General features: G+C 51.3%; 176 protein-coding genes, 2 pseudogenes and 1 other annotated feature (1 of these 179 only partly in view). Of the genes and pseudogenes, 135 read left to right on the top strand and 43 right to left on the bottom strand.

Annotated elements, in window-relative coordinates:
* Positions 1-1,795, bottom strand: the 5' portion of a protein-coding gene (locus tag J2T14_RS27555) for a beta-propeller domain-containing protein (RefSeq protein ID WP_307476146.1). Its footprint begins 686 nt before the window's first position; 1,795 of the gene's 2,481 nt are visible here — the first part of the coding sequence; its start codon is at positions 1,793-1,795; the stop codon falls past the left edge of the window.
* A 170-nt stretch (positions 1,796-1,965) separates the two neighbouring features.
* Positions 1,966-2,931: an acetylxylan esterase gene (locus J2T14_RS27560; protein WP_307207715.1), complete on the bottom strand. Its 966-nt coding sequence runs from the start codon at positions 2,929-2,931 to the stop codon at positions 1,966-1,968.
* A 203-nt stretch (positions 2,932-3,134) separates the two neighbouring features.
* On the opposite strand from J2T14_RS27560, the gene J2T14_RS27565 reads away from it, so the two are divergent.
* From J2T14_RS27565 to J2T14_RS27580, 4 genes are all read left to right on the top strand, one after another.
* The gene (locus tag J2T14_RS27565; RefSeq protein ID WP_307476148.1) at positions 3,135-9,107 is read left to right on the top strand and encodes an S-layer homology domain-containing protein; all 5,973 of its coding nucleotides are present in this window, start codon (positions 3,135-3,137) and stop codon (positions 9,105-9,107) included.
* 146 nt (positions 9,108-9,253) lie between these two features.
* Positions 9,254-10,774, top strand: a complete 1,521-nt coding sequence (locus tag J2T14_RS27570) for a spore germination protein (protein WP_373458222.1) — start codon at positions 9,254-9,256, stop codon at positions 10,772-10,774.
* Positions 10,767-11,852 carry a Ger(x)C family spore germination protein gene (locus tag J2T14_RS27575; protein WP_307476152.1) on the top strand — a complete coding sequence of 362 codons (1,086 nt, stop codon included), beginning with the start codon at positions 10,767-10,769 and terminating at the stop codon, positions 11,850-11,852. Before J2T14_RS27570 ends, J2T14_RS27575 begins: the two co-directional genes overlap by 8 nt.
* Before the next feature lie 20 nt (positions 11,853-11,872).
* Positions 11,873-12,985, top strand: coding sequence for a GerAB/ArcD/ProY family transporter (locus J2T14_RS27580; RefSeq protein ID WP_307476154.1), 1,113 nt, complete (start codon positions 11,873-11,875; stop codon positions 12,983-12,985).
* A 61-nt stretch (positions 12,986-13,046) separates the two neighbouring features.
* Here J2T14_RS27580 and J2T14_RS27585 read toward each other — a convergent pair.
* Both J2T14_RS27585 and J2T14_RS27590 read right to left on the bottom strand, forming a co-directional pair.
* A pseudogene (locus tag J2T14_RS27585) lies at positions 13,047-13,364 on the bottom strand (alpha/beta hydrolase); the annotation flags it as partial.
* Positions 13,365-13,539: 175 nt separating this feature from the next.
* Positions 13,540-14,601 carry a SepM family pheromone-processing serine protease gene (locus J2T14_RS27590; protein ID WP_307476159.1) on the bottom strand — a complete coding sequence of 354 codons (1,062 nt, stop codon included), beginning with the start codon at positions 14,599-14,601 and terminating at the stop codon, positions 13,540-13,542.
* Between the two features lie 137 nt (positions 14,602-14,738).
* Here J2T14_RS27590 and J2T14_RS27595 point away from each other — a divergent pair, with 137 nt between their 5' ends.
* The 8 genes from J2T14_RS27595 (at position 14,739) to J2T14_RS27630 (ending at position 26,244) form a co-directional block, all read left to right on the top strand.
* Positions 14,739-15,341 (top strand): class I SAM-dependent methyltransferase, encoded by a 603-nt coding sequence (locus tag J2T14_RS27595; RefSeq protein WP_307476161.1) that lies wholly within the window; start codon positions 14,739-14,741, stop codon positions 15,339-15,341.
* Positions 15,342-15,490: 149 nt separating this feature from the next.
* Positions 15,491-15,676 (top strand): hypothetical protein, encoded by a 186-nt coding sequence (locus J2T14_RS27600; protein ID WP_307476163.1) that lies wholly within the window; start codon positions 15,491-15,493, stop codon positions 15,674-15,676.
* A 175-nt stretch (positions 15,677-15,851) separates the two neighbouring features.
* A complete protein-coding gene (locus J2T14_RS27605; RefSeq protein ID WP_307207692.1) occupies positions 15,852-16,220 on the top strand; it encodes a GntR family transcriptional regulator in 369 nt (122 codons plus the stop codon).
* The gene (locus J2T14_RS27610; RefSeq protein ID WP_307476165.1) at positions 16,217-17,098 is read left to right on the top strand and encodes an ATP-binding cassette domain-containing protein; all 882 of its coding nucleotides are present in this window, start codon (positions 16,217-16,219) and stop codon (positions 17,096-17,098) included. Before J2T14_RS27605 ends, J2T14_RS27610 begins: the two co-directional genes overlap by 4 nt.
* Entirely contained in the window at positions 17,095-17,841 is a 747-nt protein-coding gene (locus J2T14_RS27615; protein WP_307476167.1) for a hypothetical protein, read from the top strand. The genes J2T14_RS27610 and J2T14_RS27615 overlap by 4 nt, the downstream gene beginning before the upstream one ends.
* Before the next feature lie 140 nt (positions 17,842-17,981).
* A complete protein-coding gene (locus tag J2T14_RS27620) occupies positions 17,982-20,960 on the top strand; it encodes a PD-(D/E)XK nuclease family protein (RefSeq protein WP_307476169.1) in 2,979 nt (992 codons plus the stop codon).
* Positions 20,953-24,204, top strand: a complete 3,252-nt coding sequence (locus tag J2T14_RS27625; protein WP_307476171.1) for a UvrD-helicase domain-containing protein — start codon at positions 20,953-20,955, stop codon at positions 24,202-24,204. Before J2T14_RS27620 ends, J2T14_RS27625 begins: the two co-directional genes overlap by 8 nt.
* A gap of 108 nt (positions 24,205-24,312) precedes the next feature.
* Positions 24,313-26,244 carry a sensor histidine kinase gene (locus J2T14_RS27630; RefSeq protein ID WP_307476173.1) on the top strand — a complete coding sequence of 644 codons (1,932 nt, stop codon included), beginning with the start codon at positions 24,313-24,315 and terminating at the stop codon, positions 26,242-26,244.
* Between the two features lie 25 nt (positions 26,245-26,269).
* On the opposite strand, the gene J2T14_RS27635 is transcribed toward J2T14_RS27630, so the two are convergent.
* Positions 26,270-26,527, bottom strand: a complete 258-nt coding sequence (locus J2T14_RS27635; protein WP_307476175.1) for an NHLP leader peptide family RiPP precursor — start codon at positions 26,525-26,527, stop codon at positions 26,270-26,272.
* A gap of 125 nt (positions 26,528-26,652) precedes the next feature.
* On the bottom strand, positions 26,653-27,585 hold the full coding sequence (locus J2T14_RS27640) for a hypothetical protein (protein ID WP_307476177.1): 933 nt from the start codon (positions 27,583-27,585) through the stop codon (positions 26,653-26,655).
* 380 nt (positions 27,586-27,965) lie between these two features.
* Here J2T14_RS27640 and J2T14_RS27645 point away from each other — a divergent pair, with 380 nt between their 5' ends.
* From J2T14_RS27645 to J2T14_RS27665, 5 genes are all read left to right on the top strand, one after another.
* Positions 27,966-28,532 carry a hypothetical protein gene (locus J2T14_RS27645; RefSeq protein ID WP_307207678.1) on the top strand — a complete coding sequence of 189 codons (567 nt, stop codon included), beginning with the start codon at positions 27,966-27,968 and terminating at the stop codon, positions 28,530-28,532.
* A gap of 63 nt (positions 28,533-28,595) precedes the next feature.
* On the top strand, positions 28,596-29,675 hold the full coding sequence (locus J2T14_RS27650) for a Gfo/Idh/MocA family protein (protein WP_307476178.1): 1,080 nt from the start codon (positions 28,596-28,598) through the stop codon (positions 29,673-29,675).
* A 251-nt stretch (positions 29,676-29,926) separates the two neighbouring features.
* Entirely contained in the window at positions 29,927-30,940 is a 1,014-nt protein-coding gene (locus tag J2T14_RS27655; RefSeq protein WP_307207673.1) for a substrate-binding domain-containing protein, read from the top strand.
* A gap of 27 nt (positions 30,941-30,967) precedes the next feature.
* Positions 30,968-32,797: a cache domain-containing sensor histidine kinase gene (locus J2T14_RS27660; protein WP_307476180.1), complete on the top strand. Its 1,830-nt coding sequence runs from the start codon at positions 30,968-30,970 to the stop codon at positions 32,795-32,797.
* A 13-nt stretch (positions 32,798-32,810) separates the two neighbouring features.
* Positions 32,811-34,031, top strand: a complete 1,221-nt coding sequence (locus tag J2T14_RS27665; protein ID WP_307476183.1) for a response regulator transcription factor — start codon at positions 32,811-32,813, stop codon at positions 34,029-34,031.
* Between the two features lie 64 nt (positions 34,032-34,095).
* On the opposite strand, the gene J2T14_RS27670 is transcribed toward J2T14_RS27665, so the two are convergent.
* Entirely contained in the window at positions 34,096-34,347 is a 252-nt protein-coding gene (locus J2T14_RS27670) for a hypothetical protein (protein ID WP_307476184.1), read from the bottom strand.
* 159 nt (positions 34,348-34,506) lie between these two features.
* Between J2T14_RS27670 and chvE the strand changes: the two genes are divergently transcribed.
* From chvE to mmsB, 3 genes are all read left to right on the top strand, one after another.
* Positions 34,507-35,589 carry a multiple monosaccharide ABC transporter substrate-binding protein gene (chvE, locus tag J2T14_RS27675; RefSeq protein WP_307476186.1) on the top strand — a complete coding sequence of 361 codons (1,083 nt, stop codon included), beginning with the start codon at positions 34,507-34,509 and terminating at the stop codon, positions 35,587-35,589.
* Between the two features lie 94 nt (positions 35,590-35,683).
* Complete coding sequence (gene mmsA, locus J2T14_RS27680; RefSeq protein WP_307476188.1) at positions 35,684-37,213, top strand: multiple monosaccharide ABC transporter ATP-binding protein; 1,530 nt, start codon at positions 35,684-35,686, stop codon at positions 37,211-37,213.
* A 6-nt stretch (positions 37,214-37,219) separates the two neighbouring features.
* A complete protein-coding gene (gene mmsB / locus J2T14_RS27685) occupies positions 37,220-38,383 on the top strand; it encodes a multiple monosaccharide ABC transporter permease (RefSeq protein WP_307476190.1) in 1,164 nt (387 codons plus the stop codon).
* Between the two features lie 73 nt (positions 38,384-38,456).
* On the opposite strand, the gene J2T14_RS27690 is transcribed toward mmsB, so the two are convergent.
* Positions 38,457-38,711 carry a YiaA/YiaB family inner membrane protein gene (locus J2T14_RS27690; protein ID WP_307476426.1) on the bottom strand — a complete coding sequence of 85 codons (255 nt, stop codon included), beginning with the start codon at positions 38,709-38,711 and terminating at the stop codon, positions 38,457-38,459.
* Between the two features lie 30 nt (positions 38,712-38,741).
* A pseudogene (locus J2T14_RS31030) lies at positions 38,742-38,984 on the bottom strand (YiaA/YiaB family inner membrane protein); the annotation flags it as partial.
* Between the two features lie 216 nt (positions 38,985-39,200).
* Here J2T14_RS31030 and J2T14_RS27700 point away from each other — a divergent pair.
* The 5 genes from J2T14_RS27700 to trhA all read left to right on the top strand — a co-directional run bounded on the left by J2T14_RS27700 (position 39,201) and on the right by trhA (position 42,357).
* A complete protein-coding gene (locus tag J2T14_RS27700) occupies positions 39,201-39,575 on the top strand; it encodes a LapA family protein (protein ID WP_307476192.1) in 375 nt (124 codons plus the stop codon).
* A gap of 20 nt (positions 39,576-39,595) precedes the next feature.
* Entirely contained in the window at positions 39,596-40,522 is a 927-nt protein-coding gene (locus J2T14_RS27705) for a TRM11 family SAM-dependent methyltransferase (RefSeq protein WP_307476194.1), read from the top strand.
* A 31-nt stretch (positions 40,523-40,553) separates the two neighbouring features.
* Complete coding sequence (locus J2T14_RS27710) at positions 40,554-40,754, top strand: hypothetical protein (protein ID WP_307207657.1); 201 nt, start codon at positions 40,554-40,556, stop codon at positions 40,752-40,754.
* 210 nt (positions 40,755-40,964) lie between these two features.
* Positions 40,965-41,663 carry a lipase family protein gene (locus J2T14_RS27715; protein ID WP_307476197.1) on the top strand — a complete coding sequence of 233 codons (699 nt, stop codon included), beginning with the start codon at positions 40,965-40,967 and terminating at the stop codon, positions 41,661-41,663.
* A 49-nt stretch (positions 41,664-41,712) separates the two neighbouring features.
* A complete protein-coding gene (gene trhA, locus J2T14_RS27720; RefSeq protein WP_307207654.1) occupies positions 41,713-42,357 on the top strand; it encodes a PAQR family membrane homeostasis protein TrhA in 645 nt (214 codons plus the stop codon).
* A gap of 86 nt (positions 42,358-42,443) precedes the next feature.
* Here the strand turns inward: trhA and J2T14_RS27725 are convergent, their stop codons facing one another.
* The gene (locus J2T14_RS27725; protein ID WP_307476199.1) at positions 42,444-43,262 is read right to left on the bottom strand and encodes a lipase family protein; all 819 of its coding nucleotides are present in this window, start codon (positions 43,260-43,262) and stop codon (positions 42,444-42,446) included.
* A gap of 176 nt (positions 43,263-43,438) precedes the next feature.
* On the opposite strand from J2T14_RS27725, the gene J2T14_RS27730 reads away from it, so the two are divergent.
* Positions 43,439-44,407 (top strand): Gfo/Idh/MocA family protein, encoded by a 969-nt coding sequence (locus tag J2T14_RS27730; RefSeq protein ID WP_307476202.1) that lies wholly within the window; start codon positions 43,439-43,441, stop codon positions 44,405-44,407.
* Between the two features lie 79 nt (positions 44,408-44,486).
* Here J2T14_RS27730 and J2T14_RS27735 read toward each other — a convergent pair whose 3' ends face one another.
* A complete protein-coding gene (locus J2T14_RS27735) occupies positions 44,487-45,689 on the bottom strand; it encodes a CorA family divalent cation transporter (protein WP_307207648.1) in 1,203 nt (400 codons plus the stop codon).
* A 233-nt stretch (positions 45,690-45,922) separates the two neighbouring features.
* Between J2T14_RS27735 and J2T14_RS27740 the strand changes: the two genes are divergently transcribed.
* Positions 45,923-46,489 carry a general stress protein gene (locus J2T14_RS27740; protein WP_307476204.1) on the top strand — a complete coding sequence of 189 codons (567 nt, stop codon included), beginning with the start codon at positions 45,923-45,925 and terminating at the stop codon, positions 46,487-46,489.
* An 80-nt stretch (positions 46,490-46,569) separates the two neighbouring features.
* On the opposite strand, the gene J2T14_RS27745 is transcribed toward J2T14_RS27740, so the two are convergent.
* Together J2T14_RS27745 and J2T14_RS27750 are read right to left on the bottom strand one after the other, a co-directional pair.
* Complete coding sequence (locus J2T14_RS27745) at positions 46,570-47,802, bottom strand: NAD(P)/FAD-dependent oxidoreductase (protein ID WP_307476205.1); 1,233 nt, start codon at positions 47,800-47,802, stop codon at positions 46,570-46,572.
* A 101-nt stretch (positions 47,803-47,903) separates the two neighbouring features.
* Entirely contained in the window at positions 47,904-48,779 is an 876-nt protein-coding gene (locus J2T14_RS27750) for an AraC family transcriptional regulator (protein WP_307476207.1), read from the bottom strand.
* Positions 48,780-49,030: 251 nt separating this feature from the next.
* On the opposite strand from J2T14_RS27750, the gene J2T14_RS27755 reads away from it, so the two are divergent.
* The 4 genes from J2T14_RS27755 to J2T14_RS27770 all read left to right on the top strand — a co-directional run bounded on the left by J2T14_RS27755 (position 49,031) and on the right by J2T14_RS27770 (position 53,577).
* Positions 49,031-50,203: a galactokinase gene (locus tag J2T14_RS27755; protein ID WP_307476209.1), complete on the top strand. Its 1,173-nt coding sequence runs from the start codon at positions 49,031-49,033 to the stop codon at positions 50,201-50,203.
* 50 nt (positions 50,204-50,253) lie between these two features.
* Complete coding sequence (galE, locus tag J2T14_RS27760; protein ID WP_307476211.1) at positions 50,254-51,246, top strand: UDP-glucose 4-epimerase GalE; 993 nt, start codon at positions 50,254-50,256, stop codon at positions 51,244-51,246.
* A gap of 70 nt (positions 51,247-51,316) precedes the next feature.
* Entirely contained in the window at positions 51,317-52,915 is a 1,599-nt protein-coding gene (locus J2T14_RS27765) for a UDP-glucose--hexose-1-phosphate uridylyltransferase (protein ID WP_307476213.1), read from the top strand.
* 206 nt (positions 52,916-53,121) lie between these two features.
* A complete protein-coding gene (locus J2T14_RS27770; protein ID WP_307476215.1) occupies positions 53,122-53,577 on the top strand; it encodes a hypothetical protein in 456 nt (151 codons plus the stop codon).
* 127 nt (positions 53,578-53,704) lie between these two features.
* On the opposite strand, the gene J2T14_RS27775 is transcribed toward J2T14_RS27770, so the two are convergent.
* Positions 53,705-53,932, bottom strand: coding sequence for a DUF1128 domain-containing protein (locus J2T14_RS27775; protein ID WP_307207633.1), 228 nt, complete (start codon positions 53,930-53,932; stop codon positions 53,705-53,707).
* 189 nt (positions 53,933-54,121) lie between these two features.
* Between J2T14_RS27775 and yyaC the strand changes: the two genes are divergently transcribed.
* From yyaC to J2T14_RS27880, 21 genes are all read left to right on the top strand, one after another.
* On the top strand, positions 54,122-54,700 hold the full coding sequence (yyaC, locus tag J2T14_RS27780; RefSeq protein ID WP_307476217.1) for a spore protease YyaC: 579 nt from the start codon (positions 54,122-54,124) through the stop codon (positions 54,698-54,700).
* A gap of 26 nt (positions 54,701-54,726) precedes the next feature.
* Complete coding sequence (locus J2T14_RS27785; RefSeq protein ID WP_307476219.1) at positions 54,727-55,590, top strand: alpha/beta fold hydrolase; 864 nt, start codon at positions 54,727-54,729, stop codon at positions 55,588-55,590.
* Between the two features lie 101 nt (positions 55,591-55,691).
* Positions 55,692-56,348, top strand: a complete 657-nt coding sequence (locus J2T14_RS27790; RefSeq protein WP_307476222.1) for a DUF6483 family protein — start codon at positions 55,692-55,694, stop codon at positions 56,346-56,348.
* Between the two features lie 30 nt (positions 56,349-56,378).
* Positions 56,379-57,557: a class I SAM-dependent methyltransferase gene (locus J2T14_RS27795; RefSeq protein WP_307476224.1), complete on the top strand. Its 1,179-nt coding sequence runs from the start codon at positions 56,379-56,381 to the stop codon at positions 57,555-57,557.
* A gap of 105 nt (positions 57,558-57,662) precedes the next feature.
* Entirely contained in the window at positions 57,663-59,339 is a 1,677-nt protein-coding gene (locus J2T14_RS27800) for a histidine kinase N-terminal 7TM domain-containing diguanylate cyclase (protein WP_307476226.1), read from the top strand.
* A gap of 118 nt (positions 59,340-59,457) precedes the next feature.
* Complete coding sequence (locus J2T14_RS27805) at positions 59,458-60,540, top strand: HD-GYP domain-containing protein (RefSeq protein ID WP_307476228.1); 1,083 nt, start codon at positions 59,458-59,460, stop codon at positions 60,538-60,540.
* A 116-nt stretch (positions 60,541-60,656) separates the two neighbouring features.
* The gene (locus J2T14_RS27810; RefSeq protein WP_307207621.1) at positions 60,657-61,007 is read left to right on the top strand and encodes a hypothetical protein; all 351 of its coding nucleotides are present in this window, start codon (positions 60,657-60,659) and stop codon (positions 61,005-61,007) included.
* A gap of 152 nt (positions 61,008-61,159) precedes the next feature.
* Positions 61,160-62,029, top strand: coding sequence for a YitT family protein (locus J2T14_RS27815; protein WP_307476230.1), 870 nt, complete (start codon positions 61,160-61,162; stop codon positions 62,027-62,029).
* Between the two features lie 39 nt (positions 62,030-62,068).
* On the top strand, positions 62,069-63,133 hold the full coding sequence (gene thiL / locus J2T14_RS27820) for a thiamine-phosphate kinase (protein WP_307476232.1): 1,065 nt from the start codon (positions 62,069-62,071) through the stop codon (positions 63,131-63,133).
* Between the two features lie 17 nt (positions 63,134-63,150).
* On the top strand, positions 63,151-63,639 hold the full coding sequence (gene tsaE / locus J2T14_RS27825) for a tRNA (adenosine(37)-N6)-threonylcarbamoyltransferase complex ATPase subunit type 1 TsaE (protein WP_307476234.1): 489 nt from the start codon (positions 63,151-63,153) through the stop codon (positions 63,637-63,639).
* On the top strand, positions 63,636-64,484 hold the full coding sequence (gene tsaB, locus J2T14_RS27830; protein WP_307476237.1) for a tRNA (adenosine(37)-N6)-threonylcarbamoyltransferase complex dimerization subunit type 1 TsaB: 849 nt from the start codon (positions 63,636-63,638) through the stop codon (positions 64,482-64,484). Before tsaE ends, tsaB begins: the two co-directional genes overlap by 4 nt.
* Entirely contained in the window at positions 64,481-64,969 is a 489-nt protein-coding gene (gene rimI, locus J2T14_RS27835) for a ribosomal protein S18-alanine N-acetyltransferase (protein WP_307207610.1), read from the top strand. Before tsaB ends, rimI begins: the two co-directional genes overlap by 4 nt.
* Before the next feature lie 2 nt (positions 64,970-64,971).
* A complete protein-coding gene (gene tsaD / locus J2T14_RS27840) occupies positions 64,972-66,036 on the top strand; it encodes a tRNA (adenosine(37)-N6)-threonylcarbamoyltransferase complex transferase subunit TsaD (protein WP_307476239.1) in 1,065 nt (354 codons plus the stop codon).
* Positions 66,037-66,859: 823 nt separating this feature from the next.
* Positions 66,860-68,413 (top strand): 2-isopropylmalate synthase, encoded by a 1,554-nt coding sequence (locus J2T14_RS27845; RefSeq protein WP_373458223.1) that lies wholly within the window; start codon positions 66,860-66,862, stop codon positions 68,411-68,413.
* A gap of 18 nt (positions 68,414-68,431) precedes the next feature.
* Entirely contained in the window at positions 68,432-69,244 is an 813-nt protein-coding gene (locus J2T14_RS27850; RefSeq protein WP_307476243.1) for a class I SAM-dependent methyltransferase, read from the top strand.
* A 485-nt stretch (positions 69,245-69,729) separates the two neighbouring features.
* On the top strand, positions 69,730-70,524 hold the full coding sequence (locus tag J2T14_RS27855) for an ABC transporter ATP-binding protein (protein ID WP_307476245.1): 795 nt from the start codon (positions 69,730-69,732) through the stop codon (positions 70,522-70,524).
* A 23-nt stretch (positions 70,525-70,547) separates the two neighbouring features.
* Positions 70,548-70,772 carry a hypothetical protein gene (locus J2T14_RS27860; protein ID WP_307207602.1) on the top strand — a complete coding sequence of 75 codons (225 nt, stop codon included), beginning with the start codon at positions 70,548-70,550 and terminating at the stop codon, positions 70,770-70,772.
* A gap of 50 nt (positions 70,773-70,822) precedes the next feature.
* A complete protein-coding gene (locus J2T14_RS27865; RefSeq protein ID WP_307207599.1) occupies positions 70,823-71,752 on the top strand; it encodes a polyprenyl synthetase family protein in 930 nt (309 codons plus the stop codon).
* 129 nt (positions 71,753-71,881) lie between these two features.
* Complete coding sequence (comX, locus tag J2T14_RS27870; protein ID WP_307207597.1) at positions 71,882-72,055, top strand: competence pheromone ComX; 174 nt, start codon at positions 71,882-71,884, stop codon at positions 72,053-72,055.
* A gap of 39 nt (positions 72,056-72,094) precedes the next feature.
* Positions 72,095-74,494: an ATP-binding protein gene (locus J2T14_RS27875; protein WP_307476247.1), complete on the top strand. Its 2,400-nt coding sequence runs from the start codon at positions 72,095-72,097 to the stop codon at positions 74,492-74,494.
* Positions 74,472-75,122, top strand: a complete 651-nt coding sequence (locus tag J2T14_RS27880; RefSeq protein ID WP_307207594.1) for a response regulator transcription factor — start codon at positions 74,472-74,474, stop codon at positions 75,120-75,122. The genes J2T14_RS27875 and J2T14_RS27880 overlap by 23 nt, the downstream gene beginning before the upstream one ends.
* Before the next feature lie 22 nt (positions 75,123-75,144).
* Here the strand turns inward: J2T14_RS27880 and J2T14_RS27885 are convergent, their stop codons facing one another.
* Both J2T14_RS27885 and J2T14_RS27890 read right to left on the bottom strand, forming a co-directional pair.
* The gene (locus tag J2T14_RS27885) at positions 75,145-76,092 is read right to left on the bottom strand and encodes a phosphotransferase family protein (RefSeq protein WP_307476249.1); all 948 of its coding nucleotides are present in this window, start codon (positions 76,090-76,092) and stop codon (positions 75,145-75,147) included.
* Positions 76,093-76,115: 23 nt separating this feature from the next.
* Positions 76,116-78,050 (bottom strand): ABC-F family ATP-binding cassette domain-containing protein, encoded by a 1,935-nt coding sequence (locus J2T14_RS27890; protein ID WP_307476251.1) that lies wholly within the window; start codon positions 78,048-78,050, stop codon positions 76,116-76,118.
* A gap of 159 nt (positions 78,051-78,209) precedes the next feature.
* Here J2T14_RS27890 and J2T14_RS27895 point away from each other — a divergent pair, with 159 nt between their 5' ends.
* The 16 genes from J2T14_RS27895 to tyrS all read left to right on the top strand — a co-directional run bounded on the left by J2T14_RS27895 (position 78,210) and on the right by tyrS (position 94,305).
* On the top strand, positions 78,210-78,818 hold the full coding sequence (locus tag J2T14_RS27895; protein WP_307476254.1) for a 5-formyltetrahydrofolate cyclo-ligase: 609 nt from the start codon (positions 78,210-78,212) through the stop codon (positions 78,816-78,818).
* A 72-nt stretch (positions 78,819-78,890) separates the two neighbouring features.
* A complete protein-coding gene (gene moaC / locus J2T14_RS27900; RefSeq protein ID WP_307207588.1) occupies positions 78,891-79,358 on the top strand; it encodes a cyclic pyranopterin monophosphate synthase MoaC in 468 nt (155 codons plus the stop codon).
* Positions 79,359-79,398: 40 nt separating this feature from the next.
* A complete protein-coding gene (locus J2T14_RS27905; protein ID WP_307476256.1) occupies positions 79,399-79,893 on the top strand; it encodes a MogA/MoaB family molybdenum cofactor biosynthesis protein in 495 nt (164 codons plus the stop codon).
* Positions 79,890-80,942, top strand: coding sequence for a molybdopterin-binding protein (locus tag J2T14_RS27910; RefSeq protein ID WP_307476258.1), 1,053 nt, complete (start codon positions 79,890-79,892; stop codon positions 80,940-80,942). The genes J2T14_RS27905 and J2T14_RS27910 overlap by 4 nt, the downstream gene beginning before the upstream one ends.
* A gap of 68 nt (positions 80,943-81,010) precedes the next feature.
* On the top strand, positions 81,011-81,244 hold the full coding sequence (locus J2T14_RS27915; RefSeq protein WP_307207584.1) for a twin-arginine translocase TatA/TatE family subunit: 234 nt from the start codon (positions 81,011-81,013) through the stop codon (positions 81,242-81,244).
* A 117-nt stretch (positions 81,245-81,361) separates the two neighbouring features.
* Complete coding sequence (tatC, locus tag J2T14_RS27920; protein ID WP_307207582.1) at positions 81,362-82,171, top strand: twin-arginine translocase subunit TatC; 810 nt, start codon at positions 81,362-81,364, stop codon at positions 82,169-82,171.
* A 131-nt stretch (positions 82,172-82,302) separates the two neighbouring features.
* Complete coding sequence (locus J2T14_RS27925) at positions 82,303-83,469, top strand: YhgE/Pip domain-containing protein (RefSeq protein ID WP_307476260.1); 1,167 nt, start codon at positions 82,303-82,305, stop codon at positions 83,467-83,469.
* Positions 83,470-83,554: 85 nt separating this feature from the next.
* On the top strand, positions 83,555-84,148 hold the full coding sequence (locus J2T14_RS27930; RefSeq protein ID WP_307207580.1) for a TetR family transcriptional regulator: 594 nt from the start codon (positions 83,555-83,557) through the stop codon (positions 84,146-84,148).
* 208 nt (positions 84,149-84,356) lie between these two features.
* Complete coding sequence (locus J2T14_RS27935) at positions 84,357-85,541, top strand: DUF2264 domain-containing protein (RefSeq protein ID WP_307476262.1); 1,185 nt, start codon at positions 84,357-84,359, stop codon at positions 85,539-85,541.
* 218 nt (positions 85,542-85,759) lie between these two features.
* Positions 85,760-86,041 carry a co-chaperone GroES gene (groES, locus tag J2T14_RS27940; RefSeq protein ID WP_028609403.1) on the top strand — a complete coding sequence of 94 codons (282 nt, stop codon included), beginning with the start codon at positions 85,760-85,762 and terminating at the stop codon, positions 86,039-86,041.
* A gap of 87 nt (positions 86,042-86,128) precedes the next feature.
* Positions 86,129-87,763 (top strand): chaperonin GroEL, encoded by a 1,635-nt coding sequence (groL, locus tag J2T14_RS27945; protein WP_307476264.1) that lies wholly within the window; start codon positions 86,129-86,131, stop codon positions 87,761-87,763.
* Positions 87,764-87,953: 190 nt separating this feature from the next.
* Entirely contained in the window at positions 87,954-89,168 is a 1,215-nt protein-coding gene (locus tag J2T14_RS27950; RefSeq protein ID WP_307476266.1) for an ROK family transcriptional regulator, read from the top strand.
* A 156-nt stretch (positions 89,169-89,324) separates the two neighbouring features.
* Entirely contained in the window at positions 89,325-90,230 is a 906-nt protein-coding gene (locus J2T14_RS27955; RefSeq protein WP_307476268.1) for an aldo/keto reductase, read from the top strand.
* A 27-nt stretch (positions 90,231-90,257) separates the two neighbouring features.
* Complete coding sequence (locus J2T14_RS27960; RefSeq protein ID WP_307476270.1) at positions 90,258-91,088, top strand: amidohydrolase family protein; 831 nt, start codon at positions 90,258-90,260, stop codon at positions 91,086-91,088.
* A gap of 352 nt (positions 91,089-91,440) precedes the next feature.
* Positions 91,441-92,655, top strand: a complete 1,215-nt coding sequence (locus J2T14_RS27965; protein WP_307476272.1) for an MFS transporter — start codon at positions 91,441-91,443, stop codon at positions 92,653-92,655.
* 86 nt (positions 92,656-92,741) lie between these two features.
* Positions 92,742-92,964 (top strand) — a binding site (T-box leader).
* Positions 92,965-93,039: 75 nt separating this feature from the next.
* On the top strand, positions 93,040-94,305 hold the full coding sequence (tyrS, locus tag J2T14_RS27970) for a tyrosine--tRNA ligase (RefSeq protein ID WP_307476427.1): 1,266 nt from the start codon (positions 93,040-93,042) through the stop codon (positions 94,303-94,305).
* 298 nt (positions 94,306-94,603) lie between these two features.
* Here tyrS and J2T14_RS27975 read toward each other — a convergent pair whose 3' ends face one another.
* From J2T14_RS27975 to J2T14_RS27990, 4 genes are all read right to left on the bottom strand, one after another.
* Positions 94,604-94,912 carry a hypothetical protein gene (locus J2T14_RS27975; protein ID WP_307476274.1) on the bottom strand — a complete coding sequence of 103 codons (309 nt, stop codon included), beginning with the start codon at positions 94,910-94,912 and terminating at the stop codon, positions 94,604-94,606.
* A 75-nt stretch (positions 94,913-94,987) separates the two neighbouring features.
* On the bottom strand, positions 94,988-95,782 hold the full coding sequence (locus J2T14_RS27980) for a hypothetical protein (protein ID WP_307476276.1): 795 nt from the start codon (positions 95,780-95,782) through the stop codon (positions 94,988-94,990).
* 165 nt (positions 95,783-95,947) lie between these two features.
* Positions 95,948-96,358, bottom strand: a complete 411-nt coding sequence (locus tag J2T14_RS27985; RefSeq protein WP_307207557.1) for an ImmA/IrrE family metallo-endopeptidase — start codon at positions 96,356-96,358, stop codon at positions 95,948-95,950.
* Between the two features lie 8 nt (positions 96,359-96,366).
* The gene (locus J2T14_RS27990; RefSeq protein WP_307476277.1) at positions 96,367-96,792 is read right to left on the bottom strand and encodes a helix-turn-helix domain-containing protein; all 426 of its coding nucleotides are present in this window, start codon (positions 96,790-96,792) and stop codon (positions 96,367-96,369) included.
* Between the two features lie 247 nt (positions 96,793-97,039).
* On the opposite strand from J2T14_RS27990, the gene J2T14_RS27995 reads away from it, so the two are divergent.
* The 17 genes from J2T14_RS27995 (at position 97,040) to J2T14_RS28070 (ending at position 111,165) form a co-directional block, all read left to right on the top strand.
* Positions 97,040-97,660 carry an ECF-type sigma factor gene (locus tag J2T14_RS27995; protein WP_307476279.1) on the top strand — a complete coding sequence of 207 codons (621 nt, stop codon included), beginning with the start codon at positions 97,040-97,042 and terminating at the stop codon, positions 97,658-97,660.
* A gap of 200 nt (positions 97,661-97,860) precedes the next feature.
* Positions 97,861-98,049 (top strand): hypothetical protein, encoded by a 189-nt coding sequence (locus J2T14_RS28000; protein WP_307476281.1) that lies wholly within the window; start codon positions 97,861-97,863, stop codon positions 98,047-98,049.
* 3 nt (positions 98,050-98,052) lie between these two features.
* On the top strand, positions 98,053-99,369 hold the full coding sequence (locus J2T14_RS28005) for a phage tail sheath family protein (RefSeq protein ID WP_307476283.1): 1,317 nt from the start codon (positions 98,053-98,055) through the stop codon (positions 99,367-99,369).
* A gap of 1 nt (position 99,370) precedes the next feature.
* Entirely contained in the window at positions 99,371-99,835 is a 465-nt protein-coding gene (locus J2T14_RS28010) for a phage tail tube protein (RefSeq protein ID WP_307476285.1), read from the top strand.
* Positions 99,836-99,871: 36 nt separating this feature from the next.
* Positions 99,872-100,294, top strand: a complete 423-nt coding sequence (locus J2T14_RS28015; protein WP_307476288.1) for a phage tail assembly chaperone — start codon at positions 99,872-99,874, stop codon at positions 100,292-100,294.
* Positions 100,295-100,525: 231 nt separating this feature from the next.
* Positions 100,526-102,748, top strand: a complete 2,223-nt coding sequence (locus J2T14_RS28020) for a hypothetical protein (RefSeq protein ID WP_307476290.1) — start codon at positions 100,526-100,528, stop codon at positions 102,746-102,748.
* Complete coding sequence (locus J2T14_RS28025; protein WP_307476292.1) at positions 102,748-103,422, top strand: peptidoglycan-binding protein LysM; 675 nt, start codon at positions 102,748-102,750, stop codon at positions 103,420-103,422. Before J2T14_RS28020 ends, J2T14_RS28025 begins: the two co-directional genes overlap by 1 nt.
* Positions 103,423-103,426: 4 nt before the next feature.
* The gene (locus J2T14_RS28030) at positions 103,427-104,395 is read left to right on the top strand and encodes an XkdQ/YqbQ family protein (protein ID WP_307476295.1); all 969 of its coding nucleotides are present in this window, start codon (positions 103,427-103,429) and stop codon (positions 104,393-104,395) included.
* The gene (locus J2T14_RS28035; RefSeq protein WP_307476298.1) at positions 104,395-104,736 is read left to right on the top strand and encodes a DUF2577 domain-containing protein; all 342 of its coding nucleotides are present in this window, start codon (positions 104,395-104,397) and stop codon (positions 104,734-104,736) included. Before J2T14_RS28030 ends, J2T14_RS28035 begins: the two co-directional genes overlap by 1 nt.
* Positions 104,733-105,134, top strand: coding sequence for a DUF2634 domain-containing protein (locus J2T14_RS28040; RefSeq protein ID WP_307476299.1), 402 nt, complete (start codon positions 104,733-104,735; stop codon positions 105,132-105,134). Before J2T14_RS28035 ends, J2T14_RS28040 begins: the two co-directional genes overlap by 4 nt.
* The gene (locus tag J2T14_RS28045; RefSeq protein ID WP_307476302.1) at positions 105,127-106,188 is read left to right on the top strand and encodes a baseplate J/gp47 family protein; all 1,062 of its coding nucleotides are present in this window, start codon (positions 105,127-105,129) and stop codon (positions 106,186-106,188) included. Before J2T14_RS28040 ends, J2T14_RS28045 begins: the two co-directional genes overlap by 8 nt.
* Positions 106,181-106,750: a putative phage tail protein gene (locus tag J2T14_RS28050; protein ID WP_307476304.1), complete on the top strand. Its 570-nt coding sequence runs from the start codon at positions 106,181-106,183 to the stop codon at positions 106,748-106,750. Before J2T14_RS28045 ends, J2T14_RS28050 begins: the two co-directional genes overlap by 8 nt.
* A gap of 1 nt (position 106,751) precedes the next feature.
* Entirely contained in the window at positions 106,752-107,483 is a 732-nt protein-coding gene (locus tag J2T14_RS28055) for a hypothetical protein (RefSeq protein ID WP_307476306.1), read from the top strand.
* A 14-nt stretch (positions 107,484-107,497) separates the two neighbouring features.
* Positions 107,498-108,766 (top strand): sialidase family protein, encoded by a 1,269-nt coding sequence (locus J2T14_RS28060; RefSeq protein WP_307476309.1) that lies wholly within the window; start codon positions 107,498-107,500, stop codon positions 108,764-108,766.
* A gap of 98 nt (positions 108,767-108,864) precedes the next feature.
* Entirely contained in the window at positions 108,865-108,954 is a 90-nt protein-coding gene (locus tag J2T14_RS31035; protein WP_373458220.1) for a hypothetical protein, read from the top strand.
* 998 nt (positions 108,955-109,952) lie between these two features.
* The gene (locus J2T14_RS28065) at positions 109,953-110,423 is read left to right on the top strand and encodes a phage holin family protein (RefSeq protein WP_307476311.1); all 471 of its coding nucleotides are present in this window, start codon (positions 109,953-109,955) and stop codon (positions 110,421-110,423) included.
* The gene (locus tag J2T14_RS28070; protein WP_307476313.1) at positions 110,410-111,165 is read left to right on the top strand and encodes a peptidoglycan recognition protein family protein; all 756 of its coding nucleotides are present in this window, start codon (positions 110,410-110,412) and stop codon (positions 111,163-111,165) included. The genes J2T14_RS28065 and J2T14_RS28070 overlap by 14 nt, the downstream gene beginning before the upstream one ends.
* A 90-nt stretch (positions 111,166-111,255) precedes the next feature.
* Here J2T14_RS28070 and J2T14_RS28075 read toward each other — a convergent pair whose 3' ends face one another.
* Positions 111,256-111,858, bottom strand: a complete 603-nt coding sequence (locus J2T14_RS28075; RefSeq protein WP_307476315.1) for a hypothetical protein — start codon at positions 111,856-111,858, stop codon at positions 111,256-111,258.
* A gap of 217 nt (positions 111,859-112,075) precedes the next feature.
* On the opposite strand from J2T14_RS28075, the gene J2T14_RS28080 reads away from it, so the two are divergent.
* The 4 genes from J2T14_RS28080 to J2T14_RS28095 are packed head-to-tail and all read left to right on the top strand — an operon-like array spanning position 112,076 to position 116,261.
* Positions 112,076-113,659 carry a spore germination protein gene (locus tag J2T14_RS28080; protein ID WP_307476317.1) on the top strand — a complete coding sequence of 528 codons (1,584 nt, stop codon included), beginning with the start codon at positions 112,076-112,078 and terminating at the stop codon, positions 113,657-113,659.
* A 16-nt stretch (positions 113,660-113,675) separates the two neighbouring features.
* Positions 113,676-114,869, top strand: a complete 1,194-nt coding sequence (locus J2T14_RS28085) for a Ger(x)C family spore germination protein (protein ID WP_307476319.1) — start codon at positions 113,676-113,678, stop codon at positions 114,867-114,869.
* Positions 114,870-114,902: 33 nt separating this feature from the next.
* Positions 114,903-115,112 carry a hypothetical protein gene (locus J2T14_RS28090; RefSeq protein WP_307476321.1) on the top strand — a complete coding sequence of 70 codons (210 nt, stop codon included), beginning with the start codon at positions 114,903-114,905 and terminating at the stop codon, positions 115,110-115,112.
* Between the two features lie 33 nt (positions 115,113-115,145).
* Positions 115,146-116,261 (top strand): GerAB/ArcD/ProY family transporter, encoded by a 1,116-nt coding sequence (locus tag J2T14_RS28095; RefSeq protein ID WP_307476323.1) that lies wholly within the window; start codon positions 115,146-115,148, stop codon positions 116,259-116,261.
* 416 nt (positions 116,262-116,677) lie between these two features.
* On the opposite strand, the gene J2T14_RS28100 is transcribed toward J2T14_RS28095, so the two are convergent.
* The 4 genes from J2T14_RS28100 to J2T14_RS28115 are packed head-to-tail and all read right to left on the bottom strand — an operon-like array spanning position 116,678 to position 120,611.
* A complete protein-coding gene (locus J2T14_RS28100) occupies positions 116,678-117,142 on the bottom strand; it encodes a RidA family protein (protein WP_307476325.1) in 465 nt (154 codons plus the stop codon).
* A gap of 30 nt (positions 117,143-117,172) precedes the next feature.
* On the bottom strand, positions 117,173-118,777 hold the full coding sequence (locus J2T14_RS28105; RefSeq protein WP_307476327.1) for an N-acyl-D-amino-acid deacylase family protein: 1,605 nt from the start codon (positions 118,775-118,777) through the stop codon (positions 117,173-117,175).
* A 31-nt stretch (positions 118,778-118,808) separates the two neighbouring features.
* Positions 118,809-119,954 carry an alanine racemase gene (locus tag J2T14_RS28110; RefSeq protein ID WP_307476329.1) on the bottom strand — a complete coding sequence of 382 codons (1,146 nt, stop codon included), beginning with the start codon at positions 119,952-119,954 and terminating at the stop codon, positions 118,809-118,811.
* Entirely contained in the window at positions 119,955-120,611 is a 657-nt protein-coding gene (locus J2T14_RS28115) for a helix-turn-helix transcriptional regulator (RefSeq protein WP_307207531.1), read from the bottom strand. It abuts the gene before it with no gap.
* A gap of 202 nt (positions 120,612-120,813) precedes the next feature.
* Between J2T14_RS28115 and J2T14_RS28120 the strand changes: the two genes are divergently transcribed.
* The 7 genes from J2T14_RS28120 (at position 120,814) to J2T14_RS28150 (ending at position 128,506) form a co-directional block, all read left to right on the top strand.
* Positions 120,814-121,821 (top strand): CobW family GTP-binding protein, encoded by a 1,008-nt coding sequence (locus tag J2T14_RS28120; protein WP_307476331.1) that lies wholly within the window; start codon positions 120,814-120,816, stop codon positions 121,819-121,821.
* 162 nt (positions 121,822-121,983) lie between these two features.
* On the top strand, positions 121,984-122,511 hold the full coding sequence (locus tag J2T14_RS28125; RefSeq protein ID WP_307476333.1) for a hypothetical protein: 528 nt from the start codon (positions 121,984-121,986) through the stop codon (positions 122,509-122,511).
* A gap of 678 nt (positions 122,512-123,189) precedes the next feature.
* Entirely contained in the window at positions 123,190-123,942 is a 753-nt protein-coding gene (locus J2T14_RS28130; protein ID WP_307476334.1) for a GDSL-type esterase/lipase family protein, read from the top strand.
* Positions 123,943-124,249: 307 nt separating this feature from the next.
* Complete coding sequence (locus J2T14_RS28135; RefSeq protein ID WP_307476336.1) at positions 124,250-126,736, top strand: EAL domain-containing protein; 2,487 nt, start codon at positions 124,250-124,252, stop codon at positions 126,734-126,736.
* A 111-nt stretch (positions 126,737-126,847) separates the two neighbouring features.
* The gene (locus J2T14_RS28140) at positions 126,848-127,552 is read left to right on the top strand and encodes an IMP cyclohydrolase (protein WP_307207519.1); all 705 of its coding nucleotides are present in this window, start codon (positions 126,848-126,850) and stop codon (positions 127,550-127,552) included.
* 19 nt (positions 127,553-127,571) lie between these two features.
* Entirely contained in the window at positions 127,572-128,114 is a 543-nt protein-coding gene (locus J2T14_RS28145) for a TlpA family protein disulfide reductase (protein WP_307476339.1), read from the top strand.
* 2 nt (positions 128,115-128,116) lie between these two features.
* Complete coding sequence (locus tag J2T14_RS28150) at positions 128,117-128,506, top strand: ribosomal maturation YjgA family protein (RefSeq protein WP_307476341.1); 390 nt, start codon at positions 128,117-128,119, stop codon at positions 128,504-128,506.
* Here the strand turns inward: J2T14_RS28150 and J2T14_RS28155 are convergent.
* Complete coding sequence (locus J2T14_RS28155) at positions 128,503-129,183, bottom strand: AlkZ-related protein (protein WP_307476342.1); 681 nt, start codon at positions 129,181-129,183, stop codon at positions 128,503-128,505. The genes J2T14_RS28150 and J2T14_RS28155 overlap by 4 nt on opposite strands.
* 199 nt (positions 129,184-129,382) lie before the next feature.
* Between J2T14_RS28155 and J2T14_RS28160 the strand changes: the two genes are divergently transcribed.
* Complete coding sequence (locus J2T14_RS28160; RefSeq protein ID WP_307207511.1) at positions 129,383-130,192, top strand: alpha/beta fold hydrolase; 810 nt, start codon at positions 129,383-129,385, stop codon at positions 130,190-130,192.
* A 60-nt stretch (positions 130,193-130,252) separates the two neighbouring features.
* Positions 130,253-130,933 (top strand): hypothetical protein, encoded by a 681-nt coding sequence (locus J2T14_RS28165; RefSeq protein ID WP_307476344.1) that lies wholly within the window; start codon positions 130,253-130,255, stop codon positions 130,931-130,933.
* Between the two features lie 67 nt (positions 130,934-131,000).
* On the opposite strand, the gene J2T14_RS28170 is transcribed toward J2T14_RS28165, so the two are convergent.
* Positions 131,001-131,669, bottom strand: coding sequence for a hypothetical protein (locus J2T14_RS28170; RefSeq protein ID WP_307476345.1), 669 nt, complete (start codon positions 131,667-131,669; stop codon positions 131,001-131,003).
* A gap of 170 nt (positions 131,670-131,839) precedes the next feature.
* Here J2T14_RS28170 and J2T14_RS28175 point away from each other — a divergent pair, with 170 nt between their 5' ends.
* Both J2T14_RS28175 and J2T14_RS28180 read left to right on the top strand, forming a co-directional pair.
* On the top strand, positions 131,840-132,880 hold the full coding sequence (locus J2T14_RS28175; protein WP_307207505.1) for a LacI family DNA-binding transcriptional regulator: 1,041 nt from the start codon (positions 131,840-131,842) through the stop codon (positions 132,878-132,880).
* Positions 132,881-132,922: 42 nt separating this feature from the next.
* Complete coding sequence (locus J2T14_RS28180; RefSeq protein ID WP_307476348.1) at positions 132,923-135,112, top strand: alpha-galactosidase; 2,190 nt, start codon at positions 132,923-132,925, stop codon at positions 135,110-135,112.
* 86 nt (positions 135,113-135,198) lie between these two features.
* On the opposite strand, the gene J2T14_RS28185 is transcribed toward J2T14_RS28180, so the two are convergent.
* Positions 135,199-135,492 carry a hypothetical protein gene (locus J2T14_RS28185; protein ID WP_307207502.1) on the bottom strand — a complete coding sequence of 98 codons (294 nt, stop codon included), beginning with the start codon at positions 135,490-135,492 and terminating at the stop codon, positions 135,199-135,201.
* A 281-nt stretch (positions 135,493-135,773) separates the two neighbouring features.
* On the opposite strand from J2T14_RS28185, the gene J2T14_RS28190 reads away from it, so the two are divergent.
* Both J2T14_RS28190 and J2T14_RS28195 read left to right on the top strand, forming a co-directional pair.
* Positions 135,774-136,598 carry a MerR family transcriptional regulator gene (locus J2T14_RS28190; RefSeq protein WP_307476350.1) on the top strand — a complete coding sequence of 275 codons (825 nt, stop codon included), beginning with the start codon at positions 135,774-135,776 and terminating at the stop codon, positions 136,596-136,598.
* Positions 136,599-136,635: 37 nt separating this feature from the next.
* Entirely contained in the window at positions 136,636-138,384 is a 1,749-nt protein-coding gene (locus J2T14_RS28195; protein ID WP_373458224.1) for an ABC transporter ATP-binding protein, read from the top strand.
* Positions 138,385-138,427: 43 nt separating this feature from the next.
* On the opposite strand, the gene J2T14_RS28200 is transcribed toward J2T14_RS28195, so the two are convergent.
* Together J2T14_RS28200 and J2T14_RS28205 are read right to left on the bottom strand one after the other, a co-directional pair.
* Complete coding sequence (locus J2T14_RS28200; protein WP_307476354.1) at positions 138,428-139,159, bottom strand: MOSC domain-containing protein; 732 nt, start codon at positions 139,157-139,159, stop codon at positions 138,428-138,430.
* 149 nt (positions 139,160-139,308) lie between these two features.
* Entirely contained in the window at positions 139,309-139,986 is a 678-nt protein-coding gene (locus J2T14_RS28205) for a TIGR00266 family protein (RefSeq protein ID WP_307207495.1), read from the bottom strand.
* Positions 139,987-140,138: 152 nt separating this feature from the next.
* Between J2T14_RS28205 and J2T14_RS28210 the strand changes: the two genes are divergently transcribed.
* Positions 140,139-140,732 (top strand): YitT family protein, encoded by a 594-nt coding sequence (locus J2T14_RS28210; RefSeq protein ID WP_307207493.1) that lies wholly within the window; start codon positions 140,139-140,141, stop codon positions 140,730-140,732.
* A gap of 85 nt (positions 140,733-140,817) precedes the next feature.
* Here J2T14_RS28210 and J2T14_RS28215 read toward each other — a convergent pair whose 3' ends face one another.
* From J2T14_RS28215 to J2T14_RS28270, 12 genes are all read right to left on the bottom strand, one after another.
* Positions 140,818-141,333 (bottom strand): DinB family protein, encoded by a 516-nt coding sequence (locus J2T14_RS28215; protein ID WP_307476356.1) that lies wholly within the window; start codon positions 141,331-141,333, stop codon positions 140,818-140,820.
* An 86-nt stretch (positions 141,334-141,419) separates the two neighbouring features.
* A complete protein-coding gene (locus J2T14_RS28220; protein ID WP_307476358.1) occupies positions 141,420-142,097 on the bottom strand; it encodes a PspA/IM30 family protein in 678 nt (225 codons plus the stop codon).
* A gap of 33 nt (positions 142,098-142,130) precedes the next feature.
* A complete protein-coding gene (locus tag J2T14_RS28225; protein WP_307207486.1) occupies positions 142,131-142,343 on the bottom strand; it encodes a PspC domain-containing protein in 213 nt (70 codons plus the stop codon).
* A 214-nt stretch (positions 142,344-142,557) separates the two neighbouring features.
* Positions 142,558-142,905: an antibiotic biosynthesis monooxygenase gene (locus J2T14_RS28230; RefSeq protein ID WP_307476360.1), complete on the bottom strand. Its 348-nt coding sequence runs from the start codon at positions 142,903-142,905 to the stop codon at positions 142,558-142,560.
* A gap of 3 nt (positions 142,906-142,908) precedes the next feature.
* Entirely contained in the window at positions 142,909-143,913 is a 1,005-nt protein-coding gene (locus J2T14_RS28235) for a siderophore ABC transporter substrate-binding protein (RefSeq protein ID WP_307476362.1), read from the bottom strand.
* A 69-nt stretch (positions 143,914-143,982) separates the two neighbouring features.
* On the bottom strand, positions 143,983-144,741 hold the full coding sequence (locus tag J2T14_RS28240; RefSeq protein ID WP_307476364.1) for an iron ABC transporter ATP-binding protein: 759 nt from the start codon (positions 144,739-144,741) through the stop codon (positions 143,983-143,985).
* The gene (locus J2T14_RS28245; RefSeq protein WP_307476366.1) at positions 144,738-145,685 is read right to left on the bottom strand and encodes an iron chelate uptake ABC transporter family permease subunit; all 948 of its coding nucleotides are present in this window, start codon (positions 145,683-145,685) and stop codon (positions 144,738-144,740) included. The genes J2T14_RS28240 and J2T14_RS28245 overlap by 4 nt, the downstream gene beginning before the upstream one ends.
* A complete protein-coding gene (locus J2T14_RS28250; RefSeq protein WP_307476368.1) occupies positions 145,678-146,628 on the bottom strand; it encodes an ABC transporter permease in 951 nt (316 codons plus the stop codon). The genes J2T14_RS28245 and J2T14_RS28250 overlap by 8 nt, the downstream gene beginning before the upstream one ends.
* 120 nt (positions 146,629-146,748) lie before the next feature.
* A complete protein-coding gene (locus tag J2T14_RS28255; protein ID WP_307476370.1) occupies positions 146,749-148,287 on the bottom strand; it encodes an AraC family transcriptional regulator in 1,539 nt (512 codons plus the stop codon).
* Between the two features lie 257 nt (positions 148,288-148,544).
* Entirely contained in the window at positions 148,545-148,913 is a 369-nt protein-coding gene (locus J2T14_RS28260; protein ID WP_307476372.1) for a DUF6220 domain-containing protein, read from the bottom strand.
* Positions 148,906-149,391: a DUF6022 family protein gene (locus J2T14_RS28265; RefSeq protein WP_307476374.1), complete on the bottom strand. Its 486-nt coding sequence runs from the start codon at positions 149,389-149,391 to the stop codon at positions 148,906-148,908. The genes J2T14_RS28260 and J2T14_RS28265 overlap by 8 nt, the downstream gene beginning before the upstream one ends.
* A gap of 39 nt (positions 149,392-149,430) precedes the next feature.
* Complete coding sequence (locus tag J2T14_RS28270; RefSeq protein WP_307207478.1) at positions 149,431-149,865, bottom strand: DUF6526 family protein; 435 nt, start codon at positions 149,863-149,865, stop codon at positions 149,431-149,433.
* 165 nt (positions 149,866-150,030) lie between these two features.
* On the opposite strand from J2T14_RS28270, the gene J2T14_RS28275 reads away from it, so the two are divergent.
* The 31 genes from J2T14_RS28275 to J2T14_RS28425 all read left to right on the top strand — a co-directional run bounded on the left by J2T14_RS28275 (position 150,031) and on the right by J2T14_RS28425 (position 176,182).
* Positions 150,031-150,615: a TetR/AcrR family transcriptional regulator gene (locus J2T14_RS28275; protein WP_307476376.1), complete on the top strand. Its 585-nt coding sequence runs from the start codon at positions 150,031-150,033 to the stop codon at positions 150,613-150,615.
* 107 nt (positions 150,616-150,722) lie between these two features.
* Positions 150,723-151,967, top strand: a complete 1,245-nt coding sequence (locus J2T14_RS28280; protein ID WP_307476379.1) for a LolA family protein — start codon at positions 150,723-150,725, stop codon at positions 151,965-151,967.
* Between the two features lie 149 nt (positions 151,968-152,116).
* Positions 152,117-153,304, top strand: coding sequence for an alanine racemase (gene alr, locus J2T14_RS28285; protein ID WP_307476381.1), 1,188 nt, complete (start codon positions 152,117-152,119; stop codon positions 153,302-153,304).
* Between the two features lie 219 nt (positions 153,305-153,523).
* On the top strand, positions 153,524-153,805 hold the full coding sequence (locus J2T14_RS28290; protein WP_028609437.1) for a CopG family ribbon-helix-helix protein: 282 nt from the start codon (positions 153,524-153,526) through the stop codon (positions 153,803-153,805).
* A gap of 3 nt (positions 153,806-153,808) precedes the next feature.
* Positions 153,809-154,159 carry a type II toxin-antitoxin system PemK/MazF family toxin gene (locus J2T14_RS28295; protein WP_015842701.1) on the top strand — a complete coding sequence of 117 codons (351 nt, stop codon included), beginning with the start codon at positions 153,809-153,811 and terminating at the stop codon, positions 154,157-154,159.
* A 248-nt stretch (positions 154,160-154,407) separates the two neighbouring features.
* The gene (locus J2T14_RS28300; protein ID WP_307476383.1) at positions 154,408-155,130 is read left to right on the top strand and encodes an SAF domain-containing protein; all 723 of its coding nucleotides are present in this window, start codon (positions 154,408-154,410) and stop codon (positions 155,128-155,130) included.
* Entirely contained in the window at positions 155,127-155,975 is an 849-nt protein-coding gene (locus J2T14_RS28305; RefSeq protein WP_307476386.1) for a hypothetical protein, read from the top strand. The genes J2T14_RS28300 and J2T14_RS28305 overlap by 4 nt, the downstream gene beginning before the upstream one ends.
* The gene (locus tag J2T14_RS28310) at positions 155,972-157,345 is read left to right on the top strand and encodes an ATPase, T2SS/T4P/T4SS family (RefSeq protein WP_307476388.1); all 1,374 of its coding nucleotides are present in this window, start codon (positions 155,972-155,974) and stop codon (positions 157,343-157,345) included. Before J2T14_RS28305 ends, J2T14_RS28310 begins: the two co-directional genes overlap by 4 nt.
* Complete coding sequence (locus J2T14_RS28315; protein WP_307476390.1) at positions 157,338-158,273, top strand: hypothetical protein; 936 nt, start codon at positions 157,338-157,340, stop codon at positions 158,271-158,273. The genes J2T14_RS28310 and J2T14_RS28315 overlap by 8 nt, the downstream gene beginning before the upstream one ends.
* Positions 158,274-158,289: 16 nt before the next feature.
* Complete coding sequence (locus J2T14_RS28320; protein ID WP_307476392.1) at positions 158,290-159,183, top strand: hypothetical protein; 894 nt, start codon at positions 158,290-158,292, stop codon at positions 159,181-159,183.
* 31 nt (positions 159,184-159,214) lie between these two features.
* Positions 159,215-159,364, top strand: a complete 150-nt coding sequence (locus J2T14_RS28325) for a hypothetical protein (protein WP_307207455.1) — start codon at positions 159,215-159,217, stop codon at positions 159,362-159,364.
* A 49-nt stretch (positions 159,365-159,413) separates the two neighbouring features.
* Complete coding sequence (locus J2T14_RS28330; RefSeq protein WP_307476394.1) at positions 159,414-159,560, top strand: hypothetical protein; 147 nt, start codon at positions 159,414-159,416, stop codon at positions 159,558-159,560.
* Positions 159,557-159,982 (top strand): hypothetical protein, encoded by a 426-nt coding sequence (locus tag J2T14_RS28335; protein ID WP_307207451.1) that lies wholly within the window; start codon positions 159,557-159,559, stop codon positions 159,980-159,982. The genes J2T14_RS28330 and J2T14_RS28335 overlap by 4 nt, the downstream gene beginning before the upstream one ends.
* Positions 159,983-160,036: 54 nt before the next feature.
* On the top strand, positions 160,037-160,522 hold the full coding sequence (locus J2T14_RS28340; protein ID WP_307476395.1) for a hypothetical protein: 486 nt from the start codon (positions 160,037-160,039) through the stop codon (positions 160,520-160,522).
* Positions 160,523-160,587: 65 nt separating this feature from the next.
* Entirely contained in the window at positions 160,588-161,820 is a 1,233-nt protein-coding gene (locus J2T14_RS28345) for a M24 family metallopeptidase (RefSeq protein ID WP_307476397.1), read from the top strand.
* A 15-nt stretch (positions 161,821-161,835) separates the two neighbouring features.
* Positions 161,836-162,315 carry a PH domain-containing protein gene (locus J2T14_RS28350; protein ID WP_307476399.1) on the top strand — a complete coding sequence of 160 codons (480 nt, stop codon included), beginning with the start codon at positions 161,836-161,838 and terminating at the stop codon, positions 162,313-162,315.
* Positions 162,308-163,855: a PH domain-containing protein gene (locus J2T14_RS28355; RefSeq protein WP_307476401.1), complete on the top strand. Its 1,548-nt coding sequence runs from the start codon at positions 162,308-162,310 to the stop codon at positions 163,853-163,855. Before J2T14_RS28350 ends, J2T14_RS28355 begins: the two co-directional genes overlap by 8 nt.
* Before the next feature lie 132 nt (positions 163,856-163,987).
* Positions 163,988-164,521: an RNA polymerase sigma factor SigY gene (gene sigY / locus J2T14_RS28360; RefSeq protein WP_307476403.1), complete on the top strand. Its 534-nt coding sequence runs from the start codon at positions 163,988-163,990 to the stop codon at positions 164,519-164,521.
* Complete coding sequence (locus tag J2T14_RS28365) at positions 164,505-164,849, top strand: YxlC family protein (protein ID WP_307476405.1); 345 nt, start codon at positions 164,505-164,507, stop codon at positions 164,847-164,849. Before sigY ends, J2T14_RS28365 begins: the two co-directional genes overlap by 17 nt.
* A complete protein-coding gene (locus tag J2T14_RS28370; RefSeq protein WP_307207439.1) occupies positions 164,837-165,055 on the top strand; it encodes a sigmaY antisigma factor component in 219 nt (72 codons plus the stop codon). Before J2T14_RS28365 ends, J2T14_RS28370 begins: the two co-directional genes overlap by 13 nt.
* 21 nt (positions 165,056-165,076) lie before the next feature.
* A complete protein-coding gene (locus J2T14_RS28375; RefSeq protein WP_307207437.1) occupies positions 165,077-165,286 on the top strand; it encodes a PLDc N-terminal domain-containing protein in 210 nt (69 codons plus the stop codon).
* Positions 165,283-166,248, top strand: coding sequence for an ABC transporter ATP-binding protein (locus tag J2T14_RS28380; protein WP_307476407.1), 966 nt, complete (start codon positions 165,283-165,285; stop codon positions 166,246-166,248). Before J2T14_RS28375 ends, J2T14_RS28380 begins: the two co-directional genes overlap by 4 nt.
* Positions 166,245-167,027, top strand: coding sequence for an ABC transporter permease (locus tag J2T14_RS28385; protein WP_307476410.1), 783 nt, complete (start codon positions 166,245-166,247; stop codon positions 167,025-167,027). The genes J2T14_RS28380 and J2T14_RS28385 overlap by 4 nt, the downstream gene beginning before the upstream one ends.
* A 124-nt stretch (positions 167,028-167,151) precedes the next feature.
* Positions 167,152-167,532: an ATPase gene (locus J2T14_RS28390; protein ID WP_307207431.1), complete on the top strand. Its 381-nt coding sequence runs from the start codon at positions 167,152-167,154 to the stop codon at positions 167,530-167,532.
* Between the two features lie 162 nt (positions 167,533-167,694).
* Positions 167,695-167,982, top strand: a complete 288-nt coding sequence (gene gatC, locus J2T14_RS28395) for an Asp-tRNA(Asn)/Glu-tRNA(Gln) amidotransferase subunit GatC (protein WP_307207429.1) — start codon at positions 167,695-167,697, stop codon at positions 167,980-167,982.
* Positions 167,983-168,017: 35 nt separating this feature from the next.
* Complete coding sequence (gatA, locus tag J2T14_RS28400) at positions 168,018-169,475, top strand: Asp-tRNA(Asn)/Glu-tRNA(Gln) amidotransferase subunit GatA (protein WP_307207428.1); 1,458 nt, start codon at positions 168,018-168,020, stop codon at positions 169,473-169,475.
* A 51-nt stretch (positions 169,476-169,526) separates the two neighbouring features.
* Complete coding sequence (gatB, locus tag J2T14_RS28405) at positions 169,527-170,966, top strand: Asp-tRNA(Asn)/Glu-tRNA(Gln) amidotransferase subunit GatB (protein ID WP_307476412.1); 1,440 nt, start codon at positions 169,527-169,529, stop codon at positions 170,964-170,966.
* Positions 170,967-171,132: 166 nt separating this feature from the next.
* Entirely contained in the window at positions 171,133-171,837 is a 705-nt protein-coding gene (locus tag J2T14_RS28410; RefSeq protein WP_307207425.1) for an MgtC/SapB family protein, read from the top strand.
* Complete coding sequence (locus J2T14_RS28415) at positions 171,819-173,738, top strand: DUF4097 family beta strand repeat-containing protein (RefSeq protein WP_307476414.1); 1,920 nt, start codon at positions 171,819-171,821, stop codon at positions 173,736-173,738. Before J2T14_RS28410 ends, J2T14_RS28415 begins: the two co-directional genes overlap by 19 nt.
* A gap of 83 nt (positions 173,739-173,821) precedes the next feature.
* The gene (gene perR, locus J2T14_RS28420) at positions 173,822-174,253 is read left to right on the top strand and encodes a peroxide-responsive transcriptional repressor PerR (protein WP_307207419.1); all 432 of its coding nucleotides are present in this window, start codon (positions 173,822-173,824) and stop codon (positions 174,251-174,253) included.
* Between the two features lie 186 nt (positions 174,254-174,439).
* Positions 174,440-176,182, top strand: a complete 1,743-nt coding sequence (locus J2T14_RS28425) for a glycosyl hydrolase family 18 protein (RefSeq protein WP_307476416.1) — start codon at positions 174,440-174,442, stop codon at positions 176,180-176,182.
* Between the two features lie 69 nt (positions 176,183-176,251).
* On the opposite strand, the gene J2T14_RS28430 is transcribed toward J2T14_RS28425, so the two are convergent.
* Entirely contained in the window at positions 176,252-176,611 is a 360-nt protein-coding gene (locus J2T14_RS28430; RefSeq protein WP_307207414.1) for a YgzB family protein, read from the bottom strand.
* Positions 176,612-176,768: 157 nt separating this feature from the next.
* Here J2T14_RS28430 and J2T14_RS28435 point away from each other — a divergent pair, with 157 nt between their 5' ends.
* Positions 176,769-177,653, top strand: a complete 885-nt coding sequence (locus J2T14_RS28435) for a nucleotidyltransferase-like protein (protein WP_307207412.1) — start codon at positions 176,769-176,771, stop codon at positions 177,651-177,653.
* Positions 177,654-177,998: the final 345 nt, after the last annotated feature.

The raw sequence follows: 177,998 nt of genomic DNA on the forward strand, positions 1-177,998 counted from the left end.
CGGGATTGCGCAGGTCGATTGCGAATAAAGGATCGACGTTGCGGAACGTCACCATATAAGCGCGATTGCCCATGAAGCGGACGGAATAGATGCGCTCGCCGGGAGCGAGCCCTTCCAGCTTTCCGATTACTTTCAAATTTTCGTCCAGCACGTACATATTGTTCGTTGCACCGTCCGCGCCGCGTGCCCAAACGTTACCTTTCGTGACGGCGATTCGGAAGTAACCGTTATGCTCATCCATGGAGAATTGGTTTAAAAGACTGCCAGGAACAGAGCCGCCGCCGACATAGACGATATGGCCCTGATCAAGCCTGAACTTATAAAGTTGCGTTTGCTCCGAACCCGAGTTGTTCGACGGTACATACTTCGTTGTCGTTACATAGAGATGTTTCTCCGATGCATACACCGTCTGGCCAGCGCCGAGATACGCCGATAGCTGCAGCTTCTGCTCCGGCTGTTCGAGATCGAGCGAGCCGATGAGCAGCATGCTGCTATCCGTTGAATTCGGGAAATAACGAATGTCTGAAAGAGGCAAGGACAGCTGCTTATCGGATATCGATGAGTCGCCGTATACAGGCTCGAAGGAACGAACCGTCTCCGAGTCGATCGGTTTGCCGTCTTCGAGTACTGTATAGTAGTGATTAAATTTGTTGCTTACGATATATAGCGCGCTGCCGACTTTGCGGGAGTCGATATAGCTGCCCTCTTGCTCAATCATTCTCACTTGCTTAGGCAGGCCGGACTCGTTCATTTCGTACACGAATGTTTTGACGAGATTGCGAGTAGGGATCGGCGGCATAATGGCTTTCTTGTCGACAAGCGTTGGCGTAACGGTATCCTTTGTTTCGATGGCCGCGCTGCTTGCCTCCGTAGCACTAGGCTCAGCCGCATCGATCTGACCGCCGTCATACATGTAGTTGCCATACGCGCTCTGTCCGCCGATGACGATGAGTCTTGCGCCGTCCGCATACAGCTCCTGAGGAATGAAGCCTTTCTCCGATGCATAGTCGAGCTGCGCGGCAAGCCTAGGCTTAGCCGGATTGGCTATCGATATGACTAGCACCTGCGAGCCGCTGATCTGATAGATGAACCTTCCGTCCGTCTTGGCATAGTCGGCTTCATCGACGCCTGCAACTTGCACGTTTGTCCCCGAGTAGTCTCCGCCCGAACCAGCCGTTTCAGCTTCAGGGGCAGCAGCGCCGCCTTCCGATTGCGAGGATTCCTTAGAATCCTCCATGGCTGCGCCACCTGTCATATAGTACCGATCGTCGTTCGATACGGCTGCCTGCATAATCTCCTTCAGCTTCGCGGCCGTTCCGATGACTGGCAGCTCTTCGGGCTCGTTAATCGTAACGACCTTGTTCGCTCCGTCCCAAGCAACGACTGTACCGAGCGACTCCGATAGAGCACGCAGAGGTACGATCGTTACATCGCCAAGCAGCCGGGGAGCAACGCTGAGTTTAATCGATTTTCCGTTGGCGATCATAATTGCCGATCCAATGGTCAAAGTAGCGGATCGCTCACCGCGGGCAAGCGTAGCCGATTTTGCTCCGTTCTCGCCTGTCCCGTAACCGACCGCAGCTCCGAGCGCTTCCGCAATCTCACGCAGCGGCACAAGCACGCTGCCGTTCTCAATGAATGCAGGCGTCGACACGTTCAGCGGCGCTCCGTTTACCGTAATGGAAATCTCGCCTTGCGCTGCTGCTTTGCCGCTGAATAATTCCCCAGCTCCAGGCGAGATCAGCAGCAAGATGGCTAGCAGCGCGGCCAATAAGCCTTTTCTTCGCATCTTCATATATACCCTCCTCTTATATAGACAACGTCACAACTATCGTAGTAGTCCGATTACTTCAATAAACGAGACAAGAGGCGCAATGGTTGCGCCTCTTGAAGCCGGGTAAGCATTATATTTCTAATCCTGTTCGAGCAGATGGATGTCCTGCGCAGCGAGCAGAGCTTACGCTCTTATTCAAACCATTCCGAATAATGCTCGCGTACGAATGCCAGCTTCTTCTCCGTATGTCCGGCGCCTCCGCCTTCGTGGCCGTTGAACGGATACAGGACGATATCTTTTTCGCTGGTGATCCGGTTATAGGTGGCGAAGTACATTAGCGGAGGGCAAACCTCGTCCTTCAGCGCTACCGAGGCATAGACGCGGCATTTAATCCGGTCCGCCATATTCATCGTGTCAAAATAGCTCAAGTTATCGAATACGAGATCGGTCTGCTCCGGATGTCTCTTCAAGTATTCGGCAACGCTCGCGAACGCGCCGTGATTGCCTTCGACGCGGCATACGAGGTTGCTGTTGCTTGGCACGTCGACCAGCGCCAGAACGGGTCTGTCGTCGAGCGCGCATACCGCCATGCCCAGCGCGCCTCCTTGGCTGCCTCCTTCGATTACGATCCGGGCAGGATCCACTTCCGCTTGCCCACAAGCGAAGTCGATCGCCTTCAAGCAATCCATATAGACGTGACGGAAGTAATATTCGTGCTTGTTATGTACGCCTTTGCTGACAACGTTCATCATGTGCCCGCTCGTATAGTCGGCGCTGTCGCCGGTGCTGCCGCCTTGGTCGCGGCAATCGATCGAGAGAACGGCGAAGCCCATCATGATCCAGTGCATGAAGTTGGACGGGACGCCGCGGCTTCCGGTGAAACCGTGATAATGAATGATGCACGGATAGCGGTCTTTGCCCAAGAAGGCAGGAACGATAAACCATCCGTTGATTCTCGTTTCGTCCATTCCGCAATAAGAAATATCATATACGCTGACCTGCGAGCTTGGGTAACCCACCAGCTGCTTCCTAGCATTTAAAGGTACGGATTTGGCCTGCAGAATGGTGTCCGACCAGAACGCGTCGAAATCGTCTTTTTTCGTTAAAGCGGGAAGATAGTCGTACAATTGCTTCGATACCTCGGAAACATACCCCATTCTCTATAATCCTCCTAATGGCTTTCTAGTCGTTATTATAAATCCAATAGACGCAATTGGCACCTTAAATCATTTCTCACTCATACCTCCTTTACAATCTTTTCATAGAACGTTAACGCCACTCATACATACGAGCTGTAAAATGCACTACTGAACCAACGTGCGAACCAGCCTGGAAAAAGAATGGAAGAGGTGCTTAACGCTTGAACAAGTTGAGAAAAAGAATGGCAGTCCTGCTGCTGGGCAGCATGATGCTAGGAATGACTCCTGCTCCGGCAGGTGCGATCTCCGTACCTTATGATGCAATCCCTAAGCTGCTGATTACGGAAATAGTGCCTGATAGCGAGAATGTGACCGGCGTTTCAACGGATGCCTATGAATTTATCGAGGTATATAACAATACGGATGAGGCTATCGATTTTGATGACAATTATTCCATCGTCTACCGCAATGGTGGAACGGATACGCCTTGGCCTGAGACGGTTGTTGCCGGGGATATCGTTATTCCGGCACGCCAATCGGTCGCGTTCTGGATTATGAATGCGGCTAACACCTCGCTAACGGCGGATGATTTCAACGCTAACTACGGGACTAGCATGGTTGAAGGCGAATCCTTGATCCGCTTAAACGGCGGAGGCGGTCTCCATAATTCGGCTCCACGCGACATCATGGTTCAGGATGCGGGCGGTGCCGTCATTGCAATGGCCTCCTACGAGAACGATGCGCAGACGGTGAAGAACAAAGGCATTTTGTACAAATATCCGATCGACGGATCGGTTCAGATGCGCATGATGACAAATCCGGGAACGAAGGCGGCAACGCCAGGCTTGGCGGAAGCGTCGCAAGTGCCTGCCGAGCCTTCGGGGGCCGGTACTTCGTATGAATCGACACCCACAATCGCTCATACGCCTGCCGCAGAGACGGGGCTGAGCGACTATGCGATCGCGGCAGAGCTGTCCGAATACATCGGAACCGTAACGGCATCGGTTTACTATAAGACGGATGCGCAGACCGAGTACGCGAAGCTGGGTGGAGAAGCAGTGGCTAAGGTTAGCGGTACGGCCTACGGATTGACGGCAGTTATCCCGCACGAAGCGTTCGCGGATAACAGCGCGCTCTCTTATTACATCGAGGCGCAAGATCAGTCGGGTGATCCGGCTGTTGTCTCCGAGGTGTACGAGGTGAATGTTACAACAGTAGAGGAGTCGCCTGCTATTGAACCGGAGGAACTCTCCTTGCTCATTACGGAACTCGTTCCTGACTCGACGAATATCGGAGCATCGGACGGCTATGAGTTCATCGAGCTGTATAATCCATCCTCAGAAGCGAAGAGCTTGAAAGATTATACTCTCTACTACCGCAATGGCGGCACCGATACGTCTTGGCCGCTGCAGACGGCGGATGAGGTAACGATCCCTGCAAAAGATTCTATCGTTTTATGGGTTATGAATGCGGACAACGGCACAGCAACGGCCGATATGTTCAATGCCAATTACGGCGGAGCGACGCTCGTAGAGGGTGTAGATTTGTTCCGCTTGGATCAGACAGGCGGCATGGCTAACGGAGGCCCGCGGACGCTCATTGTTAAGAGCAAGAGCGGAAAAGAAATCGTCTCGGCCGGGTACGAGAACGATGATCAGACGAAGCCGGACAAAGGCATCTTCTATAGTGTTCCGCTGAGCGGAACGAGCATGCTGATGATGGCTGGCGCAGGCACGGCCGCGGCAACGCCGGGCGCGGTTGCGGCGGAGCAATTGATACCGCCGGGCGGCAATATGCCGCCGGTTATTACGCATACGCCTTCGGCTGGCGTTCAATTAGGCAGTGATGCTGCGATCTCGGTTACGATCGCGAATGCGGAGAGCGACCAAGGAAAGACCGACGATGCGGTAACGGCTATGCTCTATTACAAGTCGGCTTCTCAGCAATTGTATGCGGCCGCCGCTATGTCGACCACGGGCAACGGCGTATACAAGGCTTCGATTCCAAGGGCGGCTCAGGTGGAGTCGCAGCTTGAGTATTACGTGCAAGCGAAGGACAGCGTGCATACGGTCGAAACGGAGCATTACGAGCTGTCGGTGACCGCCTTCCCTGCATTTGATGCGAATAAAGTGCCTCCGCTACTTATTACTGAGCTGCTTCCTAACAGCGTGAACGTAGGCACCGCGGACGGTTATGAGTTTATCGAGGTGTACAACAATACGACGGATGAAATCAACTTCCAGGATTATAAGCTCTATTATCGCTATACGGATTCCGGTCCTTCCGCAGATGTGATCTGGCCAACGGACCGCGAGGACATTCGTATTGCCGCGCAGAGCTCCATCGTATTCTGGGTCATTAATAGTGCCAATACAGCCAAAACGGCAGCGGACTTCAATGACCAGTTCGGCGTTAACCTGGTGGAAGGCAAGACGCTCATTAAAGTGTATTCGGATGGCATGGCGAACGGCTCAAGAAGGGGCGTTGTCATCGGAACCAATACCCACAAGGAAATATCGGCGGTCTATTATGACGGCTCGTTAAGCGGCGAAACGTCGGATAGCAAGGGTCTCTACTACGCATATCCGAGGAGCGGATCGGTCGAATCCTTCAAATATAGCGTGGGCACGAAGGCGGCTACGCCTGGTTCGCTCGAGGACATGCAGAAGCCTGCGGAACCTATCGAGCCGGCAGTCGATGCGGTTGCTCCTGTCATCGACGACATGACGGCGTTAACGGAAATCGCGGAGTCCAAATCGCTGGGGCTCGTTGCCGACGTTCAGGATGACCGCGAGGTTCGGACGGCGGCCATTTACGTCAAAACGAATACAGATGCGGGGTATACGAAGCATTATTTGTATGAGGACTATGACGATAAAATGTTCCACTTTACCGTCGCATCGCCGGATATGGTGGGCAAAGCTTATGTCGAATATTACTTCGAGGCTTCCGACGGTACGAACACGAAGCAATCTGAGCCGGTTCGCGTAAGCATTACCGGCGGCTCCGATCGCTCGCCGCTTCGGTTGAACGCGAAAAACGGCAATCTCGTTTCCGGCATATTCGAGCTTAAGGCCACTTCTGAGAGCGAGGATGCAGATGCGCTGACACTGACCGTGGACGGAGCAGTCCAAGACGGCACGTACCGTGCGCTTGAGCATGACGCGTACTTTGCTTTCGAAGCGGCTGAGGTCAATTATTACTTCAAAAATGCGGTTACGATGGGCGACGAGATTTTATATACGTTCATGGACCCGATTAATACGTTTATGACGCTTAACTACCCGATCGCCAGCGAGAGGCTGAAGCTTGGCGATAATAAGATCGCGATTCGCGCGGGAACGAAGACGGGTCCGTTCGATAACCGTCCGGAAGAGAACAAGGACGACTTTAGAGTGCGCAACGTGCGGCTTGTCCTTGCAGACGGGACAGTCATATACGATCCGTTGTACGGGGACAAGGCGAAGGACATCAAGATGGGCGACAGCGCGGGCAAATTCCCGGCGATCGAGTTCAACTTGACGCTTGAAGAAGAGGTGCTGCGCTCCAAGGCGCTCGCATGGGATACGACGGAGCTTCCGGACGGCAAGCATACGGTAACGGTATCGGCAGGCGGAGCAACCAGCGTATCGGCAGAGGTGACGGTCGATAATACAGCGCCTGTCATTGAGACCTCGCTTCAAGACGGCGAGACGTATCGCGGCGATCTGATCATCGATGCCGATGTGAGCGATGCCCTTGCGGGCGTTAAATCGGTAACGGCTGCCCTAGACGGCAACGCTATCGAGCTTCCTTATGCGACCTCTTCCGGCAAGCTGACGAGCGGGGAGCATACGCTTATCGTGGGAGCGACGGACCAGGCAGGCAATGCAAGCGAACGTACCGTCACGTTCGAGGTGCCGAATGAAAATCCGGACAAACCGGAGCTTATCGCACCGCTTAACGGCTCGAGCCTAACGACGAACCGTGCGAGCTTAACGGTGAAGGCAAACGACCCGATGGGCGATTTGCTGAAGCTGACCTTCTACAAAGGGTTTAACTTCGATGCACGAAGCAAGCAAGGCTTCACAGCGTATTCCGGCGCTTCCGACACGGAGCCGCCGAAGCAGCTTCAGCCGGGCGGCGAGCAGGCGTTCACGGCGGACGATTATGCGAAGATCGGAAAAGTCGACGGCGAGTACCTCGTTAACGATTCCGTTAACCAGTTCCCGTACCATCGCTTCGATATGAAGCTGGATGCGTCGGTGAAGGCGACCGACCGCGTCGACATCGAGTGGAGCGGCAAGTCGCTCGAAGGGCGTAAAGTCAGCCTGTACGCTTGGGATCAGAAGGAGGGCAAGTGGGCGCTGCTGGATTATAAAGTTGCCGGAGCAGAAGACTTTACGCTTAGCGCAACGGTGAAGGCAGGCGACTACAATACGGGCGGCGTCATTCATGCAATGGTGCAGGATGAGTTGCCGGTAACGCAGGATGAATATGATTTCTCCTTCATCTGGATGTCGGATACGCAATATTATTCCGAGAGCTATCCGGAAATTTATAAGGGCAACGTAGATTGGATCGTTAAGCAGCAGGACGAGATGAATATCAAGTACGTTATTCATACGGGCGACATTGTCGACGATGCCGATCAAGCTTATCAGTGGGCGGAAGCGAACAAAAGCATGAAAGTGCTGGAAGACGCGAACATGCCTTACGGCGTTCTTGCCGGCAACCATGACGTGTCGCATCAAACCGGCGATTACAGTTATTATTGGAAGCATTACGGTGAAGACCGCTTCAAGGACGAACCGCACTACGGCGGCTCTTACCAAAATAACCGCGGCCATTACGACCTGATCTCCGCCGACGGCGTGGACTTCATTATCGTGTACATGGGCTGGAACATCGGCGATGACGAGATTGAGTGGGTGAACGACGCCGTCGCGGCGCATCCGGACAGAAAGGCGATTCTTGCCTTCCATGAATACATGCTCGTATCGGCTAACCGGGCACCGGTTGCGGACAAAATCTATGAGCGCGTCGTCGTACCGAACCCGAACGTCATCGCTACGCTCTCCGGCCATTATCATGACGCCGAGACGCTCGTGGACAATATCGACGATAACGGGGACGGAACACCGGACCGCAAAGTATACCAAATGCTAGCCGATTACCAAGGCGCGGAGATGGGCGGTCTCGGTTATATCCGCTTGATGCAGTTCGATGTGGAGAGCAATCAAATCCATATGAAGACGTATTCGCCATACTTGGACGACTACAACTACTACGATCCGGCCCAGTACCCGGGCAAGGATGAGTTCGATATGGACGTTGACCTCAGAGAGATGAATAAACGCGTCGCTACCGACTATTTTGGCGTCAAAGCGTATACCGACCAGAAGATCGGCTCGGTTGAAAATGTCGCCAGCGGATCGGAAGCAACCGTCACGTGGAGAAGCTTGAAGGAAAACCGTTACTACGAATGGTATGCGGCGGCCGAAGACGCGAATAGCGGGTATACGCTGTCGGACATTTGGGGCTTCGCCGTAGGCGATCTGCCGAATAGCGGCAATGGCAATGGCAACGGGGAGCCGGAAACACCGACAGAACCAGAAAAGCCAACCGAGCCTGAGAAGCCGGTAGATCCGACGGTTCCTACTGAACCGACGCAACCGCAAGCCCCATTTAAGGATACGGAGAAGCATTGGGCGAGGGAAGCTATTGCGCAGCTCTCCGAGAAGCAGATCCTTAGCGGTTACCCGGACGGCAGCTTCAAGCCTGACGCGAAAATGACCCGTGCCGAGTATGCGTCGGTCATGTTCCGCTTGCTCGGTATGACGGCTCCGTCAAATCCTTCGTCATCGTTCAACGATACGGTGCAGAATGCTTGGTACAATTCGTACGTTCAAGCATTGGTTGAAGCAGGCATTGTGAGCGGCTTCGAGGATGGCAGCTTCAGGCCGGGACAGCAGATGACGAGAGAGGAAGCCTTCGTCATTCTCTACCGTGCAGTGAAGGACCGGCTGCCTGCGGCATCGGCCGACAGCACGAAGATCGCCGATCTGGAAGGTTTCTCGCCGTGGGCGAGAGAAGCGATGACTGCTCTTGTAGAGGCAGGCATAGTCAAAGGCTACGAAGACGGGACGCTCCGTCCGAAAAACGCGATTACACGGGCTGAAATTTCGACCATCGTTGCGTATTTCGTGAAATAAATAGGATGATGAATGGCGAATGGGGTTTAACCTCGTTCGCCATTTTTGTTTTGGAGCGCTATCGCGACCAAGGGAATGTATGGATCTTTGGATCGCCGATCATAATGGTGTTAACTCATACTTCAGGTGTAGGCAAGGAGCAGACTATGGAGCGGCAAAACGGACCTGTTAAGGATTCGGCTAATCTAAATAACGACGCCCGGAAAACGATCGCCGAGGTTTTTCGATTGGCGCGCAAATCCAGCGACTTTCATCAATTTTCCCCGTTCGAGGGCGACGATACCGTCCGCATTCAAATCAGTTATTATCAGTCCCTCGTGGATCATATGAAAATAAACCGTTTTCTCGTATCGGAAATTCAAAAAAATATCGAACGGCTAAACGATCCGGAAGATATTAAAAACGTGATCCCGTTAGATGACGTGAAGGTGACCCATGATGCGGACGAAGTGGGGAAAAAGCTAATTAAAGGATATGCCGTCATTCGGCTCAACGAGGCGGAACATGAGTTCATCTTGGTAAACGTGAGTCAAGAGGAGCTTGGTCACCGCCAGAGCAATGAAACCGAAAATGAATTCAGCGTCGTTGGACCTAAAGTCGGCTTTGTGGAAAATATAGATCTCAATATTCACCTTCTCAGGCAGCAAATTGCCGTACCGGAATTAGTCGTCGAAGAAATAACGATCGGAACCGTGTCCAACACGCGGGTTATTATCGTTTATCTGGATGGAGTTACGAACGATCAACACGTGCAGACGGCTCGGCAGAGGCTTAAAGCGATTCATTTAGATGTTGTTTTTGACAGCTCGTTACTTGACCAGATCATTTCGGATAACTCTAATTCGCCGTTCCCTCAGTTTCTATCGACGGAAAGGGTGGATCGCGTTATCTATGCCGTTACATCCGGACAAGTCGCCGTTTTCGCGGACGGTTCGCCTTACGTCATTACCGGGCCGTCTACATTTTTGGACTTTTTTATTTCGCCCGAAGACTATTTTTTGCCTTGGATACTCGGATCCTTCTTTCGCATCATTCGAATTTTAAGCATATTTTTCTCCATATTTGCCGCTCCGTTATATGTTGCCGTATTAACCTATCATTTCGAGGTGCTGCCGGAAACCTTGATCGAGCCGCTTATCATATCGCGCAACCAAGTTCCGTTTCCGCCTGTCATAGAGGCCGTCTTCCTGGAACTCACGATCGAGCTGCTGCGGGAAGCCGGAGCAAGGCTGCCGACGAAAATCGGGCAGACGTTAGGGATCGTAGGAGGAATCGTGATTGGACAAGCGACGGTTCACGCGGCGCTGACAAGCAATATTTTGCTGATCATCGTTGCTCTTTCGGCGCTCGCTTCGTTTACGACTCCCATTTTCAAAATGGCGAATACGATCCGGCTCTTGCGGTTTCCCTTTATCCTGCTTGCGGGCATTTGGGGCGGACTGGGCCTTGTCGCCGGGTTCCTTATTCTTGCAGGGCACCTACTGCGCTTAAGATCGTTAGGGACGCCATACTTGGTGCCGATATTCCCGTTTCGGACAGGCAATTTTGCGGACAGCGTCATACGCGCCTCATTCCAGTACACGACAAACAGAAGCAAGTTTTTAAAACCGAAATCCGATAAGCGATATCGACCGAAGGAAGACAAGGAGGATATTGACAATGAGTAGCATGATGCGTTTGCTGCTGATTCCCTTCATGGCTTTGCTCGTCCTGACAGGCTGCAGCAATGCGAACGTTATCGACCATATCCGGATCTTGACCGTTCTCGGATTCGACAAAAGCGACTCCGGTTATACGGGCTCGGCATTGTATTCCGATTATGAGGAGAAAGGAAAAATAAAAGTTCTTCAAGGAAAAGCGAAGCAAACCAGGGTGATCCTGAAAGAGATGGCCTTCCAATCCGCGCAGCCAATCCGGATTGAAAAGCTGAAAATGCTTGCTTTCAGCAAGGAAGTGGCGGGCGAAGGATTGTCCGCCTTTTTAAAAACAATATGCAGAGACCCTTTAATAAGCAATTATGTGATTATGGCCGTTTTCGATGAATCCCTTGCATCCGTATCCGAAAGTCTGGCAGGCAAAGGAAGCCAAGAGTTTCCTTATCATTTGATCGAACAAAATATGAAGCGCGAAATGATCCCTTATTCGAATCTTTCAACCGTTCTGTTTGATTATTACGGCACGGGGCGGGATTTTTCTATGCCTTATCTCAAATTAAACCAAAAAAAGGATATTGAGATTAGCGGTTACGGGATTTTCAAGGATGACCGGTTGAAGTTCGTCCTGAACCCGGAAGAAATGCTGTATTTTAAATTGCTGCAAGGCGACGCGATGCGGGGAGACGTTCCTTTTATGATCAAAAAGGGCTCCAATGAAGCTCCGGCTATCTTTACCGTTAATTACGGCAAACAGAGCAGAACGGTTACCTTCAATCAGAATGAGATTCTGGTCTCCTACTCCTTCATGTTGAGCGGAATGGTAAACGAATACCCGGAGTGGTTTGCTCTCGATGTGGAGGGAAATACCCACTCGTTAATTCAACAATTGGAAGGGCAAATCCGAAGCCGTCTTCTCGCGTTGCTGAACAAGTTCGTGAATGATAAGGTTGACCCGCTGGGCATGGGAGATTTGATCAGGTCTCGCCAAAGAAGCTGGAACGAGGAAAAGTTCTATGAGGCCGACTACGGAAAAATCAAATACGATATTCAATTCCGTACGCAACTAAGCAAGTCCGGAGTCGGAGAATAATGGGGTCAGGGGGATATCCGGTGGAAAAACAAGTAAAGGAAAGCTTGACCGTATCTCCGTACCTTCTATGGATTTTAATACACGGCACGCAAATGGGCGGCACCTTGCTGATTTTCCAAAGCCGCATTATCAAAGGGGCTGAAATGGACTCTTTGTTTTCTTTTGCGGCAGTGGGGATAAGTTTTCATTTCATTATTGCGATGATGTTTTTTTTGCTGGAAAATGCACCGGATGGAGACCTTATATCGCTGCACAACCAGTTGTTCGGGAAGCGGCTCGGCAGCCTTCTGACTCTCGCGTTCTATGCCTATATCCTTTTGTTTATCGTAAACGAACTAAGATCCTACATGGAAGTCATACATGTCTGGGTTTTTCCTTATACGCAGCTTTGGATGTTATCGCTTATGTTCCTGTTGACTACCGCATACCTTGTATCCGGAGGCTTAAGGGTCATTACAGGCATTTTATTCGTCTGCATCATCGTTCCCACCCTGCTGATTCCGACTCTCTATTTCCCGCTGAAGCAAGCGCATTGGACGAATTTTCTCCCCCTATTCAACCATAGCCCCTACGAATTTGCAGAGTCGGCCTACCATTCGTTGAGCACATTGTTAGGGGTAGAGTTTTTGCTTTTATTGTATCCCTTTATCAAAAATCAGAAAAAATCCAAGAAATGGGCTCATCTTGCGGTTGCCCATTCCACTTTAATTCCTTTGATCATCGCGTTTGTCAGCTTTTCTTTTTTTAATATTCAACAGCTGGAGCATACCATCTGGCCTACGCTTATTTTGTCCAAAGTCATCCGCTTTCCGTTTCTTGAAAGGTTTGATTATATTTATATTTTCATTTGGTTTTTCGTGATCATTTCCGCATGCTGCGTGGGCATGTGGGGAGGCGTCCGAATCCTGAAGAAAACGGTCGGCCTGAAAGCAAAACCTTCCTTATGGTTAACCAGCGGTATCGTGTTTGTCATTATGCTTCCGATGAAAAGCCCGATGACGATCGAAAAGCTGGATTCCGCGATGACCTTGTCGGGATGGATTCTATTGTACGGCTATATTCCGCTGTTATGCATATGGGTAAGCCTAAGTAAATGGTTTAATAAAAGAAAGAGTATTCCAAACGAAAGGTAGAAAACCGGACCCAATCAACTTCATCCTTATCTGAAGCATCCGTACTTTGATTTGATGCCAGCTATAGCCTATCTGCCAGCCAAGGCTTGATAAGCGGCAATGCCGTGGCGGGCTGCATCGCTTTCGTGTGGTCCATGTCGTCTCCGGTAAGAACGACCACATCCCAGCCGAGCTGCTCCAACAAGGCTTTGTTCTTCCGCAGTAAGCCGATGATGTCCACGGTTACGCCTCCGAATTTGTTCCCATATACGATCGAATCCTGCTCCCCTGCGAAAGCGAGCTTCGGAATCGTCACTAAATCTTGAACCGCTTTATCGTCAAAATTCTTTAAGCTCGCATACATCGTGACGAACTGCTTCGTCTGATCGGGGTTGATTTCTGCAACCCCTCCAAACCTGTTCTAAAATCATCATACAACATTCATGCAATATTTCGGTTTGGGGTCGCTGAGCCAGCGATACAGCAAGGTTCTCAAGCTAAATATGTTAACGTAGCACTTGAAGGTATTACTTGAATGACGGGCGAGTCGACGGAAGGGAAAATAGGAAGCTCTCTTATGCCGTAGAATCGAGATTCTCCAAGTATTCCAGCGCTTCGTCCAGCGTACGCACAGGAACGATCGTTATATCGTATTCCCGCTTCTTGGCCTCGTCCAAAATATCTTTTTCGTTGCTGTCATTCGGGTTCGCGTCTGCGGGACTGAAGAATAAATCGACGCCAGCGCGGTCGGCAGCAATGATTTTGTCGCGAATGCCTCCAATCTGCCCCACCTTGCCAGACGCGTCGATCGTACCCGTACCGGCAATCGTCAAGCCATGGGTCAATTCGGCTGGATCCAGCTGGTCGGCGATCTCAAGGGCGAACATGAGACCGGCGGACGGCCCGCCGATGTCGGATACCGTAAATTCGACCTTAACGGGAGGCGTAATCTGGAATTGATCCTCCGTTACGAGTCCTATTCGCGGATACGCCTTGCTTGATAGAGGATCGCTTCCCGCCAACCCGTATAATTCCACGGCTAGTTCCAGCTGTTGATCATCGCGCAGAACGCCGAGCTTGATCGTATCGCCAGGCTTTTTCCCGGCGTCCAACATGGCGAGCATATCGTCAAGTTTCGTGACGGACTGCCCGTCGGCTTCGATTATAATATCTCCGGGGAATATAATTCCCTCCGCTTTGGAGCCCGCGTAGATCGACTGAACGAAAATACCGGTATACTTCACCGGCACTTGCTTGCCGGATGCTTCGAGCGCCGCGGCGACGGCGCTATTTTGCGATCGTTTCATCATATGTTCAAGCAGCGCTTTATACTGAGCGTCAGTCAGGTTTCCTCGCACCTTGGCTGCTTTGCGAACTTCCGTGTCGGGAGCGAGCAGCCCATAGAGCAGCGTGAAGGTATTGCCGACCTTGGAGCTAAAGACGGTCGTCAGGCTGAAGCTGCCATCCTTCGATGGCGCACCGTTCTCTACTTTGACGTAATTCGCGATTTTCTCAACGGTTCCCGGCTGGTAAAGGTAATAAGGCAGCGGAACGAATAGCATCCCGGCAAGGAGCAGAAGAAAGACGGAATAAATGATCCCCGCTCGAGATCGTGCATTTTTCTTTGTTTCGTTCATAAGTGTCCCTTTCTTGTACGGTATCTGACCCTATTATCCCACAGGATGCCCCCAAGCTGGAAGGGAACTCCCATGCGAATGTCGAATTCAATGACAAAATCAATCAAAGTTCAACCTAAGACAGGGGATCGGGATAAATGGACAAACAATCGTTACGCACGACGTATAACCAGCATGCCGAGCAGCGGAACAAAAACGGCATCGAGCCTTGGAAGGAGCAGGAACGGGAGCGTTTCCTAAGCCTCTTGAAGCAAGAAGCCCGCCAATCATTGCTTGAAGTCGGAGCGGGGACCGGGCGGGACAGCTTGTTTTTTGCTCAAAACGGGCTTGACGTGTTCGCGGTCGATCTATCCGATGAAATGGTGGCGCTTTGTCTCGACAAGGGGCTGCGCGCGAACACGATGGATTTTTATGAGCTCGAGTTTGAGGACGACCATTTTGATGCGATATACGCGCTCAATTGCTTGCTCCATGTGCCGAAGAACGATCTGCCAAAGGTGCTGCGCGAAATCCAAAGGGTGTTGAAACCAGGGGGTCTGTTCTTCTGCGGCGTATATGGAGGTCAAGATACGGAAGGCGTATGGGAGCAGGATACCTACGAGCCCAAACGTTTCTTCTCGATGTATCTCGATGAGGACATCGTTCCTATATTCGGGCGGCATTTCGAAATAATCGATTTCCACACCGTCCCGATGAGCGATGGAGCGCCTCATTTTCAGTCGTTGACGCTGAGGAAGTGACTTGAACTATTATTGCGATAGAGTAGAATACGGAAGCATGGCTGCGGAGACGCAGCTTTTTTCTTTTTTTAATATTCGGGAAATGATAGCTCAACAATCTTTACAACTTTTCCGCAATGCCATCCGTTGTACATGCAGAGGTGGGCAAATTGCCGACAGACGAACAGTTAATCGAGGAGATCCAAGGCGGCAGCATAGCGGCCATGGAGATGCTCGTGCGTCTGTTTGGCTTGCCGGTTCTTTATCCTTTTGTCGCTATTGCGGTTATGATTGCAACGATAGTGCTAAGCCTCTCACTGTTATACGGAACGATGAGGCGTAAAGAGGTTATGTAACCGTGTTGGACATGAGAGCAATCGAAATGCTCACCAGAGACTGTTCCTTCGAAAAGAAGGGAACGGTCCTTTTGTCGTTGGACAAGCGAATTGAAAATTGGGATTGACAGGAAAATCTAATGGTTATATAGTTAGTTACATAACTAATGAACCATATAAGTGAAGAGGTGATAACGTGTTCGACGACCGTAGCCCCATCTATCAGCAAATCGCTGACAAAATCAAAGAGGACATTATTAGCGGCGTGCTGTTAGAGGACGAACAAGTGATGTCGACCAATCAGTATGCGGCCTTCTATCGCATCAACCCGGCAACGGCTGCGAAGGGCTTTCAATTGCTCACGGACGAAGGGATTTTGTATAAGAAGAGAGGGATCGGGATGTTTGTCAGCGGAGAGGCAAGACAATCGCTGCTCGCGCAGCGCAGGGACGTGTTTTTCGAGGAGGTTGTCGACAAGATGCTGGCCGAGGCGGATAAGATCGGCGTGCCGGTGGGCGACATTATTAAACGGATCGAATCCGTGAAAGGGAGGGATGAAGCATGACGCTTGGTATCGAGGTGAATAAGCTGCAGCTCCGCTACGGAAGCTTTACCGCGCTGCATGACCTGACCTTCAAGCTCGACGGGGGCAAAATATACGGTCTTCTCGGGCGCAACGGCTCGGGGAAAACAAGTCTGCTGTCCATTCTGGCGTCCTTCCGGCTACAATCGGCAGGCTCGGTCTCGATCGGGGGCGAAGCTCCGTTCGAAAATGCTAAAATGATGGAGCAGGTTTGCTTCATTCAAGAAAGCGGACATATGAACGAAGGATTCAGCGTGCGCGACGCGCTTTCGCTGGCAGCCAGCTGCTGGCCGAATTGGGACGATGCTTATGCGGCGAAGCTCGTTAAGCTGTACGATCTGCCGCTCAAGAAGCGCGCGACGACACTGTCTCGCGGTATGAAGTCGGCGCTGGGGGTTACGATCGGCCTTGCCAGCCGCGCTCCGGTTACGATCTTCGACGAGTCGTATCTCGGCATGGATGCGCCGTCCCGGTACACGTTCTACGAACAGCTTCTAAACGATTATATGGAGCACCCGCGCACGATTATTTTATCCACTCATTTAATCGAAGAGGTAGCCTCCTTGTTCGAGGAGGTTCTTATCATCGATAAGGGGCGTCTCATCGTGCATGAGGAGACGGAATCGATCCGAACGAAGGGCAGAGCCGTCACCGGACCGGCCGAAGCCGTCGACCGGTTCGCACAAGGAAAGACGGTATTTGGAGAACAGAAGCTTGGCCGTACGAAATCGGTTACCGTGTTCGGCGAGTTGGACGATGCGGCTTGCGAACGGGCGATATCCGAAGGGCTTGAGCTGGGCCCGGTATCGCTGCAGGATTTGTTTGTCCATATGACGAAACGAAAGGGCGATGAACAATGAATCGGAAGAGAAGACATCCCGCGATCAATGTAGCGCTCAAGTTATTGTATACCTATCGTTGGACGATCGGCATTTATTGGCTTGTTTTCTTATGTATCTATGTGGCTATTGGGGTTATTCTTCGATCGCCGACTGTCGGGGCCGAGATGGATGCGCAAGGAATATGGGAAGGGGCGTCCACCTCGCCTAAAGTATTTTTGCTCGTCATCGGCATTCTGATGACGCCGCTCTCGCTTGCCAGCTTCGTCTCGAACGGGGTGACGAGGAGGCATTTCATCTGGGGCGTAAGCGGACTGCTCGTTGTCTACTCGGCGATTTCGGCAATTATTATGGTGATAGGCTACCCGATCGAGCAGTGGATTTATGACAAGTACGATTGGCCTCTCGAGCTTAGCAATCCTCACCTGTTCAAGGATGCGTCGCAATTCGGATTGATTTTCGTCGAATATTTCTTCTTGTTCATCGCTTTCTTCGGCAGCGGGTGGTTGATCGGTTCCTGCTTCTACCGCTTTAATTGGAAGCTGGCCGTGGTGTTAATACTCCTTGCGATACTGCCTGCGATGGCGATGGAGACCGTCATATCCGCCGATTGGATCGGTTCGATCCTGCAAAAGGCATACGATATCGAGCGTGCAAGCCTTGCTGCCGTTATTCCTCTGGCGCTCTGCATCGTAGCTCTGGTATTTGCCTCCGTCTTCTTGCTGCTGCGGAAAGTCCCGGTTAAGCGCAAAGTGCTTTCATAATCGTTGGCAGGTTAATCAGCCCATTCGGAAATTATCTTCTGAATGGGCTGTTTTTTTTGGATTTCGTGACACCCTGTTGTCAGAACAAACGTTTATAATTGAGAAAAGTTGGAATGACAACGGGAGGTCGAAGCGTAACGATGATAGCGGGCCGACAGGTTAAGCAGCTTTATGAGTGGTTAGGGAGCAATCCGCTTGAGCGGAAGATATTGCTCGCTCAGAGTCATGCAGAGGGTCATAGACTAACCGAAAGAGTCGTTCGCGATTACGGTGCCGTGCTGCACGCCGAGATTCGGACATTGACATCATGGGTGCTTCAACTGACTGAGCTATCATTGGCACAGCTTCGAATCCGTTATATAAGCCGGGAGGAAGCCTATTGGGTTATTCATAAGCTGCTCGTGCAAGCGAGCGTTGCGGGCGAGGCTTACTTGCGTGGAATCAGCATTACGCCGGGGGTCGTGCGGGCCTTTGCGGAAGCAGTCGTCGAGCTTCGCGAAGCCGGTCTGCAAGCACGCGATATATGGCCGTCGCACTTCGAATCCAAGGCGAAGGGCGACTGCATGCAGCGGCTGCTTGATCGTTACGAGCAGTATTTGATCGAGCATCAGGTTAGCGACTTCGCCGGTCTGCTGCCTATTGTACGCAAGCTGCCGAAGCGCCATGAGCTGATCGTGACGGATCCTATTGATGCGTGGCCTGTCGTTCATCGAGAGATGCTGGAATGCCTGGCGGATCCTAATCGGCTATGCATGGTCGACCGTGCTCCGGGCTGGTTGGACGGAGATCGTCCATTGCCGATGGCTTCCGTTGCTTTCCGCCATGCTGTGGGGCCGCTGGCGGAGGTTCGAAGCGTCTTCCGCATGATGGCACAGAAGCGGATGGCATGGGATCAGACGGAGATTATCGTGTCTGATGATGAGGCCTACACGGGAGCTATTTATTCGATGTCGCGTATGTACGGCGTGAATTGTACGTTTTCCGGAGGACTGCCAATCTCGTATTGCCAGACCGGCAAGGCGGCAGAGTCCTATTTAGGCTGGTTGGAATCGAATTTTAACGTTGATTTCGTAGTTAAAGCATTGAAGCGGCAAGTCATTTCATTAGGGAATGACGAGGAGCAACGTATAAAGACCTCCTCCTTCACTCGCGAGCTGGAAGGAGCAGCTATCGGATGGGGGCGGGAACGCTATCGGCTTGCTGCCAAGCTAGTTAAGGCGTATGCAGAACGAAGCAGCGAGATGGATGAAGCGGACGAACGGTTGGCGAGCATTCGGGAGTCTGAAGCTATTTGGAGGCATTTCGATACTTTTTTTGGCCGACTATTTGTAGGGCTGCCCGATACGCAACAAATATCGCCCGTCGCTCTCCTTGCGGAAATGATCACATTCGTTGATCGATATGCGGCCATTCGGGATGCAAGCGACCGCGAAGCGTTGAGCGGAATGAAGGAAATGCTGGCCTCGATGCAAAGGGTTAGCGGTCAGCAGGGTGAGCTGCCGCTGCATTTGGCCATCTCGTTTGTCAGGGATGTATTGAGCGGGATCCGTATCTCTGTTACGCCCCTACAGGAACCGGGAGCGGTGCATGTGACGTCGCTCTGCGATGGGGGACAGAGTGGCCGCCAGCATACATTTATCGTCGGTATGACGGAGAAGTGCTGGGCGTTATCGAATCGCCAGCATCCCATTCTGCTTGATGTCGAGCGGGCGCGAATAAGCGGAGGCTTGCCGACAAGCAATCAGCGAACGGAGCTTAGATTTGCGGAGAGGAGCAGCCGCCTTAGTTCTATTACGGGGAACTGCTACTGCAGCTACGGTTCCTATGATACGGCGGCGAACACCGAGCATTATCCGGCTTTTGAACTGGTACAGCTTTATCGACTAAACAGCGCCGATAGGGAAGCCGACTACGAAACGGTGTACCGGCATTTGGGTGAGCCGGAGCGTTATTTCGGGAGTGCGTCAGAGCCCTGTTCTTTGGACGGTACCGACGCCATGCTGGCTCATCTTGTTGCGCCGAACGGACAGATTAGGGAGGGTGGCGAGGCTTTGCTTCGTTTGTACCCTAACCTGGCAGTAGGGGCACGCGCAGCTTCGGCGAGACAGGAAGAGCTAACGCTTTCGGAATTCGACGGTATGATTAATACCGGCTGCGAAGCGATTGCTGCCGACATTGACTCGAAGCCACATCTGAGCGCAAGCCGCTTGGAGTTATTCGCTCGTTGTCCTCTTCAATACTTTTATCACGAGATTTTGGGCGTTCGGGCGATTAGCGCTCCTGCGTTCAATCGTTCGCAATGGCTGGATCCGATGCAGAAGGGAAATCTCCTTCATGCTATCTATAATCGTTACTTGGAGGCTGCATCGGCACAAGGCTTGGCAGAAGAATTAATGACGCCGAAGCACGATAGGCTGCTGCTTGAACGCTTAACCGAAGAGGCGCTTCGCGAATATGCGGAGCTTATTCCGGCACCGAGTGCATCGGTATATCGCAAGGAATGCGAAAGTATTCGGCAAGATACGGAAATCTTCTTTGCAAGCGAACGGGGGCGTACTTCCATGCCGATATGGTTCGAGCTTCCCCTTCATGACATGGGCGATCCGCTGGAGGTTGAATTGGCAGAAGGGCTCAGTGTTCCGGTGAAAGGGTACATCGACAGAGTCGATCAGATCGGACCGCACCAGTATAAGATCTATGATTACAAGACGGGCAGTCCGAAGAGATTCAAGGAGGCCGACTACTTTGCCGGGGGCACGCAGGTACAGCTAGCGCTTTATAGCGTCGCTGCTCAGCAATTGCTGCGGCATTCGGGACTGGATAGAGAAGCTAGCGTCGTCACATCCTCGTATTATTTTCCAACGGTTAGGGGGCTCGGCGAGGAAGCGATTCGCGAGCAAAACGACAGCCGCAAGGAACAATTGTCCGCATTGGTTAGCTCGGTAATCGAGGCTATCGGTCAAGGCATGTTTCCCCCTACGGATAACCCCGAGCATTGCAAATGGTGCGATTATCGAGCGGTATGCGGGGATCATGCGGTTCATTTCAGGGAAAAGAGAACGTATGAGTCGAACGCAGACCATCTACGATCCATCACGGAGGTGAACGGCCATGGTTAAGCAGCAGGTGGATGACGATCAAGTCGCTCGCGAGCGAATTGCTCGCGACCTGGACGTTACTTTATTGGTTGAGGCCGGCGCAGGATCAGGGAAGACGACGTCAGTTGTCGGTCGTATGATCGCGCTTATCAAGTCGGGTAGCACCGAAGTACATGAGATCGCTGCCATAACGTTCACGAACAAAGCCGCATCGGAGCTGTCCAGCCGCTTCCGAATAAAGCTTGAGCAGGAGTTGCGGGCAAGCAATCACGAAACGGAGAAGAGGCGGCTGGCGCAAGCGATGGCCCGGCTTCATGAAGGCTTCATTGGCACGATCCATGCTTTCTGCGGGAGATTGCTGCGGGAGCGTCCGATAGAGGCGAAGCTGGATCCTGCCTTCCGTGAGATGGATCAGGAGGAGGACAAACAATTCAGAGACGATTGTTGGGACGACTATTTGGATATGCTCCGGGAACAAGGCAATGAACATCATATTGATGAGCTCGCAGAGCATTTAATAGATGTGGAGGATTTACGCGCTGTCTACCATCGCGTATCGGGGTACGAGGACATTCAGGTTCATACGAAAGCGACGCCGCGTCCGGATTTCGATGTTATTCGGCTATCGCTTTTTCCTTTGCTGGATGAGGCGAATCGCTATATTCCAACTCATGTTCCGTCTGGCGGCCACGATGAACTTCAGAAGCTGATTCAACAAGCGGGCAAGATACGGCTGCTGAGCTCAATGGCACATGATATGAACGTGCTGACGCTTGCCAAGCAGTTTGATAAGGAGCTTAAGATTACACAGAAGAAGTGGTCCGACAAGGAAGCGGCGAAACAGCTATTAGAGCGTCTGCATCAATGGCAGATCGGCATTCTATGGCCATTTCTTACACGCTGGAGAGCGTATATGCATCCTAAGCTGATCGCCTTCGTTCAACCGGCCGTGAAGTATTGCCGTGACAGGCGTGCCGCCGAAGGGAAGCTGAACTTCCAAGATCTGCTCATGCAAACCGCAGCATTATTGCGCGAGCATCGGGAGGTGCGTGCATACTTTGCAGCAAGGTACACCCGCTTGTTCGTAGATGAATTTCAAGATACGGATCCGATCCAGGCAGAGATGATGCTTCTGCTTACTGGAACCGATCCGAAGGAGAACGACTGGAGACGCCAGCTTCCGCGCCCCGGCTCCTTATTCATCGTCGGCGACCCGAAGCAGTCAATCTACCGCTTCCGTCGAGCGGACATATCGACGTATAACTTCGTGAAAGGGAGAGTGGCGTTATGCGGCGACGTTCTACAGCTAACACGCAACTTCCGCTCTGTTAAGAGCATCGGAAACTACGTTAACTACGCATTCGAGAGCAAGTTCGCCAAAGTAGAGCAGCCGTCCGACTGCCAAGCCGCATTCGCGCCTATGCTGACGCAGCAGCCTAATCCTAAGGGCAAAGGCGCCGTCCATGGCGTATTTACGATCACGATACCGAAGGTCGATTATGATCGCAAAGCGGTTATCGCGGAATTGGACGCCGACCGCATTGCTAGATATATAGCCAGAGCATGCGGCGGAGAGCTCAACATACAAGAGAGGGATAGCAAAGAAAATCCGTTGCTGCGGCCTGCGATTCCAGGCGACTTCATGATTCTGCTGAAGCATAAGCAATTTATTAACCTTTATGCAGCCAAGTTAGAGCAGTACGGTGTAGCTGCAGATACGTCAGGAAGCGAAGTTCTCTATGAAGAGGTGCATACTCTCTACCAGCTTGTGCAGACGCTAGGCGATAGCTCGAACCGAATACCGCTGCTGGCCGTCCTGCGAGGCATGCTGTTTGGGGTGAGCGATAATGCTTTGTATCATTTTCGCAAAGAGGCTGGTTCGTTGTCCATCTACACGAAGACATCGGAGGAACAGCTGACGGATCATGCAAAGCCCGTACTTGCCGTCTTGCTTAAGTTGCGCGGATACGCCGATGTTGTTAGGGAGCTGCCCGCGCTTGCCGCATTAACGCATATCGTGCATGATCTTGGCTTGCTTCCGCTATCCGCTGTAGGCCGGACAGGCGCATTGCGAAGCGGTACGCTCCTTAAGCTTCTTGAGATGGTGCGAGCCGATTCAGAAGCGGCATCGGATTGGAGTAAGCTGACAAGCTGCTTGCAACGTCTAACGGAATCGCGCGGGATAGAAGGAACGAGCCTATTCGCAGGCAGCGGAGAAGCTGTCCGTATCATGAACGTACACCGGGCGAAGGGGCTGGAAGCTGCTATCGTATTTCTTGCATCGCCTTGCGGGGACACAAGCCACGATGCGATGGAGCATATCGATCGGCTATCCGAACCGCCGCAGGGCCACTTCACCATATCTCGTCCGAAGGACAGCAATCATATGGAAATGATCGGCGAGCCGGCAGGCTGGGAGCGTCTATCCGAGCGCGAACGAACTTTCATGCATGCCGAGACGGACCGTCTCTTATATGTGGCGGCAACCAGGGCGAAGCAGCTTCTCATTGTAAGCCGTTATCCGGTGCGCCCGGCCATTGATCCTTGGAGTCTGCTCGCGAGCTCGCTGAGCGGTCAACAAGAACTGGAGGATGAGCCGTTCGAAGCTGTTATCGCTCCCGGGCTTGCAATTAAGTCTGATCACAGATTAGAAGAAGCCTTCGAGAATTGGCAAGCTTACGCTGCGGTTGCCTCGCAAGAGACGTACCAAGTAACAAGTGTTACTGCACTCGCCAAAGGCGCAGGTTCGGGATCAGGTTCAGGATATCTACCAAGACCTACCGACGGCGGAGGCGTGGCCTTTGGAAATACCGTTCATCGATGCTTGCAGGCGATTGGTGAAGGGATGTTGGTAGAACAACTGCCGGATTATTGCGAAATGGTGTCCGAGCAAGAAGGACTTAAGCTGGAATGGCGCGGTCGTGCGATGGCAGCTATTGAAAGGACCATAGCGAGTAACCTATGGAAACGCAGTGAGCAGGCGAAGCAGAGACATTTCGAATTTTCCTTCATGATTAAGCGGGAGCAAGGCGGGCAGGAGAAGCTGATCCGCGGCGTCATTGATCTTGTATTCGAGGAAGAAGACGGCTGGGTTATTGTGGATTTTAAAACAGACCAATTCGCATTAGAGAACGGGAAGCAATTTGTCGAATTTTATAAGCATCAAGTTATGGCCTATGCGGCCGAATGGACGGACACCTTCGGATTTCCGGTGAAGCAGGCGGGACTTTATTTCATCCATCACGACAAATACGTGGAGCTATGATTAAAAAATTTTCCATAAATTAAGGAATTGCTAGAAGGTCATTGCCGAAGATTGTCGAACTTTATTTAGAGAAGTATCAATCAATTACCGACATTCTGAGGTGCATGTATGAAGGGTTTGCTTAAATATATCGTATTAATCGCGTTCATGTTCACGATATTTTCGTCCGTACTAGTTCATCCCTCCTATGCGCAAGCCAGCCCAGAAGAAAACGATACCATCTTCATTAACGAATGGGAAATGAAATGGGAGACCAACCCCGATGCCACGATCGAGGACATTATGTCCGACGAGCAGGCGGGGGGCTGGTTCCCTGTTTCCTATGGGGAGGATTTGCCGGTTAAACCGGAGGGCATTCATGTTGCTTGGTTAAGATTTAGGATACCCGATGTAAATTTAATTCTTCCCGTGCTCTATTTAAGCAAACTAACCGCAAAAAATGTGTTTATTTATGTCGATCAACAACAGGTCTATTCAACAAACAGAAATTATAACTATAACAAAAATGAGATTTTACTCCCCCTGCAGCTTGATGAAGAGAAAGAATATATTTATTTTAAATTGCAAACAACAAGCGGAGAGTGGCTTGGTTTGAAAGAGCCAGCGATAATCGGGGAATATAAGTCCTTAAGTAAAAACTACATGAACAGAGGCATATTGGATGTCATATTAGGCGCATCTTTATTATTTGTTGCTCTTACCGCGTTTCTATGCGTCATTTTCCTCAATAAATCATATCTAGTTAGCTGGTTTTCTTTAAGTACCATTGTATTATCTGTGGGGCTTATGATCTTATCCTATTCCCCTTTTTTGCTTTCGGCGGCAGGGAGAAACGGCGCGTTATTTTATTACTTGTTTGATATAGCGTCGTCCTTGCTTATGCCGGCCATTTACATTTTTTTTGAAAATATATTTGGGAAAGGCCCATACGGTATCATAACGAAAATACGAAAAATTCAAATCATTATTGCTTTATTGAATATCGTATTCTCTGTAATAGGTCTCTTTTCGGAGGATATCAAAAACGGTTATATGTTAATAGGCTTAATTTTATTTGCTTTATGCGTTGTTATCGGAAATGTCATTTTGGTTGTTTTGCTCATTATGTACTGCACGCGAAATAATAAAGACGCTATCATATTAACGGTCGGATTTGGCATGTTTTCAGCTATTGGAGTAACAGAGATTATATGGTACTTTGCTAGAGAGCGAAGTCATGATGTTTATTTTTGGAAATGGGGGGTTCTAAGTTTCCTAGCATCGCTCTTAGTTATATTGGTCCGGAGAATCATGGAAAACTACGAGCAAGTTGTAAAGTATTCTAAACAGTTAGAGGTTTTCAATAACGAGCTGCAACGGTCGGAGAAAATGGAAATGATCAGTCAGTTAGCGGCCTCTGTGGCCCATGAAGTTCGAAATCCTTTGCAGGTAACAAGGGGATTTTTGCAACTTCTTGGTCATAGGACTTCTATCGAAAAAGATAAGGGATACATGAATTTAGCGATTGAGGAACTAGATAGAGCTTCGGAGATTATTACCGATTTTCTCACATTCGCAAAACCGCAAATTGAAAACACTAATATTCTCAACCTGGCAGATGAAATTAATCAAATTGAAGGTATCTTAGTTCCGCTAGCCACTATGCAAGGAGGAATAATTAAATCGGAAGTAATGCCGGATCTATACGTAAAGGGCAATTCATCCAAATTTAAACAAGCCCTTATCAATATCATCAAAAATAGTATTGAAGCTTTCAAAAATGATGGCCTAATCGAAATTTATGCGAGTAGGATCGATTCCAATGAAATTATAATTCGAATCAGGGATAACGGAGAAGGTATACATGAGTCGGACTTAAAAAGATTAGGGGAGCCCTATTATTCGAAGAAAACAAAAGGTACGGGGCTAGGATTAATGGTAACGTTTCGTATCATAGAACTCATGGGAGGCCGACTCGAGTACAACAGTGTCATAGGGGAAGGAACGGAAGCTATTATTTATTTGCCGTATATAGATAAAACAATGCCGAATGCGCAATAAGCATTCGGCATTTGTCATGTATCGATTAGTCCCACGTAGGGTAGTCAGCATTTCCTTCTTGTGTAATTGTTTCTTTTGACCGTTCAACGGGGCTTTGCGGGAGGATGAAATATTTTTTCGAAGAGGTTTCCTCCAATACTTCGACCTCGAACGAATCTGGAATTTCTGTTCCGAAGGCGTCTTTGACCGCTGCTTTCGGATTTTCTAGAAGTTTTTTCTTGAATTTAGCGTCTTCCCAAGCTTTTTGAATAATTTGATCCTGCAAGGACTTATGCGCGGACATACGATCACCCTTCCGAATATGTATAAGATTACCATACTCAGTCTATCACGCCTAATCGACAAAATCTACTTTTGTATTTGTATTTTTCGACAAAAAATAGGTTTATACTACTTGACTTTCTGGAATTAGAGACCTTGATTTTCGAAAAAGTAGTTCAATCCTCCTTTTTTCATCTGTTCGCGATTCAATTCGATAGTTTCAGATGTTTGGGTCAAACGATCTAATATATATTGGTTGTAACTTTCTAGTTCAGGAAGCCGTGCATTCAATGAAACTAAATACCGATGCCTGCTGCGAGCGACCTCTACATAATCATTCATGCAGCAGCGTACGTAAATATAAGTCTTAACGATATCCTCGGTTACGGGAACCCCCGGCTGGAGGCTCGCTTCGATCATGGCAACAAGGCTGTTATAGCTGCCTTCCTGCATATCTTTTTTCCAGTCGACCCAATCGTCCGCCATTTGAAGCGTCATGAGGGCAATATCGACGGCTTCTTCGATCGCGGGAATAAGATCGCTTTTCCCTCCCAGCAGAAGTGTTCCCGTGCTGGCGATTTTGACCGGTCCTGCTTTATACGCGATTTGAATCGGATCTATTACAAACAGGTTGTTAGCCGATTCATTGACAACGCTGCTAGCCCATACCTTCACATACCTATCGAAGTAGTCCCAGAAGGGCGAATGGGATGGAAATAGGTTTCGTAATATACGAAGCATCTTCGAGTAGAGAAGATTGCCCAGTGCCAGCTTCTCCTTCACATCCGAAGCCGGACCATCATCCATCACATCGTCTTGAATGAAGAAGTAGAGCATCAAGTATACGTTCGTTATAGCAAATTGATCGCATTGCTCATTCGTGATTCCGGCGGTGTCTTTCATCCAGTATGGCAGAAGCGTGCAAATAAAGTTTTGCCCTTTGTCATGCTTCACAGGATGGAATTTATCGGCATAGGCGAGTCCTACCTGATTCAATGGCGCAGGAAACTCGGCAATTGTCTGCTCGGCAACCGTATATACTTGTGCAAGGCGCTCTTTATATTTATCGTACCATTCCATCTCTACGCACTCCTATTCTGAACTTTCATCAGTCCGGGGCTAATAAAAACTTAATAATCGCATATATATGAAACAAGGGTAATCCGAATCCTCTCTACTATATCAACAATTGCCAAAATGCAACAGTGATCTATCAGGGAAAAAGAGGAAGCAAATAGGCGAACTGCCAGTTGAGGAAATAGGGATTATCCAGTAAAATAGAGACAGGCTTTCCGAATGGAACATCTGTTAATGCGAGTCCGCTGTTGCTAACAACTGACACTTACAAAACTGGACTAAGGTCGAGGTAGCTTCTATTACCTGAGCAGGTTTAGGATTTGTTGCTCCTGCATTAAAGTTAATACGAGGATAAGAGTTCTTTAATGTGGAGGTTGTACGGCATGAATAGAGAGTTTGAAATATACGTTCTGTTGACGGATACAGGTACGTTATTCACAAGAACGATTAAATGGTTTACTAAGGATCCGATGAATCATGCATCTATAGCATTTGACAGCAACTTGAACGAGGTATATAGTTTCGGCAGGAAAAATCCGAACAATCCTTTTTTTGGCGGTTTCGTGAAAGAAGATGTGCGAGCCGAATTCTTCGAGCACTCGACTTGCGCCTTATATAGATGTACGATTAGCCAGCACGCCTACCAGAGCATTCGAACGCAGATCAACTTCATGGATCAGAACCGGGATCAATACAAGTACAATCTGCTTGGCATGTTCGGCGTCATGTTCAATATCGAGATGAAGAGGGAATATGCCTACTTCTGTTCCCAATTCGTAGCATCCGTCTTCGAGCAAGGAGGCGTGAACTTGGTCGACAAATCGCCTTTGCTCGTTAAACCGGCAGACTTGGTCAATACGCCGCTGCTCGAACTCGTCTATCACGGCAAGCTGCATAACTATACAGGCAGCAAGCAACGGCAAGCCGCCGCATCATTTAGAACGGCATAACGAAGACCTCTGTCCAGGAGGTCTTTTTTTCTATTGACCCACATATCGAGGAGGCGTACAGGGATGTCATTCATTACTTTCGGAATTATCGGAGCAGGCTGGAGGGCCGAGTTTTATTTGAGAATCGCGCAAGCGCTCCCTCGGCAGTTCCGCGTACATACGATGCTTGTTAGGGACAAGGATAAGGCATTAGCCATGGAGCAAAAATGGGGCGTTCATACCGTAGGTTCCGTCGAGCAATTCGTAGCGGAAGCCCAAAAGCATTTTCAGTTCGCGGTCGTATCCGTGCCCCGTACGGCAGCGCCCGCTATTATCGAAGAGCTGGCTGTTCAGGGTATTCCGGTACTGGCGGAGACGCCTCCGGCTTCCGATCTGAATTCGCTTACGGCTTTATTAGAATCCATTCCGCGGACTGCCAAGGTAGAAGTAGCTGAGCAGTACCTGTATCAGCCGATGCACGCAGCACGAATCCATTTGGCCCGTTCAGGAAAGCTTGGGGAGATTAGCCATGTGCAAGTATCCGCCGCCCATGATTATCATGGCATTAGCTTGATCCGACAACTGCTTGGCATCGGCAACGAGCCGGCGGTCATCCAGGGTGAGAGATTCACGGCGCCGATGATGCGAAGCGGAGGCAGAGACGGAGACCCTTCGGATGGCAAGATGATCTCGTCCGAGCAAACCATTGCGACACTTCGATTTGGGGACAAGCTGGCGGTATATGATTTTACGAGAGAGCAATATTTTTCATGGATTCGTCGTGATCGCATTCTCGTTCGTGGAAGCAAAGGCGAGATCGTTGGCACGGAAGCTGCTTATATGCTTGACTATACGACACCGATTTATACGGAGCTGCGCCGCGTCGATACCGGACATAACGGCAACCTGGAGGGTTACTACCATCGCGGCATCATCGCGGGGGATGAGTGGTTGTATCGCAATCCGTTCGCTCCGGCTCGATTGACCGATGACGAGATTGCCGTTGCCACATCGCTGCTCCATATGGGCCAATATGCCGCCCATATGCGGCCTTCCTTCTATAGTTTGGCCGAAGCGTCGCAAGATCATTACTTGGCGCTTACGATGCAGAAGGCGGTAGCGACGGGGCAGACGGTGACATGTTCAAAGCAACCCAACCTGTAGCATAGGGCAAATATGTCGGTTTGCGGGAATATGAAATGAAGGAATAGCCGCTTTCTCCTCATCTTCGGATAATGGAGGAGCGGCTTTTTTTGTATGCGTTAAGTACAACGCTTAAAGCTGCTCCGCTAATTCAATTTAACTGCTATAATGAAATGGCTCGCGAGTCAGGTATGGTAAGCGGCGGTAATTCGCAGGATAATAGGTAGGATACGATAGGTACGACGATTACGACCCAGAATGGAGCTGCGACGATGAAAAGAATTCTCGTCATTTACGGACTTTTGATAGTTACTTTCATGCTGTTCATGTTTTATAGCCAAAACAACGGATTCCGCAACACCGCAGCCAATCCGTGGGATGAGATGGATGAAGGACTGCGCGGCACAATCGACGAGAAGTACGTCATGGTGACGTTCCTCTCCGGCATCGAGTATTGGAAGACGGCGATCAAAGGGTTCGAGGACGCTGCCGAGGCGCTGAACGTATCGGTGGAATACAGAGGAGCTACGCAATATGACGTGAATGAACAGGTAACCGTGCTGGAGCAGGTTATCGCGAAGAAGCCGGCAGGCATCGCGTTGACCGTAATGAACGCCGAGGCGCTAACCGGATCGATCAATAAAGCGGTTGAGGCGGGTATTCCAGTCGTACTATTCGACTCGGGGGCCGAGCTTAGCAAGGCGTATTCCTTCCTGGCCACCGACAATTACAATGCGGGCGTTACGGCTGCGAACAAGATGGCCGAGCTTATCGGCGGCAAAGGCAAGGTCGGCGTCATTACGCTGCCGAAGCAATTAAACCATCAGGAGCGAACGATCGGCTTCCAAGAGACAATAAATAGGCAATATCCGCAGATCGAAGTCGTGGCGATCAAGGACGGCAAAGGCGATCAGCTCCTCTCGGGCAAGGTGGCCGAAGAAATGTACAGGGAGCATCCCGATCTGCAAGGCTTTTTCGTGACGGAGGCAAACGGCGGCGTTGGGGTAGGCAAGCTGTTCGAGGCCAATCAGAACATGAAGATCATCAGCTTCGATATCGATAAAGGAACGCTGGATATGGTGCGCAATGGAACAATCTCGGCGACGCTGGCGCAGGGCACTTGGAATATGGGCTATTGGTCGATGCAATTCCTATTCCATCTGCATCACAACATGACGGAGCAGAGCGCGACGGACGTACCGGGAGGCTTGCCGCTGCCAAAGTATGTCGATACGGGCATTACGGTCGTGACGAAGGAAAACGTGGACAGCTTCTATGCGAAATAACAGGGCTGCGTCTGAGGAAATGAGGGGATGGCCATAAAGCAGCTGAAGTTTTTTCAAATGAATAATCTGCCGATCCGCTACAAGCTGATCATTATGTTCTTGCTCATCAGCATTTTGCCATCCATCGGACTCGGGCTGCTGATCGATTATACGGTGGAGCGGATTGTCGGCAGACAGGTGAACGAGAATACGATCCAGCTCATCGGCAAAGTGAATCGGTCTCTCGAGTTCTATGTCAGCAATATGCAAAATATGACGTATCTCATTGCGTTTGATCCCGGCGTCAAGCAATTTCTGCAGCGCAGCAGCGGAGGGGAAGCAGGCGCTGACGACGAATACACGATGCGTAAATTTCTGCAAGGGTTCACGACGCTTTATTCCGAGATTGCAGGCATTATGGTCGTGAACGGGAAGGGTGAATATATAAGCAATGAATTGTATGCGCGAAGCGATAGGACGCTGACGGAGGAGAGCTGGTACAAGGCTGCCGTGAATAGTAAAGGGATATTCAAAATTGTCGGAAAGCCGAGCGGCCGCAACATCACGAGTCATGCGAACTACACCGAAGATGAGGTGATTTCCGTCGCGCGGGCAATTCTGAATCCCGAAACGCAGCAAGTGGAGGGCGTTGTCCTTATCGATCTGAAGCTGCGTGTAATCGCGGAGGCCGTGAAGGACGTTCGGCTTGGGAAGACGGGTTATCTGCTCGTGATTGATAATGATGGCAGCCATATCTATTCCCCGGCGAAGCCGATTATACGCGACATCCCTAAGGAATGGACGTTGGAGGGGGGCGCAGGCTCGTTCGCGAAGACGGTTCAAGGAGAAGAGCTGCAGTTCATCTACCGGAAGTCCACCTTCACGGACTGGACGACGGTAGGCGTCTTCTCCACGAAGGAATCGGCGTTAGAGGTACAAGAGATCCGCTTCTATGTCATTAGCTTTGTTTTCTTCTTATCGTTGCTGAGCATTGCGGCTGCCATCTATCTGGCGTATTCGATGTCAAGACCGATCAACCAATTAATGTCGTTCATGCAAAAAGCCGAATCCGGCGATATGACGATCCGTTACTGGGGCGAGCGGGAGGACGAGGTCGGCCAGCTAGGCCGCAGCTTCAATACGATGCTCGCGCAGGTGAACCGGCTGCTGTTGCTTACGGAGCTGCAAGGGAAACAGAAACGGGAGGCGGAGCTGCGAAGCCTTCAGGCTCATATTAAGCCTCACTTCCTGTACAATACGCTTGATACGATTCATTGGATGGCCCGCAATAAAGGGGCGGAAGACGTGGCTGAAGTCGTTCAATCGCTGTCGCGGCTTTTCCGTATCGGGCTCAGCAAAGGGAACGATATTATTCCGCTGTCGGATGAAATCGAGCATATTCAAAGTTATTTAACGATACAGAAGACGAGATACAAGGATAAGCTAAACTATACGCTTGACGTGGAGGATGACGTTCGGCATCTGTACGTGCTCAAGCTGCTGCTGCAGCCGATTGTGGAAAACGCGATCTATCACGGCATTAAGGAGCGCCGGGGACCCGGTCATATCGCGATTACGGCGAAGGCCGAGGACGGCTCCCTGCTGCTGCGAATCAGCGACGACGGCAAAGGAATGACACCGGAGAAGTTAACCGGCCTTCGCCAAGCAATAGCTGGATCTGTCGTCACGCAAACCGATGGTATGGACTCGGCGGACAACAGGAAGGAATGGCAAGGTCAAGGCTACGGCATTCAAAATGTGCAGGCAAGAATTCAACTTACTTTCGGCGAACGATACGGCATGGCCATCGACAGCGAAGAAGGCGTCGGAACGACGGTGACGATCGTACATCCGATATTGAAGGATATTACGGGTTAGGCAGGGGACGGAAATGGATCATTTATTGCGAGTATTAATTGCTGACGACGAACCTATTATCCGTGAGGGGGTTCGCGATTCCGTCGATTGGGAGTCGCTCGGCATGCGCGTATGCGCCGAAGCGGAGGACGGGGAGGAGGCTCTGGAGCTTGCGCTGGCTCTCCGGATACAGGTTGCGTTGGTGGATCTTAACATGCCTATTATGAATGGCATCGAGCTCATGAAGGAGCTGCGGCAGAAACTCCCGCAATGCCGCATCATTATTATAACCGGCCATGACGAGTTCGCTTATGCGCAGGAAGCGATCAGGCTAAGCGTGGACGATTATATCCTTAAGCCGGCTAATTCGGAGCAACTGCGTCAAGTGCTTACGCGCATCCGCCATGAGCTGGAAGCGACGCAGAAGCAAGAGGTGCATCTGCAGCAGGCGTCGAAGCAAATCGCCAAAAACTTTCCGCTTATGCGCGAGCGTTTCTGTCTCGAATGGATCGAAGGGACGATGACCGAAACCGAGCTGCGGGAGCAGCTTGAGTTTCTCCAATTGCCTGCGGCATCTCCCGACATGCTCTGTGTCATCAGGTGGCCTGAAGTCGTGACGAGCGTTCAGCTCCGCAAGGAAAACGACCGCCAGCTCTTCATGTTTGCCATCGAAAACATCATCGGGGAGATGCTCGCAAGCTATGAGAAGACGATGTTCCGCGATCATTCCGGCTTAATCGTCGCCATCGTCTGGGGGACAGTCCCGGAGACGCTTATATCCGATATGCAGCATGCTGTGCAAGCGTATTTGAAAATTTCGATACATGTCCATGCGCAGCCGATCGAGAATGGGCTCTTATCGATTCCCGCTGTTTATCGCCAGAGCAAATCGAGTATTTTCAAGGAAGCGCAGATGTCCCCTCTCGTTCGCAAGGCGAAGGATTATATCCGAGAGACGTATACGGAAGCGGATATGAGTCTCGAGGCTTTCGCGCAGCTTATGCAGGTGTCTCCGGTTTATTTAAGCCGTATCATCAAGCAGGAGCTTGGCTCCTCCTTCGTGAGCCTCGTGACGCAGACGCGCATCGCGAAGGCGATTCAATTGCTGAATGCAACGGATATGCCGATCAACGAAATCGCCGAAAAGGTCGGCTACGACACGCAGCATTATTTCAGCACCGCGTTCAAGAAAGCGGTTGGCGTTTCCCCGAATCAGTACCGCAAAGGCGCGGCTTTCCACGAAGACGACAACTAATCATAAAGAAGCTATCCCTAACGAAGACTGTACGAGTCGTCGAAGAGATAGCTTCTTTTTTCTGCTAAACGCCCCACAACACATACCCGAACGTCATGTACAGAAACAGGAACAATAACAAGCCCCCATTGCCGATGACGACCGTCCAAGCGATCGTTTTGCCGTGGCGCCCGCGGCCCTCCTTAGGAAAACGAGCTCCTAGCCCAACTATGCCGACAAAAAAACCTGCCGGTCCTCCGAGCAGGATGGAGGCAAACCAAAGTCCTTGCGTGGGATGCCCTGCCTCGAACGGGAATACGAAGCTGTAGAGTCGCAAACGGAAGGAAGTACCAACATTCTGTAGTACCTGCCAATCAACGCGGCTGGTTTATTTTTTATAAAAAAGGTTAGATTATTGCAAAGACGATGGACTGGCCTGCGCTGTATATTGATTGTGCACCAGCAATCTTAGTAGAGATGAGAGGGGATTGTCACAATGAAAAAAGGATTAACTCTAATGGTCGTAGCAGCGCTCGTATTCGTACTTGCGGCATGCGGAGGCACAAATAACGAAAGCGGCGGAAGCGGCGAGAGCGGATATGTCGGCATCTCGATGCCTACGAAGTCGTCCGAGCGTTGGGTCGGCGACGGAGCGAATATGGTGAAGGAATTCCAAGCGCTTGGTTACAAGACAGACCTGCAATACGCAGAAGACGTAATCGAGAACCAAGTATCCCAGATCGAGAACATGATTACGAAGGGCGTAGACATTCTTGTTATCGCAGCTGTAGACGGCGAATCGCTGTCTGACGTTCTTGCAAAAGCAGACAAGGAAGGCATTAAAGTTATCGCTTATGACCGTTTGATTAAGAAGACTGAACATGTAGCCTACTACGCGACATTCGATAACTTCAAGGTTGGCGTACAGCAAGGTTCGTATATCGAGCAGGCGCTTGGCCTGAAAGACGGCAAAGGCCCGTTCAACATCGAGCTGTTCGCAGGATCGCCGGATGACAACAACGCTTACTTCTTCTTCGATGGCGCAATGTCCATCTTGAAGCCTTACATCGACAGCGGCAAGCTTGTTGTTCGCAGCAAACAGACTACGATGGACCAAGTGGCAACGCTTAGATGGGATGGCTCCCTTGCTCAATCCCGTATGGATAACCTGCTTAGCGCGAACTACTCTTCTGAGCGTGTAGACGCTATATTGTCACCGTACGACGGCATCAGCATCGGCATTCTGTCCTCTTTGAAAGGCGTAGGTTACGGTTCGGATAGCAACCCGCTTCCTGTCGTAACTGGCCAAGATGCCGAGCTTGCTTCGGTCAAATCGATTATTGCAGGCGAGCAGACGCAGACGGTATTCAAGGATACTCGCGAGCTGGCGAAGATCGCCGTATCGATGGTGGACAACGTGCTCAAAGCTACGGAAGTGAAAGTCAACGACACCGAAACCTACGACAATGGCGTGAAGGTCGTACCTTCTTACTTGCTCGAACCGGTATCGGTTGACAAAACAAATTACAAAGAAGCAGTTGTCGACACAGGCTACTACACCGAAGATCAGCTTAAGTAAGAAAACCTTGTGGCGAAGCTCTCCTGATTTAGTGACGGCCCTTCTGCGGCTGTCACTAAATCATTTTCAATAACAGTAAGGGCGTGATCCTAAAATGGCGACTAACAACATTCTCGAAATGAGAGGCATAACGAAAACGTTCCCAGGCGTCAAAGCGCTCGAAAACGTGAATTTGCAGGTGAAGGAAGGCGAAATTCACGCGCTCATGGGCGAGAACGGCGCGGGCAAGTCGACGCTCATGAAGGTGCTAAGCGGTGTATATCCGCATGGCTCGTACACGGGAGATATTTTGTACAAAGGCAACGTCTGCGAGTTCAAGGATATTACACAGAGCGAGCGTCTCGGCATCGTCATTATCCATCAGGAGCTGGCTCTTATCCCGCAGCTATCGATAGCGGAGAACATTTTCCTCGGTAACGAGCAGGCGAAGCGTGGCGTCATTAATTGGAATGATACGATCGGCAAGACGAAGGAGCTTCTAAAGACCGTCGGTCTGAACGAATCGCCGAATACGCTCATCTCCTCCATCGGCGTGGGCAAGCAGCAGCTAGTGGAAATCGCGAAAGCGTTGTCGAAGGAAGTGAAGCTGCTTATACTGGACGAGCCGACGGCCGCGCTTAACGAAGAGGATAGCGAAAATTTGCTTAATCTGCTGCTCACCTTTAAGAAACAAGGAATTTCGTCTATTATGATCTCCCATAAGCTGAACGAAATAACGAAGGTAGCCGATTCGATTACGATTCTTCGCGACGGCAAGACGATCGAGACGCTCGATATGGTGAAGGACAACATCAACGAGGACCGGATTATTAAAGGAATGGTCGGTCGCGATTTGACGCAGCGCTACCCGGTTCGCGAGCCGAAAATCGGTGATACGATTCTGGAAGTGAAGGATTGGAACGTGTATCACGAGACGCAAGACCGCAAGGTGATTGACGATGTGAGCATGTACATTCGCAAGGGCGAGATTGTCGGCATTGCCGGACTTATGGGGGCAGGCCGGACGGAGCTGGCGATGAGCCTCTTCGGGAAATCATACGGCAAACGCATTAGCGGCGAGACGCTGCTGAACGGCAAGCCCGTACAGATGAATACGATTAATCAAGCGATTGACCAAGGCCTGGCCTATGTTACGGAAGACCGCAAGCATTACGGCTTGATTCTAATGGACGATATTAAGCGCAACATTACGTTAACCGGTTTGAACAAAATATCGCGAAACACGGTCGTTAACGCAAATCAGGAAATCATCGAGGCGGAGCGATTCCGTACGAAGTTAAATATAAAGACGCCAAGCATCCTGCAGAAGACGGGCAACTTAAGCGGCGGCAACCAGCAGAAGGTCGTGCTGAGCAAGTGGATCTTCTCGGAGCCGGAGGTGCTCATTCTCGATGAACCGACGCGCGGCATTGACGTTGGCGCCAAATACGAAATTTATACGATCATTAATCAGCTTGCGATGGAAGGTAAAGGCGTGCTGATTATTTCATCGGAGCTTCCGGAGCTGCTCGGCATGTGCGATCGCATGTATGTCATGAGCGAAGGAAGATTTACGGGCGAAGTGACCCGTGAGGAAGCTTCGCAGGAGAAGCTGATGAAATATATGACGAAGAGCAGGGGGTAACGTAAGATGGAATCATTAAGCAAGTTATTCAAAAGCAATATCCGCCAATACGGCATGATCGTTGCCTTAGTACTTATTATGGTGCTGTTCCAAATTTTGACCGATGGCATCTTGCTAAAGTCGCTCAACATTACGAATCTGATTCTGCAAAATAGTTATATTCTCGTGCTTGCAATCGGCATGCTGCTTGTTATCATTACCGGGCATATCGATCTCTCGGTTGGTTCGATCGCCGCTTTCGTAGGCGCTATATCAGCCATATTAATGGTCGATATGCATATGCCTTATCCGTTAGCGATTATCATATCGCTCGTTATTGGGGGACTCGTCGGCGCATGGCAAGGGTTTTGGGTCGCCTATGTCCGAATACCGTCCTTCATTGTCACGCTTGCGGGTATGTTGATATTCCGCGGACTTACGATGGTTGTACTAGACGGTCAATCGGTCTCGCCTTTCCCTGCCGGCTTCCAGCGCATCAGCTCCGGCTTCATTCCGGACTGGTTCGGCGGCAGCGATGTCCACTTCCTGACGATCGTAGTCGGACTCGCGCTTTCGCTTATTCTCATCTTCACAGAATGGCGCAATCGCTTGACGCAGCAGCGTTACCAGTTCGACGTTGTGTCCGCTCCGTTGTTCGTGCTTAAGCTTGTTGCCATCGTAGCGATTATCAACGTGTTTACTTACGTGCTGGCTACTTATGAAGGCATTCCGAACATCTTGATTATTTTGTTCATACTGGTCATCATCTACACGTTCGTTATGAACAAGACGGTTATGGGACGTCATATTTACGCGCTTGGCGGCAATGAGAAAGCAGCTAAGCTGTCCGGCGTGAAGACGAAACGAATGACGTTCTGGGTATTCGTCAACATGGGCGTGCTTGCGGCGCTTTCGGGCCTGTTGTTCGCAGCGCGTCTGAATGCGGCAACGCCGAAGGCCGGCGTTAACTTCGAGCTTGACGCGATTGCGGCCGTATTCATCGGCGGCGCATCGGCGACGGGAGGTATCGGAACGGTTATCGGCGCTATTATCGGCGGTCTCGTAATGGGCGTCATGAATAACGGGATGTCGCTGATTGGCATGGGCATCGATAGACAACAAGTTATTAAAGGTCTTGTACTGCTGGCAGCGGTAGCCTTCGATATTTACAACAAAAACAAAGCTTCCTAATTAGTAAAAACGGCGCTGTTCCCCAAGGTGTGATTCAACCTTGAGAAACAGCGCCGTTTTGCTTTGCATATGGTTAAGCTTGGTAGTCGTCTGCCATGTTCAGATGAGCTTTATCTTCCTCGTTATCCCGGATCGTCTTCTGAAGCACGAGGCAGGAGACGATGAGGAACGCGCCGGCGATGGCGTAATAGCCTTTGACATACAACGGTTCTTCCAGATTGAATATGCCGATATACTGAGCGAGAATGGCGATGATGAAGCCGGCCCATGCAAGGAACGAGAAGGCGGACGTATTTCTGTTTCTGTAATGTGGGTTTTGCTCTTTCAGGAATTTGTCTTCGTCGTTGTCGCGGGCAACCTTCTGAAGTAGGAATGACGTGATAATAAGCAGGACGCCCGTCACGGCGTAATAGCCTTGCACGGAAAGGGCTTGCTTAAGCGTGTAAATGCCGATGAATTCGAAACCGCAAGCGATGAGGAACGCCCCCCATGCCATGAATGTGTAAGTCGGCGTGTTGCGGCGGCGATAGAAGTTATTAGCCGGCTTGCGGGTATGATTGGCGTTAACATTTGCATTTGCGTTCGCTTGAAAAGATTCCATTAGATGAGCCTCCCGAATGAATAATTGTTTTTTTGGAATATTGATGTTCGTTGTTCGTTGTCGATAACGTAATTATCACAGCTTCTTCCAATGCTAGGTAGTACCAACTTCCTGTAGTACCGCTTCGCTTCGCGGAAGGACTTTTGCTTCTTTTTTGCAATAGCTAAGAAATGATTTCGATTTTGTGGTACGATTTGGAGAAAAGGAGGGAATGAGATGAAGGGACAAGGCATGCTGATCTCGGCGTTCGTATTTGCCCTTGTTATTGCGATATTCGCCGTCATCAACGTCGACTCCGTTCAAGTGAACTTCCTGTTCGCCAAAACGACGACACCGCTTATTCTCGTGATTCTGGTGTCGACCCTCTTGGGCGGTCTGACGGTCGGTTTATTCGGCTTGCTTCGTCAATACCGGCTTCAACGGACGATAAGGTCTTTGGAAAAGGAATTGCATGAGCTGATGGGCGGGCACGAGCAGAGCGGCGGGGGCTACAGAAAGGCGAAGAGCGTCGAAGCAGCCGCTGCTGCAAAGGGGGAGCTTTCATCGGACGCTGCCGGCGCAGAGCCGGAGCGGGAGCCGATGAATGATTAACGCGAAAGGCGAGGCGCGACATGTTCATCTACACCTACGCTTGCCATGAGGACGAGACAGAGCTATGCGAGCTTGAGCTAAGCCTGCTGCTGCGCAAGCCCTGTACGGGCGGCGCCATAGAGAGCGATGTGGAAATAACGGCTGACCGAAGCCCGTTCATAAGAAGGAAGATTCATGCCCGGTTATGTGCGGACAGCATGGAGGAGCTCGTGGCTCAACTGCCCGGTGTCGAGCTGGAACAAGGCCAGACGTTTAAAGTGTTATTCACGAGCGCGACCGGCGAACCGCCGATCGCCTTCGAGGAACGCAGACAGCATGAGCGAACGGCAGGCGCGGCGATCCGCGGGAAAGCCGATATGCGTAAACCGGATCGGTTGTTCGGCCTTATTCGGTGGAATGGGCGATGGTTGTTCGGTCCATGCGAGGAGAATAGCGCGGCATGGCTGGAGCATCAGAAGAAGCCGCAAAACTATTCTACCGCCCTCCCTGTCCGGGCGGCGCGGGCGATCGTGAATATAGCCGCCCCGGGGCGGGCGGGGGCCGTGAAGCTTATTGATCCGTGCTGCGGCATCGGTACGGTGTTGATTGAAGCGATGTCGATGGGGATCGATATCGAGGGCGTCGATCTGAATCCGCTAGCCGTGCGCGGCGCTAGATTGAATCTTGCGCATTTCGGATATGCTGACAAGGTGAAGCTTGGCGATATGCGTGAGCTGACTGGTCATTACGATGCGGCAATCATCGATATGCCCTATAATCTATGCTCCGTTCTCCCTGAGGAAGAGCAGCTTGATATGCTGCGCAACCTGAGGCGATTCGCCGCGCGGGCCGTAATCGTAACGACGGAGCCGGCAGAGCGTCAGGCAGAGATGGCGAATTGGCGGGTACAAGCGGTAGCCCGACTTCGCAAAGGATCTTTTACCAGATATATAACTGTAGTAGAATAAGAATGTGTGGAACATAAAGCGAGGTGAACCTATGTCTACGAACGAACAAAACGGAGCTGCTGAAGAGCCGAAGAAGCTATCGCAAGCTGAACGCGTAAAGCAATTGCTGGCGCAGAAGAAACAAGCGCAAGGCGGGCTGCCAGGTCAGAAACATCATTCGACCGGCACGCAAGAGTTAAAGAGCCAGAACACGAAGAAGGTCAACAATCAGCGCAAAAAAATGGGTGTGTAACGCTGGCAGCATAGCAGTGCCAATGGAGCGAAGGGCCACGGAGCAAGACGGCCTTATCGCTCTTTTTGTATTTCGGAGTTAACAATGTAACGGCATACAAAAAAACACGAAGTTGGAATAGAAGGAACTGACATCTGCATTGAAGCATGATTTCACGCAAGCTCCCGCATAATGTTAATACAACTTCTTCTGAATTCGGAGGGATCTGTTATGACGGCGAACAACGATACATCATCGCTTAGCATATACTTGCTTGCCGGAGTGGCGACGACTACGTGTTCTTTCAACGAATGTAGAAAAAAACTGGATAAGCTGTTTCGGGACGACGGCATCGAGCCTCAAATTCATGTGCTCTTCCCCTATGGAGATGCAAGCCGCAATGTCGTTAGGCAAGTGCTTGAGGTGAGGAGCGATCTATCGAACCGAATGACGGCGGGGCGAATCGGCGGGCAGCGAGCGTTTCATACCATCAAGCAGAACAAAAACAATAAGCGCATGCTGCTTATCGGCCACAGCGGCGGCGGCGCTGCCGCATATCAAGCGGCGAAGATGATGGAGGAATACGGCGAGGATAACGACATTCGCATCGTACAGGTCGGGTCGCCGAAAACGCCGATCGATCCGAGGCTGCAAGAACGCGTAAGCTATTTCCATTCCGTTGACGGGATGGGCAAGCTTAACGATCCGATCAGCCGGATCGGAAGCTGGGGAGGCTGGTCGGCAGCGGGGCGAGCGATGCCGAAATGGAATCGGCTGAAGTATGCGCCCGGCTATGTGGAAGGCATTCCGACGGTTGGCGGGCATGCCGATTATTTTCGCCATACGAAACCTTATACGGACGAGCAATCGATCTGCAACCTGGACAAAACGATCGACAGCGTGCGGGGATGGTTGAAAGGGTGGCTGTGATGGTTTAAACTGATAATCATCAAGCAAAGTATGGAGGTGGCCCGCCGCTATGGCGAATACGCATACGTATACGAAACGCGAGGAAATCGCGAACGCGGTTACGCATGGTATCGGCGTACTGTTAAGCATTGCCGCGTTAGTGCTGCTTATCGTGTTCTCGTCATTGAAAGGGACAACCATGCACGTCGTCAGCTTCACGATATACGGTTCGGCCATGCTGCTGCTCTATTTGGCGTCTACGCTCGTCCACAGCTTTCCGGACGGGAAGGCGAAGCGAGTGTTCGAGGCGCTTGACCATTCGTTTATTTACGTATTCATCGCCGGGACGTATACGCCGATTTTATTCCATATCGTTCAAGGCGCGCTCGGCTGGGTGCTGTTCGGGATCGTTTGGGGCGCTGCGGTTGCCGGCGTTATATTCAAGTCTTTTTTCGCATCGAGATTTCTGTTCACTTCAACGCTCGTGTATATCGCGATGGGCTGGATCATCGTATTCGCATGGAAGCCGCTGACGACCCATCTGGCGCCTGACGGGGTCCAAATGCTGATTACGGGCGGCTTATTGTACACGTTCGGAACGGTATTCTATATGTGGCGCAGTTTTCCTTATCATCACGCTGTCTGGCATTTGTTCGTGCTGGGCGGTTCGATCGTTCATTTCTTCGCAATATTGCTTTACGTATTGCCGGCATAACTATAAATAAACGCATTCACCGCGAGCATTTTGACTGCTCTGCTCGTCGGGGAATGCGTTTTTATTTTTTGGAATACAGAAAAAGCCTAGAGCTCTACAGCCGGACACCAGCCCGGCGGCTCGCTGCAGACGGATAAGGCAAATGCCGGATCTTCCTTCACCAAGTCGGCAAAATAGCTGGACAGGATGTGGTTGCCCGATATCGAACCCATCCGAAACGAGCGTTTCACCTCGCCTTTGACATGAAGGTAGTAATAGGTCAGCTTCGTCTTGGGCGATTGATAAACATGCGGCGGCAGATGCGGTACAATATCAAACTCGTTCTGGAAGCGCCAGTGCGTGTCGATGATCGCATTGTAAGCGCGAACGAACTTCGGATCGCCTACCCGCGGAGCTCCGAACGTATATACGATGGGCGATCGAATACCCGTGTTGCTCGCTATATCAATGGCTGCAAGCGTAGCGAGCGCGCCGCCGAGACTGTGTCCCGTTATAAACAGCGGCTTGTCGGCCGGCAGCGTCTGAATGAGCGCTAGCACTTCGTTGCGCGTTGACATATAAATGTCGGTGAAGCCTTTATGCGTTTGCCCGGCGTTTTTGACAGGACGGTATACCGTTTGCTGGGCGATGAAATCGGCAACCCAGTCCTCGGCCGACCCGCTGCCGCGGAATGCGAGGACGGATGCTTGCTCGCTTGTCAGCACAAAGCCGAAACGTTCTACATTGCTGTCATAGGCGCTGGCTTTAAATTCGCCAACGAAGCCGTACCCGCGAGGAGCTAGAAATAAGCCGTCCGCATGATTCGTGAATTGTATATAGGTTTGTCCGCAAACCGCAGCCAGAAACATGGCGGTACGCAAATCAAGATCCTGTGCTCTTGTCGACTTACGCATCGTTATTCCCATCGGCATTCCTCCGTTCATTCATTCCGGTCTATCGTTGTTGTATAGTATGATGCGGAGAGGCAATGGGTACCTGCGGATTTTATTGAAACGATTCTTCTCATTTCGTTGGTTGTGCATTTTGTAAGCGGTACGTATAATTTAATTAACCCAATCGTTAGACGAGAGGAGCCGTATAAATGACGATGCAAATTGGAATCGTTGGCACAGGCTGGTTTGGCCGCATGCATGCCGAGAAGCTGGCCAAGCTAGAAGGCGTTAAGGTATCCGCATTCACGGCCACTACGCAGGAGAAGGCCGATCAGGAGGCAGCCAAATACGAGGGCGCTAGAGGTTATAGCTCCTTACATACGATGCTGGACGACCGGAAGCTGGATGCGGTATACATCTGCGTGCCTCCATTCGCGCACGGCGAGATCGAGCAAGCGCTGGTTGCGCGAGGCATTCCGTTCTTGGTAGAGAAGCCGCTTGCGGCCGATGAGGAGACGCCTGCCCGATTGCTTAAGGAAATAGAGGGCAAGAAGCTAATTACTTCAGTCGGTTATCACTTCCGCTACATGGACGGAACGAGCCGCGCTCAGGAGCTGCTCCGCGAGCGGACAGTCGGTATGGCGCTCGGCTATTGGATGGGATCGATGCCGGGCGTAAGCTGGTGGCGCAAGATGGAAGGCTCGGGCGGTCAATTCGTTGAGCAAACGACGCATATCGTAGACTTGCTTCGTTATACGGTTGGCGAAGTAAGCGAGGTGTATGCTGCTTATGGCTCGCGCGTTATGGCTGACGTCGAGCAGGGTGTGACCGTACCGGATGTAGGGACGGTAACGCTTAAGCTGGAGAATGGCGCGGTAGCGACGATCAGCAACACTTGCGCGATTCCGGCGGGAGACCGCGCAGGTCTTCATATTTATACGAATAAAGGCGTACTGGAGCTTAGCCATGCCGGGCTGCTCGATGTGGAGGCCGGCCGCAGAACGGAATACGCGAACCGATCGAATCCGTACGAGCTCGAGAATGATGCTTTCCTTCATGCGGTAAGGACGGGCGATTCTTCGCGAATTCGTTCCACCTATGCCGATGCATGGCTTACGCATCGAGTTACGATAGCGGCGAATCAGTCGGCGCTGTCGGGACTGCCTGTGAAGCTGTAGTTGTAAGCAAACGATAGAAAGGAAGAAGAGTCCGGTCGACTGCGATGCAGCGCCGGACTCTTCTTCCTTTCTCTTATGCTTATGTCCGTTTCTTGCGTGATCGGCTTAGCGGAGGAGAAGCCAGCTCGGAAGACAGCATTGCCGAAGCATGCTGCGCGGCCGATGCTCTGCCGGACTTCGACCGTTCTCGCTGAGACCGGCTAAGACGGCTCGGCGGTTCTTGCCCTGATATCATTCGGGGCTTGCGTCCATGCAACAGATCGCCGGTCCAGCCTTTCTTCCATAACCAGATATAGATGGCAGTCGTTATAGCGATAATAATCGTCATCATAGCCGTGAAGCCCCAAGCATAATCCTTCCAAGGCAGCTTGTTAAAGTTGGTTCCCCAGAGAGAACCGGCAATGGTTGCGGGTAAGAACAAGACGGTGAAGATCGTCAGCGTTTTCATAATATCGTTGCCGCGGAAGCTCGCGATCGCATCGTCCATGGAGATAAGCGTATCGATCTCAAGCGCATAATGCTTGAGCAGCAGTTCGATTCGATCAAGCTTATGCGTAATCCGCTTGAAGCTCTCGGTTTCCATGAGATCGTTCATGAACGCTTCCTTGGCAGCCCCATGCAGCTCGCGAACGGGAATGAACAGATGGCTCCAATGAAGCAGTTCGTATCTCCGTTCGAAAATAACATCGATCAAGCCCGTACGATTCTCGCTCCGCATCGTCGCTTCAAGCTCGCCGAGCCTTGTCTCGAATCCGTCGAGCCCCTCGTGAAACGGCTCCAGGATAACGTTCAGCATGGCGAATAACGCTTCCGGCGCCGTATTGCATTCGCCGAGCTTCTTCGTCTGCGAGATCGTCTGCAATCGCAATGGCAAACGCATATCGTCATGAATCGTAATCAATCGCTTGCCGGCTAACCAGAAGTGAAAAGGCTGTATATCGTCGTGGTGCTCCGTGATTTGGAACATCAGCGTGCCATAAACTAACGGACCTTGCTCGCCGGTGTCTTCCACGATAATCTGGTTCGTTCGCCGGCCTTCGCAGGTGTCCATCCAATCGGCGCATTCCGGGAACAGCTTCTTTAATTGTTCTATATGTTGCTCGGCTTCCGATTGCTCTGATGCATGTTCGGCAAGCTCTGCTATGCTCTTATCCGTTAGGGCTGAAACAATTTGCTTGGCGGAATCCTTCCGGCTCGGCAGGTGCTGTCGTGGACGATGCCCCGCGTGCTGAAGGACATGCCACTCCCAGCCCGAGGGGTAGCGAAGCATCCGATGTATCATCGATTGGCCTCCTGCTTGTCCGTTTTTTCCCATTCTACTTCCTTCATCATAACCCGAACCGCAAGTATGCACAACCTGTGGAGGACAATACGCGGGCGATAGGCAAAATAAGCATCAATATGCCAAAATACGACTCAATCTCGCGACGGAGGGGCATAACAAAGATAGCTGAAGGGCAATGATTCGCAGCGAATCGTTGCTTCTATCTACGTTCTAGGAGGTTAACGATCGAAATGGCAAGAAAAATCGGTGTGTTCGAAAGCCAACAGCAAGTGATTGATGCCATTGAGCAATTGGAGCAGGCGGGGGTTACGACGGGGGAACTGAAGGTACTTGCGAAAGATGCCGAGCACTCCAGACGAATCGAGGCGGAGAGCGACGTACATGCGGATGAGATGCGCGAGATGGCGCAGACAGATGACCATCAGTACGGGCATGGATATGGCAGTCTAGCCATGGGGGAGGCGGCAGGGTTCGGCGGACCGGGCACGGTTGCCGCCTTAGGCGCCGGCACCTCGGGATCGGGGACGGCTCTGGGCGGATTTCCGGCTGCGATCGCAGCGCTGACGTTATTCGACGCGAAAGAGTATTCAAGCTCCCTGCATGCGCTTGGGCTTGACGACGAAGAGACGGAAATATGCTCGGAAGCGCTCAGCGAGGGCTCGCTCGTTCTGATCGTCGAAACGGACGAGAGCAAATCGTTGATGGATAAGGACGGCGGGCCGGACCTGTCGCGGCTTGGAGCTGCGGAAGCCGTGTTCCGCGGCTGCGGGGCGTCGTTGATCGTCGCAGGCGCCTAAGGATACGCCGACAAAAAAACCGCTTGATTGGCTGCGTTATAACGCAGCTAATCAGGCGGTTTTTTTTGAAAATAAAAGGATCATTGAACTTGGCTAAGCGACTGACGGTCAAGAGCGACGATCGGGGCGAGGCCGTTAGGCACCCCTTTAATTAAATCTCGCAGCAGATCGGCTGCAATCATACTGTAAACAGAGCCGTTGCCGCCGTAACCTAAGCAGTAAAACACATTGGGCCAAGCCGGATCTTCGCCGATAAAAGGCAGGTTGTCGCAGGACTCGCCGAAGGTTGCGTTCCATTCATACTCGACTGGCGCTTCAAACATTGGAAACAGCGATCGCAGCCGCTCGTAAAGTTTCTGGCTATGCTTGCGTTGCGCCTGCGCGCCGTGCAACGGCTGCTCGATATCCTCGTCCATTCCGCCGACGAAGGCCCGATTATAGTTATCCGTGCGCATATACAAATAAGGACGGGCCGTCTCCCAAATGAAGAAATGCTCATGCCAATCCGTCAGGTTAGGCTCTGCACCGGTAACGATAACGAACGATCGCTTCAAGTTCGCTTTGATTAATTTGCCGCGCAGCTCTTCCGGCTCGTAGCCGATCGCGTAGACGACATGCTTCGCTTCTACTTCGAAGCCGTCTGCGGTTAGGAGCACATGATAGCCGTTATCATGCATGCGGTGCTCGACGATATCGGTCTGCTCGTAGGCCATCAAGCCTGCATCCACCGCATGCTTCGCCAATGTGCTAACGAATTTGTAAGGATTAATGGCCGCATCTCCATGGGTTACGATCGCTCCCGGCTTGCGGAACGGAAAGTGCGTTGCAATCTTGTCCGCATCCCAGAATTCCACATCGAAGCCATGCCTACGAAGCGTTTCGTATTCCTTCTTGAGCTTGGGCAAGTCCTGCTCGCTGGAAGCATAATACAGGCTGCTTTTGCGCTTGAAGTCTACACCCCGATCAAGAAGGTTCGCGGTTGATTCGATCCTGTCGACAGCATGTTTGCAAGCTCTATAGAAGGAAACTGCGTCCGATTGGCCAATCTGATCGATAAGATCGCATAACATAATGTCATTGCAGAACTGCAGCATTCCCGTATTGGCGGAAGTGCTGCCGCCGGCAATCTGTCCGCGCTCCAGCATGGCAACCGATAGGCCGCTCTGCAGGAATACATGGCTGCAGATCGTTCCCGACATTCCGCCCCCGATGACGGCGACATCGGTTTTTATATTTTGCTTAAGAGCCGGTTGTTCTAAAGTCGATCCCACCGTTCCCGGCCAGTATAAACGTCCTGTATGAAGCTCCTTCACATGTCATCACTCCCGCTCGTAGTATGCCCGAATTTAGGTGAATATGAACGTGATAGGCAAGCGACGGGCGATGCCGGATGGGGATGAAAACAACGGTTTGCTTAGGATTCCCGCATCGTTCTCATGGAGTCGCGGTAGGAGGTTGGCGATTGCCCGTATAGCTTGCGAAATTGCTTGGAAAAATACAAAGCATCCTGGAGTCCGACGGAAGCCGAGATTTGCTCAACCGTAAGCTCAGGCCGCTCGCGGAGCATATGTCGCGCTTTGTCGATGCGCAGCTTGAGCAGAAAGGTGACCGGCGATACGCCTGTCCGCTGCTTGAAAAAGCGGGAAAGGTAGGCTCGGTTATACCCTAGCGACTCCGCCATCTGCTCGATCGAAACGGGATGCGTGTATTGCGACGATAAGTAATGGATCATTTGCTGCAGCAGTCGGTCTCCTTCGCCCTGGGCGGTGCGAACCGAGCTGTCCGATTCGTCGGCATGCATCGCTTTCACGTATTCGGCCAGCAGCAAATGCAAATAGCCTGTTGCGGACAGATGAGCATCGGGTCCGCCAACCTTGAACGTCTGGTAGATGCGCCGGAATAGAAGTGCCGCCCGCTTCCACTTCTCCGTTCCGATAACTTGACGGTCCATGCGAAAGCCTGCCGCAGCAACGAGCTCAGGCGCAAGCTCCCCGCTAAAGGCGACCCAGCGATAGCGCCACGGCATGGCGTTGTCCGATTCGTAGCTGATCAGCTGCTTCGGCTCGATCAGGAAAGTATCGCCCGCTCGAAGCGAATGTTTCTTGCCTTCGCACTGGAAAACGCCTTCGCCATCCAGCACGATATGCATGAGATAGAAATCATACACTTTTGGGCCAAGCCGATGCGACGGCTTCGTTTGGCTCTCCCCCGCGAATAAGACATTCAGCCGAGCGTACTCCCCTTGCGCATGCACCGGGTTGGACGCAACCATATACATTTCTTGCTGCATCTGACTTTACACCTGCTTTACCCGTTTGTATGAAATCCGCAACCTACAACGTATTAAGACTATGATAGCATGTCCGAATAGCGTTGCGAAAGTCACATAAATCCATATAATGAGCACTTCGCGCCATTTTGTTTTCGGAGCAATTATTTTATACTAAGTTCAGAGTCAAACGGTTGCTCCGTCCAAGCGGCGGTTAAGCCGGCATGGCAATAGCTGAATTATATTCGAGAGAAAAAGGATCGTGATAGCAAATGGCAAATCTCCAAGAGCTGACACAAAAATTTATACACCAATACGGCGAGGGAAACAATGAAATCGCAGTATTCCACGCGCCAGGCCGCGTCAATCTGATTGGCGAGCATACGGACTACAATGGCGGCTACGTATTCCCTGCGGCATTAACATTCGGAACGACGCTTATGATCCGCAAGCGCGACGACAACAAGCTCGGGCTCGCAACGACCAATTTTCCGGCATCGAAGCAGTTCGCCATCGATTCGATCGCTTACGACGAAGCGGACGACTGGATGAATTACCCGAAAGGCATCGTATACGAGCTTCTGCAAAGCGGCGTTATTTTCAAGAACGGCTATGACTTGCTCTACCATGGCGAGATTCCGAACGGCGCAGGCTTGTCCTCCTCGGCATCCATCGAGGTTGTAACGGCATTCGCGCTGCAGACGATGGAAGGGCTCGAAATCGACAAGGTGAAGATCGCCCTCCTCTCGCAGAAGTCGGAGAACGAATTCAACGGCGTCAACAGCGGCATCATGGACCAGTTTGCGGTCGCAAACGGCAAAGCCGATCACGCTATTCTGCTCATGTGCGATACGCTGGAATATGAGCTCATTCCGTTCCAACCAAACGGCTACAAGCTCGTGATCGGCAATACGAACAAACGCCGCGGTCTTGTCGATTCGAAGTACAACGAGCGCCGCAGCGAATGCGATCAAGCCGTTGAAGACTTGAAGGCCGCATATCCGGACCTGACTTTGCTCGGACAGCTTAGCCTGGAGCAGTTCAATTCGGCCAAACATCTGATTAAGAGCGACGTCGTGCGGGGCAGAGCACAGCATGTCGTGGAAGAAATCGACCGCGTGCTCCAATCGATCAAAGCGCTGCGTGCGAACGATCTAAAGAAATTCGGCCAACTGATGAACGGCTCGCATGATTCGCTCCGCGATCTGTACGAAGTAACGGGCGACGAGCTGGACGCGATGGTAGCGGCGGCGCGCCAAGTGCCGGGCGTACTCGGCTCGCGGATGACGGGAGCAGGCTTCGGCGGTTGTACCGTATCGCTTGTCCATGAAGACAGCGTCGAAGCGTTCAAAGAAGAAGTAGGAAGCAAATATAAAGCGGCAACTGGCCTGACAGCCGATTTCTATGTATGCTCTATCGGCAACGGCGTAGAACGACTGGTTTAATAAGGGTCCAACGAGCAACAGCAATTAGCAAAAGAGAGGGGAAATGTACGATGGCAGTATTAGTAACGGGAGGAGCCGGTTATATCGGTTCCCACGCAGTAGCGGCATTGAAGGAACGCGGCGAGGAAATCGTCGTCGTGGACAACTTGCAGCAAGGGCATAAGGAAGCGCTGCTGGGCGGCAAGCTATACGAGGGTGATCTTCGCGACGCGGATTTCCTGGACCGGGTATTCCAAGAGAACGAGATCGATGCGGTTATTCACTTCGCGGCGAACTCGCTGGTCGGAGAGAGCATGAAGGACCCGGGCAAGTACTATCATAACAACGTGTACGGCACGTTGTGCCTGCTCGAGAAGATGAATGAGCACAATGTTCGCAAAATCGTGTTCTCCTCAACGGCGGCCACTTACGGCGAGCCCGAGAACGTGCCGATCGACGAGTTCGACCGTACGCTGCCGACGAACGCTTACGGCGAAACGAAGCTTGCGATGGAGAAAATGATGAAGTGGTTCGATGTGGCCCACAACATCAAGTTCGTATCGCTGCGCTACTTCAATGCGGCAGGCGCGCATGAGAGCGGCAAGATCGGCGAGGACCACAGCCCGGAGACGCATCTGATTCCGATCGTGCTCCAAGCGGCGCTTGGCCAGCGTCCGCATATTTCGGTATTCGGCGAAGACTACGAGACGGAAGACGGCACATGCATCCGCGATTACATTCACGTAAGCGACTTGGCCGATGCGCATGTCCTTGCGGTGGACCGTCTTCGCGGCGGAGCGGACAGCGCCGTCTACAATCTTGGCAACGGTCAAGGCTTCTCGGTTAAGCAAGTGATCGACATCGCGCGCGCCGTAACGGGCAAAGAGATTCCGGCTGTTATGGAAGCTCGCCGCGCAGGCGATCCTGCCGTGCTCGTCGCTTCGTCGGACCGGGCCCGCAAGGAGCTTGGCTGGAATCCAAAGCGCAATAAGCTCGAAGACATTATCCAGAGCGCTTGGAACTGGCATTCGGCTAATCCGAACGGCTATAACGACAAGCAATAATGCATGCGTCAGCTATCGCCGTCATCTGACGGCGATAGCTGTTTAAATATAGAGAAGGGAGCAATACCGTATGACAACCGAACTGCAAGCGCAGGCACAAGCTACAGGTGCCGACGAGGCGCTTCTGCTAATCGAACGACTGCTTCAATTCGCTAAGCAGCGGGGCATGATTGAAGCGCTTGACGTGCATGCTGCGCGCAACGCGATGCTTGATCTGTTCCAATTCACGGAGCCAATGGAGGGCGAAGCTCCTGATGAGGAGCTGGAAAGCGCTGTTGAACTGCTCGGGCCGCTGCTTGATTATGGCTATGGCATTGGTCTTATTCCCGACAATACCACGACGTTCCGCGATTTGCTCGACGCTAAAATTATGGGACTGCTCATGCCCCGCGCTTCCGAGGCAGCAGCCGCATTCCAGCGGCTGGCTGCGTCAGAAGGCGTAAAGGCGGCGACTGACGCCTTCTACCGTCTGAGCATCGATTCGAACTATATTCGGATGGACCGGATCCGCAAGAACGACTACTGGCTGCATCCTACCGAATACGGCAAGCTGGAGATCACGATCAATCTGTCGAAGCCGGAGAAGGATCCGAAGGAAATTGCGCTTCTTAAGACGCTCCCGCAGTCGAAATATCCGAAGAGCCTGCTCAGCGTCGCCAATGTTGGCTATGCCGGACGGGCTGACCATCCCGCTCGGCAAAATCTGCGCGTCGTGCCGCTCTCGCTGCAAGGCGAGGAATGGTTCTTCCAGTACTCGCCTTATGTGTACTACAACGAGCATAGCATCGTGTTCAAGGGCAAAGACGAGCCGATGGTCATTACGCACGCATCGTTCGCGAGGCTGCTTGACTTCGTCGAGCAATTCCCGCATTACTTCGTTGGCTCGAACGCGGATCTGCCGATCGTCGGCGGTTCGATTCTAAGCCATGACCATTATCAGGCCGGACGCCATGTCTTCCCTATGGAGGTCGCGCCTGAAGACAACAGGTTCGCCGATTCGTTGCATCCGGGCGTAAGCTACGGCATCGTTAGCTGGCCGATGTCCGTCGTGCGCCTCTCCGGCGCCGACAAAGCGGAGGTTCATAGCGCGGCATGCCGCATGCTCGATGAGTGGCGGAACTACAGCGATGAGTCGGCGGATGTGAGGGCTTATACGGAGCGGGAAGGCGCTGCACGCATTCCGCACAATACGATAACGCCGATTGCCCGACTGCGCGACAACGGCGAGTATGAGCTTGATCTGGTGCTTCGCAACAACCGCACGAGTGAGGAACATCCGGACGGCATCTTCCACCCGCATAAGCATCTGCATCACATCAAGAAAGAAAATATCGGCCTTATCGAAGTAATGGGACTTGCCGTGCTTCCGGGCCGCTTGAAGGAAGAGCTGGAGCAGATTGCCGCTTACTTGACGGGCGAGAGCGACGCTGGCGACAAGCGGCTGGACGATGCCTCGCATCCGCTCAGCAAGCATGCAGCCTGGATGAGAGAGCTGGTAACGAGGTTCGGCTCTGCTTGTACGCCCGAAAGGGCAAAGGAGATCGTGGAAGCGGAGACCGGCGACAAGTTTCTCGAAGTGCTGAAGGATGCCGGCGTCTTCAAACGAAATGCCGAAGGCGCTGCCGCATTCGACCGATTCCTTTCCTCCATGGGTCTGCAAAAGGCTTAATCGAAAGTTAACCTGAAGAAGAAGCAATTCCGATTGCTTCTTCTTTATTTTGCTAATCATTGTAAAGTACTTACACATTGCGATGCGAATAATAATAAATTATTAATTTGTAAACTACAAAATTTTATGGTATTTTTTATAGGAAAAACATTTCTTATTGCATAATTGCTTTGTAACGTTACATTCAATTTATCAGGAGGATCGATATGACCGAGAAGATGATTCCGTTAGATGAGTTTTTGGAGCTGAGCACAGACGAGCAAGTGGAGAAATTGAAACGATGGAAGATGGATTATACGCTGAAGGACATTCGGGAAGCCTGGAATTTCAAACATTCCGCGCAATATTATATGTTGTTGAAGAAGCTGCGCATTTATGAGCGTGTAGTGAACAAATCCGATAAATTTTATCCCGTGCAGGAGCAGCTGTTGAATCATAACGGTGCAAACGGCGAGCGCGGCTGGAGAGGCCAACCGGCTTACTTGCAGGAGACCAAACAGCCTTCCGACAGCTTCGACTATCATTTGAATACGACGCTCAGCGGACCTCAGCTTGCGGACAAGCTGGAGCGAATCGCTCACTTCCTCAAGGGCGAGCTCAAGGATGTTACAATCAAGCTATCCATCGTAGCCGCAGAGACGACGGTAGATGAGCAAGAATAGAAGGGGACAACAAAGAACCGAGGCAGTCATTTCATAGCTGCACTCGGTTTTTCTATCGTATGCTGTGATTTAATGCCTGTTAATGGAATAAAATGTATGGTTGTAATAAAGGTTTAATCAAATAGGATTATTTTCCTCGCAGCTTGCCCAGCTCTGATACGAGCGCTTCCACTTCGCTGATGCTGAACTTGTCTTTCGATGCGACCACTTCGTATAAGTCTTTGATATCCTCGTAGTGTTCGACTTTGAAGGACGAAGCCTGCATCGCTGCCGCAGAAGCCATCTTTAGCTTGGCTTTGATCGTTTCGATCATGAATTCAATATTTTCTTGGGTATGGGATTCCAGATTCGTCATCGGATTTCCTCCTTCAATTGCTGTGCCGCTTGCTAGGGCGGCGCACGGCGTGTATGGGTGATTCCGACATTGTAACATTTTTTGAACGTCGATGCTCATAAATTGAAGCTCGCACCGAAATTGGATACAATCAATGCAATACCTGTTATTTCATAAAATAGAGCAAACGATTGAGTGTGAGGCATGGATATGACAATTGAATTTGAACGTTTTGAGCAGACGAGGCAGGAAGAAAGCCGGGATAGCGGGTTGGTCAGCTTCTTCCAGCGCATCGCGGAGCAGCAGCCCGATCGAACCCGCATCGTATTCGTATGCATCGGAACCGATCGATCGACGGGGGATGCGTTCGGGCCGCTCGTCGGGACGCTGCTTCGGGAGCGGGGGTGGCCGCGCGTCATCGGCACGCTTGCGGAGCCTTGCGACGCCCATACTGTCGCTCATGCACAAGCCACAGTAGGAGAACGGGATACGGTTATTGCCATTGACGCTTGTCTGGGGCATCCGAAGTCGATTGGCAGCTTCATCGCGGCCAATCGCGCGCTGCAGCCGGGCAAGGCGATCGGAAGACAATTGCCGCCCGTAGGGCATTATAGTATTGCCGGCGTCGTTAATAGCCATGGACCGAAAGCGTATTGGAAGCTGCAGACCACGTCGCTGAACTTCGTCATGCAGATGGCGGGCAAAGTAGCTGCAGCGGCGGAGCAAGCATGGATGCAACCGGGGGCCAGCAGCGATGAGGAATTGATCAAGCTGCCGATTCCATTATAGAAACGGATAGAGGAGCGTGTTGCGAGATGGGCAACGGAGCAGAACGAGAGACGATTTCGATAGCGAATGCGAAAGTTGAATTAAATAACGGGATTGAATTGGCTTATTATGATTCATCCGTAGTGTCCGCAGGCGATGCTGCCGAGAGCGGCGGCGTCATTGTTCTTCTTCACGGGTATTGCGGAAGCTCGGCATACTGGGAACGCGTTGTTGGCCCGTTGTCGCGCACGGCTCGCATCATTGCCCCGGATGCAAGGGGCCATGGACTAAGTTCAGCATCGGATGATGAAGTGTATTCCATGGAGATGTATGCAAGCGATATCGAGAGTCTGCTTGAGAAGGTGAAGGTAGACAAGGCATGCTTGCTCGGACATTCGCTTGGCGGTTATATTACGCTCGCTTTCGCGGAGAAGTACGGCGAGCGTCTAAGCGGCTTCGGCCTCATCCATTCGACGGCGAAAGAAGACGGCGAAGCGGCCAAGCTTAATCGCGACAAGGCTGCGGCAACGCTTCAGCGGGATGGCGTTAGGCCGTTCGTAGACGGGCTTATTCCGAAACTGTTCGCGCCGGAGCATGCCGAAGCCAGGCAGGCGGATATTGAGCGCGGCAAGCAGATCGGCTACGCGACCTCGCTGCAAGGCGCTGTCGGGACGGCAAGGGGGATGAAGCAGCGCCCGGACCGGACGGAGCTAATCAGGCAGTCGCCGTTGCCGGTATTGCTCGTTGCAGGGGCTGCCGACGCGCTTATTCCTGCAGAGAGCACGTTTGCTGCCGCTGGACTCCGCGCTATTCAGCAAAAGCTGGAATCATCCGGGCATATGGGGATGGTAGAGCAGCCGGAAGAGCTGATTGCTATCATTAGCCGATTTGCGGATATGTTGAACGTGTAAGAACTCTCGTCCGCCTGGGCTGCTACTGCTCTTTGAGACAGGCGGTACAGAAATAAATCGCGAGCAATGGGCATGGGCATTAGACGGGGGAGTGAGTGCGGTTGTTTCAAAGGGATTATTTCATGCGGATGATCGAGCAGATGACGGAAGCGGTCGGTCAGATCCTTCAGCTTAGGCGGGAGAGAAAGCAGGAGGAAGCGCTGCTCGTGCTTGACGAGCTGCTGGACAAAAAATTTCGGCTGAGCAGCAAGCTGATCCGTTCCTTATCGGATGAAGATTTGCTTCGGATGATGACGACGAACGGCATGCTCGAGTCCGATCAGCTAGGCGCGATTGCAATACTTATCCGGCAGGAGGCGGAGCTTCACGGGGAGCTTGGCCGGGAGGACGAAAGCTTCATGTTGTCGATAAAGGCGCTTCGCCTCTTCTTGAGGTTATCCTTGGCGGACGCCGAGACGGTCATCGTGAATCCGAATGAACAGGTGGTTGAATTGCTGGAGGAGCTGCGGCCTTACGAGCTACCTGTGCATACGAAGAGACTGCTGGCAGCTTGGCATGAAGCGGAAGGCCGTTATGACCAGGTGGAAAATGTGATGCACGAGTTGCTGGACGACAGCGCGCTCTCGGCAGCGGATGCGGCGGATATGTATCGAAGGCTGCTGCTGCTTGACGACGAGCGGCTTGAGGCCGGAGGATTGCCTAGGCACGAGATTGAGCAAGGACTTCGAGAGCTGCATGCCCAGTATGAGCTGGGTTGAATAGAGAACCATTAGGAGTGAACGTACAGCATGACAGAACAATGGCGGCAACATATCAAGGATTGGGTTGGAAAGGGCGAGCTGATGCAGGCTACGCTGAGCGGCTTGCGACGCAAGGACGGGAATGCTGCCCCCAAAACGGTTATTCGCAAGGTTCAATTGAAGAACGGCTTGCATTATCAATTCGAGTCCCATTATGCCAATAAAGTAACGCATGACAACGTTGCGGAGGAGAATGCGCCGGAACGCATTTCCGCCCTGTTGGATGAGCATTACAAGCAGGCGCTTATTAAGACGCCATCGGCGGACGTTCAATTGCTGTTCAACAAGAAGGGCAAAGCGACGATTCTATCGAATGCTCCGACCGGGGCAGCGAAGCAGGTGAGCCTCGAGCATAATCGCCAGAAACAGCGCATTATCGAGGAAGGCAACGCTGCGCCGTTTCTCGTTGAGCTTGGCATCATGACGCCTGACGGCAAGGTGCATGCCAAGAAACAGGACAAGTACCGCCAGATCAATCGTTTCTTGGAGATGGTGACGGATGTACTGGATTATTTGCCGAAGGACCGCGAGCTTACGATTGTAGATTTTGGCTGCGGCAAGTCGTACTTGACGTTCGCCTTGTATCACTTGCTGGCCACCCAGCAGAAGCGGAGCATTAACGTCATCGGGCTCGATCTGAAAGCGGACGTCATCGCGTTCTGCAATGAGCTTGCGAATAAGCTTGGCTACGACAAGCTGCGCTTCCTTGTCGGCGATATTGCCGAGTATGAGGAGCTGCAATCGGCCGATATGGTCGTTACGCTGCATGCATGCGACACCGCTACCGATGCAGCTTTGGCGAAGGCTGTCAACTGGGACGCATCCGTTATCATGTCCGTGCCTTGCTGCCAGCATGAGTTGTTCCGGCAGATCGACAATGATTTGCTGTCCCCGATCCTGTCGCAAGGCTTGCTCAAGGAACGGTTCGCAGCCCTTGCAACCGATGCCGCAAGAGGAACGCTGTTGGAGGCGCTTGGCTATAAGGTTCAAATGTTGGAGTTCGTCGATCCCGAGCATACGCCAAAAAACCTGCTGATCCGTGCCGTACGCGGCGAGAAGCTGGTCTTCTCGGACAAGAAGTGGGAGCAGTATGAGCAGTTCAAAAACTTCCTTCGCGTATCGCCGGCTTTGGAGCGAGTGCTGTCTGAACGATTGCCGGCGCGTTAGCCCAATGATGAAGCGCTGCAAATACGCGATTGTCGATCCCAATTACATTTGATACAATGGAAGAAGATGGCTATTACGATGGATGGGTGAACCGAATTGGGATGGATGTTCTGGATAGACCCGGCAATGTTTCTCATTTTGTTCTGCTTGTTTTTTTACGTCTTTTCTTCCAATTCCATTACGGTGCTGCATCGTATTTATTTATTGCTCCATATCGTATTTATGATTTGGCCGATATTTCAATTCGTGGCGCAGACCGCAAGCAACACGGAATATCAGTTGTTATTTTTGTCTATCTCCTACGTAGGCCTGTCCTTACTTGGTATTGGTTGGTTCGTATTGACGTTGTTTTTCACAGGCCAATCGTATGTTATTAGAAAAAGTCGTTTATTCATGCTGGCGATACCTGCCCTTGCTTCTGTCGCGGCAATCGTCTTCAATCCTGACGGCATGTTTCTTTCCATTAACGATACGATCGCTTCCGGGAAGCAGCTTCAGCATGGACCGCTATATTGGGTCATGATTGGACAGCTTCTCTTGTATGTGGCGGTTTCGTTCATCATTATGATCTATAAACTGCGCACAGATGAATCGAAGAGGCATCGGACGCTCGTTAGAACCGTGTTGATCGGACTGATGACCCACCTGCTGTTCTCGCTTGCGGACCTTGTCGTCAATGTCTTGTTCATTGATTACGTATATCGCTACGTACCGCTTGTATCGGTAGGCATGACGCTTACCGCCATTTATTTGGTACATGCCATTGGCCGCAATAAGGTGCTGGATATTATTCAGATTGCTCAGCGCGATGTGATGAATACGATGTCTACGGGCATCATCGTGCTGGACGAATTCGATACGATTATTGAAGTGAATAAGGTCATTAAACCGATCATTAGGCTTCGCATCGGCGACAAACTGGATACGGCAACGATTGCTTTAACGTTCAAGGATGAAGCGGCCAAAGATTTCGAGGCTTTCTTCAACGAGGTGCGAAACCGCCCAATGGATCGCGTGGAGTTCGAGCTGGAGCTGAAGAATGATCGTTTCCGACACATTATTATACAGTCTGCACCGATTCTGGATCAGAAGAAAGCAGCTATCGGTCGCGTGCTTACATTCCAGGACGTCACGGAGCTTAGGCTTCTTGTGGAAGAGACGAATCGGCAAAACGTACAGCTGCATGATCGCAACCGGGACTTGATGCTTATGCAAGACGAGCTTTCCCAGGCGAACAAGAAGCTGGAGCAGATGGCGATCACGGATGGCCTGACCGGCTGTTATAATCGCCGGTACTTATTGCTGCAGTTGGAGCAAGAGGTTATGATGAACCTGAAATTCGGGATTTCATTTTCCATTTTCTTATTCGATTTGGACTACTTCAAGTTAATTAATGACAAGTATGGACATCTCGTTGGCGATGAGGTGCTCTGCAGCACGGTGAATGCCGTGAAGGGCGCGCTGCGCAAGACCGATATTTTGGCGCGTTATGGTGGCGAGGAGTTCACCGTCTACTTGCCGCATACGAACCGCGAGCAGGCGGACATCATCGCCGATCTGGTCAAAGAAGCGGTAGAGAGCAACCGGGTGCAGATCGGTGCGGGAGAACCGTCTATATCGGTTACCATCAGTATGGGCGTTGTTTCGATCGAACACTTCGAACCATCCGTCATTGATGATCCAAAAGCCTATTTGCGAGAAATATTAGCCCAGGCCGATGCAGCATTGTATGAGGCCAAGTACAACGGCAGAAACAGGATCGTCAAGCGAAAGCTGGCATAATAGTCCGGAGGCGCAGCTTCCGGGTTATTGGTTTTTCTGCTACTATTATCGTGGTCATTCAGTTGGATATCTGATAAAATAATGAAATCCAAACTGTCGAAAGCGGGAACTAGTCGAAATGAGAAAAGTGCAAATTGAACTGGTAAAGCCCGGAGATAAACTGGCAAAACCTATTTTTCAAGATAATGGAAACGTTCTACTGGGCGAAGGTATTGAACTGAATGATCGCTACATCGATCGATTGCGCACTTTAGGCATCGATTTTTTGTTAATTGAGGACGGGAAGACGGTAGATATTATTCCCGAGGAGACGGTCCGAGACGAGACGCGCAAGCAGGCGGTCGATGCGATCTACAAAACAATGAACGCCTTCAAAGAGCCTAACAACTCAAAGGGGCGGACGATTGCGCCGGATATGGGACGGACGTTCCGATCCGTATTCGGACAGATCATGTCCGATCTTAGTACGAGGCCTAACTTGCTTGTCAATCTGACAAGCATTCATTCCAAGGATGCCTATCTCTTTCAGCATTCTTTCAATGTCGCCGTACTTGCCGGCATCATGGGCATCGCCAAAGGATTCAACCGCAATCAGCTCGAGGAGCTGGGCATCGGGGCGCTGCTGTTCGATATCGGAATGACGAAGGTGCCGGATAGCGTCCTTGGGCGCAAAGGAAGACTGACGCCGGAAGAATATGCGTTTGTCCGCAATCATACAACCGAAGGATTCGATATTTTGCGCAAATATCACGATATCTCGATCGTATCGGCTCATTGTGCATTGCAGCATCATGAACGCTTTAACGGCTCGGGTTACCCGCGCGGACTAAAGGGCAGCGAGATTCATATGTATGGCCAGATCGTTGGGCTCGCCGATACGTTCGACGCTTTAACTTCGCCTAGGCCGCATCGGAAACGTTATACGTCCAGCGAAGCGATCGAATTTCTGTTCGCGGCCGGAGGTACGTTTTTTGATATTGATTTGATCAAACTGTTCTGCAAGCATATATCCATTTACCCGGTTGCGACTACGCTGCAGCTCAGTACGGGTCAGATTGGCGTCGTATCGGAAAATAATGAGCTTGCCGTACACCGGCCGCGCATCCGCATCATTAAGGAAGCGGACGGCACGGAGCCGAAGTCTCCTTACGAGATCGAACTGAAGGACATGCTGCATATTACGATAATTAACGAGCTGTAGCGTTGTTTTGTTAGGAATGGCCATGCAAATATAGGTTCATCGCGCCGGGAGCCTGACCACACGGGATTCGTCCTTGCCGCATATGTTATGGCATATGCAAACGGAGGAGTGAGGGAATGGCGAATCGCGTGAAGCCGCCATTTTACGGCGCGAAAGGGAAGAAAAAGGTTATTAAGAGAACGACGGGCGCGACGCAGCCGCTTGGGCCTTACTTGAATCGTTTGACCGTGCTTTGGGTCGATGCCAATGGCGTGCCGTTCAACACGACCGGTTTCAATGCAGCGTTATACCAAGGGACAACGCTCGTGCAAACCGCGTTTTTCGACCGCTTCGGTGTTGTATTCTTCAGCCGGGTCGAAACGCTGACCAGTGTCCCGTACGCGATCCAGATCTATGACAATAGCGGTACCGTTTTCCGTACGAAGACGATTCCGGCCGGCGTAGAGGCATTCGCGGTTATTGGTTAGCGATAGGGCCCTAATACGTGCAAGCCTTCCTGGCAGAACGGCAACAAGCCGTCCGCCGGGGAGGCTTGCCGTTTTTTCTTTGAATATATAGGATGGTTAAGGTAAAATAATGTGTAAAGACCCGATAGGGGATAGGGGATGTGCGTGCGTAGATGGCAACATTGCAGCATCATAAGCTCTCCAAGCTGGAAATACTCAAGCGAGTGCTGTTCATTACACTCGGAGCGTCTTTGGTCGCCGTAGGGCTTGAAATTTTTTTGGTTCCTAACCACATTATTGATGGCGGTATTGTAGGCATTTCCATTATCGTCTCGCATCTAACGGATTGGCCGCTCGGACTCTTCCTTTTCGTTCTTAATCTCCCTTTCTTGTTTATAGGCTATAAGCAGATCGGAAAGACGTTCGCGATGTCGACGCTGTACGGCGTATCTTTCATGTCGATCGGAACGGCGCTTCTTCACCCTGTGCCTCCGCTGACCGTTGAACCGTTTCTCGCGGCTATATTCGGCGGGGTTATTCTGGGCGTCGGCGTCGGCATGGTTATCCGCTTCGGAGGCTCGCTTGACGGTACCGAGATTGTTGCCATTGTATTCAATAAGCAGATACCGCTATCCGTGGGCGAAACGGTAATGTTCCTTAACCTGTTCATCCTCAGCAGCGCGGGTTTCGTGTTCGGCTGGGATCGGGCCATGTATTCGCTCATCGCTTATTATATCGCCTACAAGATGATCGATATTACGATCGAGGGCTTCGATGAATCGAAAGCGGTATGGATCATTAGCGAGGAATGGAAGGAAGTCGGCGACGCGATCATGAGCCGTCTTGGCCGCGGCGTTACGTATTTGCATGGGGAAGGCGGATTCACGGGCGGCAGCAAAAGGGTGATCTTCTGCGTCATTACGCGTCTCGAGGAGGCGAAGATGAAGTCGATCGTAACCGAGCTTGACCCTGCAGCGTTCCTTGCGGTAGGCAATATCCATGACGTGAAGGGCGGACGGTTCAAGAAACGCGATATTCATTAACAGTAACGCGTCAAGTTGGCAGCGAAGGAGCGCGAAGCATTGGATGAATTTGCAAGTATTCATCATTGGACCGGGGAGAGGCAGAGCGCCGAGTGGCAGCAGCGGCGCGGCGTCGTGTTTGGTATCGGCGACGATACGGCGATCGTCGACGTCGGGCTGGCGGAGGAAGGCGTAGCCGCGCCAAAGCGGATGCTTCTGGCGGTTGACACGATGGTGGAAACCGTCCACTTCAATGATGCGACGATGCGTGAAGAGGACATCGGCTATAAGGCACTAGCCGCGAACGTAAGCGATATTTCCGCGATGGGCGGCGTCCCGCTGCATGCGCTCGTGTCGGTCAGCGTACCCCGTGCATGGGGGCCGGAGCGGATGCGACGGCTGTATGACGGGTTGTACGCATGCGCCGAGCGCTATGGGGTTGCCGTGATCGGCGGCGATACGACGTCGTCGCCGGAGCATTTGGTCATCGCCGTGACCGTGACGGGAACGGTCGAGGCGGCGCTTGCGCTGCGTCGCTCGGGCGCTATGCCGGGCGACGCCGTCTTCGTGACCGGCGCCGTCGGCATGGCGGCGGCCGGTCTGCATGCGCTGCTTGCACAGCGGGTGGATGGCGCTGCGGAAGCGGCGCATCCGGTCATCGTGCAAGCGCACCGAAGGCCGGCGCCGTCCGTAAGGGCCGGCCGGCTGCTTGCGGCGCATGGCCTCGGCTGTCATGCGCTTAATGACGTAAGCGACGGGCTCGCAAGCGAAGCATGGGAGATCGCCGAGGCTTCTGGCGTGCGGGTTGTTCTGCACGAGACGGAGCTTCCGCGCAGCGGCAGCATGGCGGCCTATGCCTCGGAAGCAGGCATGGATCCGCTGGAATGGATGCTTTATGGCGGAGAAGATTACGCGTTGTTGGGAACAATAGACAAAACGTCGGTCATAGCGGCCCTTGAGCTATTCCGCAAGGAGGGCATTCCGTTTTTCCTGATTGGCGAGATCGAGGCGGGCGATGCCGCTGTTGAGCTGGTACGTGCCCGGGCGGCGGGCGTCAGCCATAGCGGCAAGCAGGAGAAAAGAGTCCAGCTTGCGAAGCGCGGCTATAATCATTTTAAGCGATAAAAAAGCAGGTGATATCGATGCGGCAAAGGATAGGGAAGGGAAGCTGGCTCGCTCATACGGAGCAGGATACGATACGGCTAGCGGAGCAGCTGGCCGCTTGGGCAAAGCCCGGTACGACGATCGCTCTGGACGGCGATCTTGGCGCGGGCAAGACGAGATTTTCGCAGGCATTCGCGAAGGCGATTGGCGTTAGCGGAGTCGTGAACAGCCCGACTTTTACGATCATCAAGGAATATATGGGGGAGAACCTCCCTTTTTATCATATGGATGTATACAGGCTGTCGCTGGAAGAGGCGGACGAGCTTGGCTTGGACGATTATTTCTACGGCGGCGGCGTGACGATCGTGGAATGGGCGAGTTTAATTAAAGAATTGTTACCGCCGAATAGGCTGGAGCTGTTCATCGAGCATACGGGCGACGAATCAAGACGGATCGTACTAACCGGGTATGGAGAGCCGTATGCGGGCTTGTGCGACGCTTTACATGAGATAGGAGCAGGCGGATGAGACTGGAACGGCAACATAGCAAATCGATAGAAGGACCTGTCATAGCGCTCGATACGTCGACCGCTTCCATGGCCGCAGCGGTCGTTCATGGCAATGAGGTGATGGGCGAGGTGCAGTCGTTAGCCGAACGCAACCACTCCGTACATGTCGTTGCGCATCTGAAGCAGCTGCTCGCAAGCTGCGGCGTGACCGAGCAATCGCTGGCCGGAATCGCGGTAGGCAAAGGCCCGGGATCCTACACGGGCATGCGAATCGCGGTATCCGTCGCCAAGACGCTCGCATGGGTATGGAAAAAGCCGCTCGTCGGCGTGTCGAGCCTCGAGGCTATCGCTTACGGCGCCTTGCAGCGCGGAATCGAAGCGTTAGAGGCGTCCGTGCCTCTTGCTGCCCATGCCGAGAACGGCGAGCAATGGGTGCTTCCGATTATGGACGCGAGGCGCGGACAAGTGTACAGCTCCGGCTTCCGCATGACGTCTGACGGCGAATGGGAACGTTGGGAGAACGACGCCGTGAAGCTTATGCACGGTTGGGTGGATGACGTTATTGTACGGGCAAAGGCTAGTGCCGAGTTATCCTCGCCCGTTCGCAAAATATGGCTGGCTGGCGACCTGTCGCAGCATGAGGCGGAAGCGGAGCGACTGCAGCAATTAGGAAAGCAGATCGGCATCGAAGTGGCGAGGCAGCCTTATGTACTGGAAGGGCGCTGGATTGCCTATTTGGGTCAACAGCTGCTGGCATCGGGAGTTTCCGAGAATGTCCATACGTTTGCCCCTAACTATACGCAGCTTACGGAGGCGGAAGTCAAGCTGAAGGAGAAGCAAGCGGAAGAAGGCGTAAACGGATGAGCATAGACGTCAATAAGCTGGAGTTCCGTGCAATGACGCTAGCCGACATTGCCGCAATCGTGGAGATTGAGGAAGAAGCGTTCTCCAGTCCGTGGACGACAGAAGCGTTCACGAATGAGCTGTTGAACAATATGTTTGCCAAATATATGGTCATGGAATTCAGCGGCGATATTATTGGCTACGGCGGCATGTGGATCATTATGGACGAGGCGCATGTGACGAATATTGCCGTGCAGGTCGACTTCCGCGGTCAAGGTCTGGGAGATCTGCTGCTTGGAGAGCTTCAGCGGACGGCCGTATTTTTTGGCGCGGCCAAGATGACGCTGGAGGTTCGGGTGTCGAATGAAAACGCGCAGCGGCTGTACCGAAAGCATGGCTTCGAGCCTTCCGGCATACGGCCGCGCTACTACTCGGACAACGACGAGGATGCGCTCATTATGTGGGCGGAGCTTGATCGTGAACGGCTGAAGACAGAGGAGCTGTAACAGTGAGTCATCTAGAGAAAAGTGCTAGCCTCGCTTCGGAGAAGGCTAATCGTATTATATTGGCGATCGAGACGAGCTGCGACGAGACGTCCGTTGCCGTTATTCGCAACGGCAAACAGATCTTGTCGAATGTCGTATCCAGTCAGATCGATATTCATGAGCGTTTCGGCGGCGTCGTACCGGAGATCGCTTCGCGCAAGCATGTCGAGTCTATAACGGTTATTATGGAGCAGGCGTTAAAGGAATCCGGGCTTACGCTGAACGATATTTCCGCTATTGCGGTTACGCAGGGGCCGGGCCTCGTTGGCGCACTGCTGGTCGGTATTGTCGCGGCTAAGACCCTTGCAATGGCGCTCGATATTCCGCTCATTGGAACGCATCATATAGCGGGGCATATCTACGCGAATGAGCTTGTCGCCGAGATGGAATATCCTTGCATGGCGCTTGTCGTCTCGGGCGGTCATACGGAGCTCGTGCTGCTGGAGCGCGAAGGCAGCTTCCGAATGGTCGGCAGGACGAGAGACGATGCAGTCGGAGAAGCGTACGACAAGGTTGCGCGAGCGCTGCACCTTCCTTACCCGGGAGGGCCTTACATCGACCGGCTGGCGAGCGAAGCGGAAGAAGCTATCCCGCTTCCCCGCGCATGGCTTGAAGCAGACAGCTACGACTTCAGCTTCAGCGGTCTCAAGTCTGCCGTACTTGCCGTCATTAACCAAACGAAGATGAAGGGACTTGAGCTGAACGAAGCGGCGCTTGCCCGCGGCTTCCAGGAATCGGTTATCGAGGTTCTTGTAACGAAAGCGCTGCGAGCGGTTAAGCAATTCGGGGCCAAGCAGCTGCTTCTTTGCGGCGGCGTAGCGGCCAATCGCGGCTTGCGCGCTTCTTTGCAGGCGAAGTGCGAAACGAACCAAGTCCCGCTCCTTATCCCTCCGCTCTCGCTCTGTACGGACAACGCGGCAATGATCGGAGCGGCTGCCAACCTTAAGCTGAAGCGCGGTCAATACAGCGGTCTCGATCTGAAAGCCGATCCGGGTTTGTCGCTGGAAGAGTGGTCGGTCGGAAGCTGACTAAAAATTTTTCCTCCGCGCTGAATTGACAGATAACTTTCCGGGGCATATAATAAGCAACAAACCTTCAACAACATACTTACAAACGCAAGGATCAGGAATAGTAAAGTTTATCCGGGATCGGCCGTCAGCCTTCAGAGGCGCCGGCAACAGAGAGCTGCGGGACGGTGCGACGCAGTCGAAGGAAGCTTGAAACTCGCCTGGGAGCGGAGCAATGGAAGCGCAGAAACGATGCGGGATGCATTATTTCGGTAGCGCGGGTACATTGGTACGGTTAACCTCCGTAATAGGGTGCATGGCGTCAACATCCGGAGTTGGCCTATGCTTAAGGTGGATATCCATACTCGACTGTTAAAGGACGGGAACGGGATGTCAACAAGGGTGGTACCGCGCGGGTCGTAATAGCCTGTCGTCTCTTGATTATAGAGACGATGGGCTTTTTTTATTGCCAATCGAATAGGGATCAAACGCAAAGAACAGGAATAGTAGAACGCAAAGCTGGCAAATAAGCGGCATACGGAGGTTCATAAGCCGCTGCGCAAGAGAGCTGCGGGATGGTGCAACGTAGTCGAAGCTTAAGGTTCGAAGCTCGCCTGGGAGCGAAACGTCTGAATGGGATAAAGCGGCATGCAGCTTATCCGGATAGGATGTTACGGCTGGCCTCCGATATCGGGCAACGAGTGGGCTTGACACGAACGTCCGGCCAATTAGAGTGGTACCACGGTAGATGTTAAAGTCTGTCGTCTCTTATGCAGATAAGAGATGGCGGGCTTTTTTTGTTACCCCAAAACAACTTTAGGAGGTCATTCCAATGACAAACGATATGAAAAAAATTCAAATTTTCGATACGACATTAAGAGACGGCGAGCAATCGCCAGGTGCATCCTTAGCGCCAGAACGCAAAATCATTATCGCCAGACAACTGGCGAAGCTGGGCATCGACGTCCTCGAGCCGGGTTTCCCCGTGTCCAGCCCCGGTGAATTCGCTGCGGTACAGCAAATATCGAGGGAGCTGCAAACGGTGGAGATCGCCGGCTTCGCCCGCGCGGTCAAGGCAGACATTGACGCCGCCGTTAAGGCGACGCAGGATGCGGCGCGCAGAAGACTGCATCTGTTCATCTCCTCCTCGGATATCCATCTGAACCACCAGCTGCGCAAATCACGCGACGAGGTTGTGCAGATTGCCCGCAAAATGGTCGCCTACGGCAAGCAATTCGTAGACGAGATCGAGTTCTCGGCCATGGATTCAACGCGTTCCGGCCGCGACTTCGTCATTCAGCTGGTAGAAGCGGTTATTGCCGAAGGCGCGACGATCATCAACCTGCCGGATACATTAGGTTATGCGATGCCGGATGAAGTGACGGAACTGTTCCAAGCGGTTCGCAAGCAAGCCAGAGGCGGGGAGACCGTTAGGTACAGCGCGCATAATCATAATGACCTGGGGCTTGCTGTTGCCAACAGCATAGCGGCTATCAAGGGCGGAGCAACGCAAATCGAGGTAACCGTCAACGGCATTGGCGAGCGTGCGGGCAATTGCTCGCTGGAGGAATTAGTCATGGCGATCGAGACGCGCGAGGACGCGCTGCAGGCGGAAACGAACATTCAGGTGAAAGAGATCTACCAAACATCCCGTCTGATCAGCCGGGCGATGAACTTCCCGATCGCCTATAACAAACCGATTGTAGGACGCAATGCGTTCCAGCATGAATCGGGCATCCATCAAGACGGTTTGCTTAAGAACCGCAGCACGTATGAAATCATGGATCCTGAAGCGATGGGAATATCCCACAACATGATCATACTCGGCAAGCACTCCGGCCGTCATGCCATTAAGCATCGCTTATCCGAATACAGCATCGTGTTAACCGATGAGCAGCTTCAAGACGTATACGACCGATTCAAGGAAAGGGCCGATGAGCAGAAGATCGTTACGGACGACGAGCTGATTCGCATTGCCGGCGATTTGACGCAGACGCAGCCTGATCCGTACGTGCTGGTCGATCTGCAAGTACATTCGGGCACGCAACGTTCGCGTACGGCTACGGTTACGATCCGGGAGAATGAAGGAGGCGAGGAGAACGCTTATATAGCGATTGGCGCAGGACCGGTCGAGGCGGTTATTCATGCGATTCAACAGGCCATTCCGGTTGCCGCCGAATTCGAGGATTTGGAGCTGCATTCGATATCCACAGGCGAGGATGCCCACGGAGAAGCGGTCGTGTCGATTATCCATGAGGGGCAGCGATTCCGCGGCACGTCGATTCACAAAGACATTATATTGGCAGCGGCCCAGGCTTATATCTCGGCATGCAATCAAGCGGTGATGACGACAGGAAGCAGAACGGTCTCAGGCAGTAAGGACCAGAAGGCGAACTAACGACGGGAGCGGATGAGGATGAAAGAAGTTGTCGATTATTACAGTGGATTCGATGAATGGGGACGGCTGGAGAGAGAACCGCTTGAGTTCCAAACTTATTGGCACTATTTGCGTCGCTTCCTTCCTCCATCCGGCCATATTCTCGATAACGGCGCCGGGCCTGGGCGATATGCGCTTAAACTTGCCGAGCGCGGTTATGAAGTGACCGTTAACGATTTAACGCCGAGGCTCGTACAGCAGGCTCGTGGGAAGGCAAAGGAAACGGGGTTGCTGGGCCAGTTCCGCGGTTTTCATTCCTTTAATGCAACGCATTTATCGGGTCTTGAAGATCAGAAATTCGATGCATCGCTTATGTTAGGCCCTCTGTACCATCTGCAGCGGGAGGAGGAGCGGAACCAAGCCGCGTCTGAGCTATATCGCGTCACGAAGTCCGGTGGTTATGTGTTCGTTGCGATGATGACGAGAACCAGACATCTTATGACGTCGCTATTGTATCCACAGCATTGGCAGCCGAACGATTCCATAAACGGAATAAAAAAGTTTCTTGAGACTGGCGTGTTCAATCATCGGGATCAAGGCAGATTCACGGGCGCTTACTACTTTAAGCTGGAGGAGATAGAGTCGTTCATGCAGACGCATGGCTTCCAATGCGTGAAGCTGGTAGGCTCATCAGGAACGGCTGGACTGTTCCAAAAGGAACATTTGGAATATTGGCGTAAGCAAGGCGATGAAGACTATGCGGAGGCCGTTAAGCTGATGGTAGAAATGGCAGGAGACCTAGGCGTCCTGGGTCTCTCCCCCCATGTCATGTGCATTGGAAGGCGGATATAAAAGGATTTTTTCCAAAATGCTGAGTTATCCACATAGGCGAAGCGAATTGTGTATAACTTTGCCGAAGCCTTGATACGACAATGTTTTCGATAGTTTGTAAATGTGGGGTAAACGGGGATAGTTTTTTCACAGCCTGCCTGTGGATAATGTGTATAACGTGGACAATTTAACAGGGAGTTGTTAACAGTTTAATCGAAACGCTATTTATCGCGAAATTGTTACAGCTACAAATTGTCGGTATCGACTGAATTAACTAACAATTTATGCAGATATGTGGATAACTTTGTGTGTAAGTCGAAATAAGCCGCATTTCCGGTTTTGGCCCATGATTGCGCTCTCATTGCGGAGCGCAAAATTTTTGCGCGAATTACGAGATAGGTTTTCGGTGAAAAAATAAAAAGCATACGTTATCGTTATAGTATGTTGTTTTCAGTGAAAACGAGCAGCTCAAACTGCGCTTAAGCGTGAATGGAGGCCAATCATAAATGGATATGCAGACAGTCATTCAGGTAAGCTCGATAAGCAAGCATTACGGGGCGAACAAAGCGGTTGACAAAGTATCGTTTCAAGTAAGGAAAGGCGAGCTATTCGGAATCGTCGGCACGAACGGTGCGGGCAAGACGACGTTGCTCGAAATGATGATGGGCTTGCGGATGCCCGATAAGGGCGCTATTCATGTGCTCGGACGCGATGTTTTGTTTGAGGCGGATTTATTAAAGGAAGACATCGGCATTCATCTGCAAAGCACGACGTTGATCGATAAAATGAATGTTCGCGAGGCGCTGGAACTATTCCAATCCTTTTACAAACGCAAAAACGATCTGGATATGATAATAAAGCAATTCGATTTAGAACCTTATGCCGATAAAATAGTTAAACGCCTGTCGGGCGGCTGGCGGCAACGTACCGCGCTCGCGATCGCAATCGTGAATGATCCTCATATTATTTTTCTCGATGAGCCGACGACAGGTCTCGACCCGGCAGCCAAAAGAGATTATTGGTCGCTTCTGCTTGAGCTTAAGCGGCAGGGGAAGACCATCGTTGTCGCCTCGCATGACATGGAGGAGCTTCAGCGCAACTGCAATCACATAGCCGTTATGCGAAGAGGAGAAATGGTTGCATGCGATAGTCCGGCGGCTCTTATATCGAATTTGCCAGGAGGCGGAATGACGATGGAGGCCGTCTATATGCATTACGCGGTCGAATCCAAGAAAGATGAACAACATAGGCCTATCCTTATTACGGATGAAAGCATAAACGCGCTCAATTTGCTTATGTAAACCTCAAGGAGGGCTTTGCGCAAATGGATCATGGCGATCACACCAGCAGTCCGTCAGCCCGGAAGACACAGTTATACGAGAAGAGAATGGAGATGATATCGCGATTAATGATCCGACTAGATGAGGAGGCGAATGACGAACAGACTAGACAGTCTGGCGATGGAAAAAACGGCGGACTCATGGACCGCATATCCAAATCGCTTGGTCTTGATAAATGGCTAAATGTCGTTTATCGGATGTTTACTTGAGAGAATCATAGTATACTTGGTAATAAATTGTATCTCTCGGAGGCAAGCGGATGATAAACGGCAATACCCTTATCGAACAGCATATGCGCGACATGGTCGGTCGGTATTTTACTGCGGAACCGCTGTTGCGCTATGCGCTTCAGTTTACGGAGGACAAGCTTGGCGAATCGATCAAATTCGGCCAATTGACGTTGCTCCATTACCGAATGTTCGGCGGAACGGCCCCAGCCATCTATCAAGCGGCGGCAGCGGTCGAACTGTTCATATTGGCGTCCGATATATTCGACGATCTGCAGGATCAGGATGCTCCCGGGAAAAGCTGGATGCAAGTGCCGGCTCCGATTGCGATTCATGTCGCTTCCTCGCTGCTGACTTTGTCGCAGCAAGCGATGCAGAGCTGCGAGTTCGACCAAGCGGTTCGCTTAGCGCTCATCGGTCTGATGAACGACCAGCTCCTGCGAGCGGCAAATGGGCAAATGCTCGATTTAATGGATATGGCATCGGATGAGCAGTCTTATTTGGAAACGGTAAAGCTGAAGTCGGCCTCGCTGCTTCTGTTCGCATGCATGACGGGGGTTATTGCCGCAGGGAAGCCTTGGCAGCCGGTCGTTGCCGAATATGCTCAGGAGATCGGCATTGCGGCACAAATCCGCAACGATCTTCGCGATTTGCTGAGATGGGACGAGAAAAGCGACTTCCTGCAACGCAAGCGCACTTTATTGACGATGTACTTGGTCGAGAGCGTATCCGGCGAGGACAAGTGGATTGCCGACTATTTCGAAGGTTTGCTTAGCATTCAAGACGTGGAGCGAAGATCGGAGATGTTCGAAGAGGCGGTCGAGCGTTCAGGTGCGCTTTTATATGGCGCTGTCATGAGCCGAATGCACTATAACCGCTTCGAGGAGTTGCTCGATTCCATGCAGGAAATAAGTCCTTGGAAATCGGATTTTTTGCACATGTTGAACGGCGAAATTGCATAAATACAAACCGCGCAAAACCCATTTCGGTAAATACGAATCATTTTTGCGTTTTCTGTCGAAACTTTTCCTGCTATATTAGAAATGTGTAATAATTAATCATATTCTAGTAGAGAAGCGGAGGAGTTTAAAATGTTAAAAGAAACGATTCGTCAATTGGCAAGCAGTTCGGAAAAAATGTCTTTGGTTATGGGTGGACAAGTACAATTAGCGGGTGTTTCTGTAGCTGAACAAAAAGCTCTTCTCGGCGAACTGAAAAACAAAAACGACAAGAAAGAAAACTACAAGCTGTCTTACTGGCTGTAAGAAATCGTTTATTATGGTGTAGGATGCGGAGGAAAAACAGTGAGCACTAACACACGAAACCGAGCAGCTTTTCTTCTACTCCTTGTAGCTATATTAACGATACTAACGTATATTACTGTCATCATTGTACGGGAGCCGTTTATCGGAGCAGAAGTGTTTCGAAATGAAGCTGGCGAGTATGTCGTAAAGCTGGTAGAGCCCGCCGGACAAGCCCAAATCAAGGGGATAAGAGCCGGAGATGTTATTCTCACGGTTAACGGAGTTCCGGCGGCTCACTACCAGAATGCGAATAAGTTCAATTGGATCGAAAAGGCTGAAGACGTGTCTATTAGACATTCGGACGGCACGATGCAAAGCATTACATTTACTAGAGGCTGGGACGGCGATCATTCCAGTTGGGAGATGCTTATCCAGCTATACGTACCGTTAACCTCGTTTTTAATCTTTTCGGCGTTATCCCTTCTTCTCTATATGAAACGCAGAAATGATAAAGCGGCATTAATGCTTATATCTTTTTTTGTTATTATCGGTTTAAGCTATTATTGCTCCGCCGCAACCTACCGAAGCGATCGGATCGGCATGTCCTTGCTTTACTTATTGCTTCCGAATATCCCTATTTCGTTCATGTTATTCATGAATAAGTACTTAAGCCGTTTTAATGTGACGTTCATTCGCAAGAAGCAAATAGCATTTTTAAGTGTTATTTTTTTTGCAGTTACCGTAAGCTGCCTGCTTTATGTATGGACCTCGTACATTTCAACAGAAGTCTTTTTCTACATAAAAATGTTGTATTTCGGAATTTTGTTTTTTAGCAATTTCATTGTTATTATTCAGCTCATACGCAAGTTTTTGAACCACCGCAATACCAAATTAAATTCCTTGTTCAAGATTACGCTCGTATCCCATATAGTGGCGTTTACGCCGTTTACGACGATGAACCTGCTTCCGCTGTTAGTCGGAGGAGGGCAAATATTACCGGCAGCATTTACGGCACTATTTTTGTTCGTCCTTCCCATTGTGTATTTTTATTTGTTGACCTCCAATCAACTATTCGATATTGACTTTATCCTAACAAGGTTTAAATATTATACGTTAATTGCCATTGTGCCTTCGATGGCTATTGCTGTCGTTTTGTTGTTTATTGTTAGCAACACAAACTACAATTCGACATGGAGCAGCGGATTCATCGTGTTTGTCGTTATTTATATCGGAATGACCTTGTTCCTTTACGCGAAGGAACAAATCGACCATCGTTACCGTCCAAAGCTGTTCAAAGCGATGTACAGCTATCAGGACAGTCTTGACCGGTTTTCCCGCAAAATAGCCCGAGTGATGAAGCAGGCCGATCTGGAGGAGATTCTAAAACAGGAAATCAATGAGCTCCTTCCGGTAAATCGAATTCACTTCCTGCTTGTCGATTACTCCGAGAACGTCGTTTATCCAATGGGCGAGAAGCCCGATGAGCTTATTACGGGAGAGTTTCTGCTTGGAGCCTCTTATTCGATGCAAGTAGGCGAGTTAATCGATTTACCCTATGGATTGGGACTTGTTATTGGTCGGCAGCGTACCCGCTACCATATTCTATGGATCGGCATGAAGACGAATCATACCAGATTCAACTCGGATGAGCTGCGCTGGCTGAAGACGATGTCGAACTATGCCAGCATTGTGTTCGAGAATCTGTATTTAATTGAAGGTTTGATCGAGGATTTGGAATCGGAGCTTAAGAAGGAGCATAATACCTCGCCTTGGGTGCTGCGCCTCTTGTTCTGCCTGTCCGAAAATGAACGTCGGAAGCTTGCCGCAGATCTGCACGACTCGGCGCTTCAGGATCAGCTTTTATGGTATCGCAAGCTTGAAGCAATCATGATGGATCATCCGATGACAGACAAGCTCGACATGGAGCTGCAAGATATTAAGGAAGGCCTGTTAGACGTTATCCATCAAATTCGGGAAACATGCAATGAGCTTCGTCCTCCCCTCCTTAAGGAGATGGGGGTTATTGAAGCGGTCGAATCTATTATCGAGCTAACGCTGATGCGCGTTAACTTTGAGGTCGACTTCCATGCGAAACCGTTCGACCGTCCGCTTAACGAGGAGCAGATTACGGCGATCTATCGAATTGTACAAGAGCTTCTGCGGAATGCGGACAAGCATGCCAATGCCAAGCTCATTCGGCTTGAGCTAGAGATGAAGCATGACGTGATTTATTTCAGATATAAGGATGATGGCATCGGAATGGATGTCAATCAAATGATTGCGACATTCGAGCATATGGGGCTATCAGGCATCAAAGAGAGAGTGACTAGCCTTGAAGGCGACATCACCTTCCATTCGCAGCGGGGAAGCGGCCTCGAAGTAATTATTTTAATACCGGAGAAAATGACCTCTGGGCTGTCGGAAATGGGGATTTCGCGTGATTCGTATCTTATTAGTTGACGATCATCCTTCAGTAGGCGAAGGGACAAAAACGATGATTGAGCAAGACCCCGATATGGAAGTATCGGTCGTGCTCTCTGCTATAGAAGCGCTTGAACTGATTCAGACGAAGAGCTTCGATCTTATCTTATGCGACTTGAACATGCCGGGCATAAGCGGTTTGGAATTGACAAAGCGGTTAATACAGCAGGATGCCGAACGCAAAGTAATCATTTATACCGGCTATGAGATCGGTACACACTTTAATTTGTTAATCGAATCTGGCGTGTCAGGCTTCATCTCGAAGACGATATCGAGGGAGCAATTGCATAATGCGATTCGCTGTGCAATGCGGGGCGACGCGGTCATTCCGATCTCGCTTCTGAAGCAGTTGCGAAGAAACGAGATTAAGCTTGAACGTCAGGAGCTGTCGATCGAGGACGTATCGATTAATGAGAAGGAACAGACGATTTTGCATGAGGTGGCGACGGGCATTAGCAATAAGGAGCTTGCAGCCATGCTGCATGTTAGCCAGCGCAACGTTGAATATCAACTATCTAAAATATTCGAGAAGCTAAGCGTGCGGTCTCGTTCGGAAGCGATCAAAGAGGCGCAGCGTTTGGGCTTAATCAGCTTGGAGCAGTATTGAGAAGAAGCCGGTCGAACACGAATTATTCGTGTTCAGCCGGCTTCTTGTCTATACGATTAACGAGGCTAATCATATATAAGTCCATACGTTCCGCGATTAAAGCGTCTGTCAGCCCCTCGAAGCCAAGATCCGTCCAACCCGGATAGACGGTAGGTGAGTCGAAGAAGGCGTCGCATAAGGAGATTGCATCCCAGTAAGGGTCGTATGTGAATGTTGAGCTTGCATATTCGACATAGGCGTCCAAAAACCGGTCTGCTGCCTCTACGCCGTAAAGCAAGGCAAGGTTGAGCCGACAATGTCCGATATCGACTCCAGCAGGGCCTTGGCATGCATTCACCCAATCGACAATTCCGCTAACCTTGTCATCCTGCCAAAGAATATTGGTTGGATGATAGTCGCGATGGATGAAGCAGGGCTTAAACGATGGGCGAGGACGCTGAGCTAGCGCGATGAGCTCGCTCCATGATCCGGTCTGCGCAGACCAGGATGGAGGCCGCAAAGCTTGAATATCGCTATACGTATAGTAGCTCCAAGGGAAATCATCCGCGTTGACTTCGTGTATCGATGCAAGTGCCGCAGCCATCCGATCCAGCCATTGATTAAGGTCGCCGGGTTCTAGAACAACAGTACCTTCGAGCTTCGTCATAAGGACGGAGGGATGACCGTTTAATCTGCCGCTCTCGTCGAAAGCTACCAGTTCGGGTGTTGGTACTTTCACGAGAGCAGCCCATTTCAGGCATTCCGCTTCGTGAAGGGCAAGGTCGGGCTCCTGCTCCAGCCATTCGTGATTGTCGAACTGGCGCAGTACATAGCTTGTTGCCCGATTTTCGGCAGTAACGGTAACGTTAAGAACGATAGACGACACGCCGCCTTGCAGTCGATGTATCGTTTGCACACAAGCTGACGGTTTAATTACGTTTGTTAACCATTCCATGGTTTGTCCGGAAATTGTATGATTGGAATGCTTCATAAAGAGATTCCCCCATTTCGCCGTTACATATATTTCTCCCATTCCTCGTACGCGTTCGCTAGAGCTGTTTTGTGCTTCTCGATTTCGGCTTGTATTTCCTGAATACGAACATAATCATTAAAGATAGCAGGATCTGCCAGCTTCTCTTCTAATTCAGCGATCTGCCGCTCCCCGTTAGCAATGTCTTGCTCAAGCTGCTCGACCTTGCGCTGGCGGCTCCGTTCTTCACGTTTCGCTTGCTTGTCCGCTTCGTACGAGGTGGCAGGCGCATTGTCAATTGCTGCCGACTTGGATGAGTTTGTCGATTGCTTGGCTAACGCTTCTAGGCGTGCTTCCTCAATCTCGCTTTTTTTCTCTATCATATCGTCATAATTTCCTAGGAAATGATCCGTGCCGCTCGGCTTTAATTCGACAATGCGCTCAGCCATCTTGTTTAAGAAGTAACGGTCATGAGAGATGAATAGCAGCGTGCCCTCGTAATCCATAAGCGCCGCCTCGAGCACCTCTTTGCTGAATAAGTCCAAATGGTTGGTAGGCTCATCGAGAATTAGGACATTCGCTTGCGCAAGCATGAGCTTGGCGAGCGATACGCGTGCCTTCTCGCCGCCGCTTAACGACGAGACGCGCTTTAACACGTCTTCGCCACTGAACAGGAAGTTGCCAAGGACGGTACGAATACGAGCTTCTTCCATATGGGAATAGGCGCTCCAAACTTCTTCCAGAACCGTATTATTTCCGTTTAGACGCGTATGTTCTTGATCGTAATAGCCGATTTTCACGTTTGTTCCCCAACGTAAGAAGCCGCTTGTAGGTTCGTTCTGCCCGACGAGAACTTTAAGCAGTGTCGATTTGCCGATGCCGTTCGGTCCGATTAAGGCAACGGTCTCGCTGCGCGATAGTTGGAAGGAAACGTTATTGAACAGCGGCTTCGATTGCCCGGGAAACGTAACCGAAAGGCCGCTGACATCCAGCACGTCCTTGCCGGTCATGCGCTCGATTTCGAAGCTGAAGTAGGCTTTCTTTAAGTCGCCCATCGGTTTGTCGAGCCGATCCATCTTATCCAGTGCTTTCCGTCTGCTCTGCGCCCGCTTCGTCGTGGAAGCCCGCACAATATTTTTCTGTATGAACTGCTCCAAACGAGAAATCTCATCTTGTTGCTTCTCGTATTGCTTCATATTGCTCTCATAATCGGCAGCCTTCAGTTCCATGTACCGGCTGTAATTACCGGTGTACCGCTTGGATACATGCCGTTCGATTTCAATAATGGTCTGAGCGAGCGCATCGAGGAAATAACGGTCATGGGAGACAACGACGATAGCGCCGGAGTAACCGCGCAGGTAGCTCTCGAGCCAAGTCAGCGTCTCGATGTCCAAATAGTTCGTTGGTTCGTCGAGCATCAACAGATCGGGTGCTTGCAGCAGGATACGAGCGAGCGCGAGCCGTGTCTTCTGCCCGCCGCTTAATGTGGAAATACGCGTACCGGGCGGAAACTGCCCGAAGCCCATGCCGTGCAGCACGCTGTTGATGCGTGTGTTGATCTCGAATCCGCCTTGCTCGCGGAACCAGTCCGAACGCTTGGCGTAACGCTCCAGCGTATCTGCATAACGCTTCTCGTCGTCATGCAGGGCAGGATCGGCGATCTTCACTTCAAGATCGCGAAGCTCCTGCTCAGCGTCCAGCAGATGGGCGAAGACGGCTCTCATCTCGGACTCGATGGTCCGATCCGAGTTAAGGCCGCTATTTTGCGCCAAGTAACCGATTTTCGTTTCTTTCGCTTTATGGATATCACCGGAGTCGGCAGTAAGCTCCCCGGCAATAATTTTTAACAATGTCGATTTGCCTGCGCCGTTCACGCCAACGAGTCCGATTCGCTCGCGCTCCAGCACTTGCATAGAAATATTCGATAGCACGACGTCAACGCCATAGCTCTTCGTTATGTTGGATACTTGCAGCAGCATCTTGAAACCTCCAGCAAATAATTGCAACGAAATTTGTTGCTTGTCATCCTCTCTAGTTTACCATAAAAGGGCGCTTCCATTGGCGAAAGTTGTATAAGAGTGGTAAACTAAAATAAATGGAAGCATATGACGGGACATAGAGTAGGTGGTCTGCCCTTGATGGATCATAAGGAACTTAATGGGAAGCAGGCTATTCGCTTGGAAATGACGCGAATACGGAACGGACTGGGCGAGGAGCAGCGGGAAGCTTGGTCGAAGGCGGCGTGCAGACATGCAGCGGCGTATTTGGAGGCGGCCTCGGAAGAAGCCTTTATGGCCTATGTGCCGTTCCGAAGCGAGATGGATCTTACTGCTCTCATCGAATGGGGTTGGGAGAAGGGGCTGGACGTGATCGTGCCCAGATGCAACGCCGTCGACCGATCCATGACGCTTTACCGCTTGGAGAGCTGGGACCAGTTGAAGTCTGGCGCATACGGAATTATGGAGCCGGACCCGCAAGCAGCCGAGGAGATTAATCCCGAGCGGATGCCGCGCGTAGTGTTTGTGCCCGGTCTAGCCTTCGATCTGAAGGGTGGAAGAATGGGCTACGGCGGCGGCTATTATGATCGGTTCGCTGCGAAGCAGCTTGACGCAGGCATAACCGGTGTTCGCATGCAATGGATCGGAGCCTCTTTTGAAGCCCAACTGGTAGAGGAATTGATGCTTGAGCCGCATGATATTCGTATGAACGGAATATTGACGCAGCGGCAATTGTATTCGAAAATATAGATGATTGACTCTTATGTTGACGACTATTATTTAAAGTTAGCTTGTATAGTACAGATAGAAGGAGCGATTCGAGTGGAGCTGACTCACTTTAACGAACAAGGCCGGGCGCGCATGGTAGATATATCCGACAAGGAAGCGACGGCACGCGCGGCGACGGCAAGCACGATGGTGAAGATGAACTCGGACACGCTATCGCGCATCAAGGCAGGAACGATCGGCAAAGGCGACGTCCTAGCCGTAGCGCAGGTGGCAGCGGTAATGGCCGCCAAGAAAACGTCGGACTGGATACCCATGTGTCATCCGCTGCCGTTAACGGGCGTGAACATCGTGTTCACGGATAACGGAGCTGACGAGCTTTATATAGAAGGAACAGTCAAGACGACCGGCAAAACGGGCGTCGAGATGGAGGCGCTAACCGCCGTATCCGCGGCCGCTCTGACGGTGTACGACATGTGCAAAGCGCTGCAGAAGGATATGGTTATCGGACCGACTCGGCTCATCGCGAAGAGCGGCGGCAAGAGCGGCGATTACCGAATTTAGAGCAAACCCGTAATCGGACTCGGGATGGGAGGAACGGCAGATGCGTTGGAAGGTAGCCATACTGACGGCAAGCGATAAAGGTTCGCGAGGGGAACGCGAAGATACGAGCGCACAAGTGATTCGCGAGCTAATCGAAGAAGAGCTCGGCGGGGAAATTGTCGATTACCGGATCGTTCCAGACGAGCAGGATGAGATTATGGCGGCAATCATCGAGATGACGGAATATTTTCAAGCGGATCTCGTGCTTACGACAGGCGGTACGGGACTAGCCGCAAGAGATATTACGCCGGAGGCCACGATGAAAGTGATCGATCGCGTTGTGCCTGGTATTGCTGAGGCTATGCGCATGGGCGCTCTGCAGAAGACGAGACGTGCGATGCTGTCGCGAGGCGTATGCGGCATTCGCGGCAATTCCCTGATCGTTAACTTGCCGGGCAGTCCGAAGGGCGTTCATGAGAGCTTGATGGCGATTATGGATCAACTTCCGCATGCATTGGACATTTTGTCGGGAAGATTGGGAGATCATCGAGCATGAGTCATATAAATGAAAATAATGAAATAACGGCAGCATCTGCTCATACGAAGCTGAGGGAAGTATCCGTATACGATGCGATCGGTTTGCGGCTTGCGCATGATCTGACGCAGATTATACCCGGCCAGTTCAAAGGACGTCTGTTCAAGAAAGGGCATCTTGTGACGGAGGCCGACATTCCCAAGCTGCTCGACATCGGCAAAGAGCATATTTACATCATGGAGCTTGGAGATAACGATCTCCATGAGGATGATGCTGCATTACGGATGGCCAGAGCTCTGTTCGGAGAAGGAATAACGTTAACGGAGCCGCATGAGGGCAAAGTTAGCTTGAAGGCTAGCCAGCTTGGACTCGTTCATATTGATCGCGAAATCGTTGATGCCATTAATCGTCTTGGCGAGATTGCACTCGCTACCGTGAAGACGAATACGGTGGCTCAGCCGGGAAGACAGCTGGCTGCAACGAGGGCAATTCCGCTGTATGTTCCGAAAGCGAGGGTGGAGACTGTCGAGCGGCTGGCAGCCGAATATCGGGCTGCTCACGAAGGAGCCGCGCCCATTCGCGTGCGTCCGCTTCATCGATTGAAGGCGGGGCTGCTCACGACCGGCGGAGAAGTGTTCAGCGGCCGAATCGAGGATAAATTCGGTCCTGCCGTAAGAAACAAGCTTGAAGCGCTTGGATCCGAGGTAGCGGAACAACGCTTCGCTCCCGATGATCGACAAATAATTGTCAAGGAAATACACTACTTGCTAAGCAAGCGGTATGATATGATACTAGTAACAGGTGGAATGTCGGTTGATCCGGACGATCGTACGCCAGGCGCGATCAAGGCGGCCGGAGCACATATTGTCAGCTATGGAACGCCAATGCTGCCAGGCTCCATGCTGCTGATCGGTTATTTGGACGGCGTGCCGATTATGGGTCTGCCTGGCTGCGTGATGCACGATCCTTATACGTCATTCGATGTACTGCTGCCTCGTATACTCGCTGGAGATACGATCATGCAGGACGACATTGTGGATATGGGGTATGGGGGGCTATATGGCTGTTGAAGCGAGCTTCGCATTGTCATACAGATGAATTGAAGTGGTTAGCTACGTGAATTTTAGGGGGTTATGGAATGTCAGGCATAGGTGCAACGGGGATCATATTGCTCGTTCTGGTCGCATTGCTGCTGTTCGGTCCCAACAAGCTGCCAGAGCTTGGACGAGCTTTCGGACGGACGCTGCGGGAATTCAAGGCAGGCGCGAAAGATATCATGGAGGACGACGATCGTAAGGACAAGGAAACGAATCGCGTCGAAGTGAATCGGGTAGACAATTTGGAGAAAGACAATAAGCGGCTTCCGGACTGACCGGGCCCGCTTTTTTGTTGAAAGACAAGACTTGAAATTAAGCTTTTGTCGACAGCGGACGGCGATAGACGTTTACGTTTGATGATGGCCGTTCGTGCAGATGGGAGGATCTAGCTGATGGGATCGGATCAAAATAGCTCGACAGAGCAAAAATCGCGCAAGCAGCTTATTCGCGAAGAAGGGCTTATGCCGCTTCTCGGGCATCTAGGGGAGCTGCGCAAACGCATCGTATACATATTGATCGCTCTTGCATTAGGGCTTATTGTCGGTCTGCTGCTTGCGCAGCCGTTCTATAACTTCCTAATGAGCCAGAAGCCGGCGAATACGATATCCTTGCATACGTTCTCGTTATGGGACGGTATCGGCATGTATATGAAGTTTGCTTTCGTCATCGCGTTAATTATAGCATTGCCGGTTATAGCTTATCAGCTATGGGCGTTCGTCAAGCCTGCGCTGCATGAGCATGAGCAGAGATCGACACTCAAGTATGTGCCTTTTGCGCTTATTATGTTTTTGGTCGGACTCGCATTTTCGTATTTTGTCGTATTTCCGCTCGCCTTCAACTTCACAAGAAGCGTGTCCGAGCATTTGAACTTGGAAGAAACGTACGGAATCGCGCAATACTTCACGTTTATGTTCAATATCTTGATTCCGATCTCGCTTTTGTTCGAGCTGCCGCTCGTCATCATGTTCCTGACGGCGATTCGGCTGCTTAATCCGACGAGGCTGCGCAAGATGCGGCGCGTTGCTTATTTTATTATGATCCTCATTGGCGTTACGGTAACGCCGCCTGATTTCATATCGGACGTGTTGGTCGCCATACCGTTGATACTGCTTTATGAGGTGAGTGTCATACTGTCTGGCTTCGTCTATCGGAAGCAGCAGGACAAGGATGCAAAATGGGAAGCGGAATTCGGTCAAGGCTAAGCGGGTATACTGGTTAAGAAGAAGGGAGACCTTCTTCTTTTTTTATGTTGACAAAAAGGGTTGCGGGCAGTATGATTTAAACGAATGTTTTAAACGTTTGTTTAAATAGATAGATAGAGGAGTGGATAGGAATGGGTACAGCAATAAAGGCATTCATGAAGCGGCCGACAACGATCGTCGGTATAGTTACGGCACTTATGTTTCAAATTATTTTTTCGGTTATATGGATGACCGGTTATAACGGCGTAACCGACCGTGTCGATCAGTTGCGTATTGCGGTCGTTAACGAGGATACGCAGTTCGGTCAGCAGATTGCCGCTAATCTGGTGAAGGAATTGCCGTTCGATATGGTTCAGATCGACAACCTCGAAGAAGCGAAAGAGCAGCTTGATGCAAGGGAACTGCAGATGGTCGTACATGTTCCGGCTGACTTCTCGCAGAAGGCTTCGGTGCAAGGCGAACAAGCTTCGGTGCAATATTTGATTAACGAGTCGAATCCTGCTCTTATTAAGAGCATCATGAGCGGCGCGGCTTCGCAGATGACTTCGGAAATCAATACTCAAGCGGTATCGGCCGGTCTGCAAAATGTTCTTGGCAGCCTGAACATGCCGGAGGAGCAAGCAACGGCTGCTGCCGCAAGCTTGTCGCAGCGTGTCGTATCGGATATTCAATCGACAAATATCGTGCAAGGAATGAACAACCAGATGGTTCCGATGATGATGGTGCTTGCATCCTACGTAGGAGCGATGATTATGGGGATGAATCTTGAGCAATCATCGATGGCCGTAAGCGGGCAAGTAAGCAGATGGAGACGATTCGGTGCTCGCAGCATCATTAATACGGTCGCGGCCTTGTTCGTATCTCTGGTAGGCGCTACTTTGCTCGTGGCTCTTGGCGGGCAGATCGAACAAGGCTTCCTGCTGCTGTGGCTGTTCGAATTCGTATTCCTGCTGACTTTCATGTTCGTGTCCCAAATGTTCCTGTACTTGTTCGGCATGGCGGGCATGCTGTTCAACATTATGCTGCTATCGGCTCAGCTTGTATCGTCAGGGGCAATCGTTCCGCGCGAACTGTTGTCTGATTTCTACACCGGCTTAGGCAGTGCCCTTCCGGCTACTTATGCGGTCGACGGCAATATGAATTTGCTCTTCGGCGGTCCGTCGATCGGCACGGATCTTCTTAGCCTTATCGTTATTACTGTCGTAGCAGCCGCAATTAGCGTCTTCGCGGTGGCAATCAAGCGTCCACAGCCTGTACCGCAGCCAACGGCTGCCATTGCAAGCCATAAGCAATCGTAGTGGAACAAAGCCGGTTAATCGCTTGTTTGCCGAATGACGTCAGGTAAGACACAATAATAAGAAACAGCTTTGACGGAGGAACGCGATGACGACCGTGGATAACGATATTAAAATCAGAATATTGCGCGCTGCCAAGAAGCTGTTCGCCGAGAACGGCTTCGAAGGTACGTCTGTTCGGCAAATTTGCGAGGAGGCAGGCGCTAACGTCGCTCTTGTATCGTATCATTTTGGCGGCAAGGAAAATGTGTTCGCGGCTTTGTTCGAGAGTTTTTTTCCCAATGATAAAATACGCACCCTAAGGGACGACGGGATCGACCCGGTCGCCGGCGTTCGGTTAATTATTCGAGAGGTAACTTTGTATCGCCAAGCGGAACCGGAGCTGACACGAATTACGCAGCATGAGATTGTATTGAACACGCCCCGGATTCAGAAGATTCGCGAACATGTGATGCCGACGTGGGTGCAGTTGCGAATATGGCTGGAACGGGGGCGCGAACAAGGCAAGTTCACTTTCCGCTCGTTGGATACGGCGCTAATGTCGATCCTCGGTGCGCTGCTGTTTTACCGTGATAACGATTATTGGACGGTGTTGAAGGGAAAAGAACAAGATTCCATCGAGATGATGATTGAAGATATGACGGTGTTCATCATGAACGGGTTGCAATACCGCCCGGAATAATAGATAGCAGTCAGGAAAGCCGCATTCGATGCTAAGACGTCGTTGTGCGGTTTTTTTGTGCACTGATCATCTTTTTAGTCGTGTTGGCGGATCGTAGGTTGATAGAAAATAGGTTATAATTTACCATATAAGCAGCTAGCTGTGCAGACTTTAAGAGAGCAAGGTGGTCATGATGGTAAACCAGGCTGAAGGGAGAGTCGGGTATAGGATGCGTAGCGGGAAGTCGATTCACGATGAGGTGGAGGATCGCGACTATTGGCTGGAGCAGCTTGATGCGATTGGAGGCCCTGTGCTCGAGGCGCTGGCGGAGCGGCGTCTGAAACTATCCATGCCGATTGAAACGAGCAGCGGCAATGCGGAATCAACGGTAGAGAGGGGCAAGTACTCGCATCTGGAGGCGTTCGGCCGCCTGCTGTCGGGTATCGCGCCATGGCTGGAGAACGGAGAGAGGTACGGTGCGGAAGGGGAGCTCCGGGAGCGTTACGTGGAACTGTCCCGCACCTGCTTAGATGCGGCTACCGATCCGGATTCGCCTGATTATATGAACTTCGGGGACGGCTTTCAGCCGATCGTCGATGCGGCGTTTCTCGCGCAAGCGCTGCTTCGCGCGCCGAATGAGCTGCTGAGAGCGCTTGAGCCGCGCGTGAAGGCTAATGTCGTGAATGCGCTTAAGCTGACGCGATCGCGCAAGCCCGTATTCAGCAATTGGCTGCTGTTCGCGGCAACCATTGAATCGGCATTATGTCTGCTTGGAGAGAGCGATTGGGATCACATGCGCGTCGATTACGCGTTAAAACAGCATGAGCAATGGTATCTAGGCGACGGCGTATATGGAGACGGACCTGAATTCCACTTCGATTATTACAACAGCTTCGTTATTCAGCCGATGCTTGTGGATGTAATGGCGGCGGTAGGCGATGCCTACGAAGAATGGAGCGCGATGCGAGAATCGATACATACGCGGGCTCGTCGATTCGCCGAAGTGCAGGAGCGTCTAATTGCACCGGACGGTTCTTATCCGCCGATCGGCAGGTCGCTTGCGTATCGGTTCGGCGCTTTCCAAAGTCTAGCGCAGAGCGCGCTGCGGGATGATCTGCCCTCCGGCCTCGATCCTGCGCAGGTTCGAAGCGCGCTTACCGCCGTTATTCGCCGTACGCTCGAGCTGCCCGGCAACTTCACGGCGGACGGTTGGCTGACGATCGGCTTCTGCGGGCATCAGCCCGGCGTTGGCGAACACTATATCTCCACGGGCAGCCTCTATCTAAGCGCAGCTGTATTTCTTCCGCTGGGCCTGCCTGATGCGCATCCTTTCTGGAGCGGAACGCAGCGGGACTGGACGTCGCGGAAGGCGTGGTCGGGCATGCCTTTTCCAATCGATAAAGCAATCAAATAATTAGTTCATGATTTGCGCTTTGACGGGATAAGCTAAGAAGTAGGCTTGCCGTCTCGACCGTACATAAGCAAGGACTTGTGAATTTATCGCAAAATAGCTTTCAAGCACTTGAAATCAGATGTGAAAATGAGTATGATAAAAATGATTGTTAGCACTTAATGCTTACGAGTGCTAACGAAATACCAATAAGCGACAAAATTAGAAGGAGGCTATTTTCAATGATTAAACCTTTGGGTGAACGCGTATTGATCGAACCGATCGCGAAGGAAGAAACGACTGCTAGCGGAATCGTATTGCCGGATACGGCAAAAGAGAAGCCGCAAGAAGGCAAAGTGGTGGCAGTTGGCAGCGGCACGCTTAAGGACGGCGTTCGCGTTGCATTGGAAGTTAAAGAAGGCGATCGCGTTCTGTTCTCCAAATACGCAGGAACAGAAATCAAATACGAGGGCAAAGAGTATTTGATTATGAAAGAAAGCGACATTCACGCTATTTTCGGATAAGCTGCCCGTAACTAACCGGGTCACATAGAAGGCAAGACGGTAAGAAGCAACACCTACTTAACCTAATTCTAGGAGGTCACGAAAATCATGGCTAAAGAAATTAAATTTAGTGAAGACGCACGCCGCGCTATGCTGCGCGGGGTTGACGCGCTTGCGAATGCGGTTAAAGTAACGCTTGGTCCTAAAGGCCGCAACGTTGTTTTGGAGAAAAAATTCGGCAGCCCGCTCATCACGAACGACGGCGTGTCCATTGCAAAAGAAATCGAGCTGGAAGACGCGTTCGAGAACATGGGCGCTCAGCTTGTTAAAGAAGTAGCAACAAAAACAAACGACGTAGCAGGCGACGGAACGACGACTGCGACGGTTCTTGCTCAAGCGATGATTCGCGAAGGTTTGAAAAACGTTACGGCGGGCGCTAACCCTATGGTTATCCGCAAAGGCATCGAGAAAGCCGTTAAAGCGGCTGTCGAAGAGCTGAAAGCCATCTCGAAACCGATCGAAGGCAAACAATCGATCGCGCAAGTTGCATCGATCTCCTCCGCTGACGAGGAAGTCGGCCAACTGATCGCGGAAGCGATGGAGAAAGTCGGCAACGACGGCGTTATTACGGTAGAAGAGTCGAAAGGCTTCGTTACGGAGCTTGAAGTGGTTGAGGGCATGCAATTCGACCGCGGCTACGTTTCCCCTTACATGATTACGGATACGGACAAAATGGAAGCGATTCTTGACAACCCGTACATCTTGATCACCGACAAAAAAATTACGAACATTCAAGAGATCCTTCCGGTTCTTGAGAAAGTCGTTCAATCCGGCAAGCAATTGCTGATCATCGCAGAAGACGTGGAAGGCGAAGCGCAAGCTACGCTGATCGTCAACAAACTTCGCGGCACGTTCACTTGCGTAGCGGTTAAAGCTCCAGGCTTCGGCGACCGCCGTAAAGCGATGCTGCAAGATATCGCGGCTCTTACTGGCGCGCAAGTGATCACGGAAGAGCTTGGCCTTGAGCTGAAATCGACGACTGTCGACCAACTCGGTTCCGCTCGCCAAATCCGCATCACGAAAGAAAACACGATCATCGTTGACGGTTCGGGCAACTCGGCCGACATCAAAGCCCGCGTTAACCAAATCCGCGCGCAACTGGAAGAAACTACTTCCGAGTTCGACCGCGAGAAGCTGCAAGAGCGTCTTGCTAAGCTTGCTGGCGGCGTAGCGGTAATCAAAGTCGGCGCAGCTACGGAAACCGAATTGAAAGAGCGTAAGCTTCGCATCGAAGACGCCCTGAACTCCACTCGCGCAGCTGTGGAAGAAGGTATCGTATCGGGCGGCGGTACTGCTCTCGTGAACGTATACAAAGCGGTTGCCGCTGTTAAAGCAGACGGCGACGAGCAAACGGGCGTTAACATCGTGCTTCGTTCCCTTGAGGAGCCGATCCGCACGATCGCAGCGAACGCAGGCCAAGAAGGCTCCGTTATCGTTGAGCGTCTGAAAAACGAAAAAATCGGCGTAGGCTACAACGCTGCTACCGGAGCATGGGTTGACATGTTCGAAGCAGGTATCGTTGACCCTGCCAAGGTTACGCGTTCCGCTCTGCAAAACGCTGCATCCGTTGCAGCGATGTTCTTGACGACTGAAGCGGTTGTGGCTGACAAACCTGAGCCGAAGGGCGCAGGCGGCGGCATGCCGGACATGGGCGGCATGGGCGGTATGGGTGGCATGATGTAAGACCAGTCCAAAACCTTTTAAGGTGAAGGACTAAAAAATAGAGGCTTCTCCCGAGTTCAGTGAACTTGTGGGAGGCCTCTTTTTTATTAGTTGAAAGGGCAGTTAATATACGGTTTAGCTTGACATTCCCTGCACCCATTCATACACTTACTTAAGAAAATGAATTAAGTTAAGCGGGTGCGTAGCAGCAATGAAAATAGATAAAAGCGTCATCAATACGATAAATAAAAAAAATGTGTTATCGGCCATCCGTGCATCGGGGCAAGTTTTCAAAGCGGAGATCGCTCGCAGCACGGGCCTTAGCATTCCAACCGTTATGAAAATAACGGATGAATTGATCGGCAGAGGTCTCGTGAAAGAAGCGGGCAAAGGGGAGAGCAGCGGGGGCAAGCCGCCTCAACTGCTGGAGTTCGTAGCGGATCGCCATTATATTGTAGGCGTGGATATAGGAACGACGAATATTTTATGCATACTGATGGATATGTCGGCGAACATTCTGTACGAGCATTCGGTGCCAACGATGGTCAAGGATGCGCCAGAGCAAATTATTGATCGAGTTGCAGCTACCATCGAGGCGGTTATCGCACAGGCAGGCGTCGAGCAAGAGAGATTGCTCGGTATCGGACTCGGCATGCCGGGGCTGCTTGATTACGAGACCGGCACGGTTCTGTTCTCTCCGGACTTTCATTGGGAGCGGGTAGAACTGCTGCCTGCGTTGAAAACACGGTTCGCGCTTCCCATGGTTGTCCATAATGTGACTCACTCGATGGCTATGGCCCAGAAATGGTTCGGTTATGGACGCGGCGATATGAACAGCTTCATCTGTGTCAATCTAGGGCATGGAATTGGCTCGGCGCTGTTTCTTGACGGTGAATTGTTCAGCGGAGGATCGGGAAGCGCGGGCGAGCTGGGTCATATGACGATGGAAAAGGACGGCCCGATTTGCGTATGCGGCAATCCGGGATGCCTGGAAGCTCTTGCTTCAGGCGATGCGATCGTCAGACGCGCGCGGGCGGAGATTGGTGTCCTCAATGACACTAATATTCGCAGGAAAGCGGACGAAGATCGGCTTGAAGCGAAGGATGTTTTCGAGGCTGCTGGCCTTGGGAATGAGACAGCACAGCGCATTATCGCAGATGCCGCTGAATATATTGGTCTCGCGCTGGCGAAGGTGGTCAATCTGCTTGACCCGGAAATGATCGTCCTTGAGGGAGGGCTGTCGCGGGCAGGTTCAAGCTTCATTACGTCTATACATAATCATGCGCAGCGCTACCAGATGAAATATGCCGGGCGCAATACGAAAATTGTCGTGTCTGAGCTGGCAGAGTATGCTGCGGCGATCGGTTCGGCTGCGTTCCTCATCAAGCGGTTGTTTGATGTTGGAGGAGATCAGCGAGCGATATAGCGCGAACTACAGAAAAATGCGAACGCTCCTCTTTTTGTAAGGGGAGTGTTTTATTTGTTTGACACTATAATCCATCAACCGTTATACTTTCTTAGTAAAGTTAAGTAAGTTTTGCAATGGAATCTTATCTAATAGATTGTAAAGGTGGCTGATCGCATGGAATATCGGGCTTTAGGCAATACAGGCTTGAACGTGTCCGCACTTAGTTTTGGTGCGTCCTCGCTCGGCTCTGTCTTTAAGAACATCGACGAAAAGGAAGGGATCCGTACCGTCCATGAGGCGCTGGATCTCGGCATTAATTTGATTGACGTATCGCCTTATTATGGGCTGACCAAGGCGGAGAGCGTGCTGGGCAAGGCTTTGAAGACGGTCCAGCGAGACCGTTTCATCCTGTCGACGAAGGCGGGGCGCTATGGAGAGAACGAATTCGATTTCTCGGCTGACCGAATCTTCCGCAGCGTGGAAGAGAGTCTTGCAAGGTTGAACACGGATTATATCGACATTCTTCATTTGCATGACATCGAATACGGCAATCTGGAGCAAATCATACAGGAAAGTATCCCGGCGTTGCAGAAGCTGAAGGAGCAAGGGAAAATCCGCTTTACTGGCATCACGGGATTCCCGCTGCATATTTTTCGCGCCGTACTGGAGCAGATCCACGTGGACGCCATCATCTCCTATTGCCACTACAGCTTGAACAACAACCGTTTATTGGAATTGCTGCCGCTGCTGCAGGAAAAAGGGGTGGGGCTCATTAACGCATCTCCGATCTCGATGGGACTGCTCAGCAAGCAAGGAGCTCCCGATTGGCATCCGGCAACCGAGGAAATCAAGAGCGCATGCTTGGCGGCAGCGAAGCTATGCCAAGAGCGCGGTAAGGACCTGTCCAAGCTAGCCATCCAGTATTCGGTTGCCAATCCAACTATCCCGACGACGCTCGTCGGCACGGCGAACCCTGACAATATTATCAAAAACGCAGCATGGATCAACGAACCGATTGACCTTGATCTGTTCCAGGACGTGCAGCACATCCTGAGACCGATCCTTAATCGTTCATGGTAACCCTGCGAAAGGAGGAAGGCGAAACATATGCGAATCGACTCGCACCAGCATTTTATCGACTATCGGGCTGAGGACTACCCGTGGATAGGCGAGCAGCAGAGCGTATTGATGCAGAGGTTTTTACCGTCGGATCTGAAGCCGTTGCTGCAATCCGTTGCATTCGATGGGACTATCGCGGTGCAAGCAAGGCAAACGCTGAAGGAGACGGAGTGGCTACTTGCGCTAGCGGAACAGAATGACTTCATCAAAGGCGTCGTCGGATGGGTAGATCTATGCTCGCCGGACGTTCGCCAGCAGTTGGATATCTACAGCAAGTATCCGAAGCTGAAGGGAGTCAGGCATGTTATTCATGATGAGCAGGACGATGATTTCATGCTGCGGGAACCATTTTTACGAGGATTGAAGTTGCTCGGCGAGTACGGCTTAACGTATGACCTGTTAATCTTCGAGAAGCATCTGCCGAATGCGGTCAAGCTAGTGGAGCAGTTGCCGGAGCAGCCATTCGTTGTCGACCATCTCGCAAAACCTAGAATTAGAGAAGGCTCGATTACCGAATGGAGCCGAAATATAAAGGCACTGGCAGCCAAGCAAAACGTATATTGCAAGCTGTCGGGCATGGTTACGGAAGCGGACATAACGGAATGGAATCCGGGGCAGTTCACGACTTATTTGGACGTCGTGTTCGAAGCATTCGGACCTGACCGGCTCATGATCGGCTCCGACTGGCCGGTATGCCTGTTAAGCCGGGATTACCAATCCGTCATGAACATCGTGATCCAGTATGTGGATCAGTTATCTCCCGAGAACAGGGAAAAGGTACTTGGGGGCAACTGTGCGCGATTCTACGGAGTCGAATAGATTGTATCGTTCCATTCTTGACATCATTGGATGGCCATACTAAAATGGCATCAAATGAAAGGATGTTCGCTTGATGGACACTAGTCGCTTGAACACTGTGAAACGTTATCCGAAACGCTGCTCCGGACAAATGGACAAATCGATGAAACGTTGTGCGGAGCTTAATCGGGAAGCTTAACTATCACGCTTCCCTTATATCATCGGCAGATCGCATTATTGGAAAAAAAGCGTATATCTTTACGCTTATTTCGCAATGCCTTCTGCCGGTAATGTAGGATTAAGAAGCTGCTGACGATTTTGTCGGCAGCTTCTTTGCGTTTTACGATAACAATTAACAGGAGTGTTCCTAGCTATGCATTACGACAAAAACAATAACTATAATGGTTGGCAGCGGAAAATAGCGTTGTTTCTGTCCGCTCAGACGATTTCCCTTTTCGGCTCCTCCATGGTGCAATTCGCGATTATCTGGTATATCACGCTGCATTCATCGTCGGGGGCAATGCTAACGATTTCCACGGTGTGCGGCTTCTTGCCGCAGATTCTAATTTCACTGTCCGCGGGGGTCTGGATTGACCGGTACAATCGCAAAACGATAATTATGCTGGCCGATGGCATGATTGCGATCACAACGTTCGCACTGGCAATATTGTTCTTGGCAGGCTATAACGACATATGGCTGCTCTATCCGGTTTTGCTTATCCGCTCATTCGGCACAGGCATTCAGACGCCAGCCGTTCAGGCAATCATTCCCCAGCTCGTACTGAAGGAACGGCTCATGCGGGTGAACGGCATCAACAGCAGCATTTCTTCGCTGATGATGTTTCTGTCTCCGGCAGCGGGCGCGGCGGTGTTAGCTTTGGCGACGATCGAGATGGCCTTGCTTATCGATGTCGTAACAGCGCTGATAGGGATTGGCATTATGTCGGGGATTACAGTGTCGACGCTTGCCAATAAGGCAGCTGAAGGAAATTCCGGCGTACAAAAAATAAAGCAAGGCTTTGCGTACTTGAAGGAGCATGCCTATATCCGTCGCTTGCTTGTTTTTCTATTCGCAGTCATGCTGCTCATTAGTCCAGCCGCCTTTCTGACGCCGTTAATGGTTAGCCGGTCGTTCGGCTCGGAGGTATGGCGTCTATCCGCTAGCGAGATGACATTTAGTGCGGGTATGCTAATTGGCGGACTCATCATAGCGTCATGGGGCGGGTTTCGCAATCGGCTGCTAACGATGCTTCTCGCTTGTGCACTTTACGGGCTGCTGATGATTGCACTCGGCGCTGCGCCAACCTTTGGCTTGTATTTGTTGTTCAATCTGCTGATTGGCATTACGTCACCGTCCTTTAATTCCCCGCTCACCGTCATGCTGCAGGAGAAGGTAGAGCCTCAGATGCACGGGCGCGTGTTCAGCTTCATGCAGGTGTCGAATTCTTTTGCGCTCATGCTTGGCATGCTGCTGTTCGGCCCGCTGGGGGATGCTGTAAGCGTCGAGTCGATCCTAATTGCAGGGGGTGTTCTGGTCGTTGCTTGTGCGGGAATCGGAAGGCGATTCTTGATTGATCGAGCCGAATAACGAGTTATGTAACGAGGGGATTTCGTTTTCGTTTCGTTTATTGACATTCGATTCGCAATTCTCTATACTTGTCGTAATCTAATACGTTATATACGTTGAACGAGCGCAGTAGCGGCTTTGTCCCTGTTACAGAAAGCCAGGGGTCGATGGGACCTGGCACACACAGAGATCGCGAAGTACACTCCGGAGTATCTTGGGTAATGCCAAGCGGAATGGTGAACGATACATCGCCGAGAGTGGCACTGACGGCTTTTTTGATAAGTGGTTGGTGTAATCTGGGTGGTAACGCGGTTATGAATCGTCCCTATGTCTTCAATAGACTAGGGGCGTTTTTTTGTTTTTGACAGACATTCATGAAGAAAAGGGGAGTTGCATAGCATGGCTATGAACATTATCGACGAACTCGAATGGCGCGACGCCATTAATCAGCAGACGGACGCGGAGGGCTTGCGCGAATTAACGAATACGAAGGCGGTATCGCTTTATTGCGGCGTTGACCCGACGGGCGACAGCATGCATATCGGACATTTGATTCCGTTCATGGTGCTGAAGAGATTCCAACTGGCCGGACATCGTCCGGTTATTCTGATCGGCGGAGCGACGGGAACGATCGGCGATCCAAGCGGACGCCAGACGGAGCGCTCGCTGCAGACGCTCGAACAGGTGCAGGACAACGTGAATGCGCTAAGTGCACAACTGCGTAAGCTGTTTATCACGGACGGAGACAATGAGATCCGCATGGTGAACAACTACGATTGGACGCATAAAATCAATATTATCGACTTCCTCCGCGACTACGGCAAAAACTTCAACCTCAACACGATGCTGGCGAAGGATGTCGTAGCGAGCAGGCTGGACAGCGGTATTTCGTTCACCGAGTTCTCGTACCAAATTCTTCAATCGCTCGATTACTTGCACCTGTACCAGCATGAGGATGTGCAACTGCAAATCGGCGGCTCCGATCAATGGGGCAACATCACGAGCGGACTCGATCTTATTCGCAAGAAGGAAGGCTCGGAGGCGAAGGCGTTTGGCCTGACGATCCCGCTTATGCTTAAGGCGGATGGCACGAAGTTCGGTAAAACGGCCGGCGGAGCGATATGGCTCGATCCAAACAAGACGACGCCTTACGAGTTCTACCAGTTCTGGGCGAACACCGACGACCGCGACGTCGTGAAATACTTGAAATACTTTACGTTCCTGGGCAAATCGGAAATCGATGCGCTGGAGGAGAAGGTGCAAACCGAGCCTCATAAACGCGAAGCGCAGAAGGCGTTGGCCGAAGAGATGACGCGTTTCGTGCATGGCGAAGAGATGCTGGAGCAAGCGAAGCGCATTACGGCGGCGCTGTTCAGCGGCGATATTCGTTCGCTTACGGCGGACGAGATCGAGCAAGGCTTTAAGGATATGCCGACGTTTGAAGCGAGCGGCGGAAGCGAAGACAAAAACATCGTGGAATGGCTTGTGGAGATAGGCATCGAGCCTTCGAAGCGCCAAGCGCGCGAAGACGTGTCGAACGGCGCCATCTCGATGAACGGCGAGAAGATCACCGACCTCGAGTTTGCGGTTTCGTCCGAGCAAGCGATCGGAGGCAAGTTCATCATTATCCGCAAAGGCAAGAAAAACTATAACCTTGTGAAAATGAAATAGCATACAGCGTGAAAAAAGCTTCCCCTGGCATCGGATAATGCCGGAGGGAAGCTTTTTTTGTTAAGTTGAACTAACTAGCTGAAGCTCGGTGGGCGAATTTTACTGGAAAATATCCAGTTAATTATTTTCAAACTGATGTTTTCAATCGATTAACTGGATAAACTCCTGTTATTTGGCTGAGGATGACGAATTCATCCGAAAAATTGCGATTTAACTGGAGAAATTCCAGCTATTTGCATCAAATCAGCAGAAGGTGTGAAATTAGCAGGAGAAAATCCCGTTATACTCTTGCTCCGTTTTAAATCGAGTTAGGCTTGGTGGATTTGGCCGTCTGCTGTCTCAACTCGGCATTCTTGGCGGAAAGCTGTTTAGCGAGATCGGTTTGCGCGGCTTCAAGCTTGGATGCCTCGTCTTTAAGCTTCGTGAGTTGAGACATCTTACTGCTCAGATCGCTAGGCGAGGAGCTTACCCTGCTGTCTTTTTGCAGCTGTTTTATTTTCGCGCTCACTTTTGCCAGCTTCGTTTTATCGTTCGTTATCTGTTTTTGGATATCGGCAATTTCTCTCTTTAATCGGTTGATGATCGAAGACGTGAAGCTGATGGACATGGGACACCTCATAATCGTAGTGTATGGCTATGTCCTATTTTACCACATCATTCGAATTGGCGATAAAAACTTCCTCTAGACCCGCGGGTAACGGCGTGGTTTTGCGAACGGTTTTCCTTTGGGCGGTTGCAAAGTGGAAGAAGGTTTCTTGTAGACGGGAACGGCTTTTTTGCGCTTGGGTATGATTTTTGACGCAGCGGCTGTGCAATCCTGAAGGGCGGGACTTTGGAGCGCGATAACGCATTGGGCGCTTGTCAAATTACGGCTTTCCGGGAAACTGAACGGATACATCAGGTTGCTTCTGTTAGCCGGAGTGACCGGAACATGTCCCAACCCCAATACATGGCCGATCTCGTGGGCAAGCACGTTGTCGGTATAACCGTTCGTCACGATGACGGCGCGCCCGTTAGGCGTAATGAACGGAGCGCAGCCTATCGCGCCGCCGACCAGCGGTCCGCGAACGTAATAAATCGCGATATCCGTCCTCAAGCTGCCCGGGCGGTAGGCTAACCATTCCTGGAAGTATGGATCGAGATCGCGGTACGTTCCTCCGCATACGAACGCATTCGGATTGACTACGGGACCTTCTATCCTCATGAAAGTGCCTGAGCCGTCAGCGTTCACGAAGCGGTACGCGAAGGAAATGCCGCAGGCTTGCCAGATATCGCTTAAGCTTCTCAAGTGGTTGTTAAGCGTCGTCTGGTTCAGCGTAGAACCGGGCGCGACGTAGATAGACAGGACTAAACAACGAACCGATGCTTTTGCTTTTCCGTATTTTTTCGGGAGGATGCCGCAACCGCGGGCTGGAGCTTTTGTTCGCTGTTTTGGTTTAACGATATTTCGTGTTGGTTTGGAAGGTTTCTTGGTCATTATCTCACCCCTTTGGCGCTAGAGTGAGATACTATATTCATAGATTTGCTGACAAGCTTGTGCGACAACCTGTCCGTTTGGGCAAAGAGGTGAACGCATGCCAAAAAAAGGGCCATTCATCCGTATTCGGAGAAATGGCTCTTATCGTCTATGCAGTCCCATCGTTTAAAAATAAAACTTTTGCATCTCTACGGGCACGCCGTTGCGCATTAGCAGCTCCTCAAGCGTTTCGCTGTGCGCGAGTGCATCTCCCGCTGTTAATAATCGGACGGCGAATTTGCTCGCTTGCCGCTCGTACTTTCCTACATTGAAGAACGATTGCTCGTCTAGCCAGAACCGGTTGAAGCCGGGATGCAGCCGGTCGTGTCCAAGCTCATGCGCGCAGACGAACCGGCGCCAGTCTTCGGGCAGCTGTTCGTGAATGACGATGAAACGTCTTCGCAAAATTTTATAATAAACGCCCCGGGTACCCTCGCCCAAATCCGCATAACGCAAATGGATGCCAAGCCCTTCGGCTATCGTGAAAGGGTCGTTGGTCTGGAACTTTCGGATCAGCTTCCTAATTAGTTTATCCATAGCAACAACTACCTTTCGGCATCATCAGATCTACTGTCCTGCGGCTCTATTTTCTTCTTATGCTTGTTCATTTGCTTCGCTTCCCAGAACAGTCCGGTTAACACATCCATGACGCGCTGCCGATCAGTTGGGCTCATCGGCACGCCGTCGAACATGACTTCGCCATCGTCCTCAAGCAGCTTCTTGAAGTCGCGCTTATCTTTATACGTAGCCCATTCGGGTATTGTTGCCATGGAATGGTCGCGGCCGAGCAAATAATCGGTTGTCGTGGTTAAAATATCGGCTAATTTCTGCAAATCCTCGCTCGTCGGCGTAACGCGGTCATTCTCGATATGACCGAAATTGGAGCGGCCCATTTCCAATTTAGCAGCAATCTCCTGCTGCGTCAGCCCTCTTTCCGTGCGTAGTTGCTTGATTCGTGAACCTAGTGACATTTTGAATACCCTCCATTATTATCAATTCGGTATTTAAACTACTTGACGGTATTATAAATACCGAATAAAATGAGAATCATCAGAAGGAAGCATATAGCTGTCGGACAAATAGCGGGGATGCTATTAAGAATACTTCACAGCTAGTATATTTCTCGCTGATGGTATTGTCAATACTGGATGATAGCTATATTTTTTTGTAATAAAGGGTATTTAAAATACTTAGCCGATAAATAGGAGGTCATATCTAATGAATAAGGAAGAAATCGTACTGGATCTGCTTAGTTCTTATCGTCGTCTGACCGCACGCATGAAGCAGCTTGAGAAAACTTCGGTCGGACCGGGCATCCGACTAAGCGCAGTTTCTGAGGACGACAAGCTTCAAGAGCTCCATAGAGAGCTGCGCAAGCTGTCTAGCTGCATGTACTTGGACGAGAGGGAGCTGCAGATTGAATCGGCCGCGCATGCGAACTTGACCAAATATCCGCTTGGGACGCGGGCACAATTAAAGGAAGTGAAACGAGTTCGTGAGTCGGCTAGCCCGGAGGACGAGCAGCTGCTCAAAGAATTGGAGAGCAAGATCAAGAAGGTGCTGGAGGCGCGGGCTGGTTCATCCTCTTCGGAGGGGTATAGAGGCGTACTCGATAAGATCAGCGAGCTGCAGGATTTGGAGCGCCGGAAGCGGGAGATCGACGAAGCACTTGAAGCTCTGGAGGAGTTCGAGCCCCAGTATGCGCAACTGCTGAAGCTTCGTTATATAGAAGGAAAACAAGCGGAATTCGTTGCTTCGGAGCTCGGCATTGTCGATCGCACGTTCCGCAGATGGAAACAAAAGGCGGTCCAGGAGCTTGTCCGGTTTATGTCCGCTTAATGTCCGCAGGTTGTCCGCCGGATGTCCGATATCGCCGAATAAACCGTGCTAATATGATATTGTGCAAGAGATCATGAGCGAGGGACAAGCGGCTGAGGGATGAGCCGCTTGTCCCTTTTTTGCACCCATCCGAGAGGAGTGATTGAGGCGTAGCAGCAAGGAGCAACAACTTAAACCTTGGAAGACGGAGGTGCGTTTCGATGAGGAAGAACGACAGGAAAGAGACGAAGCCGGAGCGATGCTTCAGCAAGTCGCAGCTGACTGCGGCGAGAAGGTATTCGACTTCCGATAAGGACGTCCTAGCCGCGGTGCTGGACGAGGACGAAACTTACTCGCATGAACAAGCAACGAAACTAATAAGCGCGTATTTGACAAAGGAGGTCATGTAGAACATGGCAGGAGGAAATTGGACAACGCAAAACAAAATTCGTCCCGGCGTCTATATTAATGTGGTCGGCGAGAAAAAGGCAGTTAACAGTATCGCGGAAAGAGGGATCGTATCGGTTCCGCTCATCCTTAACTGGGGTCAGCCGCAGCAAATGATGGAGATCAACGCGGAGTCGAATATATTCAGCTTGCTCGGTTACGGTCTTGACGCACCGGAGCTGCAAGGGCTGGCAAGCGCGCTGAATCGTGCGAAGACGGTGCTTGTGTATCGATTGAACGAAGGTGCGAAAGCGAACGCTTCGATAGGCGATCTTACGGCGACTGCCAAATTCGGCGGCGTACGAGGCAATGATGTGAAGGTTGCCGTTCAAGAAAACGTCGATAACGGTCAACTGTTCGATGTTATTACTTACGTATCGAGTGTGCAGGTGGATGTTCAGACGGTTGACGGCATTGCAGCTCTTGAACCGAATGCTTTCGTCGAATTCAGCGGCACGGGCGCTCTTGGCGCAGCTGCCGGCACGCGGCTTGCAGGCGGCACGAACGGCTCGATCACGAATCAGCAACACATTGACTTCCTATCGAAGATCGAGCTGCAAGATTTCAATACCATCGCGCTCGTATCTAGCGACGAGTCGCTTAAAGCGGCTTATGCCGCATTTGCCCGCCGACTTCGCGAGGTAGAAGGCCGTAAAATCCAGGTCGTGCTCGCGAAATATCCGGCTGCCGATCATGAAGGCGTCATTAGCGTCAAAAACGGCGTGAAGCTGGCAGACGGCACTATCGTTGACGCGGAACAGGCAACGGTATGGGTGGCAGCCGCAACGGCTGGCGCTGCAATGAACAAGTCTCTGACTTACGAGGCGTACGAGGACGCCGTCGATGCGGATGTTCGTTATACGAATACGCAGATCGAGGCAGCGCTGCAAGCCGGCGAATTCGTATTCACGGCGAGCAACGGCCGAGCTATCGTCGAGCAGGACATTAATACGCTGACGACTCTTGCGGACGGAAAGAGCCAAGTTTTTGCTAAAAACCGAGTCATTCGCGTGCTGGACGGTATTGCGAACGACCTTAAACATATTTTCGAAGCCTCGTATATCGGTAAGATCGACAATAGCCAGGACGGTCGCAGTCTGTTCCGGAGCGAATGCGTGAAGTATTTGGACAGCTTGCAGCGCCGCGGTGCGATTCAGCAGTTCGATTCGCAGACAGACCTGACCGTTTCGAGCGGCGAGTCTGCTGACAGCATCTTTATCGATGCATATATCAAACCGGTGGACAGCGTAGAAAAAGTATATATGAAAGTGACGGTGAAGTAAGATGGCATTTTTGAACGCGGGAGATACGATTTCCGGCCAAGAGGGACGGGCATACGCCAATATTAACGGACAAACCGAGGAAATGTTCTATATTAAAACGCTGGAAGCGAGCATCGAGAAGACGAAGGCCGAGATCAAGACGCTCGGACACCGCGGCTTGCAGCATAAGGCGACAGGCTGGTCGGGTACAGGCAGCATGACGATTTATTACGTAACGACGAAGTTCCGCCAAATGATGCTGGACTACGTGAAAACGGGTATCGATTCTTATTTCGACGTCGTAATCGTGAACGAGGATCCGGCTTCAACCATCGGCAAGCAGACAGTAACGCTTTATAACGTGAACCTGAACAAGGTCATCATCGGCAAGCTTGATACGGAGAGCGAGGCGCTGGAGGAAGAATTGGAATTTACCTTTGAAGGCGTCGATATTCAAGATTCATTCACGAGACTTGCAGGCATTTAAATTATTAAAATCATATAAACATATCGGAGGACGAACATGAGTGAACTAAGTTTATTTTTTGCGCAACATGCTGCTGCTGAGGAGACAGAACCTTTTATCGTATCGAATCGGTTCAAGAATGCGGGGGGCGAGCCGATTGCATGGCAGCTTCGCAGCATGACGGAGGCGGAGAACGAGGATTGCCGCAAATCGGCGACGCGCAAGGTGAAGGGCAAGAATGGGGTATTCGTGCCCGAGACGAATACGGATGAATACTTGGCGAAGCTGGTCGTCAGCAGCATTCATTTCCCGAACTTGAAGGATTCGGAACTGCAAAAGTCTTACGGCGTCATGGGAGCGGAAAATCTGCTTCGCACCATGTTGCGTCCGGGCGAATATGCGTCCCTCGTCCAGCGCGTACAGGACATTAACGGCTTCAACCAAAGCTTGAACGATCTGGCTGACGACGTAAAAAACTAATCAAAGAGGGCGACGGCGAAGCGAACTACGCTTACTACGCCCTCCATGAACTGCGCATCTTGCCCCACGAGCTGATGGCGATGTCCCGCCGCGAGAAAGCGGCTATCTATGCCATGATCGACGTCCGCATCGAGAGCGAGAAGAAGCAGCGCGCCAGATCGAAACGAAAATAAGGACGGGCAGCGCTCTCGGCATCGGGAGCGCTCTTGCCCGTGTGAAGGGGGTGAAGGGATGGCAAGTCAATTCGATACACTGATATCAGAGAGAGCTATGATTGTAGTCAGGGGAACTAATATAGGGATAGCTGCTGATATTCGTGTAAGCTTCATGAATCTTGCGGAGCAAGGGAGGCTTTTGCTTGAAGGTGTTTCTGCAGCTAAACAAGAAATTGAGCAGATGGATACAGAGTTCAAGAAGGCAACGACTTCAATGAATGAGTTCACGGAGTCAATTAAGAAGTTGAAAGAAGCTGCAGATCAAAGCTCCGGGTCGGGAGATCCTAATAATAACGGAAATAACGGTAACAATGGCAACAACGGTCGACGCGGTTTTCGTGAGCTTTTTGATGATCCATTTGAAGTAATTGCTGGGATAGGAAATATATTAAGCTCAATCGTTGCTATAAACGAATTGACCCAAAATCCAGCTCCTCCAGAAGCTGCTCCTCCGCCAGCAGATTTAGCAGCGCAGGCAGAAGAAGGGGCAACCTTTTGGGAAACGGCAATTGTTAAAGCTGGTCAAACGGCTGCGAAAATGATAAAAATGGCCATATCGGGCGCCGTGGAAGAAGATCAAATGCGAGCAATGCTCATTGCAAGAAGCGGTGGCGAGGAAGCCGGAGGTCCATTATTCGATCATATACGCAAAAATGCGGTAGATAACGGTGTCGATGTAACAGAAGGGGTAAAAACTGCGCTCACGCTTATGCCAGCTGCCAACGACACTTCGCAACTAGACCGTATGTCGACGATGGCCATGAAAATGTCCAAGTTCGACATCGGTGGAGGTGGTGTGGAAGGAGCAGCGTCCGCGATCAAAGATGCACTGTCTTCCGGCGACTTTTCGGACATAGCCAGTCAATTCAATATGAGTCCCGAAATCGTAGAGGGTATTGATATTACTAAATTCACGAATCCTGGCGAGGATAGCGTGGATGGATTCCTGAATGCGCTCGATCAAGTTCTTGTGAAAGCCAATATGGGAGAGGAAGCTTTAGCTACAGCCATGAATACTCCGAATGAGCAGATAGCCGCTCTAAAGAATAAGGTTAAAGCTGGGTTCGCAGGAGCAGGTTCGGGAGCAATTGCGGCCTTTACACCGATTCTTGCTGCAGTTAACGAGCTGTTTAATTCAGGTAAGCTCCAGCCATTTTTTGATATATTCGGTGCTGGGCTCTCGTTTGTAGCCCAAATGCTGGCTGTCGTTGCTGAAGGGGCATTATGGCTGGTAGATCAGTTTATTGCATACTGGCCTGCGATAGCGACTGTTTTCGCATTGCTCGGTGCTGTTCTGCTGCCAACCATATTAACAGCACTATGGGGACTTCTTACCCCTTTATGGACAATGGTAGCCCCTGTACTGGCGCAAGCAGCTGCATGGCTGTTAGTTAACTGGCCGATACTGCTTATCATTTTGGCGATTGGTATTTTAATTGGCATTATGATTTATTTTGGAGCAGAAACAGAAGCTGTTGTCGGCATTATTACTGGCGTCTTTTATGCTTTCTTCACTGTATTGAAAAACTTGTTTGCTGGATTATGGAATATCATTTTGGAGGTAGTAGGATTTTTCGTGAATATTTTCTTTGACGCAACTTATGGCATTCGGAAGTTTTTCTTTGATCTAGTTCAAACGGTGCTCGGATACTTTGAGGGATTGATCAATAAACTTATTGATAATGTCAATTGGTTAATCGAGAAGCTGAACGCCATCAGCGGAGCTAAGATCCCATTGATAGCCGAGTTTGAGGCTAGCGCATTGGAGAAGTTCGATCCCGAGAATCATAAGGAAGGCTTTGATCCGTCGAAGTACAAGATGGCGCAAACGGATGTAGGCGATGCTTTCGACCAAGGTAATAAAGCGGGCAAGGGGTTCATGAGCAATCTCAATAACGGACTAGGTGACCTGGGGGCTGAGCTCAAGGAAGCTACCGGAGGTAAAATTGCTGAACAGCCTCCCGGTACCCAGGGTTTGGGTGGAACCCAACCAAACATCAACCGAGTCAACGAAGTCGGAAGCATCAACGAAACCGTCGATATTTCGAGCGAGGATTTGAAGACGATGAGGGAGCTCGCCGAGATGAAGAACATTCAAAACTTCGTGTCCTTGCAGCCGAGCGTTAGCGTGCAGACCGGCGATATTAACAACGGCTACGACATTGATACGATCATCGGACGAATCGAGCGGACGCTCAATGAGCAGATCGCGACCTCCGCAGAAGGAGTGTATGCATAATGCTGACGAACAACCATACCGATTATGGCATTTGGCTCAGCTATAACAACCAGCAGGAGGGCTTCCGAATTCCAGTTAATCCGCCGGATATTTCTATTGGGGATTCTGGTGGAGGCAAAACCTACGAGGTTTCCGGTCTTGGCGAGATTAATGTCATTCAGAGTCCAAAGTTAACGGATATTTCATTCAAAAGCGTTTTCCCGGTCAATCACTATGCCTTCGTTGCAAGTCAGGTACTGTACGAGCCGGTTTACTACGTGAACTTGATCCTGAACTGGATGAAAACGAAGCATCCGATCAGGTTAGTTTTTACGGGCGCTTCATTTGATCTGAATATGGCGGTTAGTATCGAGAAATTCGAATGGTCGGAAATCGCGGGCTCTTCGGACATCGAATATAGCATCGGGCTGAAGAAGTTCGTATTTTACGGTGCGAGGAAAGTGATTCTGGATAATAATCAAACCGGAGTCAAGAAAAAGGCGAGTCGACCCTCGGACCGTCAAAGCCCTAAGACGTATAGGATGGCTAAAGGCGATACGCTTATAAAAGTGGCAAAGCAGCAGCTTGGAAGTGCGACACTAGCACGAGATATTAAGCGGTGGAACAAAATTAAAGATTGGCAGCTGTTGAAGAAAGATGCGCTCGAAGGCAAAATATTAAAGCTAAAGGAGTGATGCGATGCTGGAGATACTAATCGATAATCGCAACGGTAAGGTGTGGGATATAACGAGTATTGTTCCGTCACTGACGTACAAAACGAAACGTATCGGATCGGCATCCAGTCTTAGCTTAACCCTTATAAAGGGCAGCCTGTTCCAAAGCGACGAATTTACGGTTAATTCAGGCGATGTTATTCGCGTAATGAAGGATGGCACAGGTGTCTTTTACGGTTATGTATTCGAGATTGATTCCGGCATGGACGAGAGCGTGTCGATCACAGCCTATGACCAGATCCGATATTTGCTTGCTAATGACTCGTATGTATTCAAAAATAATACGGCGTCGGAAATCGTGAAGAAAATCGCTGACGATTTTGAACTGAGGCTCGGGACTATCTCGGATACAGGTTACAAAATCCCGTCAATGGCCGAAAAAGATAAGAAGCTGCTGGACATTATTTGCAAGGCGTTAGATTTGACGCTGATTAATGAAGGAGGGAACTTCTTTCTATACGATAATTTCGGCAAGCTGTCGCTTCGCAATATTAAGGAGATGAAGCTGGACATCGTTGTCGGCGATTGGAGTCTGATGGACGATTACGGTTATAAGCGTTCGATCGACAGCGATACGTACAACCATATTAAAGTGTTTCAAGACAATAAGAAGACGGGGAAACGGGATATTCATGTTGGTCAGGACAGCGCTAATATTGCCAAGTGGGGGCGGCTTCAGCTGTATCAGCAAGCGGATGAAAAAATGAATGAGGCGCAGATCAAGACGCTTGTCGATCAATTACTGACCTTGAAAAATCGCGAGCAGAGGACCCTTAGCATTGATGCAATTGGCGATCTGCGTGTACGCGCGGGCTGTTATATTCCCGTAGTGATTCAGGAACTCGATATTAGCCAATATTTTCTCGTGGAAGACTGTACGCATAAATTCGATGCGGATACGCATACGATGAGTCTGGAATTGAGGGTGATTTGATGGCATTGCTTGATTCGATCAAAAAAGCCGGCGCGGCAGCATACGCATCTGGCAACCCGATGGCTGTCCTAGTCGGAAAAGTAACGAGTGTAAATCCTCTGGAAGTGAACGTGGATCCACGTTTCACGCTGCCGGAGGATTTTTTGATTGTACCGGAAAGCTTAACGAAGATGGAAGTTGATCTTTCACATAGTCATAACTCATATGAAGGTTCGACTGGAGAAGCGCTGACGAATAAGGTTGTTATTCGAAAGGGGCTTGAGGCCGGCGATGCCGTGCTTCTGCTTCGCGTGCAGGGCGGACAACAATACGTAGTGCTGGATAAGGTGGTGCGCCCATGATTCCGCAAGGGACTAGCTTGTCCGAGGCGGAGCTCAGAGAGCGGACCGAGACGAGCAGAACGTATAAGCTGGATTCTGTGGGTAATCGCGTGATTGGTCTAACGGATGGGCTAGATGCGGTGAGGCAATCGGCATTCAAAATATTGCAGACAGAACGTTACCGCTTCTTCTGTTACAGTGCCGATTATGGCGTTGAACTGGAGGGACTGGTAGGTGCCGATCCGGCATTCGTCCGTTCCGAGCTTAAGCGACGGGTAAGCGAAGCGTTGCTGCAGGATGACCGGATTAGCGAAGTGAATGATTTTGTCATTGAGATCGACGGCGATGGGGCGCTTGCAGCCTTCACCGTTGTATCTGATTTTGGCAGCTTTCGAGAGGAGGTGAGGCAAAATGTATGAGAACGTAACATTTACTTCTTTGTTGCAGCGCATGTTGGATCGCGTTCCGAATGACGTCGATAAGCGTGAAGGCAGTATTATTTATGACGCTTTGGCGCCTGCGGCTGCGGAATTAGGCGAAATGTACGCGCAGTTGGATATTCAGATGGCGTTAACCTTTGGCGACACGTCCAGTGGTGAGTATCTGAGCAGGCGAACAGCCGATTTCGGGATTATAAGGCAACCGGCTACGAAAGCAAAGCGGTTGGGACGCTTTTATGGAGGGGGCGATACGCCGTTTGATATTCCGATCGGCAGTCGTTTCTCGGCTAATCAATTGAACTTCAGGGCAATTGAACGCCTTGCAGATGGTGAATATGCGCTAGAGTGTGAGTCCGTCGGGCGCAGCGGCAATGAGCCGTACGGGGCCCTGCTTCCTATTGATTACGTAAATGGGCTTGCGTCCGCTATGCTGATGGATATATTGGTGCCAGGCGAGGATGAGGAGTCGGATGATCTGCTGCGCAGCCGATTTTTTGCCGAGATTCAAAGTCCGGGTACGAGCGGCAATCAGTCCGATTACCGGAAGTGGGCACTGTCGATAGCTGGCGTGGGCGATGTCAGGGTTGAGCCGTTGTGGAACGGACCGGGTACGGTTCGTGTTGTCGTCATTGACAGCAACAAAAAGCCGGCGACTAGCCAGTTGGTGGATGACGTGCAGCAATATATTTGTCCCGTGGCGGGCACAGGAGAAGGTGTAGCGCCGATTGGAGCAAACGTAACGGTCACTGCCGCGCAGGGAGTAGCGATTAACGTTTCAGCTAGTGTTGAGCTAACAGGCACATCAAATTTGGCAACGGTGAAGATAGCTTTCAGTGAAGCATTGGAAGCCTATTTGCGTAGCATCGCTTTCTCAAGCGATCCGTCTCCTAAATACGTTCGAATCGGCTCGATGTTGCTTGACGTACCGGGCATTCACGATTTCGCGAGCTTGACGGTGAATGGCGGCGATTTAAATGTCACCGTGTTGCCTGGGCAGGTTGCCGTCATCGGGGAGGTGACCTTGAGTGAATGATTTGGCAAGTCCCATGGGACGAGAGTGGCTAGGTCATCTGCCTAGCTTTTATGAGGTCATTAAAGAGTTTCGTTTGTTAGCTGAGGCTGAAGGTGAAGAACTGGATAGCTTAGTAACGGCAATTGATGCTGGTTTTAATCAACGATTCATAGATTCTGCTACATGGGGGCTGGCGAGATGGGAGCGGGAACTTGGCATTAAGCCATCCGCAGGCCAACCCTACGATCAGCGTCGGGCCGTTATCCGCTCGAAGCTTCGCGGGACGGGGACAGTCACTGCGAGGCTGATTAAGTCGGTGGCGGAAGCTTATTCGAATGGGGTAGTTGAGGTGGCCGAGGATTACGCCGGTTATAAGGTTACAGTAACCTTTGTTTCGACGCTCGGCGTGCCTCCGAATTTAGCAGATTTGGAGAAGGTGATACGTGGCGTGTTGCCTGCCCATTTGCGAATTGAATATATGTTCATCTATATAACGTTCGGTGAGCTCGAAGACTACGGGACTACTTTCGGCACACTGGCCGGGCTTACATTCGGACAACTTGAAACGTGGGAGGGACCATAATATGCAGACGCTGCCAAGCGGAATAAAGAAACTAGAAGCGACCGATAACGCTACGGTTGCGAATTTAAATGCAAACGTTGATTTACTCGACGCGAAAATAACGAAGCTCAGCGGTATCGAGGCGGGCGCGGGAACGGCAAATAGTGCGACGGATACCGTTATAGGCAACCGAACAATTGACGATACGGTAGTTGCATCTGCGGGAGCAGACACGCCTACTCGCTTGTGGTCTAAGCTCGCAAACGTGATAAAAGGTGTTATGGGCACCGCTACTTGGTACACGCTTCCGTCAATGACAATCACAGCGATTATCACAGCGCTCGGATTAAAAGCTCCACTAGGTTCTCCATCATTAACGGGCACGCCTACAGCTCCTACGGCGGCCGCAGATACAAGTACTCAACAACTAGCGACAACTGCTTACGTTGTCGGTCAAGCGGGAACAACTACTCCGTTGGTTAACGGGACAGCGGCTGTAGGTACGTCTCCGAAATTTGCACGCCAAGATCACGTACATCCAACGGATACGACGAGAGCACCGTTAGCGAGTCCAGCGCTGATAGGAACGCCGACCGCCCCAACAGCGGCGGTAGGTACAAATACAACGCAAATAGCTACGTCAGCGTTCGCAAATGCAGCGGTTGCGGCGAAAATTACGAACAAGATCACTGTATCTACGACAGCGCCGACAAGCCCCGCCGTTAATGATATATGGATTGATACGAGCGTATAAAGGGGGCGGGCTGAATGGCTGAAATTTCATTACCGTCTGATGCTTTTTGGGGAACGTCAAAGCGAGCTATTACGACAACTGACAACGGTCATATATACATTACAGCGTCGCGTTTCAACGGGGTCACTTACTACGTAGCCCTGTACCGTTCGACAGACGGGGGTAGTACGTGGACTCTTATAAAAGATCAAATATCGAGCTCCGGGTCCGTATCTTTGCCTTATGCGGTGCATTCCTACGGGAACAGCGTCTATGTAGGCTGTACCTCTTCAAGTGGGTATGTAAATATCGGCAAGTATGATGGCGATACGGGGATATGGACGCAGTTACTTACAAACTCTTCGCTAATCACTGATGTATCTTCCATTGATATTTTGGTGTACGGGCAACAGATATATTTTGCCTGCGCATCCGGCTCAGGCACGGGAATACGCTGCCGGGTTTTATACAGTGACAATGGTGGCGGAACTTGGACAACCTACGCACCATCCGTGAATATGGCCGGTGCTCCTAACATTGCACGGGGAAGTGACGGGTGGGTATACGTTGCATATTTGCAATACGGAAATTCGACCACAGCCGATCCTCTAGTTTATTGTGCTAAACGTGACCAGTCTACAGGAACTTGGTCTGTTACTAAGACTGATATTGACTATGGCGGGGTTAACCATTTTACAGTTGGCGTCCCAAGTATCACCGTTTCATCTGACAATAAAGTGGTAATTGTTGCAACATCGGACCAAGATTCTAGTACAGGCAGCACAGTACCTAAGATTACTATATCCACTGACCACGCTTCAACATGGAGCGTACCTGTAGAGATAATAGCTTCGCAGACATGGAGTAATTCAATAGCTGTCCCACTAGCCTCCGATAATGCTGGAAATATATATATGCTTTTGCAATCGCCGTTAAATACTACTAGCAATCCTAATGGAATCAATGGTAAGTGCGTGGTCTATAAATATGACTTCAATACTTGGACGGAGTTCCTGACGTTACAAGAAACCTCGACGACTACCTATATTTACTCGGTGTTTGGGGCTATGGAACGCGAAGTCAAACTTTCCCGGCTCAGTATACTGTACGTCAAGTATGCGGCATCAGGGCAGACCCGAAATATGATCTACAATTACTTTATGTTTTCCTTTTCAAAGATCAAGCGATGGAACGGGTCGGCATGGGTTTCTGATGTGAAAGCGGTTCGTGTATGGAATGGTTCGGCGTGGGTGGCTAGTAAGCCAAAACGGTGGGACGGTTCGAACAATGTAACTGTAAAGTAGGGCAGGTGCATAGCGCTCCTACCCTTTAATAAGTCGTCAAGAGGGTAGCCGTGGAGGGGTCAACACAGCTAATCAGCGGGGCAATGTAACAGGGACTATTGGCATTACTGTTCATATCGCTGTTATTGTACCAACTACAGGAACACAAGAGTACCAAGGAGGAAGCTCGTCAGCGTGAGATAAGTTGATAACGTTTATCAACGAAATCAGCGATCAGTTTGAATCACTTGCCAAACAGTATGAGCGTAATTCCGATGATGTCCATTCGATAAAAAAGGACATATCGGCAAAGCGTAAGGAGGGATAACCTATATTAACACTAGCACAGGTTAAAGCAAAATCAGAGAGTAAAATGATCGGCTTACATTCCGTAGTCCGTTAAAGGTGCAACTGCGTTGATTGAACGTTCCTATGCCAAAGGAATCTATATGCTTTGATTATCTCTAGTAATGCGGCTGTTGCACCTTTCAACTACCAAATGAATCTGTATAAGTATTTTACCGGGAACAGATACCTGGCAGTTGCTTCACAACTTTAGGAATTCTGCTACCGTAGCTACAGTAAGTAGTCAAAACCAATATCCAGCTATCAGTTTATCTAGCCTTATAGCAGGATCAGCCCTTGGCGGTGTATAACACATTCAACATTAACTACGGTAACATTAAAGTTTGGAACGGATCGGCGTGGTTGAGCAAAATATCCGAAGTCAGGACATGGAATGGCACTGCATGGGTAACTCGAACAGTACAAAAGGCAAATAGCGGTGGCGCTTTCGCAAACATAACGGGTCTTACGTATGGATTATGTATGGCTAATAAGTTTAGACGAAAATGGTGCACGCATCATCTATAATTGGATACGGAGGGGGAGGCGCTAAAATACGCAGGTACAATTGTAAGCAACCAATTAGCCGGCACTACGGTTAAGCGGTTGTTTAGCGTTAACGTAGAGTCGGGAGCTTTCGTAGAACTCGACTTTATTGTAGAAAACATGGCGCTTGCATTCCGCGAGAAAAGTGGCGTATAAATGAACGGTCAAAATATTCTTAACGGAGGTACTGGCGTTGTCGGCGCCCAATTTGCATTCACGAAATCGCTGACGTTTTGAAGACAAACCGTTGCAACCATCAGCGTATTATAAACGCTCCGCTTCGGCGGGGCTTTTCTTTTAGGAGGGAGACAGGCGAATGAATCATATAAAAGAAGCGGTGTCTACAGTATTGATTGCAGCTATCGGAACAGGCGGCAAAGAAACCGCCCTCAGCAGCACAATCGCTGGGGCGGGGGTTATCGTGTCGGGTTGGCTCGGCGGGTGGGATAAGGCGCTGCAGGTGCTGCTTTTGCTCATGTTGGTCGACTATGTGACGGGCGTGCTAGGGGCGATTAAGACGAAGCTCATCGACAGCGAAGCGATGTTCTGGGGCGGAGTGCGCAAGATTACGGTGCTGTTCGTGATCGGTCTTGCAGCGCTGATGGACGACTGGGTGCAGCCCGGAGTCCCAATCTTCCGCACAGCGGCGGTCTACTTCTACGCTGGCAGGGAGGGTCTCTCCGTCATCGAAAATCTCGGTACGATCGGCGTACCGTTGCCAGGCAAGCTGAAGCAGTTTCTAGCGCAACTGAGCGATAAGGGAGAGACGAAGAATGGGAGCGGTTAACTACATCATAGATCACATCCCGCTCGGCACGCCTTGCAATCGCCGTCCCGCACATCCGATGCTGCAACCGACGACGATTACGGTGCATAACACGGGCAACCCATCGAGCACAGCAAGGAATGAACGGGATTGGCTTGCCAATCCAACTAACAATCGAACAGCTTCCTATCATATTGTAGTAGATGAGCATCAAGCGATCGAATGCATTCCTATTTGGGAAAATAGTTGGCATGCAGGCGACGGCAGTGTTCCGATGATCAGCGGCAATCGGACATCGATCTCTATCGAAATATGCGAGAGCGGCAACTACGAGCGGACATTGGACCAAGCAACCGAACTCGTGGCCAGGCTTTTAACTGAAAGAGGCTGGGGCATTGAACGGCTTCGCAGACATTATGACTGGTCCGGTAAAATATGTCCGCGGCTCATGTACGACAAAGGAAGGTGGACAGGCTGGTTGCAATTCAAGCAGCGGGTAACCGCCAAGCTGGCACAAACGACCATAGGGGGAGAGACGATGACGAAGGAAGAGAAGGCGCTGCTGGAGAGCATTAAGACGACCGTCCAACATTTAGCGCAGCGTGTGGAGTATCTGGAGAACAAACAAAGAATGAACATACCGGCATATGCGCAAGCGGCGGTGGAAGCCGCAGTAGGCGCTGGCCTTCTTTATGAGCCTGAAGAGAGCTCGGAGGATTTCTACCGGCTTCTAACGATTATTCACCGCAAAGGTCTAATCTGACCGAACATGAAGACCTCGTATGGTATCTACTCATTGTGTGCTTCCCTACGACTAAGCGGTTAGTATCTCGCAGTGTAGGGAAGCCGCTTTTTAGTTTGACGTATTGTATTTCCCGAAATTCAGGTCCAGAGGTCCTCCGGTTGAGCCGTGAAGAAGCAAATGCAAACGATCATCTGCATCTCTAGCTATTTCTCCGAACACTCCAGTGTAAGGGGGCAATAGTGGATCTTCATTTTTATCCAGTTTTCCATCAACATATAATTCTGCTTGTTCCTCATCATACCAGAATGAAACGGAGTCGTATCCTGCGAATTCAACGCCCAATTTGATCAACAACTCTTCACGTTCATAATAATCGGATGGCGTATTTTTCAAATAAACAACGATTTCGTCATTATCGGACGTTATTTCTTCGTAATCTAATTTTTCTCCATTCGTTAGAAGACCCAATACTTTTTCATACCATATTATCTTCTCGTTCGTCTCCTCGTTCGTTTTATCCTCCTCCTTCTCTAGATCCGTTTCCATATTCGTATTAACGCCTTCGTGTGGGCTAATTAATTGCTTCTTCGTTGACACCATTTCATTTTGTTCTAGATAGTCACCATCTGTTTTTATGTTTGCTAGATAACCCATTATAAATGCTGCAATGATTGCCGTTGCTAGAGATAGGACGAATATCGTTTTTCTCATTTCTCCATTCCTTTCAATGGCTGTTAGGTTCGATAACCCCGCTTTTGAACTTTTCCTTTTTTAACAGACGTATTCCATACGAATTTGTTTCGATTATAGCTCTTTATACACTTTGGTTTATTCGCATCGCACTTTGCTGGGAACTCCCGTCGCCGTTTATCCCTAAGCCGCAATGGTCATAATGGGTAGAGATCATGAAAATCGGAGTCGAAAGCCTATGCCGAAGCGGCCTATTCATCCAAAGAAACAGATCAATCGAACGAAGGAATCCTACCGCGAATCCGTCGAAAATCTGCCGCCGCACGAGCATACGGGCGTGCCGATCGAACCGGATGTCAAAGTCAATCTCGAACGCATATGGCTGGAGCTTGGCAAAAGCGACGATCTGGTCATACGGGAAATTCGTTTCGAGAGAAGCGAGCTGGTCGCGGCCGCGGTGATCTACATAGACGGCTTGTCCGACTCGGCTATCGTTAACAGCTATATATTCGACGTCTTGAAATATTCATTGCAAGGCAATGGCGAACAGGACGGCGACGCCGTCAACAAGACGGTTCTCGCCGAGGAGCTGCTTCACGGCATAGGTTCCATCCATACGGTCCCGGATATGGCAAGCCTTTATCGCAATATGCTCTCGGGAGAGGCCATTATACTTCTTCAAGGCAGCTGCGAGGCGTATCGCGCCGACATTCGGCAATGGAAGGGGCGCGAGGTTACCGAGTCGACGAACCAGACCTCCGTAAGGGGGCCGCGCGAAAGCTTTACCGAAACGCTGCGCATCAACACGTCGCTTGTACGCAGGAAGATCAAAGATCCGAGGCTGTGGTTGGAGACGATCTCGGTCGGGCGGGTGACGAAGACGGACGTTACGCTGATGTATTTGAACGGAATTGCCAAGCCGTCGGTCGTTGACGAGGTCAGGAATCGATTGCGAGCCATCGACATAGACGGAGTGCTCGACGGGGGCTATATCGAGGAGCTCATCGAGGATGAGAGATTCTCGTTATTCCCGACGATCTATAATACGGAGCTGCCGGATAGCGTGGCGGGGCAATTACTGGAAGGGAAAGTCGCGATCATGGTAGACGGGACGCCGAATGTGCTTGTCGTCCCATCCCAGCTGGTCGCTTTTTTTCAATCGACCGAGGATTATTACCAACGCTGGATTTACGCCAGCCTGCTGCGTATGCTGCGTTTCATCAGCGTATTTATTTCGTTGCTTCTTCCTTCCATGTATATCGCCATAACGACGTTTCATCGCGATATGCTGCCTACCTCCCTGCTCATTAGCCTCTCGGCTCAGCGGGAAGGAGTTCCTTTTCCGGCATTTGTCGAAGCGTTGCTCATGGAGATCACCTTTGAAATATTGCGGGAGGCCGGGCTTCGAATGCCCCGGGCAATCGGCCAAGCCGTTTCGGTCGTTGGCACGCTCGTTATCGGCCAAGCGGCGGTTGAAGCCGGAATCGTCTCGGCTGCGATGGTTATCGTCGTTTCGGTTACGGCCATTTCGACGTTCACGCTGCCGGCCTACAGTATGTCGATTCCGATTCGGATATTGCGTTTTCTCCTTATGGGGATGGCGGCAAGCTTCGGTCTCTTCGGCATCATCATGGGATTGTTTGTCCTGCTTCTGCATTTGTGTGCATTGCGATCCTTCGGCGAACCGTTTATGGCGCCTTTCGGTCCATTCGTAGGATCTGATAATCGGGACTCTATCCTACGTTTGCCGCGGTGGTTCAGCTTCAATCGGCCGAGCACAGCGCAGCCAAGCAACAGGACAAGGATTAGGAAGCGAAGCTGAGGAGGCATACAGGAGGATGAAACGCAAACTCTTTGGAAAAGCAGTGCTAATTCTTGTCTGTATGCTGTTACTGTCCGGCTGCTGGAGCAGGCGCGAGCTGAATGAGCTGATGATCGTGCTGGGCGTAGGCATGGATTGGGAGGACGGGGAGTACGTCGTATCGTTTCAGGTCGTCAATCCAAGCGAAATTTCGACTTTGAACCGGAGCGGGCAACGCCCTCCCACCACCTTATACCAGGGTCGAGGCAAAACGGCCTTTGAAGCTGCTCGCTCGGTCACTGCGGAAGCACCGCGTAAAGTCTACTTAGGCCACTTGCAAATGTACGTGATCGGAGAAAAGCTGGCCAGGCGGGGAATAAGCGAATTCATGGACAATACGCTGCGCGACAATGAAATGAGAATGGACTTTAATCTCGTTATTGCCAAGGGGATGAAGGCGGAAGACGTATTAAAGCTGTTTACGCCGCTCGAGCGGCTGCCGACGCAAAATATGCTTCATTCGCTCAAAACGTCTGAAAAATCATGGGCGCCAACGGTTTCCGTTAACGTGGACGATATGTTAGACATGCTTTCGTCGGAAGGAAACGAGCTTGCGATAACGGGTATTCATTTACTGGGCAGCCAGAAGAAGGCGCAGCACAAGGAAAATATAGAGACCTACCAGCCTTCCAGCCGGTACCGTTATACGGGCATTGCCGTGTTCAAAAAAGATAAATTGATCGGATGGCTGAATGAGGAGGAGAGCAAAGGCTATTCTGACATCACCGATAAGCTGGATAGTACATCGCTCGAGCTGCCATGCGGGGAACGAACCTATATCGGAATCGAGATTATTTCTTCTAGATCAAAAATTGAGATGAAGATCGTGGACGGCAAGCCCGAAGCGAATGTTTCGATCAGAACGGAAGCGAACGTCGTAGACCGGATGTGCAAAGATGTAGATTTAAGGGATCCGGCTGTACTAGAAAGATTGCAGGGTGAAATCGTGAAAGTGATGAAGGGACATGCGGAGGCATCCGTAAAAAAAGCAAAATCGCTGAAGTCCGATGTATTCGGATTCGGAAACAAGCTCGGTCAGGGTTACCCGCAATACTGGGAACGCGTGAAGGAGAATTGGAGCGACGAAGGGTTTCCGGAACTAAAGGTTAGTTACCATTTTGAAGCTTTTATCCGCAAAACGGGAACGACCGGCAATACGACGATGCAATAACTGCAACTGCAATACCTATTGGAGGGATCACGAATGTCTTCGTTAATTGGTGTCATCGCGCTCGCGGCAGCCGCGGCTTTTTTGGAATTGCCGAAGCTGATTCAGAACAAGAGGACGCGGGAGCTTATCGTGTTTTCCGTACTGTTGGTTATCGCGACTGCCTTGTACGGAGCGCTGGTCATGGAAGTGAACCTGCCGAATCCGTTCATGATTATTAAGATCATATATGGACCGTTGAAGTAAGTTGCTGGCCTAAGGATGAGGAAGGGGAGCGCCGTGAGAAAATACGAAAACGGGAAAATTACTATTCGGCAATTCACGATATTGATCGTATTGGGCACCATTGGTGACTCCATCCTCGTCATCCCGACCCTTACGGCAAACTTTGCCAAGCAGGATGCGTGGATATCGATGCTGCTTAGTTTTGTGCCGGGGCTGGCGACGGCGGTGCTTTATGGCGCGATCGCCAATAAACTGCAGGGCAAGGGGCTTATATTTGGCGCGCAGCAGGCGATGGGCAAATGGATCGGCAGTCTGGTCAGCCTGCTGTTTCTCTTTTACTTTTTTTTCTGCCATATTACGCTGACTAGCGAAATGAGCCAATTTCTAACGACGCAGATGATGCCGGAAACGCCGGTCAACGCCATCATCATCGTATTTATGACGGTCGTCATTATCGCTTACCGCTATGGCGTGGAAGCGTTTGCGCGCATGGGGGAGCTGCTTTTTCCCATATTCATGCTGCTATTTGCCTTCTTGATCGTTCTCCTGCTTCCTCAAATTGAAATGTCCAATCTGAAGCCGATCATGGCTAAAGGCTTCATGCCGGCGTTCGAGGGAATGTCGCATGCCTATGCGGTCGGCTTCAATGAGATGATCGTCCTCTTAATGATTATTCCTCGCGTTGCCGGCGGAAACAAGATGAAACCGATTCTAACAGGCTTTGCGATTGGCGGTGCCGTTTTATTCATAACCGTTTTTTTATGCGTGCTTGTGCTTGGGACAAATCTGATGGAGACAAAATATTATCCCACGTACGTGCTGGCTCAAAAAATCAACATAGGCAATTTTTTGGAGCGGATGGAGGCCATACTGGCTTTTATTTGGATTATTACGGTCTATTTTAAAACATTGCTTTATTTTTACGCTTTAGTCCAGGGGATTGCGGTGTTGATGCGACTGAAGGAGAGCGATATGCTCACGATTCCGCTTGGGATGCTGGTACTCGTCTGCTCCGTTGTCGTTACGCCCAGCACGACCAGCTATTACGATATCATCGAGAATTATTGGCCTTGGTTCGATCAGACGTTCTGCGTGGTTCTGCCGCTTCTCTTGCTGTGCTGGATTTACGCGAAGGGCATGAAGAACAACTCGGGCGGGAATACGAGTTGACGCTGCGCTTGCGGATGAGTATGACAAAGGGTGTGGGCTCCAATTAAAAATGAGCAAACGCACAATTTCTGCAATCGCCTATACCGTTTGTGCGTTTATACATAGGATACTGTACCTTAAGAAAAAGGAGATGAACAAATGAGCTATGGAGTAGCAGGTGCCAACGTCGGACACCACTGTGCACCATCTTACCCTGTTGCAGGTGTTGGAACTGGACCTTGCGGAACTGGAGTCGGCGGCGCATTCTCGAGCATAGGAATTATACTTGTACTTTTCATTCTGCTTGTCATCATATCCCGTGCTTGCCTGTTTTAGTAAACCAATGCTTGCTTGCTAATCAGTATAAATGCGTATCCGCTAATTAATGGATGATAATAAAAACCCCCAGGCGACTGGGGGTTTTGCCCTGTTCAAGATTAATCGCGAATCTCTGCGATAAGCTCGATCTCGACCGGCGTATGGAACGGAAGGTCGCTCGTCCCGATAGCGGAGCGGGCGTGCCGTCCGTTCTCGCCGAACACTTGGATGAGCAGATCGGAAGCGCCGTTCATGACGTACGGCTGGTCGCCGAAGCTCGGGGCGCTGTTGACGAAGCCGAGAATCTTCACGATCTTGACGACGCGGTCGAGATCGCCAAGGTAAGCCTTCATAGCTGCGAGCAGGTTGATAACGACTTGACGAGCCGCTTCTTGGCCTTGCTCGATCGTCAGATCGGAGCCGACCTTGCCCTCATACATGAGGATGCCGTTCATGCGGCAGTCGAAACCGGACGTGTAGATCAGATTGCCGGTTCGGTTGACCGGAATATAAGAGAACTTGGGTGCCGTCGTTTCTGGCAGCGTTATGCCGAGCTCGGAAAGCTTCTGATCGATGATGGACATGCAGGACACAGCTCCTTTTGGGGTGGGATGTTAATGCGTGCAGCAGTGCTGGGCGCGAATAAGCTGCCCTTCGCGCTTATGCGTATGCTTGCCGTTCGCAAGCGTAAGTTCTCCGGCAACGATAACGTGGGAGATGCCGGTCGGATATTGGCGCGGATCGCCGAACGTAGCCGTATCCTGGATCGCGTCGGGATCGAATACGGTTAAGTCGGCGGCATAACCGGGTACGATGAGCCCGCGCTTGCCAAGCTTGAATCGCTGCACGGGGAATGACGTTAGCTTGCGAACGGCCTGCTCCAGCGACAAGACGCGCTTCTCGCGAACATACCTCGCGAATACTCTCGGAAACGTGCCATACGTGCGCGGATGCGGCTTGCCCGTCTGGCAATAGAGACTGTCGGAGGCGATGAGCGACTTCTCGTAGCCGATGACCTGCGTCACATCGTCGTCCGACATATGGAAGTAGACAATGGCGACTTGCCCGCTCTCCTCCAGCAGCAGATCCATCATGCAATCGACGGCATGGATGCATCGCGCTTCGGCAATCTCGGAGATCGGCTTGCCTTCCAGCCCAGCGTTCGCGGCAGTCCGTACAGAGGAGACGATGACGCTGTCCCAGCCTGTAGAGCAGACGAGGTTGTCCCATGTATCTTGCTCATGGCTCAGTTCCTCCTTAATTCGTGCCCGCTGGCCAGGGTCTCGGAACGCTGCAAGCGCAGACTCGATGCCGCCCTCCAGCACCCATGGAGGGAGTATCGTCGTGAGCGTCGTCGAGCCGGCGGCATACGGATATACATCGACGGTGACATCCGTGCCGCGCGCTCTGGCTGCTTCGACCAGCTCAAGCGCTTCAAGCGCTTTGCCCCAATTGATGCGACCTGCCGCCTTCAAGTGGCTGATATGAAGCGATACGCCGGAACGCTCGGCAATCCAGATCACTTCGGCGACGGACGGCAGCAGATTATTGCCTTCGCCGCGGATATGCGTCGACAGCAGGCCGTTATACTTCTGCAGGACGCTGCATAGCTCTGCGAGCTCCTCGCGCGAGGTGTAGCTGCCCGGCGCGTAGAGCAGACCGATGGACAGCCCGATTGCCCCGGAACGCAACCCCTCCTCGAGCAGTCGCTTCATCTGCTCAAGCTCGCGTTGCGTTGCCGGGCGATTATCGAACCCCATGACCGCGATGCGCAGCGCGCCATGCGCCACATAAGTCGCGATATGCTCGGACGGTTGCGAGCGGCTGACGTAGTCCATATATTCGCCCACCGTCTGCCACGGCCACTTCCATTCGGTACTGCCGACGACAGGCTGGACGTACGCTTGAAGCTGCTCCGTGCGGCCTCGCACAAGCGGCGCCGGAGCGAGGCCGCAGTTGCCGACGACCTCGGTCGTCACGCCCTGCTGCAGCTTGATCTCGCTATGAGGATGATCGAGAATCATAAGATCGGAATGACAATGTCCGTCAATAAAGCCCGGCGAGACGACTTGCCGCGATACGTCGATGACGCTCTGCGCTTCTTGGTCGACGCTGCCTACGGCGACGATAAGCCCATTCTTCACGCCGACGTCGCCGCGGTACCAAGGATTGCCGCTGCCGTCGACGATTTTTCCGTTTTTTAATACGAGGTCCAGCATAAGGGGGATCGCCTCCAGTTACGTTCGTTCCTTATTCGAGCATGCCGCGAGCGGCAACGGGAACGCTGCGGGATCGACCGTCTTCATCGACGATGTACACGGCATTGTGCAAATTAACGGTGCTGCAAATATGGTTGGGAACGAGCCGCAGCCGATCGCCGACGCGGTATGCGCTGCTTGGATGCACGGAAATCATGCCGTGCTCCTCGTTCATGCGCGCAAGCACGGCCTCCGGATCTCCGACGACATGGGCGAAGCCTTGGAGATAGAGCGGCGGATGGCCGGGCTGCACGTCGGTCGCGAACGTTTTGCTGCCTCCGTCGATGATGACCAGATCGTCGGCGGGACGGCTGACGACCGTAGCGAGCACGGTCGCGGCGCATGCCTCAAGCGAGCATACGCCGAAGGCGGCTTGAATGCGGTCTTGATAAATGTAAGTGCCCGGCCGAATCTCGGTCACGCCTTCGATCTCGGCGGCGTAAATCGCCGTCGGCGTGGAGCCGACGCTGACGTCCTCGATGGCGATGCCGGCATCGCGAAGCAGACGAGCGGCTTCGCTCATGAGGCGGCCTTCCTCATGTCCGGCCGCTTGCAGGTCGAGCGTCGAGGCGCCGGCAAGCATCGCGCCGCGATACGTGAAGATGCCGCTTAAGCGGATACCGCCCAGCGCGGCGATTTGTTTAGCCAGCGCGATCGCAGCGTCCGCGCTTACGCCGGTGCGGTGCAGGCCGGTGTCGATCTCCAGCCGAACCTCGAGCACCGTGCTTTGCGCCAGCGCGGCTTCGGATAGGCGGGACGCGCCTTCGAGGCTGTCGACGCCGACGATTAGCCGCACGCCTGCAAGGCTGAGCCGTATGGCGCGATTAATCTTCTTCGCGCCGACCAGCGAATAGGCGATGAAGATATCGCGCATACCGCCGGCCGCCATCACTTCGGCCTCGGATACTTTGGCAACGGTAATGCCCGTCGCCCCGGCGGCGAGCTGTCGCAGCGCCAGCTCCGGCAGCTTATGCGTCTTCGCGTGAGGCCGCAGCGCCACGCCGCAGCGGGCGGCAGCTTGCGCCATCGCTTCAATATTGGCATCTATCTTCCCGTTCTCGATGACGATGCAAGGCGTCTCCAGTTCGTCGATGGCGTTAAGCGCCATTATGCTGCCTTGCGCCTCCATATCGCTCATTTACGTCAGCTCTCCTTCAGGATCATTTTGTTTGGATTCATCCAAGTAGCTGTACAACGTGTATTTGGATATGCCCAAGTAGCCGCATACTTTCTCGCCCGACTTCTTGATGAGAAAAGCGCCTTTCTGGTCCAACAGATGGATGAACCTGATCTTGTCTTCCTTGCTCATAAGCGCCGCCGGTCTTCCGACCGCCTCTTGCGTTTCCTGGATCAGCGTATCGAGCAGATCGCCGACGCTGCTGACGAACGATTCCCGTACGGGCGCAAGACCGCTGGCAGTCAGTGACTGCAGCGTCTTCTCGGCGACCATGAGATCGGTGATATCGAAGTTGATGCATAAAGCGCCGATGATTGTTCCTGCATTATTCTTAATGTACATCGAGGTGGAGCGAAGCAGCCGCCCGTCCTTCGTCTGCGTGACGTAGTTATGTCGATTGTCGCCGGCAGCCGTGCCGCGCATAATCTCAAGCCCGAGATTCGTGCCGGGATCGCCGACCTTGCGGCTCGTGACATGCCCGTTCTCGATGACGACGATCGTGCTGTCGACCGGCTTCGACCAATCATGCACGACGACCTCGCAATTGTCCCCGAATTGGGCGCCGATGCCTTGTGCCAGTTCCGTTAGAAAAGATAGCTCCTGCGATATGGATTCCATTCGTTTCCTGCCTTTCATACGTACTTTCGAACCTATGGTACTACTGGCGCCTCTAGAAATCAAACAAAAAGTTTGGGTGACTAAAAAAAAGTATGGACATACAATCTCTCGTCCGCAAAAAGATGAACAAACGTAATAATTACGATATAATGGATATGGAGATTTGCTAAAATAGCTCATTACGAAGCGGGAGTATATACATATGGAACAGAATGAACGACTTATACCCGTACATCTATTGTCCGGGTTTCTGGGCAGCGGCAAAACAACGTTGCTTACCAGAATGCTTGATTATTACAAGGAGCAAGGCATGAAGCCGGCCGTCATTATGAACGAGCTCGGCGACACGAATCTCGACGGGCAACTGCTCGGAGAGGAAGTGCCGATGGCCGAAATGCTGAGCGGCTGCATTTGCTGCTCGATCCGCGGCGATCTTGGTATGGAGATCAGCATGCTCATTGACGAGCATCAGCCTGATGTCCTATTCATCGAATCGACGGGGGCGGCGAATCCGATGGAGACGCTGGACGGCGTAACGGAAGCGGCGCTCTATAAGCCGATCGATCTGCGATCCGTCATTACCGTCGTAGACGGTCCGGAGCTGCTTGCGCGCTCGCGAAGCGGCAAAGGGCGCACGTTCAAGCTCATGCAGGAACAAATTCGGTGCGCGACCGTCCTGCTGCTCAACAAGGCGGACAAGCTCGAACCTGAGCAGCTTGTCGAGGCGCAGCAATTGTTGGGCGACGTTAACCCGCATGTACCTGCAACGGCTACCGTCCGGTGCGCAATCGATGATTGGAGCTGGCTGGAGCGGGCGATGAGCTCTAAGGCGCCGAGGACTATCCGCGAGACCGACTCGCATGAACACGAACGCGCGGAGCAGCAAACGCATGACCATGGTCACCACCATCATCATTCGCATGACCATGTCATGGTCATAACCCATTATTGGCGGGGACCGATCGGAAGCGAGGCGTTCGAGGCGCTGCTGCAGCGCCTGCCGGACAATATTTACCGGGCGAAAGGCATCGTGACGTTCACGGATGCGCCGAGCCGGTTCCTGTTCCAATATGCTTACAGGGAATCCGATTTCATGCGAATCGAGCCGCAGGGCAAAGTGAATGACGTCGCCGTGTTCATCGGCGAACACTTCGAGAAGGACTGGCTGCTGCGCGAGCTGGAGAAGTTGGAGAAGCCAGAGCAGTCATAGCAACCGGAGCAGCCGAATCAGCAACTTCGACTTCATTCGCCGCGAGTTTGTCGAAATATGCCATTTTCATGTCTATAGGATGTCGTGCTTGGGCAAAATAATCCAGTAGAGGACTGCTTCCTCTTTAGCATCACGATTCTATAGGTAGAAGGAGTGGCATACATGACAGCAAAATGGTTCGTTCCGGCGCTCGCTCTATCTGCCCTATTGTTCGCTGCCCCGGTCTGGGCGGCTTCGATTCCGGAGGCTAACGTCTCCGAGCAGCAGGCGCAAACGCCGGGAGACGCGAAGCAGGAGCATCATCATGGGCATATGACGCGCAAAGATTTCGAAGCGCATCGGCTTGAGCGGCTCAAAGAGATGGCTCAATACTTCGGCATCGAGTCTTCGGGCAAGACGGCACAGCAGCTTAAGCAGGAGCTAGAGGTTGCGAAGACGGCGAATAAGGACAAATGGGAAGCCTATAAGGCTGAGCATAAAGCGAGACGGCTGGAGCATCTCCGCGATATTGCCGCTAAGCATGGCATTAAGACAGACGGCAAGAGCGAGGAGCAGCTGCGCGAGGAGCTGTACAAGATTCATGGCGGCAGAAGCAAAGGCCATGTCGAGCAGCCTTCCGGCGGCTGGCATATCCATGAACATGAGCATAAGCAACAACAGCAAAACGAGGATACGAAGCAGCAGCAATAACATCCGGATAGAGGCCTGTTCTAAATCCGCGAATAGAAGAGGTGGCTGTCACAAAAGCAGGTTCGCTCACTTTGCAGACAGCTTGCCTAATTCTAAAAAATGTGAAAATAAAGAAAAGGCGGGGTATGGGAGATTATCCATGCATCGCCTTTTCTCGATTTCAATCCATCCGGGAAAGTTTCGAATTCCGAACGAAAGGTTCGATATGAACTCTTCATTGAGTAATCATCAATGGACTTTCGTTGATCGATGATTTTCTATAGACAGAATATCGGCTTCGCAAAATGGCCCAGTACCTTGTAGGTACTGGGTTTGTTCGTATGGGTATATTACGATGCCGGTATTCGATATACCTAGTGACGTAAAGGACGGGAAGCAGGGGTGCTGCCCCTATATGCTTGCAGGTCTCCGGTAACAGCTCGGCAGAAGCAATCGACAGATTATCACGTTAGGAGCATGGACTCTTACGTATTCGGCGGCTTGCCGAAAAATATTCAGGTACACCGTCATCACCTCAGTACATGAGATGACCGCCAAACCAATATAATATAGGGTCTTGACGGTTTGAATGGACCGCTTATGAAGAAGACTGATTACGATGTCATTATTATCGGAGCCGGAGCGGCCGGGGAGGCTATTTTGCTCGAATGGAGATCGAATTCCGGTTAGAAAGAAGGAATGGTATTGCTTCCGCCTAAACAAAGAACGCCCATTATTAGACCTGGAACCTTCTCGTTTATTGCCGCGGCCGATCGTTTGCGGTCCGTCTACGACGGCTACAATGAACAACTTCTCTCACATCCTATCGCAGTTGATTTTGATTTTATCGGAGAATCGATCACGCAGTATTGGGATTTACAAGTCTATTTTCATTCAGCGGGCAAGTTTATCATTAATCGAGGGATTGCGGGAGACGTTACGCCGACGATGTTACGGCGTTTTCCGGCAGACGTCATTCAGTTAAAACCTAAATATGTTCACATTTTAGGGGGAACAAACAATACCTGGAGGCTGGATGCCGTTGAAGGGGACCAGAGAAGAACCCCCGGACAAATCTATGATGAAATTTTAAAGGATTTTACGATGATGGTACGGCTGGCCAGGAGCAACGGTATAATGCCGATAGTCGGTTCGAGCCTTCCTTCGGGCAGAAACATTCCTTGCTTTCATTTTGAACCCATTATTCAATGCCCCAATTGCAGCAGCGACACCCGAAACGAATTACTCGCCGCTTCGAATATCGCGCTCAAAAAAATGACTAGTCACGAAGGAGCAATCTATATCGATTATCACGCCCAGTTAGTTGGTCCCGACGGAAAAACATTGCGGCCGGAACTGGCCGATGATTCCCTGCATCCTAATGTACTTGGCTATAACATCATGGCGGCCGTATTGCGCAGAAGTTTGTTAAAATATGGTATTGTCATTTAACGTCCGGAGACGGGCTCCTAAGAGAAGTAAGGAGCTCTATTTGGTTTGCCGATATTAAAACTTTAGCGCTTCGTCCTGATCCGCATCCGAAAGCAAGGCAGCTTTACGTGTTGATTGCCAATTGCTCGACTGATTCTGCAACCAAAAGCAGCTATAAACCAACGCGGTTTTTGTCGATTATTTTACATGGAAACTTATTCAATTAGCATTGTACTGTCTATAATTTGTCAAGTATACTAGACCCATATCATATTTTGGCAAATAACGTCGATTTATGCTTGTCCAATTTGGAGGGACTGATAGAGTAGTGAGGAAGATTCGATTAAGCATCGCTCAGAAGCTGGTCATATCCTTGGGGATGCTTATACTCCTTTCATTCGTCATATTGGTCTCTGCCCACCTCGGCAAGCTTTACGATACGAATCTAAGGGAAAGCGAGCTGCTCGCCCGGACCGAGTCCATGGCTTACTCCCATCGGTTCGCGAACAATCTCGATGAGACGATCGCGGTTCTCGAGACGTTAAGATCGATCATGGATCAGATGCGCGAGGATCAAGCGCAAAATCGCGATTATATCGTCCGCGTCCTGCAAAAGGTGCTGGAAGAGCACCCGAATGTGCTTGGCGTCTATACGCTATGGGAGCCGAACGCTTTCGACGGCAAGGACGCGCTTCATCGAAGCAAGCTTAGCTATGACGACGAGACCGGACGCTTCATTCCGTACGCGGTTCGCACGGGAGATGCTATTGAGGTGCTGCCTCTCCAGAACTACGAGGATGAGGTCGAAGGCGCGTACTATCAAATTCCGAAACGGACGAAACGTTTTTCGCTTATAGAGCCTTATATGTATGAAGTTGAAGGCAAGCAAATACCGATGACCTCGCTCGTGCTGCCGATTCTAGACGGACAAGGCGAATATTTGGGAATGGTGGGCGCCGACATCTCCCTTGAGGTCGTTCAGGCGCAAGTCGAGAAAATTCATCCGCTTGGGGGCTATGCGAATATCGTTACATCGGGGAATCGTTATCTCGCTAACGGTCTCAATCCCGAGCTTGTCATGAAACCTTATGTTGCATGGCCGGGCGAGGATGGAGACATGCTTCCGAGAAGCGCTAAGCCCGAGCTTAGATACACGTCGGATGTAGAGCTGTCCGGACAAGTGTTCAGGTTGTTTTATCCGATTCCGATCATGGATGAGATGTGGCATTTCGAGACGGTTATCCCGAAGGACAATATGCTGACGGACTTCCATAAGAGCTTGGTCGACTCCATCTCCATTACGGTCGGGGCGCTCTTCCTGATGTCGTTTATTATCCTTTATTTGGTACGCGTCATTATACTGGAGAACATTCGCAAGGTCATTCAGGTTACGAGCGCTGTCGCGGCTGGCAGCATGGACCATAAGCTCGATATTCAGTCGAACGACGAATTCGAATATATGGCGGATCAATTCAACAAAATGATCGATCACCGCATCGAAACGGAGCGATTGATCGAGTATCAGGCGACGCATGATTTGCTGACCGGACTGCCGAATCGCAACGCCTACCATCGATATATCGAAAATATAATGGCTTCCGGAATGCCGCGCCCCGAAGGTCATTTCGTGCTGCTGTTCATCGATCTGGACCGCTTCAAGGTCATTAACGACACGCTCGATTACGGAAGCGGCGATAAGCTGCTGAAGCAGATTGCCGACCGGATCGTGAAAGCGATCGGGGCGCGGGGCAAAGTGTTCCGCTTCGGCGGCGACGAGTTCATTGCCCTGTTGGAGAACGTCAATCATCTGCATCGGACGCTGATGCTGGCGGAAGACGTTCTGACGGCGATTGCCGAGCAAATCGTCATTAACGAGCGGATGTTCTACATAACGGCGAGCATCGGGATAGGCATTAAGAGCGAGATGAAACCGGATACGGGCGATCAGCTCGTGAAGGAAGCGGATATTGCCATGTACGTAGCGAAGAAGGAACGGAACACGTCCAAAATGTATTCGCCGTCCATGAACGATGTGCCGAAGAAGGAGCTTATGCTTGAGAACAGCCTGTACAAGGCGCTTGAGCATGGCCAATTCACCTTGTTCTATCAGCCGAAGATCGAGATGACGACGGGCAGAATTTATGGCGCGGAAGCACTCATTCGTTGGAAGCATCCGGAATTCGGCATGGTATCGCCGCTTGATTTTATCCCGATTGCCGAGAAAACGGGCTTCATCATTCCGCTTGGGGAATGGGTGCTTCATACGGCATGCCAGCAAATTCGCGAATGGGAGCGAATGGGGATGACCGGCATGTCGGTCAGCGTCAACATGTCGATGCTGCAATTCCAGCAGAAGCATATCGTACATACGATTGAACGGATTATATCCGATGCCGGAATAAGGCCGCAGCAGATCGAGCTGGAGATTACGGAGTCGATCTTCATGGATAATGCGGTGCATACGCTCAAAGTGCTGCATGAGCTGCAGAACCTCGGCGTGAAGCTGTCGCTGGACGATTTTGGCACGGGTTATTCCTCGCTAAGCTATCTGCAAAATATTCCGCTGCATACGCTTAAGCTCGACAAATCGTTTATTAGCGACATCGTGTCCGACTTCAAGAAGCAGATGATCTTCAAGTCGCTGATCGTCATTGCCCATAACCTGAACTTGAAAGTCGTAACCGAGGGCGTCGAGACGCAAGAGGAGCTTAGCATTATACGCGAGCATAAATGCGATGCCGTTCAAGGCTACATTTATAGTCCGCCGGTGCCGGCTGCCCGTTTCGCGGAAATCTATTTGGAGCATAATCGATAGTCGATAGTTGCACGCTTGGAATGCCGTCTTGCAGAAGACGGTATTTCTTTTTGCCAAAAGTAGGGATATGATGGATGAAACGTAGAAAATGATATAAAGGTGGATGGCAGGATGACGAATGTTGAGCAGCAGCTCTTTGCTAACCCGTATCCAGGCAGAACGTTAACGATTGGAATGACGCCTTCGGGAGAGCACTACGCGCAAATCTATTGGATTATGGGGAGAAGCGACAATAGCCGCAATCGAGTGTTCGAGTTGGACGGGCATAGCGTGAGGAACGCGGCCTACGACCCCTCGAAGCTGGAGGACCCTTCCTTAATTATCTATCATCCGATTCGAGTGCACGAAGAGCAGCACATTGTATCGAACGGCGATCAGACGGACACCTTGCATGACGGATTCGCCCAAGGCCTTACGTTCGAGGATGCGTTAAAGGAGAGGCAGTACGAGCCGGACCCGCCGCATTATACGCCGCGAATATCGGGAGTAATCGATACCCGCGCACGTCAATACAGCTTATCGATCCTAAAGTCGAATAACAATGACAAGGCCGTGTGCATCCGCAATTTCTATCACTACAGCTCCTTTACGCCAGGAATCGGACATTGCATTCATACTTATAGATCGGAAGAGCATGGGGTGCTGCGGCCGTTTATCGGCGAGCCTATAGAGATACCTATATTCGACTCCATGAAGGAGACGGCTGATTTTTATTGGCGCAGCCTTAACGAGGACAACAAAATTTCGTTGCTCGTTAAATATATAAGCGTGCAAGATCATACTTCGCATTTTGTGATTATAAATAAAAACCGTTGAATAATGGAGGGCATCCGAGGTGAAGAAGAAGCTGCTCGCGGCGCTCGCCGGAACGATCGTCTCGGCGGCGTTGCTCATAGGCGGAGTGCAGATATACAACTATATAGAGCAATCGATACCGCTCGAAACGGTGATTACGGAACAATATGGCGAGCGTATGATCGACTTCGAATTGCCGGATATGGCGGGTAATTCGATTCAAGTAACGGCATCGTCGGGGAAGCCGAAGCTGATTAATTTCTGGGCTTCCTGGTGTCCGGGCTGCAAGAGCGAGGCCGAGGATTTGAACCATATTTATTCGAAATACAAGGAAGAGATCGACATTATATCCGTGAACGTGACAACGGAGGACAGCGTGGAAGAGGCACAAGCTTTCCTTGAAGCCTACGACGTCCAAATGCCTACGCTGCTCGATAGGGAAGGGATCGTGTCTGCGCAGTATCGCATAACGGCGATCCCGACTAATTTTTTCGTCCGGGCGGATGGCACAATTGGGCAAATCACCTATGAGCTTACGAAGTCCGGAGCTGAGCCGTTCATCCAAGAGCTGCTGGGACAATAGCGATGATGAAAGCCAGACTCTATTATATGGCTGCCATACTATTAATCGTAGCCTCCGGTCTTGGCGTTCGAATGTATTCGGAGGCGCTTCCGCCCTTTGTCGCCGATCATTTCGGAGATGCCTTATGGGCATGCATGATCTATTGCAGCGTTCGATGCTTGTGGGTGAATAAGCCGGTATCATGGGCGATAGTCATAAGTATAGGCATATGCTTCGCGATCGAGTTCAGCCAGCTGTATCAAGCGAATTGGATCAACGCAATCAGACATACGACGCTAGGCGGACTCGTCTTGGGTCATGGGTTTCTATTCATTGATCTAATAAGGTATAGCGCCGGCATTATGCTTGCAGCAATCGTCGATGTAATGAAACGCCTAAGTCCGCGGACTTAGGCGTTTAATTTCAGTTTTTTGGCAAAATAGCCGTATGACTTCTCCGTCGTACACAACTCGCGAAGACCGGTGCTGATCTGGTCTCTGGCCTGCTGAATCGATGGAGCCTCCGGTATATCGTTGTCCGGCCTCTGCTCGAGTTGCTCCAGCCAGTAGTCCGAGGTCTCGTAGCACATGCTGCTCCAGCCACCGTCATGATCGTTTTCCTTCGCGCCGGTAATGACGATGTCGCCGAAGTTCTGCAATTGGACGAGCGCCGACTCATACTCCTTCTTCTGCTCCTTCGCATCGAGCTTGGCTGCTTTGCGTAATTGCCGGGAATCGATATTGCCTGCCTCGCGGATAAGCTCGTAAAGTTTATACGCATGCGTTGATAATAAGCCGTCCCGGTACCTTGCCTCAACCGTTGTTCCACCCGATAATAACACCTTAACAAGCGGAAAGGCGTCTACATGAACGAAAGAGGCCTTCGTACCGAAGAACTTCCCGTACGCCGCATAACCGTCCTTTACGATACGGATCCGCCAAAGCCATGGATCAAGCTCCGTGCCCGTATGCCACTCATTATCGGCTGCCGCTGCAGTAAGCGATGGGTACTCGGCTACCAAATCCGAGAACGGGAATATTCGATAGCGATTAACCTGCTCCACAAACTCCTCATACGTTGTTTTACTCATTTTTTCTGCTGCCTCCCGAATCTATGAATTGGAATCTATTGTTAATTATACCCAATCGGATCTTAGATTAATAGGGAAGTTGAAATCAGATTAATAGAAGATCGATGACAACCGTTAGGCTTAGGCGTTCACCCATTGCCTGCAAGACGCGTATGCTGATTGTAATGAGAGCTCAGTTGTGTCTAAGGGAGGAATCGGCATGGGGTATTACGTGGAAGTGGAGACTGATGTGAAAATATACGTAGAGGACGTGAATCCGTCCTGCACGAACGTGATCCTGTTCATACATGGCTGGCCGGCGAGCCATAAGCTGTTCGAGTATCAGTTTGGCGTGCTGCCGGCGATGGGCTATCGCTGTATCGGCATCGACCTTCGCGGCTTCGGCCAATCCGACAAGCCGTGGGAAGGGTATAGCTATGATAGGCTTGCGGACGATATCCGCTGCGTTGTCGAGGCGCTTGGACTACGGAGCTTCTCGCTTGCAGCGCACTCTGTCGGCGGCGCGATTGCGATCCGGTATATGGCCCGTTACCAAGGGTACGGCGTGAAGAAGCTGGTGCTGCTCGCTGCTGCTGCACCCAGCTTCACCAAGCGTCCGAAGTTTCCGTACGGCCTGGAGAAGGAAGAAGTGAATCAGCTTATCGATGCGACGTATAACAATCGCCCGAGAATGCTGCAGGATCTGACGTATTCGTTCTTCTATCAAAATGTCGGCGAACCTCTAGCGGATTGGTTTTTCCAGATGAATCTTCAGGCAGCGGGTTATTCGACGGCGGCAGTGATGGAGTCGCTAAGGGATGAGGTGTTATTCGGCGATCTGCCTTGGATCAAAGTGCCTACCTTGATTCTCCAAGGCATTCATGACGAGATCAGCAAACCGCCGCTGGCGGAAGCGCTGCACGAAGGCATCGCCAATTCGCGATTGATATGGCTGTATAATAGCGGTCACGGATTGATGTGGGAGCAGCGGAACGAGGTCAACGACGAGATAAGCAAGTTTATCGGCTAGCGAAGCAACTTAATGAGCATGTCCTCCGTCTAGAATGGAAAAATGGAGGGAGCAAAATGAATGAAGCGTTCTATCGGTTGTCGGTCGTTCGCCGTCATGCTTATACTCGTGCTTGCCTTTCTTGCGACAGGCTGCGGGCGATCGCAAGGGGGATATAAGGACGATGTATTAATCGGTTTTTTCTCAAGAGTGGATGCCGAGCAAGGGAAAGTGATCGTAGACATTTCGGATTGGGCGCATCGGAATGATAAAGGGCCGGGGCAGAACGATTGGGGCGCGGAGTATCATGGCAGGCTCACGAGTAGCACCATTATACGTAATGAAGCAGGAGAGACAGTAGATCTCGCGACCTTAAAGGAGGGTCAGAGAGTACGCATCTATCCGCCTGATTCAAGCACGGATAAGCTCGATGAGCTTGTCGTTCTGGAGATGACCGAGCAGGAGAAGTATAAGCGGATGGGATGGCTGGCTCAGGGCAAAGGCAGACTGCATACAGTCGTCGTAAGCGGCGAGAATGTCGATGAACGCTATGACGACAGCAAAATGGAACAGGAGATCCCATCGGCACTGAAAGGCGGGCTTGCCCTCATGGGATATGTACCGGATCATAACGTGATTATCGATGTGAAGGGACAATTCGAGCTTGAAGCATTTCCTGCCTTCCTTGTATTCGATGACGAGAAGCTGGTTTACAAAACTTACGATACAGCGGAGTTGGAGAAGTTTCTGCGATCGCAATAAGCAAGAACGGCTGGCAGAGAAGGATATTGTTCCTTCTCTGCCAGCCGTTTGACGTTTCCTGCTTGGCTTAGATCGTCCATTGCGAATGAACGACGGCGCTCACGTACCAAAACCCTTCATGCTGCTCGAGCACCAGGATGAGACTTTCCCAATCCATCCCTTCATATTGCTTGTCGAAGCCGCTGAAATGATAATCGACGATATAGCTATTCGGGAATACTTCATCGATGTTGACGATCGTATTTCCATGTCCAAGGATCTCATCTTGGCCAACGCTCTCCGCATCGATAAACGGTTTGTCGTAAACGAATTTATCGTAATATTGCGCGAAGGTTAGCTCAATCGGGTCGCCTGAACCGTCATGGACGCCCCACGTACGAACGGTTGCATCGGTCAAATCAGGCAATTCGTCCTTTTGAAAGACGAGCGCGGTTGCTTGATCGATATGGGCGTAAGGGGAGAATAGCAGCCCCTTCTCCGGATGGATAACCGCGGCAAGCTTCGTCAAATCTTTGTCCTTCAACGCGCGAATGACGGCATCGGCAGCCTCTTGGCTAGTCGCTGCTGCATGATCGCCGTTCTGCTCGTCACCGCCTTGATTAGCTTGGTTGTCGTTATCGTTGGTAGGGACAGGGCTCGCAACAGGGCTGCCGCCTGTATTGTCAGGGTCGCCGCCGTTTGCCGAGCAGCCGATTAGCAGCGCGAACAGTGCGATTGAAAACATGAGCTTTTTCATTATCATTTTGATCCCCTCTACTTAGGTTAGTGTCAAAAATGCTATTGTATGATGTCAGACGCAATCGCCATGTAAAAGTTGCAGGCGGGCTTGTATTGAAAGCGCTCGTTTGCTAAAATAGGCATTGTTAAACGTTTAGTAAAATTATTAACTAAATTAGAAGGTGCGACATGGCAACGATAAAACAGATTGCGCAAGAAGCCGGTGTTTCCGCTGCCACCGTATCCAGGGTACTGAACAACGATTTGACTTTATCGGTTAGCGAGGAGACAAGAACCCGTATCTTTAGCATTGCCGAACAGCTCCAATATAAGCCAACGCGATTGCGGCGGATGAAGAAAGAAGAGCTGCTGTCCAGGCAGCAGATCGGACTGCTGATGTGGTCATCGCTTGAGGATGAGCATAACGATCCTTATTTCTTCTCCATACGCAAAGGGATCGAGAAGCGCTGCGAAGAGCTCGGACTCTCGATCATGAAGGTGCTTCGCGGCAATGGACGGGACGAATGGCAGCCGCTGCACGAGCTCGACGGGTTAATTGTGGTTGGCTCGATTAACGATCAGGACGTTAATCACCTGTATGCGAATCGGGATCGAATCGTGTTTCTGGACCATAATACGCCGCCGCATGACTGCGATTCGGTTAACCTCCATTTTGAGCAAGCAATGAAGGACGTGGTCGGGCATCTGCTTGCGCTTGGTCATACTTCCATTGCGATGATCAGCGGCGAAGATCGTTTGCATACGCTGAGCCATCAGCCGATGCAAGCGCAGGAAGGCATCGATCCGCGGCGCCATTATTTCAATCTGCTATTGAATGAACGCGGCTTGTACCGCCCGGATCGGATCGTGATGGCAGACTGGTCCTCCGGCGGAGGTTATGAGGCGATGAATAAGCTGCTGGATCGTGCCCAAGATCAGCTTCCGACGGCTTGTTTCGTCGCCAGCGATCCGATGGCTGTCGGCGCATTGCGGGCCCTGCATGAGCGGGGGGTGCGAGTGCCGGAAGACATGGCGGTTATCGGTTTCGACGATATTGAGCTGTCTGCGTATTTGAGCCCGCCGCTCACTACCGTCCGCGCACATACGGAGCAGATGGGCAGAACGGCGGCGGGGTTGCTGCTGGAGCGCATTGAAGGCCGTGAAGCAGCCGTTCACGTCGAGGTCAACACGACGTTGATGGTAAGGGAAAGCTGCGGGTATAAGGCTTAGTTTTTTGCACGATATTACATGAACCGTTTGGAGGATATGACAATGTCTATTCATTATGATGAACTGAAAAAGGTATTTCATTTGCAGTCGAAGGATACGAGCTACGTTATTCAGCTTACGAAGCAGGGTTACCCGGCGCACTTGTATTGGGGCAAAAAGGTTCGCGGCTTGCAGCTTGACCGATTGCTGGAGCTTAAGGAGCGCGCTTCGTTCAGCCCGAGCACGGATATGAGCCAGCTCGCGTTGTCGCTCGATACGCTGCCGCAGGAATATCCGACTTACGGAAGCTCCGATTTCCGGACGCCGGCCATTCAAGCGGCGCTGCCGAACGGTTCGACCGTTTCGGAGCTTAGCTATGCTTCGCATACGATTCGCAGCGGCAAGCCGGAGCTTGCAGGTCTGCCTTCTGTATACACGGAGCAAGATGACGAGGCTCAGACGTTGGAGCTGACATTGAAGGATGAGCTGACGGGCCTTACGGTCGTTCTTGCCTATACGGTATTCGTGAACTTCGATGCGATTACTCGCTCGGCTACGATAATCAATAATGGCAGCTCGACTCTGCAACTGCAGCGGGCGCTTAGCATGAGCCTTGACTTCGCGCATGACCGGTTCGAAATGCTGCAATTGTCCGGCGCATGGACGCGCGAGCGTCACGTGCATAAGCGAAAGCTAGAGCCTGGCATGCAGTCGGTGGAGAGCCGCCGCGGTTCGAGCAGCCATGTGCAAAATCCGTTTATCGCCCTTCTGGCTGAAGGAGCGGACGAGGATCATGGCGATGTATACGGGGCGAGCTTCGTCTATAGCGGCAATTTCGTTGCCGGCGTCGAAGTCGACCAGTTCCATTCGGCACGCCTGTTCATGGGACTCAATCCGTTCGACTTTAACTGGAGACTGGAAGCGGGCGAGCGGTTCCAGACGCCGGAGGTTGTCCTTGTTCACTCCGATCAAGGACTTGGCGGCATGTCGCGCAGCTTCCACGATCTGTATCGCTCAAGACTGACTCGCGGTCAGTTCCGCGACAAGACGCGTCCGATTCTCGTCAACAACTGGGAAGCGACGTACTTCAACTTCAATGCAGACAAGATCGAATCGATCGCCAAAGTCGGACAAGAGCTGGGCATCGAGCTGTTCGTACTCGACGATGGCTGGTTCGGCAAGCGCGACAATGACAAGACTTCGCTCGGCGACTGGTTCGTCGACCGCAACAAGCTGCCGAACGGACTGGAAGATCTCGTCAGCCGCGTGAAGCGACTCGATATGCAGTTCGGCCTATGGTTCGAGCCGGAGATGATCTCGCCGGAGAGCGAGCTGTATCGCGAGCATCCGGATTGGTGTCTCCATATTGAAGGTCGGAGACGTACGCAGGCTCGTCAACAGCTTATTCTTGACCTTAGCCGTGCGGACGTTCGCGAATATATCGTACGAGTGATATCGGATATTCTCTCCAGCGCGCCGATCACTTACGTGAAGTGGGACATGAACCGCAACATGACCGAGATCGGTTCGGCCCTTCTGCCGCCGGAACGTCAGCGCGAGACGGCACACCGTTACATGCTTGGCTTATACGAGGTGCTTGAGAAGATTACGAGCTCGTTCCCGCATATTTTGTTCGAGAGCTGCTCGGGCGGCGGCGGACGCTTCGATCCGGGAATGCTCTACTATATGCCTCAGACATGGACGAGCGATAATACCGATGCGGTTTCCCGTCTGAAAATTCAATACGGTACAAGCATCGTGTACCCGGTAAGCTCCATGGGCGCTCACGTATCGGCCGTGCCGAACCATCAGGTAGGCCGAGTGACGTCGCTTGAGACAAGAGGCAATGTCGCATTGTCGGGCAACTTCGGTTATGAGCTGGATTTGACGAGATTTACGGAGGAAGAGAAGGAAACGGTTAAAGAGCAAGTAGCGCTGTATAAGGAAGTCCGTCATTTGGTGCAGTTCGGCGACTTCTATCGCCTGCTTAGTCCGTTCGAGGGCAACGAGACGGCATGGATGTTCGTGGCGAAGGATAAGAGCGAGGCGTTCGTTGTGTTTGCCTCCGTTCTTCAAGAGCCGTATCCGAAGCTGGACCGTTTCCGTCTGAAAGGACTCGACCCGAATCGGGATTATGTGCTTGATGGCGGGGAAGGCGCATACGGCGGCGACGAGCTGATGTTTGCCGGACTCAAGGTACCGCAGTTCCACGGCGATTATGCAAGCCGCGTATACCGATTCCGCGCGCTGTAGGAAGCAGCGATAGCGGTGAAGAAGAAGGCCTCATCCTTGATGGATGAGGCCTTGCGCGTTTAATTGGTATATAGAAAGTATGGCGACTAGTAGCTAGATCCAAGTGACGCGATGAACGTTCCCAAGAATAGTACGACGATCAACACATAAAGAATAGTAATGATCAATGCCCACAGCAAAGCGGCTTTATAATAGTTCTGTTTAGTCGGGTTGCCTTCGCCGAAAGCCCACACGAACATCATGATGATGTTGACGATTGGAATGATCAGAATAAGCATTTGCAGCATCCAGTCCTTAACGGTAATAACTGGCGATACTTGCTGATTCGGATTGTACCCCCCGTTGTAAGGATTGACTTGCGGCTGATTGTTGTAATCCAATTGATTCGCTCCCTTAAGTTCGATTAACGTTGTCACACAACGTTCACATGATTATTATAGCGGGAACGAAGTTTATTTCAATCCCTTTTTTGCTAAAATCCCCCTAAAATATTAAAAATACTACGAAACTTGTCCCATTATTCGCTAGAATAGTAGATTAATAGACAACTGTACAGCAGGTCTTTTAGGGATAAATGTCGAAAAAAACGATTTAAATTAGCAATGAAACGATTGCTATTGACGTTACGTCAAGTCCTATACTAAAGCCAGGAGGTGCAGGCATGGATCCACATATGCAGCCTAATCAGAAGTACGCCATAGGCGCTTTCGCCAAGCTGACGGGTGTAACGGAGCGGGCGCTCCGATATTATGACCGCAAAGGACTGCTCGCGCCGTCCATCCGCAATGAGCACGGCCACCGTTTTTATACCGAGCAGGACCTGCTGCAATTGCAAAAGATTTTAACGCTCAAATATTTGGACTTTTCGCTGGAGGAGATCGGAAGTTATTTAGAGAGGCCGGAGGTCGATTTGCAGCACTCGTTGGCGGCCCAATATGAAATGCTTCAGCAGAAGCAGAGGCAGCTTGAACGGGTAATGGAGACGATCTCGCGCATGCGGAAGCTCGTGGAAGGAGCGGGCAAGGTCGATAGCCATCTGCTTCTCGTATTCATTCATAGCATTCAGCATGAAGAGGTGCAGAAGCAATGGCTGTCGCGGCAAATGCCATCCTCGGTGGTCGACGCTATTTATATGAAGGGCATGTCCAAGGAAGAACGGTTGGAGCAAGAGAAGCAGATGATCGCGATATTGTTGCGGATGAAGGAGCTTCATAAACAAGGTATGGAGCCTTCGGATGAAAAGGTAGCGGCAATGGGAGTGGAAATGCTGTTTTTGTTGGAGAGTCTGCTTAGCACGGTTATTAAAGGGCTTTGCGAGCAGGAACTCGCGCAGATTGAAGCGATCGGCAACATTGAAGGAAGCATCGATCCTTTCTTATTCCCGAATGCCTTCACGAAGGAAGAGGAAGTTTTTTTCGCGAGCGCATTTGAGCACGTGGAGGCGCTTAAGAAGCTGGCTAGGGGAGATGTTCGAGATGAAGGATAGGGAAGAATCAAGAGCAGGGGCAACTGAAGCTGCCGGTATGAATGTCGTTCAGTTCTTCAAGCTAATAATGAAGCATAAGCCGGCTGCCTGGTTGATTGCCGCCGCTGTGTTGTTAGGTATAGGAGAGACGGCGCTATCGCTGGCGATACCTTTGCTGACGATGGATATGGTCGAGGAGCTGTCTGCCTCGAGCCTGAGGGCGGCAACGATTTTTGTACTGGGAGCTGTATTTCTGACGCAGACGGCGATGTCCGGCTTCTCCGTCTATACGATGTCATACATCGGCCAATATGTCATAAGCGGACTGCGGGGCGAGGTATGGGGCCGGGTATTGAAGCTTCCGATTCCATTCTTTGACCGGAACAGCTCGGGCGAGACGATGAGCCGTGTAACGAACGATACGAACGTGATCAAAGATTTTATCGTCGGGCATGTGATATCGTTTCTTGGAGGCATCATCTCGGTAGTCGGGGGCGTCATCCTGCTGCTGACGATCGATTGGCGCTTGACGCTTCTCATGCTCGTAGCCGTCCCCGCTGCATTGCTCATCCTATGGCCGCTCGGGTCGAGGATGTTCAAAGTGTCTAAGGCGATGCAGGACGAGACGGCGCTGTTTCAAGGCGATCTTGGCCGCGTGCTGTCCGATATTCGGCTTGTGAAGGCTTCTTTAGCCGAGCCGCTGGAGAAGCGGCAGGGCAGCTTCCGCATCGCCAGACTGTTTCGATTCGGGCTGCAGGAGGCCAAGATTGTCTCGATCGTATCGCCGCTAATGATGTCGGTCATGCTGCTCATTCTCGTGATGCTGATCGGATACGGCGGCGTGCGGGTTGCGCAAGGCTCGCTTAGCGGGGGAGAGCTGGTCGCCATCATCTTATACATGTTCCAGATTGTGATGCCGTTCACGCAGATGGCTTCGTTCTTCACGCAATTTCAGAAAGCCATGGGGGCTTCTGGGCGGCTGCAAGAGCTGCTGGACGAACATCCCGAGCAGTATGCACATGCGGATGCGGCAGAACATCATGCATATGAGGCATCTTCCGCTGCAACGAAGCAACCGATTGAATTCGTCGATGTGGGGTTCGGCTACACGCCGGATCGCGGCTTGCTGCAATCCTTGTCGCTGCGGATAGAACCGGGACAGATGACGGCTTTCGTCGGCCCGAGCGGTACGGGCAAGACGACGTTATTTTCCTTGATCGAGCGTTTCTATGAGCCTAGCTCGGGCTTCATCAAGTATGGCGAGCATCCCATTGCCGATATGCCGCTGGAGGCGTGGCGCAGGCGAATCGCATATGTCTCGCAGGATAGCCCGATGATGGCAGGAACGATCCGGCATAACTTGACCTATGGACTACTCGATCTGACCGATGAAGTTAGGCTAAGGGAGGCGATCGGGCAAGCGAACTTGACTTCCTTTCTATCCTCGCTCCCCGAGGGCTTCGAGACGGAGGTAGGAGAGAGGGGCGTGAAGCTGTCCGGCGGGCAGCGCCAGCGTTTGGCGATTGCCCGCGCGATCCTGCGCGATCCGGACATTCTGCTGCTCGACGAGGCGACGGCGCATCTCGACAGCGAGTCGGAGCGGCTTGTACAAGAGGCGCTTAAAGCGCTGATGCAAGGCAGAACGACGCTCGTCATCGCTCATCGCCTCTCGACCATTCGCGGAGCCGACCGGATCGTCGTCTTGGAGAAGGGCGAAGTGACGGGACAGGGCACGCATGCGGAGCTGATGGAGTCGCACGAGCTTTATAACAAGCTCGTACAGCATCAATTCGTAGCTGACATCTAGTCTATTGCTCATAACCGTGCGCTACAGGAACTTAGGCGCACGGTTATTCCGTCATATACACGGCATCGCCAACGGCCAATCGACCGGTATGCTCGACGCTCGCGTAGACGCCGAAGCTTAGACCGAGCTTTTCGTTCACCGTCCTGAGCAGGGTGCTATCCTTCTCGAGCCGATCCGGATCAATCGTAATCATCGAGCAACGTTCGCATTCGGAATGAATCTGGAGCCTTACCTCACCGACTGACAATCGTTTGCCAATCCACTCTCGTTCATGGCCCGCGTCTTTGTCGATCGCCAGCACGATATTGGCTCTGAACCGTCGTTTGTCTAGCTCCTTGCCCCATAACCGCTCCAACAAACGCAGCGACTCGTCGGTAATGATGAGTATGCCGGCGCTGTCTACAGCCAGCAAGCCTTCGTTGCCAGGCGCATAGTCCACCATCGTCAGCTTGTTCCTCGCATGCGTTTGAATCCGGGCTAACAGCTTGTCATTCCATTCGTAAATACGTCCGTCAGGCCCTGTAATTTCGACAGGAGGGAACGCTTGCTCCGAGCCTTCCCGGGCGAGCTTGGCCTTGTACTCAAGCATGCCCGCGTAATCGCGAGCGGTATAGTATCTGTCCCAGCCATCCTTCGTATCGTCGATGAAAGCACGAGCTCGGTCGCCATATAAGCCATGTGCATCAACGCGACACGAAGCCAAGCTCTCGCCGGCAAAGGATTTGACAGGGTATCTGTTCAGTTGAACGATTGTTCCGATTGGTTTGTTCGACATCGTAACGTTAGCGTCCTTTCCTTTCAAGTGTATAGGATAGAGAAAAAAAGCAGAGAAGCCGGGTTTGCCCAAGCTTCTCTGCTCCGCCCAGCATTCGTATGCTCCCGAATGAAACGCCCCATGCCGCCAAAAGGAAGTCGATAGCCGTCTCACCTTGCCGGAATGAATTGTTTAACCCAACTGCCGAAGCTTGCCGGATTGCGGCTTTGGACAAGAATAACACCCTCGCCGCGGAATCTGCACACGAGCGCCTCGCCGCTCGTAATGCTGGAGAACCAACCCTTCGATGCCTTCTCGATGCTGTACTGCATATAGCTCGGCCAGGCGACCAGATGGCCGTTATCGACAATGACCTCTTCGCCGGGCGCGAGATTAATCGCATGAATAGCGCCGTAGGAGGAGAGGAAGACAGTGCCTCTTCCGCTGATCTCGACGATGAAGAAACCTTCCCCGGAAAATAAGCCTTTGGCGAGATTTTGCATTTTCGTATTGACCTGAATGCTGTCCGATCCGGCCAGAAAACCGTCCTTTTGTACGTTGAGCGTATAACTTCCGTCCAGTTCGATGGACTGAATATCGCCCATTGCGGCGGGTGCGAGCAATACTTCTCCGTTACCTCTTGCAGCGGTCATTTCCTGGAAGAAGAACTTCTCCCCGCTAAGCATCCGTCCGAAGCCTCTCATCAACCCTCCGTCAACCGTGCCTGTCAGATCGATCGTAGGCGACATCGATACCATTGCGCCGGACTCGGCTTTGACCTTCTCGCCCCGATTAAGTCCTACTCTCAGAAGCGCGAACGCGCCTTGGTACAGCACCTCGTATTTCATATGTATTCCTCCCATCCGTGGACCTGTAATCGTCTTTCACTTAGGTCAAGTATAATCCATTTCTATCTTAGAGTGTACGTTCCATTTCCATTCATGCCAAGCCTTATTGAAACATATAGATTAGACAGGCTATTTGTAAGGGACTGGTTGAGATGTTATCGTTGTCCAAAATCGGAGCAATCATCGTCGGAAGCGTGTTAATCGCGATCGGCATTAATATCTTCGTTGTGCCCTTGGGCATTCTTGACGGAGGGGTTATCGGCATTGCGCTTATTATTAATTACCTATTTGGCATCAAGATCGGCTTGGTCATGCTGCTGTCCAGCATTCCGATCTTTGTGTTGATATGGTTTCACAATCGGGAGCTGCTGTTCATCAGCATTAGCGGTTTGCTGTTATCCAGCTACTTGATCGATTTAATGGAGCCTTATCAATATTACTTTAGTTACTACATCGAGTGGACGGCCTTTACGAGAGCTGTTATCGGCGGTTTTATTATCGGGACGGGGATCGGCATTATGCTGCGTTACCATGTATCCACGGGTGGAACGGATCTGGTCGCGGAATATTTATCGGGGTTCGTTAAAATCAACGTCGGCATCATCGTGCTCATTATCGATTTGTTGGTTATAAGCATCGGAGAGTGGGTGCTTCCTGGCGACAGCTTCATGCTGTCTCTTATGACCATTTCGGCAGGCGGAGTAGCGACAAGTCTCTGCACGTTGAAGCGTTCCGAACATGGTTGAATGACACGATAGCTTGAATAGAACAAGACCCCAGCCGCGTGAACGCACGCTGCGGGGGCTTATTCCGTTGCAAGCATGACAACAGCTAGACGGTATACCGCTCTCTAATCATTTTTACATGATGAAGCTCATGGCCGGAAATGATATAAGCGAGCGCATTGACAGTTATTTCGTTGTTATTCACGATGCCTCGCCTTGCCGGAGCGGTAACCGGCAACGTGCGAAGCAGAGACAACGTCGAGCGGCGAATGCTCGTATAGCGCTCCATCAACTCGTCGTTCGATAGGGTGTCGAAGGAAGCGGGTTCTATATAATCGTCTTGTTCGAAGCCCGGCAGCGCTGTAAGGTCGCCTCTGGCAATGCGAAGCAGTCTGTAGCTCATAATGGCTTCCGTATCGGCGATATGTCCGAGCACTTCCTTCAAGCTCCACTTGCCTTCGGCATAGCGGTATAAGGCCTGCTGCTCAGTCAGCGAGGCGTAATAATCGACCGTTTCTTGCTGCTGGCGCTCTAGCAGCTCTACAATATTTCCATCGGGTACAATGCTAACGTATTGATTTTGGTAAGGCGAGTATTCGTCGCTTGCCGGACGCGTGAACATGAAGGTACCATCCTTTCGATTAAGGGAATATTAGCAAGTATAATAAATAAACCGCCCTGCTGGAAGCAGGGCGGTCCACTTTTATGTTAGCCGACGGATTTTTTCTCGAGCAGACGTTTCAACTCTTCGTCGATGCGAGCATTGCGGATCTCGTTTTGCTGTTCTATTGCATGGCCTTGCGTGGACGGCGAGCCGTATGCGCTCTTGGACAGCTCGCGCTGCGCTTCCCATTCCATTACTTTCTGCTCGATCCGATCGAAGCCTCTAGCAGCTTCGCTGCCCTGCAGCGATTGCGACGACATTGGATGGCCGCTTGCGCCAGTACCGCTTTGTCTGACGCGAGCAATTAGCTCCGTGCGTTTGCTTTGCAGGCGAGCTTTCTCTTCCTTCAACGACTCGATGCGCCCTGCAAGCTCGGCAGCAGCATCGGTTGCGATCTGCAGCAAACGCGCTTTCTCTTCCACTTGCTCCATGTAGAGGAGTTTCGCTTCAAGTGCTAATCTAGCATCAGCTTCGCGTTGTTCCGATGCTGCCTGAATTGCTTTGCCCTCGTAATAAGCGGCTTGCTCATTCAGCTCGGTAAGCTTCGCTTGAAGCATGCGAGCCTGTGCTTGCTGTTGAGGCAATGCACGTTCGGCCTTAGCGACCTCCTCGTCCAAGTCGCGCAAATAGTGATTCAGCATCATAACCGGATTTTCCATCTTGTCCAACATCTCATTGGCCGCAGCTTTCGTCATGCTAACTACGCGTTTCAAAATTCCCATCTTCATCAGCTCTCCTTTTATAGTCTAATAATATTAGTAGTGATCTACGAATCTGAAATCTTGGTTCGCCTTCGGAACAACCAACGTGGCAATTAAGTAGATGACGGCCACTGCGCCAAAGCTGAAGAACGATGCGATAACGACTAATAATCTTATTATCGTAGGGTCAATGCCCAGCCATTCGCCCATTCCTCCGCAAAGTCCCGAAAGCTTGCTGTCCGTTGTCGAACGAAACAGTTTTTTCATTGTTAACCATTCCTTTCTGCCTCTCAGCTATACCTTTATTGTAAAGATCGGCAGAAGCTTTCGTAACAGTCCCCGGTCGGTTTTGGAAGCTGGGCTTAAGGCGGGGAAGGGCTACGACGTCTGACGGGGAGATGGTGCTGCCGGCGGTGGATGTCAGATAAAAGAAAGGCCCGAGCAGCTTGCTGCCCGGACCCGATCGTATGGACACTCATGCCTATTCGCTCAGAAAGGTGCGAACTTGGCCGTTTGCCTTGACTGCCTTGACGTTATAAAAGTTAACGGTCGTGCTGATGACGAATTCCGGCGCCGACTGCTGCTCTCCGCGCTTCTGGCGATGCCCAGCGATATGCTCCGGGCTCTTCTCCCAGTTCTTCCAGGCTTCTTCGGATTCCCAGCGGATCGTAACGATAACCTCCTCTTGCTCTTTCTTCTTCTTATTGACCATAACGCTTATATCGATTAAACCCTCGCGGCCGTCCAAGGCGCTAGGTCCGCTGAAACGCTCGACTACTTTATCCGCATTGCCGGGCTCGACCAAGATCGTTCTCGTTTGGTTTAACATCGACTATTCAACCGCCTTTGCTGCTTCATTAATCATTTCCGTACCAGAGATCAAGCCTCCGCCGGACAAGTACCAATAGCCAGGATCGAGATAGAAGATTTTATTGTTTTTGAAAGCGTTCGTTTGTTTGATAAGATCGTTCTCGATGACTTGTTTTGCGGGTTGTGCCCCTTCGCCGCCCGCAACGGCATCTCGGTCGACAACGAACAGGATGTCGGGGTTTTTCTCCAGTACATATTCATTGGATACGCTTTGTCCGTGCGTATCGGATTCAATCGCTGCATCGGCCGGTACGAAGCCGAACACGTCATGAATGACGCCGAAGCGGGAACCGGGTCCGAATGCGGACATTTTGCCGCCTGTCGTCAGAAGGATTAGCGTTTTGCCGGCATTAGCCGCTTTCGCGTTAAGGTCGGCGCTTGCAGCCTGAATGGCTGCAAGTTCTTTCGCTGCCTCCGTGTCTTCGCCGAACGCTTGGCCAATTATCGTTAGGTTGGCAGCGAACGATTGCTCATAATTGGCGTAGTCGACCGACATAAGGATCGTCGGAGCGATCTTGTTCAATTCTCCGTAAGCTTCCGACGTTCTGCCTCCGATGAAGATAACGTCCGGCTTCAATGCGTTCAGCTTCTCGAAGTCGGGCTCGAACAAGGTTCCGGCATTTTCATATTTGCCGTCCTTGTATTTCGCGAGGTATTCGGGAAGGCTTTCTTGCGGTACTGCTGCTACTTCAATGCCAAGCTTATCAAGCGTATCGAGTACACCATAATCAAAGACGACGACTTTAGCTGGATTGGTCTTCACCGTTGCCGTACCTAGCTCATGCTTAATCGTCATTTCGGCAGGTGCGCTTGGCGCTTCCGTTGGCGCAACGGTTGGCGCGTTCGTTGCAGCCTCCGCCTGTGCGGTCGTTGCACCGCCGCTTTTGTTTGCATTGCTGGCGCCGCACGCCGATAGGACGGATGCAAGCATGACAGTTAGAATGATGAGTACGAATGACTTCTTCATTTCTGAATACACTCCTCTTTGCTTCATTTGGTATATAGTCATCCAGGAACCGCGGATTCCCGTTACAACTCAAGAGAAATAAACGCATATTTTGTTGCCGTCAATAAGATGAATCGGAATATCCATATCGTAGACGCCCTTCAGAACCGCCGAATCGATCATTTCGTTAGTTGGCCCTTCACGGACGATACGCCCTTCCTTCATGGCGACGATCGCATCGGAATAACAGGAGGCGAAGTTGATGTCATGCAGGACGAGCACGACCGTGCGTCCGAGTTCATCCGTTAACCGCCGAAGCACCTTCATGATTTGAACGGAATGCTTCATATCGAGATTGTTAAGCGGCTCGTCAAGGAGGATGTACTCCGTATTCTGGGCGAGTACCATGGCGATGAACGCACGCTGTCGCTGCCCGCCGCTTAGCTTGTCGAGATATTGATTGCGAAGCGGTTCAAGCTCCATGTATTGGATCGCTTCTTCGACCTGCTGTTTGTCCTCGCTTGTCAATCTGCCCCGAGAATGGGGGAAGCGGCCGAATTCAACGAGCTGTTGAATGGTCAGCCGAACGTTAATGTCGTTCGTCTGCTTCAAGATCGATACGGTTCGCGCAAGCCGCTCGCTGTCGGTTTGCACGACATTAAGGCCGTCGATGCTCACCTCGCCGGCATCCATAGGAAGCAGCCGGCTCATGATGGAGAGCAGCGTGCTCTTGCCCGCGCCGTTAGGTCCGATAAGCGAAGTGATGCGCCCTTTGGCGATACGCACATGGATGTCGTGAATGCCTTGTCCTGCGCCGTATCGTTTGGTTACGTTGCGCACGTCAATCATGTTTTGTCCTCCTTCAGCATCAAAATAAGAAAGTACCCGCCACCGATGAAGTTAAGAATAACGCTTAGCGAGGTGGAGAAGGTGAATATCCGCTCAACGACGAGCTGTCCTCCAATTAGGGACGCTACGCTTATGAGGATCGCTGCCGGTAAGACAGTGCTGTGACGGTATGTGCCGACTACCCGGTAAGCGACGTTCGCGACGAGCAATCCAAGGAATGTAATAGGGCCGACAAGCGCCGTCGATGTGGCTACGAGCACGGCAACGCATATGAGCATCCTGCGAACGGTTCGGTCATACGGTACGCCAAGATTTACGGCATGCTCCCTACCCAGCGCAATCACGTCCAAATATTTGAACTCGCGATAGAATACCGATACTGCCGCAATCGATATTAATGCTGCCATAAGCAAAATATCGGAGTTCACGTTATTGAAGCTCGCGAACATTTTGTCCTGCACGAGCAGGAAGTCGTTCGGATCGAGCAGCATTTGCAAAAACGACGATATGCTCGAGAAGAACGTTCCGCAAACGATGCCGACGAGCAGCAGGAAGTACAAGTACCTGCCTTGTATTCGGAATAGCATCCGGAACAGCAGTCCGGAGAAAGCAACCATGAGAATAACAGACAACGCGAATTGTTCATGCTTGCCGATCGCCGTAAAGGCCGATGAGCCGAATACGAATATAATGACGGTATGCAGCAGCAGGTAGAGCGAGTCGAGTCCAATGAGGCTAGGCGTCAGAATCTTGTTGTTCGTCAACGTCTGGAACACGACGGTCGAATAAGCGATCGCTGCGCCCGTCAACGCGATAGCGCCGATCTTGCGCGCTCTGCGCGGCAGGACGTAATCCCAATCCCCTGAGGCGTCGATCGTTAGAAATACGGCTGTTAGGCCAAGTGCGAGCGCGGCGAGCAGCAGCAGCTTCCAATGGTCACGCATATGATGGTCTCCTTAGCAGCAAATACAGGAAGATCGCGCTTCCGAGCACGCCTACCGTTAATCCGATCGGTATTTCGTACGGGAAGATAGCAATGCGTCCGATAATATCGCAGCCGAGCACGAATACGGCGCCGAGCAAGGCGGTATGCGGCAGGCTGCTCTTCAGGTCGTCGCCGCGGTAGAGCGAGACAAGGTTCGTGATTATCAGCCCAAGGAAAGGCAACGAGCCGATCGTAAGCAGCACAACCGAGGATACGAGCGCCACGATGACGAGTCCGATGCTCACGACTCTGCGGTAATGCAGGCCGAGATTTGTTGCGAAATGTTCTCCCATGCCGGCAATCGTGAACCGATTGGCGAATAGATAAGCAATCGCGATGACAGGCACGCTCAAATATAACGTTTCGTAGCGTCCTTTCAGCACGACGGAAAAGTCGCCGTTCAGCCAGCTGTTAATGCTGTTCAGCAGATCGTACTTTAGCGCCAGGAACGTTGTGACCGCACCGATGACGCTGCCGAACATAAGGCCGATAAGCGCGATTAGAATCGGTTCGCGGTATTGGATACGATCCAATATTCGCATGAATGCATATGTACCGATCAGCGCGAACACGAATGCAATGGCAATTTTCATGAGCGGCGGGGCGTTCGGCACGAGCAGAATGGATAATAACGCGCCAAGGCTGGCAGCATCGGTCGTGCCGGCAGTCGAAGGAGAGACGAATTTGTTGCGCGCGAGCTGCTGCATGAGCAGGCCGGCTACGCTCATGCCGATACCCGCAAGCCATATGCTCACTAAGCGGGGAATACGGCTGACAAGCATCACTTGCATCTGCTGCTCGGTCATCGAGAAGAGATCCCAGGGGCGCAAGTCGGTTACGCCTACAAATAAGGAGACGATCGACAGCGCCAGGAAGGCAATCCATAAGTAGGCGAGTTTCATTGGCGCTTCTTCGCTCCTTCTTCTTAAATGATAATGATAATCAAAACCACCGATAGTTCCCTATGTTACACGAATAAAAAAGAAACCGGAATGGACATTCCGATTTCTAAATGGATTTTTCTATTTGTTGTTGTTTGGGGTGGCTTGCAGCAGGGCTACGATCTGGTCGACAAGCTGCTCATGCATGGCTGCGTTGTACAGAAAGGGTCCTTGGAGCCGGATGGACAACGCCTGCGATTCGAAGGCATGGAGCTGTCTCCATTCGTTCTCTAATGAGGCGATGTCGGTATCGGACGCCGCATATTCGATCAGAAGCAGCGCATGGGCGCAGCCGAGCTCCGCCGCCTCCCGCAAGCTCGCGATTTCGTGAAAGCCGAGTCCATCGACGGCCGGAGGAGAACCGAATCTCAGCTCCTCGTACAGGAGGTCGGTGAATTTGCGCCGTTCGTTGCCGTAGATCCACATCGCGTCCTTCCGAATGCCGATCAGCACGAACGGCGTATCCGGGTATTGGGCGGCGACATGCTTACGGGCGTTATCGGTCTTGCGTCCGAACTCTGTCAGCCACCGTTCGGCTACGCTCTTTATCCCAAGAAGCCGACCGAATTCGAGCAGTCTTTTCTTCCAAGAGTAAGAGCGCCATTGATATGCGGTTAACGGGGCGATAACATTTAGCTCGTCATGGAGCTCCTCCGGAATGGGGCCGGAAATGATCCGATCCGGCTTGGCCTGCCGTATCGCTTCTATGCAGTTCTCTCTAATGCCAGGGTTCATATGCCAATCCCGCGGCGTCGTGACCCGAGGCGTTATTCCGAGCACCTGTAGGTCGCCGGTGAAGATGGGGCTAAGATTGGCGATGGATACCTGCGCTCTCGCTGCGTAATCGGTAGGCGTGAGCCCCATCTGCTTCTTGAACAGCCGGCTGAAATAATATTCGTCGAGATAACCGACGGAATGAGCAGCCTCGGAAACGGAGACAGAAGGATCTGCCAGCAAACGGAGCGAGGCGTTAAGGCGCGTGGAAATGACGTATTTCAGCGGGCTTAGGCCGGTCCGTTCCCGGAATGCTTTGTAGAATTGGCTCGCGCCTACGCCGGAGCTGCGCGCCAGATGCTCCATATCAAGCGCGGAATCGTAGCTGCCGTGTATCGTTCGCTTCGTCTTCTCGATGTAGGCGTTCAATTCGGCTTCGCTTGCGACGTGCTTGTCCGGCGTCCCCTTCGCATACTCTGCGGCAATGGCGTAGAGCCGAGCTTGCAACTGCCAATGCTCGGACAAGCCGGCATTCTGTTCGTCTGCAGTGAAGGCGTGAAGCCAGTTCTTCATCTGCGGAAAGCGGAATGAATGAGGCGCGTTTCGATCATCGATCGCTGCAAGGCGTCCCTGGCTATCTTGGCACGCGAACTCGATCAATACAATTCTCGCCTTGGAGGAAGTATAGCTGCGCAGCAAGGGCTGACGATCGGGTCTCATATAAAATAAGTCTCCGGCGAATACGTGCATATCCTGAGAAAGGCCGTCTTCCGACCAGACAATATCGCAGTCGGGACTTACGCCGAACCGATAATATTCCGTCGGCGGTAACGGACAACTCTCGCCGATGTCTAGTTTTATCGTAATGGTACGCATATATTGCAAATAAAGTTTTTCGTCGTTCATGCCAACAGCACATCCCCTATGATTCTTGGCCATAACCATTCGTTCATCATTGATATGCAATTCACGCGAGCACACCTTCAATAATTATACGATAAGTTACGGGAATATGGATGTACCGCCCAAGCAAGCGGCTGCCGATCGTCGAATCTTTTGGCAGAAGAAGCGCGAACAATCCAGCAGCGGGAAGCAAGAAAGGAGGAGCCGAAACGTTTCGGCTCTCTCTTCTTACTCATCTTCGAGACTAATATACGGCCGAATTAAGCCGAACGAATAATGACCATGCAGTTCCAAAATAATAGAAGCGCGATTAACGGATGCAACGCTGATAATATTCCGATTTGCGAGGAAAATATGGCTGTAAGAAACAACCCGATAATCATGCCGAACAACCCGGCACATCTCCAAAGCGTCTTTTTGGGCAAGCGGGCGATCAACGCCAACGCAATCATCATTAAGGGAAGCAAGCCAAAAAATCTGGCGAAGCTCACATGAGCAAGCCAATTGCTCGAATCGACGAATAGCGCAAGACCTGCGAAAAAAACCTGAAGCAATATGGAACCGGCAAACAGCCACGTAAGCACGATAAAGATGGTACGCGCAATACGGTTATTCGGTGTTTCATGCATAAAAACCATATTTCCTTTCATTTGGTTCTGATTGGATGATCACATCGGGAATATCGGTATGGTCGGTTACGGAAATCGAATAAATTTGCGGCGGTCTCGGTATACGAAGACGGGTATGATCATGGAATATTCGCGTAACCAGCGTTCCCAGCTCTCTGCCGTCTGTCTGGCAAATAACGCTCCAAAACCGTCTTTCCCGATCATCCGGCGGTCCCCAACGCTCATCCGATTGGACAAAGCTCCCCGGCAGGACCGGGCGGGGTGTCAGTCCGGCGCCGGCCAGCTCTGCCACCAAAGGATGAAAAAGCTTAATGCAGAAGAAGCCGTAAGCCGAATCCCCGTTTCTTGCAAAAATACGCTCGGTTTCGGGCAAATGCTGCTTCCATACGTTCTCCCAGTTGGCATTCAAGTATTGTTGGCAGTAGGTGGCCAGCATTTTCATCGTTGTACTTTTAAACGTTTCAATCAGCATGCTCATTTTTTACCCTCCGTGTATCTTTGTATTTTGCATGAGGCTTCAAACCCGATCGTAATCGGCCTTCCATGACTGGATGGAACGTTTGATGTCGTCCGAAGCCATGTCTGTCTCAGCGCCTCGCTCGCATAATGACAAGAACTCGTCGTCTGATGCGAATCGAAGGGCAATAATTTGACTCATGTTCAATCTCGGGTCAAGCCGCTTGCCCGTAAGGACGAAGTGGCGCAAGTTTTCTTCCGCGCGAATGGCGCGGTCCTGGGCTTTGCAAGCGAACATGCGGGCAAAAACCATTGTCATGACGGCCATGAGTGAAAGGGATACGGCAATCAGGGAAGTAAACAGAGTTTCCCAGCTCCTTTCAGCAACAAACAAATATGCGATAGAAGCGGCTGATGTTGCTAACCCGAGAGGAACTAGAAAATAATGAAAAGCAGGTATTGTTCTCATGTAATTGCTGTAATTCTGGGGTTTCATGACTAAAATCCTCCATTCTCTTGAAATTGAGTGAGTGCACACTCATTAGGCGATGTAGAGCAGCATCAGAGGCAGACAGCCCTGCCTTGACTTTGAGTGAGTGCACACTCATAATATTAGCATACTTAGCCATTTACTACATGTCAATAGAATGAGGGATTAAGAATGGATTTGAAAATCAGAATAGCTGAAGCGGCGGAACAAGTATTACTGACAAACGGACTAGCCAAAACAACAACGAAGGAAATCGCAAAGGCGGCCGGTTGCTCGGAAGGCTCGCTATACAACCATTTTAAGAGCAAAGAGGATTTATTTCTCCATGTCGTACGGAACCAATTAAAAATGCTGATGGCCGCTATGACATCACTGAGAAGCCTGCCCGGAAAAGGAACCGTACGCGGCAATATGGAAGAAGTCGCTTTGGCGGCGCTAAATGATTATAATCACTCGATGTCCATGATTTGCTCTATTTTTTCCGAACCGGGTATTTTGGACCGCCATCGCGAAGGATTCGAATCGCGCAACGAAGGCCCGCATAGGGCGAATGAAACGGTAGAAGGCTATTTGCTGGAAGAAAAGAGGCTAGGCCGAATCCCGGAGGGAATGGATGCGAGAGCTGCTGCTGATCTGCTGCTGGGAAGCTGTTTTCAGCATGCATTCCAATCGAGCTTTACGGGCAGGGAGGAAACGCAGGAAGAACGTTCCCAATATGCAAAGCGTATCGTGGATACGATATTCCGGGATTGCTAATTTCAGTTAAATACCTTATAGGCTTGTCAAACTAGTCCGCATAATTGGTCAAGTCCCCTCATAAGAATGGTATCAGTTATAAAACATTGTGCAGAGGGGATGATTTCATGCGTCGCATTGCATGGACCGCGGCAATCTTGTTATGTTTCTCGTTAATAGCAGCCGCTTGCGGTACGAAGGACGCCGAGTCCGTAATTAAGGATCTCGACAAAGTAGTCAACAGTATGGAGAGCTATCAAGGAAGCGGGACGATGACGCTGAACACGAGTCAACAGCCGCTCACGTACAAGGTTGAGGTGTCTTATCAGAAGCCAACCTACTATCGAATCAAGCTGACGAATGAGGAAAAGGATATTACCCAAATTGTGCTTCGCAACGATGACGGCGTGTTCGTACTAACGCCAAAGCTCAATAAAGTATTCCGCTTCCAAAGCGATTGGCCGCAAAATCAAGGCCAAGTTTACTTATATCAAACACTCGTTCAGAGCATTCTGGTAGACGGCCAGCGTGAATTCGCGGTCGAAGAGAATGATTACGTGTTCGACGTTATGGCGAACTACAATAACGGCTCGCTTGCCCGCCAAAAAATTTGGCTGAACAAATCGGACTACCGCCCGTCGAAGGTAGAAGTCAGCGATACGAATGCGGCCGTCATGGTCGAAGTGAAATTCGATTCGTTCGAGTTCGGCCAGAAGTTCGATAAGAGCGTATTCGAGACGGAAGCCAATATGAACGCCGCTCCATCGAGCCAAAGCAGCGATGAGCCGACTGTCGCTACTCCCGAGCAGGACGACGATAACGCATCGGCTGAAAATAGCGGCGATGATGCCGCAGTCCAAGAAGATGACGCAGCGGCTGAAGGCGATCAAGCTACGGAAGGCGATCAATCGCCGGACAATAGTGCGGTTGGCAGCGACAATAAAGGTTCGGGCACGAACGGCGATCCGGATGCGCCAAGCGTTGAAGATGAGGAAACTTCGGCTGGCGTGGAAGGAGAGTCAGATGCGCCGTTCGTTGCGATGGGTCCATCCTATACGCCTGAAGGCTCTAACTGGCAAGATATGATCGATATCGTATTCGGCGGCAATCCTGGCGTCATGAACCGATATTCGGGTGAATACACGTATACGCTGATCCAGACGCAGCCGAAGGATATGGCAACTTCGCTTGTAGAAGGCGATATGGTTGATCTTGGATTCACGATCGGCGAACTGACAAACTCTACGGTCGATGATCAGAAGACGCTTACGTGGACGTATGAAGGCAGCCAATTCCGTCTCACAAGCGCGAATCTGCCGCAAACCGAGATGATTAAGATCGCGCAATCGGTGCAAGGCGAGATCGATAAGTAATAGAAGCGGTATTCTGCAATTTCCAAGACGTACTAGTCGAATCCGGACGCCATTTCATTGACAGTCTTAGCAGCAACGTTTAACATTATTTCTATTGATGTTTGCTGCTCGGACTGTTGTGGCTGTCAGATGAGGAGAAGGTGAACGACTTGGAATCGTTTTATCGCCCGACAAGGGTAGAAATCAATTTAGATGCGCTGAATCATAATTTGCAAGCTTTCAAGCAAGCGATGCCGGCGGATTGCCGGCTAATGGCGTCGGTGAAAGCCAATGCGTATGGTCATGGGGCCGTCGAAATCGCAAGGGAAGCTGAGCGGGCCGGGGTTGACTACTTGGGTGTCGCCTTCCTGGACGAAGCGCTCCAGTTGCGCAATGCCGGCATTCGTACGCCAATTCTGGTGCTCGGCTTCGTTCCATCGGATGCGCTGCAAGCGGCGAGAGACAATGATGTGACAATCAGCTTGTTCCGGGAAGATATTGTCGAAGCGGCATCCAAGCTTAACGACGATCTTGAAGGACGCAAGCTGAAGGTCCATATTAAGATCGACTCAGGCATGGGGAGACTGGGCATTGTAGGGCTTCAGGGCGCTCAAGCCTTCATTAGGAAGGCGCTTAATGTGGGGCAGCTGGAGGTCGAAGGGATGTTCACTCACTTTGCCCGGGCTGACGAGGCCGACAAGAGCTACACGAGGCTGCAGCATGAACGTTTCAGCGAAGTTGTTGATTTCGTCCGTCGCGAAGCGCTGCCGATCCCGATTATTCACGCAGCGAATAGCGCTGCGGGCATCGACACGCCTGAATGGGCTGGCGGAATGCTTCGTCTTGGCATTAGCATGTACGGCTTGTATCCTTCTGCCGAGGTGAATAACCAGAGAATTGCGCTTGAACCGGTCATGTCGCTTAAGACCGGAGTGGCGATGGTGAAGACTGCGCCGGAGGGCTGGGGCATCAGCTACGGTACGCGATATTTTACGGCAGGCGAGGAGCTGATCGGCACGTTGCCGATCGGTTATGCCGACGGTTTCAGTCGTATGCTGTCGGGCAAGGCTCATGGCCTTGTACGCGGGGTGAGACGTCCGATTCGCGGCACGATTTGTATGGACCAGTGCATGATTGCGCTTGATGGCGTACAGACGGAAGCGGATCCGGAGCCCGTTCAAGCCGGAGAAGAGGTCGTGCTCATCGGCCGTCAGGACGGGTCCGTTATTACGGTCGAAGAGGTAGCGGATCAGTTAGGCACAATCAATTACGAGCTGATCTGCATGATTGCGGCACGAGTTCCACGGATTTACGTTAAGAACGGACAGGTCGCGGCCATTACGAACGCACTCGCATAAACTTTTTCCAAAAATTATATTTGGATATTTGTCACTGCGTAAGAGGAGTTTCGCACTTTAACGCGAATGTAGTATGACAGTTGATCTACCGGGATGAGGCATGAAGGCATGCAGCATATTTGATATACGGCTGACATAGATATGTTTGAGTATAGTGTCGGCAATATAATGCAATAATGAGTATTAGGGTTTTGGAAAAGTTTTGGGGGTGCGAGTTCGGTGGCCAATGTGCAAAATACGAAAAGAATCATGATTAGCCTGCCCGATCATTTGCTGGAGGAGGTTGACGGAATTGTCGCCAAAGAAAATTCTAACCGCAGCGAATTTATTCGGCAGGCCATGAAGCTGTATCTCGTGGAGCGCAAAAAACGTCAAATCCGTGAGTCGATGCAGCGCGGATACATGGAGATGGCGAAAATTAACCTGAACATGGCCTCGGAAGCTTTTCAAGCGGAGGAAGAAGCCGATCATACGCTTGGCCGTCTCGTAAGCGGGGTGTAGAGCTTGATCGTAAAACGCGGAGATGTGTTTTTTGCGGATTTATCGCCCGTAGTCGGATCGGAGCAAGGCGGTGTGCGTCCGGTGCTCGTTATTCAGAATGACATCGGCAACCGTTTCAGTCCGACCGTAATCGTAGCGGCTATTACAGCTCAAATCCAGAAGGCTAAGCTGCCTACTCATGTAGAGATGGAGGCGGCCGCGCATGGCTTTGATCGTGATTCCGTTGTCCTGCTTGAGCAGATTCGAACGATCGATAAGCAGCGTCTGACTGACAAAATTACGCATTTGGACGATGAGACGATGCGTAAGGTTGACGATGCCCTGTTGATTAGCGTAGGCTTAATCGATTTTTAAACGATAGCAAGCCATATGGCATGGGATGGCGACATTTCTCATGGTATATGGCTTGTTTTTGCGTTGCCATGGGCGGCTATAGAAACAAATGGGAAAATAATGATAGACAAAATATTCAGTCATTTGCTATTATGAGCTTAGTTGGTTGTTGAATTCATATATGAGAGCAAGTATTGCGAAGAACGCATGTGGTATAGCCGAATGGCTACCGCTGCGTTCTTTTTTTATGCGCTCGGAGAGGAGAAGCGATGAACAGGAGAAGGAATTTATGGATTAGTTTGATTGCCGCCCTCTTATCGGCTTCGCTTGTAGCGGGGCTGTATCAGCTGCAGCGAATCCAGATGCAGAGGGAAGGAACGGTAGCTGTCGTTGTTCCGAGCCGCTTCATAGGCACAGGCGAGAGGCTGACGACGGATATGTTGGCCTATAAGCATATACCGGAATCGGCATGGGCGCCGAACATGCTGGTTGATGCGGCAGCGGCGCAGGGCAAGGAAACGGTCATACCGCTTGGGGCGGGAGAGCCGATTCTGGATTGGAAGGTTGGGAGCTATTACTTGCAGCCGAAGCCATCCGAATCGACCTTCCAAATTCCAAAGGAGTATATCCGCTCGATCTCGAACGGCATACGCGCAGGAGATAAGGTGCTGCTCTACGCATCGGGAGAAGGAGCACCCAGGAGGCTGTTCGAAGAAAGCATTATCGTTGCATCCGTGAAGTCGTCAGGAAACGTCGAGATCGACAATATGGACAACCCGAATCTCATGTCGATGGCGGACGGCGATAAGGAGAAGATGTACGCTTCAAGGCGGGAAGCAAACGGCATGATCGAATATTTGAATCTGAATATGACGGAAGCGCAGTGGCTTGAACTAGACGGACTGTGCAAGGACGGGAAGCTTAAAGTAGTCGTTGCCTATAGTCCGGATTCGCTTAATATAGAGGTGAGCGGCGAGGAGACAAGGTCGTGAGCCGGTCCGAGGCATCGCTTGCCGCTTTCGTCGGGACAACGCCGAATATCGGAACGACCTCAGCGGCCTTCGCGACCGCTTATCGAATGGCGGAAGCAAGCATTGATCCGATTGCATACTTCTGCTTGAACCTTAAGAGCGCCAAGATTCATCGTTTTCTCGGAGAGGATGAGCCCTCGGTATCGCTCGACAAGCTCCGACCGGAGCTCATCGCGCAATCGCTAACGCCGGACAAGCTGCGCAGAGCGGCCAGTCCGATCACGAAACTGCCTAATCTGCATATCTTGTTCGGCAATATGGTACGGGATCAAGCGGAGTTTTTTACTCCGGAGGAAGTCGATCATCTGTTGGACGTTGCGAGGCAGACGTTCGCGTTCGTTATTCTGGACGTTAGCGCTTATTGGGACAATGCGGCTACGGTTTGCGCCCTGCGCTCGGCTGACGTACGGATACTAGTAACGACGTCCGCGCTGTCGCATTTTCAGGAGGATGGCAAGCGGTGGATCACGCAAGTATCGCCGTTGTTCGGCGTCACGCCCGATCAATACGAAACGGTTATTATCCAAAATTCGCATGGAACTGGAGGCTATCGAATGAAAGATATATGCAAGGAGTTAGGCACATCGTCGCTCGGCCAATTCAAGCTTAGCGAATCGATGTTCGGGCAACTGGACAGCGGGCGCTATGAGGAGTGGCTAAGAGGAGACGCACAAGGCAAGCAAGCGATGAATGAGCCAGCCAAGCAATTGATAAAGAATCAGGGCATACGCCCAATTCAGAAAGCCCTGCGAAAGCAGCCTTGGCATCGCAAACTGATGACGCATCGCAGAGGTAGCAGCTCATGACGGCCGGGCAAGGGAAGTTCTCGCCAACGGAATTCGCCGCGCAGGTCAGGCCCGCTCGAATGGCGTCGGATAAGCCGGAGGGGCTCGATCGGCATGCGGACAACGAGCCGACTGAATTTCAGCGGCTGGCAGAAGACATAAGGTCGTACTTGAGCGCGCCGCAAGGCTTGACCGAATTCGAGCGCAAGCAATATACGGAGACGCTTAATCGGGCCGTGCTTGGCTTCGTTCAGGAAAGGGAGCAGGTGCTCGCCGTTATAACGGACCGGCTCATCCGGCTTCGCATTCATATGCTGGAGGGTGTGCAGCAGCCTTACCAGACGCTTGCGGAAGCGTTGTTCGCGGAAGTGATCGGACTTAACGTGCTTGAGCTGGTGTTGGCCGATAAGGATGGGCTGGAAGAGATACAAGTGGTGGGAAAGCGGATTTTCGAGGTTAGAGGCGGTCAGACGATGGCATCGACTTATTCCTTTGAGAGCGTGAGGGACGTTGAGCGCATTCAACAGAATTTGGTGCTCTATAACAACGACCGGATCAATCCGCGCAAGCGATGGGCGGAGGTCATGCTCCGCGACGGGTCGAGGGTGACGATGACCGGCTTCGGCTTCACGTCGTCGCCGACGCTGACGATTCGCTTCTACACGGTAAGAAGCTTTAGTCTGGATATGTTATGCGCCCCCTCGATGCGCACGATTAACGCTAGAATACGGAACATGCTGCTCGCCGTACTGTCGGCAAGCTTCAATGTGGTTATAATCGGAGCGACCAACTCGGGGAAAACGAATCTGATGAAGGCACTTATCGCCGAGCTTCCTGGAGATGAAAGGATCATCACGATCGAGGGCAGGCATGAAATGATGCTCGGACGGGACTTCCCGGACAAAAACATCGTCGAGTACGAGACGGAGGAGGACGATCCGCAGCATCGGTCGGATCAAGCGTTCAAGCTGGCGCTTAGGCAGTCGCCTAGACGTATCATCCATGCGGAAATTCGTGATTTGGACGCTAATATTTACGTGCGCGCTTGTACAAGGGGACATTCCGGCAGTATGACGACGGTTCACGCAGGCAGCCTTGAGGATGTTCCCGAGGCGATCACCGATATGTGCATGCTGGACGGACGCGGGATGAATCCAGAGCGGCTCACGAAGCGGATTACGGAGTATGTAACGGAGATTGGGATCGAGATGAGGCTGTGGAGAGGGAGACGGATCGTGAACCGAATCGGGGAATTATGCTGGGAGGACGGCAGAACGATCGTGCGGAATTGGGTGCTGTTCGATGAAGAGGCCGATGATTGGCGCTTCCCTAGCCCGCCGTCTTTAAGAGCTGCAGCCCGGCTTGCGAGATCGGGTGCGGCCGATGGATAGGTTGTCCTCTATAGCGGCGTTTTTGCTGCTTGGCATCGTACTGTTTTCAGCGTTATACAGTTTGCTCCAATTATGGATGAACGACCGTCATTTGAAGAATCGGTTGAGTTATAAGGACCGTACGGGCATTCGCTATCGTATGTCCGAAGCGTTCAAGGGCAATGAGCGTCTGTACCGTCATCTCTCTGAACTGCTGGAGGCGCTGCAGTTAGGCATTAAGCCGGTTACGCTCGCCCTCAGCTCGGTATTGGCGCTGATAGTCGGGTTAGCGGTAGGAGGACTGTTTTTCCAAAGCGCGAAGGGGACGCTCCTATTCGGCCTGCTGCTTGGATTAATGCCATATACGGTGCTGCGAGCGCTGCTGGCCAATCTACGGATGAAGACGCAAATCGATTTTCTGCCTGCGGTGGAGTTGTTTTATCAATGTTATCTGGTAACCGGCGAGCGGCAAGTAAGAATCGCATTGCAGCGGGCTATTGAAGAGAGGAGGCTTCTTGGCCCGATGCAGGCTGTATTCGAGCAATTGTATCGCAACCTGTCGGTGCGGGGCGACGATGAAGCGAGCTTGAGGCTATTATCGGCATCGCTTGGCCATATATGGGCCGATTATTTCGTTAACATCCTGCGCGTTGCGATAACGGAGGGTGTCACGATAACGGACAGCTTGGAGGAGCTCATAACCGATATGCGCAAGGCAAGACGGGCGAACGAGCAGGAGAGGAATCGCCTGCTGGAGATCCGAATCGCGAATTTCTCGCCGCTTCTTTTCCTGGCGCTCTTCATAGGCATCAATATTCGGTACAACAAGGATAATTCCTACTATTATTACATGGTCGATCCCGGCGGAAGAGATATGCTGCTCAACGCAATGGTACTTATTTTTGCATCCTTCCTGATGGGGTTATGGCTGTCGCGCAAGAAGATGTAAAGGAGGAGATTCAGCTATGCATCAGTGGACGGCATCGTTCATTTCGTTTGCAGCGACGATCGGGCAATTCGTATTTGGGGCAATAGCTCTTAGGGCGTTGCTGCAACTGCTGCCGAGACGTCACATACGTTGGAAGCATCTGTCGCTGCTAAGCTGGCGAACGAAGGAAACGCCGGAAAGCTTGCTGAGGCTGTTCCGGGTGTCGAGGAAGAGCGCGGCATTTGCCGAGCGTGAGCTGCTGCTTGGCGGCTGCGGTTATACGCTTGATGCAGCGTGGTATGCATTAGCTCGAAAAATAGGGATTTCCGCGTCTGTGGTTGCCGCAACCATTATGCTACTGATTGCCGGCAGTTTGCATATGTTGACCGCATCCACTAGCTATACCGTCGGCGGGCTGCTGATAGCAGCATTGCTGCTTATGGTGGACAAAACATGGCTCGCTTCGATGCGCAAAGTCCGGGTGTTGCGAATGACTAAGGAAATTTATGCGGTAAGTAATCAATTGCTATATTTGTCAGACTCAACGTTACATATTCATGCCAAGCTGCTGCGCTGCGTCCCTTTCACGAGAGCGCTGCGCCCTGAGCTGGAGCGGCTGCTCGCCGAATGGTATCACGATGCGGGCGAAGCGCTGCAGCGTTTCAAGAGAAAGCTGGGAACGGACGAGGGGCTAAGCTTCGTCGAAACGATCGACGCGCTGCGCCAGCATGAAAGCATCCAGTATTACGATATCTTGAGAGCAAGGATTGAGGATTATAAGGAGAAACTGGAGCTTGCCAAGGAGAGTAAGAAGGAATCGACGTCGTATGTTCTGTTTATCGTAGCGGGCATTCCGATATTGTATACGTTCCAGGTGTTCATCTATCCGTGGGTACGGGAAGGTCAGAAGCTGTTCCAATCGCTCAGTTAACTCGGATTCATGGAAAGGAGGTGCAGTGCTCATGCGTAATATTTTAATGACAGTCATGCTGCTTGTCGTCGTTATCGTATTGTTCAACACGATTATCGCCAAGGATACGACAGGTACCAGCAGCCAGATCGAGTCTCAAGGCAACGCCGCGAATACGAAGATCGGCGCTCTTGTACCATAATGATCCTCTTAATCGCGCGGGAGCTGGAAGATGTCGGAGGTGACGAAAGATGAGAGCGATCCTAATAACGACTCTTCTGCTCATCACGGCGGTGCTCTTGTACACGGCAATCGCAGAAGGGGATGAAGGCATGAATAGTCAAGTGAACGGGGTGGGAGAAGCGATAAGCGATCATATTAGGCGGATGAGTCCATGAAGCAAATCTTATTGTTCGTACTATTCGCGGGGATGGTTTGTTGGATGATGTTTTCGCCTATCTATAAGCATGTGCTTATTGTTAGACAGGCGGTGCTGCAGCAGGAAGTCGATTACTTGCTTGAGGTCGGGGCAAGCGGAACATACGGTTATATTAGCGAAGCAATGCTCGAGCAGGCGAAAGTCCGGATGGAGGCATTCGGCTTGAAGCGCGAGTCGATTTTGTTCGAGGTGAAGTCGGAGAGCGGGGCTAATGCTAGTAATCCCAGCGCCCCCTTGCCGAGAGGCACGGGGCTGTTCCTGACAGCAAGCTATCCTTATGAAAATTTATTTCAAATTGACAGGCTGATCGGCTTATCGCCTCCACCGGCGGACGAGAGAATGATGGCTTTTGGCATGAAGATGAGCGAGTTCGTGCCATAGCCCGTCGGTTTTTGGCTCTAAACGCATAGAAAGAAGGAAGGACGGAACGATGCCGTGTACAAGCTGCTGCTAATTTTATTGATGATGACCGTATGGGGATCGATTCATATGATGCAAGTCGAAGAGGAACTGGCGATGCAGACGCTGTTCCTCGGCAAGCATGCGATCAATCGGGCTGCCCATGCGGCTGCGCAGCAGATTGACGAGTCGGCGCTTGGCAATGGCGAGCTGCGCATCGCTCCAGCGGAAGCAGCAACCGCGGCTGCAACCTACTTGCAGCACAACCTGCGCCTGAACGAGGCGGGAGAACCATTGCCGGATTCTTTCCTTCGCGAGCCGGTGGAGCTTGCCGTGTTCGAGATTGTTAATTCGGAAGTAACCTTTCCATACGTTTATCGTAACGATAGCTATAACTATGAGGTTACGCTTAATAGGCCAAGCGTCGTTATCATTGCAAAAGTAGCGTATCCGCGTGCTTTTCGCATGCTTGAACCGATCGAATGGTACATAAAGGGGGCGGCCGAGCTCATAGAAGGTTGACGCAAAATTGGAAAATTGGTCTAATAAGAGGAGGGAATTCGAGTTAGGGGCTGAACGTGGAGCATATGAACAACTTACATATAGAAATGGGAATTCCGGCAGATCTGGTGCGGGAGCGGATTGGAAAGCTGCAATCGGCCATGCAAGCAGGTCAAGTGGACGCTTATCTGGTTACGCAAAACGTTGATATTTATTATTTGAGCGGCTCGATGCAGAACGGATACTTATTTGTTCCGTGTAGCGGCGAGCCAACTTTCTATGTGAAGCGGAGCCTGTGGCGCGCGGGGCAGGAGACGCCGCTGCGCGCCCAGGAGCTTGGCAGCTTCAAGCAGCTCAGAGCAACGCTCGAGAGAGACTATCCGGAGCTTTTTGGTGCTGGCCGGGTGCCCAAGATTACTTGTGATCTTGATGTACTGCCCGCCCAAACCTATCTGAAGCTTGCCGAACTATTAGGTGCGCCGGATCGTTGCGGTCTGATCGATGGCTCGGGCATGATTCGCACGCTTCGGATGATTAAGTCATCATGGGAGATTAGCCGTATAGAGCGAGCCGCTCTTGCCGTATCCGAATCGCTGGAGGAGGCGCTCGGCGAGTTAAGGGAAGGCGTAACGGAGCTGGAATGGATGGCCTCGCTCGAATATAAGCTTAGGAAGCGCGGCCATATCGGGATGATGAGAATGCGCGGGTACAATCAAGAGATTACAACGGGTATGGTCATCTCGGGCGCGGCGGCGGCCGTACCATCATACTTTGATGGTCCGGCCGGAGGACTGGGACTTGGAGCGGCATCTCCTCAAAGCGTGAGTACCATGGCGGTAAAGCGCAATGAGCCCATATTGATCGATATTGGTTGCTGCATCGATGGTTATGTGATCGATCAGACGAGGACGGCAGTGATCGGACAGTTAAGCGAGCCGCTTATGGCGGCATATGAACGATCGGAGCAATTACTGTTGGATGCGGAGCAGCACATGATTCCGGGGGCAATATGCTCCCAGCTATACACAGATGCGCTTGCAGGCGCCGAGTCAGCGGGATTGGCCGATCATTTCATGGGCTTTGGCGCGGATCGCGCCAAATTTCTAGGTCATGGGATCGGGCTTGAGATCGATGAATGGCCGGTGCTGGCCAGGGGCTTCGACATTCCGCTTCAAGAAGGAATGGTTATCGCGGTAGAGCCGAAGTTTACATTTCCGGGTTTTGGCGTCGTTGGCGTAGAGAACAGCTATCTTATAGAACGGGAAGGAGCGAGGGCCTTGACGCGAACGCCGCTGGGGCTCATCGTGCTTCCTTATTAAAAAAGGGGTCTTGCAATGAACAATGAACTAACGAAGAGACTGCATCCCGACTACATCAAAGTGTATCGGATCAGCGAGTTGATAATGAACGGCGTGTTTCTTCTCATCATTGTCGCGTATTTGATAGTAGCGTTGTGGAAGGATTGGACGTTTATACCGGTATGGATTAGCCTAGGGCTGTTCATTTTATCGCTTGTTCTATTTACTTGGATTATACCGAAGGCGAAGTACGCACGGTTTCAATACGAGCTGTTTGAGGATGAGTTGGAAATTCAATCGGGACTCATTTTCATCAGCAATGTGCTTGTTCCTATGGTGCGTGTGCAGCATGTGGAGCTGGAGAGCGGGCCGCTTATGCGCAAGTTCAATCTGGCAGGCGTCTCTGTCGTAACGGCAGCGACGACGCATAAGATTAGCGGGTTGAAACTGGAGGAAGCGCAGCAGCTTAAGCAGCGTATCGGCAAGCTGGCGAAGGTGGACGACCAGGATGAATGAGACACAGCGCCGCAAACTGCATCCGGTATACGTTTTTTTTGCGCTTGTGAATACGATACAAGGCTTTGTTCCATTTATTCTGATTGCTCTGGTTAGAGGGACGGCATGGTCGGAGCTGGACTGGTATTGGTATGCCGGGGGCAGCGCTTTAGCTGTATTGTTGCTCTTACTAGGTTATATGGAATGGCGAAAATTCGGGTTCTGGGTGGAAGCGGACCGAATCATTATTCGCAAGGGCGTCTTCTTCCGCGATGAAAAGACGATCTATTTCACCCGTATTCACTCCGTTAACGTGGAGCAGCAGCTCGTCCATCGCTTGCTGCGCGTGGCGCAAGTAAAGATCGAGACGCCGGGCGGCAATAAGAAGGCGGATGGGATATTGCCGGCACTATCCATTAGCGAAGCGAATCATATTCGCCTTGTGCTTCGCGGACAGATAGCTGCCGATCCTGATCTCCAGGATCGGGAAGCGGAAGCGGGCGTGGATACGCATTTGCATCAAGGAGAGTCAGCCGTTCAAGCAGCTTCCGAAGATGATACGACGAATGTGAGCCACGCTCGAACCGATCTAGACGATTCTCAAGAAGACGCAGGGTTCCGTCTGGATGCAACTAAGCTGCTGAAGGCGGCGGCGACCTCGATGAATTTCGGGCTGGTAGCGGCGTTCGCCGCCGGTCTATATTCGTTCGCCGACGATTTCATCCAAGCGCTGCTTCCCGATCACTTCTTCGAAAATGTCGTCGAGGATTCGGCAAGCCTCATGCCCGGTTATTTGTTAATAGGCATTATCGTTTCGCTTGGACTCGTTGCGGCATGGGTGCTGTCGATACTGTTATATATATTGAAGTATAGCGGCTATACAGCCAGGAGAGTGGGTAAAGAAATATCCGTGTCCTACGGCTTGCTTGAGAAGAAGACGTTTCTTTTCGATCCGAAGAAGGTGCAGGCCGTCATCGTGAAAGAAGGGCTGCTCCGGCAAGCATTAGGGCATGCCGAGGTGAAGTTGCAAATCGTGTCTTCGGACAAAAACGAGCAAATGATGCTTCACCCCTATATATCTCGGGCAGAAATTCCAATGCTTCTTGAAGCTTTCGTGCCTCAGTTGAAGGATGCCCCGAAAGCCGGCTTTGCAGGTGCGCCGAAACGCGCGCTTCTGTATTATGTAAGAACTATGCTGCTTATTACGATTGTGCTCTGCGGGGCAGCTATCGTAGTATTCAAGTCAGCGGCGCTTTGGTCGCTTCTATTGCTGCCGCTCGTGATCGGATGGCGATATGCCTGCTACAAGTCGGCGGGGCTGTTGCTGGAGAATGGTCAGCTTACGTTAAGACGACGTTTCATTGGGAGATCGACGTACTTGATCCGCCGTCCGCAGATCATCGTGATGCGCGTAAAGCGTTCGCGCAGCCAGATGCGCAAACAATTGCTTACGCTGTCCGTGCAAGCGATGGGAAGTCCGCTCGATTACCGGGTAGCGTGTTTGGAGCAGACGAACGTTGAACAGGTGTGGCGTTGGTATAGCCGCAGGTCATCTCAGTAATGAATAACCAGATACGAATAGCGGATAACTGCGAGGAAAATAATTCTTCGCGGTTATTTTTTGTGACGAATGAACGAAATGGCTGACGTGAGCGTCATAGCTTTAGAAGGAGAGAAAGAGGGGAGCGCAGTTGTGGTTGACGAGCAGGGTCTAATACGGAAAGCAGCTCGCGGTGATTCCCGCGCACTCTCGGAGTTATTGCAGCAGCATTATTCATTCTTATTTCAATATGCGCTTAAGCTGACGATGAACAGGAGCTATGCCGAGGACGTGACGCAAGAAACGATGCTGCGGGCGATAGAGAAAATAGGCACTTTTCAAGGGAAAGCAAAGTTCTCGACATGGCTTATTACGATCGCATCCAGAATTTATGTTGATCGCATTCGCAGCAAAGAGCGGGAACGCAGATGGGTGCAAGAGGAGCAGACGCTGCGGGCAATTCGATATGAGACACAGACGGTGATGGGGGATTGGCCGGAGGCGCTTGACGCCATAGGCCGCATGCCGGGCGATATACGCATGGCTATATTGCTCAAATATTATTACGGATATGCGCAGGAGGAGATTGCAAGCATGCTCGATCTTCCTGTTGGAACGGTGAAATCAAGGCTGCATAACGGCTTGAAGCAGCTGCGGAAGGAGTTGGGCGATGATGGACAATCCTAACAATGGGACAGACGACAAACGCTGGTTCGATAATCAAATAGGCGATTCGCTTAGGCAGTTCGACGAGGCGCATAAGCCTTTTACGCCGGATATGTTCGAGTTCGAGGCGCTTGTAGGCGCCCATAAGCAGACGATTCGCCGTAAGCAATGGAAGGATCTGCTACTGTTGTGGCTGATCGGCTGCTTCCTGTTTGGCGGCATGATGTGGCTTTTGGAGCGGGATATGGTTTGGTTCGTAGTTCTGCAGGCTGTTATTGCATGCACCGCGATAGGCTGCGTTGCAGTTATGTTCGGCAAGAAGAAGGTGAGTCGACGATGGAACAGATGATGCGGGAGTCGGTGTGGTTCTGGCTTCTTCTTCTGCTCGTCTTGGGCACGCAATCGACATGGCTGTATCTCGATGCGCGCAAGAGGGAGCGACTGCCTTGGTTTTGGGCGTTATGGGGGCTGATTCAGTTTCCGTTGCCGATTATTTTCTATTGGATATTTATTCGCAGCGGCTGGTTTAACCGCAATAGAAGCAACGATGAATAAATAAATAAAGGGGTATTTATTATGGATGAAACAATAGTGCTGTCGAAAATATTACCGATAATAGCACCGATTCTAGTTATACAGATCGTCTTAATGGTGATCGCGATTGTTATGTGCGTTAGAGCGGAGCATACGAGCGGATCGAAGCTGATGTGGATACTCATTATCATGCTCATAGGCTTATTCGGACCGATCGCATTCTTCCTCTTCGGAAGGAGGGACGGACGATGACCGTATTACTGGAGGCGGAAGGGCTGACCAAGACGTTCGGCAGCTTCAAAGCTGTGACGAGCATGAGCTTCGCCATACAAGAAAGTCACTGCGTTGCGCTTCTGGGACCGAATGGAGCGGGAAAAACGACGACGATAAGGATGCTTGCGGGTCTGCTTGCCCCAACGAACGGCCGAATTGGCTTCCAAGGTGTGCGTGAAGGCGGCAGCCACCGTGAACGGATTGGTTATTTGCCGCAATCGCCGTCTTTCTACAATTGGATGACGGGTTATGAATATACGGTGTATGCAGGCAGGCTGTGCGGTCTTGCAACATCGGAAGCCAAGGCGGCTGCGACGAAGCTGCTGGAACGAGTGGGTCTAGCTAACGCTGCCGGCAAAAAAATCGGCTCGTACTCCGGCGGAATGAAGCAGAGGCTCGGTCTTGCCCAAGCGCTCATTCATCGCCCGAAGCTGCTCATTATGGATGAACCGGTATCGGCGCTGGATCCGGTCGGCAGGCGGGACGTGCTAAGCTTGCTTCGCGAGCTTAAGCAAGAAACGACCGTGTTGTTCTCTACGCATGTACTCCATGATGCCGAGGCGCTATGCGATGACGTCATCATCATTCGCGAGGGGCAAATCGCGCTGCAAGGCGGAATAGCAGCGATTCAGTACGAGAATCGCAAGCCGGTTATCGAGCTTACGGTAGACAGCGATGCCCATTCACAGGCTTGGCTTGCCGGAATGAAGGCGCGGATGCGCCGCGAAGGCGAAGCATCAACGTCCTCGCCGGACAGCTTAGCCGCTTTGATCAAACATATAGAAATATCCGCCAACCATGCGCGGCTTCAAGTATCGGAGGTTCATGCAGCGAGGCAAATGCTTCTGGAGGAGCTTACGAGCGAGAAGATTGGGCTTTTGGATATGAAGGTCGGTCATTCATCTCTGGAGGATCTCTTCATGAAGGTGGTGTCTGAATGATACGCTTATTCGTTATGATTCAGAAGGAACTACTGGAGCTTGTTCGAAGCTTCAAGCTAATTTGGGTGCCGCTTGTGTTCCTATTGCTTGGCATCATGCAGCCTGTATCGAGTTACTACATGCCGGTCATATTGAAGCAAGCCGGCAATCTCCCCGAAGGCGCGGTCATTGATATTCCATTGCCGGACGCATCGAGCGTCATGGCCGGGACGCTGCCGCAATTCGGGACGATGGGATTGCTTATTCTCGCGCTCGTCTTTATGGGCGCTGTGTCGTCTGAGAGAAACAGCGGGGCTGCATCGCTTATTCTTGTGAAGCCGGTAACGATCGCTTCGTTTATTTTATCCAAATGGTCGGCTATGCTTATTCTCGCTTGGGGCTCATTGGCGCTTGGCTATGCGGGGGCATGGTATTATACGGAGCTGCTGATCGGCTCAGTGCCAACTAAACAGATTGTATCCAGCATGCTCGTATACGGTTTATGGATTTCGGTTGTTATGTCGTTCACCTTAATGTTCAGCACTGTGCTTCGAAGTCCGGCTGGGGCTGCTTTCTCCTCGCTTGGTCTTGCGGCGCTGCTCTCCTTGCTCGCATCCTTGCTGCCTAAGCAGGCTGGCTGGAGCCCTGGAGCGCTAGGAGGCTTCGCCACGATGATAGCAGCCAACGCCGAATTCGGTACATCGGCTTTCGGATGGTCGCTTATTAGCAGTCTTATCGTCATAGCCGGTACGCTCATAATATCGGTAGGCGTTCTGCGGGGATCGCCCGCGATAGATTGATAGGACGCATAACCAGCCGTACCGTTCTTCCAGCAGCTTCTTTTCCTCGCGATTGGACACCGCTATTATTTTTTAGTAGGATAATAGTGATAGAATCAGCGACGATGAAACAGGAGTTGAGACGATGCTACAATTAGGCACAAAGGTCGTCATAGTGGCTGACCATTTCGAACAAAATTTACCCGTCGGGGATTATGGCTATATTATTGCTTATGACCGTAACGCAGACAACGTATTCGACTATGTGCTGCGAGTACCGAAGGCGAATCGCAATTTTCTGGTACCGGACGAGGACGTTGAGCTTGAAGAGGTTCTCATTCAAGATGAGATCGACCGGATTGAACGGGAGGCACTCATCGACTATGCGCTGGCTACCCACAACGAGCAGCTGTTCTACCGGATTATGAAGGGCGAGGCTGACGAGGTGGAAGCCGAGCCGGCAAGCGCCGAACCGGCTAGTCCGGCGGACTTCATTCGCCAGATTAATTTGAAGGCCTGGATTTAAAGTACGGAGAAGACCGCTCTGTCCGTTATTCGATTAACGGGAGGGCGGTCTTTCTATTCTGCCTTTCCTAACGTTGATGTTATTCGCGATCTTAAGCTATAATAGGAAGAATGATTGCAGGATAAGGCAACATCCAAACCTTTGAGAGAGGACAATGCACCTATGAGCATAACGATACAAGATGTCGAGCATGTAGCAAGGCTGGCGCGGCTTGAGCTAACCGACGGGGAGAAGTCGCAATTCACCGAGCAGCTTAACGCGATACTGAAATATGCGGAGAAGCTGAACAGTCTGGATACCGACAATGTCGAACCGACAAGCCATGTGCTGCCGATAACGAACGTCATGCGCGATGACGTAGAACGCCAATCGCTGCCGATTGAGAAGGTTCTTCTGAACGCGCCCGACGAGGAAGACGGACAAATTAAAGTACCTGCGGTGCTTGAATAATAAGAATGGGTTTATTTTGAAGGGAGGAACTACTGTTGGCATTGTTTGATTTGCGCCTTCAGGACGTACATAACAAGCTGAACAAGAAGGAACTGTCGGTCACCGAGCTGGTAGACGCTTCTTACTCGAGAATTGGGGAGACGGATTCCGAGATCAAAGCTTTCATTACATTAAATGAAGAGAATGCGAAGCAGCAAGCTGCAGCGCTGGACAAGCAGCTGCAAGATGGCGGCGAACGCGGCCTGTTGTTCGGCTTGCCTGCGGGCATTAAGGATAATATCGTTACGGAAGGCTTGCTTACGACTTGCGCAAGCCAATTCTTGAGCAACTACAACCCGATCTACGATGCAACGTCGGTTCGCAAGCTGAAAGCCGCTCAATCCGTTACAATCGGCAAGCTCAACATGGACGAGTTCGCAATGGGCGGCTCGAACGAGAATTCTAGCTACTTCCCGACCCGCAATCCGTGGAACACGGAATTTGTGCCGGGCGGCTCGAGCGGCGGCTCTGCCGCGTCGGTTGCAGCCGGACAAGTCTACTTCGCGCTCGGCTCCGACACGGGCGGCTCGATTCGTCAGCCGGCGGCTTACTGCGGGATCGTAGGCCTTAAGCCGACGTACGGCTTAGTGTCGCGCTTCGGTCTCGTCGCATTCGCATCGTCGCTTGACCAGATCGGTCCGCTTACGAAAAACGTCGAGGACTCGGCTTACGTATTGCAAGCAATCGCGGGTTATGATGCAAGCGATTCGACTTCCGCTAACGTTGATATTCCAGACTACACTTCCGCGTTGTCGGGAGATGTGAAAGGGCTCCGTATCGGCGTGCCGAAGGAATACCTGGGTGCCGGCATCGATCCGCGTGTGAAGGAAGCGGTCATGAAGGCGCTCCAAGTATACGAATCGATGGGCGCAACATGGGAAGAAGTATCGCTGCCGCATACGGATTATGCGATTGCAACGTATTACTTGCTTGCATCGTCGGAGGCGTCCTCGAACTTGGCACGCTTCGACGGCGTGCGTTACGGCGTACGCGCAGACGACGCGGCCAATCTGATCGATATGTACCGTAAGTCGCGCAGCCAAGGGTTCGGCCCGGAAGTGAAGCGCCGTATTATGCTAGGCACTTACGCGCTTAGCTCCGGTTATTATGACGCTTATTATTTGAAGGCGCAGAAGGTACGGACGTTGATCAAGCAGGATTTCGACCAAGTGTTCGAGAAGTTCGACCTCATTATCGGTCCTACAGCTCCGACGCCCGCTTTCCGTCTCGGCGAGCAAGTCGGCGATCCGCTGACGATGTACTTGAACGATATTTGTACGATTCCGGTCAGCCTCGCAGGCATTCCGGCGATCAGCGTACCTTGCGGTATTGCGGACGGACTACCAATCGGTCTTCAAATTATCGGCAAGGCGTTTGACGAATCGACAGTGCTGCGCGCCGCGCATGCGTACGAGCAGCAAACCGAGCATCATAAATTGCGCCCGCAGCTATAAGCGAAAGCGAGCGATAAGCGGTTATATACGTTTACGAAGGGATCGATACGAATGTCTGAAGCAAGCAAATACGAGACGGTGATCGGGCTGGAAGTCCATGTGGAGCTCCATACGAATAGCAAAATCTTCTGCGGCTGCTCCACGGCTTTCGGCGCACCGCCGAATACACATACTTGCCCTGTCTGCCTAGGGCATCCCGGCGTTCTGCCGGTACTGAACCGCCGAGCGGTTGAATACGCGATGAAAGCCGCTATGGCGATCAATTGCGAGATTGCCGACGTCAGCAAGTTCGACCGTAAAAACTATTTCTATCCGGATTCGCCGAAAGCGTACCAAATCTCGCAATACGATCAGCCGATCGGCGAGAACGGCTGGATCGACATCGAAGTGAACGGTGAGACGAAGCGAATTGGCATCACGCGCCTTCATTTGGAGGAGGATGCGGGCAAGCTTACGCACGTCGACGGCGGTTATGCATCGCTTGTCGACTTCAATCGTGTCGGAACGCCGCTCGTCGAGATCGTATCCGAGCCGGACATCCGCACGCCTGAGGAAGCAAAGGCATATCTGGAGAAGCTGAAGGCCATCATGCAATATTGCGATGTTTCGGATGTTAAGATGGAAGAAGGAAGCTTGCGCTGCGATGCGAACATCAGCCTTCGTCCTTATGGCCAAGAGAAATTCGGCACGCGAGCCGAGCTTAAGAACATGAACTCGTTCCGCGGCGTCCAGCGGGGCCTTGAATATGAGCAAATCCGCCAAGCGGAAATTCTCGATAGCGGCGGCGAAGTGATTCAGGAGACTCGTCGCTTCGACGACGCGCAGGGCAAATCGTTCTCGATGCGCGGCAAGGAAGAAGCGCATGACTATCGTTACTTCCCGGATCCGGATCTTGTCCGCCTGCACATTAGCGAGGAGTGGAAAACATCCGTCCGCAGCACGATTCCAGAGCTTCCCGATGCGCGTAAAGCACGTTATACGCAGGACTACAGCCTGCCGTCATACGATGCGGAAGTGATTACCTCGTCCAAGAAACTTGCCGATTTGTTCGAGGAAAGCCTAAGCTACACGAAGGATGCGAAGGCCGTATCGAACTGGATTATGGGTGACCTGCTCGGCTACTTGAACGCGAACAACCTTGAGCTGGAAGCTGTTAAGCTGACCGGCCAAGGGCTCGGCGAAATGATCGGCCTTCTCGAGAAAGGTACGATCAACGGCAAGATCGCCAAGACCGTATTCAAGTCCATGCTGGAATCGGGCAAGCTGCCGCAACAAATCGTTGAGGAGCAAGGTCTCGTTCAGATTAGCGACGAGGGAGCGCTCGTCGGCATCGTGAACCAAATCGTCGAAGCGAATCCGCAATCGGTTGAAGATTATAGAGCGGGCAAAGATAAGGCAATCGGTTTCCTTGTCGGCCAGATCATGAAGGAAACGAAGGGCAAGGCGAATCCGGCACTCGTCAATAAGCTGTTGATCGAGCGTCTGAAATAAGCGGGCGATTCATTTATCCCGCATGCGCATTCATCGTACGAAGGCAGGCTGTGAGGCTCGAAGGAGCTTACGGCCTGCCTTTTCTGTGATCGCCTTAGCCTGTATGGGCAATGTTTCGCATACAATTATGTTACAATACGTGTAGAAAGGTCGGGATGATTAGCACATGAATCCACTTGATAACCCTTGGTACATTAGCGAACTTCATATTTTTCTTCGACTTATGCTTGCCTTGCTGCTTGGCGGATTGATCGGCTTGGAGCGCGAGCAGTCGAAGCATGCCGCCGGCTTGCGTACGAACATACTTGTCTGTCTCGGCTCATGCTTGCTCATGATGCTGTCCATATACGGGTTCTCTGCGTTCGTCGATGAACCGAATGTACGGGTTGACCCTGCAAGACTTGCGGCAGCCGTTATTACGGGCGTAGGTTTCCTAGGAGCGGGTACGATTCTGTTCACCGGCAAATCGATTACCGGTCTGACGACAGCGGCATCGCTGTGGGTCGTCTCGGCGATCGGACTTGCGGTTGGCGCCGGCTTTTATTTTGCTTCTTCGGTTACGACGGTAATGGTGCTTCTTACGTTATGGGCGTTTAATAAGCTGGAGAAAAGATATATAAGAGCGAAGAAGGAACAGCTGCTTAAGATTGAAGCGACGGACCAGGCGGAAATACTCCGCTCCATTAATACCCTTCTTTCCGACAAGCAGATCGTGATCCGCAAAATGCTGCTGCAAGAAGGCGAGGACGACCACGATACAGGGCGTATTGTGCTTCATTTTCACATTCTGATACCTAAGTCGGAACCATTGTTTGCTTTGCTGGAGCATATTAAGCATTTGGAGGGCGTGCATTGGGTAAGCTCGGAGTAACGCGTCGTAAACGAAGATGGTTGGCAGCCATTCTAGCTTTTCTCTTGCCTGGCACGGGTCACCTCTACGCCGGACAATACCCGAGAGGGCTGCTGTTGCTTGCCGGTTATTTGTTGGACGTAACGGCTATCATCCGGTTGGCCGACTCGGACGGAGGCAGGCATTTGCTGCTAATCGTTTATCTGGGACTTATGCTGCCCGTTTTTTATTTCTTGAGCGTATATGATTCGTTGCAGACCTTGGAGCGCGATGATGGTATCCCCTTGTCGGCAAGCTTGTCTCACGGGATTGCACTGACTGCTGCAGGAGGGTTGCTCTTTTTATTGGTTAAGCCCCCTGACGCTATATTGCCGTGGATGAACGAGCTGGCTGAACTAAGCGTCGGGCCGGTCATTATAGCGATTGCGGTTGTATTATTGGTGCTTACGCGGAAGAGGCTGGTGGTAACTATGTTCAAATTAGGCCGGTATACGGCAGCTGTATTAATAGTAATGGTAGGCGCCTTGCTTCTGTGGGATCAGATCCAAGGCCGGAACGATATCGCGCTGCTTGGCCAGTGGTGGCCGGTTATCTTTATTATGCTAGGTATCGAAATGATTATATACAGTCTTCGTTCGCGCAAAATCGTCCAGAAACTAAGGCTCGACTTTGCCGGTATTTCGGTTGCGCTCGTTATTTCATTGACAGCCTATGTCGTTACGCAATATGCCGATTTCCCTTTCAAGTGGCTCGATCAATGGAATGTGGACATTAGCGGCATTTCGGAATATGGCGAAGAGACGGGGTACCGTTACGATAAGACGGTCGTTAAAGTACCGCTTGACGAGAATATCTCGCATATTCGAATCGTAAATCCGAACGGGCAAGTTACCGTGCGTTCCGGCGATGTCGAGGAGATGGAGTTGCTCGCGACGGTATGGGTCGATGTGAAGGACCAAGCGGAGGCCGATTCGATTGCCGAACAATCAACGGTTAAGGTAACGCCGGGCGACGAAGTTGCTTTCGAGGCGAAGGGCCAAGCCTACGGCGCTAACGGCAGCCATAAGCCCAGAATGAATCTGACGTTGACCGTTCCGATGGCGCTCTCGGATCAAGTATATGTCGAGGAGCCGATTGCGACCGATCCGCCGACCAATGCAGATCAACCCGTCGTTACCGATGAGGCAAGCGGCGATAAGTCATTTGCCATAGAAACGATAGGAACTGCTCCGCCGCAAAGCCCCTCATCAACGATCTCGCCAACCGAGTTTCCTGAGTCTGGAAATGCGGAGCGAAAGGGTGAGCAGCATGCCGTCAAGCTGAAGATCGAAGCGGAGCTCGGCGCGGTCGACGTGTCAGGCTTGCTGCTGCCAGGCGGACTGGACATTCGAATCAGCAGCGGCAATGTTAAGGTAGGCAATGTCGTAGGCGAAATACAGGTGAAAGGCATCAACGGCAACGTCGAACTGCAAGCCGTGAACGGGGACAGTTCGATTGAGACGAAGAACGGCACGATCACAGCAACCGGAATCAAAGGACAGCTCTATGCCAATACGCTGAATGGAAGCTTGGAATTGCAAGACGTTGGCGGAGATATAGAGGCGGAGACGAAAAACGGCAAAATAAAAATAACGGGAGCAGGTGCTTCCCTCAAAGCCGATACGCTTAACGGAACGATTGAAGTGAACAGCAATCGTGTAGGCGGCGACTGGGATTTGGACAGCTCGGTAGGTGAAATTAAGCTCGCGCTGCCGGAACATGGCGACTTTGCCATTTACGGCTCGGTAACTTTTGGCAATATCACAAGCGACTTCCCGTTCGACATTAGCAAGAAAACGATTCGAGGCTCAGTAGGGACGGGAACGCATCGTATTCAGGTTAATGCGAACAACAGCATTTCGGTGAAAAAAGCCGGGCTTTGATTTAGATGCGCTTTCATTGACAAATTCCGAACGAAGAACGTACAATAGTAATAAGAATAATTATTAAGAAAGGCGTGAGGGGAATGGGAGCCAGCGTTACGCAAGCACTTGAACAGTTGAAAATGAATGGCGTCCGTATGACCCCGCAGCGTCACGCCATATTAAGCTACTTAATGGACTCCATGTCGCATCCGACAGCAGATGAGATTTACAAAGCGCTCTCGCCCAACTATCCAAGCATGAGCGTAGCTACGATATATAACAATCTGCGTTTATTCGTTGAAGCAGGCTTATTGCGTGAATTGACCTATGGCGATGATTCCAGCCGGTTTGATTCGGATCTGTCCGATCATTACCATGCCATATGCAAGAAATGCGGGTCAATCGTTGACTTTCATTACCCGCCGCTGCTCGACGTAGAGCGTGCGGCGACAAGAGAGACCGGATTTATGGTTGAGGGACACCGCATGGAGATATACGGTATTTGTCCTCCATGCTCCGGGCAAATCAATTAATAAATCAGAGCAATTAAACATCAGAGTAACGTGCAGGATGCGGCATTCCGCTAATCTGCACGTTTTTTTATTGCTAACATTATCCCTCGGTAAGTTTTAGCATGCCCGAAGCTGTAACTATTTTGATACAATATCCGTATATAACTCAGTTTATACTGATCTACAGACATAGAGGAGAGTGATGGTTTGGAAACGGCTCAAAGCCGAGCGCCGCGCCGTAGACGGCAGAGCGGAATCGGAATCGGAATTATATTTTTGTTATTTGTAATCGCAGCGGCTGCCGTTCTCGGCTGGTACGGATATATGAAATTTATTCCGAACGGAGAGCAGACTGACCCTGGGTATACCTCTGAACACCCCATTATAATCGGTGGTGCAGAGGCGGAGAAAGGCGCTATTATTGAAAATAACGAGATTAAGCTGCCGCTTCCCGTTCTTGAGCAGCTGTTAGGGGCGGACAAGCCGGTCCATTACGAGGACGATTCGGGATCGATCATCTTCACGACGGCGAACAAAGTGCTTCATTTGAAGACGGATTCGTTGACGGCGACGGTTAACCAGAAGCCCTTCGATTTGACGATCGCTGCCGAGAAGACGGAAGCCGGCGATGTCTATATCCCTGTAGCTCCGCTCCAAGAGCTATACGGACTGCAGGTTGAATATGTGGAGGAGACGGGCATTGTGACCGTGCTCGTTGCCGGAGATGCCGTGCAGCGTGCGCAGGCGAATGATACGGATGGCGCGGCAATCCGAACGGAACCTACCATTCGGGCCCCGTTCATCCAGAAGCTGGAGCTGAATGAACCGCTTCGTATTTGGGGCGAGGAGGAGGGCTGGCTGATTGTACAGAGCGTGGATGGGAACATCGGGTATATGCGCAAAGGCGACGTAAAGCTGACCGAGATCGAACGGGTGCCCCAACCGTCGCGCGAGTCCGCTTTTGTCGCATGGAAGGTGTTGGGCAGCAAGATCAATATGACTTGGGAAGCCGTTTATTCCAAAAATCCGAAAACATCGGCAATCGGTCCGATGCCCGGCGTCAATGTCGTTAGCCCAACCTGGTTCGAACTGGCTGACGGCAAAGGGACGATTAACGGGAAGGCCGATCCGGCTTACGTCAAATGGGCGCATCAGAAAGGCATGCAGGTGTGGGCGTTGTTCAGCAACGGCTTCGAGCCTGAACAAACGACTGCGGCGCTGGCTACTGTGGAAACACGCTTTGTTATGATTCAACAGCTGTTGTCGTTTGCAGAGCTGTACGATTTGCAAGGGATCAATATCGATTTTGAAAATGTGAAAACGAGCGATAAGCAAAATTTGGTCCAATTCGTTAGAGAGCTGACTCCACTTCTGCACGAACAAGGTCTCGTTGTGTCGATTGATGTCACGCCGAAGTCGAGTAGCGAAATGTGGTCGTTATTTTTGGATCGTCCAGCACTTGCTAAAGTTGTTGATTACATGATGGTTATGGCTTATGACGAGCATTGGGCATCGAGTCCTAAATCCGGCTCAGTCGCATCGCTTCCATGGGTGGAGGCGTCACTGAAGCGTATTTTGGAGGAGGACGCCGTTCCCGCAAGCAAACTTGTGCTGAGCATGCCTCTATATACGAGAATATGGACCGAAGCCAAAGGCAGGGATGGCGCTGTAAAGGTGTCGTCCAAGTCGGTCGGCATGGACAAAGTGAAGCAAATTATTGCAGAGAAGAAATTGAAGCCCGTATTGGATGAAGCGGCGGGACAACATTATGTAGAGTATACAGAAGACGGCGCACTCATGCGGATATGGATAGAGGACGATTTATCCATGAAGGCTCGCGTTGCGTTGGCTCGCAAGTACGATCTCGCAGGAGTTGCGACGTGGCAGCGAACTTTTCAGACGGAAGCGATATGGACAACGATTGATGAAGCGCTCAACAAACGGCCGTAATAACGGCATAGGATAAAAGAAACACCCTTCCAGTGAAAACCGTGAAGGGTGTTTCTTTTTGCGTTCCTTTTACGAATGCTGTTCCGAAGGAGCTGCGGTCGCTTGCGCGGGATCGAGCGTAAGTATGGTTTTGCAGTACATGCAGCGGTCAGTCTTGCCGAGCATCTTCGTTGGTCGTCCGCATTCGGGACACTGAAGCATCGTGGCGCTCGTTGACATCATGCCGGCCCAGAAGTAGACGGCGACGCTGATAAGCAAGGATATCATTCCGATCACCATGAAGATAGCGGCAATAATTTTGCCGGCTTGCCCCCAAAACACGATGCCTGCCGTTCCGAGAATCATAACGCCCATTCCGACAAGCGTGAAGACTAAGCCCCATAGGCGGAATTCGTTTATTTTAGCTGATTTAAAGAAGATCTTATTCATCTGTTCCAATCCTTCCCGAGACTATTTGCATATGAAATTGAGACCGCTTTTCTTTTTGGACAAAGCAGGAAAAGTTAGCAGACTTGTCGAAAAAGAATTAAATCCGTAGATTAATATTATAGCTTAATCAAAACTGATTAGCTATATGGAGGAAACAGTGGAGCATATAAAAAATCATTTCAACAACTGGTATTGCAATGATTCAAGTCTTATCAGTCTGGCAGCGATCGAAAATCCGTATCCGTATAATCCATTGATTGACGGATTGGATCTGCTGGTGCTTGCCGTACTCGATAAGGATAATGCAGAGAACGGCAGCGAGCATGTACAATTCGAAGGCGAGCGCATCCTTATTAGATCAATTGATAAGAAGAGCTTGGAAGCTTGGATTTCGAGCGGTGAGAACCGGAGTGTTATCGAATGGATCGTTCGGGGGGAGATTCTGTTGGATCGGGAAAGCTATTTGGGCAATGTGCGTGAGAGCCTGTTACAATTTCCTCACTCCTTGCGCGAACAGAAGCAGCTTGTCGAGTTCTCAGGATTCTTAAGAACATACTTGCAAGCAAAGCAGGATCTGCTTGACGGCAATTTGTTGGATGCCTATTCGCATGTGTTGACCGCGTTGCATCATTGGGCGCATATCGTTCTAATAGAAGAAGGCCGTCACCCGGAGCTTACGGTGTGGAAACAGATGCGCCTTGTTCATCCGGGAATATACAAGCTATACGAAGAATTATCCGCAAGCCCGGAGACGCTGGAACAACGCGTGCAGCTTGTTATGCTTGCTTGCGAGTTTTCGGTCATGAATAAGATGAAATCGAGCTGCTCGCTGCTGTTAAAGATTTTGGCGAATAGATCAGAGCCGTGGAGTATTGCCGAACTTCTGAATCATCCCGAGATTAAAGTGCTTCACGTAGACCTGTCTCTCCTGCTGCAGAAGCTTGTTAAGCGTTCCTATATTAGCGAGGTTGCCGTCATGAAGGAAAGCGATGACACCGATATTATCGAGCTTCGTTATAGACTTGCCGATCATAGTGCATAATCATGATATGTAGTTGTCGCCGTTTGTCCATTCTATTGAATGGGCACACGGCTTTTTTGTTGTTAAAAAAGATTAAGCAAATGGGTTGACTTGTCTTGAGAGTCTATGTTAAATTAGTAATCGCCGCTTTTGAAGCGAACTTAATGAAACATTCGACAGCTAAAAAAAATGTCGAAAGTTGAAAAAAAGTACTTGCAAAAAGATAGGCAAACGTGATATATTATAAAAGTCGCCGCTGAGACAAACGGCCGACACGAAAGACAAATGATTGTTCTTTGAAAACTGAACAACGAGCGAAACTGCCAGTATATGAAGCTTCGGCTTCATTACTAAAGCAATAAAATG

Origin of the sequence: Paenibacillus harenae (assembly GCF_030812415.1) — a bacterium.
Lineage (GTDB): Bacteria > Bacillota > Bacilli > Paenibacillales > Paenibacillaceae > Pristimantibacillus > Pristimantibacillus harenae_A.

Bases quoted from the DNA above. Each gene is read 5' to 3' on its own strand.
- J2T14_RS28245 (WP_307476366.1), bottom strand. From the start codon at position 145,685: ATGCGTGACCATTGGAAGCTGCTGCTGCTCGCCGCGCTCGCACTTGGC.
- J2T14_RS28115 (WP_307207531.1), bottom strand. From the start codon at position 120,611: ATGGAATCCATATCGCAGGAGCTATCTTTTCTAACGGAACTGGCACAA.
- J2T14_RS28355 (WP_307476401.1), top strand. From the start codon at position 162,308: ATGAATGAGACACAGCGCCGCAAACTGCATCCGGTATACGTTTTTTTT.
- J2T14_RS27635 (WP_307476175.1), bottom strand. From the start codon at position 26,527: ATGTCCGCGCATAAGTCCTTGCAGGATCAAATTATTCAAAAAGCTTGG.
- J2T14_RS28215 (WP_307476356.1), bottom strand. From the start codon at position 141,333: ATGTTCACGCGTCCGGCAAGCGACGAATACTCGCCTTACCAAAATCAA.
- J2T14_RS28205 (WP_307207495.1), bottom strand. From the start codon at position 139,986: ATGAAATACGAGGTGCTGTACCAAGGCGCGTTCGCGCTTCTGAGAGTA.
- J2T14_RS28090 (WP_307476321.1), top strand. From the start codon at position 114,903: ATGTCTTCGTTAATTGGTGTCATCGCGCTCGCGGCAGCCGCGGCTTTT.
- J2T14_RS27765 (WP_307476213.1), top strand. From the start codon at position 51,317: ATGACAACCGAACTGCAAGCGCAGGCACAAGCTACAGGTGCCGACGAG.
- J2T14_RS28265 (WP_307476374.1), bottom strand. From the start codon at position 149,391: ATGAGCATGCTGATTGAAACGTTTAAAAGTACAACGATGAAAATGCTG.
- J2T14_RS28200 (WP_307476354.1), bottom strand. From the start codon at position 139,159: ATGTCGAACAAACCAATCGGAACAATCGTTCAACTGAACAGATACCCT.
- tatC (WP_307207582.1), top strand. From the start codon at position 81,362: ATGGGATCGGATCAAAATAGCTCGACAGAGCAAAAATCGCGCAAGCAG.
- J2T14_RS27730 (WP_307476202.1), top strand. From the start codon at position 43,439: ATGACGATGCAAATTGGAATCGTTGGCACAGGCTGGTTTGGCCGCATG.
- J2T14_RS28170 (WP_307476345.1), bottom strand. From the start codon at position 131,669: ATGAAAAAGCTCATGTTTTCAATCGCACTGTTCGCGCTGCTAATCGGC.
- J2T14_RS28010 (WP_307476285.1), top strand. From the start codon at position 99,371: ATGGCATTTTTGAACGCGGGAGATACGATTTCCGGCCAAGAGGGACGG.
- J2T14_RS27990 (WP_307476277.1), bottom strand. From the start codon at position 96,792: ATGTCACTAGGTTCACGAATCAAGCAACTACGCACGGAAAGAGGGCTG.
- J2T14_RS27855 (WP_307476245.1), top strand. From the start codon at position 69,730: ATGGATATGCAGACAGTCATTCAGGTAAGCTCGATAAGCAAGCATTAC.
- J2T14_RS28380 (WP_307476407.1), top strand. From the start codon at position 165,283: ATGACCGTATTACTGGAGGCGGAAGGGCTGACCAAGACGTTCGGCAGC.
- J2T14_RS28315 (WP_307476390.1), top strand. From the start codon at position 157,338: ATGGATAGGTTGTCCTCTATAGCGGCGTTTTTGCTGCTTGGCATCGTA.
- J2T14_RS28140 (WP_307207519.1), top strand. From the start codon at position 126,848: ATGACGAATGTTGAGCAGCAGCTCTTTGCTAACCCGTATCCAGGCAGA.
- J2T14_RS27995 (WP_307476279.1), top strand. From the start codon at position 97,040: ATGAATAAGGAAGAAATCGTACTGGATCTGCTTAGTTCTTATCGTCGT.
- J2T14_RS27715 (WP_307476197.1), top strand. From the start codon at position 40,965: ATGACGGCGAACAACGATACATCATCGCTTAGCATATACTTGCTTGCC.
- J2T14_RS28005 (WP_307476283.1), top strand. From the start codon at position 98,053: ATGGCAGGAGGAAATTGGACAACGCAAAACAAAATTCGTCCCGGCGTC.
- J2T14_RS28410 (WP_307207425.1), top strand. From the start codon at position 171,133: ATGAATCCACTTGATAACCCTTGGTACATTAGCGAACTTCATATTTTT.
- J2T14_RS28120 (WP_307476331.1), top strand. From the start codon at position 120,814: ATGGAACAGAATGAACGACTTATACCCGTACATCTATTGTCCGGGTTT.
- J2T14_RS27890 (WP_307476251.1), bottom strand. From the start codon at position 78,050: ATGCTGCTGCAAGTATCCAACATAACGAAGAGCTATGGCGTTGACGTC.
- J2T14_RS27960 (WP_307476270.1), top strand. From the start codon at position 90,258: ATGCGAATCGACTCGCACCAGCATTTTATCGACTATCGGGCTGAGGAC.
- J2T14_RS27895 (WP_307476254.1), top strand. From the start codon at position 78,210: ATGGATCATAAGGAACTTAATGGGAAGCAGGCTATTCGCTTGGAAATG.
- perR (WP_307207419.1), top strand. From the start codon at position 173,822: ATGGGAGCCAGCGTTACGCAAGCACTTGAACAGTTGAAAATGAATGGC.
- J2T14_RS27750 (WP_307476207.1), bottom strand. From the start codon at position 48,779: ATGCAGCAAGAAATGTATATGGTTGCGTCCAACCCGGTGCATGCGCAA.
- J2T14_RS28370 (WP_307207439.1), top strand. From the start codon at position 164,837: ATGGAACAGATGATGCGGGAGTCGGTGTGGTTCTGGCTTCTTCTTCTG.
- mmsA (WP_307476188.1), top strand. From the start codon at position 35,684: ATGGCGACTAACAACATTCTCGAAATGAGAGGCATAACGAAAACGTTC.
- groES (WP_028609403.1), top strand. From the start codon at position 85,760: ATGATTAAACCTTTGGGTGAACGCGTATTGATCGAACCGATCGCGAAG.
- J2T14_RS28040 (WP_307476299.1), top strand. From the start codon at position 104,733: ATGATTCCGCAAGGGACTAGCTTGTCCGAGGCGGAGCTCAGAGAGCGG.
- chvE (WP_307476186.1), top strand. From the start codon at position 34,507: ATGAAAAAAGGATTAACTCTAATGGTCGTAGCAGCGCTCGTATTCGTA.
- J2T14_RS28045 (WP_307476302.1), top strand. From the start codon at position 105,127: ATGTATGAGAACGTAACATTTACTTCTTTGTTGCAGCGCATGTTGGAT.
- J2T14_RS27740 (WP_307476204.1), top strand. From the start codon at position 45,923: ATGGCAAGAAAAATCGGTGTGTTCGAAAGCCAACAGCAAGTGATTGAT.
- J2T14_RS27575 (WP_307476152.1), top strand. From the start codon at position 10,767: ATGAGTAGCATGATGCGTTTGCTGCTGATTCCCTTCATGGCTTTGCTC.
- J2T14_RS28270 (WP_307207478.1), bottom strand. From the start codon at position 149,865: ATGAAACCCCAGAATTACAGCAATTACATGAGAACAATACCTGCTTTT.
- J2T14_RS27910 (WP_307476258.1), top strand. From the start codon at position 79,890: ATGAGTCATATAAATGAAAATAATGAAATAACGGCAGCATCTGCTCAT.
- J2T14_RS28195 (WP_373458224.1), top strand. From the start codon at position 136,636: ATGAATGTCGTTCAGTTCTTCAAGCTAATAATGAAGCATAAGCCGGCT.
- J2T14_RS28025 (WP_307476292.1), top strand. From the start codon at position 102,748: ATGCTGACGAACAACCATACCGATTATGGCATTTGGCTCAGCTATAAC.
- J2T14_RS27735 (WP_307207648.1), bottom strand. From the start codon at position 45,689: ATGATACATCGGATGCTTCGCTACCCCTCGGGCTGGGAGTGGCATGTC.
- J2T14_RS28250 (WP_307476368.1), bottom strand. From the start codon at position 146,628: ATGAAACTCGCCTACTTATGGATTGCCTTCCTGGCGCTGTCGATCGTC.
- J2T14_RS27640 (WP_307476177.1), bottom strand. From the start codon at position 27,585: ATGGAATGGTACGATAAATATAAAGAGCGCCTTGCACAAGTATATACG.
- J2T14_RS27850 (WP_307476243.1), top strand. From the start codon at position 68,432: ATGAAAGAAGTTGTCGATTATTACAGTGGATTCGATGAATGGGGACGG.
- J2T14_RS27560 (WP_307207715.1), bottom strand. From the start codon at position 2,931: ATGGGGTATGTTTCCGAGGTATCGAAGCAATTGTACGACTATCTTCCC.
- J2T14_RS27655 (WP_307207673.1), top strand. From the start codon at position 29,927: ATGAAAAGAATTCTCGTCATTTACGGACTTTTGATAGTTACTTTCATG.
- J2T14_RS27620 (WP_307476169.1), top strand. From the start codon at position 17,982: ATGATAGCGGGCCGACAGGTTAAGCAGCTTTATGAGTGGTTAGGGAGC.
- J2T14_RS28335 (WP_307207451.1), top strand. From the start codon at position 159,557: ATGAAGCAAATCTTATTGTTCGTACTATTCGCGGGGATGGTTTGTTGG.
- J2T14_RS28430 (WP_307207414.1), bottom strand. From the start codon at position 176,611: ATGAATAAGATCTTCTTTAAATCAGCTAAAATAAACGAATTCCGCCTA.
- J2T14_RS27775 (WP_307207633.1), bottom strand. From the start codon at position 53,932: ATGACGAATCTGGAATCCCATACCCAAGAAAATATTGAATTCATGATC.
- J2T14_RS28280 (WP_307476379.1), top strand. From the start codon at position 150,723: ATGCGTCGCATTGCATGGACCGCGGCAATCTTGTTATGTTTCTCGTTA.
- J2T14_RS28235 (WP_307476362.1), bottom strand. From the start codon at position 143,913: ATGAAGAAGTCATTCGTACTCATCATTCTAACTGTCATGCTTGCATCC.
- J2T14_RS28070 (WP_307476313.1), top strand. From the start codon at position 110,410: ATGGGAGCGGTTAACTACATCATAGATCACATCCCGCTCGGCACGCCT.
- J2T14_RS28350 (WP_307476399.1), top strand. From the start codon at position 161,836: ATGAACAATGAACTAACGAAGAGACTGCATCCCGACTACATCAAAGTG.
- J2T14_RS28055 (WP_307476306.1), top strand. From the start codon at position 106,752: ATGCAGACGCTGCCAAGCGGAATAAAGAAACTAGAAGCGACCGATAAC.
- J2T14_RS27710 (WP_307207657.1), top strand. From the start codon at position 40,554: ATGTCTACGAACGAACAAAACGGAGCTGCTGAAGAGCCGAAGAAGCTA.
- J2T14_RS27770 (WP_307476215.1), top strand. From the start codon at position 53,122: ATGACCGAGAAGATGATTCCGTTAGATGAGTTTTTGGAGCTGAGCACA.
- J2T14_RS28110 (WP_307476329.1), bottom strand. From the start codon at position 119,954: ATGAGCGATATGGAGGCGCAAGGCAGCATAATGGCGCTTAACGCCATC.
- J2T14_RS28080 (WP_307476317.1), top strand. From the start codon at position 112,076: ATGCCGAAGCGGCCTATTCATCCAAAGAAACAGATCAATCGAACGAAG.
- J2T14_RS28180 (WP_307476348.1), top strand. From the start codon at position 132,923: ATGTCTATTCATTATGATGAACTGAAAAAGGTATTTCATTTGCAGTCG.
- J2T14_RS28230 (WP_307476360.1), bottom strand. From the start codon at position 142,905: ATGTTAAACCAAACGAGAACGATCTTGGTCGAGCCCGGCAATGCGGAT.
- J2T14_RS28100 (WP_307476325.1), bottom strand. From the start codon at position 117,142: ATGTCCATCATCGATCAGAAGCTTTCCGAGCTCGGCATAACGCTGCCA.
- J2T14_RS27660 (WP_307476180.1), top strand. From the start codon at position 30,968: ATGGCCATAAAGCAGCTGAAGTTTTTTCAAATGAATAATCTGCCGATC.
- J2T14_RS27905 (WP_307476256.1), top strand. From the start codon at position 79,399: ATGCGTTGGAAGGTAGCCATACTGACGGCAAGCGATAAAGGTTCGCGA.
- J2T14_RS28175 (WP_307207505.1), top strand. From the start codon at position 131,840: ATGGCAACGATAAAACAGATTGCGCAAGAAGCCGGTGTTTCCGCTGCC.
- J2T14_RS27795 (WP_307476224.1), top strand. From the start codon at position 56,379: ATGACAGAACAATGGCGGCAACATATCAAGGATTGGGTTGGAAAGGGC.
- J2T14_RS28020 (WP_307476290.1), top strand. From the start codon at position 100,526: ATGGCAAGTCAATTCGATACACTGATATCAGAGAGAGCTATGATTGTA.
- J2T14_RS27915 (WP_307207584.1), top strand. From the start codon at position 81,011: ATGTCAGGCATAGGTGCAACGGGGATCATATTGCTCGTTCTGGTCGCA.
- J2T14_RS27610 (WP_307476165.1), top strand. From the start codon at position 16,217: ATGACGCTTGGTATCGAGGTGAATAAGCTGCAGCTCCGCTACGGAAGC.
- J2T14_RS27925 (WP_307476260.1), top strand. From the start codon at position 82,303: ATGGGTACAGCAATAAAGGCATTCATGAAGCGGCCGACAACGATCGTC.
- J2T14_RS27700 (WP_307476192.1), top strand. From the start codon at position 39,201: ATGAAGGGACAAGGCATGCTGATCTCGGCGTTCGTATTTGCCCTTGTT.
- J2T14_RS28300 (WP_307476383.1), top strand. From the start codon at position 154,408: ATGAACAGGAGAAGGAATTTATGGATTAGTTTGATTGCCGCCCTCTTA.
- gatC (WP_307207429.1), top strand. From the start codon at position 167,695: ATGAGCATAACGATACAAGATGTCGAGCATGTAGCAAGGCTGGCGCGG.
- J2T14_RS27630 (WP_307476173.1), top strand. From the start codon at position 24,313: ATGAAGGGTTTGCTTAAATATATCGTATTAATCGCGTTCATGTTCACG.
- J2T14_RS28165 (WP_307476344.1), top strand. From the start codon at position 130,253: ATGAAGCGTTCTATCGGTTGTCGGTCGTTCGCCGTCATGCTTATACTC.
- J2T14_RS27965 (WP_307476272.1), top strand. From the start codon at position 91,441: ATGCATTACGACAAAAACAATAACTATAATGGTTGGCAGCGGAAAATA.
- J2T14_RS28085 (WP_307476319.1), top strand. From the start codon at position 113,676: ATGAAACGCAAACTCTTTGGAAAAGCAGTGCTAATTCTTGTCTGTATG.
- gatB (WP_307476412.1), top strand. From the start codon at position 169,527: ATGTCTGAAGCAAGCAAATACGAGACGGTGATCGGGCTGGAAGTCCAT.
- J2T14_RS27975 (WP_307476274.1), bottom strand. From the start codon at position 94,912: ATGTCCATCAGCTTCACGTCTTCGATCATCAACCGATTAAAGAGAGAA.
- J2T14_RS27590 (WP_307476159.1), bottom strand. From the start codon at position 14,601: ATGAACGAAACAAAGAAAAATGCACGATCTCGAGCGGGGATCATTTAT.
- J2T14_RS28060 (WP_307476309.1), top strand. From the start codon at position 107,498: ATGGCTGAAATTTCATTACCGTCTGATGCTTTTTGGGGAACGTCAAAG.
- J2T14_RS28385 (WP_307476410.1), top strand. From the start codon at position 166,245: ATGATACGCTTATTCGTTATGATTCAGAAGGAACTACTGGAGCTTGTT.
- rimI (WP_307207610.1), top strand. From the start codon at position 64,481: ATGAGCATAGACGTCAATAAGCTGGAGTTCCGTGCAATGACGCTAGCC.
- tyrS (WP_307476427.1), top strand. From the start codon at position 93,040: ATGAACATTATCGACGAACTCGAATGGCGCGACGCCATTAATCAGCAG.
- J2T14_RS27930 (WP_307207580.1), top strand. From the start codon at position 83,555: ATGACGACCGTGGATAACGATATTAAAATCAGAATATTGCGCGCTGCC.
- J2T14_RS28320 (WP_307476392.1), top strand. From the start codon at position 158,290: ATGCATCAGTGGACGGCATCGTTCATTTCGTTTGCAGCGACGATCGGG.
- J2T14_RS28130 (WP_307476334.1), top strand. From the start codon at position 123,190: ATGGTATTGCTTCCGCCTAAACAAAGAACGCCCATTATTAGACCTGGA.
- J2T14_RS27860 (WP_307207602.1), top strand. From the start codon at position 70,548: ATGGATCATGGCGATCACACCAGCAGTCCGTCAGCCCGGAAGACACAG.
- J2T14_RS27805 (WP_307476228.1), top strand. From the start codon at position 59,458: ATGAGAAAAGTGCAAATTGAACTGGTAAAGCCCGGAGATAAACTGGCA.
- J2T14_RS28160 (WP_307207511.1), top strand. From the start codon at position 129,383: ATGGGGTATTACGTGGAAGTGGAGACTGATGTGAAAATATACGTAGAG.
- J2T14_RS28075 (WP_307476315.1), bottom strand. From the start codon at position 111,858: ATGAGAAAAACGATATTCGTCCTATCTCTAGCAACGGCAATCATTGCA.
- J2T14_RS28220 (WP_307476358.1), bottom strand. From the start codon at position 142,097: ATGGGAATTTTGAAACGCGTAGTTAGCATGACGAAAGCTGCGGCCAAT.
- J2T14_RS27625 (WP_307476171.1), top strand. From the start codon at position 20,953: ATGGTTAAGCAGCAGGTGGATGACGATCAAGTCGCTCGCGAGCGAATT.
- J2T14_RS27950 (WP_307476266.1), top strand. From the start codon at position 87,954: ATGAAAATAGATAAAAGCGTCATCAATACGATAAATAAAAAAAATGTG.
- trhA (WP_307207654.1), top strand. From the start codon at position 41,713: ATGGCGAATACGCATACGTATACGAAACGCGAGGAAATCGCGAACGCG.
- J2T14_RS28105 (WP_307476327.1), bottom strand. From the start codon at position 118,777: ATGCTGGACCTCGTATTAAAAAACGGAAAAATCGTCGACGGCAGCGGC.
- J2T14_RS28365 (WP_307476405.1), top strand. From the start codon at position 164,505: ATGATGGACAATCCTAACAATGGGACAGACGACAAACGCTGGTTCGAT.
- J2T14_RS28275 (WP_307476376.1), top strand. From the start codon at position 150,031: ATGGATTTGAAAATCAGAATAGCTGAAGCGGCGGAACAAGTATTACTG.
- J2T14_RS27810 (WP_307207621.1), top strand. From the start codon at position 60,657: ATGGCGAATCGCGTGAAGCCGCCATTTTACGGCGCGAAAGGGAAGAAA.
- J2T14_RS28065 (WP_307476311.1), top strand. From the start codon at position 109,953: ATGAATCATATAAAAGAAGCGGTGTCTACAGTATTGATTGCAGCTATC.
- J2T14_RS27595 (WP_307476161.1), top strand. From the start codon at position 14,739: ATGGACAAACAATCGTTACGCACGACGTATAACCAGCATGCCGAGCAG.
- J2T14_RS27955 (WP_307476268.1), top strand. From the start codon at position 89,325: ATGGAATATCGGGCTTTAGGCAATACAGGCTTGAACGTGTCCGCACTT.
- J2T14_RS28000 (WP_307476281.1), top strand. From the start codon at position 97,861: ATGAGGAAGAACGACAGGAAAGAGACGAAGCCGGAGCGATGCTTCAGC.
- J2T14_RS28255 (WP_307476370.1), bottom strand. From the start codon at position 148,287: ATGAACGACGAAAAACTTTATTTGCAATATATGCGTACCATTACGATA.
- comX (WP_307207597.1), top strand. From the start codon at position 71,882: ATGTTAAAAGAAACGATTCGTCAATTGGCAAGCAGTTCGGAAAAAATG.
- J2T14_RS27800 (WP_307476226.1), top strand. From the start codon at position 57,663: ATGTTCTGGATAGACCCGGCAATGTTTCTCATTTTGTTCTGCTTGTTT.
- J2T14_RS27665 (WP_307476183.1), top strand. From the start codon at position 32,811: ATGGATCATTTATTGCGAGTATTAATTGCTGACGACGAACCTATTATC.
- J2T14_RS28035 (WP_307476298.1), top strand. From the start codon at position 104,395: ATGGCATTGCTTGATTCGATCAAAAAAGCCGGCGCGGCAGCATACGCA.
- J2T14_RS28015 (WP_307476288.1), top strand. From the start codon at position 99,872: ATGAGTGAACTAAGTTTATTTTTTGCGCAACATGCTGCTGCTGAGGAG.
- J2T14_RS27985 (WP_307207557.1), bottom strand. From the start codon at position 96,358: ATGGATAAACTAATTAGGAAGCTGATCCGAAAGTTCCAGACCAACGAC.
- J2T14_RS28030 (WP_307476295.1), top strand. From the start codon at position 103,427: ATGCTGGAGATACTAATCGATAATCGCAACGGTAAGGTGTGGGATATA.
- J2T14_RS28125 (WP_307476333.1), top strand. From the start codon at position 121,984: ATGACAGCAAAATGGTTCGTTCCGGCGCTCGCTCTATCTGCCCTATTG.
- J2T14_RS28260 (WP_307476372.1), bottom strand. From the start codon at position 148,913: ATGCATGAAACACCGAATAACCGTATTGCGCGTACCATCTTTATCGTG.
- J2T14_RS27815 (WP_307476230.1), top strand. From the start codon at position 61,160: ATGGCAACATTGCAGCATCATAAGCTCTCCAAGCTGGAAATACTCAAG.
- J2T14_RS28155 (WP_307476342.1), bottom strand. From the start codon at position 129,183: ATGAGTAAAACAACGTATGAGGAGTTTGTGGAGCAGGTTAATCGCTAT.
- J2T14_RS28330 (WP_307476394.1), top strand. From the start codon at position 159,414: ATGAGAGCGATCCTAATAACGACTCTTCTGCTCATCACGGCGGTGCTC.
- J2T14_RS28325 (WP_307207455.1), top strand. From the start codon at position 159,215: ATGCGTAATATTTTAATGACAGTCATGCTGCTTGTCGTCGTTATCGTA.
- J2T14_RS28225 (WP_307207486.1), bottom strand. From the start codon at position 142,343: ATGAAAAAACTGTTTCGTTCGACAACGGACAGCAAGCTTTCGGGACTT.
- J2T14_RS27935 (WP_307476262.1), top strand. From the start codon at position 84,357: ATGCGTAGCGGGAAGTCGATTCACGATGAGGTGGAGGATCGCGACTAT.
- J2T14_RS28150 (WP_307476341.1), top strand. From the start codon at position 128,117: ATGATGAAAGCCAGACTCTATTATATGGCTGCCATACTATTAATCGTA.
- J2T14_RS28390 (WP_307207431.1), top strand. From the start codon at position 167,152: ATGCTACAATTAGGCACAAAGGTCGTCATAGTGGCTGACCATTTCGAA.
- tsaB (WP_307476237.1), top strand. From the start codon at position 63,636: ATGAGACTGGAACGGCAACATAGCAAATCGATAGAAGGACCTGTCATA.
- J2T14_RS28310 (WP_307476388.1), top strand. From the start codon at position 155,972: ATGACGGCCGGGCAAGGGAAGTTCTCGCCAACGGAATTCGCCGCGCAG.
- J2T14_RS27570 (WP_373458222.1), top strand. From the start codon at position 9,254: ATGGAGCGGCAAAACGGACCTGTTAAGGATTCGGCTAATCTAAATAAC.
- tsaE (WP_307476234.1), top strand. From the start codon at position 63,151: ATGCGGCAAAGGATAGGGAAGGGAAGCTGGCTCGCTCATACGGAGCAG.
- J2T14_RS27885 (WP_307476249.1), bottom strand. From the start codon at position 76,092: ATGAAGCATTCCAATCATACAATTTCCGGACAAACCATGGAATGGTTA.
- yyaC (WP_307476217.1), top strand. From the start codon at position 54,122: ATGACAATTGAATTTGAACGTTTTGAGCAGACGAGGCAGGAAGAAAGC.
- J2T14_RS27705 (WP_307476194.1), top strand. From the start codon at position 39,596: ATGTTCATCTACACCTACGCTTGCCATGAGGACGAGACAGAGCTATGC.
- J2T14_RS27615 (WP_307476167.1), top strand. From the start codon at position 17,095: ATGAATCGGAAGAGAAGACATCCCGCGATCAATGTAGCGCTCAAGTTA.
- J2T14_RS27980 (WP_307476276.1), bottom strand. From the start codon at position 95,782: ATGACCAAGAAACCTTCCAAACCAACACGAAATATCGTTAAACCAAAA.
- J2T14_RS27845 (WP_373458223.1), top strand. From the start codon at position 66,860: ATGAAAAAAATTCAAATTTTCGATACGACATTAAGAGACGGCGAGCAA.
- J2T14_RS28375 (WP_307207437.1), top strand. From the start codon at position 165,077: ATGGATGAAACAATAGTGCTGTCGAAAATATTACCGATAATAGCACCG.
- J2T14_RS28345 (WP_307476397.1), top strand. From the start codon at position 160,588: ATGAACAACTTACATATAGAAATGGGAATTCCGGCAGATCTGGTGCGG.
- J2T14_RS27650 (WP_307476178.1), top strand. From the start codon at position 28,596: ATGTCATTCATTACTTTCGGAATTATCGGAGCAGGCTGGAGGGCCGAG.
- mmsB (WP_307476190.1), top strand. From the start codon at position 37,220: ATGGAATCATTAAGCAAGTTATTCAAAAGCAATATCCGCCAATACGGC.
- J2T14_RS27645 (WP_307207678.1), top strand. From the start codon at position 27,966: ATGAATAGAGAGTTTGAAATATACGTTCTGTTGACGGATACAGGTACG.
- J2T14_RS27725 (WP_307476199.1), bottom strand. From the start codon at position 43,262: ATGGGAATAACGATGCGTAAGTCGACAAGAGCACAGGATCTTGATTTG.
- galE (WP_307476211.1), top strand. From the start codon at position 50,254: ATGGCAGTATTAGTAACGGGAGGAGCCGGTTATATCGGTTCCCACGCA.
- J2T14_RS27865 (WP_307207599.1), top strand. From the start codon at position 70,823: ATGATAAACGGCAATACCCTTATCGAACAGCATATGCGCGACATGGTC.
- J2T14_RS28240 (WP_307476364.1), bottom strand. From the start codon at position 144,741: ATGATTGACGTGCGCAACGTAACCAAACGATACGGCGCAGGACAAGGC.
- J2T14_RS28210 (WP_307207493.1), top strand. From the start codon at position 140,139: ATGTTATCGTTGTCCAAAATCGGAGCAATCATCGTCGGAAGCGTGTTA.
- J2T14_RS27755 (WP_307476209.1), top strand. From the start codon at position 49,031: ATGGCAAATCTCCAAGAGCTGACACAAAAATTTATACACCAATACGGC.
- groL (WP_307476264.1), top strand. From the start codon at position 86,129: ATGGCTAAAGAAATTAAATTTAGTGAAGACGCACGCCGCGCTATGCTG.
- J2T14_RS28190 (WP_307476350.1), top strand. From the start codon at position 135,774: ATGGATCCACATATGCAGCCTAATCAGAAGTACGCCATAGGCGCTTTC.
- J2T14_RS27785 (WP_307476219.1), top strand. From the start codon at position 54,727: ATGGGCAACGGAGCAGAACGAGAGACGATTTCGATAGCGAATGCGAAA.